This window comes from Corynebacterium sp. KPL1824 (assembly GCF_000478095.1).
Classification (GTDB): Bacteria; Actinomycetota; Actinomycetes; order Mycobacteriales; family Mycobacteriaceae; genus Corynebacterium; species Corynebacterium accolens.
On record NZ_KI515750.1, the window covers coordinates 156,837 to 386,009 of the forward strand.

General features: G+C 59.5%; 211 protein-coding genes, 7 tRNA genes and 4 pseudogenes (2 of these 222 running past the window's edge). 64 read left to right on the forward strand and 158 right to left on the reverse strand.

Annotation, left to right across the window (positions count from 1 at the left end; all coding sequences use genetic code 11):
- Both HMPREF1267_RS07035 and pgl read left to right on the forward strand, forming a co-directional pair.
- On the forward strand, positions 1-158 hold the 3' portion of the coding sequence (locus HMPREF1267_RS07035; RefSeq protein WP_023017462.1) for a glucose-6-phosphate dehydrogenase assembly protein OpcA. Its footprint begins 778 nt before the window's first position; only the last 158 of its 936 coding nucleotides appear in the window; the start codon falls outside the window, past its left edge; it ends in the stop codon at positions 156-158.
- Between the two features lie 47 nt (positions 159-205).
- On the forward strand, positions 206-967 hold the full coding sequence (pgl, locus tag HMPREF1267_RS07040) for a 6-phosphogluconolactonase (RefSeq protein ID WP_023017461.1): 762 nt from the start codon (positions 206-208) through the stop codon (positions 965-967).
- A 123-nt stretch (positions 968-1,090) separates the two neighbouring features.
- Here the strand turns inward: pgl and secG are convergent, their stop codons facing one another.
- From secG to gap, 4 genes are all read right to left on the reverse strand, one after another.
- Positions 1,091-1,327, reverse strand: a complete 237-nt coding sequence (gene secG / locus HMPREF1267_RS07045) for a preprotein translocase subunit SecG (RefSeq protein WP_005279116.1) — start codon at positions 1,325-1,327, stop codon at positions 1,091-1,093.
- 198 nt (positions 1,328-1,525) lie between these two features.
- Positions 1,526-2,308 carry a triose-phosphate isomerase gene (tpiA, locus tag HMPREF1267_RS07050; protein WP_005283078.1) on the reverse strand — a complete coding sequence of 261 codons (783 nt, stop codon included), beginning with the start codon at positions 2,306-2,308 and terminating at the stop codon, positions 1,526-1,528.
- A gap of 46 nt (positions 2,309-2,354) precedes the next feature.
- Positions 2,355-3,572, reverse strand: coding sequence for a phosphoglycerate kinase (gene pgk / locus HMPREF1267_RS07055; RefSeq protein ID WP_023017460.1), 1,218 nt, complete (start codon positions 3,570-3,572; stop codon positions 2,355-2,357).
- A gap of 129 nt (positions 3,573-3,701) precedes the next feature.
- Positions 3,702-4,709 (reverse strand): type I glyceraldehyde-3-phosphate dehydrogenase, encoded by a 1,008-nt coding sequence (gap, locus tag HMPREF1267_RS07060; protein ID WP_023028837.1) that lies wholly within the window; start codon positions 4,707-4,709, stop codon positions 3,702-3,704.
- A 545-nt stretch (positions 4,710-5,254) separates the two neighbouring features.
- Here gap and HMPREF1267_RS07065 point away from each other — a divergent pair.
- Complete coding sequence (locus tag HMPREF1267_RS07065; protein ID WP_023028838.1) at positions 5,255-6,901, forward strand: L-lactate permease; 1,647 nt, start codon at positions 5,255-5,257, stop codon at positions 6,899-6,901.
- Positions 6,902-7,076: 175 nt separating this feature from the next.
- On the opposite strand, the gene whiA is transcribed toward HMPREF1267_RS07065, so the two are convergent.
- The 25 genes from whiA to pyrR form a co-directional block, all read right to left on the reverse strand.
- Positions 7,077-8,054, reverse strand: a complete 978-nt coding sequence (gene whiA, locus HMPREF1267_RS07070; RefSeq protein ID WP_005279109.1) for a DNA-binding protein WhiA — start codon at positions 8,052-8,054, stop codon at positions 7,077-7,079.
- A gap of 155 nt (positions 8,055-8,209) precedes the next feature.
- Entirely contained in the window at positions 8,210-9,187 is a 978-nt protein-coding gene (yvcK, locus tag HMPREF1267_RS07075; RefSeq protein WP_023017457.1) for a uridine diphosphate-N-acetylglucosamine-binding protein YvcK, read from the reverse strand.
- Positions 9,188-9,210: 23 nt separating this feature from the next.
- A complete protein-coding gene (gene rapZ, locus HMPREF1267_RS07080; protein WP_198012010.1) occupies positions 9,211-10,092 on the reverse strand; it encodes an RNase adapter RapZ in 882 nt (293 codons plus the stop codon).
- Positions 10,093-10,136: 44 nt separating this feature from the next.
- A complete protein-coding gene (uvrC, locus tag HMPREF1267_RS07085; protein WP_023028840.1) occupies positions 10,137-12,206 on the reverse strand; it encodes an excinuclease ABC subunit UvrC in 2,070 nt (689 codons plus the stop codon).
- 3 nt (positions 12,207-12,209) lie between these two features.
- On the reverse strand, positions 12,210-12,758 hold the full coding sequence (locus HMPREF1267_RS07090) for a PH domain-containing protein (RefSeq protein WP_023017455.1): 549 nt from the start codon (positions 12,756-12,758) through the stop codon (positions 12,210-12,212).
- 63 nt (positions 12,759-12,821) lie between these two features.
- Positions 12,822-13,298, reverse strand: a complete 477-nt coding sequence (gene ribH, locus HMPREF1267_RS07095) for a 6,7-dimethyl-8-ribityllumazine synthase (RefSeq protein WP_023017454.1) — start codon at positions 13,296-13,298, stop codon at positions 12,822-12,824.
- On the reverse strand, positions 13,295-14,572 hold the full coding sequence (locus tag HMPREF1267_RS07100; RefSeq protein WP_023017453.1) for a bifunctional 3,4-dihydroxy-2-butanone-4-phosphate synthase/GTP cyclohydrolase II: 1,278 nt from the start codon (positions 14,570-14,572) through the stop codon (positions 13,295-13,297). The genes ribH and HMPREF1267_RS07100 overlap by 4 nt, the downstream gene beginning before the upstream one ends.
- A 23-nt stretch (positions 14,573-14,595) precedes the next feature.
- Positions 14,596-15,198 (reverse strand): riboflavin synthase, encoded by a 603-nt coding sequence (locus tag HMPREF1267_RS07105; RefSeq protein ID WP_023017452.1) that lies wholly within the window; start codon positions 15,196-15,198, stop codon positions 14,596-14,598.
- Between the two features lie 38 nt (positions 15,199-15,236).
- On the reverse strand, positions 15,237-16,259 hold the full coding sequence (gene ribD / locus HMPREF1267_RS07110) for a bifunctional diaminohydroxyphosphoribosylaminopyrimidine deaminase/5-amino-6-(5-phosphoribosylamino)uracil reductase RibD (RefSeq protein WP_369707698.1): 1,023 nt from the start codon (positions 16,257-16,259) through the stop codon (positions 15,237-15,239).
- Between the two features lie 11 nt (positions 16,260-16,270).
- Positions 16,271-16,939 carry a ribulose-phosphate 3-epimerase gene (rpe, locus tag HMPREF1267_RS07115; protein ID WP_023017450.1) on the reverse strand — a complete coding sequence of 223 codons (669 nt, stop codon included), beginning with the start codon at positions 16,937-16,939 and terminating at the stop codon, positions 16,271-16,273.
- A 10-nt stretch (positions 16,940-16,949) separates the two neighbouring features.
- Positions 16,950-18,404, reverse strand: coding sequence for a transcription antitermination factor NusB (locus HMPREF1267_RS07120; RefSeq protein WP_084519562.1), 1,455 nt, complete (start codon positions 18,402-18,404; stop codon positions 16,950-16,952).
- Positions 18,405-18,571: 167 nt separating this feature from the next.
- Entirely contained in the window at positions 18,572-19,513 is a 942-nt protein-coding gene (gene fmt / locus HMPREF1267_RS07125) for a methionyl-tRNA formyltransferase (RefSeq protein WP_023017448.1), read from the reverse strand.
- Between the two features lie 75 nt (positions 19,514-19,588).
- On the reverse strand, positions 19,589-20,104 hold the full coding sequence (gene def, locus HMPREF1267_RS07130) for a peptide deformylase (protein ID WP_023017447.1): 516 nt from the start codon (positions 20,102-20,104) through the stop codon (positions 19,589-19,591).
- Between the two features lie 52 nt (positions 20,105-20,156).
- Positions 20,157-22,187 carry a primosomal protein N' gene (locus HMPREF1267_RS07135; protein ID WP_023017446.1) on the reverse strand — a complete coding sequence of 677 codons (2,031 nt, stop codon included), beginning with the start codon at positions 22,185-22,187 and terminating at the stop codon, positions 20,157-20,159.
- 11 nt (positions 22,188-22,198) lie between these two features.
- Positions 22,199-23,431, reverse strand: a complete 1,233-nt coding sequence (gene metK, locus HMPREF1267_RS07140; RefSeq protein WP_023017445.1) for a methionine adenosyltransferase — start codon at positions 23,429-23,431, stop codon at positions 22,199-22,201.
- Positions 23,432-23,529: 98 nt separating this feature from the next.
- Positions 23,530-24,783, reverse strand: coding sequence for a bifunctional phosphopantothenoylcysteine decarboxylase/phosphopantothenate--cysteine ligase CoaBC (gene coaBC, locus HMPREF1267_RS07145; protein ID WP_034654056.1), 1,254 nt, complete (start codon positions 24,781-24,783; stop codon positions 23,530-23,532).
- Between the two features lie 138 nt (positions 24,784-24,921).
- On the reverse strand, positions 24,922-25,224 hold the full coding sequence (gene rpoZ / locus HMPREF1267_RS07150) for a DNA-directed RNA polymerase subunit omega (protein ID WP_005279075.1): 303 nt from the start codon (positions 25,222-25,224) through the stop codon (positions 24,922-24,924).
- Between the two features lie 40 nt (positions 25,225-25,264).
- On the reverse strand, positions 25,265-25,834 hold the full coding sequence (gene gmk / locus HMPREF1267_RS07155) for a guanylate kinase (protein ID WP_005283138.1): 570 nt from the start codon (positions 25,832-25,834) through the stop codon (positions 25,265-25,267).
- Between the two features lie 8 nt (positions 25,835-25,842).
- Positions 25,843-26,166: an integration host factor, actinobacterial type gene (mihF, locus tag HMPREF1267_RS07160; RefSeq protein WP_023017443.1), complete on the reverse strand. Its 324-nt coding sequence runs from the start codon at positions 26,164-26,166 to the stop codon at positions 25,843-25,845.
- Positions 26,167-26,425: 259 nt separating this feature from the next.
- Complete coding sequence (gene pyrF / locus HMPREF1267_RS07165; RefSeq protein WP_023017442.1) at positions 26,426-27,265, reverse strand: orotidine-5'-phosphate decarboxylase; 840 nt, start codon at positions 27,263-27,265, stop codon at positions 26,426-26,428.
- Entirely contained in the window at positions 27,249-30,590 is a 3,342-nt protein-coding gene (gene carB / locus HMPREF1267_RS07170) for a carbamoyl-phosphate synthase large subunit (RefSeq protein WP_023028842.1), read from the reverse strand. Before carB ends, pyrF begins: the two co-directional genes overlap by 17 nt.
- 25 nt (positions 30,591-30,615) lie before the next feature.
- On the reverse strand, positions 30,616-31,776 hold the full coding sequence (gene carA / locus HMPREF1267_RS07175; RefSeq protein ID WP_023028843.1) for a glutamine-hydrolyzing carbamoyl-phosphate synthase small subunit: 1,161 nt from the start codon (positions 31,774-31,776) through the stop codon (positions 30,616-30,618).
- Positions 31,777-31,818: 42 nt separating this feature from the next.
- Entirely contained in the window at positions 31,819-33,159 is a 1,341-nt protein-coding gene (locus HMPREF1267_RS07180; RefSeq protein ID WP_023028844.1) for a dihydroorotase, read from the reverse strand.
- A 36-nt stretch (positions 33,160-33,195) separates the two neighbouring features.
- On the reverse strand, positions 33,196-34,152 hold the full coding sequence (locus HMPREF1267_RS07185; protein ID WP_023017438.1) for an aspartate carbamoyltransferase catalytic subunit: 957 nt from the start codon (positions 34,150-34,152) through the stop codon (positions 33,196-33,198).
- The gene (gene pyrR / locus HMPREF1267_RS07190; protein WP_023017437.1) at positions 34,149-34,757 is read right to left on the reverse strand and encodes a bifunctional pyr operon transcriptional regulator/uracil phosphoribosyltransferase PyrR; all 609 of its coding nucleotides are present in this window, start codon (positions 34,755-34,757) and stop codon (positions 34,149-34,151) included. The genes HMPREF1267_RS07185 and pyrR overlap by 4 nt, the downstream gene beginning before the upstream one ends.
- Positions 34,758-34,901: 144 nt before the next feature.
- Here pyrR and HMPREF1267_RS07195 point away from each other — a divergent pair.
- The 3 genes and pseudogenes from HMPREF1267_RS07195 to HMPREF1267_RS07205 all read left to right on the forward strand — a co-directional run bounded on the left by HMPREF1267_RS07195 (position 34,902) and on the right by HMPREF1267_RS07205 (position 37,333).
- Positions 34,902-36,253, forward strand: a pseudogene (locus HMPREF1267_RS07195) (TIGR01777 family oxidoreductase).
- 74 nt (positions 36,254-36,327) lie between these two features.
- A complete protein-coding gene (locus HMPREF1267_RS07200; protein WP_005283185.1) occupies positions 36,328-36,819 on the forward strand; it encodes a YbjN domain-containing protein in 492 nt (163 codons plus the stop codon).
- A complete protein-coding gene (locus HMPREF1267_RS07205; protein ID WP_005283188.1) occupies positions 36,812-37,333 on the forward strand; it encodes a YbjN domain-containing protein in 522 nt (173 codons plus the stop codon). The genes HMPREF1267_RS07200 and HMPREF1267_RS07205 overlap by 8 nt, the downstream gene beginning before the upstream one ends.
- 100 nt (positions 37,334-37,433) lie before the next feature.
- On the opposite strand, the gene HMPREF1267_RS07210 is transcribed toward HMPREF1267_RS07205, so the two are convergent.
- The 16 genes from HMPREF1267_RS07210 to aspS form a co-directional block, all read right to left on the reverse strand.
- Positions 37,434-38,288 carry a PPK2 family polyphosphate--nucleotide phosphotransferase gene (locus HMPREF1267_RS07210; protein ID WP_023017435.1) on the reverse strand — a complete coding sequence of 285 codons (855 nt, stop codon included), beginning with the start codon at positions 38,286-38,288 and terminating at the stop codon, positions 37,434-37,436.
- Positions 38,289-38,380: 92 nt separating this feature from the next.
- A complete protein-coding gene (nusB, locus tag HMPREF1267_RS07215) occupies positions 38,381-39,019 on the reverse strand; it encodes a transcription antitermination factor NusB (RefSeq protein WP_023017434.1) in 639 nt (212 codons plus the stop codon).
- A gap of 9 nt (positions 39,020-39,028) precedes the next feature.
- Positions 39,029-39,592 carry an elongation factor P gene (gene efp, locus HMPREF1267_RS07220; protein ID WP_023017433.1) on the reverse strand — a complete coding sequence of 188 codons (564 nt, stop codon included), beginning with the start codon at positions 39,590-39,592 and terminating at the stop codon, positions 39,029-39,031.
- Between the two features lie 140 nt (positions 39,593-39,732).
- On the reverse strand, positions 39,733-40,839 hold the full coding sequence (locus HMPREF1267_RS07225; RefSeq protein ID WP_023017432.1) for a Xaa-Pro peptidase family protein: 1,107 nt from the start codon (positions 40,837-40,839) through the stop codon (positions 39,733-39,735).
- Between the two features lie 135 nt (positions 40,840-40,974).
- A complete protein-coding gene (gene aroQ, locus HMPREF1267_RS07230; RefSeq protein WP_023017431.1) occupies positions 40,975-41,403 on the reverse strand; it encodes a type II 3-dehydroquinate dehydratase in 429 nt (142 codons plus the stop codon).
- Between the two features lie 2 nt (positions 41,404-41,405).
- On the reverse strand, positions 41,406-42,476 hold the full coding sequence (aroB, locus tag HMPREF1267_RS07235) for a 3-dehydroquinate synthase (protein ID WP_023017430.1): 1,071 nt from the start codon (positions 42,474-42,476) through the stop codon (positions 41,406-41,408).
- A gap of 63 nt (positions 42,477-42,539) precedes the next feature.
- Positions 42,540-43,079, reverse strand: a complete 540-nt coding sequence (locus HMPREF1267_RS07240; protein ID WP_084519549.1) for a shikimate kinase — start codon at positions 43,077-43,079, stop codon at positions 42,540-42,542.
- Positions 43,080-44,291 (reverse strand): chorismate synthase, encoded by a 1,212-nt coding sequence (gene aroC, locus HMPREF1267_RS07245; RefSeq protein WP_034654237.1) that lies wholly within the window; start codon positions 44,289-44,291, stop codon positions 43,080-43,082.
- Between the two features lie 61 nt (positions 44,292-44,352).
- Positions 44,353-44,754: an A24 family peptidase gene (locus HMPREF1267_RS07250; RefSeq protein WP_023017427.1), complete on the reverse strand. Its 402-nt coding sequence runs from the start codon at positions 44,752-44,754 to the stop codon at positions 44,353-44,355.
- Positions 44,755-44,825: 71 nt separating this feature from the next.
- Positions 44,826-45,644 (reverse strand): shikimate dehydrogenase, encoded by an 819-nt coding sequence (locus HMPREF1267_RS07255; RefSeq protein WP_023017426.1) that lies wholly within the window; start codon positions 45,642-45,644, stop codon positions 44,826-44,828.
- Positions 45,645-45,680: 36 nt separating this feature from the next.
- Positions 45,681-46,874 carry an endolytic transglycosylase MltG gene (gene mltG / locus HMPREF1267_RS07260; protein ID WP_005283219.1) on the reverse strand — a complete coding sequence of 398 codons (1,194 nt, stop codon included), beginning with the start codon at positions 46,872-46,874 and terminating at the stop codon, positions 45,681-45,683.
- Between the two features lie 37 nt (positions 46,875-46,911).
- The gene (ruvX, locus tag HMPREF1267_RS07265) at positions 46,912-47,463 is read right to left on the reverse strand and encodes a Holliday junction resolvase RuvX (RefSeq protein WP_023017424.1); all 552 of its coding nucleotides are present in this window, start codon (positions 47,461-47,463) and stop codon (positions 46,912-46,914) included.
- A 9-nt stretch (positions 47,464-47,472) separates the two neighbouring features.
- Positions 47,473-50,157 (reverse strand): alanine--tRNA ligase, encoded by a 2,685-nt coding sequence (gene alaS, locus HMPREF1267_RS07270; protein WP_023028847.1) that lies wholly within the window; start codon positions 50,155-50,157, stop codon positions 47,473-47,475.
- A 127-nt stretch (positions 50,158-50,284) separates the two neighbouring features.
- Positions 50,285-51,670, reverse strand: coding sequence for a replication-associated recombination protein A (locus HMPREF1267_RS07275; protein WP_023017422.1), 1,386 nt, complete (start codon positions 51,668-51,670; stop codon positions 50,285-50,287).
- A gap of 31 nt (positions 51,671-51,701) precedes the next feature.
- Complete coding sequence (locus HMPREF1267_RS07280; protein WP_023017421.1) at positions 51,702-52,916, reverse strand: phosphotransferase family protein; 1,215 nt, start codon at positions 52,914-52,916, stop codon at positions 51,702-51,704.
- Between the two features lie 125 nt (positions 52,917-53,041).
- A complete protein-coding gene (gene aspS / locus HMPREF1267_RS07285; RefSeq protein WP_023017420.1) occupies positions 53,042-54,868 on the reverse strand; it encodes an aspartate--tRNA ligase in 1,827 nt (608 codons plus the stop codon).
- Positions 54,869-55,109: 241 nt separating this feature from the next.
- On the opposite strand from aspS, the gene HMPREF1267_RS07290 reads away from it, so the two are divergent.
- The 4 genes from HMPREF1267_RS07290 to HMPREF1267_RS07305 all read left to right on the forward strand — a co-directional run bounded on the left by HMPREF1267_RS07290 (position 55,110) and on the right by HMPREF1267_RS07305 (position 59,459).
- Positions 55,110-55,991, forward strand: coding sequence for a neutral zinc metallopeptidase (locus tag HMPREF1267_RS07290; RefSeq protein ID WP_023017419.1), 882 nt, complete (start codon positions 55,110-55,112; stop codon positions 55,989-55,991).
- Between the two features lie 105 nt (positions 55,992-56,096).
- A complete protein-coding gene (locus HMPREF1267_RS07295; protein ID WP_023028848.1) occupies positions 56,097-57,209 on the forward strand; it encodes an LLM class flavin-dependent oxidoreductase in 1,113 nt (370 codons plus the stop codon).
- 3 nt (positions 57,210-57,212) lie between these two features.
- The gene (locus HMPREF1267_RS07300) at positions 57,213-57,881 is read left to right on the forward strand and encodes an FMN reductase (RefSeq protein ID WP_005279023.1); all 669 of its coding nucleotides are present in this window, start codon (positions 57,213-57,215) and stop codon (positions 57,879-57,881) included.
- 168 nt (positions 57,882-58,049) lie between these two features.
- The gene (locus tag HMPREF1267_RS07305; protein ID WP_023017417.1) at positions 58,050-59,459 is read left to right on the forward strand and encodes an L-serine ammonia-lyase; all 1,410 of its coding nucleotides are present in this window, start codon (positions 58,050-58,052) and stop codon (positions 59,457-59,459) included.
- Between the two features lie 64 nt (positions 59,460-59,523).
- Here HMPREF1267_RS07305 and hisS read toward each other — a convergent pair whose 3' ends face one another.
- The 3 genes from hisS to tpx all read right to left on the reverse strand — a co-directional run bounded on the left by hisS (position 59,524) and on the right by tpx (position 62,118).
- Positions 59,524-60,807 (reverse strand): histidine--tRNA ligase, encoded by a 1,284-nt coding sequence (gene hisS / locus HMPREF1267_RS07310; RefSeq protein WP_023028849.1) that lies wholly within the window; start codon positions 60,805-60,807, stop codon positions 59,524-59,526.
- 5 nt (positions 60,808-60,812) lie between these two features.
- Entirely contained in the window at positions 60,813-61,454 is a 642-nt protein-coding gene (locus tag HMPREF1267_RS07315) for an MBL fold metallo-hydrolase (protein ID WP_023017415.1), read from the reverse strand.
- Between the two features lie 166 nt (positions 61,455-61,620).
- The gene (gene tpx, locus HMPREF1267_RS07320; RefSeq protein ID WP_005279015.1) at positions 61,621-62,118 is read right to left on the reverse strand and encodes a thiol peroxidase; all 498 of its coding nucleotides are present in this window, start codon (positions 62,116-62,118) and stop codon (positions 61,621-61,623) included.
- A 156-nt stretch (positions 62,119-62,274) separates the two neighbouring features.
- On the opposite strand from tpx, the gene HMPREF1267_RS07325 reads away from it, so the two are divergent.
- The 3 genes and pseudogenes from HMPREF1267_RS07325 to HMPREF1267_RS07335 form a co-directional block, all read left to right on the forward strand.
- Positions 62,275-63,156, forward strand: coding sequence for a peptidylprolyl isomerase (locus tag HMPREF1267_RS07325; RefSeq protein ID WP_023017413.1), 882 nt, complete (start codon positions 62,275-62,277; stop codon positions 63,154-63,156).
- Positions 63,157-63,569: 413 nt separating this feature from the next.
- Positions 63,570-63,821, forward strand: a pseudogene (locus tag HMPREF1267_RS12745) (integrase core domain-containing protein); the annotation flags it as partial.
- A 20-nt stretch (positions 63,822-63,841) separates the two neighbouring features.
- Positions 63,842-64,225 (forward strand): annotated as a pseudogene (locus tag HMPREF1267_RS07335) (superoxide dismutase); the annotation flags it as partial.
- A gap of 114 nt (positions 64,226-64,339) precedes the next feature.
- Here the strand turns inward: HMPREF1267_RS07335 and HMPREF1267_RS07340 are convergent.
- Both HMPREF1267_RS07340 and HMPREF1267_RS12995 read right to left on the reverse strand, forming a co-directional pair.
- Positions 64,340-64,741 (reverse strand): hypothetical protein, encoded by a 402-nt coding sequence (locus HMPREF1267_RS07340; protein ID WP_023018212.1) that lies wholly within the window; start codon positions 64,739-64,741, stop codon positions 64,340-64,342.
- A 65-nt stretch (positions 64,742-64,806) separates the two neighbouring features.
- Positions 64,807-65,972: pseudogene (locus tag HMPREF1267_RS12995) on the reverse strand (IS3 family transposase).
- Positions 65,973-66,427: 455 nt separating this feature from the next.
- Here HMPREF1267_RS12995 and HMPREF1267_RS07350 point away from each other — a divergent pair.
- Positions 66,428-66,778 carry a hypothetical protein gene (locus HMPREF1267_RS07350; protein WP_023017410.1) on the forward strand — a complete coding sequence of 117 codons (351 nt, stop codon included), beginning with the start codon at positions 66,428-66,430 and terminating at the stop codon, positions 66,776-66,778.
- 135 nt (positions 66,779-66,913) lie between these two features.
- Here HMPREF1267_RS07350 and HMPREF1267_RS07355 read toward each other — a convergent pair whose 3' ends face one another.
- The 13 genes from HMPREF1267_RS07355 to HMPREF1267_RS07415 all read right to left on the reverse strand — a co-directional run bounded on the left by HMPREF1267_RS07355 (position 66,914) and on the right by HMPREF1267_RS07415 (position 82,764).
- Complete coding sequence (locus HMPREF1267_RS07355) at positions 66,914-67,411, reverse strand: DUF421 domain-containing protein (RefSeq protein WP_023017409.1); 498 nt, start codon at positions 67,409-67,411, stop codon at positions 66,914-66,916.
- A gap of 186 nt (positions 67,412-67,597) precedes the next feature.
- A complete protein-coding gene (locus tag HMPREF1267_RS07360) occupies positions 67,598-69,682 on the reverse strand; it encodes a bifunctional UDP-sugar hydrolase/5'-nucleotidase (RefSeq protein ID WP_023017408.1) in 2,085 nt (694 codons plus the stop codon).
- A gap of 193 nt (positions 69,683-69,875) precedes the next feature.
- A complete protein-coding gene (locus HMPREF1267_RS07365; protein WP_034654063.1) occupies positions 69,876-72,170 on the reverse strand; it encodes a bifunctional (p)ppGpp synthetase/guanosine-3',5'-bis(diphosphate) 3'-pyrophosphohydrolase in 2,295 nt (764 codons plus the stop codon).
- An 85-nt stretch (positions 72,171-72,255) separates the two neighbouring features.
- Positions 72,256-72,801, reverse strand: a complete 546-nt coding sequence (locus HMPREF1267_RS07370; RefSeq protein ID WP_023017406.1) for an adenine phosphoribosyltransferase — start codon at positions 72,799-72,801, stop codon at positions 72,256-72,258.
- 50 nt (positions 72,802-72,851) lie between these two features.
- Complete coding sequence (locus HMPREF1267_RS07375) at positions 72,852-74,594, reverse strand: ABC transporter substrate-binding protein (RefSeq protein WP_232215124.1); 1,743 nt, start codon at positions 74,592-74,594, stop codon at positions 72,852-72,854.
- 74 nt (positions 74,595-74,668) lie between these two features.
- Positions 74,669-75,841 carry a protein translocase subunit SecF gene (gene secF / locus HMPREF1267_RS07380; protein WP_023017404.1) on the reverse strand — a complete coding sequence of 391 codons (1,173 nt, stop codon included), beginning with the start codon at positions 75,839-75,841 and terminating at the stop codon, positions 74,669-74,671.
- A 2-nt stretch (positions 75,842-75,843) separates the two neighbouring features.
- Entirely contained in the window at positions 75,844-77,727 is a 1,884-nt protein-coding gene (secD, locus tag HMPREF1267_RS07385) for a protein translocase subunit SecD (protein WP_023017403.1), read from the reverse strand.
- Positions 77,728-78,005: 278 nt separating this feature from the next.
- Positions 78,006-78,380 (reverse strand): preprotein translocase subunit YajC, encoded by a 375-nt coding sequence (gene yajC, locus HMPREF1267_RS07390; RefSeq protein WP_005283298.1) that lies wholly within the window; start codon positions 78,378-78,380, stop codon positions 78,006-78,008.
- Positions 78,381-78,469: 89 nt separating this feature from the next.
- Complete coding sequence (gene ruvB, locus HMPREF1267_RS07395) at positions 78,470-79,549, reverse strand: Holliday junction branch migration DNA helicase RuvB (RefSeq protein ID WP_005278995.1); 1,080 nt, start codon at positions 79,547-79,549, stop codon at positions 78,470-78,472.
- A gap of 36 nt (positions 79,550-79,585) precedes the next feature.
- Positions 79,586-80,194 (reverse strand): Holliday junction branch migration protein RuvA, encoded by a 609-nt coding sequence (gene ruvA / locus HMPREF1267_RS07400; RefSeq protein WP_023017402.1) that lies wholly within the window; start codon positions 80,192-80,194, stop codon positions 79,586-79,588.
- Between the two features lie 81 nt (positions 80,195-80,275).
- Positions 80,276-80,848, reverse strand: a complete 573-nt coding sequence (gene ruvC / locus HMPREF1267_RS07405) for a crossover junction endodeoxyribonuclease RuvC (protein WP_005283305.1) — start codon at positions 80,846-80,848, stop codon at positions 80,276-80,278.
- 189 nt (positions 80,849-81,037) lie between these two features.
- The gene (locus HMPREF1267_RS07410; protein ID WP_023017401.1) at positions 81,038-81,793 is read right to left on the reverse strand and encodes a YebC/PmpR family DNA-binding transcriptional regulator; all 756 of its coding nucleotides are present in this window, start codon (positions 81,791-81,793) and stop codon (positions 81,038-81,040) included.
- Positions 81,794-81,885: 92 nt separating this feature from the next.
- Positions 81,886-82,764 (reverse strand): acyl-CoA thioesterase II, encoded by an 879-nt coding sequence (locus HMPREF1267_RS07415; RefSeq protein ID WP_084539236.1) that lies wholly within the window; start codon positions 82,762-82,764, stop codon positions 81,886-81,888.
- 142 nt (positions 82,765-82,906) lie between these two features.
- Here HMPREF1267_RS07415 and HMPREF1267_RS07420 point away from each other — a divergent pair, with 142 nt between their 5' ends.
- A complete protein-coding gene (locus HMPREF1267_RS07420) occupies positions 82,907-84,304 on the forward strand; it encodes a DUF2029 domain-containing protein (protein ID WP_034667138.1) in 1,398 nt (465 codons plus the stop codon).
- Positions 84,305-84,308: 4 nt separating this feature from the next.
- Here HMPREF1267_RS07420 and HMPREF1267_RS07425 read toward each other — a convergent pair whose 3' ends face one another.
- The 15 genes from HMPREF1267_RS07425 to HMPREF1267_RS07495 form a co-directional block, all read right to left on the reverse strand.
- Positions 84,309-84,770 (reverse strand): hypothetical protein, encoded by a 462-nt coding sequence (locus HMPREF1267_RS07425; protein WP_034658282.1) that lies wholly within the window; start codon positions 84,768-84,770, stop codon positions 84,309-84,311.
- On the reverse strand, positions 84,770-85,873 hold the full coding sequence (locus HMPREF1267_RS07430; protein WP_023028853.1) for a glycosyltransferase family 4 protein: 1,104 nt from the start codon (positions 85,871-85,873) through the stop codon (positions 84,770-84,772). The genes HMPREF1267_RS07425 and HMPREF1267_RS07430 overlap by 1 nt, the downstream gene beginning before the upstream one ends.
- On the reverse strand, positions 85,873-86,775 hold the full coding sequence (locus HMPREF1267_RS07435; protein ID WP_023028854.1) for a phosphatidylinositol mannoside acyltransferase: 903 nt from the start codon (positions 86,773-86,775) through the stop codon (positions 85,873-85,875). Before HMPREF1267_RS07435 ends, HMPREF1267_RS07430 begins: the two co-directional genes overlap by 1 nt.
- A gap of 84 nt (positions 86,776-86,859) precedes the next feature.
- Positions 86,860-87,468: a phosphatidylinositol phosphate synthase gene (pgsA, locus tag HMPREF1267_RS07440; protein ID WP_005278979.1), complete on the reverse strand. Its 609-nt coding sequence runs from the start codon at positions 87,466-87,468 to the stop codon at positions 86,860-86,862.
- The gene (locus HMPREF1267_RS07445; RefSeq protein ID WP_023028855.1) at positions 87,461-88,030 is read right to left on the reverse strand and encodes an HIT domain-containing protein; all 570 of its coding nucleotides are present in this window, start codon (positions 88,028-88,030) and stop codon (positions 87,461-87,463) included. The genes pgsA (HMPREF1267_RS07440) and HMPREF1267_RS07445 overlap by 8 nt, the downstream gene beginning before the upstream one ends.
- The gene (gene thrS, locus HMPREF1267_RS07450) at positions 88,017-90,080 is read right to left on the reverse strand and encodes a threonine--tRNA ligase (RefSeq protein WP_023028856.1); all 2,064 of its coding nucleotides are present in this window, start codon (positions 90,078-90,080) and stop codon (positions 88,017-88,019) included. Before thrS ends, HMPREF1267_RS07445 begins: the two co-directional genes overlap by 14 nt.
- 77 nt (positions 90,081-90,157) lie before the next feature.
- On the reverse strand, positions 90,158-91,384 hold the full coding sequence (locus HMPREF1267_RS07455) for a Dyp-type peroxidase (protein WP_023028857.1): 1,227 nt from the start codon (positions 91,382-91,384) through the stop codon (positions 90,158-90,160).
- A 2-nt stretch (positions 91,385-91,386) separates the two neighbouring features.
- The gene (locus tag HMPREF1267_RS07460; RefSeq protein WP_023017393.1) at positions 91,387-92,073 is read right to left on the reverse strand and encodes a copper chaperone PCu(A)C; all 687 of its coding nucleotides are present in this window, start codon (positions 92,071-92,073) and stop codon (positions 91,387-91,389) included.
- On the reverse strand, positions 92,073-92,681 hold the full coding sequence (locus HMPREF1267_RS07465; protein ID WP_023028858.1) for a copper resistance protein CopC: 609 nt from the start codon (positions 92,679-92,681) through the stop codon (positions 92,073-92,075). The genes HMPREF1267_RS07460 and HMPREF1267_RS07465 overlap by 1 nt, the downstream gene beginning before the upstream one ends.
- Positions 92,682-92,882: 201 nt before the next feature.
- Positions 92,883-92,958 (reverse strand) — tRNA-Gly (locus tag HMPREF1267_RS07470).
- Positions 92,959-93,001: 43 nt separating this feature from the next.
- A tRNA-Val gene (locus HMPREF1267_RS07475) sits at positions 93,002-93,073 on the reverse strand.
- 27 nt (positions 93,074-93,100) lie between these two features.
- Positions 93,101-93,171: transfer RNA gene (locus HMPREF1267_RS07480), tRNA-Cys, on the reverse strand.
- Between the two features lie 30 nt (positions 93,172-93,201).
- A tRNA-Gly gene (locus HMPREF1267_RS07485) sits at positions 93,202-93,277 on the reverse strand.
- A 38-nt stretch (positions 93,278-93,315) separates the two neighbouring features.
- A tRNA-Val gene (locus HMPREF1267_RS07490) sits at positions 93,316-93,387 on the reverse strand.
- A 53-nt stretch (positions 93,388-93,440) separates the two neighbouring features.
- Positions 93,441-93,516 (reverse strand) — tRNA-Gly (locus tag HMPREF1267_RS07495).
- Between the two features lie 255 nt (positions 93,517-93,771).
- On the opposite strand from HMPREF1267_RS07495, the gene HMPREF1267_RS07500 reads away from it, so the two are divergent.
- The 5 genes from HMPREF1267_RS07500 to msrB all read left to right on the forward strand — a co-directional run bounded on the left by HMPREF1267_RS07500 (position 93,772) and on the right by msrB (position 97,166).
- Positions 93,772-93,846: transfer RNA gene (locus tag HMPREF1267_RS07500), tRNA-Val, on the forward strand.
- An 88-nt stretch (positions 93,847-93,934) separates the two neighbouring features.
- A complete protein-coding gene (locus tag HMPREF1267_RS07505) occupies positions 93,935-94,837 on the forward strand; it encodes a DMT family transporter (RefSeq protein WP_023028859.1) in 903 nt (300 codons plus the stop codon).
- 45 nt (positions 94,838-94,882) lie between these two features.
- Positions 94,883-95,581 (forward strand): dihydrofolate reductase family protein, encoded by a 699-nt coding sequence (locus HMPREF1267_RS07510; RefSeq protein WP_023028860.1) that lies wholly within the window; start codon positions 94,883-94,885, stop codon positions 95,579-95,581.
- Between the two features lie 6 nt (positions 95,582-95,587).
- Positions 95,588-96,739, forward strand: a complete 1,152-nt coding sequence (locus tag HMPREF1267_RS07515) for a glycosyltransferase family 87 protein (protein ID WP_023028861.1) — start codon at positions 95,588-95,590, stop codon at positions 96,737-96,739.
- A gap of 10 nt (positions 96,740-96,749) precedes the next feature.
- On the forward strand, positions 96,750-97,166 hold the full coding sequence (msrB, locus tag HMPREF1267_RS07520; protein ID WP_005283348.1) for a peptide-methionine (R)-S-oxide reductase MsrB: 417 nt from the start codon (positions 96,750-96,752) through the stop codon (positions 97,164-97,166).
- A 91-nt stretch (positions 97,167-97,257) separates the two neighbouring features.
- Here msrB and hemQ read toward each other — a convergent pair whose 3' ends face one another.
- On the reverse strand, positions 97,258-97,959 hold the full coding sequence (gene hemQ, locus HMPREF1267_RS07525; RefSeq protein WP_023017388.1) for a hydrogen peroxide-dependent heme synthase: 702 nt from the start codon (positions 97,957-97,959) through the stop codon (positions 97,258-97,260).
- A 150-nt stretch (positions 97,960-98,109) separates the two neighbouring features.
- Here hemQ and HMPREF1267_RS07530 point away from each other — a divergent pair, with 150 nt between their 5' ends.
- Positions 98,110-98,784: a DUF3000 domain-containing protein gene (locus HMPREF1267_RS07530; RefSeq protein WP_023022634.1), complete on the forward strand. Its 675-nt coding sequence runs from the start codon at positions 98,110-98,112 to the stop codon at positions 98,782-98,784.
- Position 98,785: 1 nt separating this feature from the next.
- A complete protein-coding gene (locus HMPREF1267_RS07535) occupies positions 98,786-100,006 on the forward strand; it encodes an HRDC domain-containing protein (protein WP_023028862.1) in 1,221 nt (406 codons plus the stop codon).
- Here HMPREF1267_RS07535 and dxs read toward each other — a convergent pair.
- The 5 genes from dxs to dut form a co-directional block, all read right to left on the reverse strand.
- Complete coding sequence (gene dxs, locus HMPREF1267_RS07540) at positions 100,003-101,901, reverse strand: 1-deoxy-D-xylulose-5-phosphate synthase (RefSeq protein ID WP_023028863.1); 1,899 nt, start codon at positions 101,899-101,901, stop codon at positions 100,003-100,005. The two genes, HMPREF1267_RS07535 and dxs, sit on opposite strands and share 4 nt — an antisense overlap.
- 106 nt (positions 101,902-102,007) lie before the next feature.
- The gene (locus HMPREF1267_RS07545) at positions 102,008-103,264 is read right to left on the reverse strand and encodes a class I SAM-dependent RNA methyltransferase (RefSeq protein ID WP_023028864.1); all 1,257 of its coding nucleotides are present in this window, start codon (positions 103,262-103,264) and stop codon (positions 102,008-102,010) included.
- Complete coding sequence (locus HMPREF1267_RS07550; protein WP_034654245.1) at positions 103,257-103,964, reverse strand: DUF3159 domain-containing protein; 708 nt, start codon at positions 103,962-103,964, stop codon at positions 103,257-103,259. Before HMPREF1267_RS07550 ends, HMPREF1267_RS07545 begins: the two co-directional genes overlap by 8 nt.
- Before the next feature lie 29 nt (positions 103,965-103,993).
- Complete coding sequence (locus tag HMPREF1267_RS07555) at positions 103,994-104,965, reverse strand: DUF3710 domain-containing protein (protein ID WP_005278949.1); 972 nt, start codon at positions 104,963-104,965, stop codon at positions 103,994-103,996.
- 14 nt (positions 104,966-104,979) lie between these two features.
- The gene (gene dut / locus HMPREF1267_RS07560; protein ID WP_023017381.1) at positions 104,980-105,453 is read right to left on the reverse strand and encodes a dUTP diphosphatase; all 474 of its coding nucleotides are present in this window, start codon (positions 105,451-105,453) and stop codon (positions 104,980-104,982) included.
- Positions 105,454-105,556: 103 nt separating this feature from the next.
- Here dut and HMPREF1267_RS07565 point away from each other — a divergent pair, with 103 nt between their 5' ends.
- Positions 105,557-106,018 carry a DUF3093 domain-containing protein gene (locus tag HMPREF1267_RS07565; protein ID WP_005278947.1) on the forward strand — a complete coding sequence of 154 codons (462 nt, stop codon included), beginning with the start codon at positions 105,557-105,559 and terminating at the stop codon, positions 106,016-106,018.
- A 714-nt stretch (positions 106,019-106,732) separates the two neighbouring features.
- On the opposite strand, the gene HMPREF1267_RS07575 is transcribed toward HMPREF1267_RS07565, so the two are convergent.
- Together HMPREF1267_RS07575 and HMPREF1267_RS07580 are read right to left on the reverse strand one after the other, a co-directional pair.
- Positions 106,733-107,023, reverse strand: coding sequence for a DUF4193 domain-containing protein (locus HMPREF1267_RS07575; RefSeq protein ID WP_005278945.1), 291 nt, complete (start codon positions 107,021-107,023; stop codon positions 106,733-106,735).
- Between the two features lie 111 nt (positions 107,024-107,134).
- Positions 107,135-108,022: an inositol monophosphatase family protein gene (locus HMPREF1267_RS07580; protein WP_034667141.1), complete on the reverse strand. Its 888-nt coding sequence runs from the start codon at positions 108,020-108,022 to the stop codon at positions 107,135-107,137.
- On the opposite strand from HMPREF1267_RS07580, the gene ppgK reads away from it, so the two are divergent.
- Positions 108,021-108,779, forward strand: coding sequence for a polyphosphate--glucose phosphotransferase (gene ppgK / locus HMPREF1267_RS07585; protein WP_023017377.1), 759 nt, complete (start codon positions 108,021-108,023; stop codon positions 108,777-108,779). The two genes, HMPREF1267_RS07580 and ppgK, sit on opposite strands and share 2 nt — an antisense overlap.
- A gap of 197 nt (positions 108,780-108,976) precedes the next feature.
- Entirely contained in the window at positions 108,977-110,398 is a 1,422-nt protein-coding gene (locus tag HMPREF1267_RS07590) for an RNA polymerase sigma factor (protein ID WP_023028866.1), read from the forward strand.
- Between the two features lie 145 nt (positions 110,399-110,543).
- Here the strand turns inward: HMPREF1267_RS07590 and HMPREF1267_RS07595 are convergent, their stop codons facing one another.
- Entirely contained in the window at positions 110,544-112,307 is a 1,764-nt protein-coding gene (locus tag HMPREF1267_RS07595; RefSeq protein WP_023028867.1) for a DEAD/DEAH box helicase, read from the reverse strand.
- The gene (locus HMPREF1267_RS07600; protein ID WP_005278940.1) at positions 112,304-112,555 is read right to left on the reverse strand and encodes a DUF3039 domain-containing protein; all 252 of its coding nucleotides are present in this window, start codon (positions 112,553-112,555) and stop codon (positions 112,304-112,306) included. Before HMPREF1267_RS07600 ends, HMPREF1267_RS07595 begins: the two co-directional genes overlap by 4 nt.
- Before the next feature lie 138 nt (positions 112,556-112,693).
- Here HMPREF1267_RS07600 and HMPREF1267_RS07605 point away from each other — a divergent pair, with 138 nt between their 5' ends.
- From HMPREF1267_RS07605 to galE, 9 genes are all read left to right on the forward strand, one after another.
- Positions 112,694-113,077: a DUF3099 domain-containing protein gene (locus HMPREF1267_RS07605; RefSeq protein ID WP_023028868.1), complete on the forward strand. Its 384-nt coding sequence runs from the start codon at positions 112,694-112,696 to the stop codon at positions 113,075-113,077.
- A 48-nt stretch (positions 113,078-113,125) separates the two neighbouring features.
- On the forward strand, positions 113,126-114,703 hold the full coding sequence (locus tag HMPREF1267_RS07610; RefSeq protein WP_023028869.1) for a class I SAM-dependent methyltransferase: 1,578 nt from the start codon (positions 113,126-113,128) through the stop codon (positions 114,701-114,703).
- Positions 114,704-114,734: 31 nt separating this feature from the next.
- On the forward strand, positions 114,735-115,178 hold the full coding sequence (gene dtd, locus HMPREF1267_RS07615) for a D-aminoacyl-tRNA deacylase (protein WP_023028870.1): 444 nt from the start codon (positions 114,735-114,737) through the stop codon (positions 115,176-115,178).
- 360 nt (positions 115,179-115,538) lie between these two features.
- Complete coding sequence (locus HMPREF1267_RS07620; RefSeq protein ID WP_005278931.1) at positions 115,539-116,933, forward strand: HAAAP family serine/threonine permease; 1,395 nt, start codon at positions 115,539-115,541, stop codon at positions 116,931-116,933.
- A 38-nt stretch (positions 116,934-116,971) separates the two neighbouring features.
- The gene (locus HMPREF1267_RS07625) at positions 116,972-118,345 is read left to right on the forward strand and encodes an L-serine ammonia-lyase (protein ID WP_023028871.1); all 1,374 of its coding nucleotides are present in this window, start codon (positions 116,972-116,974) and stop codon (positions 118,343-118,345) included.
- Between the two features lie 140 nt (positions 118,346-118,485).
- The gene (locus HMPREF1267_RS07630) at positions 118,486-119,238 is read left to right on the forward strand and encodes a transcriptional regulator (protein ID WP_232018220.1); all 753 of its coding nucleotides are present in this window, start codon (positions 118,486-118,488) and stop codon (positions 119,236-119,238) included.
- Between the two features lie 193 nt (positions 119,239-119,431).
- Positions 119,432-120,445 (forward strand): sigma-70 family RNA polymerase sigma factor, encoded by a 1,014-nt coding sequence (locus HMPREF1267_RS07635; protein WP_005278926.1) that lies wholly within the window; start codon positions 119,432-119,434, stop codon positions 120,443-120,445.
- A gap of 234 nt (positions 120,446-120,679) precedes the next feature.
- Positions 120,680-121,357, forward strand: a complete 678-nt coding sequence (locus HMPREF1267_RS07640; RefSeq protein WP_023017369.1) for a metal-dependent transcriptional regulator — start codon at positions 120,680-120,682, stop codon at positions 121,355-121,357.
- A 3-nt stretch (positions 121,358-121,360) separates the two neighbouring features.
- A complete protein-coding gene (galE, locus tag HMPREF1267_RS07645) occupies positions 121,361-122,344 on the forward strand; it encodes a UDP-glucose 4-epimerase GalE (RefSeq protein WP_005278922.1) in 984 nt (327 codons plus the stop codon).
- Between the two features lie 9 nt (positions 122,345-122,353).
- On the opposite strand, the gene HMPREF1267_RS07650 is transcribed toward galE, so the two are convergent.
- Entirely contained in the window at positions 122,354-123,439 is a 1,086-nt protein-coding gene (locus HMPREF1267_RS07650; RefSeq protein WP_232215126.1) for a DUF4192 domain-containing protein, read from the reverse strand.
- 260 nt (positions 123,440-123,699) lie between these two features.
- Between HMPREF1267_RS07650 and HMPREF1267_RS07655 the strand changes: the two genes are divergently transcribed.
- Complete coding sequence (locus HMPREF1267_RS07655) at positions 123,700-124,710, forward strand: PAC2 family protein (RefSeq protein WP_023028872.1); 1,011 nt, start codon at positions 123,700-123,702, stop codon at positions 124,708-124,710.
- 34 nt (positions 124,711-124,744) lie between these two features.
- Positions 124,745-127,288 carry an RNA helicase gene (locus HMPREF1267_RS07660; RefSeq protein ID WP_023028873.1) on the forward strand — a complete coding sequence of 848 codons (2,544 nt, stop codon included), beginning with the start codon at positions 124,745-124,747 and terminating at the stop codon, positions 127,286-127,288.
- A gap of 124 nt (positions 127,289-127,412) precedes the next feature.
- On the opposite strand, the gene HMPREF1267_RS07665 is transcribed toward HMPREF1267_RS07660, so the two are convergent.
- Both HMPREF1267_RS07665 and HMPREF1267_RS07670 read right to left on the reverse strand, forming a co-directional pair.
- Positions 127,413-127,937 (reverse strand): carboxymuconolactone decarboxylase family protein, encoded by a 525-nt coding sequence (locus HMPREF1267_RS07665; protein ID WP_023017367.1) that lies wholly within the window; start codon positions 127,935-127,937, stop codon positions 127,413-127,415.
- 105 nt (positions 127,938-128,042) lie between these two features.
- Positions 128,043-128,636, reverse strand: a complete 594-nt coding sequence (locus HMPREF1267_RS07670) for a peroxiredoxin (RefSeq protein ID WP_023017366.1) — start codon at positions 128,634-128,636, stop codon at positions 128,043-128,045.
- A 162-nt stretch (positions 128,637-128,798) separates the two neighbouring features.
- On the opposite strand from HMPREF1267_RS07670, the gene HMPREF1267_RS07675 reads away from it, so the two are divergent.
- Positions 128,799-129,746 carry a LysR substrate-binding domain-containing protein gene (locus HMPREF1267_RS07675; RefSeq protein WP_023017365.1) on the forward strand — a complete coding sequence of 316 codons (948 nt, stop codon included), beginning with the start codon at positions 128,799-128,801 and terminating at the stop codon, positions 129,744-129,746.
- A gap of 109 nt (positions 129,747-129,855) precedes the next feature.
- Here HMPREF1267_RS07675 and HMPREF1267_RS07680 read toward each other — a convergent pair whose 3' ends face one another.
- A complete protein-coding gene (locus HMPREF1267_RS07680) occupies positions 129,856-130,842 on the reverse strand; it encodes a hypothetical protein (protein WP_232215127.1) in 987 nt (328 codons plus the stop codon).
- Positions 130,843-130,893: 51 nt separating this feature from the next.
- Between HMPREF1267_RS07680 and hrpA the strand changes: the two genes are divergently transcribed.
- The gene (gene hrpA / locus HMPREF1267_RS07685) at positions 130,894-134,796 is read left to right on the forward strand and encodes an ATP-dependent RNA helicase HrpA (protein WP_023028874.1); all 3,903 of its coding nucleotides are present in this window, start codon (positions 130,894-130,896) and stop codon (positions 134,794-134,796) included.
- Positions 134,797-134,988: 192 nt separating this feature from the next.
- Here hrpA and nrdR read toward each other — a convergent pair whose 3' ends face one another.
- On the reverse strand, positions 134,989-135,447 hold the full coding sequence (gene nrdR, locus HMPREF1267_RS07690; RefSeq protein WP_023017363.1) for a transcriptional regulator NrdR: 459 nt from the start codon (positions 135,445-135,447) through the stop codon (positions 134,989-134,991).
- A gap of 207 nt (positions 135,448-135,654) precedes the next feature.
- Positions 135,655-136,059: a hypothetical protein gene (locus HMPREF1267_RS13000; protein ID WP_023017362.1), complete on the reverse strand. Its 405-nt coding sequence runs from the start codon at positions 136,057-136,059 to the stop codon at positions 135,655-135,657.
- 253 nt (positions 136,060-136,312) lie between these two features.
- Between HMPREF1267_RS13000 and lexA the strand changes: the two genes are divergently transcribed.
- Both lexA and HMPREF1267_RS07700 read left to right on the forward strand, forming a co-directional pair.
- Positions 136,313-137,023, forward strand: a complete 711-nt coding sequence (lexA, locus tag HMPREF1267_RS07695) for a transcriptional repressor LexA (RefSeq protein WP_005278903.1) — start codon at positions 136,313-136,315, stop codon at positions 137,021-137,023.
- Positions 137,024-137,505: 482 nt separating this feature from the next.
- Positions 137,506-138,288 (forward strand): DeoR/GlpR family DNA-binding transcription regulator, encoded by a 783-nt coding sequence (locus tag HMPREF1267_RS07700; protein ID WP_005278900.1) that lies wholly within the window; start codon positions 137,506-137,508, stop codon positions 138,286-138,288.
- Between the two features lie 79 nt (positions 138,289-138,367).
- Here the strand turns inward: HMPREF1267_RS07700 and ptsP are convergent, their stop codons facing one another.
- Complete coding sequence (ptsP, locus tag HMPREF1267_RS07705) at positions 138,368-140,056, reverse strand: phosphoenolpyruvate--protein phosphotransferase (RefSeq protein ID WP_023017361.1); 1,689 nt, start codon at positions 140,054-140,056, stop codon at positions 138,368-138,370.
- A 209-nt stretch (positions 140,057-140,265) separates the two neighbouring features.
- Between ptsP and HMPREF1267_RS07710 the strand changes: the two genes are divergently transcribed.
- Genes HMPREF1267_RS07710 through HMPREF1267_RS07720 form a run of 3 tightly spaced genes read left to right on the forward strand, consistent with a single transcriptional unit; the run spans position 140,266 to position 143,671 of the window.
- Positions 140,266-141,228, forward strand: a complete 963-nt coding sequence (locus HMPREF1267_RS07710) for a 1-phosphofructokinase family hexose kinase (protein WP_023028875.1) — start codon at positions 140,266-140,268, stop codon at positions 141,226-141,228.
- Between the two features lie 18 nt (positions 141,229-141,246).
- The gene (locus HMPREF1267_RS07715) at positions 141,247-143,343 is read left to right on the forward strand and encodes a fructose-specific PTS transporter subunit EIIC (protein ID WP_023028876.1); all 2,097 of its coding nucleotides are present in this window, start codon (positions 141,247-141,249) and stop codon (positions 143,341-143,343) included.
- Positions 143,344-143,398: 55 nt separating this feature from the next.
- Complete coding sequence (locus HMPREF1267_RS07720; RefSeq protein WP_005278890.1) at positions 143,399-143,671, forward strand: HPr family phosphocarrier protein; 273 nt, start codon at positions 143,399-143,401, stop codon at positions 143,669-143,671.
- A 218-nt stretch (positions 143,672-143,889) separates the two neighbouring features.
- On the opposite strand, the gene HMPREF1267_RS07725 is transcribed toward HMPREF1267_RS07720, so the two are convergent.
- From HMPREF1267_RS07725 to hflX, 3 genes are all read right to left on the reverse strand, one after another.
- Positions 143,890-144,921, reverse strand: coding sequence for an HNH endonuclease signature motif containing protein (locus HMPREF1267_RS07725; RefSeq protein WP_023028877.1), 1,032 nt, complete (start codon positions 144,919-144,921; stop codon positions 143,890-143,892).
- 126 nt (positions 144,922-145,047) lie between these two features.
- On the reverse strand, positions 145,048-146,328 hold the full coding sequence (locus HMPREF1267_RS07730) for a uracil-xanthine permease family protein (RefSeq protein ID WP_023028878.1): 1,281 nt from the start codon (positions 146,326-146,328) through the stop codon (positions 145,048-145,050).
- A 32-nt stretch (positions 146,329-146,360) separates the two neighbouring features.
- Positions 146,361-147,869 (reverse strand): GTPase HflX, encoded by a 1,509-nt coding sequence (gene hflX, locus HMPREF1267_RS07735; RefSeq protein ID WP_023028879.1) that lies wholly within the window; start codon positions 147,867-147,869, stop codon positions 146,361-146,363.
- A 75-nt stretch (positions 147,870-147,944) separates the two neighbouring features.
- Between hflX and HMPREF1267_RS07740 the strand changes: the two genes are divergently transcribed.
- Together HMPREF1267_RS07740 and HMPREF1267_RS07745 are read left to right on the forward strand one after the other, a co-directional pair.
- Entirely contained in the window at positions 147,945-148,754 is an 810-nt protein-coding gene (locus HMPREF1267_RS07740) for a hypothetical protein (RefSeq protein WP_023028880.1), read from the forward strand.
- Positions 148,755-148,766: 12 nt separating this feature from the next.
- Positions 148,767-149,315 (forward strand): hypothetical protein, encoded by a 549-nt coding sequence (locus tag HMPREF1267_RS07745; RefSeq protein WP_023017356.1) that lies wholly within the window; start codon positions 148,767-148,769, stop codon positions 149,313-149,315.
- 5 nt (positions 149,316-149,320) lie between these two features.
- Here the strand turns inward: HMPREF1267_RS07745 and dapF are convergent, their stop codons facing one another.
- The 3 genes from dapF to HMPREF1267_RS07760 are packed head-to-tail and all read right to left on the reverse strand — an operon-like array spanning position 149,321 to position 151,678.
- The gene (gene dapF / locus HMPREF1267_RS07750) at positions 149,321-150,166 is read right to left on the reverse strand and encodes a diaminopimelate epimerase (RefSeq protein WP_023028881.1); all 846 of its coding nucleotides are present in this window, start codon (positions 150,164-150,166) and stop codon (positions 149,321-149,323) included.
- A 10-nt stretch (positions 150,167-150,176) separates the two neighbouring features.
- Complete coding sequence (miaA, locus tag HMPREF1267_RS07755; RefSeq protein ID WP_023028882.1) at positions 150,177-151,076, reverse strand: tRNA (adenosine(37)-N6)-dimethylallyltransferase MiaA; 900 nt, start codon at positions 151,074-151,076, stop codon at positions 150,177-150,179.
- Positions 151,058-151,678 (reverse strand): hypothetical protein, encoded by a 621-nt coding sequence (locus HMPREF1267_RS07760; protein ID WP_023017353.1) that lies wholly within the window; start codon positions 151,676-151,678, stop codon positions 151,058-151,060. The genes miaA and HMPREF1267_RS07760 overlap by 19 nt, the downstream gene beginning before the upstream one ends.
- 136 nt (positions 151,679-151,814) lie before the next feature.
- On the opposite strand from HMPREF1267_RS07760, the gene HMPREF1267_RS07765 reads away from it, so the two are divergent.
- Together HMPREF1267_RS07765 and HMPREF1267_RS07770 are read left to right on the forward strand one after the other, a co-directional pair.
- Entirely contained in the window at positions 151,815-153,119 is a 1,305-nt protein-coding gene (locus HMPREF1267_RS07765) for a DUF349 domain-containing protein (protein WP_023028883.1), read from the forward strand.
- Positions 153,119-154,219, forward strand: a complete 1,101-nt coding sequence (locus HMPREF1267_RS07770; RefSeq protein WP_023028884.1) for a GNAT family N-acetyltransferase — start codon at positions 153,119-153,121, stop codon at positions 154,217-154,219. The genes HMPREF1267_RS07765 and HMPREF1267_RS07770 overlap by 1 nt, the downstream gene beginning before the upstream one ends.
- On the opposite strand, the gene HMPREF1267_RS07775 is transcribed toward HMPREF1267_RS07770, so the two are convergent.
- The 5 genes from HMPREF1267_RS07775 to HMPREF1267_RS12765 all read right to left on the reverse strand — a co-directional run bounded on the left by HMPREF1267_RS07775 (position 154,216) and on the right by HMPREF1267_RS12765 (position 158,747).
- Complete coding sequence (locus tag HMPREF1267_RS07775) at positions 154,216-154,842, reverse strand: hypothetical protein (protein WP_023028885.1); 627 nt, start codon at positions 154,840-154,842, stop codon at positions 154,216-154,218. The two genes, HMPREF1267_RS07770 and HMPREF1267_RS07775, sit on opposite strands and share 4 nt — an antisense overlap.
- Before the next feature lie 22 nt (positions 154,843-154,864).
- The gene (gene miaB / locus HMPREF1267_RS07780; RefSeq protein ID WP_023028886.1) at positions 154,865-156,391 is read right to left on the reverse strand and encodes a tRNA (N6-isopentenyl adenosine(37)-C2)-methylthiotransferase MiaB; all 1,527 of its coding nucleotides are present in this window, start codon (positions 156,389-156,391) and stop codon (positions 154,865-154,867) included.
- A 183-nt stretch (positions 156,392-156,574) separates the two neighbouring features.
- A complete protein-coding gene (gene recX, locus HMPREF1267_RS07785; RefSeq protein WP_023028887.1) occupies positions 156,575-157,174 on the reverse strand; it encodes a recombination regulator RecX in 600 nt (199 codons plus the stop codon).
- A gap of 39 nt (positions 157,175-157,213) precedes the next feature.
- Positions 157,214-158,350: a recombinase RecA gene (recA, locus tag HMPREF1267_RS07790; RefSeq protein WP_005283473.1), complete on the reverse strand. Its 1,137-nt coding sequence runs from the start codon at positions 158,348-158,350 to the stop codon at positions 157,214-157,216.
- Positions 158,351-158,531: 181 nt separating this feature from the next.
- Positions 158,532-158,747: a DUF3046 domain-containing protein gene (locus tag HMPREF1267_RS12765; RefSeq protein ID WP_023028888.1), complete on the reverse strand. Its 216-nt coding sequence runs from the start codon at positions 158,745-158,747 to the stop codon at positions 158,532-158,534.
- 130 nt (positions 158,748-158,877) lie between these two features.
- Between HMPREF1267_RS12765 and HMPREF1267_RS07795 the strand changes: the two genes are divergently transcribed.
- From HMPREF1267_RS07795 to HMPREF1267_RS07805, 3 genes are read left to right on the forward strand one after another with little or no spacing between them, the layout of a single operon-like run.
- The gene (locus tag HMPREF1267_RS07795; protein WP_023017346.1) at positions 158,878-159,441 is read left to right on the forward strand and encodes a biotin transporter BioY; all 564 of its coding nucleotides are present in this window, start codon (positions 158,878-158,880) and stop codon (positions 159,439-159,441) included.
- Positions 159,441-160,133 carry an energy-coupling factor ABC transporter ATP-binding protein gene (locus HMPREF1267_RS07800; protein WP_023028889.1) on the forward strand — a complete coding sequence of 231 codons (693 nt, stop codon included), beginning with the start codon at positions 159,441-159,443 and terminating at the stop codon, positions 160,131-160,133. The genes HMPREF1267_RS07795 and HMPREF1267_RS07800 overlap by 1 nt, the downstream gene beginning before the upstream one ends.
- A gap of 13 nt (positions 160,134-160,146) precedes the next feature.
- Complete coding sequence (locus HMPREF1267_RS07805; RefSeq protein WP_023017344.1) at positions 160,147-160,770, forward strand: energy-coupling factor transporter transmembrane protein EcfT; 624 nt, start codon at positions 160,147-160,149, stop codon at positions 160,768-160,770.
- A 125-nt stretch (positions 160,771-160,895) separates the two neighbouring features.
- Here the strand turns inward: HMPREF1267_RS07805 and HMPREF1267_RS07810 are convergent, their stop codons facing one another.
- The 4 genes from HMPREF1267_RS07810 to pgsA (HMPREF1267_RS07825) form a co-directional block, all read right to left on the reverse strand.
- Complete coding sequence (locus HMPREF1267_RS07810) at positions 160,896-161,753, reverse strand: PspA/IM30 family protein (protein WP_023017343.1); 858 nt, start codon at positions 161,751-161,753, stop codon at positions 160,896-160,898.
- 133 nt (positions 161,754-161,886) lie between these two features.
- Positions 161,887-162,264, reverse strand: coding sequence for a helix-turn-helix domain-containing protein (locus tag HMPREF1267_RS07815; RefSeq protein WP_005278839.1), 378 nt, complete (start codon positions 162,262-162,264; stop codon positions 161,887-161,889).
- Positions 162,265-162,272: 8 nt separating this feature from the next.
- On the reverse strand, positions 162,273-162,788 hold the full coding sequence (locus HMPREF1267_RS07820) for a nicotinamide-nucleotide amidohydrolase family protein (RefSeq protein ID WP_023028890.1): 516 nt from the start codon (positions 162,786-162,788) through the stop codon (positions 162,273-162,275).
- Positions 162,789-162,793: 5 nt separating this feature from the next.
- Positions 162,794-163,378, reverse strand: coding sequence for a CDP-diacylglycerol--glycerol-3-phosphate 3-phosphatidyltransferase (gene pgsA, locus HMPREF1267_RS07825; protein ID WP_023017340.1), 585 nt, complete (start codon positions 163,376-163,378; stop codon positions 162,794-162,796).
- A 59-nt stretch (positions 163,379-163,437) separates the two neighbouring features.
- Here pgsA (HMPREF1267_RS07825) and HMPREF1267_RS07830 point away from each other — a divergent pair, with 59 nt between their 5' ends.
- Entirely contained in the window at positions 163,438-163,728 is a 291-nt protein-coding gene (locus tag HMPREF1267_RS07830) for a YciI family protein (RefSeq protein WP_005283496.1), read from the forward strand.
- A gap of 10 nt (positions 163,729-163,738) precedes the next feature.
- On the opposite strand, the gene HMPREF1267_RS07835 is transcribed toward HMPREF1267_RS07830, so the two are convergent.
- The 7 genes from HMPREF1267_RS07835 to dapB all read right to left on the reverse strand — a co-directional run bounded on the left by HMPREF1267_RS07835 (position 163,739) and on the right by dapB (position 173,875).
- Complete coding sequence (locus HMPREF1267_RS07835) at positions 163,739-164,860, reverse strand: TerC family protein (RefSeq protein ID WP_023028892.1); 1,122 nt, start codon at positions 164,858-164,860, stop codon at positions 163,739-163,741.
- 169 nt (positions 164,861-165,029) lie between these two features.
- Positions 165,030-168,398: a DNA translocase FtsK gene (locus HMPREF1267_RS07840; protein WP_023028893.1), complete on the reverse strand. Its 3,369-nt coding sequence runs from the start codon at positions 168,396-168,398 to the stop codon at positions 165,030-165,032.
- A 131-nt stretch (positions 168,399-168,529) separates the two neighbouring features.
- Positions 168,530-169,168 (reverse strand): TIGR03085 family metal-binding protein, encoded by a 639-nt coding sequence (locus HMPREF1267_RS07845; RefSeq protein WP_005283505.1) that lies wholly within the window; start codon positions 169,166-169,168, stop codon positions 168,530-168,532.
- An 81-nt stretch (positions 169,169-169,249) separates the two neighbouring features.
- Entirely contained in the window at positions 169,250-171,412 is a 2,163-nt protein-coding gene (locus HMPREF1267_RS07850; RefSeq protein WP_023028895.1) for a ribonuclease J, read from the reverse strand.
- 2 nt (positions 171,413-171,414) lie between these two features.
- A complete protein-coding gene (gene dapA / locus HMPREF1267_RS07855; protein WP_034667145.1) occupies positions 171,415-172,323 on the reverse strand; it encodes a 4-hydroxy-tetrahydrodipicolinate synthase in 909 nt (302 codons plus the stop codon).
- A gap of 54 nt (positions 172,324-172,377) precedes the next feature.
- Entirely contained in the window at positions 172,378-173,124 is a 747-nt protein-coding gene (gene thyX / locus HMPREF1267_RS07860) for an FAD-dependent thymidylate synthase (RefSeq protein ID WP_023028896.1), read from the reverse strand.
- A gap of 4 nt (positions 173,125-173,128) precedes the next feature.
- Positions 173,129-173,875, reverse strand: coding sequence for a 4-hydroxy-tetrahydrodipicolinate reductase (gene dapB / locus HMPREF1267_RS07865; RefSeq protein ID WP_023028897.1), 747 nt, complete (start codon positions 173,873-173,875; stop codon positions 173,129-173,131).
- 124 nt (positions 173,876-173,999) lie between these two features.
- Between dapB and HMPREF1267_RS07870 the strand changes: the two genes are divergently transcribed.
- Positions 174,000-174,389: a VOC family protein gene (locus HMPREF1267_RS07870; RefSeq protein WP_023028898.1), complete on the forward strand. Its 390-nt coding sequence runs from the start codon at positions 174,000-174,002 to the stop codon at positions 174,387-174,389.
- 118 nt (positions 174,390-174,507) lie between these two features.
- Complete coding sequence (locus tag HMPREF1267_RS07875; RefSeq protein WP_023028899.1) at positions 174,508-175,239, forward strand: AMIN domain-containing protein; 732 nt, start codon at positions 174,508-174,510, stop codon at positions 175,237-175,239.
- 86 nt (positions 175,240-175,325) lie between these two features.
- On the opposite strand, the gene HMPREF1267_RS07880 is transcribed toward HMPREF1267_RS07875, so the two are convergent.
- The 4 genes from HMPREF1267_RS07880 to HMPREF1267_RS07895 all read right to left on the reverse strand — a co-directional run bounded on the left by HMPREF1267_RS07880 (position 175,326) and on the right by HMPREF1267_RS07895 (position 180,169).
- Positions 175,326-177,572: a polyribonucleotide nucleotidyltransferase gene (locus HMPREF1267_RS07880; protein WP_023028900.1), complete on the reverse strand. Its 2,247-nt coding sequence runs from the start codon at positions 177,570-177,572 to the stop codon at positions 175,326-175,328.
- Positions 177,573-177,785: 213 nt separating this feature from the next.
- Positions 177,786-178,055: a 30S ribosomal protein S15 gene (gene rpsO / locus HMPREF1267_RS07885; RefSeq protein WP_005278802.1), complete on the reverse strand. Its 270-nt coding sequence runs from the start codon at positions 178,053-178,055 to the stop codon at positions 177,786-177,788.
- Between the two features lie 149 nt (positions 178,056-178,204).
- Positions 178,205-179,146 (reverse strand): nucleoside hydrolase, encoded by a 942-nt coding sequence (locus HMPREF1267_RS07890; protein WP_023028901.1) that lies wholly within the window; start codon positions 179,144-179,146, stop codon positions 178,205-178,207.
- Positions 179,147-180,169 (reverse strand): bifunctional riboflavin kinase/FAD synthetase, encoded by a 1,023-nt coding sequence (locus HMPREF1267_RS07895; RefSeq protein ID WP_023028902.1) that lies wholly within the window; start codon positions 180,167-180,169, stop codon positions 179,147-179,149.
- A 23-nt stretch (positions 180,170-180,192) separates the two neighbouring features.
- Here HMPREF1267_RS07895 and truB point away from each other — a divergent pair, with 23 nt between their 5' ends.
- The gene (gene truB, locus HMPREF1267_RS07900; RefSeq protein WP_023017329.1) at positions 180,193-181,086 is read left to right on the forward strand and encodes a tRNA pseudouridine(55) synthase TruB; all 894 of its coding nucleotides are present in this window, start codon (positions 180,193-180,195) and stop codon (positions 181,084-181,086) included.
- Between the two features lie 46 nt (positions 181,087-181,132).
- Here truB and HMPREF1267_RS07905 read toward each other — a convergent pair whose 3' ends face one another.
- From HMPREF1267_RS07905 to rimP, 9 genes are all read right to left on the reverse strand, one after another.
- The gene (locus HMPREF1267_RS07905) at positions 181,133-181,807 is read right to left on the reverse strand and encodes a 4'-phosphopantetheinyl transferase (RefSeq protein ID WP_005278783.1); all 675 of its coding nucleotides are present in this window, start codon (positions 181,805-181,807) and stop codon (positions 181,133-181,135) included.
- Positions 181,807-182,613 carry a metallophosphoesterase gene (locus HMPREF1267_RS07910; protein ID WP_034667148.1) on the reverse strand — a complete coding sequence of 269 codons (807 nt, stop codon included), beginning with the start codon at positions 182,611-182,613 and terminating at the stop codon, positions 181,807-181,809. Before HMPREF1267_RS07910 ends, HMPREF1267_RS07905 begins: the two co-directional genes overlap by 1 nt.
- A gap of 76 nt (positions 182,614-182,689) precedes the next feature.
- On the reverse strand, positions 182,690-184,000 hold the full coding sequence (locus HMPREF1267_RS07915) for an MATE family efflux transporter (RefSeq protein ID WP_023028904.1): 1,311 nt from the start codon (positions 183,998-184,000) through the stop codon (positions 182,690-182,692).
- Complete coding sequence (locus HMPREF1267_RS07920) at positions 183,990-184,958, reverse strand: bifunctional oligoribonuclease/PAP phosphatase NrnA (protein WP_023022831.1); 969 nt, start codon at positions 184,956-184,958, stop codon at positions 183,990-183,992. The genes HMPREF1267_RS07915 and HMPREF1267_RS07920 overlap by 11 nt, the downstream gene beginning before the upstream one ends.
- Positions 184,959-185,402: a 30S ribosome-binding factor RbfA gene (gene rbfA / locus HMPREF1267_RS07925; protein WP_005278773.1), complete on the reverse strand. Its 444-nt coding sequence runs from the start codon at positions 185,400-185,402 to the stop codon at positions 184,959-184,961.
- 221 nt (positions 185,403-185,623) lie between these two features.
- Positions 185,624-188,494: a translation initiation factor IF-2 gene (infB, locus tag HMPREF1267_RS07930; protein ID WP_023028905.1), complete on the reverse strand. Its 2,871-nt coding sequence runs from the start codon at positions 188,492-188,494 to the stop codon at positions 185,624-185,626.
- A gap of 107 nt (positions 188,495-188,601) precedes the next feature.
- Complete coding sequence (locus HMPREF1267_RS07935; protein WP_005278765.1) at positions 188,602-188,964, reverse strand: YlxR family protein; 363 nt, start codon at positions 188,962-188,964, stop codon at positions 188,602-188,604.
- A gap of 84 nt (positions 188,965-189,048) precedes the next feature.
- Positions 189,049-190,065, reverse strand: a complete 1,017-nt coding sequence (nusA, locus tag HMPREF1267_RS07940; protein WP_005278763.1) for a transcription termination factor NusA — start codon at positions 190,063-190,065, stop codon at positions 189,049-189,051.
- Between the two features lie 23 nt (positions 190,066-190,088).
- The gene (gene rimP, locus HMPREF1267_RS07945) at positions 190,089-190,628 is read right to left on the reverse strand and encodes a ribosome maturation factor RimP (protein WP_034658273.1); all 540 of its coding nucleotides are present in this window, start codon (positions 190,626-190,628) and stop codon (positions 190,089-190,091) included.
- A 38-nt stretch (positions 190,629-190,666) separates the two neighbouring features.
- Here rimP and HMPREF1267_RS07950 point away from each other — a divergent pair, with 38 nt between their 5' ends.
- Together HMPREF1267_RS07950 and HMPREF1267_RS07955 are read left to right on the forward strand one after the other, a co-directional pair.
- Positions 190,667-191,515 (forward strand): DUF4439 domain-containing protein, encoded by an 849-nt coding sequence (locus tag HMPREF1267_RS07950; RefSeq protein WP_023028907.1) that lies wholly within the window; start codon positions 190,667-190,669, stop codon positions 191,513-191,515.
- A 178-nt stretch (positions 191,516-191,693) separates the two neighbouring features.
- Entirely contained in the window at positions 191,694-192,023 is a 330-nt protein-coding gene (locus tag HMPREF1267_RS07955; RefSeq protein WP_005278755.1) for a transglycosylase family protein, read from the forward strand.
- A 127-nt stretch (positions 192,024-192,150) separates the two neighbouring features.
- Here the strand turns inward: HMPREF1267_RS07955 and HMPREF1267_RS07960 are convergent, their stop codons facing one another.
- Both HMPREF1267_RS07960 and HMPREF1267_RS07965 read right to left on the reverse strand, forming a co-directional pair.
- Positions 192,151-192,513 carry a hypothetical protein gene (locus tag HMPREF1267_RS07960; protein ID WP_005283569.1) on the reverse strand — a complete coding sequence of 121 codons (363 nt, stop codon included), beginning with the start codon at positions 192,511-192,513 and terminating at the stop codon, positions 192,151-192,153.
- Positions 192,514-192,572: 59 nt separating this feature from the next.
- The gene (locus HMPREF1267_RS07965) at positions 192,573-194,342 is read right to left on the reverse strand and encodes a proline--tRNA ligase (protein ID WP_034654255.1); all 1,770 of its coding nucleotides are present in this window, start codon (positions 194,340-194,342) and stop codon (positions 192,573-192,575) included.
- A gap of 30 nt (positions 194,343-194,372) precedes the next feature.
- Between HMPREF1267_RS07965 and yaaA the strand changes: the two genes are divergently transcribed.
- Positions 194,373-195,095: a peroxide stress protein YaaA gene (gene yaaA, locus HMPREF1267_RS07970; RefSeq protein WP_023028908.1), complete on the forward strand. Its 723-nt coding sequence runs from the start codon at positions 194,373-194,375 to the stop codon at positions 195,093-195,095.
- A 22-nt stretch (positions 195,096-195,117) separates the two neighbouring features.
- On the opposite strand, the gene HMPREF1267_RS07975 is transcribed toward yaaA, so the two are convergent.
- The 4 genes from HMPREF1267_RS07975 to HMPREF1267_RS07990 are packed head-to-tail and all read right to left on the reverse strand — an operon-like array spanning position 195,118 to position 198,787.
- On the reverse strand, positions 195,118-195,855 hold the full coding sequence (locus HMPREF1267_RS07975) for an ABC transporter permease (protein WP_023028909.1): 738 nt from the start codon (positions 195,853-195,855) through the stop codon (positions 195,118-195,120).
- A gap of 37 nt (positions 195,856-195,892) precedes the next feature.
- Positions 195,893-196,792: an ABC transporter ATP-binding protein gene (locus HMPREF1267_RS07980; RefSeq protein ID WP_023028910.1), complete on the reverse strand. Its 900-nt coding sequence runs from the start codon at positions 196,790-196,792 to the stop codon at positions 195,893-195,895.
- A gap of 59 nt (positions 196,793-196,851) precedes the next feature.
- Positions 196,852-197,613 carry a response regulator transcription factor gene (locus tag HMPREF1267_RS07985; RefSeq protein WP_005283584.1) on the reverse strand — a complete coding sequence of 254 codons (762 nt, stop codon included), beginning with the start codon at positions 197,611-197,613 and terminating at the stop codon, positions 196,852-196,854.
- Positions 197,606-198,787, reverse strand: coding sequence for a sensor histidine kinase (locus HMPREF1267_RS07990; protein ID WP_005278739.1), 1,182 nt, complete (start codon positions 198,785-198,787; stop codon positions 197,606-197,608). The genes HMPREF1267_RS07985 and HMPREF1267_RS07990 overlap by 8 nt, the downstream gene beginning before the upstream one ends.
- Before the next feature lie 66 nt (positions 198,788-198,853).
- Here HMPREF1267_RS07990 and HMPREF1267_RS07995 point away from each other — a divergent pair, with 66 nt between their 5' ends.
- A complete protein-coding gene (locus tag HMPREF1267_RS07995; protein WP_023028911.1) occupies positions 198,854-199,678 on the forward strand; it encodes a PhzF family phenazine biosynthesis protein in 825 nt (274 codons plus the stop codon).
- Between the two features lies 1 nt (position 199,679).
- Entirely contained in the window at positions 199,680-201,035 is a 1,356-nt protein-coding gene (locus HMPREF1267_RS08000; RefSeq protein ID WP_005278734.1) for a YdiU family protein, read from the forward strand.
- A 108-nt stretch (positions 201,036-201,143) separates the two neighbouring features.
- Here the strand turns inward: HMPREF1267_RS08000 and mqo are convergent, their stop codons facing one another.
- Positions 201,144-202,640, reverse strand: coding sequence for a malate dehydrogenase (quinone) (gene mqo / locus HMPREF1267_RS08005; protein ID WP_005278731.1), 1,497 nt, complete (start codon positions 202,638-202,640; stop codon positions 201,144-201,146).
- A gap of 285 nt (positions 202,641-202,925) precedes the next feature.
- Here mqo and HMPREF1267_RS08010 point away from each other — a divergent pair, with 285 nt between their 5' ends.
- Together HMPREF1267_RS08010 and mtr are read left to right on the forward strand one after the other, a co-directional pair.
- A complete protein-coding gene (locus HMPREF1267_RS08010) occupies positions 202,926-203,972 on the forward strand; it encodes an alpha/beta hydrolase (protein WP_023028912.1) in 1,047 nt (348 codons plus the stop codon).
- A gap of 35 nt (positions 203,973-204,007) precedes the next feature.
- Positions 204,008-205,408 carry a mycothione reductase gene (gene mtr / locus HMPREF1267_RS08015; RefSeq protein ID WP_023028913.1) on the forward strand — a complete coding sequence of 467 codons (1,401 nt, stop codon included), beginning with the start codon at positions 204,008-204,010 and terminating at the stop codon, positions 205,406-205,408.
- A gap of 120 nt (positions 205,409-205,528) precedes the next feature.
- Here the strand turns inward: mtr and map are convergent, their stop codons facing one another.
- The 5 genes from map to dxr form a co-directional block, all read right to left on the reverse strand.
- A complete protein-coding gene (gene map / locus HMPREF1267_RS08020) occupies positions 205,529-206,398 on the reverse strand; it encodes a type I methionyl aminopeptidase (RefSeq protein WP_005283598.1) in 870 nt (289 codons plus the stop codon).
- A 65-nt stretch (positions 206,399-206,463) separates the two neighbouring features.
- Complete coding sequence (locus HMPREF1267_RS08025) at positions 206,464-208,314, reverse strand: penicillin-binding transpeptidase domain-containing protein (RefSeq protein WP_034667330.1); 1,851 nt, start codon at positions 208,312-208,314, stop codon at positions 206,464-206,466.
- 93 nt (positions 208,315-208,407) lie between these two features.
- Positions 208,408-209,571, reverse strand: coding sequence for a flavodoxin-dependent (E)-4-hydroxy-3-methylbut-2-enyl-diphosphate synthase (gene ispG, locus HMPREF1267_RS08030; RefSeq protein WP_023017313.1), 1,164 nt, complete (start codon positions 209,569-209,571; stop codon positions 208,408-208,410).
- A gap of 177 nt (positions 209,572-209,748) precedes the next feature.
- Entirely contained in the window at positions 209,749-210,957 is a 1,209-nt protein-coding gene (locus tag HMPREF1267_RS08035) for an RIP metalloprotease (RefSeq protein WP_023028915.1), read from the reverse strand.
- Positions 210,958-210,970: 13 nt separating this feature from the next.
- On the reverse strand, positions 210,971-212,131 hold the full coding sequence (dxr, locus tag HMPREF1267_RS08040; protein ID WP_005278709.1) for a 1-deoxy-D-xylulose-5-phosphate reductoisomerase: 1,161 nt from the start codon (positions 212,129-212,131) through the stop codon (positions 210,971-210,973).
- A 140-nt stretch (positions 212,132-212,271) separates the two neighbouring features.
- Between dxr and HMPREF1267_RS08045 the strand changes: the two genes are divergently transcribed.
- A complete protein-coding gene (locus HMPREF1267_RS08045; protein ID WP_005278706.1) occupies positions 212,272-212,760 on the forward strand; it encodes a DUF2631 domain-containing protein in 489 nt (162 codons plus the stop codon).
- 183 nt (positions 212,761-212,943) lie between these two features.
- Here the strand turns inward: HMPREF1267_RS08045 and rlmN are convergent, their stop codons facing one another.
- Positions 212,944-214,056 (reverse strand): 23S rRNA (adenine(2503)-C(2))-methyltransferase RlmN, encoded by a 1,113-nt coding sequence (rlmN, locus tag HMPREF1267_RS08050; protein WP_023028916.1) that lies wholly within the window; start codon positions 214,054-214,056, stop codon positions 212,944-212,946.
- A 104-nt stretch (positions 214,057-214,160) separates the two neighbouring features.
- Here rlmN and HMPREF1267_RS08055 point away from each other — a divergent pair, with 104 nt between their 5' ends.
- Entirely contained in the window at positions 214,161-214,568 is a 408-nt protein-coding gene (locus tag HMPREF1267_RS08055) for a lipopolysaccharide assembly LapA domain-containing protein (protein WP_005278698.1), read from the forward strand.
- Positions 214,569-214,675: 107 nt separating this feature from the next.
- On the opposite strand, the gene HMPREF1267_RS08060 is transcribed toward HMPREF1267_RS08055, so the two are convergent.
- The 5 genes from HMPREF1267_RS08060 to rpsB all read right to left on the reverse strand — a co-directional run bounded on the left by HMPREF1267_RS08060 (position 214,676) and on the right by rpsB (position 219,171).
- Positions 214,676-215,554 (reverse strand): phosphatidate cytidylyltransferase, encoded by an 879-nt coding sequence (locus HMPREF1267_RS08060; protein WP_005283618.1) that lies wholly within the window; start codon positions 215,552-215,554, stop codon positions 214,676-214,678.
- A gap of 124 nt (positions 215,555-215,678) precedes the next feature.
- The gene (gene frr / locus HMPREF1267_RS08065; RefSeq protein ID WP_005278690.1) at positions 215,679-216,236 is read right to left on the reverse strand and encodes a ribosome recycling factor; all 558 of its coding nucleotides are present in this window, start codon (positions 216,234-216,236) and stop codon (positions 215,679-215,681) included.
- A 70-nt stretch (positions 216,237-216,306) separates the two neighbouring features.
- Positions 216,307-216,993 carry a UMP kinase gene (gene pyrH / locus HMPREF1267_RS08070; protein ID WP_005278688.1) on the reverse strand — a complete coding sequence of 229 codons (687 nt, stop codon included), beginning with the start codon at positions 216,991-216,993 and terminating at the stop codon, positions 216,307-216,309.
- A 227-nt stretch (positions 216,994-217,220) separates the two neighbouring features.
- Complete coding sequence (gene tsf / locus HMPREF1267_RS08075) at positions 217,221-218,033, reverse strand: translation elongation factor Ts (protein WP_005283623.1); 813 nt, start codon at positions 218,031-218,033, stop codon at positions 217,221-217,223.
- A gap of 304 nt (positions 218,034-218,337) precedes the next feature.
- A complete protein-coding gene (gene rpsB / locus HMPREF1267_RS08080) occupies positions 218,338-219,171 on the reverse strand; it encodes a 30S ribosomal protein S2 (protein WP_005278684.1) in 834 nt (277 codons plus the stop codon).
- Positions 219,172-219,562: 391 nt separating this feature from the next.
- Here rpsB and HMPREF1267_RS08085 point away from each other — a divergent pair, with 391 nt between their 5' ends.
- Positions 219,563-220,084, forward strand: coding sequence for a M23 family metallopeptidase (locus HMPREF1267_RS08085; protein WP_023028917.1), 522 nt, complete (start codon positions 219,563-219,565; stop codon positions 220,082-220,084).
- A gap of 7 nt (positions 220,085-220,091) precedes the next feature.
- On the opposite strand, the gene HMPREF1267_RS08090 is transcribed toward HMPREF1267_RS08085, so the two are convergent.
- The 10 genes from HMPREF1267_RS08090 to HMPREF1267_RS08135 all read right to left on the reverse strand — a co-directional run.
- Positions 220,092-221,009 carry a tyrosine recombinase XerC gene (locus HMPREF1267_RS08090; RefSeq protein ID WP_023028918.1) on the reverse strand — a complete coding sequence of 306 codons (918 nt, stop codon included), beginning with the start codon at positions 221,007-221,009 and terminating at the stop codon, positions 220,092-220,094.
- 22 nt (positions 221,010-221,031) lie between these two features.
- Positions 221,032-222,213, reverse strand: coding sequence for a DNA-processing protein DprA (dprA, locus tag HMPREF1267_RS08095; protein WP_023028919.1), 1,182 nt, complete (start codon positions 222,211-222,213; stop codon positions 221,032-221,034).
- A complete protein-coding gene (locus HMPREF1267_RS08100) occupies positions 222,210-223,775 on the reverse strand; it encodes a YifB family Mg chelatase-like AAA ATPase (protein ID WP_023028920.1) in 1,566 nt (521 codons plus the stop codon). The genes dprA and HMPREF1267_RS08100 overlap by 4 nt, the downstream gene beginning before the upstream one ends.
- Positions 223,762-224,160 (reverse strand): YraN family protein, encoded by a 399-nt coding sequence (locus tag HMPREF1267_RS08105; RefSeq protein WP_023017306.1) that lies wholly within the window; start codon positions 224,158-224,160, stop codon positions 223,762-223,764. Before HMPREF1267_RS08105 ends, HMPREF1267_RS08100 begins: the two co-directional genes overlap by 14 nt.
- A 182-nt stretch (positions 224,161-224,342) precedes the next feature.
- Complete coding sequence (locus tag HMPREF1267_RS08110; RefSeq protein WP_005278666.1) at positions 224,343-224,648, reverse strand: DUF2469 domain-containing protein; 306 nt, start codon at positions 224,646-224,648, stop codon at positions 224,343-224,345.
- A gap of 62 nt (positions 224,649-224,710) precedes the next feature.
- The gene (locus tag HMPREF1267_RS08115) at positions 224,711-225,361 is read right to left on the reverse strand and encodes a ribonuclease HII (protein WP_232215155.1); all 651 of its coding nucleotides are present in this window, start codon (positions 225,359-225,361) and stop codon (positions 224,711-224,713) included.
- The gene (lepB, locus tag HMPREF1267_RS08120) at positions 225,339-226,076 is read right to left on the reverse strand and encodes a signal peptidase I (protein WP_005283649.1); all 738 of its coding nucleotides are present in this window, start codon (positions 226,074-226,076) and stop codon (positions 225,339-225,341) included. The genes HMPREF1267_RS08115 and lepB (HMPREF1267_RS08120) overlap by 23 nt, the downstream gene beginning before the upstream one ends.
- The gene (gene lepB / locus HMPREF1267_RS08125; RefSeq protein ID WP_239269541.1) at positions 226,054-226,749 is read right to left on the reverse strand and encodes a signal peptidase I; all 696 of its coding nucleotides are present in this window, start codon (positions 226,747-226,749) and stop codon (positions 226,054-226,056) included. The genes lepB (HMPREF1267_RS08120) and lepB (HMPREF1267_RS08125) overlap by 23 nt, the downstream gene beginning before the upstream one ends.
- Positions 226,750-226,994: 245 nt before the next feature.
- Positions 226,995-227,339, reverse strand: coding sequence for a 50S ribosomal protein L19 (gene rplS / locus HMPREF1267_RS08130; protein WP_023028923.1), 345 nt, complete (start codon positions 227,337-227,339; stop codon positions 226,995-226,997).
- A gap of 174 nt (positions 227,340-227,513) precedes the next feature.
- On the reverse strand, positions 227,514-229,173 hold the 3' portion of the coding sequence (locus HMPREF1267_RS08135; protein ID WP_023028924.1) for a YhgE/Pip domain-containing protein. 548 nt of this gene lie beyond the right edge of the window; only the last 1,660 of its 2,208 coding nucleotides appear in the window; its start codon lies beyond the right edge, outside the window; the stop codon is at positions 227,514-227,516.

Below are 229,173 nucleotides of genomic sequence, written 5' to 3' on the forward strand. Positions count from 1 at the left end.
TGCGGGTGCGCGTGCCTGGCACGCCAGACTCACTGGTCAGCTTGAGCCCGCGCACGCAAACCGAAATCCTCTCGGAGGAATTGCGGCACCTCGACGCCGATAAAACTTATGCTCAGGCGCTGCGTGCTCTGGGAGAAGTAGACTACAGTAAGCTTTAATAGCGCACTTGCTCATACCGATTCTTTGCAAAGGATTCTGATACCGAATGGTAACGCTTCACCGCGTCAGCGATGTAGATGACCTTATATCCCAAGCCGCACTCAAATTCATTGAAACCATCGCCGGTATTCAGGCCGGCAATGGTGGCCTCCATGGTGACGGCGTGGCAAGAGTCGTACTAACTGGCGGGGGCGCAGGAATTGGGCTGCTGCACGAGCTCGCGCGCTTGGACTTCGCCGCACAGCAGCAAGGCGAGAACTACCCCGCCTTGCGCATCGATTGGTCCCGCGTGCACATCTTCTTTGGCGATGAGCGCAATGTTCCGGTCAGCGACCCAGATTCCAATGAAGGCCAAGCGCGTTCCGCGCTGCTCGATCACGTGGATATCCCAGATCAGAATATCCACGGTTTCGACCTCGGTGCGGTCTCCATGGAGGCGGCCGCCAATGCCTACGAGCCAGAGTTAAAGGACTTCGCGCCTTTAGGCTTCGACCTCCACCTTTTGGGTATGGGCGCAGAAGGCCACATTAACTCCATGTTCCCCCACTCTCCTGCCGTCCGTGAGCAGAAAGAACTAGCGGTACCGGTACACGATTCGCCGAAGCCACCCAGCGAGCGCATCACCCTGACGTTACCTGCGGTCAATAGGTCTGAGCGCGTCTGGCTCTTGGTCGCCGGGGAGGAAAAGGCCGCTGCCGCAAAAAGCATCGTGGGCGGCGTCGACGCTGAAGAGTGCCCGGCCGCTGGTGCACAAGGGACGAAGGAAACGATCCTCTTCCTTGCAGACGATGCCGCCCAGGAGCTGTAAAGCCAGCAGCGCCGGTACCTCGGTCCTTTCCCTTCTCTACGAAGGGTTATGGGACTGAAGTACCGGCGCTGTTTTGCGCGGTTGGCCGCCGCTAGTGGTTAGCGGGGGCCTGCTGCGTGCTTCCTAGGAAGCGTAGGCCTGGATAAGGTTAAGGCCAACGATGCAGGCCAACCAGATAATCACCATGACGACGGTATAGCGGTCCAGGTTCTTTTCCACCACGGTCGAACCGGACAGGTTCGATTGCACACCGCCGCCGAAAAGGCTAGACAGGCCGCCGCCTTTGCCCTTGTGTAAAAGCACAAAGATGGACATCAAAATAGCTGAAATTAGCAAAATGATTTCCAGTGCTAAGACCATGAGGTTCTTCCTTTTCTCAACGTGCGCCCAGTGGCACCTTCGATGAACTACCGAAAGTCACGCTAGCCACCGGCGCGAAGTACTTACCTGCTTTGCCTACGCAAAGCAATCACAAGGGCCTACTGTACACCATGCCGCGGGCGGGGCTCACCCCAACCCGCGGCACACAAGTCACCTTGTGATGGTTGTTAACGCATGTTAACTAACGGCATTAGCGGCATTGGCAGCCAACTTGGCAAAGTCCTCTCCTACCAAGGAAGCACCACCGATAAGGCCGCCGTCTACGTCGGGCTTGCTGACGATATCAGCAACGGAATCGACCTTCACGGAACCGCCGTACAGGATGCGGATGCCCTCGGCGACCTCGTCGCCCGCGAGTTCCTTGACCAGGCCGCGGATGGCGGCGCACACTTCCTGCGCGTCATCGGCAGAGGCAACCTTGCCGGTGCCGATGGCCCACACGGGCTCGTAGGCGATAACCGTCTTGGATAGCTGCTCGGCGCTAAGTCCCTGCAGGGAATCGCGGGTTTGGTTCACCACGTAGTCAACGTGGGTGCCGGCTTCGCGCACATCGAGTGGCTCGCCCACGCAGACGATGGGGCTGATGCCATTCTCCAGGGCCGCTGCGGCCTTCTCAGCGACCAGCTGGTCAGTTTCGCCGTGGTATTCGCGGCGCTCGGAGTGGCCGACGACTGCCCAGCTGCAGCCCAGTTTGCTCAGCATCTGACCGGATACCTCACCGGTGTAGGCGCCGGATTCGTGCTTGGAGATATCCTGCGCACCGTAGGTGATCTTCAGCTTATCGCCCTCAACGAGGGTCTGAATGGTGCGGATATCGGTAAATGGAACCATGTAGGCTACATCGACCTTGTCGTAGTAATCCTCCGGCAGGGAGAAGGCAAACTTTTGAACGGAACCGATGGCCTCGATGTGATCGAGGTTCATCTTCCAGTTGCCAGCAATAAGTGGTGTACGTGCCATAATTAATCCTTTCTGTGTACGCCTGTATTTAGCTGTTTTAGGCGGTTTATGCCTCGAGCACGGAAACGCCCGGCAGCTCCTTGCCCTCGAGGTATTCAAGGGATGCGCCGCCGCCGGTGGAGATGTGGCTGAAGCCATCCTCGTCGAGGCCCAAGGTGCGCACGGAGGCTGCGGAGTCGCCGCCGCCGACGACGGAGAAGGAACCGTTGGAGGAGGTGGCATCGATAATCGCCTGCGCCACCCCAGCGGTGCCCTTGGAGAAGGCTTCCATTTCGAATACGCCCATGGGGCCGTTCCAGAATACGGTCTTGGAATCTGCCAGTACGTCGGCGAATTCCTCGATGGACTTGGGTCCGATGTCCAGGGACATCCAGCCCTCAGGGATGCCATCGAGCTCAACAACCTTGGTCTCAGCGTCTGCGGCGAACTCGCTGGCGGCGGTGAGGTCTACCGGAAGGACGATCTTGTCGCCGAAGCGCTCCAGCAGGCTCTTGCAGTTTTCGATCTGGTCCTCTTGCAGCAAAGACTCCTGAACGTTGTAGCCCTTAGCGGCCAGAAGGGTGTAGCACATGCCACCGCCGATGATGATCTTGTCGGCCTTTCCGGCAAGGGCTTCGATAACGCCGAGCTTGTCGGAAACCTTTGCGCCGCCCAGAACGACGACGTAAGGGAGCGCTGGATCCTTGGCCACAGTGGACAATACGTCCAATTCCTTTTCCACCAGCTTGCCGGCGTAGGCGGGCAGGCGCTTGGCGACGTCATACACAGACGTCTGTGCGCGGTGAACAACGCCGAAGCCGTCGGAGACGAAGGCGCCGTTATCGGCAGCCAGGGCGACGAGCTCGTCGGCGAATTCGCCGCGCCCTGCCTCATCCTTAGAGGTCTCGCGTGGGTCAAAGCGGACATTTTCTACCAGCATGACATCGCCGCTGTTTAGTCCGTTGGCGCGCTCGTGGGCGTCTTCGCCGGTGACGTCGTTGGCCAAGGCAACGTACTGGCCTAGGGCCTCAGACAGCGCTTCTGCGACCGGAGCCAGGGAGTACTTGGAATTTACCTCACCCTTGGGGCGGCCGAGGTGTGCGGAAAGGATGACCTTCGCGCCGCCATCGACAAGAGCCTTGATGGTGGGAAGAGATGCGGTAATGCGGCCGGGATCGGTGATATTTCCATCATCATCCAGCGGCACGTTGAAGTCAGAACGAACCAGAATGTGGCGGTCCTCTACGCCTTCTTCTAGCAGGTTATCTAGGGTCTTAAAAGCCATGTGTTACTCCTTTTAAAGTGAACTCTGCAGTTGAGGTTCCTACATAAAAGGATACCGGCCACAACGTCGTGCCGTCAGGGGCGTTCGTTGTGGCCGGTATCGCATTAAGGGCTGCTCTGTATTAGAACTTTAGAGCTTTTCTGCAACCAGGTTGGTCATACGGACGAGCTGGGAGGTGTAGCCCCACTCGTTGTCGTACCAACCCAGCACCTTGACCAGGTTGCCGTTGGAGACCTTGGTCATGCCGGCATCGAAGATGCAGCCGTGCGGGGAGGTGACGATGTCGGTGGAAACCAGGGGATCCTCGGTGTATGCGAGGGTGTCCTTCAGCTCGCCTTCAGCTGCTTCCTTGAGTGCGGCGTTGATCTCCTCAACGGTGACGTCGCGGGAAGCGGTGAAGGTCAGGTCCGTTGCGGAACCGGTGATGACCGGAACGCGCATTGCGTAGCCGTCCAGCTTGCCTTCCAGCTCAGGCAGGACCAAGGAGACGGCCTTAGCTGCACCGGTGGAGGTAGGAACCAGGTTGACCGCTGCGGCGCGGGCGCGGCGCAGGTCCTTGTGAGGAGCGTCCTGCAGGCGCTGGTCACCGGTATAAGCGTGAACGGTGGTCATCAGGCCCTTTTCCACACCGAACTTATCATTCAAAACCTTGGCCATAGGAGCCAGGCAGTTGGTGGTGCAGGAAGCTGCGGAAATAACGTCGTGGTTAGCTGGGTCGTAAGTGTCGGAGTTAACACCGTAGACGAAGGTTGCGTCGACTTCCTTACCAGGAGCAGAGATGATGACCTTCTTGGCGCCGGCCTCAATGTGAGCCTTTGCGTCGTTGCCGTTGGTGAACAGGCCGGTGGACTCGATAACGAGGTCCACGTCCAGCTCGCCCCACTTCAGGTTCTTCGGGTCCTTCTCGTTGAAGACCTGGATGCGGTTGCCGTTGACGGTGATAGAGTCATCGTCGTAGGTAATCTCGCCGTCGAAGCGACCCAGTACAGAGTCGTACTTCAACAGGTTAGAGAGAGTCTGGTTATCGGTCAGGTCGTTGACGGCAACGATCTCAAGGTCGTTGTCGGTCCGGTTAACTGCGTGGAAGAAGTTACGACCAATGCGGCCAAAGCCGTTAATGCCTACGCGGGTAGTCACTGTAAATCTCCTCAAAAAGTCGAGTAATAATTTCTATGGGCCTACCGCGGGTCCTTCGAGTACTTTACTGCTCTGGGTGAGTAAGGTGCCCGAGGCTTTGCCCAACAACCGCAATACTACAGAGCCTTTATAGCGCGTGCAGTGGGCTGCAAGGCTGCCAGAAAAGTATCTGAAAGTTTTCCGATCTAGGCGTACAATCTTCCCGAGCATTTTTGTTTCTCCCGAATTATCCGGCAGTTCAAGCCCGTTTAAGTTGGTTCTTGTGGACTTTACACCGTTAATGTGTGATATATCACTGTACGGAGTATTCCGCTGCCTGCTCGCACACTGACTCCCCACAGAGACGGTGACATAAATTAACTTGGGCCAAATCACACGACCGCGTTTATGACGCGATATGCTTACGCTAACTCACTGTGTTCCAGGTAGCACTCGGGCATTCGCTCGGCGCTAGCTCTCGCCTGAAACGCGTGGGCAACTAATTTAAGTCCCCCGCAGACCGAATGCGCCTGCGATAGTACCCCCGTTAGAATCGAGGATACTCAATGTTTGAGATAAATACCTCTGTTGTGGGAGACAGTCTTGGGCTCACCGCGCTCGTGGCAATTCTCCCCCTCGTGGCTTTCTTCATTATGTTGATGGGCTTTAAAGCCCGTGCACATACTTCAGGAGCCGTTGCCCTTGCGACCTCCATCATCCTGGCCATAGTTGCCTTTTCGATGCCCGTGGATATGGCACTGTCCTCCGCGGTCCGCGGTGGGCTCTTCGGCCTCCTGCCCATTGTTTGGGTCATTATTACGGCGATTTGGTTTTACGAAATCACGGTCGCCTCGGGCCGCTTCGAAGATTTGCGTAAGACCTTCGACCTCTTAGGCGATGGCGATATCCGCATCCAGTCGATGCTCATCGCCTTCTGTTTCGGTGGCCTCCTTGAAGCCCTTGCGGGTTTCGGCGCCCCGGTGGCCATCACCGCCACCATGATTATGGCGCTCGGCGTCAAGCCGCTGCGCGCTGCGACGGTCGTTCTTATTGCCAATACCGCTCCGGTGGCATTCGGCGCGGTTGGTATTCCGGTCACCACCGCCGGTGAGGTTGGCGGACGTACCGCCGAGCAAACCCAAGATATCGCCGGCCTTATCGCCCTGCAGGTCTTGGTCATTGCCGCGATTGTTCCGTTCCTCATCGCATTCATCCTGGACGGCATGCGCGGCGTGAAGGAAACGGCGCCCGCCGCCGCGGTCATCGGCATTTCCTTTGCCGCCGCACAGTGGCTGACCGCCACCTTCTTTGCTTACCAGCTCACCAACGTTATTGCCTGCATCGTCTCCCTGGGTGCCGCCTTCATCTTCCTCCGCGTATGGAAGCCACGCGGCGTCGCGCAGCTGCGCGAGCGCATGGAGCTGCCCGCCGCAGAAACGTCGACCGACCTCAATGGCCGCCGCATCTGGATGGCCCTGCTGCCCTACGCCGTCGTTACCGCCGTATTTGCCATCGCGACCGCAGCACCGGCGATCTTCGGCTTCTGGAAGCTGAAGTTCGCGTGGCCGCTGCTGGATGGCACCGTCATCGGCACCAACGGCGAGGCCATGGACACCAGCTTTAGCTTCAATGTCTTTGGCAACCCCGGTACCTTGCTCTTACTCTCCGGCATTATCGTGGCCATTGTTGATCACTTCTGCAACGAAAACGGCCGCTACAAGCTCAGCTTCGCCCAACCCGTGCAAGCTTTTGGTGAAGTTGCCAACCGCATGAAGTTCTCCGGACTGACCATTGTCTTGGTCCTCGCTTTGGCCTACACGATGAACTACTCGGGTCAGACCATCGCCATCGGTGAATTCGTATCTTCCGCCGGTTCCATCTTCGCTCTCTTCGCTCCCGTGCTGGGCTGGATCGGTACCGCGGTGACCGGCTCCGATACCTCCGCGAACGCGCTCTTTGGCAACCTCCAGGTCGCCGCCGCTGACCGCATTGGCGTCAACCCTGACCTCATGCTAGCCGCCAATACCGCCGGTGGTGTTGTGGGTAAGATGATTTCGCCACAGTCCCTGGCCATTGCGGCAACCGCCGTATCCATGGAGGGCAAGGAATCCGTCATCTTGAAGAACGTCGTGGGCTACTCCATCGCGTTCTTGGCCGTTGTCTGTGTCATCGTCTTCTTGATGACCAACGTCTTGGGCTTCTTGGTCCCATAAGGCGGTCCCATAAAGCTTAGGCCGCCACCGGCTTTAAGCCCCTGCCCCGCCTAGCACCAAATCATCCTCGGTGCTGGGCCGCGGCACAACACAAGGCGGGAAGGACAAGCACCTCAGTGCTGTCTCCTTCCCGCCTTTCGTAGTTCAAAGAGCCGGAGCCAATCGTGCCCAGCGCCTAAGAGTCACCAAAAAGATCGTCCGAGATGGACTCGTTAGTATCGGGGATATCCAGTTCTTCGGCCCGCTTATCCGCCATGGACAATAGGCGCCGAATGCGCCCGGCTACCGCATCCTTGGTCATGGGCGGATCCGCCAGCCGGCCGAGCTCCTCCAACGAGGCCTCGCGGTGCTGCACGCGCAGGCGGCCGGCATCGGCCAGGTGCTCAGGAACGTCATCGCCCAAGATTTCCATCGCCCGATCCACGCGCGCCGCAGCGGTCACGGCGGCCCGCGCCGAGCGGCGCAGGTTGGCATCATCAAAGTTATCCAACCGGCGCGATGTATCGTGCGCTTCGCGCTTTACCCGCTTCTTTTCCCAAGACAAGCGGGTCACCTGAGCGCCCATGCGGGTCAGCAGCGCGCCAATGGCATCGCCGTCGCGGACAACCACCCGATCCTCGCCGCGGGTCTCTTTAGTCTTCGCGGATATCCCCAGGCGCCGCGCGCAGCCCACGAGTGCCAACGCGGCCTCTTGGCAGGGGCAGGTTACTTCCAGCGCCGAAGAACGCCCTGGTTCCGTCAGGCTGCCGTGGGCAAGGAAGGCACCCCTCCACGCGGCCTCGCTATCTGCCACCGTGCCGGAAATGACCTGCGGGGGAAGCCCCACCACGGCGTGACCGGAACGGGTGATCAGGCCCAAGCGGCGGGTAAGCTCCTTCGCCCCTGTGGTGATGCGCACGATGACGCGGGATTTCTTCGCCGTCCCCGCAGGGCCAACAACATGGCTTTCCGCTTCGATCCCGTAGAGCTCGTCCAAAGCCACAAGGATGCGTTGCGCAATAGCCTGGTTATCGAGCTCGAGCTCATAGGCCATGCTGTCCCCAGAGACGTCTACCTCTCCGGCAAAGCGCAGAATCGATGCGAGCTCCGCTGCGCGCGCGGACTGACGGGTTACGCCTACCGCCGCTAGTTCTTCTTTGACCTGTTCGGTCAACGGTGTGGTCACCTAGTTCGCCCCATTTCTCTGTCACAGTCACGAATGACGCTTGTGCAATGCACGGCCCCACGCACACCAACTACTGCGTGGGAAACTGAATTTTCTTATTTTACCGTGCCCCGCGCATTGAGGACTGGCTGGCCTGATTTTAATTAGGCCCGCCGGTACTCGTTATAAAGATCCACGATGACAGAAGAAAGTTTGTCTGGATCGTGTTTCATCAATCGCTGTCCATTGTCATCCTGAATGCTGACATCCGCAAATACCGCGCGCGCCCCCAAGGCTTGCGCGGCGCGCTGCACATAAACCCGTTCGCTCTCATTCGGCAGCGCTGCCGCATCCACCACGATGCGATCGATGCGCAAATTCGGTGCGTGACGGGCAAGAACGTGCACGTGGCGCTCCGCAGAAAAGCCTTGGGTTTCTCCCGGTTCGGCCGACAGGTTGAGCATGACGACGCGCAAGGCATTGGATTCAGAAATGGCCTGGACGATCTCTGGCACCAACGTATGTGGCAGCACGGAGCTAAACCAGGATCCCGGACCGATGGTAATAAGATCAGCTTGTCTAATGGCCTCCAGCGCGGCGGGATTGGCTTGTGGGGCTTCAGGCAGGATTCGCACGCGCCGCACATGCCCCGGCGTCGATGCCACCGCGACCTGGCCGCGGACCTGGCGCATGACCCGGGGGTCATCGTCAAGCCCTGAGACATCGGCCTCAATTTCTAGGGGATGCGGGACCACGGGGATGACCCGCCCGTGCGAGTGGGTAAGCTCCGCCACCGCGTCCAAGGCGGCCTGGTAATCGCCCAAAACCCCGGTCAAACCGGCGATCATGAGGTTGCCCACGGCATGGCCTGCCATAGCGCCATTGCCGCCAAAGCGATGCTGGAGGGTCTTGCCCCACAGCTCGCCTATCCGATTGTCATCGGCTAGCGCCGCCAAAGCCATGCGCAGGTCACCGGGTGGAATGATATCCAATTCCCGGCGCAGGCGCCCCGAAGATCCGCCATCATCGGCAACCGTCACGATGGCAGAAATATCCGCTGCATTGCTGCGCCGCGCGGATAAAAGGGTTTGATAAAGACCATGGCCGCCGCCAAGGCAGACCATATGAGAAGGGTGTTCCATACAGTTTTTAATGCTCCTCAGCCCTAATTGCGGGCGATATCCCGGTGCAAAATGCTGACGTCAAGGGTGTCATTGGCGCGCAGGCGCTTGGCGATGTCCTCAGCTACCGCCACCGAGCGGTGATGCCCGCCGGTACAGCCGACGCCCACGGTGATGAAGTTCTTGCCCTCGTGCCGGTATCCCTCGAGCATGGTGGAAAACATGGCGACAAAATTATCCACAAATTTCTGGGCGGCCGGTTGCGACAGGACATAATCGGCCACAGGCGCATCCGTACCGCGGCAGCCGCGCAGCTCCGGAATCCAGTAGGGATTGGGCAAAAAGCGTACGTCGACAACGATGTCGGCATCGCGCGGGGAACCATTCTTAAAACCGAAGGATTCCACCGTGACGTGCTGGTTCGTATTCTGAAACTCGCCAAACGCAGCTTCGATAGCCCGGCGCAAGTCATGAATCGAGAGGTTCGTAGAATCGATGATGATATCGGAGCGATCCCGAATCTCCGCCACCGCTTGGCGTTCGCGTTGGATGCCCGCCTTCAAGGTATCGTCGCCCTGCAAGGGGTGGGTGCGCCGCACAGAGTCGAAGCGACGGATGAGCACATCATCGCGGGCATCGAGGAAGAGCACGGTGGGCTTCATACCCAGCGCCGTTAGCTCATCGATGGTCTCCATGAGGGAACCCGGAAACATGCGGGAACGCACGTCCGTTACCGCCGCAACCTTTTCAACGGGCGTTTCTTCCTGGTTGCACAATTTCCACAGGTCCACGATGGCGCGCGGCGGGATATTATGCGCCACGTAGTAGCCCTTATCCTCAAAGACCTTGGCGGCGGAACTCAACCCGCCGCCGGACATGCCGGTAATCAAGATGGGCGGAGTCTCGAAGTGCGTCATGCACACCAGTCTAGCGTTTTCACGCTCCGGACTTCTGCCGGAAGGCTGCTTATTTACTGTGCGTCGTGCAACTTATCGTAAACGGTCTGGGCCAGCTTCGGCCCGAAGCCGTTGACCTCGCAGATCTCATCCACCGAAGCAGCCTTGAGCTTTTTGACGGAGCCAAAGTGCTTGACCAAATCCGTCCGGCGCTGCGGACCGAGACCAGGAATTGCATCAAGCGCCGAAGAGCGCATGCGCTTAGACCGTTGTTGCCGGTGGTAGGTAATGGCAAAGCGGTGCGCCTCATCGCGAATCTGTTGCAGCAAGAACAGGGCCTGGGAATTGCGCGGCAAAATCACCGGTTCATTATCGCCTGGAACCCAAATTTCTTCCAAGCGCTTGGCCAGCCCCACGAGGGTGACATCGACAATGCCCAGTTCATCAAATACCTCTTGCGCCGCGGCCACCTGGGGCGCGCCGCCATCCACGATGAACAACTGAGGAGGATAGGCAAAGCGGCGGCCTGCCTCGGCGGATTCTTCCGCCACCTTTTCTTCCGCGAACGAAGACTCTTCCTTTTCCTCGTCCGGGTTCGCCAACTTATCTTGGTTGTGGCGCTTAAACCGGCGCCGCGTGATTTCTGCAATGGAGCCGACGTCATTGGAATGCCCGTCGCCGGCGGCTTCCTTGATGCGGTAGCGCCGGTAATCGGATTTCTTCGGGATACCGTCTTCAAAAACCACCAACGAGGCGACGACATCGGTGCCTTGGATATGCGAAATATCGGTGCACTCAATGCGCAGCGGTGCTTGGTCCATGCCCAAGGCATCCTGGATATCCTGCAGCGCCGCAGACCGCGCGGTGAGGTCGCCGACGCGCTTCAACTTGTGCTGGCGCAGCTGCTCCTTGGCGTTCTTCTCCACGGTATCCATAAGGGAGCGTTTATCGCCGCGTTGGGGCACGCGGAGATCGACGCGCGCACCACGCAGGTCTTCCAAGAGGGACACCACTTGTTCGGATTCCTCCGGCATGGCCTGGACCAGAATCTCGCGCGGGATGACGTGGACGTGGCGCTGTTCCATGTGCGATTCCTGGTCCACCCCGCGCCGCGGCACATCCGCAGCTAAAGCCGCGTCCTCACGAGCTTCTTGTTCTTCGCGCTCCACGGCATCCGAGTAAAATTGGATGAGGAAGTTTTGCACCAGGGCGGGCAAGGCGGGATCGGGTTGTCCCTTCTCAATGGGTTCAGAGGTTGCCTGGTCGCCGGCGCGTTCAACGACCCAGCCGCGCTGGCCGCGGATCCTGCCGCCGCGCACGTGAAAGATTTGGACGGCGGCTTCCAATTCATCGGAATTAAACGCAATCAGATCGGCATCGGTGCCATCGGCGAAGACAACCGCTTGTTGCTCCATAATCTTATCGATGGCCCCAAGGTCATCGCGCAGCCGCGCCGCGCGCTCAAATTCCAGGTTTTCGGCGGCAGCCTCCATGTCCTTGACCAGCTTGCGCCTAACTCCCGCCGTGTTGCCGTTCATGAACGATACCAACTCATTGACGGTCTCGCGGTGTTCTTCCTTGCTTACCCGCCCGATACAGGGCGCATCGCACTTGCCGATGTAGCCCAAAAGGCACGGCCGCCCCAGCCGCTCATGCCGGTTATATACACCCTTTGAACAGGTGCGCATGGGAAAGACGCGGGTGAGCAGATCCAGGCTTTCGCGCACCGCCCATGCATGGGAATAGGGCCCGAAGTAGCGCACCCCCTTACGCCGGGGGCCGCGGTAAAAAAAGGCGCGCGGGACAACCTCTCCCACCGAGACGGCAAGCATGGGATACGTCTTGTCATCGCGGTACATGACGTTGAAGTGCGGGTCGAACCGCTTAATCCAGGTATATTCCAGCTGCAGGGCTTCAACTTCGCTGGCAACAACCGTCCACTCCACGGAGCTGGCGGTCAACACCATTTGCCGCGTGCGCGGGTGCAGCTGCGTGATGTCTTGGAAATAATTGGACAGGCGCGCCCGCAGGTTTTTGGCCTTGCCTACGTAGATGACGCGCTTGTTTTCATCGCGGAACTTATAAACGCCCGGCTCCGTCGGAATGGTTCCTGGGGCGGGGCGATAGGTGGTTGGATCTGCCAATGCTTAATCCTGCGGCATGTATTTGGCTTCCAGATCGCGGAAGTCACGGACTTTTGTGATCACGGTATCTTTATCGCCGGACTGCAGCGCCCACACGGGCACGGCCTCAAATTCGGGCAGCTCGAGGCGGGCCATGCGCTGGCCGACGGGGAAGGATAGCCCGTAGACCACCTGCCACGGGTAAAAGCGCGTGCCGATGATATTGCGGACCTCTACCCCATCCTCATTGGCCTGCAGCCGCGGCCGGTTCAGCGCAATCCAGGACAAGATGGAAATGACTACGCCCACACCGGGGAAAGCAAATTTATCGATGGTGGTCACGTGCGCGCCGGTAAAAGAGATATCGAGAGTGACACCCATGAAAATATGGATGGCCATGACTAGGATGACCCAGCCGATGGCAATCTTGCGCAAAAACGGGGACTTGGCGGTATACTCCCACGGCTTCGACGTGGTCCGTGCGAAGGGATCCGCGCTGGTATAGGCCAATACTTCCGCATCGCTAAGGGTGCGGCGCGGTTGGGATTCATTCGAGGCTGCGGACTCATTCATGTGTTTACTCCTCTGGAAGTCCTGCCTGCCGGTCAATGGTCAGGATTTCGATTGGCCTTGTTATTAATATTCTGCGTTTAGTCTACGCAATTGCAACGCGGTGTCTAAAGCCGCAATCATGGATTCTGCGCCCTTATTTTCCGCAGAGTCTGGGAAACCTGCGCGATCGATGGCCTGCTGCTGGTCATTAACCGTCAAGACACCATTGCCAATCGGCGTCGATTCATCCAAGGAGATGCGCGTTAGGGCTTGGGTGACGGAATCGCAGACGTAATCGAAGTGCGGAGTGCCGCCGCGGATGACGCAGCCCAAGGCAACGACGGCATCGAATTTCCGCGCTGCTGCTTGGACAACCACACCCAATTCCAAGGAACCAACGACGCGGAATTCTGCGACCTCTGCCCCATTTGCCCGGGCAGTCTCCACCGCCTGCTGATGCAGCTGATCGCAGACCTCCTCATTCCAGGTCGCGGTCACCACCGCGACGCGGAGGCCGCGCGCATCTACCTGCGCGATAGCGGGTAATCCTTCTTTACTCATTTGCCTAATTCTCCTTCGTGCTGCGCGTCCCACTGTGCCACCTGCGGAAGATCGTGGCCCATGCGGTCGCGTTTGGTCCGCAGATACCGAATATTATCGGCGTTGGCGGCGATGGTAAGCGGGGTATGTTGGCTGACTTCAATGCCGAATCCGGCGAGCCCTTCTCCCTTGTGCGGGTTATTGGTCAACAGTTGTGCCGATTCCACCCCAAGGTCCTTCAGGATCTGGCCGGCCACGGAATACTCCCGGGCATCTTCTGGCAGCCCTTGTTCCAAGTTCGCGTCGACCGTATCCCAGCCCTCGTCCTGGAGCCGGTACGCCTGGAGCTTGTGCACCAATCCGATCCCGCGGCCTTCGTGGCCGCGCAGGTAAATTACTACCCCGCTGCCGGCTTCTTGCACCTTGCGCAGGGATTCCTGCAATTGGGGGCCACAATCGCACCGGCGCGAGCCAAAAACATCCCCAGTAAGGCACTCGGAGTGCACGCGCACCACGACATCGCGGGCACCGCGAAGCTGCGCCGGATCGCCGGCGATTAAAGCAATGTGTTCTTGACCGTCAAGGTCGTGGCGGTAACCAATCGCGGTGAATTCGCCATACTCGGTGGGCAGGCGGGTTTCCACCGCCCGCTGGGTTTGCACCTCGTGGTGGCGGCGCCACTCGATGAGCTGCGCGATAGAAATCAGGGCGAGGCCGTGCTTATCGGCAAAGCGGCGCAGCTCCGGCCCGCGGGCCATATCCGTCGGGTCTTCTTCTGATACGACTTCACACAGCACGCCCGCAGGACGAAGGCCAGCAAGGCGCGCCAAATCGACGGCGGCTTCCGTGTGCCCATCGCGCTCCAGCACCCCACCGGGCCGTGCGCGCAGGGGAACGACGTGTCCTGGCCGAGTAAAGTCGCTGGACCGGGTCGAAGGATCCGCCAAGCGGCGGATGGTTTCCGCGCGGGAGGCCGCAGAAATTCCGGTAGAGCCTGTCGCCGCATCCACGGTGACCGTATAGGCGGTCTGGCGCACATCCTGGTTCTGCGCCATCATCGGCGGCAAATCGAGCCGCTGGCAATCTTCCGGCAATAGCGAGGCGCACACGTATCCGGAGGAATACCGCACCATAAACGCGACCAGTTCCGGGGTTGCCAGCTCCGCGGCAAAGATCAGATCCCCTTCGTTTTCCCGTCCTTCATCATCCATGACGATGACCGGCTTGCCGGCGGCAATCTCCGCAATGGCGTGGTCGATGGCATCAAAATGGATGCTCTCTTCAGTCGCGAACATAACCTAGCAGTCTAGTCCTTTGCTTAAGCAATCCCGGATTCGGGGTGAAGCATCTTTTCTACATACTTCGCCAGCACATCCACCTCGAGGTTTACGATATCGCCAACCTTGGATTCACCGTGCGTCGTCTCCCGCAAGGTGGTTGGGATGAGGGAGACCTCGAACCAATCTTCGCCTACGGCGCTGACGGTCAAGGACGTGCCGTTGACCGCGATGGAGCCCTTTTCCACGACGTACCGAGCAAGATCGCGGGGCAAGCTAAAGCGCAGCACGTCCCAGTGCTCCGAGTGCTCGCGCGAGACCAAGCGCGCCGTGCCATCGACATGGCCCTGCATCATGTGTCCACCCAGCCGCGTGGTCGGCAGCAATGCCGGCTCAACGTTCACCCGCGCGCCCTCTTTCAGCTGACCGAGTCCCGTCCGGTCCAATGACTCTTGCATCACATCAGCGCAGAAAATATCCCCATCCAATTCCGCGATGGTAAGGCACACGCCATTGATGGCGATGGAATCCCCTAGGCGCGCGTCACTCACCGTCTGCGGCGCGCGAATGCTCAGCCGCAGCGCATCCGCCTGTTGCTCGAGCGCGGCTACCGTGCCGAGTTCTTGTACTAGCCCTGTAAACAATTAATCCCCTTGTGTTTATCTCTTAAGTATCTAATCTCTTAACGCTCGTTCCGCGCCTCGTATTCTACGAGGACATCGGGCCCGAGGCTGGTGGTGCGCACGGTGGTAAAACGTGGGGCATCGGCAAGCGTGTGCGCCACCGTATTCGCCAGAACCCCGCGCCCCTGGCCGAGCAGGATGGGGGCAATATACGCCGCCAGCGCATCCACGGCGCCAGCCTCGATAAAGCCCTGGGCCAGGCCAGCCCCGCCTTCCACCAAGACGTCGCGGGCGCCGCTAGCATATAGCTCCTTCAGCGCGCCCTCGATGCTGTCATATTGCTCAAACCCCAGCCGCTGCAGGTGAGAGGCCTTCTCACCCGCGACACGAAGATCGCGCTTGCCGATGACCACGCGGCGCGGCTGGTGCTCCCGCAGACTCCCATCGCTAAAGCGCGCGGTAAGCGAGGGGTTATCGGCAAGCGCGGTGCCGGTGCCGATAATGATGGCATCGCGCCGCGCTCTATCGGCGTGGACCCACTCGCGGGCCTTAGGCCCAGTGATCCACTGGCTCGTGCCATCGGCCGCAGCGGTAAACCCATCCAAGGTCTGTGCGAATTTCAGGGTCACGTGCGGGCGCTGCAGCTTTACCGCGCGCAACCAAGCACGCACCGCGTCTTCGACGCCATCCGGCGCGGTGAGCCGGCCCACTTCTACCCCGGCTGCGGCCAAGGCCTGCGCGCCGCCGCCTGCTTGGGGCGTCGGATCGGGATGGAGGTAGAACACGCGAGCAATTCCGGCATCGATAAGCGCCGTGGCGCAGGGACCCGTCCTGCCCGTATGCGCGCAGGGCTCCAGGGTAACAACGGCCGTACCGCCGCGGGCTTTCTCGCCGGCCGCGCGCAGCGCCATGACTTCCGCGTGAGCACCGCCCACCGGCTGGGTCGCACCAATGCCCACAACGGCGCCGGTAGCAGACAAAATCACCGCGCCTACAGGAGGATTGGGGCTTGTGGTACCGCGCACCGCCGCGCCGGCCTGCATGGCCTGAAGCAATGCTCCGGGAATATTGGTTTCATCCATCGCGCCGGCCATTATGACCGCGCCGCAAGCGCGCGCAGTTCTTCCACCGCCTGCGCTGGATCGTCGCTTTTGAATACGGCCGATCCTGCCACGAAGGAATCGCACCCGGCCTCCGCGGCCAAGGCAATCGTATCCGGGTCGATGCCGCCATCGATTTCGATGACGGTATCGAGGTTCTGCTGGTCAATGCTTTCGCGCAGGGCGCGGACTTTATCCAGCATGGCGGGCATGAATTTCTGCCCGCCAAAACCTGGTTCTACGGACATGACCAGCACCTCATCAAAATGGCGCAGCTTATCCAGCCACGGCTCAATGGGCGTATCCGGCTTGATGGAAAAGGCGGCACGCGCGCCCAAGTCCCGAATCTTTTCTGCCAATTCCACCGCGGCTGCTTCACCCTCAACCGCTTCCACGTGAAAAATGATCGTGGTAGCACCGGCTTTGATATAGGTCTCCACCCATTTCGCCGGTGACTCAATCATCAGGTGCACGTCAAGCGGCTTATCCGTGGACCTTTTCACCGTGGCCGTAATATCCGGACCGAAGGAAAGGTTGGGGACAAAGTGCCCGTCCATGATGTCTACATGGATCCAATCGGCATTCGAGATGGCCTCTAGTTGTTCACCTAGCCGCGCGAAGTCAGCAGCCAAAATTGACGGAGAAATAAGTGGTGCAGGCATACCGTTAATCCTAGCGCCCTTCCTCATCGCCGCGCCGCAATACCGCCATGAACATGGCATCGGTGCCGTGGCGGTGCGGCCACATTTGGACGGATTTTTCTTTTCCTACATTGCCCATATCCGGGATAAAATCCCGCGCATCCAGCTCCTGCGCGCCCAGCTTTTCTACCGCTTGGTCGACGATGTCACGGGTTTCGCGCAGGTCCGGCGAACAGGTGGAATACACCACGACCCCGCCCGGGCGCACGAGCTTTAAAGCAGAGGACAAGAGCTCGAATTGAAGTGTCGAAAGCTCGGCAATATCGTCCTCCGATTTCCGCCACCGCGCCTCTGGTCGGCGCCGCAATGCGCCCAGGCCCGAACACGGCGCGTCCACCAAGATGCGATCGAATCCCGAGCCGACCTGCGGGTTGCGGCCATCGGCCACATGAACGGTCACCGGCAGCCCTTGCACGGTCTTTTCAATCAGTTTCGCGCGGTGCGGTGATACTTCCACGGCATCGACCTGCGCGGACTCGATGCGCGCCAAGGCCCCCATCAAGGCCGCCTTGCCACCTGGGCCCGCACATAGGTCGAGCCAACGTCCCTGGTCGGTACCGCTGACAGGAACCTCGCACACCGCGCGGGCGATAAGCTGCGAGCCTTCATCTTGTACCGCGGCCATGCCCTGCTGGACCGGTTCCAATTGGCCTGGGTCCCCAGAATCCATATACACCGCGTAGGGCGAGTAGGTACCTTCTTCGTTTCCGGTAATCAGCGCCAGTTCCTCGGCGGAAATTTCGCCCGGCCGCGCCACCAGGTGCACGCTCGGTCGCTCGGAATCCGCCGCTAAGGCAGCCGGCAATTCCTCGGGGTCGACAACGCGGGCAAAAGACTCCGCGATCCACGTTGGGTGCGCATGCCTAAAGGCCAGGCCCGCAACCTCACCTTCTGGGGCAAGGCGCTTGAGCCACTCATTCGGCGGGGTCCGGGTAATGGTGCGCAAGATGCCATTGGCAAACCCTTTGGCTTTTTCTTCCCCGCCCGCCACGACGAGCCGGACGGAGGTATCTACCGCAGCGTGGGGTTCCACGCGCGTATAGAGCACCTGGTAGGTGCCCAGACGCAGGGCATCGATGACCACCGGCGAGATTGCCTCCAACTCGCGCGAGGAGCACTGCGCGATTACCGCATCGAGCACGCCCAAGGTGCGCAGGGTGCCATAGGTAATCTCCGTGGCAAACGCGGCATCGCGGCCAGAAAGTTTCTGCTTGCGCAGCGCCTTGGGCAGGACGAGGTTGGCAAACGCATCCTCTTCACTTACCCGGCGCACCACATCGAAGGCAACGGCGCGGGCCGGATCCACGCCCTGGTCGATGGCGGCCTGCACCAGTGTTTTCCCCGCGCCCGTGTTCTTTGTGCCCGCATTCCGATTACCTCGGTTTCCTCGGTTATCCCGGTGGTCGCGGTTGCGCTGATCCTGCATGCCGCGACCACGCTGTGCGGATCCACGCTGAGCTTGGCCGCGATTGTCTTGGCCACGCTGCGCATTGCCTCGCTGCCCACCGCCGCGCTGGGGCGCGCCGTTCTTGCCGTGTTGTGTAGCCTCCGGCGCCTTGTCGCCGGACTTACTGCGGGAGCGGAATCCACCAGTCACTGGAACCTCACCTCTGCGTTCTTTCCTAATCCACGCGCCCAATCGGCCGCATTCATCATCTTTTTGCCCGGCGGCTGAATCCTATCCAGCTGCACCGGTTGCGTCGCGGTCCCGATGTACACCGCGTCCTTGCTAATCAGCGCCTCGCCCGGATGCAGCTGCTTGCCGATGCCCTCGGTGAGACTCACCGGGCCGAGCTTGAGGCGGGCATCGTCAAGCAGCGTCCACGCGCCCGGGCCTGGGGTGTGGGCGCGGATATGCCGGTCGATGGCGAAGGCAGGCTGCGCCCAGTCAATGCGGGCTGCCGCGGTAGAGATCTTCGGCGCATAGGTGGCTTCGCCGCTTTGGGCCTGCGGCTCCAGCGTGCCGGCCTCCAGCCCATCCATGGTGGCGACCAGGAGATCCGCCCCGGAATACGCCAGCCGTGTGAGCAGATCGTCCGCGGTATCGGTTCCGGTGATGTCTTCTGTAACCGTGCCGAATACCGGGCCCGTATCCAGGCCTTCTTCAATCCGGAAGGTGGACGCACCGGTAATATCATCGCCCGCCGCGATAGCCGCCTGCACCGGCGCCGCGCCGCGCCAGGCGGGAAGAAGGGAAAAGTGCAGGTTGACCCAGCCATGGCGCGCGACATCCAAGAGATCCTTGCTAATGAGATTGCCATAGGCCACCACCGGAATGGCCTCGGGCTGCAGCTCCGCCAGGCGCTCACGCAGGTTATCGCCATCCTCCGTGCCAGGCCGCAGCGTGGTCGGGGTCAACACCTCGATGCCGTGTTCTTGCGCCAGCGCCTTTACCGGGCTCGGGTGAAGGCTGCGGCCCCTGCCCTTCTTCGCATCGGGCCGGGTAATGACCGCTACCACTTCGTGGCTGGAGGCAAGCAATTTCTCCAATGCCACCACCGCCGGCTCTGGGGTGCCGGCAAAAATAATCCGCATACTGGATGAGTCTCCTCGAGGTCTCGGGTGAAAATTCTAGGGTACAACGAGCCTGCCTGCGTTGCCGAAGCTCGCCTACCCCGCGCTATTAAACCAATCGGCTTCGCGGATGGTACGCATGGCGGCCTTGCGGTCGGCATCGCCAAGCCGGCGCAGGAATAACACTCCATCAAGGTGATCGGTTTCATGCTGAATGCACCGAGCCAAAAGCCCCGAGGCGACCATCCCCACCGGCCTGCCTTCTACATCGCGCCCAGAGACAAATACCCGGTTGTGCCGCGGTGTATCGGCGCTAATCCCCGGGATGGATAGGCATCCTTCCGGGCCAACCTGCATGTCTTCTCCCAGCGGCGTCCACACGGGGTTGATGAGAACCCCGCGCAATCCGGCCTGGATAGGCGAACAATCATAGACAAAGATGCGCTTGAGAATGCCCACTTGGTTCGCCGCGAGTCCCACCCCGCCGGCGGCATCCATGGTCTCCAACATGTTCTGCGCCAGCGTGCGCAGGCTGGAGTCAAAGGTCGTAATCTCTTCGGCCCGCGTGCTCAGTACGGGATCCCCGTAGAGCCTGATGTCTAATTCCGCCACTGATTTGTCCCTTTCTCATGTACTGCCTATTCGCCTAAGTTTATGCGCACTTCTAACCCACGTGAATGGGATCGACCATGATGCGTAGTGGCAATTCATCCTTGCGCGCGCTGCGCGCCGCATTTGCCTTGCGCAAGGCGCGCCCGAGCTGCGATCGCGGCCCCAGCGGGGCGCGCACCACTAGGCGTTGGGGTGGGCCAAAGCGGTCCGCATCGTATTCCCCGGGGAGGCTGTCCCCTGGCGGGAGCGGAACCGGGCCTAAGACCTCGGCGTGCTCTGGCAGGTCCACCAACTGTTCGAAGGAATCCAGAGCCGCGTCCGCCCCATCGATGGCGGCGAAGTGCACGGCCGGCGGAAAGCGCACCTCGCGCCGGGCCCGCAATTCCTCTACCGCGGCCGCGACCATGTCCCAGCTCATGAAGTGGCGGACGACGGGAAGTTCCGGATCCGCGGCGATGATGACGCGCCCGCCCTTAAAATGCGGCCTGACCATGGTGGCCGCCTGCGCCCATTTGGCCAGGCAGTCCTCGGTGGCGCGCAAGTCTTGCCGGTTTAATAAGGTGCCCGCGTCCAATAGCAGCGCCGCGCCATAGGCGCCGCCATTCACCCGCGGCTCGGCGCCAGGGGTAGCAATCACTAATGCCGGGGCATTTTCAATTGAGCCCACGACCTTATTGCCGCCAGAAACCACGACGGACGTATTGGGAAAGGCGCGCCCCAATTCCTCCGCGGTGCGTTCAGAGCCTAAAACGATGGCGCGCAGGCGCGGCGAACCGCACTCGGTACAGCGATGATTGGTGGCAATGCGCCCGCACCAACGGCAGGTAGGCATGACGGCTTCCTCGCTTGAGCGCTCCGAGCTCGGAGGCAACCCCAATGGCCCGTTACAGTGGCGGCACCGCGCGGGAGAATGGCACTTTCCACAGGCCAAAATAGGCGCATACCCCTTGCGCGGGGCCTGCACTAGCACTGGTTCGCCGCGGTCGAGGGCCTGCTGCGCCGCCTGAAAGGCCGGCGCCTGCACAGAGGTCGTACCGCCCTCCAAGTCCCTAGAAATGGATAGCCCGTAGGCACCAATGGCCAAAATATCGGGCCGGCGCGCCTCTATGGTTGAGGCGCTCGGGATGAGGTTGTGTGCCCACCCAGAGTCCACCAATAATTGGGTTTCCGCCGTGCGCGAGTGGTTCGCCGCAATGAAGCTGCAATTTTCAAAGGCAGAGCGGGTGGTAAGCACCTCCCGGGCGTGGACGTAGGGCTTAATATTATCCACCAAGTTATCGTTACCATCATCAAAAATGACGGCCAGCTGCAGGTTGTCCACGGGGGTAAAAGCCGCCGAGCGCGTTCCAATGACGATTCGCGCCTGCCCCACCAAGGCCGAAAGATAGCGGCGATAGCGCGCTTGCGGGCCCATGCTATTGGTGAGCACCGTGATTTGTTTCGGCCCCACAACACCGCGCAGGGCGTTTTCAAGGGCGTCCACTACCTTTTGGTCTGGGACCACGATAAGGACGCCTCCCCCACCCAGGGCAACCTTGACCGCTAAGGCCGCGAGTGCATCTTCCCATTCATCGCCGGGAGCGATTTGCCACGCGGCACGTGCTAATTTCCCGCCCAGGATGGAATCAACAAAGGTTTCCCCATGTTGATAGGCAGACCACCCGGATAAATCGGGCTCGCTGGCGGCGCCGAGTTCTTCCCACGGCGTATCCAAATCCGCTTCTTCTGCCTTTGCGTGCCGCGGCGGAATGGCGGAGCGAATGATATCGGAGCAAATTCCGCCATAGCGATCCGCAAGGGCTTCCACCAGCCGGGACAGCTGCGGTGGATAAACGTGGAATGGGGAGATGACCCGCTCGATAAAGCGCAGCTGCCCGCCAAAATCGGACTCATGCTTGCGCTCGACGATGATCGCATCCACCAAGCGCCCATTGAACCGAATGCGCACCTTCACCCCGGCTTGGGCGCTATCAGATTCGGCCTCATCTACCAGGTAATCAAAGCCCCGATCGAGGTGGGCAACCCCTAGAAGAGGCAACACCCGCGCGACCGGTTTCCGGGCGGCGGGTGTTTTCTTAGGCATAAGCCCACATTCTACAGACCAGCGGCAGCGCGCAATTCCTCCACTCGGTCCAACTGCTCCCACGGCAGGTCAACGTCGGTACGTCCAAAGTGGCCGTAGGCGGCGGTCTGGCCGTAGATAGGACGCAGCAGATCCAATTCGCGGATGATGGCGGCCGGGCGAAGGTCAAAGACCTTATTGACGGCAGCCTGGATCTGCTCATCGGTCAAGTTCTGCTTCGCGGTTCCGAAGGTCTCGACGTAGAGGCCAACCGGCTTGGCGCGACCGATGGCGTAGGCCACCTGCACCTCTGCGCGATCCGCCAGGCCCGCGGCGACGATATTCTTGGCCACCCAGCGCATGGCGTAGGCCGCAGAGCGGTCCACCTTGCTGGGGTCCTTGCCGGAGAAGGCACCGCCGCCGTGGCGGGCCATGCCACCGTAGGTATCCACGATGATCTTGCGGCCGGTAAGGCCTGCATCGCCCATTGGGCCGCCCAAGATGAAGGAGCCGGAAGGATTGACCAAGAGGTTGGTCTCATCGGTGTAGTACTTATCAAGGCCGGCATCCTTAATGACCCAGTCCAGCACCTCGCTGCGCAGGTGGGTTTCTAGCCACTGGCTATCAACCTCAGGATCGTGCTGGGTAGAAATAACGACCGTATCCAGGTGAGAAGGCTCATTATTCTCGTTATATGCAAAGGTCACCTGGGTCTTGCCGTCCGGGCGCAGGTGGTCCACAATGCCCTCTTTGCGCACCTGGGTCAGGCGGCGGGACAGGCGGTGCGCCAAGGCGATTGGCAACGGCATGTACTCCGCGGTTTCATTCGACGCGTAGCCAAACATCAGGCCCTGGTCGCCGGCGCCGGCGGTGTCATTTTCCTCGTCATAATCCGCGCCCTGGTCGCGCGCCTCGGTGGAGGTATCCACGCCGGCACCGATTTCCTGCGACTGCTCGCCGATGGCGATGTTGACGCCACAGGTATTGCCATCAAAGCCCACATCGGAAGAGGTAAAGCCGATGGACTTTAGGGTCTCGCGCACAAGGGCCGGGATTTCCACGTAGGCGTTGGTGCGGACCTCGCCCACGACGTGTACCTGGCCGGTGGTAACCAGCGTTTCCACGGCGACGCGAGACTCCGGATCCTTTTCTAAAAGTGCATCCAAGATGGCATCCGAGATGGCGTCACAGATTTTATCCGGGTGCCCCTCAGTAACGGACTCGCTTGTAAAAAGACGAGCTTCCACTGCAGCGTTATCAGTCACAAAAACTTCCTTAGATTATTTACGTATTCGATACCGAGGCATTCTGCCCCTACCCATCATATGGCAACCCTAGACCAAGCGGTCTATAAACGCAATATTTAATTTCCCGGTTCAATCATTTCATTCACGGCGTCCAGAATCTGCGCCGCGACGACCTGCTTAGATCCATGCTCTACGCGCTGTGGTTCCTCGTTTCGCCGCAGGATCCACCCCTCGCTGCTTTCCCGGCCAAAGGTCACGCCGCGGCCGACCTCATTGGCCATCAGTACGTCGCACCCCTTACGCGCAAACTTTTCTTTCGCGTAATCCAGCGCCGAAGAATCGGCATCTCCCGTCTCGGCCGCGAAACCGACGATGACGCACTTCTGCGGCACCTCGCCTTCCTCGCGGGCTGCCACGAGAGACTTCAAAATATCTGGGTTTTCCACCATCTCTAGCGTCGCGAGCGCATCATCGGCCTTGCCCTTTTTCATCTTGGACTCGGCCACGTTCGCGGGCCGGTAATCCGCGACCGCCGCGGCCATGATGACGATATCGGCATCGCGGGATTCCTCGCGCATCGCGGCCTCCAAGTCTTGGGCAGAAACGATATTCCGGATCGTAGCCCCGCTCGGCACCGGCAACTCCGCGGTATTGCCGGCCACAATCGTGACATCCGCGCCCTTGTGTGCGGCCACCTCTGCCAGCGCATACCCCTGCCTGCCGGAGGAACGGTTTCCTAAATAGCGAACCGGATCCAATTCCTCTTGGGTGCCGCCAGCAGAAATGACCACCTTCAGCCCCGCCCAGCTGTGATCGATATGAAAGCCAGCGAGCTCGGTGCGCGCGATGGCCGCAATCTGTTCTGGATCCGGCAGCCTGCCCGCGCCCGTATCCTTACCCGTAAGGCGCCCGTGCGCTGGTTCCATGACGGTAATTCCGCGCCGGCGCAGGGTCTTTACGTTGTCTTGTGTCGCTGGGTTATTCCACATCTCGGTGTGCATGGCGGGCGCCACGATGATGGGACACGTTGCCACCAGCACGGTCGCGGTCAAGAGATCATCGGCGCGTCCCGCAGCCAAACGGGCAATAAGGTCAGCCGTGGCAGGGGCGATGACCACCGCATCGGCCTCCTGGCCTACCGCTACATGTTGCACGTCCTCTACGGCCTCAAAAACACTGGTGGAAACGGGATTTCCGGATAATGCCTCAAAAGTGGCGGCACCTACGAAGTTCAATGCGCTTTCTGTAGGAACGACGCGGACATTATCGCCATGTTCTTTGAAATTGCGCACCAAGTGGCAGGCCTTATACGCGGCGATGCCACCGGCAACGCCAAGCACGATATTGCGAGGAGATTTTGAAACAGTCACATCGCACAATCGTACCGTGCAGGCATGACAAGAGCCCCGCCCGGCCACCACGTTAGTTCCACAGAAGTGAAACCAAGTGGGCTTGGCCGGACGGGGCTGAAATGAGGCACAAGGTGCGCACGCGAAAGCGAGCGCTACTTACTTGCCTTCCTCGTGGTCCAACAGACCTGCGTCGATTTCGCGCAGCGCGATGGACAGTGGCTTCTCGCCGGGCTCTGGGTTAACCAGTGGGCCGACGAACTCAAAGACGCCTTCATCTTGCTCTTGGTAGTAGCTATTGATCTGGCGCGCACGCTTGGCAGCGAAAATTACCAAGGCGTACTTGGAAGAAACCTTGTCCAACAGCTCATCGATTGGCGGGTCCGTAATGCCAATCGGGTCATCAAATACCGGTTCCGACTTCGCGGATTCAGTGTTAGAAGGGGTGGTCACGTTAGTCACATGCACCTTTACATTGGTTGAAGATGGTCAAAAGAAGAGTCTATCCACGCAGGATATCACTAATGGCGGCCACTGCCTCATCTAGGTTTTCATTGACCACAACGTGATCAAACTCATCCTGTGCAGCTAGTTCCTCGTACGCAGTGTGCAACCTACGATCAATGACGTCTTGCGGTTCGGTACCGCGACCGGTCAGGCGCTCTACCAACACCTCCCACGAAGGCGGTGCCAAGAAGACCAAATCCGCTTCCGGCAAGGCCTTGCGAACGCTGCGCGCACCGGCCAAATCGACCTCGACGAGAACCGGGCGACCGGCGTCCAAGGCCTCTTCTACGGGCCGGGCGGGTGTTCCGGAACGCTGCAATCCGCCGTGAATATCTGCCCATTCGAGCATCTCACCGGCATCAATGCGTTCCTGAAAGGCCTCAGGGGTGACGAAGAAATAATCCACGCCATCTTGCTCCCCGGGGCGGGGCTGGCGCGTTGTCATAGACACGCTGAAATACAGCCCCTCGACGTCATGCCGTAGACGCGAGACTACGGTGGATTTCCCCACTGCGGAAGGACCCGCCAACACGACGAGGCGACCGCGAGCAGTTGCGTCAGCCATAGACGTGATTATTCGTCGTCGTAACCGAAGCGCTCAAGCAGAGCACGACGCTGGCGCTCACCCAGACCGCGCAGGCGACGGGTCTGCGCAATCTCCAGATCTTCCATGATTTCCTTGGCCTTGACCTTGCCAACCTTAGGCAGAGCCTCGAGGAGTGCGGAAACCTTGGTCTTGCCGATGATCTCATCGGTCTCAGCCTTTTCCAGCACGTCCTTCAGGTCGGTCTCGCCGCGCTTAAGCGCAGCCTTGAGCTCAGCGCGAGCCTTGCGGGCCTCAGCGGCCTTTGCGAGAGCTTCCTTACGCTGCTCATCAGTCAACTTTGGAAGGGCCACGAGTTTCCTCCGATTCATTAGATTGCTTCTATTACTTCTGATACTTGGTACCAGATTCCGGTTGCCAAACGCGATGGAAATACCGCGGAAAGTTACCCTGAACCTTCGAGCACACCGACTTCTGATTATCCTAGCACCGCTAGTGACACGATGACGATAGGCGACCCAGATGGGTCACTCATTTTAGCACGTCAACGCACATGCCTAGACCAAAATACCAGGTAAACGGCGCGGCCGTTAATTGGCCCCGCCGCGTGTCCTAATCCCGGAATTGGTCTGCGGTATCGATCACCGCTTTGCGCAGGTCATCGACCTGGGGGCCGCGTTGCAAGACGGCACGGGAGACGTTGGCGAACCCAAGCTGCGGGCACGCAGACACAATGGAGTGCACCTGCGCGGGACCTGCCCCTTGGGCGCCGACGCCGGGAAGCAGCACCGGCCCATTAAGCGCGTCCAAGCGGGGTGGGTCCTCGACGGTCGCACCCACCACAACGCCGACGCTTCCAGCAACACCAGCCTCACGCGCTGAGGCATTAAAGGCGGCGCACTCATCGATGACCGCCTGGGCAATCGAGTCCGCAGTCCCCGCGGGCACCGCCTGAATGGCGCGCGCTTCTGGATTAGAGGTTGCCGCCAAGACGAAGACGCCCCGGTTGTTTTCTTGCGCCGTGGCAATGGCCGCGCCCAGCGCCCCTACGCCGAGATACGGCGATAAGGTCACCGAGTCGGCCCGCAGGGGCGAGGTCTCCCCTAGCCAGGCATCGCCATAGCCTTCCATGGTGGAGCCGATATCGCCGCGCTTGGCATCGGCTACCGTGAGGCACCCTGCCTCGCGCAGGCCGGCCAGCGTTTCTTCCAAGACCGCAAAGCCTGCGGCACCGAAGCGTTCGAAGAAGGCCACCTGCGGCTTTACCAAAGCGGCGGAATCCGCAAAGGCCTCGACGCAGCGCAAGCTGAAAGTACGCAGGCCCTCCGGGGAATTATCCAGCCCCCACTTCTCTAAAAGGTACGGGTGCGGATCGATGCCTACGCAGAGCCGCCCGCGCTCGCGGCCGGCGTCTTCCAAGCGCTGGCCAAAGGGTTTAGTTACATGGTCCATGCTCAAGCTCCTGAAGTGCGCGGACCTGCAAATCACCCTGGCGCAGCGCCTCGATGCCCTGCACCGCCGCCGTAATGCCCTGGACCACCGTGACGAGCGGCAGGCCCATGTGCACCGCTGCGGCGCGGATATCGTAGCCATCGTGGCGCGCACCGGCAGAGCCGGCTGGCGTATTAAGAATCCAGTCAATCTCGCCGTTGAAAATCTTGTCCACGATGGACTCTTCGCCCTCCTTGGCCTCAGAGACCTTGACGGCAACCTCGCACTCGATGCCGTTGCGGCGCAGCATCTGCGCGGTACCGGCGGTGGCGACGATGTTGTATCCCATGCGCGCCAAGCGCTGGATGGGGAAAATCAGGGTGCGCTTATCCCGGTTGGCCACGGAGACGAAGATGGTTCCTTCCGTGGGCGGCACGGCGAAGGCGGCGATTTCGCCCTTGGCATAGGCCGCACCAAAGTTGGTGGCCAGCCCCATAACCTCGCCGGTGGACTTCATCTCTGGCGACAACAGGGTATCCAGCAAGCTACCGTCTGGCCGGCGGAAGCGCTCGAATGGCAAGACCGCTTCCTTGACCGCAATCGGGTGATCGAGCGGCAAGGAACCACCATCGTAGACCGATGGGATAAGTCCTTCTTCCCGCAGTTCCGCGATGGTGGATCCCATCATGATGCGGGCGGCAGCCTTAGCCAGCGGCACACCGGTCGCCTTGGACACGAACGGAACGGTGCGCGAGGCGCGCGGATTGGCCTCGATGACATAAAGGATATCGTCCTTCAAGGCGAACTGGACGTTCATCAGGCCCTTCACGCCAATGCCCTCGGCCAAGCGGCGCGTGGACTCGCGCACCTTGTCGATGTCCTCTGGCCCCAGCGTCATCGGCGGCAGGGCGCACGAGGAGTCGCCGGAGTGAACGCCGGCTTCCTCGATGTGCTCCATCACGCCGCCCAAGTAGACCTCGTTGCCGTCGCACAGGGCGTCGACATCGATCTCGATGGCCGAGTCCAAGAAGCGGTCCACCAAGACCGGGTGGTCTGGGGAGAGCTCGGTGGCGCGCTCGATATAGTTCTCCAGCGACTGCTCATCGTAGACGATTTCCATGCCGCTGCCGCCCAATACGTAGGAAGGGCGAACCAGAACCGGGTAGCCGATGGAGGCCGCGACCTTCCGAGCCTCCTCGAAGGAGGTTGCGGTGCCATACGATGGCGCTGCCAGCTCTGCCTCATCGAGGACCTTGCCGAATTCGCCGCGGTCCTCGGCGGAGTCAATGGCCGCAGGGCTGGTGCCCACCACCGGTACGCCGGCGGCGTCGAGGCGCTCTGCCAGGCCCAGCGGGGTTTGGCCGCCCAGCTGCACCAGCACGCCGGCAACCTCGCCGGAGGCTGCCTCTGCGTGGTAGACCTCCATGACGTCTTCGAAGGTCAGCGGCTCGAAGTACAGGCGGTCAGCGGTGTCATAGTCGGTCGATACCGTCTCTGGGTTGCAGTTGACCATCACGGTCTCATATCCCTTGCGGGAAAGCTCAAGGGCGGCGTGCACGCAGGAGTAGTCGAATTCGATGCCCTGGCCAATGCGGTTCGGGCCAGAGCCCAAGATGATGACCTTGCCCTTCGAGCCTTCCGGTGCTGGGTGCACCTCGGTTTCGGCATCGGGGTCCAACTCATAAGAGCTGTAGTGGTACGGCGTTTGCGCCTCGAACTCGCCGGCGCACGTATCGACGGTCTTGAAGACGGGGCGAATGCCCATGCGCCAGCGCAGGCTGCGCACGCCATCCTCGCCGTTGAACTCGGGGCGCAGGGCGGCAATTTGGGCATCGGAAAGCCCAAAGACCTTGGCCTCGCGCAGGAGCTGCTCGGTGAGCACGGGGGCATCGACAAGCTCCTGGCGGAATTCCACCAGGCCCTCGAGCTCCGCAATGAACCATGGGTCCACGCCGGAGGCCTCGTGGACCTCGTCGACCGTAGCACCGAGGCGCAGGGCCAGCTCGATATCGTACATGCGGCCCTCGGTGGGGCGCTCGAGATCCTTGAGCACCGCCTGCACGTCGGTGGCGCGCTCGCCCGCAAAGTACTCATCCGGCTTGGTCCAGAACCCGTTGGGCTTGTTTTCCAGCGAGCGCATGACTTTATTCAGGCCGGAGATGTAGTTGCGGCCGATGCCCATGGCCTCGCCCACCGATTTCATCGTGGTGGTCAAGGTGTCATCGGCGCCGGGGAATTTCTCGAAGGCAAAGCGGGGCGCCTTGACAATGACATAGTCCAAGGTCGGCTCGAACGCCGCCTGGGTTTCGCCGGTGATGTCATTTTGCACCTCATCCAAGGTGTAGCCGATGGCCAATTTCGCGGCCAGCTTGGCAATGGGGAAACCCGTGGCCTTGGAGGCCAGCGCCGAGGAGCGGGATACGCGCGGGTTCATCTCGATGACGATGATGCGGCCATCATCCGGGTTCAAGGCGAACTGGATATTGCAGCCGCCGGTATCAACACCCACCTCGCGGATGATGTCGATGCCCAGATCGCGCATCTTCTGGAACTCGCGGTCCGTCAGCGTCAGCGCCGGTGCCACCGTCACGGAGTCACCGGTGTGCACGCCCAGGGCATCGACGTTTTCGATGGAGGCGACGACGACCACGTTGTCATCGCCATCGCGCATGAGCTCGAGCTCGAATTCTTTCCAGCCGAGGATGGATTCCTCGATGAGCACATTAGCCTCAGGCGAGGCCGCAAGCCCGCCGCCGGCGATGCGATCTAGGTCCTCGTTATTAAAGGCCAGGCCGGAACCCAGGCCACCCATGGTAAAGGACGGGCGCACCACGACGGGCAGGCCGAGCTTGTCGACGGTCTCGTGGACCTCATCCATGTTGTGGCACACCGCCGAGCGGGCGGATTCCCCGCCTACCGAGGCCACGATGTCTTTAAACTTCTGGCGGTCCTCGCCGCGCTCGATGGCATCGATATCGGCACCGATGAGCTCGATATCGTACTTATCCAAAATGCCCTGGCGGTCCAGCTGCACCGCGGCGTTCAGCGCGGTCTGTCCACCCAAGGTAGCCAGCACGGCGTCGATGGGGTGGCCTTCCTCGCTCTCCTTGACCAGGATCTTTTCAATGTATTCCGGCTCGATGGGCTCGACGTAGGTGTGGTCGGCGAACTCTGGGTCGGTCATGATCGTGGCCGGGTTCGAGTTCACCAGGGTCACGCGCAGGCCCTCATCCTTGAGGACGCGGCAGGCCTGGGTTCCGGAGTAGTCGAACTCGCAGGCCTGGCCGATGACGATGGGCCCGGAGCCGATGACCAGGACGTGATTAATGTCAGTGCGCTTTGGCATAATATTTCTTCCTTTTCCTGGGTGACTACTTATTCGGGGTGTGGTTGGCCATGAGCTCTAAGAATTGATCAAAGAGCGGGTTGGCATCGTGCGGGCCGGCGGCGGATTCCGGGTGGTACTGCACCGAAAAGGCCATGCCATTGCGCAGGGCGACGCCCTCGACCGTGTCATCGTTCAAGCAGATATGCGTGATGTGGGCCGGGCCGAAGTCCGAGGCGAATTCGGCGTCCTCATTGGCCAGGTCGTAGTTATCTGGCGCCTGCAGCGCGAAGCCGTGGTTTTGGGAGGTGATATCGATCTTGCCGGTCAGCAGGTTGCGCACCGGGACGTTGATGCCGCGGTGTCCGAACTTCATCTTGTAGGTATCTAGGCCCAGCGCGCGCCCGAGCAGCTGGTTGCCAAAGCAGATGCCAAAGAACGGGATGTCCGCCGCGAGCACCTTTTTGATGGTGGCAACTGTGTCATCGGCAGTAGCCGGGTCGCCCGGGCCGTTGGAGACGAAGACGCCGTCCGGGTTATAGGACTGGACTTCTGCAAAGGTGGTGGTAGACGGCACCACGATGGTCTCGATGCCGCGCTGGGAAAGGTAGCGCGGCGTTGCGGATTTCACGCCCATGTCAAAGGCGACGATGGTGTGCTTCTTTTCTCCTTGGGCCTCAACAACATAGGGCTTATCGGTGGATACCTCGGCGGCAAGATCCGCGCCCTCCATGGAGGATTGGCTCTTTACCTCCTCGAGGAGTTCCTCGACGGGCCGGGTGGCGGCCTCTCCGGAGAAGAGGCCCGCGGAGATGGAACCGTAGTTGCGCAGGTGGCGCACCAAGGTGCGGGTATCGATCCCGCGGATGCCGATGACGCCTTGGGCCTGCATTTCTTCGCTCAAGCTGCGTTCTGCACGCCAGCTGGATACGCGGCGGGACAGATCGCGGATAACCAGGCCTGCGACCCAGATATTATTGCCGTGGGACTCGTTGTCCTCATCGTTCCAGCCGGTATTGCCAATGTGCGGGGCGGCGGAAACGACGATTTGGCGGTGGTAGGATGGATCCGTCATCGTTTCCTGGTAACCGGTCATCGCGGTGGTAAATACGGCCTCACCGAGGGTGGTGCCGGTAGCGCCGAAGCCGTAGCCACGGAAGGTACGCCCATTCGCAAGGACGAGGATTGCTGGGGTTTTATCAGTCACGTCGTGGCCTTTCTGTGCCTTGATTGGGTGCTGTGTGCAAGGTTAATCATGGGTAGCGGTGTTCAGATCGAACGTTACCGAGCCGCGCAAGATGGTGTGGGTAACTCGCGCGCCGAATTCCTCGCCCGCATAGGGGTTGTTTTGGGACTTGGATGCGAGCTGCGCAGAATCGGATACCCAGTGGTGTTGTGGGTCAACGATGGTCAGGTTGGCAGGCTCCCCCACTTCCAAGGGGCGACCGTGGCCTGGCAGGCGCGTGATCTCAGCGGGGCGCTCGGACATGACGCGCGCGATAAAGCGCCAGTCCGCCAGGCCGGTTTCCACAAAGAGCTTGGCGATGACCGCCAGCGAGGACTCCAGCCCCAGCATGCCGGGGCGCGCGTTTTCGAATTCCACGCACTTGTCCTCGGAGCCATGCGGCGCGTGGTCGGTGGCGACGCAGTCAATGGTGCCATCAAGAAGCGCCTGGCGCAGCGCCTCCGTATCGCGCTGTTCGCGCAGCGGCGGGTTCACGCGGAAGAGGCCGTCATAGGTGCGCAGTTTGTCATCGGTCATCAGCAGGTGGTGCGGGGTGACCTCTGCGGTCAGCGGAATATCGTGTTCCTTCGCCCACTGCAGGAGCTCCACCGTGCCCTGCGTGGAGGCGTGGCAGATGTGAACGCGGTTGCCGTAATCACGGGCTAACAGGGCGTCGCGGGCAACGATGGATTCTTCCGCCACGCGCGGCCAACCGCGCAGGCCCAACCGAGCAGCGTTTTCACCCTCGTGGGCAGAAGACCCACCGGTCATGCGGTCATCCTCGGCGTGCTGGGCCAGTAGCACGTCCATGCCCTTGGCGTATTCCAGCGCGCGGCGCATCAGCTGTGGGTTCTGCACGCACTTGCCATCATCAGAGAACATGCGCACCTTGGCATCGCTGCGCGCCATCATGCCGAACTCCGTTAAGGACTTGCCTTCTAGGCCCTTGGTGATGGAGCCGACCGGGTGGACATCGCACAGCCCCAGCGCCTGGGACTTTGCCCACACGGATTCGGCGATGATGGGCTGGTCCGTGACCGGCGTGGTATTGGCCATGGTAAACACCGCGGTAAACCCGCCCTTGGCCGCGGCCTTGGAACCGGACTCGATGGTCTCGGTATCCTCGCGGCCTGGCTCGCGCAGGTGCACGTGCATGTCAACCAGGCCAGGCAGCAACACGTTGCCGCCACCGTCGATGGTCTCGGCAGCACCGTCTGCCTGCACCTCGGGCCCGATGGAGTCAATAACCCCACCGCGAATGAGAACGTTGGTGGGTTCGCCTTCCCCGTACAGGCGAATATTTTTAATCAGTAGTGGGTTCTCGGCCGGTGCGGACAGCCGGCCGGTAGCTGGGTACGTAGTCATTTTCTCTCCCTTTACGTGGCTTATGCTCTGCCCGGTTTAAATCCCGGCGTTATCGCCATTAGTCAGCAGCGTAAAAAGCACTGCCATGCGCATGTGGACACCGTTGTTGACCTGCTGCAATACCGTGGTTTTATCCATATCGGCCACGGCGTAGTTAATCTCCATGCCGCGCAACATGGGACCTGGGTGCATGACGATGGCGTCCTTGTGCAGCGCCGCGGCGCGCTGCTGCGATAGCCCGAATAGCTGCGCGTACTCGCGGTGGGACGGGAAGAAGCCGCCGTCCATGCGCTCTTGCTGCACGCGCAGCATCATCACGACATCGGCATCTGAAAGCTCTGCATCAAAGTCATAGGACACGCGCACCGGCCACTTGTCCACGCCCCACGGCATCAAGGTCGCAGGTCCCACGAGGGTGACCTCCGCGCCCAAGGTGTGCAGGAGATCCACGTTGGAGCGCACGACGCGCGAGTGCAGGCAATCGCCCACAATCTTTACCTTCAGGCCCTCGAAGCCATTATCGCCGCGCAGACCTAGGCGCTGGCGCATCGTGACGGCATCGAGCAAGGCCTGCGTCGGGTGCTGGTGCGCACCGTCACCGGCGTTGATAACGGCGGGGCCATGCCCATCTGGGTCCACCCACTGGGCCAGCTGTTGCGGCGCGCCGGAAGACGGGTGGCGCATGATGATGGCATCGGCGCCGATGGCCGCCAGCGTCAGGCCCGTATCCTTCAAGGATTCGCCCTTTTTCACGGACGAGGTCGACGCCGAGAGGTTGATCACGTCAGCGGACATCCACTTGCCGGCCGTTTCAAAGGACGAGCGCGTGCGCGTGGAGTTTTCATAGAAAAGTGTATAAATCGTGCGCCCGCGCAGCGTCGGCAGTTTCTTGACCTCGCGGCCATCGAGCGCCTCGCGGAAGCGATCGGCCTCATCCAGCAGGCCGATGATCTCTGCGCGGGATAGTTCCGCGCTATCGATGAGGTGTTTCATGAGTGCGTTCCCCTTATCTGCGCGGTATCGCCCGCGGACGTAGAGCGGGTGAGAACAACGGCATCGCGGCCATCAATGTCTTGGATATATACGGAGACATCTTCTTCCCGCGCCGTGGGCAGGTTCTTGCCCACATAATCGGCGCGGATGGGGACTTCGCGGTGCCCGCGGTCAACTAATACGGCCAACTGGATAATCGAAGGCCGGCCGACATCACCCAATGCATCGAGGGCGGCGCGGATGGTGCGGCCGGAATAAAGGACATCATCGACCAAGATGACCGTGGCATTATCGATGCCGCCGTCTGGGATGGAGGTCGGTTGCAGGGCACGGTGCGGGAAATTGCGCAAATCGTCCCTGTACAACGTGATGTCGAGCGAGCCCCACGGAACGGGAACCCCGGAAAACTCGTGTATTTTCTGCGCGAGGCGCTGCGCTAGGGGCACTCCGCCTGAGGGGATGCCCAGCAAAATGACCCGCGGGGCCTCCGCGGAATCGAGCGCCGTCTTTTCAATAATCTGGTGCGCGATGCGTGCAACGGTACGCGAGACATCATCGGCGCTTAAAAGCTCCAATTCGTTCGCGTTCACGTCAGTTCCACTCATCGTGACCTCCTTCCCCGCCTCACGGTGCGGTCATTAAAGGATGCCTGTCAATGAACTTGTAGACGTCTATGCTGATAGACACGTATTACTCTAGCACCTTACCCACCCGTGGGTGAGGCTTAGCCGAAAGAGGTGCATCACGCAGTGAGTTTCTCCGCGCAGCACGTAGTCCCAGCCTCCCGCGAACACGTCTGGCAGTGGCATTCCCGGCCAGGGTCGCTCGCACGCCTAAACCCACCTTTCGCATTCATGAAGCCCGTGCAACAGGCCACCGATCTGGGCGATGGCACCTCCCTACTTTCCCTGCCGGGCGGTTTGCAGTGGACGGCCCAGCACGATCTATCGCGCTACCAGGCCGGCTATAGCTTCAGCGATGTCTGCATCAACGCGCCGATCCGCAAATTTGCCAAGTGGCGTCATACGCACCGGTTTGCCGATCACCCAGGCGGCACGCTGATTACAGACGAGGTCGATACCCGCATTCCCGCTGCGGCCCTCAACTCGCTATTCGCCTACCGGCAGCACCAGCTCATCCAGGATATTGCCTTTGAAAACCGCCTGCGCGAAGGCCAGCTCGGCCACAAGCCGTTGACCATCGCCATCACCGGCTCGCGCGGCAGCGTGGGCAGCGCGCTGACCGCACAGCTACAAACTTTGGGCCACACCGTGATCCAGCTCGTACGCGGCAGCGCCGAACCCGGCCAGCGCGAGTGGCGCCCGCACCACCCGCGGCCCGATCTCCTCGAGGGCATCGACGTGCTGGTGCACCTAGCCGGCGAGCCCATCTTTGGGCGCTTTAATGACAGCCACAAGTCCGATATCCGCGACTCCCGCGTGGGCCCACCGAAAACCTCGCCCGCCTAGTGGCCGCCACCGATTCCGTGCAGGCCATGGTGTGTGCCTCTGCCATCGGCTTCTACGGGTCTGAGCGCGGCGATGAGCTGCTAACCGAGGAAGCCGAGCGCGGCGAGGGCTTTCTTGCCGATGTCGCAGCGGACTGGGAGAAAGCCTGCGACCCCGCCCGCGAGGCCGGGAAGCGCGTGGTCAATATCCGCACCGGCATCGTGATGTCCGGCAATTCCGGCCTGCTACCGCTGTTGCGCGCGCTGTTTTCCACAGGGCTTGGCGGCGCCTTTGGTGACGGCAACTTTTGGTACAGCTGGGTCGCCTTAGACGATCTCACCGACTCCTATATACGCGCCATCGTGGATGAGAACCTTAAGGGTCCGGTCAATGGGGTATCACCAAACCCGGTGCTCAATAAGGACTTCGTATCCGCCTTGGGATCCGAATTGCACCGACCCACCATCCTGCCGATCCCCCAATTCGGACCCGCTTTGCTCCTGGGCAAGCAAGGCGCGCAAGAACTCGCCTTGGCCGACCAGCGGGTGAAGCCACAGGTGCTCGAGGACATAAGCCATACCTTCCGCTACCCCACCATCGACGCCGCCTTGGCGCACGAACTCGGCGGCGAAAGCCTGTGGGAGTCGCCGTAGGAGCGCTATGAGTTAGGTAAACTAGGCAGGGTTGACCATTATCCCCGATTAGTACATGGATTGAGACTACTTACGTGTCTGAAGAACCAACCCTGTATCCCGATACGCCCATTGAGGATGTCACCCTAGAGCGCATCGGTGAAATTTTTGACTCCGAAAAGCTCGAGTACCGCGTAGAAGAACAGACCGTCGGCGAAGGCGAGACGGTAAAGATCCTGCGCACCGGCTTTTCCAATATCGCCATTGCCTTGCAGGTGCGTGACGATGTCCTCGTCGCAGACTCCGTCTGGCGCGGCAACGCCCCAGCCTCGGAAGGCCCGCAACTGCTCATGGTCCTCAATAAGTGGAACCAGCAGCACTTCGCGCCCACCCTGCGCTTTTTTGAATCGTCCGAAAACAATCTGGCCGTCTCCGGCGTGCGCGAAATCAACATTTCCCATGGCCTGTCCCGCAACCAGATCGGTGCCTTCGTGATGTCCACCTTGGACTCCATGCTGCAGTCCATGGCTTTTGTTGAAGAGCACTACCCACAGCTTGTCACCTGGGAGGAGCATAACCATGACTAATGCATCCACCGCATCTACCGAAAACAATTTGCCCGAGGTCGATCTAGACCGCGTCGTAGCTGCCATGGGCACCTTCGACATTGAGCTGACCAAGGTGGAAGGCGAAATTGACGCCGCCACCGCCAACCTCAATGGCCTGCCCACCATGTTTGCGGTCCTGGATTCCGTTGTCATCGTGCGCTGCGATGTGCCAACCGATGCCTCGTTCTCCAAGGCCGATGCCGGACTCTTCCTCGCCGCCAACCAGATCAACTCTGTAGCATTCGGCGCGCGAGCAGTTATTTCTGAGCACGACGATATGCTCGTCGTCCGCACCGAGCGCGATATTCCCGCCGCCGCCGGAATGACCGATGAGCAACTCACCACCGCTTTGAAGAAGGCCGTCGATGCCGTCATCAACGGCCAGGACGCCATGGTTTCTGCCGCCGAAGAAATGGCCAAGCTCGGTTCTGAAACCGCGGCGAAGGCTGGCAATAACGGCGAGGACAACTCCACGCCGTCCGGAAACGCCTAGCCTGCCTTTTCTCTAAGCGCCTCCCCGCACTTGTTTCGCCCGCCTCGCGCACTCGCGTGCTATGGCGCGGCGACGGTGCGGGTTTTTGGGCGGCTAGTGCCTAGTCCGCATCTAGAATGCGCTGCTTTTCTGCCTCCGGATCGAATTCGGGCGCGGGCCACGACAGGTTCAGGTGCCGCAGTGCATCGACGATGAGATATTTCAAGGCCATGCGCGCGTACTTCTTATTATCCGTGGGGATAACAAACCACGGTGCCCAGAGCTCATCCGTCCGGCGGATGGCATCTTCATAAGCCGCCATGTATTTATCCCAATAGCCGCGCTCTTCAAGATCTGAAGGATCGTACTTCCAGAACTTATCCTCGCGCTCGGTGCGCTCGATGAGGTTTTCCTTTTGGAACTCCGGCGAGATATGCAAAAAGACCTTCAAGATCTTTACCCGCTTTCCGGCGAGCTCTTGCTCATACTCACGAATCGCCTCGAAGCGGCGGTCGATCTCTTCCTCATCCACCCACTCGTGTACGCGCTGAATCAAGACGTCCTCATAGTGGGAACGGTCAAAGGCCACGACTTGGCCAGGAACCGGATCGTGTTTGCGGATGCGCCACAGGAAATCGTGGTGCATTTCCTCTTCCGTGGGCTTGCCAAAACCGACGGTCTTCGTGCCCTGCGGATCGAAGACGGAAAAGACATGGCGAATCGCCCCGCCTTTGCCGGAGGTATCCATTCCTTGCAGGACCACTAAAAGCGAGGGTGCGTCATCGGCATGGGCCCTACCATTGGCAAAAAGGCGCTCCTGCAAGTCATAGAGCTCATCGTCATAGCGTTTGAAGCGGTCTTCTAAATCAGACTTTGAGCCATCGAAACCTGGAGTTCCCGTGGGATCGACATCGACAAGCCGAAAGGTTTTTCCGGCGCGCAGGTCGAGCGCATCTTTGATCTTAAATTTACCCATGGCAATTATTGTACAAACGCCACGGTATGGGCCCCGTGCGAACCGGCTGTCTCCCGCGGCACAGTGCAGCGGGAGACGGGGAACGGCTTGATTTAAGAGTTTTCCTCTTCCGCGTCTGCTTCCGGTTCAGTAGCCGGGGCTGACTCCTCGGGCTCCTCTGACTCTCTTGGCGCCTCTGCGGGCGTCGAGACTGCAGAGTCCTCTTGGGAGTCTTCGGATTCCGCGGCGTCGCTTTCTTCCTCATCGCCGTCGTTATTCATCGGGCTTAGCTCAGAACGAGATTGCGCGACGTCATCCAAGACCGCGTGGATATACGGTGCGGCTTGATCGTGGGAATACTGCGAGGCCAGCTCCACGCCTTCGACGACGGCCGTCGCGGTGGGAACGTCCGGATTAAACAACAGCTCCCAGACCGAAAGGCGCAAGATTGCGCGATCGACGGCGGGGATCCGGTGCAGCTCCCAGTTCTGGGAAAGGTACCGCGAGATCGTGTCATCGATAGCGTCTAGCTCTTCTGCGACACCTTGGACGATGACCTTGGTGTAATCCGCGATCGGCGCTACCGCGTGGCGATCCTCGCGCGCCAAGGCAACGCGGTCCTCAACGATGGCAACGGGATCAACGTCTCTGTTCTCCGCTTCATAGAGGATATCCGCTGCGCGCCGGCGCGCCCGGTAGCGCGCGGTATGCCGTTTATGATTGATATCCCGCTTAGCAGTATTATCAGACAAGATAAGGCCCTAGTTGTTGACGCGGGACAGGTACTCGCCGGTGCGGGTATCGATCTTTAGTACATTGCCGATTTCAATGAACAGCGGCACCTGGATCTCGGCGCCGGTCTCCAGCGTGGCGGGCTTGGTGCCGCCGGAGGAACGGTCACCCTGCAGGCCTGGCTCGGTGTGCTCTACCTTGAGGTCGACGGAGATAGGAAGTTCCGCGAACAATGCCTCATCCTCGTAGAAGGAGACCTGCACGCGCATGTTTTCCAGCAGGAAACGTGCGGCATCGCCAAACTTATCTGGCGAAAGCTCAAACTGCTCGAAGGTCTTTTCATCCATGACGACGTAGCTGGTGCCGTCGTTGTACAGGTAGGTCATATCGCGACGGTCCACCGTAGCGGTTTCTACCTTGACGCCCGAGTTCCAGGTCTTGTCCACGGTCTTTCCGGAGACAACGTCCTTGAGCTTGGTGCGCACGAATGCTGGGCCCTTGCCCGGCTTCACATGCTGAAACTCGGTAATCTGCATCAGCTTGTTGTCAATCTTGAGAACGAGTCCGTTCTTGAAATCAGTAGTATCAGCCATTGCGGTTAAACTCCCGAATATTGTGGTTGAAAGGTTGAAAGCAAAGTATAAGCCTACCGGATAGCCCGCACCCGCTGGGCCACCGGTACCCCCTAAAATCTCCTCCCCGGAAAGAGAGGAGTCGCAGGGGCCAAGCCTACCTATGCGGGCAGCTCAGTAAAGTCCTTGGAGGCGGCGGTAATGATCTTCGGGGCTCCATCGGTGATAATCAGCGTATCTTCGATGCGCACGCCGCCCTTGCCCGGCACATACACGCCCGGTTCGATGGTCAGCGTCATCCCTGGCGCCAGCTCGCCCTTACCGGTCGTGGCGGCAAAGGGTGCTTCGTGCACGTCCAAGCCCACGCCGTGCCCGGTGGAGTGGACGAAGTAGTCGCCGTATCCGGCGTCGGCGATAACGTTGCGGCAGGCGGCGTCGACATCGGAAAGCGACGTGCCCGCTACCGCAGCCTCCACGCCAGCCTGCTGGGCGCGCAGCACCAGATCGTAGATCTCCTTGGCAAAGTCATTTGCCGTGCCCACGACATAGGTGCGGGTGCAGTCGGAGTTAAATCCGCGCAGGTGAGCGCCGAAGTCGATGGTGACCAAGTCCCCGTCCTCGATCACGCGGTCATCCGCGCCGTGGTGCGGCATGGCGGAGTTCGGGCCAGAGGCCACGATGGTATCGAAGCTCACTCGCTCCGAGCCTAGGATGCGCATGCGGAATTCCAGGTCGGCGGCAACTTCGCGCTCCGTGCGGCCCGCACGCAACTCACCGGCGGCAAGAAGATCTTCCAATGCCTGGTTAGCAAGCGCCGCGATTTCCTCGAGCTTTTCCAGTTCTACAGCATCCTTCGTGATGCGGATGTCCTCGATGATTCCAGAAATCGGCACCAAGGTGACCCCATCCGGTGCGGAATCCTTCAGATCTTCCAGTTCCGATACGGACATGTAGTCGGCTTCGAAGCCGACGCGAACCGGGGTCTCATCCTTGTCGAATTGCTGCAGGAGCACCTTGCCCACAGAACGGCCTTCGACCGCCTCAAGATCCGGAACTTCCTGCGCAATCTGGGTGGTATAGCGGCCATCGGTAGCCATCAGCGCGGAGAGATCCTTGCGCAGCAAAAGCCCACCATTGGAGCCTGAGAATCCGGACAGGTACCGGACGTGGATCAAGTGGGTTACCAATACCGCATCAATGCGCTGACCGGCTAATTCCGCGGCTAGCTTCCGGCGGCGATCGCTGAAACGGGTATCTGCAAGTGCCATAAAATCATCCTTTGCGGGAACGTAGTGAAGCTTAAAAAAATTTATTCTTCCACTATAACTATTTCCGCGGCGCAGGTGGCTAGGTTCGAAGCCTTCTTTCCATCCGCGCCCGAGGGGCATGGATCTGGCCGGTGCTTATTGGCACAGATAGTCCACCGCGGCGCAGTATCCAAAGACCCCCAAGCCGGCGATGACACCGCGGGCAATGGGGCTTAGATAAGAATGATGGCGGAATTCTTCCCGGGCGTGCACGTTGGAGATATGCACCTCCACGAAACCGGCGCCATCGGCAATCTCTGCCAGGGCGTCGCTCAAGGCAACGGAGGTATGCGTCAGCCCACCTGGGTTTATGATGACCGCGCTGCCGGCATCGGCGGCCGCATGGACCTTCTCAATGAGCTCGCCTTCAAAATTAGACTGGAAAAACTCGACCTCTGCCCCGTGCTTCGCCGCACGCTCGGACACGAGCTTTTCAACATCGCTTAACGTCGTAGAACCGTATACGTCTGGTTGGCGCTTGCCCAACCTATTGAGGTTCGGGCCATTGAGAACAACGATTTTCATATCTACTCCGTGATAGCGGCATATGCCGCTTCTAGTTCTTCGCGCGTCGGACCCTCTATCCGCGTCGTCGCGCCGATTCCGGTTAGCGCCACGAAGCGGATCTTGCCGTCGCGGTTTTTCTTATCGTGGGTCATCGCCTCATATAGTTCCGCGAATTTCCCGAATTGATACGTCGTAGGCAGGCCGATATTGGTCAGGATGCTGCGGTGCAATTCCACGAGTTCCGCATCTATCAGGCCCCGCTGGTGGGAAAGGTTCGCAATGAACATCATGCCTACGGCTACCGCATTGCCGTGGCGCCACGCATAGTTTTCCTGCCTTTCTATGGCGTGGCCAAAGGTATGCCCATAATTGAGGGTCTCGCGCAGCCCGGCTTCCTTGAGGTCTTCTCCCACCACCGCTGCTTTCACCGCGATGGACCGCTCAATCAGTTCGGGCAGGACACCGCGTGGGTCAAGGCAAGCACCTGGATTTTCCACATAGCGTTCCACGATGACCGGATCATGAATGAACCCGGTCTTAATGATCTCAGCGGAACCAGCCACGATCTCCGCCTGTGGCAGGGTCTCTAGGCGCTCCAGATCGACGAATACAGAGTCCGGCTCGTGGAAGGCGCCGACGAGGTTCTTCCCGGCCTTCGTATTGATTCCGGTTTTCCCGCCCACCGCGGCATCAACCATGGCGAGAAGGGTCGTAGGAACCTGAATGACCTTAATGCCGCGCATCCATCCGGCGGCGACAAAGCCTGCCATGTCCGTGGTTGCCCCGCCGCCTACACCAATGACGACATCGCTGCGGCTAAAGCCGGCCTCACCAAGGCGGTCCCATACGCCTCCCACCACGCTCAGTTGCTTGGCCGCTTCTGCATCCGGCACCTCGCACAAGACGGGGGTAACGCCCTGTGCTTCAACGGATGCTGCGAGTTCTTCTGCGGCGGTGCGCAGGGCAGGCTGGAAGATCACCGCCGCCTTATCGGCACCTGTGTCCGCGCAGCGCCGCGCGATATCTTCGCTGAGACCCGCTCCAATGCGGACCTCATACGGGCTCGGTCCGTTAACGGCGATGGTAGGCATGATGGTGTCCTTTCTACGGAGCTTCAGCCTGCAGGATTGCGCGGATAGGTGTAACTGCCCCGCCTAGAGGGTTTCTAAAAAGCCCAGGATATCGCCCACGACCTGCTGCGGGGAGCGAGTATCCGTGCGCACGCGGAAATCGGCTACCTCCAGGTAAAAGGGCCTACGCGTTTCCACGATGGAACGATAATGTTCAACCGGATTATCCGCCGCTAATACCGGACGGTTGCGATCGTCGGCCGTGCGGCGCGCGCCTTCTTCTGCGGAAATATCGAGGAAGACGACGGTGTGGCGCTCCAGAAGCTCGCGCGTAGAGGCCGTCATCACCGCGCCCCCACCAAGGCTTACTACCCCACCCTTCTGCAGGGCTTCAGCGACATGTTCGGCCTCGAGCTCGCGAAACGCCGGTTCGCCTTTCTCACTAAAGACCTCGCCGCAGGGTTTTCCCTCGGCCATTTCGATCAGGTGATCCGAATCCACCAGATCGCAATTCAGCGCATGCGAAAGCCGGCGGCCAATCGTGGACTTTCCCGCCCCGGGCGGGCCAATCAATACGACGCAAGGATGCGGTTGTCCCGTTACATCGGTTGGCGTTGTCATCATTTACTCCTGGTTAAAGGCGAGTCGCTGCGAAACGTATTCTTCATATGCAGCAATGGCGCGGGAGGTTTCGCTCAAACTATCCCCGCCAAATTTATCTAAAACTGCGCGCGCTAGCACGAGGGAGACCATGGCCTCAGCCACAACTCCTGCTGCCGGCACGGCGCAAACATCTGAGCGCTGGTGAATTGCGGTGGCATCGGCACCCGATTCCATATCGATCGTCTGCAAAGCACGCGGCACCGTGGAAATCGGTTTCATGGCGGCGCGGACCCGCAATTGCTGCCCGTTAGTCATGCCGCCTTCCAAGCCGCCGGCACGGTTGCTCAGGCGAGTCACGCCGTCCTCGGTGCGGACTATTTCATCGTGGGCTTCGGAGCCGCGCCGACGCGCCTCTTCAAAGCCATCGCCGATTTCTACGCCCTTGATCGCCTGAATGCCCATCAATGCTCCGGCCAGCTGTGCGTCCAAGCGGTCATCGCCCGAGATATGTGAGCCGAGGCCAATGGGGAGGCCATCGACGATTACCTCGACGATGCCGCCTAAGGTATCGCCCTGCTTCTTGGCGGCTTCAATCTCTGAAATCATCGCGGATTCGGCGTCCTTGTCAAAGGCGCGCACCGGCGAGTTGTCGATGTCCTCGATATCCGCAAAGCTCGGGGAAGCACCCGCATAGGGCTGCGATGCGCCGATGGAAATCACGTGGGAGAAGACTTCAACGCCTAGCGTTTCCCGCAGGAAGTTCCGCGCTACCGTCGCGGCGGCGACACGTGCGGCGGTTTCCCGGGCAGAAGAGCGCTCTAAGATGGGGCGGGCCTCGCTGTGGTTATATTTCACCATGCCGGCGAAATCGGCGTGGCCTGGCCGCGGGCGCTGCAAGGGCGCACCCCGGCCCGAATTCATCGCCTTGGCTACGTCCTCATCGTCCATATCGATGGGATCTGCGGACATGACGGTAGTCCACTTCGGCCACTCGGTATTGCCAATCATGATGGCAATGGGGCTACCAATGGTCAGTCCGTGGCGTACGCCGCCCAGCAGCGTGACCTCATCGGCTTCAAACTTCATGCGCGCACCGCGGCCATATCCAAGGCGGCGCCGCGCAAGCTGATGGGAAATATCAGCACGGGTAATGGGTACTCCGGCCGGCATGTGCTCCAGCATGGAGATCAGTGCCTGGCCGTGGGATTCACCAGCGGTAGTCCAACGAAGCATGCGGGTATTATCGCACGGCACCTATACACACGGAGCAACTAGGCACCCTAATATATTCGCCTCACCCCTCAAAGAGGGGATACGCAACCATAACCAGCCCAGCGGATACCACCATCGAGGGCCCGTGGGGCACACCGCCCTTGGTCCGCGCGATGCCGCTTGCGATCAAGGTGAGTACAGCGGCACCGCCACAGGCGATGATAACCGCCAGCGGGCCTGCCGTGGCACCAACGAGCATGCCCAGCGGCAGGGCCAACTTTATATCTCCCCCGCCGATGCCAGCACCCCGCAGCGCCACTAGGAGGTACAGCACCGGCCAGAATAACCCGCCCCAATTAACAACAGTGACCGATAGAACCCCTGCTGGGATGGTCAGCGCATCGGGCAAGCGCCGCTCGCGAATATCCCACCAGCTCAAGGCGGCTGCCCACAGACCATAAACTATTCCCCCGAAAATACCCATGGCATAAGGCTAAGCGCCGCCTTGCCGCTCTTCATGGCAAGACGGCGCACATGGGCGTATTCCCAGCGTGGTTATAGGTTGCGCAGGCGAAGCTCTTCCTGCAGGGCCGCAACCATCTCTTCGCGCGGAGCGGTAAGGCCAGTGAATTGCTCGAATTGGCTAAATGCTTGATGCGCCAGCATGACGTGCCCGCCCACGGTGAAGTAGCCATTCGCGGCGGCGCAGGCGGCGAGCGTCGTAGGCCACGGATGATAAATCACATCGAGTACTGGGGCGTGGGCAAGCTGGAAGCGATAATCCTCTAACGCCGCCGAAGGCACGGTGGAAATAATCAAATCCGCGGAGCGGGAAAGGTCCTCGAGGTCATCGTCAAAGGTTGCATACTGCAAATTGAGCCCGAGCCGCTCGGCCAAGGGCTGGAGTTCTGCTTTGCGGTTCGAGCGGTTCAAGATGGTGACTTGGTCGATTCCGCGTTCTGCCAGAGCCCACAGCGCTGGACGGGAAGTTCCGCCCGCGCCGATGATAAGGGCCTGAGACACGGGGCGGAGCCCAATGAGTTCTTGCAGGGCGCCGCGCACGCCCTCGGTATCGGTATTATCCGCGCGCCACCCATGTTCGGTGCGCACCAAGGTATTGGCGGACCCGATAAGCTGCGCCCTATCGCTTCGTTCTTCCGCAACCTCGAGCGCGGCGAACTTACCGGGCATGGTGACGGAAAAGCCGCGGTACTCGGGGCCGCATTCTTCCAAGAATGGGACAAGGGTATCGGCCGTGACCTCAAAGCGGGTATAGGACCACTCCTTGAGCCCCACTGCGGCATACCCCGCGTTGTGCAGGATAGGCGATAACGAGTGTGCGATGGGGCTACCGAGTACTGCGGCGCGCGGCATGGGAGAGCAACTACCTTTCTGGCTGCGGCCTAGTGCCTACTCAGCCGGTTGATCTGAGGCGGCATCGCCGTTGCCGGCACCTGCCCCTTCGCCCTCGCGCTGCGAGTCGAGGACGCCGGAGCGGATGGCATCGTCCACGCGGTCCAGGTGCTCATCGTAGGTATCAGAGAACACGGTGGTGCCGTCCTTATCCACGGTGACGAAGAACTTCCAATTACCTTCGGCCGGTTCTTCCATGGCGCGGATTGCCTCATCAGAAGGCGAGGAAATCGGCGTATCCGGCAATCCTTCCTTGGCGTAGGTATTCCACGGCGTCTTCTCCGCACGCGCCTCATCGGTGGTGGCAAGTTCAACGTCTTCTAGGCCATAGTTCACGGTGGAGTCGAACTCCAGGCGCATCGGCTCATCCAAGCGGTTCAGGATGACGCGGGCAACCTTGTCGAATTCGCCGGCGGGTGCCTCACGCTCCACCAAGGAGGCAGAGGTCAAAAGCTCGTACGGCGAAAGACCAATGGCCTTGGCACGGTTTTCAATGTCGGTTTCTTCATAGCGCTTGGCAGAGCGGGTAATGAGGTCCTTCAAGATATCCTTGGCGCTCATATTCGGGTCGAGCACGTACTGACCAGGGGCAATCAGGCCCTCAATACGCTTCGGGTCATTGCCGCGCTTCTTAATGGCATCCAGTGCCCAATCGGGCGCGCCGAGCTCCTTAGGATCGGTTTCCGCTGCTGCCTTCTCCAGCTCTTCCTTCTCCAGGCAGTTGCCGTCATCGCAGCTGACCTGTGAGATCAAAGAGTAGATGCCAAAGCGCACGTCACCACCGACGACCTTGACATCCTCCAGGGTCGCACCACCTTGGACCTCGAGCATGTCCACGCGGTTGTTTTCATCCAGCAATGCCTCTACCGCATTCGCCGCACTCATTTCTTCTTGCAGGCGGTAGAAACCAGGTTGAATCTGGCTGGCGCTGTGGTTCATCGATGCCGCAGAGTCGAATGCCTCTTGGGTCTTGACCACATTCTTTTCCACGAGCGTGGGACCCAGCTCGGACATGGAGGACCCTTCTGGGACCTCCACCAATTGCGTGGTGCCGTTACCGGCCCCTTCGTAGTCGGCCGAAGAAGTGCCGATGCGTACTCCGATGTAGATCAGAGCTCCTAGAATAACGATGACGGATGCGACCACCACGGCGATGCCGCGCTGGCGCCGCTTGACGTACTTATCATCCATCGATCGCCCGAGGCGTTGTTGGTTACGGCTCACGTGTTTAGTCTCCTGAGTTTGAAGGCTGGGCTACTGCATCATCCGAGCGGAGCGCGTTAGCACGCCCATCCAGCCAGGACTGTAGTATTTCCACCGCTGCAGCTTGGTCAATGATTTTTCTGCCCTTCTTTTCGGACACGCCGGACGCGCGCAGCGCGGTGGTTGCCGCTACCGTCGTCAAACGTTCATCAGCCAAGCGTACTGGTGGTGGAACTTTATCTATATTTTCATCTTGATTCAAGCGGCGTCGAATCCGAAACGCAATTTCTTTCGCGTGTTTTACACTTTTTGACCCATTTCCGTGTAAATCACGCGGCAAACCAACAATGACTTCTACCGCGGTATATGCCGCAATAAGCTCGAGAATTCGATCAATGTCTTCTTGATCGCGGTCTTTGAAGCCGGTCTTCCTAGGAACGGTTTCCACAGGGGTAGCGAGGGTGGCCTCGCGGTTGGATGCCGCGACGCCAATTCGCACTGTGCCCACGTCGAGTGCTAAACGGCGACCCTCGCCTGGGTCATCCACTCCGGGGGAATCTGGTTCAACCTTTGCCACAATGAATCCTTATCGCGACTGCAACAGATCCTTGACGGCCTCAAAGCCGCGCTGCGCACCTTCCGGCGCGGTACCAGAGCCCTGCGCCATGTCTGGCTTGCCGCCGCCGCGGCCGTTGACGTATTCGCCGAGGCGCTTGACGATGTCCCCTGCTTTCACGCCCTCGTCCACCGCCTTGCCCGTAGCGGCAGCAATGAACGGGAACTTACCCTTATCCACTGCACCGAGCACGATGACCGCGGCCGTATCCTTCATCCGGTTACGGATATCGGTGGCCACGGTGCGCAGGTCGCCGCCAGAAGTGCCATCGGGAAGCTGGAGCGTAATGGTCTTGATGCCATTGACATCGGTAGCCGAGTCGATGAATTCAGAGGCCCGCGCGGTCAGTTGCGCCTTGCGCAGGACCTCGATTTCCTTCTCGGCGGCCTTGAGGCGCTCCGAAAGCTGAGAAATGCGCTCTGGCAGTTCCTCAGACTGCACCTTCAGCTCGCGGGAAACGCCCTCTACCAGCGCGGTTTCCTTGGAGTAGTACCGGAAGGCATCCATGCCGGAGTAGGCCTCGATGCGGCGGGCGCCGGAGCCCACTGAGGATTCGCCAAGCACGGACACGGGTCCAATCTCTGCCGAGGAACCCACGTGGGTGCCGCCGCAGAGCTCGATGGAAAATGGTCCGCCGATTTCCACCACGCGCACCTGGTTGCCGTAGTTTTCACCGAACAGGGCCATGGCACCCATCGCCTTGGCCTCTTCCAGCGAGGTCTCGATGGTGTTGACGGCCATATTGGAGTCGATCGCCTGATTAGTAATCAGGGCGATTTCTTCCATTTGCTCTTGGCTCAACTGCTCGGTGTAGTTGAAGTCGAAGCGCAGGTAGCCCGGGCGGTTAAGGGAGCCTGCCTGCACTGCGGTGGGTCCCAGCACCTGCCGCAGGGCTGCGTGAATGAGGTGGGTGGCCGAGTGGGCCTGGGTTGCACCGTGGCGCCACTTCTCATCTACGGAAGCCTCAACGGACATGCCAAGGTCAAGCCCGCCGGCGGTAACGGAAGCCTTGTGTACCCACAGCTTCTTGCCAATCTTCTGGACGTCATTGACCTCCAGGAGGGATTCGCCCGCAGAAATGCGGCCGCGGTCAGCCATCTGTCCGCCGGACTCAGCGTAGAGCGGCGAGTGGTCCAAAATGACCTCAACCTCATCGCCCTCGTGCACCTCGTTGACCTTCTGGCCGTCTTTGACCAGGCCGATGACGTTCGCGCCCGAGACCAGTTCCTCATAGCCGGTGAATACGGTGGGGTTATTATCCACCCAGTCGCGGTACAAGGAGAGGTCGGTGTGACCGTGCTTCTTGGCCTGGTTATCGGCCTTGGCGCGGCGGCGTTGCTCGCCCATGGCGGCATTAAAGCCGTCCATGTCCACGTCGAGGCCGGCCTCTTGCGCCATTTCCAGGGTGAGGTCGATGGGGAAACCGTAGGTATCGTGCAGTTCGAAGGCCTTATCACCGGAAAGCACCTTTTGGGTCTTGGCGCGGTGGGTGGAGCGCAGGTCCTCCACTGCTTTATCGAAAAGCTTGGTGCCAGACTCCAGCGTCTTCAAAAACGCCTTTTCCTCGTTGATGGCCACGCGCAGGATGCGCTCGCGGTTATCCGCAATCTCGGGATAGGACGGGGTCATGGTGTCCATGACGGTATTCATGAAGCGCTCCATGGTGGGGCCCTCGGCGCCGAGCAGCTTTGCTGAGCGAATGATACGGCGCAGCAAGCGGCGCAGGATATAGCCCCTGCCCTCATTTCCCGGGGTAACACCATCCAAGATGAGCATCATGCCGGTGCGGGAGTGGTCAGCCACCACGCGGAAGCGGATATTATCTTGCTCCGTTGCCTTCTCACCGTAGGTGGCACCGGTAAGCTCCTCGGCGACGTCAATGACCGGGCGCAGCAGGTCGGTCTCGTAAACGTTGTCTACCCCCTGCAAGAGGCAGGCGACGCGCTCGATGCCTAAGCCGGTGTCGATGTTTTTCTTCGGCAGCTCTCCGACGATCTCAAAATCGCCCTTTCCGGTCCCCTCACCGCGCTCATTTTGCATGAACACGAGGTTCCAGATCTCCATGTAGCGGTTATCATCCGCAATCGGGCCGCCGTCCTTGCCGTATTCGGACCCGCGATCGTAATAGATTTCCGAGCAGGGCCCACATGGTCCCGGCACGCCCATGGACCAGTAGTTATCTTCCATGCCCAGGCGCTGGATGCGCTGTTCTGGCACGCCGATCTTATCGCGCCAGATTTCCGCTGCCTCATCGTCATCGAGGTACACGGTGACCCATAGGCGCTCTGGGTCCAAGCCAAACCCGCCGTCTTCTACGTCTTTGGTCAGCAGGTTCCATGCATTGGAAATGGCGCCTTCCTTGAAGTACTGGCCAAAGGAGAAGTTACCCGCCATTTGGAAGAAGGTGTTGTGGCGGGTGGTAATGCCCACCTCCTCAATATCCAAGGTGCGCACGCACTTCTGGATAGAGGTGGCAAGGCCTTGCGAAAATGGTGGGGTCTGCTGGCCCAAGAAATAGGGCTTGAAGGGCACCATGCCCGCGTTAACGAAAAGCAGGTTAGGGTCATCCAGGATCAAAGAGGCGCTGGGGACAACCTCGTGACCAGAATTGACGAAGTGCTGGGTAAACCGTTCCCGGATCTCATGAGTCTTCACGAGCAATAATCCTAACTGTCTAAGCTTTTATCTTCCATCAAGAAGCTTTCTAACCCACCCAACTTTACCTACTGGTGGGCAGGCTGTGCCCATCGGTGGGGCCAAAACCGGCCATGCCGGTTCGCACTTAGCGGCGCTTGCCGCGAAGTATCCTGCGCAAACGGCCAATATAGTCAAAGATTCGCTTCTCAGCGCCGTGTTCGGTGGGCTCATAATATACGGTGCCCTCGAGCTCATCGGGCAGGTATTGTTGCTCCACTACCCCGCGCGGGTCATCGTGGGGGTAGGAATAGCCCGTCGCATTCCCCAACCGCTTAGCGCCCTCATAGTGCCCATCGCGCAGGTGCGGCGGCACGTGGCCCACCTTGCCGGCCGCGACATCGGCCTGCGCCTTAGTAATGGCAGCGATAACGGACGGCGATTTCGGCGCCGTCGCCAAGTGAATCGTTGCCTGCGCCAATGGGATGCGCGCTTCCGGCAAGCCGATCAGTTGCGCCGCCTCTGCGGCAGCGACGGCGACTTGCAAGGCCGTGGGATCTGCCATGCCAATATCTTCTGAGGCGTGAACCATCAGGCGGCGGGCGATAAACCGGGGATCCTCGCCGGCTTCCACCATGCGCGCTAGGTAGTGCAGCGCGGCATCGACATCGGAGCCGCGGATGGACTTGATGAAGGCGGAGGTCACATCGTAGTGCTGGTCGCCGTCGCGGTCATAGCGCACCACCGCCCGATTCACGTTATCCGTAATCGTGGTCGCGGTGATCTCGCCGCCATCGTCGACTGCTTCCGCGGCCGCTTCAAGGTAGGTCAGGCTGCGCCGGGCATCACCACCAGAAAGCACGACGAGCTGGTTTAATGCCTCATCAGTAATGGTTAAGTCGCGCTCGCCTAGCCCCCGATCGCTGTCTAACGCGCGGCGCGCTACGCCTTTGAGGTCCGCCTCGCTCAGCGAGTGCAGTTGCAGTAGGAGCGAGCGGGAAAGCAACGGCGAAACGACCGAGAATGACGGGTTTTCGGTCGTCGCTGCAACGAGCAGAACCGTCCGGTTTTCCACCGCCGCCAGCAAGGCGTCCTGCTGGGTTTTGGAGAAGCGGTGCACCTCATCGATGAAAAGGACCGTTCGGCGGCCATGGATAAGCTCTTGGCGGGCGTGGGTAATGACTTCGCGCACCTGCTTCACCCCTGAATCAAGGGCGGAGAGACCAACGAAGTTTTGGCCCATCTGGCTGGCTATCAGCGAGGCAATCGTCGTCTTGCCAGTACCGGGCGGCCCATACAAAATGACCGAAGCCTCGCCGGATCCTTCGACCAAGCGGCGCAGCGGCTTGCCGGGGCCAAGGAGGTGGTCCTGGCCCACGACCTCTTCCAAAGTCTGCGGGCGCATGCGCGCGGCCAAGGGCGAACCGGAGTGCGTGGCAAAGAGATTGGCCGTGGGAAAAGACGATGCCGAGCCATCGCCTCCCATGCTGCCGCCGGCATTGGGAGAGGCGCCGAAGAGAGAATCCTGGCTCATGTGGTTTTAGCTCCCCAAAAAGGTGTAGTGATTAGTCGTCGTGGACGCGGCGGGCAACCAAGTTGCCAAACTCCGCGATGGCCGTACACGGTGCGGTCCCGCATTGGGCGGCGTAGCGCGCGAGCGCGTCAAAGGTTTCATAGAGGTCTTGGCGCACCAATAGTTCGTCCTCATTAAAAGGTCCGCTCTCTGGTGGGCGCAGGATCGAACGCTTTGGGTCATGGACAACCTCCGCTTCCCCGCTAGCAAGTGCAACCAATCCCTCAATTCCCCCGGCGTGCATCGTGGTCACGCTCGACAAGGCCCAGCCGATGAGGGAAGCGACGATAAGCCCGTGCAATTCGTCTTCATCGGCAAAGCGCGGCCACACCTCAGATACCTCGCGCGACCATGCGGCAAGAAATATATCTGCTTCCTTATCCGTAATTGGCTTAGAAAACAAGAACTGCGGGAAGCCAGCGATAACGCACGCGACGTCAAAGCCCACGTTCCTAAAGCCCGCCCATTCATAGTCCAAGAAGTGCAGGCGCTTGGAAACGATGATGTTATCCGGCGAAAGATCGAAGGGAGTAAAGGCCCTATCCTTGCCAGAGGCGAGGGATTCCGCGGCTTGATCGGCCAAACTGCGGAAGCTTTCGGGGGCTTCAAGCCCCGCCTCATCCAGCAGATTGAGACCAATGCCGATGGAACGATACAGGGACTGATCGCGCACGGATTGGTGATCGGCGTATTCCGGGTTATGGCGCAAGGTGCGGTTGAGCAGGGTTTCGAAATCCTGCTCATGATCCGCGGTGCCCACGTGGATATGCCCCAATGCCGTACCCAAGGAACGCAGGATCCGAATGCGATCCTCATCGCCGGATTCTAAGAGCACATCCGCAAGGGTCTCGGCTTCACCCAAATCCGTCAGGACAATGATGCGCCGGTCTAAATCGTGGGCGAGCAGCACGGGTCCAGGGCGCACGTCTTCTGCTAAGGCGGTGGTGAATTGGTAGGCCACGACCTCGCGCAGCATCGCTGCGTCATCCACGCCGTAGCCGGTGACCGGATTGTATTTGATGACCACAGAGCGATGCGGCAAAAATGCGCTAGGGGCAACCTTCGCGCGCAGGACTAAGGCATTGCCAGATCCGCCTAAATCCTCAATGTCTGACATTTCCGGCGTGCCACCAAAGCGGCGCGACAACATTTCCGATGCGGCGCCAATGACCTCATCGGCCGAAAGCACTGTCTGTGTATCAACCATAGTTCTATCCAGTATGCCCGCCAACACAAAGCGGGGGCTACACCCTCGCCGCACAAGTGTCCGCTGCGGCGAGGGCGCGCGCCCCGCTTACCCTAAAAATGGTGTCGTGATAGCGAGCCTAAGAGCTAGTTCTCCTGCTCTGATTTCGCGGCCTTAGCCTCTTCGCCGTTCTTTTTCTTCTTCGGCTTGAAGTCCACGCCGGTCTCCTTGCGCTGTGCGGCGGGGATGGGCGCGGGGGCATCGGTAAGCGGATCCACGCCGCCACCGGACTTCGGGAAGGCAATCACGTCGCGGATGGAATCAAAGCCGCCCAAGAGGGACACGATGCGGTCCCAGCCAAAGGCGATGCCGCCGTGTGGCGGTGCGCCGTAGGAGAAGGCGTCGAGCAAGAAGCCGAACTTCTCTTGTGCTTCCTCATCGCCGATGCCCATGACCTCAAAGACGCGCTTTTGCACATCTTCTTGGTGGATACGGATGGAACCGCCGCCGATCTCGTTGCCGTTGCAGACGATGTCGTAGGCATAGGCCGTGGCCTCGCCCGGGTTCTCGTCGAAGGAATCGATCCACTCCGGCTTCGGCGAGGTAAAGGCGTGGTGCACCGCGGTCCACTTGGAGTGGCCCAAGGCAACGTCGCCGGACGCGGTGGCATCGGCAGAAGGCTCAAAGAGCGGGGCGTCAACGACCCAGGTAAAGGCCCAGTCGCCTTCCTTGATGAGGTCAAGCTTCTTGGCGATTTCGCCGCGGGCTGCACCCAGCAGCGCGCGGGAAGACTTGGTATCGCCGGCGGCGAAGAAGATGGCGTCACCGGGTTTTGCGCCAACGTGCTCGGCGATGCCCTCGCGCTCCGCGTCGGTGATGTTCTTGGCCACTGGCCCGCCCAGGGTGCCATCTTCTGCGACGGTTATGTAGGCAAGGCCCTTGGCGCCGCGCTGCTTGGCCCAGTCCTGCCATGCATCGAACTGGCGGCGCGGCTGCGAAGCACCGCCGTCCATGACCACGGCACCGACGTATTCGTTCTGGAAGACGCGGAAGGTGGTGTCCTTGAAGAACTCCGTGCACTCGACAATCTTGATGTCAAAGCGCAGGTCCGGCTTATCGGAGCCGTAGTACTTCATGGCATCGGCATAGGTCATGCGCGGGATTGGGGTCTGAATGTCGTAGCCGATGAGCTTCCACAGCTCTTTGACAATCTCTTCACCAAGCGCAATGACATCGTCTTGATCCACGAAGGACATCTCCACGTCCAATTGGGTAAATTCCGGCTGGCGGTCGGCGCGGAAGTCCTCATCGCGGTAGCACCGCGCGATCTGGTAGTAGCGTTCCATGCCGGCCACCATCAGCAGCTGCTTGAACAGCTGCGGCGACTGCGGCAGCGCGTACCAAGAGCCTGGCTTCAGGCGGGCAGGCACCAGAAAGTCGCGCGCGCCCTCTGGGGTGGAACGGGTCAAGGTAGGGGTTTCGATTTCGGCGAAATCGTGCTTATCCAGCACGTTACGGGCCGCGCGGTTGGCAGCGGAGCGCAGACGCAGTGCCTTTGCCTGGCGCTCGCGGCGCAGATCCAAGTAGCGGTACTTCAGGCGGGTCTCCTCGCCTACCTCGCCAGAGGAGGAAGGATCATCTACCTGGAAGGGCAGCGCTGCGGATTTGTTGAGCACCTCCAGGTCGGTGACGTTGACCTCGATGTCGCCGGAAGGCAGGTTCGGGTTTTCGGATCCTTCTGGGCGCGGTTCCACTACGCCGGTTACCTTGACGCAGTATTCCGAACGCAGGTCATGGGCGCGCTCTGCCACATCGGATTCGCGGAAGACTACCTGGGCAATGCCGGAACGATCGCGCAGGTCGATGAAGATCACGCCGCCGTGGTCACGGCGACGAGAAACCCAACCGGTTAGGGTTACTGTCTCTTCTGCCAGTTCTTTGCGGAGCTCACCGGCTAAATGGGTACGCAGCACTATAATTCAATCCCTTCTGAAATGGAGTAACTTGCGGGTCCAGCCACGCGTAAACAGCGCGCGCCCAACCAAGCACAAGACTAGGAACTTGGCCAATTCTACATCCCACCGCCGTTTCTTCTCCCATTAAGTCCAATTAAGGCACCAGGCATGGGTGCGAACCGGACGCCGCTGCCAGTACCGCGCATAAATGTGGCCGGTACGCACTGAAGACGCCGAAAAGGTGTGACACTATTTAGGCATGACGTTTAAATCTGGTGCCGATTTTGATGGCCAGCGCGCAACCTCCGGCGGTGGTGGCGGCCTCGCTATCGGCGGCGGCATCGGCTCCGTCGTGCTCGTCGGGCTCTACCTCTTATTAGGAGGAAACCCCTCCGATATTGGTGCCCTGTTGGGCAATGAACAGTCCCAATCCGGCACCCACACCGGTGCCGATGATTCCGCCTTCGATCACTGCCAAACGGCAGAAGACGGCAATAAATACGATGACTGCCGGGTCATGTTTACCGCCATGAGCGTGGATAATGTCTGGACCGCCGAGCTACCCGAGCAAGCCGGCATCGAATACACCAACCCTGGCCGGGTGATTTTTAATAGCTCCACCAATTCCGGCTGCGGCACTGCGTCTTCAGCCACGGGGCCGTTTTATTGCCCCGCCGACCAATCGGCGTATTTTGACACCACGTTTTTCAATTCGCTGAGCAACTACGGCGCGCACAATGCCCCGTTCGCGCAGATGTACATCGTTGCCCACGAGTTTGGTCACCACATTCAGCAGCTCGAGGGCACGCTGCAGCTATCTGACTATAACGACCCCGGCGCGGATTCCAATGCGGTAAAGATCGAGCTCCAGGCAGATTGCTACGCCGGTATTTGGGCTTCCCACGCGGATAAGGGCGAGGATGCTCTGCTGGAGCCGATTTCCCAACAGCAGGTGGCTGACGCAGTCACCGCGGCGCAGGCTGTGGGTGACGATAATATTCAGCGCCGTTCCACTGGGCAGGTCCAACCCGATGCGTGGACGCACGGTACTTCCGAGCAACGCCAGCGAGCTTTCCTTGCTGGTTATAATTCCGGCCGGATGGCTGAGTGCGACACCTTGGGGCGCGGGGTCTACAGCTAACTCCCGGCCCCCTCTTTACCCCGCTGGGAATAATCTCTCTGCCCGCATTGTTGACATGTCACGTACAATGATTGCAGGTACGCAGCAAGGGTAGAAAGGGACACCATGCAATTTGGCATTTTCACGGTCGGAGATGTGACCACCGATCCAACGACGGGCGAAACCCCATCAGAGGCGGAGCGAATCCGCAATATTACGGAAATCGCGCTCAAGGCAGAAGAAGTGGGCCTCGATGTCTTCGCCACAGGCGAGCACCACAACCCGCCCTTCGTTCCGTCCTCCCCGACGACCCACCTAGCCTATATCGCAGCGCAGACCGAGCGCTTGCAGCTTTCTACCTCCACGACGCTGATTACCACCAATGACCCGGTAAAGATCGCCGAAGATTACGCCTTTTTGCAACACCTTTCCGGCGGCCGGGTGGAACTGATGATGGGGCGCGGCAATACCGGCCCCGTCTACCCGTGGTTTGGCAAAGATATCCGCCAAGGCATCCCGTTGGCCGTGGAAAATTACCACTTGCTGCGCCGCCTGTGGCGGGAAAACAGCGTCAACTGGGAGGGCAAATTCCGCACCCCGTTGCAGGCGTTTACCTCTACCCCGGCGCCCCTCGATGGCGTCCCGCCGTTTGTATGGCACGGCTCCATTCGTTCTACCCAGATTGCAGAACAAGCGGCCTATTACGGCGACGGGTTCTTTCACAATAATATCTTCTGGAATCAAGAACACACGGCCAAGATGGTCAACATGTACCGGCGTCGCTTTGCTTCCTATGGCCACGGCCAAGCAGACCAAGCCATCGTGGGGCTCGGCGGCCAGGTATTCATCGGCGATACTGAAGAGGAGGCCAAGAGGTTCTTCCGCCCGTACTTCGATAACGCCCCCGTGTACGGGCACGGGCCTAGCCTGGAGGAATTTACTGACTACACCCCGCTGACCGTGGGTACCGCAGAGCAGGTTATTGAGCGCACCCTGAAATTTGCGGACTACGTGGGCGATTACCAACGCCAGCTCTTCCTCATCGATCACGCCGGGCTGCCACAAGAAGTGGTGCTCAAGCAGATAGAAATTCTTGGCACACAAGTAGTACCGGAGCTTCGTCGGCGCTTTGAGCAGCGACGACCAGAGCATGTACCCTCGGACCCACCAACGCATGCCACGCTCAAGCAGCACCCAGATTCCCCGCACTTTCGCGTAAGCCCTGGAAAGGAGGACTAAGCAATGCGCTCTTTAGTTGTCCTCACGGCCGGGCTCTCGGAGCCATCATCTACCCGGCAATTGGCTGAGACCATTGCAGAAGCCACCGAGGCGAAGATTTCCGCGCGCGGTGAAGGCGTAAACACCCACATTATTGAGGTGCGCACCCTTGCTTCTGAATTGGCCACGGCCATGACCAATTGGGCGGCTCCAACGCCCCAATTGGATGAAGCAAAAGAGCTGCTTTCCACGGCCGATGGCTTTATTGCCGTCACCCCTGCCTTCCAAGGCAGCTACTCCGGGCTGTTCAAGATGTTTTTTGATGTTCTGGATGCCCACGCCTTGGAGGAGCTGCCCACCATCGTGGCAGCTACGGGCGGTTCCCCGCGCCACGCGCTCATCTTGGACTATGCGCTGCGCCCCCTGTTGAATTATCTGCACGCCCACGTCGTTCCGACCGGCATTTTCCAGGCAACCGAGGATCTGGGCACCGCCGAGGGCGCGCGCATTCGCAGCCGTATCGAGCGCGCCGCAACGCAGCTTGCGGATCAGATGATTCGCCCCACGGATCGGGTCGCCGGGCTTGCCGATGCCCCCAAACCCAGTCCCCATTCCCGCCCTACCGGAATCGGAGTGGACGAAGAGTTTCTGCCTTTCGAGGAAATTTTGTCCCAATACGACGGAAAGCGCTAGCGCCGCAATACCTATCGCATATTCTAAAATTGATACATGTCACATATTTCTCTACGCTTGAATTTTAGAATCTTCGACCCGAATCCCCGCGCCAGAGAAAATCTCTTTTTCATGCTCTTGGACCGATAACTCTCTTGCTACCAAGAAAGGTTTCTTAAGGCTTTCACCATGACTATTAGCGTTACTGACATTTTCGCCATCGGCATTGGTCCATCCTCCTCTCACACGGTTGGGCCGATGCGCGCCGCGAAGCAATTCCTCGATTCCCTTGATACCCATCCGGCCCGCGTGTCCGCTGAGCTGCGCGGTTCGCTGTCCGCCACCGGGCGCGGCCACGCCTCCGACCGCGCCGTCATCCTAGGACTCGCCGGCTGGGAGCCGCTGACCGTTCCCATCGATGCCGAGCCGCAAGCCGGCGGCACAATCCCCAGCGAAGGCACCATCTCTGGCCCGTCTGGCACCGTCGACTACGAAATCACCTTTGATAACGAGCCACTACCCCAGCACCCCAATGGCATGATCTTTAAGGCCTGGGACGCAGAGGGCAATATCCTGGCTGAAGACGAACAGTACTTCTCTGTCGGCGGTGGCTTCATCCTCTCCCGCAAAGAGCTCGACGCAGAGATGGCCGATAGCCACGAAGTACCCGCCGGCGTTGCCGCAGCAACCGTAGAAGATACCGTGCCCTATGAATTCACCACCGGCGAAGAACTGCTCAACCTGTGCGAGGCCAACGACAAGGACATTTGGGAAATCGTCCTTGCCAATGAGGAAGTGCTCCACAAGGACGACGGCGGCGCGGATTATGTCCTGCGCCATCTGGACCTCGTATGGGACATCATGCGCGAATGCGTGACCGATGGCATTTCCACCAAGGGCTTGCTGCCGGGTGGCCTCCGCGTGCCGCGGCGCGCCCCCAAGATGTATGCGCAGCTGCTCGAGCAGAAAAATGACCCACACTCTGGCTTTTCCGCCATGGAATGGGTCAATCTCTTCGCCTTAGCGGTCAACGAGCAAAACGCTGCGGGCGGCCGCGTTATTACCGCGCCCACCAACGGCGCCTGCGGCATCATTCCCGCAGTGCTGCACTATGCGCGCGACTTCCACGGTGGCTTCTGCCGCGAATCCGCACGCCGTTACCTGCTCACCGCCGGCGCCATCGGCATGATCATCAAACAGAACGCCTCCATTTCCGGCGCCGAGGTGGGCTGCCAGGGCGAGGTCGGCTCCGCCTCGTCCATGTCCGCTGCGGGAATGGCGGCACTCCTCGGTGCTACCCCAGCCCAGGTGGAAAATGCGGCCGAAATCGCCCTTGAGCACAACCTCGGCCTCACCTGCGATCCGGTCGGCGGCCTCGTGCAAATCCCGTGTATTGAGCGCAATGCCATTGGCGCGGTGAAATCCATTAACGCCGCCCGCATGGCGATGATGGGTGAAGGCACCCACCACGTCACCCTGGATAACGCCGTGCAAACCATGGCGGATACCGGCCGCGATATGCATTCCAAGTACAAGGAGACCTCCCTCGGCGGCTTGGCCAAGACGATGGGCTTTAGCGTTTCCCAGGTGGAGTGCTAATCAGCTGAACACATACAAAAAGGAGGCACCGAATTTACTCGGTGCCCCCTTTTTAATCCTGTGCCTAGCCTTCTAGATCGCGCCCCAGAAGGGCAACTAGCTGCGATAGCTCAATATCGCGCTGCTCGTGGGCGGCCAAGTCCTTCACGGCAACGGTGCCCGTTTCTAGTTCTTGATCTCCCAAGACCAAAGCAAAGCGCGCGCCCGCGCGGTCGGCACCCTTCATCGCGCCCTTAAGGCCGCGATCACCAAAGGACATGTCCGCTGCGATTCCCGCCTTCCGCAGGTCATTGATGATCCCGGTCATGCGGCGCTTGGCCGCAGTACCTAAGGCAATGCCGTAGACATCCACGCGAGAATCACTGCCTTCTAGGGTGATTCCCTCCGCCTCTAGGGCGAGGATGGCGCGGTCAACGCCTAAGCCATAGCCGATGCCCGAAAGATCCTGTCCGCCCAGCTGCGCCATCAGGCCGTCGTAGCGGCCACCGCCGCCAATGCCGGATTGCGCACCCAGGCCATCGTGGACGAATTCGAAGCAGGTCTTGGTGTAGTAGTCCAAGCCGCGCACCATGCGCGGGTTAATTTCGTAGGCAACGCCCATATCATCCAGCATGCCCGTCACGGTCTCAAAGTGCTCGCGGCACTCGGCGTTGAGGTAGTCGAGCATCAAGGGGGCATCGGCAAGCTGCTCCTGCATTTCCGGGCGCTTATCATCCAAGACGCGCAAAGGATTGATCTCCGCGCGGCGGCGGGTCTCCTCATCAAGGTCCAGCTTAAACAAGAATTCCTGCAGCTTTTCGCGGTAGGCGGGCCGGCAATTGCGGTCGCCCAAGCTGGTCAATTCCAGGCGGAACCCGGAAAGCCCCAGGGTCCTATAGGAGCGATCCGCCAAGGCGATGACCTCCGCATCCAGTGCTGGATCGTCGACGCCAATGGCCTCCACGCCAACCTGCTGAAGCTGGCGGTAGCGGCCTGCCTGCGGGCGCTCATAGCGGAAGAACGGGCCGCTGTAGTTCAGCTTTACCGGGAGCTGACCGCGGTCCAAATTGTGTTGAATGACCGAGCGCATCACACCCGCAGTTCCCTCCGGGCGCAAGGTCACAGAGCGATCGCCGCGATCTGCAAAGGTGTACATCTCCTTAGAGACCACGTCGGTAGATTCACCCACGCCGCGGGCAAAGAGCGCGGTATCTTCAAAAATGGGCAATTCAATGTGCTGAAAACCGGAAAGATGCGCCTGTTCCACCATGGTCTGGCGGACCTTATAAAAAGTCGCAGACTCTGGTGGGTAATAATCTGGCACACCCTTCGGTGCGGACAGTGCCTGGAACCGCTTCTCTTCACTCATGGTCACTAGAGTACCCCATGGGATTGGGATTTTCGCAGGAATGGGTTGGTCGCCCTCTCCTGACGCATGGTTGAGCTTGGGCCGTGGCCGGGAAGAATGTCCAGCTCATCGTCCAAATCCCACACCGGGCCCGCCAATGAATCCAGCATGGCCTGCGGATTAGAATCCGGCAGATCGACCCGCCCCATTCCCCCGGCAAAAAGGACATCACCGGTAAGGGCAAAAGTATCCGAAATGATCAGAACGCACCCCGGCGAATGCCCAGGGGCGTGCTGGAGGGTAAATGTATGCCCGATTAGCTCCAGTTCCTCCCCACCGTGGAGTTCGCGGAGATCGGCAATGGGCAGCATGCTCGAGGCATTGAATAGCTCCTGCGCCTGGGCGGAGACACCCTCCCCGGAATCCAACATGAACCTATCTGCCGGATGAATATAAACGGGGATATCGAGCTCCTGCGCCAAGTCCCCGGCCTCGCGGGTGTGGTCGATGTGGCCGTGCGTAAGCACGATGGCTTCATAGTCATAGTCGTGCGCTAGGACCTGCGACATGGAATCCATGCCTGGATCCACGATGAAGGCGCGCTTTCCCTCCGCCGCGATATAGGTATTGGTGCGAAATGGGCCCGCGGTAAATCCTTGAATATCCATAATTTAAGTCTAACGAGGCTCGTCCCCATCGCGCCCCTGAACGCAGTGGCCTCTGGATTCAAGCCACATAACCATGCAAAAAGCACCCAGCCTTGGCGCCCACAGCCACGGCGGGTTATGGGGAAAGGCTGGGTGCTGGTTTTATTTAACCTGCTAGCTTCAAGCTTTATTGCAGGGCGGCAAGAGCCTTCTCGTAGTCCGGCTCGGTGGTTACCTCTGGCACCAATTCGTTGTAGATGACCTTGTGGTCAGCGTCGGTGACCACAACGGAGCGCGCCAACAGGCCCTTGAGCGGGGAGCCTTGCAGGGTCACGCCGAACTTCTCACCAAAATCGGAGCGGAAATCGGAGGCGGTCTCCACGTTTTCAATGCCCTCTGCGGCGCAGAAACGATCCAGCGCGAAGGGCAGGTCGCGGGAAACGGACAAGACAACGGTGTTGTCCAGGCCCGCGGCCTTTTCATTAAAGGTGCGCAGCTGCTGCTGGCACACGCCCGTATCGATGGAAGGGAAAATCGAGATAACGAGGCGCTTGCCCTCGAAATCCTTATTGGTGACCTCAGAAAGGTCGGTGCCAACGAGGGTGAACTCTGGGATGGACTCCCCTACAGCAGGAAGCTCACCAGCGGTTTGGGTAGGTTCGTCAGAAAATTTAACTTCAGCCATGGCCCCGAGCATACTGATACTTTTGCTTCCCCGCTATAGCTCGCCGTTTATTGCTCAACCCAATCCCCGAGCCAAGTCAGCCCCGTGTCCGCAAAGCCGCTAAAATCGTCCAAGTTGAGACACGTCACCGATAATCGCTAGAAAGGTTGTCCCACGGTGCCAGATAATAAAAAGCGCGGAGAAGACGCGCTGCACAAGCTCGATCGTGAGCTAAAGTCCCGTGACCGCAAGCAAAAGACTCGTCCTTTTGGTGTCGCCGCAGCCTCGCTCGTCGTCATCCTTGGCATCGCCGGAGGAATCTACTTCCTGTCCACCCGCGATGGCTCTGAGGGCGACATCCAGGCAGAAGATACCTCTGAGGCACAGACCACGCAGGAAGCCCCCAAGGCTGAACCCTTGAGCGGCAAGCGCGCGGAAGCCCTGCCAGCCACCGTCCAGTGCAACTACGAGGACAATGGCCAGGATGGCCACGGCGCGAAGAAGCCCGACGGCAAGGATATTTCCACCGAGGGCACCGTCACCGTCTCCTTCGATACCACCCAGGGCCCGATTGAGATGGACCTGGACCGCGCCGCTGCGCCGTGCACCACCCACGCCATCTCGGAACTGGCTGAATCCGGCTTCTACGATGACACCGTGTGCCACCGCATGACCTCTGGCGTGTTGAACGTGCTCCAGTGCGGCGATCCCACCGGTTCCGGTTCCGGCGGCCCAGGCTTCAAGTTTGACGATGAATACCCCGCCGATGAAACCGATGCCAAGGACGCACAGAACCCCGTTGTCTACCCCCGCGGCTCCGTCGCCATGGCCAATAGCGGCCCAGATACCAACGGCTCCCAGTTCTTCCTTAACTACGATGACTCGGAGCTTGCCCCTAACTACACCTACTTCGGCACCATCTCCGAAGAAGGCCTGAAGACCCTGGACAAGATTGCCGAGGCCGGCGTAGACACCGGCGATCAGGGCGGTCACCCAGGCCAAGAAGACGGCAAGCCTGCTGAAGAGGTAAAGATTAAAAAGGCTACGGTAAAGGCTTAGTCTGTGGCATCGGCGCTTGCCGATGCCCCATTACGTTGTTAGCAGTTCCACTTAAGGGAGCCCAGAATTCGTAACTCTGCCCCTGTGCAGGGGCAGGTTATGTTTGTCTGCGTTCCTTTTGCTTTTCTTTTGAGGAGCAATGGAACTAGTCGCTGGCTTCGGTATGGCTTATTTTCGTCCCTGTCTGACAATGATCCGGGGGGGTGATGCCGCCGAAGGCAGTGACATACTCCAAACTGCTAATAGGAACCTGACCCACATCAAGTGTGTGAGGTCTCAAAGTAATGTGGATGCCAGCGTGAAGTATGCCCGACCACCAGCGATGAAAGAAGTCTCATACTAATTCAACTCGCTAGGAGGTCTGACATGGCCTACGACTATGTCATCGGCATGGACATTGGAAAATACTTCCAGGGACTGTCAGTGACTCCTACGACAATGCTCTAGCTGAAAACGTTAACGGCTCTTACAAGAACGAACTCATCCATACTCGCAGGTGGAATGATGTTGTCGAGGTAGAAATTGCGACATTCGCGTGGGTGTCATGGTGGAACGAGGTAAGGCTCCACCAAAGCCTGGGATGCCGAACCCCGGCCGAGGTGGAGACCGAATTTTGGAAGAAGAACTCGCAACAGGGAATAATAGAAATCAAGGCAAATACCTAGGAACAAAACTCAGGGCACTTCACACCAACCACTCCATCTTCTGGAAGAACCTGAGCCCTAACGGTGGCGGCGAGCCAACCGTTGAGCTCGCGGAGGCTATCGACCGCGACTTCGGTTCCTTTGAGAAGTTCAAGGCGCACTTCTCCGCAGCAGCACTCGGCCTGCAGGGTTCCAGCTGGGCCGTGCTGGGTTACGACCACATTGCTGGCCGCCTGCTCGTTGAGCAGCTGACCGACCAGCAGGGCAACACCTCCGTGAACTTCACCCCACTGCTGATGCTGGATATGTGGGAGCACGCTTTCTACCTGCAATACAAGAACGTCAAGCCTGATTACGTCAAGGCCGTCTGGAACGTCCTCAACTGGGACGACGTTGCAGAGCGTTTCGCAGCAGCGAAGAAGTAAACCTTCCGCCGCACCATCATCGCTGCGGCTTACATGAACGCCGTGCCCACGCACTTTACGTGCCGGACACGGCCCTTTTCATGGCGTTTTTATCTCGCGGGGCACCGTTTTGGCTTAGCGAGTTCTCCCGGAAACCATAAGAAGAATAAATCCCAGCCAAAGTAATCCGGTGGCTGCAGTTATTACCCATAAAAGCTCACTAAACAACGGTTCCCAAAAACCACCGGCACGAAACAGCTGAGTGATAACGGCAGCAACTGCAATAACAATTCCGGCGGTAACTATCCACGCGCCGATTTTTCCTATCGTGGATGTAGAATACCGCGCTCGCCTATGGCTCCAGAGCGAAATATTTATCCCGATAAGCACAACCGCGATAGCGGTGGCCAGAAGAAATAATGCGCCAACAAGAAACGGAAAGCCGTCATTCGAAGCAGCAATAATGCTAATAAATACATAGAGCGTGAGGGCCATGAGGACCGAAAAAATTGTGATGCTTTCCAGGGGTTTCAGCATGTACATTCCACTCCCTAATTGTTGAGCCGGGCCTACCCCCGGAAAGTGGACACGTCGGGGGTTAGCTATGCTGCTTTAGTCAGTGTAGCTGAAGTCTCGGCTTCAAAGACATCCGGCGCTACAAGATTGCACCAGGAGTGCCGCCGGCGCGTGTTATAACGCATGCACCACCGGAAGACTTCCCGGCGGCAGGCGATCGGATTGTCAAAAACTTTCCGCTCTCGCAGCACTTCCCGCTTTAAAGTGGCGTTAAACGATTCTGCTAGGGCTTCTATCAGCACTCGTTCCTACCGCTCCCATAGACTGGCGCACACCCAACGACGAGCAATAGCTCCTAAAGGCCTGTGAGGTGTACACACTGCCGTGATCGGAATGGAAAATAGCCCCGTCCAGACTGCCACGCACACCATGCGCGTGGGATAGAGCGTCAATGACCAACGAGACACGCATGTGGTCTGCGAGTGCATAACCTGCAAGTTTCCGTGAATGAAGTGTCAATGACTGTGGCCAAATACATGTTTTTCCCTCCCTTACACGGAAGGTAGATAATATCGCCGACGTAAACGCGATTCGGCTCGTTGGCTGTGAATAAGCGGGCCTAGCAAATCTGGCATGACACGGTGGCCAGGCTTACACCTGGTAGTGATGCATCGGCGACGCTTGGTAAAGCCTTTAAGTCCCATGGCTTTCATAATTCGTGCAACTTTCTTGTGATTGACCGGGGCATACGCCGAGTCCTCCTTAAGGCTCGCAGCGATGCGTTTAGCACCATAAAGCCCGTGCTCATCATCAAAGATGGTTGTGATTCTCGCACCAATAACGGCATCAGAATACATCTCTTATCCTGCGCTTTTTACGAGTTTGGACCCATTTATAAAACGAGGAACGATTCAGCTTTAAAACGTGGCACATCCGCATAAGCCGAGTACTCGGTTCGGTGGTCATAGACACACTGGAAACAGAACTCCCGTGAGTCTGCTTTAAGCAAAATATTTAGCGGCCTTGCGCAGGATGTCACGTTCTTCGCGCAGCTTCGCGTTTTCTTTTTCTAACTGGCGGATCCGTCTCACGAATCATTCGCCGCTTGGGCTTTATCCTGCATGGCTTTTATGCCGGCACGTTTGCCGGTGCCGTACTTTTTGACCCAAGAATGAAGCGAGGCACGGTTAATACCGCGCTCTGCTGATGCTGAGTTCAGCGAGAGGTCCTCATTGTTCTCATAGAGAGCCACGGCATCGCGCTTGAACTGTTCTCAGTACCTGGACATGGTGGTAGATTACCTTTCTCCCCAACCCGACTGGGCCGGATATCAGGTGTCCACCAAACAGGGGTCAGGTCCAAACTATATAGGAAGACCCCCTACCGCCTCCCACCCCCTCACTTACTAACCCCATTTAGGGGTTAGTGGGAACTCCCCAGCGTGGAGCACGGATCATTTCGGTGCTCAACGTTGGGGATTTTTTCAGCTCCATTTCTCCGCTCAATATAACCCTCTACCTGCGCTTAAGGATCTAATATCTCCCCGAGCCATTCACACCATTAACATTAAGCGTCAACTACCACACTGCCCGATACGTTTTGACAATCTTTTTTAATAAAAGTTTGCACGATCTGTTGCAGACCGTAATACGGCTGTCTAATATCTAAGGAGTCTTTGAACACCACAAGCTCGTTAGGAAGCAAGATATGAAGCTTATCTCCCGCAAGGCTCTCGTTGCCGGCGCAACCGCCCTGTCCGTCACCTTCGCTGGCACCGCAGTGGCCACCGCTGCTGAGGTACCCACCACCCTGTCCTCCTCCATCGAGAAGGGCGCAGCAACGCAGCCGTACGCTAACGGCAAGGGCACCGGTGACGCCAACGAGGATCCTAAGAAGAAGCCTCAGCCCGAAAAGACTTCTCAGGAGAAGGCTAATGAAGTCCAGGCCTGGATCGGCGTCTTCACCGCTGCTATCGGCGCATTGGGTACTCTCTTCGCTTTCGCTAACAAGTACCTCAACATCGACGACTTCATGAAGAACTTCAAGCTTCCTTTCTAATCTTTCACGCTTCTTAAGCGCTTTTAACCGCTGTGCCCTAAATCTGGGCACAGCGGTTTCGCATATTCTGGGGCAGCCAGAGCACTACCCAGATGGACCTTCGCACCGGTTCTGCGCCCCCCTGCTCAGAACCCTTTAAGATTCCTTTGCCCGCCTGATGTATCCAGAGCCGACGAGGTCATTGAATATCTCTGGGTCGATTTCTTGGCCATTCTTAATTACGGAGATGTGGCCGGTGGGCTCTAAGACCATGACCTGGACGTCTTCCATGCGGCCGAGGCCAGACTTGCGCACTGCGGAATATACGTCCGAGCGAGTGATGTGGGAAACGGTGAGATTATCGTCGATCATCTCGCCCTGAAAGACGATGAGAACGGGCCGGCGATCTAAAAACCGCGTCCACTTCACCACCTTGCGGATGGTACCGAATGCAGCCTCTAGGGCCATAAGGGTTGTCAGGCCAATAACGCCCGCGGCCAAGGTGGGTGGAACGCCGATAATCACACGCCCGGCAACGGCACCGAACATAATGATGATGATCGCGTCAGAGGCCGTCATGGAGGTCAATACGCGGGAGCCAAACAGCTTTACCAAGACCATAAAGGCAAGATAGATGCCTAAGGTAGACAACATGACCACAGGAACTCGATGTAGCTCGATTCCTAGTTGAAAAGTAGCCTCGCGTAAAAACCGTTCAAAGATATCCACGGCATTTGAGATTACTAGGCTATAAGAGAATGCACAGAAAAATAAGCGCTTTTCCTCGAGGTAAGGGGAGGAAAAGCGCTTAGTGTCAACGCGCAGGAATTAGATTCCTATTTAGATGTGAAAGGTCTTGCGCAGATCGTCAAAGATGGCCCGCAGCGGTGCCGGAAGCACCTGAGGATTCAGGCCAATAAAGGCTATCCCTGCCGCGAGCGCCGCGATGATGGCCAGGGCTGCGCCGCCAAAGGACGAGCCTTGCGGGAGCTTCGGGGAGTCTTCATCTTCTGAACCATCCTCTTGGGAGCCGGCCTCGTCACCGCCGGCTTCACCCACTTCCACGGGCAGGATCGCTTGCGTGCCGGCATCGGTGGTGATTTTCAGGTTCTGGGAGCCGGTCAGGCCCTCTGGAACGGTCAGCTTTACCTGCGCGCGGCCGCGCTCGCCATATTGGTCATCGCCTTCCTGCTTGGAATTATCGATATCGGCGGTTGCTTCCTCATCTCCTAGCTTCACCGTGACGGTCTTGGCCATGGGCTCGCCCTCGCTGGTGTAGTTCAAGCTGGACAGATCGACGGTGATTTCTTTGCCAGGGACAATTTCACCATCGATGTGGGCGCCAATTTGGCCCTGTCCCTTGCGGACTTCGGACTCGCCGGACGCGATGTAATCGATCATGGCTTGGGCGTCCATGTATCCCACATCGTTCTTGTCCTTGATGGAGCCTGCCTCAAAATAGCCATCGCCGCCTTTTTCGCTGTCGCTGGACGCGAGGAAGGAAGAAAGCGCGATGGAATAGTCTTTGTTCGGGTCAAGGGGCTCGCCGTTGATGGTGACGGACTTGACGCGCTCACCCTGGGCTGCCTTGTAGTCATAGACCACCTGCACGTTATTGGACAGGCCCATGGCTAGACGCGGCCGGCTGCTGCCCTCTTGCCACTGGTTTTCTAAAGCGGTGATGAAGTCCTTGCCGGAGACCTTCGCGGTAATAACGGAGTTACCAAATGGCTGGACCTCAAAGATGTCCTTGTAGGTGACGTCGCCGCCCTGCAAATCGGCGCGCACGCCGCCGGCATTCATGACGCCGAGGTCGATGTCCTCGCCCACCTGCTTGCTCATGGCATAACGCTGCCCTTCCGCGATGAAGTTATTCAGGGTGGACTCGACACCACGGTTGGAACCTGACTTTTGCCCCTCATCGGAGCCGCGGAACAAGTCGGTTTCGACTGTGCCAGCGGTCTTCGAGCCTTCTACCTCGGCCTCATCCTGTGCCTTCTTAACGATGCCCGCAATCTCAGCATCCGGCTCTACCTGCGCGGCAGCAGTCGCATCGTACTGCTTGAGCTCAATGCTTTTTACCTTGCGGGCGGCCTTGTCGTAGGTAATATCGGCATCATTAAGCAGCTTGCCGTATTCGTAGCCTTGTGCCCACTGCAGTGGCAGCGCGCCCTCACGCTCTACCGTGCCCTGGGTGGTCTGGTGGGTATCGCCACCGAAGAGGATATCGACATCCTTATTGAAGCCTTCCGCATATTCCTCCGCATCCTCGTGGAAGAGGGAAACCACGACATCCGCCTCGCCGCTTTCCTTCAAACGGGTGGCTTCCTTGTTCGTTGCCTCAACGGGATCGGTAAAGGTAACGCCCGGAATCTTTGCCGCAGATACCTTGAATTTGGTGTTTTGGGTGACGGTGCCGACGTAGCCGACCTTCACGCCGTCGATTTCTTCCACATGAGAGGCATCCAAGAGCGGCTTGCCGTCTTTTAATACATTGGCGCCGAGGATGGGATAGTCAGAAGCTGGCTCAATACGGTCCGTTAGGTCCTCGGTGCCCTTGTCGAATTCGTGGTTGCCCACTGCGGTGACCTTCATCCCCATGGCATTGAGCGCCTCCAGAGTGTACTTGTCATCCGAGATGGCCGAGACGAATGCAGAACCGCCCACGTTATCGCCCGAAGAGGTGAGGTTGAACTTTTGGCCTTCGTTGACCTGCTTGATAAGCGATTGCAGGCGGGCCACGCCAATCTCATCGCCCGCCTTAGCAGGGTCGCTCAGGCCATCTTCCAAGTGGCCGTGCAGGTCAGTGATATTGGTGACCGAGATGGTAATCGTATCCTCCTGCGCTAGGGCGTGTGTGCCAGAAAGCGCGACGGCGGTAACGGTGGTAGCGGCCACCAACTGGCCAATGCGACGGAACCGCATAATTACTCCTGTGTCGTAGAAAGCATTCAGACAATATATACCGCTTTCTTAACCAACCCGCAGGAAGCACAACCACCGTGAACTGGGCTTTTACCTTTCCTCCGCCAAGAGTTCACACAATCGTCACGTGCGCGTAGCCCGCGCGTTGCTCTATCAAGCAACCGCACAGGGAGGTAGCCGCGCGGGAAGGCGGTTAGGCAGTCACACGGTAGACGTCAAAGACGCCCTCGGTATTGCGCAACGTCGTCATCAAGGACCCCAGCTGTTTGGTATCCGATACGGAGAAGGTAAAACGCATCGTGGCAATTTGGTCCTCGCCGCGGTTCGAATTCATCGTCAACACATTGATGTTCTGATCGCTTAATACCCGCGTTAGCTCAGACAGCAGGCCCTGACGGTCCAATGCCTCAAGCTGCAGCGTGGCAGAAAACGCACCGGTAGAAGAGGTGCCAGAGGACCACTCCACCTTCAGCATGCGCTCCGGCTCAGATTTGAGCTTTTCCGCGTTGGCGCAGTCCGCACGGTGCACGGACACTCCCCCGCCGCGGGTGACGAAGCCAAAAATGGCGTCCCCAGGCACTGGCTGGCAACACTTCGCGAGCTTGGCCATGACATCGGGGCTTCCCTCCACCAAGATGCCCGTGCCGGAGGCGGAGTCCTTGGTATGCTGCGCGCGGGACTGCTCGAGCTCCGAGAGTGGGGTTCGGGAAGCCAGGGCATCCACGGCATCATCGCGGTCGCCGAACATGGCCACCAATTGGTTGGCCACGTGCTGTGCGGAGACGTGGCCTGCGCCGATAGCTGTGTACAGGGCATCGACATCGGAATAGTGCAGCTGTTCTGCGACCTGTTTCATGGAGCTGGCGGTAAACAGGCGGTGCATCGGCAAGCCGCCGCGCTGCACCTCAGAGGCCAAGGCATCGCGCCCGGCTTCGAGGTGCTCCTCGCGCCTTTCCTTGGCAAACCACTGGCGCACCTTCGCCTTGGCCCGCGGCGAGACCAAGAATTCCTGCCAATCGCGCGATGGGCCGGCGTTGGGATCCTTGGAAGTAAAGATTTCTACCTTGTCGCCGGATTTCAGCGGCGATTCTAGCGCCACCAATTTGCCGTTAACCTTGGCGCCAATGCAGCGGTGGCCAACCTCCGTGTGCACGGCGTAGGCAAAATCTACCGGGGTGGAACCCGCCGGCAAATCCACCACATCGCCCTTTGGGGTAAAGGCGAAGATCTGGCGCGCCGTCAGGTCATAGCGCAATGAATCGAGGAACTCATTGGGGTCTGCCGCTTCCTTCTGCCAATCCAGCAGCTGACGCATCCAAGCCATCTGGTCCACCTCTTCTTGGTGCCCAGAATTCTTGCCCTTCGTTTCCTTATAGCGCCAGTGCGCGGCGACGCCGAATTCGGCGTTGTAGTGCATCTCGTGCGTGCGGACCTGTACCTCCAGTGTTGCTCCGCCGTCCGCGAGCACCGTGGTGTGCAGAGACTGGTAGACGCCGAAGCGCGGGGAGGAAATATAATCCTTAAAACGCCCAGGCAAGGCCTGGTAAATGGAGTGCACGACGCCAATGGCGGCGTAACAGCTATTGATGTCATCCACCAGTACGCGGATGCCCACTAGGTCAAAGATCTCCGCGAACTCGCGGCCGCGCACGACCATCTTTTGATAGATGGACCAGTAGTGCTTCGGCCGGCCCATTACCTCGGCCTCGATGCCGTTTTCCTTTAAGGCGGCACTGACTTGGTTGATGATTTCCTTCAAGGCGCGATCGCGCGAGGGCGCGCGCTCTGCCACCATGCGCACGATTTCGTCGTACTTTTTGGGATAGAGGATGGCAAAAGACAGATCCTCTAACTCCCATTTCACGCTCGCCATGCCCAACCGGTGGGCCAAGGGGGCGATGACCTCTAGCGTCTGGCGCGCCTTCTTGGCCTGCTTTTCCGGCGGCAAAAAGCGCATAGTGCGCATATTGTGCAGACGGTCGCTGACCTTGATGACCAGCACGCGCGGATCGTTGGCCATGGCGACGATCATCTTCCGGATGGTCTCGGCTTCCGCCGCAGCACCCAGGGCCACCTTGTCCAGCTTGGTCACGCCATCAACAAGCCGGGCCACTTCGGGCCCGAAGTCGCGAGTCAGATCCTCCAGCGTGTACTCGGTATCCTCCACCGTATCGTGCAAGAGTGCTGCAACGATGGTGGTGGTATCCATGCCGATTTCCGCGGCGATCGTAGCCACGGCTAGCGGGTGGGTAATATACGGCTCGCCCGACTTACGGAATACTCCCTCATGCAGCCTTTCTGCGGTGTTATAGGCAGCGTTGAGCAATTCCGCATCCGCTTTGGGGTGGAATTTCCGGTGAATGGACATGAGGGGATCGAGCACCGGGTTAATCTTGACCCGCCCGCCGGTCAGTGACCGGGCAAGGCGGGCAGACATGCTCCGCATCCCGTTATTAGCCTGGCGTTTTGCTGACTTATCAGTGGCCATCTCTACCGCCCTTCACAATGCCACAGCCTATAGTGCTGGCTGCGGCGCCTTTCCAGATCGTGTGATCTAGCTTAGACACACCATCTTAGTCAGCGTCATCTAGCACAATAAGCGGCGGGCCCGATAAGCGCTCCCGGCCGTTCAGGCCCTTAACCTCTAGCACCACGACGTTACCCGCAACCTCGGCGCCGGCAGATTCAAGCAGCAGCTTGGCGCCGTGGAGGGTGCCACCGGTGGCCAGGACGTCATCGACAAGCACCACGCGCTTGCCCTTCACATCAACGCCGCTGGCGGGGATCTCCAACGCGGCCGAGCCGTACTCCAGCTCGTATTCTTCGGTATAAACCGGCGGCGGAAGCTTGCCCTTTTTACGAATGGCCAAAATGCCCAAGCCCAACTTGTATGCCACGGCTGAGCCCAGCAGGAATCCGCGGGCATCCAGGCCGCCGATAAGATCCGCGCCCAACTCCTCGCAGGCGGCCGCTAGGCCATCAACGACGGCCTGAAATGCCTCAGGATCGGCCAATACCGGGGTGAGATCTTCAAAGAGGATTCCTTCCTCTGGAAAATCCTGAACGAGGCGCACCTTGTCGTGCAAAGCTTGTGCTGCTGATTCGTACTGGGAACTCATCATCTTCCTTGAGAAATAAATAGCGAGAAATAATTTGAGAGGAAAAAGGGCTAAGCCTTTTCCACAGGTTCTTGTGCCGACACGTGCCAACGGTCCATGTTCCAGCCGATGCCCGAGATGCCAGTGTACGGCAGGACACCCTCCACGTCGCGGTGAACGATGAACACGCGCGGCTGCGCAGCAACAGGAATGGAGGGAACGCTGTCCCACAGCTGCTCTTCCTGTTCCTTGAGCTGCACGGAGTTTTTGATGCTGGAATCTGCCGCAGAGTACTCGGTCAGCGGGTCGACCGGGCCCAAGAAGGCATCAATGGTGGGCTCACCTGTTTCCGGATTGGGGTTGAGATAAAACTGCGATAGCTGTTCGTCCGCAGCGTCCTCAATGGTAATGCCCGCCGGTTCGCACGAGGCGCGCAGCGCCTCGACCATCGCCTGGTAGCGCTTATCCGGGCCAACGTAGCCCACCTTGATGGTGGTGCCGTTCAACTGGCCGGCCGCAGCCATGTCCGTTCCTTCGTGGTCCTTCGCCACCGATCCAAGCGTTTGGGCCACCGGATCCTGTACGGACACGGTGCGGACATACGCCGGCGGGACGTCGACGCCAGATATTTCGGAGCTCTTGTGTGCCAGCGCCGCTTGATCAACGCAGGCGGCAAATGCCTTCCTTGCAGAAGGCTCTGCGAAGATCCCGGCCTGTGACAGCGTCAGCGTATCGGTTTGCAGGCCCACCTTGGTGGTCGTCTCAAACTGGTCATTGCCTGCGCCCGCGGAGTCCTCCCCAGCGGAGTCGTGGTCTGGTTCTTTGCCTTCCGCGGATTCTGCGTCCTCACCCGCGTTCCCGGAAAGCCAGCCGGGCGCCGCGGTGGCGGAGTCTGCCACCTTGAGTACGCCCTTATCCTCAAGCTCCTGCGCGTCGGCGCTACTCGGCCACACGACGAGCCGGTCCAAGGCAGGCTTATCGCCGCGATACTGCTCATTGGCCTTTAAGAAAACCTCGCCAGAATCGCCGACCTTTTCTGCTGTGAAGGGGCCATAAGACACTTGCAACTCGGGATCAAAATCATCCTTGGCAGTGGAAAACCCATAGCGCCACAACTCAGCCACTGGCTGCAGCGCCGCCATGTCTTCTGCGTGCAGGGCCGCGTTGAGATCCTCCATGCTCATGTCCGTCTTCTGTGCAAGCGCGTGCGCAGGCATGACCGTGCCAGGGCCAAACATCTGGCGCCAGCGGTGGCCCTGGTCTTTATAGAAGGTCAGCGTAAAGGCCTTGCTGTGCGGTGCGCACTCGATGTCCGCGATGTCATTCATCAGCGGCATATGCGAGGCAAACTCCACCGGGTGCGTACCGGCCGTATAGGCAAGCAGGTAATCATCGCAGGTGACGGGGGCGCCGTCGGAGAATGTGGCGTCATCGGCAAGCGTCAAACGCACGCTTTCCTGGTCGCTATCTGCTGCGGGCGGAAGCTTTTCGGTCTCGACCAAATCCGCGTTGGGAATGAGCTGTCCGGAGGGACCTGGCACGAAAAGGCCGGGATAAAGGCGCGTCGAAAGCTGCGCCGCGGAGGTGGTGCTGCCGAAGGCGGTACCGGCATTCGTCGTTGCCAACTGGGAGTTGACCATATAACCGGTGTAGTTATAGGACTCCGGATCGCTGGGCGCTGCCTGGTCACCGCTATCGGATTCCTCGCTGCTGCACGAGGCCGCTACCAGCGCAAGGGCGGAAAGCCCCGCCGCAATAGCCGTGATTTTGGGACGGCTACCCCACCACCGTGTGGTGCCTAGTCTGCGTTCCACGGTACGCACAACCCCCTTTTTCTCCTTCAAAGACCGAGCTTTACTCTGCCTGATTATGCCGTGCTTCAGGGCGATTAGCGGCCTGGGCGCCAGGTAGCACCGGTATGACCGGAGACGCTACTGCCGTGATCGGATTGCTCTTCTGCCACTTCCTTGCGGGTCTTGGCCCCGGCATCGGAAGGCGTGACCACCTTGCGCTTCGCAGAACGCTCTTGCGCCGGTTCACCATCCTCAGACTTACCCGCGCGGTAATCCAGCACACGCTGCGTGTGCTGTTTGACGCGCTTGGTCCAATTAGCAAACGTCACCACCAACGGGGTGGCCAAGAAGATCGAAGAGAAAATGCCCTCGATAACGCCGATGAGCTGGATCAGCGCCAGATCGCGCAGCGTGCCGATGCCCATCAGCCACACGGCGATGACGAACAACGCGATAATCGGCAGCGCGGAAATGATGGACGTAGAAATAGAGCGCATGACCGTCTGGTTGATCGCCAAGTTGGCCAGCTCACCGTAGGTCTTAGAACGTTGGCCCTCCAGCCCCGCCGTATTTTCATTGACCTTGTCAAAGACGATGACGGAGTCATAGATGGAGAAGGTCAGCACGGTGAGCAAACCGATGATGACGGCGGGAGAAACTTCAAACCCAAAGAGGGCGTAGATACCGGCGATGACGATGCCATCGATAATAAGCGCCGAGATGGCAGCAAACGCCATGATCTTTTGCAAGCGCACCGCCACATAGATGGTCGCAGCGACGAGGAATACGACCATGGCCAGAATCATGCGCTGGGTAATGGAAGAACCCCAGGACTCGGACACGGTGGAGGAACCAATGGCGTCCGGGGTGGCCTCCCCGTTTTCATCCTTTGGCTGGAATTCCTCATAGATTGCGGACCGGGCGCTATCTACCTCTTCTTGGCTCAGGCGCTCAGAGGTGATTTCGAGCGTCTCAGAATCGCCGGCGCCGACGATGCGCACCTGCTCGGGTTCAACGCCGGTGGAGTCCTCAAAGACGGTAGCTACCTCGTCCTCTTTCAAGTCCCCAGCGGGCATGGACAAGGTGGTACCTCCCTCAAAATCGAGGGAGAGGGTGAACCCGCGAATCAAGATGGCGGCGATGGCGCCGACGAGGAGCGCGGCGGTAATCGCGTACCACCGTTTGGTGTGGCCAATGAAGTCATAGCCACGCTCGTCTTCATAGAGACGATCCAAACGCGAAATCTTGTGTTTAGTAGATACGGCCATGATTATTTCTCCTCATCTTCCGCAGCTGCTGAGGGCGCTGAGCTCTCAGACGAATCGGCGCTAGCGGATGCCGAATTGTCAGTGGCGCGCGCCTGCGATGCGGTAGCAACGCCGCGGGACTCCGCGTAGTAGCCGCGTTCGCGTCGCTCTTCAATCAGCGCGTAAATTCCGCCCAAACCGTTCATCGATGGCTTGGCTGCCGCTGGGCGGCGGCCGATGATCTGCATCAACGGCGCCATGACCAGGAAGGACACGACGAGGTCGAAGATCGTGGTCAAGCCCAAGGTGAACGCGAAGCCCTTTACCTCACCGATGGCGAGGAAGTAGACGATGACAGAACCAATCAGCGTCACCGCGTTACCGGTCACGATGGTGCTACGCGAACGCTCCCACGCCTTCTGCGTTGCTGACCTGAAGGTTCTACCCTCTAGGAGCTCATCCTTGATGCGTTCGTAGTAGACCACGAACGAGTCCGCGGTCGCACCGACACCGATGACTAGACCGGCGATACCGGACAGGTCGAGCGAGTACCCGATCCAACGCCCCAGCAGGACGATGGCGCCGTAGGTCAGCAGGCCGGAGCCAAGCAAGAAGATGACGGACACACCGCTGAGCGCGCGGAAGTAGTACAGCGAGTACAGGATGACCAAAATCAAACCTGCCAAGCCTGCCCACAGGCCGGCCTCGAGCGCTGCCTTACCCAGTGTCGGCGGAATGGACTCTACCGTGCCGCCGGGCTCGCCGTTTTCGCCGGCAAAGGACAGCGGCAGTGCACCATAACGCAGGTTATTGGCCAAGTTATTGGCTTCTTCCTGGCTAAAGTCACCGTTAATGGAGGTAGCAGAGCCGTACGGGGTAGCGCCCTGGATAACCGGCGCCGAAATGACGGCCGAGTCAAGGGTGATGGCAATCTGGTCGTTCAGATGCTCCCGCGTGAGGTCAGCCCAGGTCTGGGAACCGTTCGGGCCATTGCCGGTCTTGAAGGAGAAGCTAATCTCCATCTGGCCGGACTGCGGGTTCAGGCCGCCATTAATCGGGGAATTGGTATCAATCTCATTACCCGTCAGGCGGGTGCCGTCTTCATCCTCAACGCCGTTGAGCAACGGCGCTGGCTCCAAGACATAGGGGGTGCCGCTGTCGTAATCACAGGTCACAAAAGGCTTGGACGGATCGTCCGCACCAGCCAGTGGGTCGGCGGAGCCTTGGCAGGTTAAAAGCGACGAGGCCGCTGCCTGCGTTGTCGGATCGTCCGATTGGCGGTCCTTCAACAACATCTCAGTGACTTCGTCGCGGCGCTCGGTCTGCTCAATGGAGTTTGAAGGCTCGTCCAAGGGCTTGGCGGAGACCTTCGGCGCCTTGACGTCCTTCGGCTCCTTGCCTTCCGCCTGCGCTTCTTGCTGGGCCACGGCATTGGTGACGTCTTCCAGCTTCTTATTCGCCTCGTCCTTGTCTAGGACGCCGTATTTGACCCACCGGTTAGCCATATCCTCCAGCTCTTTGTCGAGCTTGTCCAGATCCGGCGCGGAGGGTTGTGCCACTGGGCGGAAGTACAGCTGGGAGGTCTGCCCCACCGCCTGGGCTTGGGACGCATCCTCGCCCGGCACGGTGATGACGAGGGTATTGCCGTTAATGACGACCTCGGAACCAGAAACGCCCATGCCGTTAACGCGCTGTTCCAAAATATTGCGCGCTTGCCGTAGCTGATCCTGGGTGGGGTCTTCACCTTGTGGCGCCAAGGTAACGCGGGTGCCGCCCTGCAGGTCGATGCCTAGCTTCGGGGCGGCTTGGCGGTTTCCGGTAAAAAAGACCAGCGCATAGATAACAACCACGATAAGCCCAAAGAGCGCGAGGGCGCGCTTGGGCCATTGGCGGTTGCTATTTTTCATAGCGCCTCTAGATGATGCGGACAACGATATTCTCCTGTGCACTGCAAACCAGGGTGATTAAACAATAAATACGGCCCGCCCGATTCGGCGCGGGCACGTTAACAACGCACAATCGTACGTCATGGAACAACATTTTCCTTAACGGGGTCCGCGATTCAGCGAAAATGTGTCAGGTTCTACGTTTCTCATAAGCCGAGTGCAGGTTCAGAGAACCCCCAGCTTATGCACAGAATACGCCCGCGGCCTACTCGGAAAAGGGCGCGGGCGGTAACGAGGACTTAACGGCTAGAGGGCTGCTCACCTTCCCCGCCGTTGAATCCATCATCATTATTGTTCTCACCGTTATCGCGCTGCGCCTCTACGGCATTGTTTGCACCACCGCGGTCAAGCTTCTGGGCCTCGCTTTCGGTGCGCACCACCGCCATCTTGTCAAAGGTGAGGGTAACGCCCGGGGAAACCTCGAGGTCCACGCTGGTATCGGTGGTTCCCCGCACCACGCCGTGGACACCGCCGGCGGTGACGATGCGATCCCCATTCTGCAGGGAGTTTTGCAGCGATTGCATATCGTTCTGGCGCTGGCGTTGCTTACGCATCGCCATAAAGGAAGGAATGATGAACAAAATGACAATGATGATGAGAAAGATGATTTCCATAACTTTCCAGTATGCCAGACCGTTTCGTTCACAAAAACCATGAGTCGGTTCCACCTCTGCGGCCGCGCTAGCGCGGTGCCCACGCTTGCCTAAAACAGCCCAATCGCGCCATCGGGAGGCGTCAGGCCGAGGTGTTGCCAGGCGGCGGCGGTGGCGACCCTGCCCCGCCCAGTGCGCGAAATCATGCCGGCGCGAACCAAGTACGGCTCACATACCTCCTCCACGGTGGAGGGTTCCTCGCCCACGGCGATGGCCAAGGTATTCACACCCACCGGCCCGCCGCCGTGGCCGTTAATCAGGGCATTGAGGACGGCGCGGTCTAGTCGGTCTAGGCCCATTTCATCGACGTCGAATACCTCCAGCGCCCCTTGTGCTGCGGACAGATCGATGCGTCCGGTGCCATTGACCTCTGCATAATCGCGCACGCGGCGCAGCAGGCGGTTGGCAATGCGCGGGGTGCCGCGCGAGCGGGAGCCGATTTCCACGGCGGCATCGTCATCGATGGCAACGTCCAAGATATGCGCCGCACGCTTGATCACGCGGGTGAGATCCTCGGTGCTGTAGTACTCCATTTGGGCGGTAAAACCGAAGCGATCCCGCAGCGGACCGGTAAGCATTCCCGCTCGCGTTGTCGCCCCGACCAACGTAAACGGCGGGATCTCCAAGGGAATCGAGGTAGCACCCGGCCCCTTGCCCACAATCACATCGATGCGGAAATCCTCCATGGCCATATAAAGCATTTCTTCGGCAGGCCGGGCGATGCGGTGGATCTCATCGATGAACAGCACGTCGCCTTCCATGAGGTTGGAGAGCATCGCCGCCAGGTCGCCCGCCCTCTCCAGCGCCGGCCCGGAGGTCATGCGCAGCGATGTGCCGAGTTCCTGCGAAATGATCATCGCCATGGTGGTCTTGCCCAGACCGGGCGGCCCCGATAACAGGACGTGATCCGGGGTGACCCCGCGGTTCTTCGCGCCGGTAAGCACGAGGGAGAGCTGCTCCCTTACCTTGGGTTGCCCAATGAATTCCGTCAGGGACTTGGGGCGCAGGGAGCGCTCGATATCGTGTTCTTCGGCGTGAGCGGTGGCTTCCACATCACTATTGTGCTGGGATTCGTGCGCCTTACTCATCCCCTCTGGGAGGTTGAACTCGGTGCGCTCAATATCGGACATGCTGTAGCCTTTGTGTCTTCTTGACGTCGTATTCTTTTAGCCCTGCTTACCCAACTGGGCCAGGGCCGCACGCAGCAAGGTTGAGGTATCCGCCGCAGGGGCTTCGGCGTATGCCGCCTCCACCACGGGGCGAGCCGCCTTCTCAGTAAACCCTAGGCCCAAGAGGGCTTCAGTGACACTATCGACAACTGGGCCACCGGCACCTGTTGCCTCCGACGCAGCATCGGGCACGGGAGTTCCAGCAAAGCGCTTTACCTTATCCTTGAGCTCCAGGGTAAGGCGTTGGGCCATGCGCTTGCCGACGCCCGGGATAGACTGCAGCGCCTTCACATCCTCCCCGCCAATCGCTGCGGCCAGTTCTTCTGCCCCCATGACGGATAACGCGGCCAAGGCGAGTTTGGGCCCCAAGCCAGACACAGATTGCAGCACTTGGAACATTTCGCGGTCATCGTCGCTGGTAAAACCGTATAAGGTCAATGCGTCTTCCTTGACCACCAAGGTAGTGAGCACAAAAGCGGTTTCTCCGCGGCGCAAGGTTCCCAACGTCTTTGCGGTGGCTAAGAACTTATAGCCCACCCCGCCGCATTCAATAACGCCGTGGTCTAAACCAATGTGGAGGACTTCTCCCCGCAATGCCGCAATCATTTTCTACCGTGCCTTCCTACCTGTGTGCGCTTTCAACATGACCTAATAATGAACAAACTTAACCTGTGGGGGTGTGGCGAGCTAAGGCTGAACACCCTTCCCCCGCCCGCGGACGCCGCTGGTCTTTGCGCCGAGCCCTAAACCGGTACTATCCATTCTCACGATCGCTGGCGCCCGCCAGCAGTGGCAGACGGCCAGCGCCAATGCATCCGCCGCATCCGCCGGCTTGGGCGGCTCCGTAAGCCCCAGGATACGGGTGATCATGGTCGTCATTTGCTTCTTATCCGCGCGCCCATTGCCAGAAATAGCCTTTTTCACTTCGGATGGGGTGTACATGTACACCGGAATATCCCGCTCGGCGGCCGCGAGTACCAGAACCCCTACGACGTGCGCGGTCTGCATGACGGTTGAGACCTGGCCGCGTTCGAAGACGCGCTCTATGGCCACCACATCCGGCGAATAATCGTCCATCCATTCCTTGGCTGCCACGGATAGCCGCAAAAGCCGTTCGGTCAGATCCTTATCGCTGGGAGTCCGCACCACTCCCACGGAGACGGGAAGGATCGCGCGCCCGCGCCCGGCTTGAACTACGGACAGGCCACAGCGGGTGAGCCCGGGATCGATACCCATCACGCGCATGCCTTCGATATTCACACCCGCCCACTCCCCGTTCCGCGGCCTCGTCGTTACCAATCTTGCTCCCCTATTATGTCTTACACACACATGTTCTACAACACGGCGAGAACCTAGGGCCCCAATAAAGCACAATAAAAAGCCCGGCGCCGACATCTCCGCATCCGCGAAGAGCCGCCACCGAGCTAGTGCCTAATAAGAGCAGTATCCCTACTCTGCGTTTAGCTCCGCTAGGACCTCATCGGATAGGTCCATATTGGTATATACGTTCTGGACGTCGTCGGAGTCTTCCAAAACATCGATGAGGCGGAAGATCTTCTTCGCGTCATTGGCGTCAAGAGGTACCTCGACGGAGGCGCGGAAATCGTTATCGGAGTCATCGACCTCGATATCGGCTTCCTTGAGTGCTTCCTTTACGGCCTGCACATCCGTGGGAGCGCAGATGATCTCGAATTTCTCGCCCTGGTCCTTGACCTCTTCGGCGCCGGCATCGAGGACCGCCATCAAGACGTCGTCCTCGCTCAGCTCGCCCTTTTCCACCAAGACGTAACCGGTGCGGGAGAACATATAAGCAACCGAGCCGGATTCACCCAGGTTGCCGCCATTCTTGGTCATTGCGGTGCGGACATCGGTAGCAGCGCGGTTGCGGTTATCGGTCAAGCATTCAATCAGCATTGCGACACCGTTGGGGCCATAACCCTCGTACATGATGGTCTCCCAGTCGGCACCACCGGCTTCTTCACCAGAACCGCGCTTGCGGGCGCGTTCGATGTTGTCATTGGGGACGGAGGCCTTTTTGGCCTTCTTAATCATGTCATCGAGCGTTGGGTTGGCCGCAGGATCACCACCGCCGGTTCGCGCCGCCACTTCAATGTTCTTAATGAGCTTGGCAAATTCCTTGCCGCGCTTGGCGTCATTGGCAGCCTTCTTGTGCTTGGTAGTTGCCCATTTTGAGTGGCCTGACATTAAGTCCCTTTCTAATTGGGTTCTAAATCTGTTGACAATTATACGTGCCCTGCACGAACTGGGAAAAGCGCCCCCAGGATACGGAGGCGTTTCTAGACGTTATGCCAATTGCCATGGGCGGAACCGCTACCCAAGTTCTCATCGAGGAACCGCGTCAAGCCCTCCTGATTGACCAGCGCAACGAGTTCGCCCTGTTCAGTGAATAATTTGCCGCGCGCGATGGCCGTGCCTTGCGCCGCTGTGGGCGATACCTGCTCATAAAGCAACCACTCATCCACGCGGAAGGGGCGGAGAAACCACACCGCATGGTCAAGACTGGCCAATTGGATCTTCTCCCCCTGGTGCGGAATAAGCGCCGACCGGATAAGGGTCATATCGGACATATACGTTAGGGCGGCGCGGTGAAAGTCGGGGTCGCTTCCAAGCTCTCCGGTATTGCGGAACCAAATATGGCGGTATCCGGCACCGGTTACCTCCGCGGCGGCATCATCGCGGCCTTCATCGGGGACCAAACGGATATCCCAATCGGTCCACTCCTTCAAGATGATTCGGGTGGAATAGGGCGCCCCGCCACCGCGGCGCGCGGCTTCATCAGGGCTTAGTACCTGCGGTGCCATATCCTGATGCTCGGGCCCTGTATCACCATCGCGGTGGAAACTAGCCAGCATGATAAAGACGAGGCGGCCATCTTGGATGACTCGAACCTGCCGGCTGGCAAAGGAACGGCCATCGCGCAGCCTTTCCACCCGCAGCTCCAGCGGCTTTTTCGTATCACCGGGTCCAACGAAATAGCCGTGGAGGGAATGCACCTGCTTATTATCTACAGTCCTTTGCGCCGCGGCTAGCGCTTGCGCTGCCACCTGCCCGCCAAAGGTGCGCTCAATCTGCGAGGGAATCGCCGGGCCAGAAAAGACATCCGCTTCTTGGGTGCCTTCTAATGCCAAAACCTCAGAAATGGTGCCCACAGTCATCCTTCCTTATGCGCCTACTATGCGCTATATCACGTAACTTCTTATCTGCCTTGCCACCCTACTCCCTAGCCGGTCCAACCCCAGTGGCTAGCAACCTGATTCGAACTACCCACTGCCCAAATTTTTTCCTAGAATCTTTTGGGTGAAAAGAATCGCGTCAGTTCCTGCAGTATGGGTGGGCTGGGTTCTCGCCCGCTTGGTATTGGTCTATTTCTTAAAACTCGACCACAGTGCACGCGGCGATGTTGCCTATTATTTCGCTGGGCTTTATGGCGACGATCCCACGCTGATGACCGAATACCCCCATGCGGGAACGTGGCCCACCATCATCTTAAGTTGGTTTACCGGTGGGGACCGCGGCGTGTTCTACATCGGCTTTACCATCATGACGCTGCTTATCGATGCCACCTTCCTCGCCCTCCTGCTGCGCCACCACCAGCGCAATAAGCGTGTTTTCCTCGCAAGCTGGTTCTGGGTCTTCTTCGGCACGGCCGCAGGACACGTCTTTGTATGGCGCCTCGATATCTTCCCCGCGGTCGCCGTCGCCGGTGCCGCCGCGCTCCTTATTTCTCATCCCAAGACCGGTGCCGCCCTTTTGGGCTTCGCCACCACCATGAAGCTCTGGCCAGGCGTCCTCGCCGCCGGGCTGGTGGGGCGGTTTAATAGCGCTAATTCCTGGCTCCGCCTGGTGTCCTTTTTCGGCTCCGTCGCAGCCCTATCAGCGCTAACGGTTGTCACCTCCGGCATGGACCGGCTCCTTTCCCCGCTGGATTATCAGGGGGTGCGCGGGCTCCAACTCGAATCCATTCCGGCGACATACTTGCTCTTGCAGGCGCACCTCAACCCAGGTAAATGGCATTTAGGTTATGCACCGTCCAAGAGCTTCGAGATTTCCGGCCCGGGCGTGGATACCGCCATCATGTGGAGCACCGTCGCTACAGCCGGGATGCTGGTATTCGCCTTGGGCTGGGCTCTATACCGTTTCTTCGCCGGAGGGTGGACCTCGCGCACCACCGTCGCCTTCTTCACCCTCATGGTGCTGCTGCTCATTGCCACCAATAAGGTATTTTCGCCCCAGTACATCATCTGGCTCGGCCCGCTATTCGCGGTGGTCGTACGCCAACAGCTCCCCGCCGGGTTCGTCCCCATCAAGATCTGCCAGGGCCTTCTCGCTGTATGCGCGGTCGTCGCCGCTGCGCTGGGCACCTACGTCTACCCGTTCCACTATGACTACCTGTGGAAGTACGTGGGCGCAGACCTTACTCCGGTCTACGTACTCGTGGCCCGCAACGTGCTCATCCTCGTCATGGTCCTCATCGCGCTCATTTGGTTCATCCTTGAGATAAGCCTGTCGCGCCGCATAGAAAAGGCCATCGTGGCAGCAAGCGGCCTGGAGCAAGCCCAGGAAGCCGCCGCAGAGCCCGCGCCCTCACCAGATACCGGGCGAATCAACGTTCCGGGCTCCGACACCGCCGATGCCGATGCCGACGCCGATCCTGACGCGAGCACCGATGTCACCACGCAGGTGCCGCGCGGCTAGATTTTCAATCTGCCAGCATGTAGTCGAAGTACTCGGGTAATTTAGCGGTTCCGCCGAGGTGGAAAAAGCGCACCGCTGGGCGCAGGCGCAGCGCGCGCGTATCGCTGACTGCCTCGTTATAAAAGCGATGCGCCAATTGGATGCGGCCTTCTGCATCCGCCAAGGCGGCCGGGCGCTGGCCTACCGGAAAATCGCGCACAATGGCGGCCGAGAGCTCGCGTTCTACCATGGTGCGGGCTTGAAAATGCCCATGCGAAAGCTCCGTGGATTCGGCCTTTTGCGCCAAGGCGGCAAGATCCGGGGAGACCGCCGCCGTTACCGCCGCGCGCCGGTCTAGTGCCGCCTGCAGCTGCGCCAGTGCGGCATCGGTGCGAATGTGCAGGAAGTTTAGCCGCTGCGCGGTAAAAATGGCCCACGATCCTAAAAGTATGAGGATGACGAGCGCAATGGTTATCTCAATCCCCATCATCGCTTCACCCTTACCTTCGTGCCATCTTGCACCGTTTCATAAACCTGCATGACCGCCGCGGCAACATGGTCCCAGTCATACATCTGGGCGCGTTGGACGCCATTGCGCACCAAGCGCCGCCGGTAATCGCCATCATCCAAGACCTGGTTCAGCACGCGCGCCAAATCGGAGGCATCGCCGGTGCGGAAAAGCGCTCCCGCGGGTTCATCAGATTCCGCGTTGCACACCGCGCGAAAGGCCTCCAAATCGGAAGCCACGACGGCGGCACCGGCGGCCATGGCCTCTACCAACACGATGCCAAAGCTCTCCCCGCCCGTATTCGGCGCCACGTAAACATCGGCCCGGCCTAAAACCTGTGCCTTTTCTGCATCGCTGACGCGCCCGACAAAGTCCACGCCTTCGACCTCGCGGGCGCGGCCGCCGCCCATAATGGTGACGCGAATATTCTTGTTGACCTGGCGCAATGCGGCTAACAGGATATCCAGCCCCTTCCGTGGCTCGTCGAGGCGGCCGAGGAAGACGACCTCGAGTGGGGCATCGGCAAGCGCGGGCTGGCTTTTCTTGCGCGCAAGCGCATAGACGGAGGTATCGACGCCGTTGGGGATCAGGACGGGATCGCCGCCCAATTGCTCCACCTGCCAACGCCGGGCCATGTCCGATACCGCAATGCCGCCGCGAATCTTTTCCAAAAAGGGCATAAGCAGCGGCTTTGCCAAGGTGAGGATGAGGGAATTGGCCGCCGAGGCGTGGTACGTCGCCACCATCGGGCCGTGTGCCACGGCCAAGGCGGTCATGGAAAAACTCGGGGAATTGGGCTCGTGGATATGCAGGACATCGAAATCCCCGTCCTGGATGAAGCGCTTGACCTTGCGGGTTACCTTTGGCCCCACCGACAAGCGCGCGACCGAGCCGTTATACGCAATCGGGAAGGCTGGGCCGCCCTTGACCACGAAATCCGGCAGCGGCGTGGACTCCGCGGCGGGCCCAAGGACCTGGACAAAGTGGCCCTGTTCTATGAAAACGGTGGCTAGGTCAAGGATATGGGCCTGCACGCCACCGGGTTCGTCAAAAGAATACGGGCAAATGATACCGATGCGCATTAACGGGAACGTTCCTTTCGCGCTTGCCGGCGCCGTTCCACATCCTCATTCCATTGCGGCTGCAACATGTGCCAGTCTGCGGGGTGGCGCCGGATATTGGCCGCAAACCCATCCGCCATGCGCTGGGTGGTCTCCTGCACATCGGTGACCTCTACTTCTGGCGACACCGATAACCCCCAGCCATCGCCTTCAAACCAGGAGTGCACCACGTGGAGTGCCGCGCCGGTTTCAATAGCTAGCTGCGCGGGACCGGCAGCCATATTGGCTTCCTCGCCCATGAAATCTACCGTGACGCCACGGCGGGTAATATCGCGCTCTGCCAATAAGCAGACCACCCCACCCTCCTCAAGGGCTTCCTTTAAGCGCGCAAAGGGCGTGGCCGCCCCACCGGTAAGCGGCAGGACCTCAAACCCTAATTCCTCGCGGTAATCCACGAAGGCATCAAAAAGCACCTCCGGCTTTAACCGCTCTGCCACGGTGGTAAATTGCCCGTAATGGCCCACCAGGAAGACCCCGGCCATATCCCAGTTTCCGGAGTGTGGCAGCGCCAGGATCACGCCACGGCCAGATTGCGCGGAGGCGTCGAAATGCTCGAGGCCCTCCAAACCGCTCATGAGCCGCTGGTGCAGCTGGGGATCGGCATGAATCGCGGGAAGGCGAAACGCCTCCATCCAATAGCGCATATACGAGCGCATGGAATCGCGCACCAATTCGCGCGTGACGTTTTCTGCACCCACCACGCGGGTGAGGTTTCGTCGCAGTCCATCCATGCCGCGCCCGTTATCGCTCGCGAAATCCGCGACCCACCGAAAGATGGTGCGCGCTACCGGCTCGGGCAAGCGGCGGACTACCTTCCAGCCCGCCAAATACCCAGCCGCTGCTACATCTTCTTTATCCCACATGGTGCCGGATCCTCCAGAAAAGTGTGTCCGCAAACCTCGAACGAGCCGGAACGATAGCCCCCGCTGCGCCCGCGATCGCTTAATTTATACTCCGGCGTCTTGGCGCGCTGCAATGGCAATGCGCTGGTACACGGTAAAGATTGAGCCTACTGCCAAGATCCACAGCGATACCGCCGCGGCGTACTCTACGCCCAAGCCTTCAAGGCCGATTCCGCCCAGCGCCAAAATGAGGCGCTCGGGGCGTTCAATCAGGCCGCCCACCATGGTGAAACCGGAGGCCTCTCCCCTAGCCTTGATATAGGAAATGACCTGGGAGCATACCAAGGTAATGAGGCAGGCCGCCACGGTCCATTTGGACGCGTCTGCGGTATACACCAGCCACCAGGCGATGGCGCAGAATAACGCGCCATCGGTAATGCGGTCGCAACTGGCATCCAGCGTGGCACCGAAAGCGCTCGATTTACCGGTCAGTCGCGCCATGGTGCCATCGAGCATGTCAAAGGCCGCAAAGAGGCCGGATAATACGGCGGCGATAAAGAGGTGGCCGGTAGGAATGAGGATCACCGAAATGGCGATGGTCACAATAGTGCCTACAACCGTGACCACGTTGGGAGTCAATCCCAACTTTAAAAAGGTCTTGGCTATAGGTTCCACCACCACGGCGGCGGGCTTTCGCCCATGCACGCTAAGCACGCGAGTCCTCCTCTTCCATGTCACGCCAACCCTCTGCCAGCACACGACGAGTGTCTTGCAGTAGTTGCGGTAATACCTTAGTCCCATCGAGGACAGTCATAAAGTTACTATCCCCGGGCCACCTTGGCACCACATGCAAATGCAGGTGGTCTCCCACCGAGCCGCCGGACGCGCGCCCCAGATTAAATCCCACGTTAATGGCCTCGGGGCGTGACACACGCTTGAGTACCCGCACCGCATTTTGGGCAAAGGCCATAAGCTCGTGGGATTCTTCCTCGGTGAGGTTTTCCAGCTCGGATTCCTTGCGGTACGGCACCACCATGAGGTGGCCGGCGTTATAGGGAAACAAGTTGAGCAGCGCATATACCGTTTCACCCCGCGCGATGATGAGCCCGTCCTCATCGCTGCCCTTCGGGGCTTCCACGAAGGGATCCTCGGACCGCTGCGCGATATAGGCCATCCGGTACGGCGCCCACAGTCGCTCCAACCGGTCCGGCTCACCGGCACCGGTATCGACGAATGTTTCCTCGCTTTGCCCCTTCTGCGGATTAGCGCCGGGCACGAATGAGCTCTTCTGTCGGCTGCTCGTTGGTGCGCTCTGCTACCCACGTGGAGATGAGCTCAACGGCTTCATCGACCGGCACGCCGTTGACCTGCGTGCCATCCAGGAAACGGAAGGAGACCGCACCGGCTTCCACGTCGCGGGCGCCGGCGACCAGCATGAAGGGCACTTTGCCCGTCGTGTGATTGCGGATCTTCTTCTGCATGCGGTCATCGGAGGTATCTACATCCGCGCGAATGCCCTTGCGGCGCAGCTTTGCGGCGACGCCCTCCAGATGCGGCACGAAGTCATCCGCGACTGGGATGCCCATGACCTGGTGCGGTGCCAACCACGCTGGGAATGCGCCCGCGTAGTGCTCAAGAAGCACACCGAAGAAGCGCTCGATGGAGCCGAAGAGGGCACGGTGGATCATGATCGGGCGCTTCTTGGTGCCATCGGATGCGGTGTATTCCAGCTCGAAGCGCTCAGGCAGGTTGAAGTCCAGCTGCACCGTGGACATCTGCCAGGTACGTCCAATGGCATCGCGGGCCTGGACGGAAATCTTTGGCCCGTAGAACGCGGCGCCCTCAGGGTCAGGAACGAGCTCGAGCCCGGATTTTTCTGCCACGGACTGCAAGATGGCGGTCGAGCGCTCCCAAATCTCATCGGAGCCGACGAACTTATTGGGATCCTTGGTGGAAAGCTCCAGATAGAAATCGGAGAGGCCGTAATCCTCAAGCAGCGAGATAATGAAGTCTAGAACCTGGGTGAGTTCTTCTTCCAGCTGCTCTTCGGTGCAGTAAATGTGGGCATCGTCCTGGGTAAAACCGCGCGCACGCGTCAAGCCATGCACCACGCCGGACTTTTCGTAGCGATAGACCGTACCGAATTCGAAAAGGCGCAGCGGCAGTTCGCGGTAGGAACGGCCGCGGGATGCAAAGATCAGGTTGTGCATCGGGCAGTTCATCGGCTTGGCGTAGTAGTCCTGCGGTTCCTTGACCGTATTTCCCTCGGCGTCATACTCGCCATCGAGCTGCATCGGCGGGAACATGCCATCGGAGTAGAAATCAAGGTGGCCGGATTTACGGAAGAGGTCGCCCTTGGTGATGTGCGGGGTATTGACAAAGGAGTATCCCGCCTGCACGTGGCGGTTGCGGGAGTGGTTTTCCATCTCCATGCGCACGGTCGCGCCATTGGGGTGGAATACGGGGAAACCGGAACCAATCTCATCCGGGAAGGAGAAGAGATCTAGTTCCTGGCCCAAGCGGCGGTGGTCGCGCTTTTCTGCCTCTTCCACCATGGTCTGGTAGGCGGCCAATGCGTCCTTGGACTCAAAGGCGGTGCCGTAGATGCGCTGCAGGCCGGCGTTGGCCTGGTCACCGCGCCAGTAGGCGGCGGACGACCGAGTCAGGGCAAAGGCTGGAATATATTTCGTGGTGGGAACGTGCGGGCCGCGGCACAGGTCGAACCATTCCACCTCGTTGGTGCGCGGGTTCACGTTGTCATAGTGCGTCAGATCGCCGGCACCCACCTCGGCGGCCTCATCGGAATCCGGGGCCACGTTGCCCTTGTCCTGGATAAGCTCCAGCTTGAAGGGCTCATCCTGCAAGGCCAGTTCCGCCTCTGCCGTAGACGCATAGGTGTGACGCTCGAAGCGCTGGCCTCCCTTGATGATCTTCTTCATCCGCTTTTCCAGGTTCTTGAGATCCTCCGGGGTGAAGGGCTCAGCGGTCTGGAAATCGAAATAGAAGCCGTTTTCAATGGACGGGCCAATGCCCAGCTTGGTGCCGGGGAACTCGGCCTGTACGGCCTGGGCCATGACGTGGGCGCAGGAGTGGCGAATGACGGCGCGGCCATCTTCCTCACAGGCGGCTACCGGGACAAATGTCGATTCCTCATCCGGGGTGTGCGAAAGGTCATACAGGGTACCGTCCACGCCGCGGACTACCACGACCGCCTCTGGGCCCTTATTGGGAAGGTTCAGCTCGCGGAGGGCCGCACCAACCGCTTGCCCGGCTGGCACGGTGAAGGATTCGTAATTTACCGGTGCTGCGGGAATAAGTTCCGCCATATTCGCGCTCCTTTTTGCGCTCGCGCAGATACGGCATACCTGGCCGCATCCACTAGTTAAATTTACGGATCGTCATTCTACAGGCCAGCATGCGTGCAAAGCGATTCCGCCCACCACGTTTCTTTGCCATCGCTGCCTTTAGTTCCCGGCGGGCAGAAATACATCGCCGAACCGATGTGGGTGAGCCACTCATTCAGCAGATCCGCCTCATCAAGCCGCGCCTGAATGGGCTCGAATTGCTTGGTGGGATCCTGCTGGTAACAGATGAAGATTTGGCCAATATTGGATAGTTGGCCATCCTTGCCATCCGGCGGCAGCTCGTAGTTATAGGGACGGCGCAAAATCTTTTGCTCCGGGTGGTCCTTCGGCGCAGTCGCGCGCGCCATGTGGGAGTTCTTATCAATGACGGGCAGGCCATACTCATCCGTGGCCTTAAAGTCCGCCTCATCGAATTCCTTATCACCCGTAAGCGGTGCCCCGTTTTCCAGCTTGCGGCCCACCGCATTTTCACGGGAGGAGCGGTCCAGCTTTTCCCAGGTATCGAGGTTCATGCGGATGCGGCGCACCACCATGGCCGCACCACCCTGCTGCCACTTCGGGCCATCCTCGATCCAGACTTGGTCAGCGAATTGTTCATCGCCGCGCGGGTTCACGGTGCCATCTTTTTGGCCAAACATATTGCGCGCGGTCGCGCCCTTTTCGTGGCTGCCGTAGGCGTTGATAAAGCCCTGCTGCAGCCAGCTGACTTCGGCATAGTGCTCGCCAGAGCGCACCATGTGCCGCAGCGCATAGGTATTCATCAGCGGGTCATCGCTGCAAATCTGCAGGACGATGTCAGTTTGGCCCCACTTGTCATCTAATTGGTCGCGGGAATAGGCGCGGACATCGCCAAGCCACTTCGGCTTATCCACGCCCAGCAGGGAGAAAATGCGCTCGCCCAGCCCACACGTAATGGTGAGGTTCGCAGGCTGGCGCACCATTTCCGGTTCCAAGGTCCCCAACGGCGGCTGGCCCGTGCACAGCGCTCGCGCGTCCTCAGTCCACAGCTTCATGAGCCGGGCAAAGCCCTGCTTGCCGATGCCCCCTTTAAGATCAAAGCCCACCAAGTTCAGGTGCGCTTGCTCCGGCGTGTCAATCCCGGCCTGGTGTGGGCCGTCGAAAGCCACGGTGGCATCGGCAAGCGGAGTGCTCTCCTCCGCTTCAGCGTGTGGTGTTGATTTATCCGAGTTGCATCCCACCAGCGCAATGGCGCTGGTAGACACTGCAGCGCCGGTGAGAAATCCCCTTCTGCTGAATCCCGTCATGATTAGTGCTTGTGGTTTTCTTTCTCGTCGTCCTTGCTGGAGTGGTCGTGACCGGAGTGGTCGTGGCCAGAGTGATCGTGACCGGAGTGGTCATGGCCGGCGTGATCGGAGTGATCGTGGCCTGCGTGACCGTGGTCCATGCCCTCCATGTCGCCGTAGTCCTCATCGCCAGCACCCATGGTGCGGGCCTGGATGGTGCCCAGGTCAAGCTCCTCGCCGTCAGACAGGGTGACCGTCATCTCGAGGGAATCACCAGGCATGATGCCTTCCTTCATGCCCATCAGCATGAAGTGGTCACCGCCAGGAGCAAGCTCGTGGCTCTCGCCGGCCTTGACAACCAAGGGGCTGGATTTTTCGCGCATCTGGCCATCGACGGTCTCGTGAATCTGGTTCATCTCTGCGTCCAGGCTCGTGGAGAAACCGGTAATCTCGATGTCTTTATCCGAGTGGTTGACCAACGTACCGAAGATGGCGGTCATATCCTTGTCTTCGTTGGCGCGGACGACGGCGTCCTCGAAGGTCAGGTCCTTATCCGCTGCAGCGGTAGATTTACTGGTTTCTGCGGTGGAAGAAGCGGCCGAAGTCGACTCCGAGTTGCTGGAATCGCTCTCATTATCCGGGGAGCAACCAGCAAGAACCAGGGCGCTGAGGGATACGCCGGCAATCAGGTGGGAAATTTTCTTAGTCATTATTTGTGACCTTTCGAGTCGTTTCGACGGGTTTTAGCAATCAGCAAAGCCAGAACGGCCACTATGGCCAGCACACCGCCCACTGCCAGGATGATTTTCACCGACGTGGGCATATCGCTTGAAGAATCTGCAGCTCCATCTGCATCTGCAGCGTCGGTGGAGGAAGCATCATCGCTATCCCCACCTGTGACCGTAAATGAGACCCCACCGCGCGTTGCGTGTCCATCCGAGGAGGTGATGTTGTAGCCCACCTGGTAGTTACCTGGGCCGGGATCGACATCATCTGGAGTTGTGATCGTCAGATCGCGTTCATCGAGCTCCGGCTCCTGGCTAAAGATCTGTTCCCCAGTGTCCTTATTGGTTACCGCAAAGGTGTTGAACTGGTCTTTAGGGATGCCGGAGAACTCCAGGGTAATTTCCTCAGGAAACTCCTCGAGCTGGTCGCCCTCCTTTACGGTTCCGCCCACGACGGAATCGTGCGCCAGTGCTACGGGTGCGGATCCGCCCGCGATAAGCGCGGTAGCTCCCACTGCCACTGCCGTGCGGCGCAACCAAGGTACGCGATGGCTCATTTTCAGCTCCTTCAGTTCTGAATTTTGCGTGTACATGCAAAGACATCCTAATCCCACCGAATGCCTTGGTGACAATCGTGGTCATCAGGGTGTCTCTATCAATAGTCGGGAACCATATCCCCATAGTTCCGCACCGAAGCGAAAAAGTCTGCGATCTCTATCACTACAGAAGCTTCGGTTTGTGGGCCGGAATTTGCCGCATGCAAAAAAGCCGCCTTGCTGACAAGGCGGCTTGAATGGAGCGGATGACGAGACTCGAACTCGCGACCCTCACCTTGGCAAGGTGATGCGCTACCAACTGCGCTACATCCGCAGGTAAATCAAAAGATTCACCAAGGGCCACAAGATGACCCTTGTGCGCGATACTGGGATTGAACCAGTGACCTCTTCCGTGTCAGGGAAGCGCTCTCCCACTGAGCTAATCGCGCCTAATGCCCGAAGGCATTAAGACGTTGAGGTGGAAACGGGAATCGAACCCGTGTGCACGGTTTTGCAGACCGTTGCCTCACCACTCGGCCATTCCACCGTGGCGATACCGCCTCACACAATACAGTGCTGGAGCGGATGACGAGACTCGAACTCGCGACCCTCACCTTGGCAAGGTGATGCGCTACCAACTGCGCTACATCCGCATGCGAAACCAGGCCCGGTTTCTAGGACAAAGTCCTTGTGCGCGATACTGGGATTGAACCAGTGACCTCTTCCGTGTCAGGGAAGCGCTCTCCCACTGAGCTAATCGCGCGCTATTCATTTAGTTCCACTTTCCTTGGTGGCATAATACCCTCTAGAAAAGCGTGGAGCGGATGACGAGACTCGAACTCGCGACCCTCACCTTGGCAAGGTGATGCGCTACCAACTGCGCTACATCCGCATCGCGCCGCAGTGCTTAATGCTTTGCGGTGCGTGAACAAACATTATCGTGCTCCCTGCTAGTTTCCAAATCCCCAGCCCAGCACACCTATTGCGCGGCGTAAATCACTCACTTATCGACGGTGTGAATTGCAGGGTTGTCATTTAACCCGCGCGCTCACTTCCCAGACATATCCGCTTTAACCCCACCTTCCGCGCCCTCCATCCAGCCAATTAGGAAAATGGAATGCACCGGGTGTAGATTTATCCCCCGCAAGGTCCTATAGCTCAGTGGGAGAGCGTTCCGTTCACACCGGAAAGGTCACTGGTTCAATCCCAGTTAGGACCACCACCGCCCACCTAAGCTTAATTTCGTTTGCTTAGATGGGCTTTTCCCATTCAAGTAGGCTTTTTGGCTTATCTGAGTAAAGTGTCCACCCGTGTTGTGGATACTTTTGGGAATTCTTGCTGGTCTGGTTTTACCGATACAAACGCTGGTTAATACTCGCCTTCGCGCCTCCACCGGTACCCCGTTTTCCTCCTCGATGATTTCCTTCGCCGTAGGAACGGTAACCCTGCTCATCGTGGCCACCGCCGTTACCGGCGGTAACTACGGCATTGCGCGGGCCTTTGATGAACCACTCTGGATTTGGTTCGGCGGTTTGCTAGGTGTTGTCGCTTTGACCGGAAATATTCTTCTCTTTCCACACCTGGGCGCGGTCCAGACCGTAGTCTTACCCATCGCGGGGCAAGTCATCATGGGTCTTATAGTTGACCACTTCGGGCTCTTCGAGTCCCCTCAATCTTCTCTCACAGCAGTGCGCGCCATCGGTGCCATTATCGTGCTTATCGGCGTGATTGCGGTGGTAGCTACCCCGAGCGCTGCAACAAGTAGTGAGGATTCCGCGACCGCCCTGTGGCTCTGGCGGCTCGCCGGATTTATCTTTGGCTGTTTTACCGCTAGCCAATCCGCTATCAACGGACATCTGGGCCAAGTCACGGGCTCTCCGGTCAGCGCTGCGCTGGTATCTTTCGCCGTCGGCGTTACCGCCCTGGTCATCGTCAATATCGTGTTGCGCTGGCGCCCCCGCATCGAGCGCCCGGAAGGAAAACCTAACCCGTGGTGGATGTGGGTAGGCGGTGTATTGGGCGCGCTTTTCATCTTCGGCAACGCCGCCCTCGTTCCGCAGATTGGTACTGGCCTTACCGTCGTCGCCGGCCTGCTTGGCTCGATGCTGGGCTCGCTCATCATTGACCGCGTAAGCGGCGCCCCCATTAAATCCCGCCAGGTGCTTGGCATTGCCCTCCTTTTAACCGGTGTGGTGCTCATTCGGCTGGTGTAGCTGACAGGGCGATTCACCCCGGCAGAACCATTACACTGGCAGAGCATGGACATCGCTTCGCTTTTAGGGCCCGAGCCCTCTTACCTACCCGCCCTCCGGGCCAATATGGTTTCTACCCTCACCGGGTCTGCCACCATCAACGACCTTTCTGAGGCCATGGGCAATGACACCGACGGAAAGCTTTTCCAGGCCCTGCGTGGCTGGGCGGAAGTTGTTTTTGTGGGTGGGCAAACGGTCAGGTCAGAAGATTATTCGGGAGTAGAGCAACACTCTCCCGATTCGCCTCCCGCTCCCATTGCCGTACCCACGCAAAGCTTGAAGTTTGAGCCGGACTCGAAATTCTTAACCCACTTCACCACCGCCCCGCTCTTCCTTGTCCCCCACGCGGCGCTGCAGAACCCGGAGGTGTCCGCGAGGAAAGGTCCTCTTGAGGCGGCAGGCGCAGAGGTAATCGATGCAGGTGAAGGCACCATGCAGGACTACCTCCGCGTATTGCGGGAGCGGGGATTTCAGCGCATCCTTTGCGAGGGTGGGCCAGGAATGCTCGGCCAGCTGGTGCATATCGATGCCATCGACCAGATGTATCTCACCTTGGATCCCCACCTGTCCACCGGCGTGGAAAAGCCCGTGGCTACCTTTCATGGCACGCACTCCCACCGCCGAATGCACCTAGAAAATATTGCCGCAGATACTGATAGCACGGTGTTTCTGCGATACTCGCGCGCGTCTGAACCCGTAGACTAAAAGGTCGTGTCTGCTCGAATAAACGCCGCCGCATGGCCTATTGCCGTACTCCTTGTCATTCAGCGCGTTTTCATCGTCGCGCGCAATGGGACGCTGACTGATGATTTCACCACGGTCTATAGCGCGCTAAGGCGCATGGTCGACGGTATTCCGGTGTATGAGCAGGCCTATAACCATGTGGATCCGTTGTATCTCTACACCCCGGGTGCAACGCTATTCCTATCGCCTTTAGCGTGGCTCGATTTTGGCCCAGCGCGCGGGCTTTTCATCGTGGTCAATGCCCTTGCCATCATTGCCGCATTAGCACTGCTGACCCACGTGGTGGGAAGAAAGCTCACCTCGCCGGTGTTTCCGGTCTCTATCGCTTTAGCCTTCGCCACCGAATCTGTCACCAATACTTTGGCGTTTACCAATATCAACGGTGTGCTCTTATTCTGCATGGTGCTTTTCCTGTGGGCTTTCTTAGAGGCTGAGCGCACCCCGCAGCTCGCGTGGGTTTCCGGCATAGCCATTGGGCTAGCCATTTTGATTAAGCCCCAATTCGCGCCCCTCCTCTTCTTGCCCCTAGTCAAGCTGCAGTGGCGCAACCTCCTCGCGGGGCTGGGGATTCCAGTGGTGCTTAACCTCCTCGCGTGGCCCCTGGTGCCCGGTGCAAGCGGTTACCTGGACAAGCTTGTGCCCTATCTGTCCACGACCCGCGATTATGCCAATTCCTCCTGGGCGGGATTACGCGCCTATGTGGAATTTAGCCCCGTCCTCTACTGGGTGGTGTGGATAATCTTCGCTGCCTTGATCGGCTGCGCGGTGCTTGGGCTATTGCGGTGGCGACAATCCGAACCGGTGTTCTGGGCGCTGACGACGAGTGGCGCGATTATGGTGGGGATCTTCTTCTTGTCCTCGCTAGGACAGCAATATTATTCAATGTGGCTATTCCCGCTGATATTCACCGTGGTCCTGCCGCGCTCCGTCTTTCACTCAGTGGGCGCATGGGTGGCCGCGTTCCTGTTCTTGGCGCCTGTGTCGTGGACATCGCACGCGCACCCGGATGCTGGGCGGTGGATGAACTTCTTCTCCGGCACCGTGGGATGGAGCCTGCTCATCGTCATCATCTTCGCCTGCGTTGCCGGATGGTGGCGTGCAACGCAAATAAAGGATTAAACTTAAAGTCATGACTGATTTTAAGCTCATTGCTGATGCCGACTGGCAAAAGCGCCTTAGCCCCGAAGAATATTACGTATTGCGCGAAGCTGGTACGGAGCCTCCGCACGTGGGCAAATACACCGATACCACCACAGAAGGTGTCTACTCCTGCAAGGCCTGCGGCGAGGAGCTATTCCGTTCCACCGAGAAGTTCGATTCCCACTGTGGTTGGCCTTCCTTCTTCTCCCCGCTAGCCGGTGACAAGATCATCGAGCGGGAAGATAACTCCTTGGGCATGCGCCGCATCGAGGTACTATGCGCCAACTGCGAGTCCCACTTGGGCCACGTTTTTGAAGGCGAAGGCTACGATACCCCGACTGACCTGCGCTACTGCATCAACTCTATTTCCTTGAACCTGGAAGAAAAGCCCATCGAGGAAAACTAGGATTTCACTACCACGCGCAGTGAGATCAAATGACAGCGCTGGGAGCTCGCTCCAGTAAAGGGTGCTCCCAGCGCTGTTTTTGTTTCACATCTTAAGGCAAAACCTTAATGAGTTCTGCGATGTCCTTCACGCGGCGTCCGGTGTGGAAAGGAATTTCCTCGCGGACGTGGTGGCGGGCTTCGGTATAGCGCATCTTATACATCAGGTCCACGATGCGGTGCAGCTCGTCGGCCTCAAAGGCTAGCACCCACTCATAATCCCCAAGCGCGAATGCCGGCACAGTATTGGCGCGCACGTCGGGGTAGTCGCGTGCCTGCATGCCGTGTTCCATCAAAATGCGGCGGCGCTTTTGTTCGTCCATCGTGTACCAGTCATACGAACGCACGAATGGATAGACGGCAATCCACTCCTTGGGCTCTTCCCCCATGATGAAGGAAGGCAAGTGGGATTTATTGAACTCGGCCGGCCGGTGCAAGGCGTTTCCAATCCAGGTCACCTCGCTTACCTGGCCCAAGGTGGTCTCCCGGCGGAAATCGCCGAAGGCTTTTTGGATATCGGAAAATTCCTCAGCGTGCCACCAGATCATGAAGTCTGCAGAATCGCGCATCGCGGTCAGATCGTAGACGCCGCGAACGGTGACCTTATTGTCCTTTTCTAGCTCCGCAAAGAATTCTTGGGCTTGGGAGATAATCTCCTCGCGCTCGGTGCCCAGGCCGCCTGGGATCACCTTAAAAACGGCGTGTTGGGAGTACTGCTGTACTTCGTTGAGTTCCTTGAAATCGAGCTTCGCCATTGCCTTCTCCTTTGCAGAAGCTTATTCGAATATTCGGACATATCCATCATAAGTTGGAGTTACACCGATTGTCATCCCTCTCCCCTGTGTGCCTCCCACTATCGGCGCGCCTCCGCCAGCTCAAGGTAGCGAAACTATAGCTTTATCAAGGTGAGTAATTCCGAATCGACCACGCCCAGCGCCGGTAAGAATGCCGGAGGCAACTCCGGAGATGGTGCAGCCTTTACCTCCCTACGCCGCAACGACGAGGCACAAGAGCCGACGACGCCACCGGCTTTTACTCAGGCGGTAGAGTCCATGCACGCGGCCGCTCTTCGCCCTGAGATTAGCCTCGGGTCCATTCGCCCACCGCAGCGGCTAGCCCCCTTTAGCCACGCCATTGGCCTTGAGGTGGGCACGGAAGAGGAGCCCGATATTATCGCCACCGATTCAGATGGCGATGCCTTCGGGCGCCTCATCCTCCTCCATGACCCAGGCGCGGAAGAGGCCTGGGAGGGCGCGATGCGCCTAGTGGCGTATATCCAGGCCGATATGGATGATTCGGTAGCAGGAGATCCGTTGCTGCCGGACGTCGCCTGGCAGTGGCTCAATGAAGGCTTAGAAAAAGAGGGCGCGGAGCTTACCAACCTCGGCGGCACCGTCACCTCCACCGCTTCGGTCCGCTTCGGAGAGATCGGCGGTCCCCCGCGCGCTTATCAGATTGAAATGCGCGCATCGTGGACCGCGGAGGGACTAGATTTAGCACCGCACGTGCAGGCCTTTGCACAAGTCTTAGCCAACGTCGCGGGCCTGCCGCCTGAAGGCGTTACTGAGCTCGGCCGCTAAGATGGTGGAATTTCGGAAGCGTCCGAAGGAGGGTATTCCGAAGGTCTTATCCACCCCGGCGGAATTTGCCGAGGCGGCCGCGCGGTTGCAAGCGGGTACTGGGCCCTTTGCCATCGATACCGAACGCGCCTCAGGTTACCGGTACGATGACCGCGCCTTTCTCATCCAGATTCGCCGTAACGGCGCCGGGACGATGCTTTTTGCTCCAGAAGGCCACCGCGCGGAGTTAACCCAGGTGCTGGCCCCGGTGCTCAATGGTCAGCACTGGATCATTCACGCCGCCCCCTCGGATCTCCCCTCTCTTGGGTGGCTCGGGCTTTTCCCCGGCGCCCTTTTCGATACGGAATTGGCCGCCCGGTTTGCTGGCTTTCACCGCACCAATTTGGGCGCCATTATCGTGGAGCTTTTCGATGTCCAGTTAGAAAAAGGCCACGGCGACGATGACTGGTCCATCCCGCGGTTGAGTGAAGAAATGCGCGCTTATGCCGCACTCGATGTCGAGCTCCTGCTGGAACTAGCTACGACGCTGCGCGATATCTTGGCCGAACAAGAAAAGCTGGAGTGGATGCTGGAGGAGTGCGCGGCAATCGTCGCCAAGCATGCACATGACACCTCCCCACAGCCGGGCTCCTGGCGCGATATCAAGGGAGTATCGAGCTTAAAGAATGGGAAGCAGCGCGCCGCGGCGCAATCACTGTGGAACCTGCGCGATGATATTAGCCGGCGAACCGATACCGCGCCTGGGCGGGTACTGCCCAATAAGGTCCTGGTAGAGATAGCCCGGGTTTTGCCCAGCACGCAGCCGCAGCTCACCCGCATCAAGGGGTTTCCGCGCCGGCGCAAAGGCGCCGCGCAGCGCTGGTTGCGGGCGGTGCAGCAGTCCCAGAAAATTCCACCGCGGGGGCGCCCGGGTGCGCTCCGTGAGGAAAGAAACGTTCCCTCCAAATCGGTGTGGTCCAGGGAGTATCCAGAACTGTGGGAGGAGTATCAGCAAATCCGCGCCGCCGTTGGGGACATCGCCGAAGAGCTCGGGCTACCATCGGAGCTGCTCCTGCGACCCGCTACCCTCCGCGCTGCCGTGTGGGCGGCGATTGGTGGGAGCGGCACCATCAGCCAGCCTGAAGACGTGCCCGCCTTCCTAGAAAGCGAAGGCGCGCGGTCATGGCAGGTCAACCTCGTTGCCCCGGCATTGATCGCGAGCCTATTTTCCCAGCCGCACTAATCGGTGAGGTTGTCTACCCACTCGGTAATCGATGCAGCAATGAGCCCTGGGCTTAGGCCAAACTCTTCCAAAACCTCGCCGCGGGAACCGTGCTTGGGGAAGTAGCCAGGAACGCCAAGGCGCCGCACCGGGGTATCCACCTCTGCGGCTCCGAGAGCCTCAGCAATCATGGACCCGATGCCGCCGCGAATGAGGCCGTCTTCTACCGTCACCACCAGATCGTGATCTGCCGCCATAGCGATGACGGAGCTTGCCACTGGCGCGACCCATCGCGGGTCAATGACCGTGACGTTGAGCCCCTGCTTCTCCAGCTCTTGCGCGGCCTTAATGCTCCGTGCGGACATCGCACCGATAGAAACGATGAGGACCTCGGGGGTATCCTCACCGGCGTCGGCCTCGCCGTAGTAGAGGATATCGACGCCATCGGCAAGCGTATCCACGGCTTCCATATCGGGCAGCAAGTTTCCCTTGGGGAACCGGACGACTGAAGGCCCAGAATCAATGTCCAGAGATTCGTGAAAGAGCTCGCGCAGGCGCGCACCATCGCGCGGGGCGGCGATGTGCATACCTGGGACAATGCTCATTAAGGACATATCCCAAATTCCGTTGTGGGAGGCGCCATCAGATCCCGTCACGCCCGCGCGGTCCAGCACGATGGTCACCGGCAGCTTGAGCAAGGCGATATCCATGATGACTTGATCCACGGCCCGGTTGAGGAACGTGGAATACACAGCCACCACGGGGTGCATGCCGCCCAAAGCCAAACCAGAGGCAGAGGCCATCGCGTGCTGCTCGGCGATGCCCACATCAAAGAACCGCTCTGGGAAACGCTCCTGGAAGGGAGCCAGCCCCGTAGGACCCGCCATGGCTGCGGTGATTGCAACGATGTCATCGCGCTTTTCCGCCGCCGCGATCAATTCTTCAGAAAATGCGGCCGTCCACCCCGGCTGCTTGGTGCCCTTCGCTACGCCGGTTACCGGATCGATAGCGCCCGTCGAGTGCATCTGATCCTTCGGCTCATTGACCGCAGGCGCAAACCCGTGGCCCTTTTCCGTGACCACATGCACGATAATGGGGCCCTCATAATCGCGGGCATAGGAAAGCGCATGCACCAAACCATCGATGTCATGGCCGTAAATGGGGCCAATATATTTAATCCCCAACTCAGGGAAAATCTCCGTGGGCAAGACCGTGGACTTGACGCCTTCTTTCATGGCATGGAGCGCATCAAAGGCGCGCTCGCCTACCCACCCCATGGATTTCAAGCGGCGCTTGCCCTGCTCCATGAGCTCGTCGTAGCCATGCTGGGAACGAATGCGCCCCAGGTTTTCAGAAATGCCGCCAATCGTGGGCGAATAGCTGCGACCGTTGTCATTGACCACGATGACCGCATTGCGCTTTTTATCTTCAGAGATATTATTGAGCGCTTCCCAGCACATGCCGCCGGTAAGCGCGCCATCGCCGACGATGCCGATGACATTGCGGTGGCCTTCCCCGCGAATCTTGAAGGCCTTAGAGAGTCCATCCACAGTCGATAGCGAGGCGGAAGCATGCGAGGATTCCGTCCAGTCATGCTCGGACTCACCGCGGTCCGTATAACCGGACAGGCCACCCTTTTGGCGCAGGGTATCGAATTGGGCCGTGCGGCCAGTCAACATTTTGTGCACATAAGACTGGTGGGAGGTATCGAAGATGATCGGCTCGCGCGGGGAATCAAAGACCCGGTGCAGCGCAATGGTCAATTCCACCACGCCCAAATTGGGCCCCAAGTGCCCACCAGTCACCGATACCTTATCGATGAGGCGCTGGCGAATATCCGCCGCAAGTTCCTCCAACTTATCTGCAGGCAGTGCCTTCAGGTCTTGCGGCGAGTTTATGGTATCCAAGATAGTCATGGAGCGGCCTTCAACTCCTTCTGTGCTTAGTTCTTCCTATCCACCGTACCCGTGGTCCGTATTTTCTTTTATATCGGCTCATTACTTCAGGCGAGGTATTTTCGCGTTAAACGGAACTCTGCGCCGGCTTATCTGCTTCCTTATCTGGGGTAATAAGAGCGATAACCTCAAAGTGATGGGTGCCAGGAAAGGCATTGATTAGCGCCATTTTCTCAGGCTTGTACCCAGCGCTGTGCCACAGGGATAGATCGCGGGCAAAGGTTGCGGGATCGCAGCCCACATGAACCACGGCCTGCGGCTTTGCCTCCGCCACGGCGCGGATAACCTGCTCGCCCGCCCCGGTTCGCGGCGGATCGAGCACCACGGCACCAGGTTGGGGCAATTGCGCAGCAACCTGTTCTACCTTCGCGGATTTGACTGCAATATCGATATCGCGCAGCCCCGGCTGCGTAGACGCCGTTGCCGCGGGCGAATAGTCCACGGAAATGACTTTTCCACCGGTGGCTTCTGATAGCGCGGGCGCGAATAGTCCGACGCCGCCGTACAAATCCCAGGCAATCTTCTGCTGGTAATTCCGGCCGGCCAGCCACTGCCCCGCCACAGCGCTATAAAGTTCCGGCGCCGCCACATGCGCTTGCCAAAAGGCCGTGGCAGGGAAGGAAAACTCGCGGCCATTGACGTTTTCGACCACCGTGCCAGAGCCCTCGATGACCTCGCGAATGGTCTCCACGCGCCTGCCCCGCGGTGCCTTGCGCGTTTCCACCACATGCCGGTTACCCGCGCCATCGAGAACCGCGACGATTTCGGCCCCCGGGGTAAAACGCCGCGCGCCGTCGCCTACCAAACCATCAATCAAGCCATCTGCTAGTTGGGTACAACCGACAGAAGTCACCAGCTCATTCGAGCGGTACTTCCGCAATCCGGCGCGGCCTTGCTTGTCGACGCCCAACCTGACCCTCGTCCGCCAGCCCCGTACCGGCGGCAGGTCGTGTTGTTCAATAGTGAGGGACTCGAGCCCTTCTATGCCGCTACGGCGCAGCTGTTCGCGGAGAACGTCCATCTTGATGTCTAGTTCCGCTGCGGGATCCAACTCTGCAAAATCGCAGCACCCAGCACCAAGCTCCGCGGCGGGGCAACTAGTGGGTACGCGCAGAGCCCCTGCGGTGACGATGCTATCGAGTTCGCCCTTGATAAAGGACTTTTTCACCTTACCGGCGGTTGCGCGAACCGTGTCCCCCGGAAAAGCCCGGGGAACGAAGACGACGCGCCCGTCTGAGGCGTGGCCGATGCCAAGTCCACCATGGGCCATGCGGTCAATGGTGACCTCCAGGGTGTCTCCGCGAGATAGAGCGGACTCATTCATTTTCTGCCTCGAACTCTTGTGTACTGCGATCTGAACTTGTGGCAAGCCCGGCATTTTCTGCCGCTTCTACCGCGGCATCTGCGCGGCGCACCATCCACACGGTCAATGCGGTCACCAACAGCGTCAAGGGCCAGCCCATGACGATCCTGGTAATGCCCAAGGCGGTCGTCTCCCCGGCATCATAAATCGCGCGCTGGATAATAAACCGCGCTAAGAAGATAACGGCCCACCCGGCGGTGGCAATGGAATAGGCCCTGCGCGCAAGCTTTACCTTCTGCCAGGCCATATCATCGCCGTTCAAGCCCTTCCAGATAACGCCAACGGCCGGCCACCGGAAGAGAATTGATAGCGACGCGGCGATAAACAGGGCCAGTGACATCCAAATGCCGTATAGGAAGTAGCCTTTGGCATCGCCGGTAAACCAGGCGATGGCGGCGCAAATGGCCACCCCGATAAGGCCAGAGATGGCCGGCTGAATGGTCTGTTTGCGAACGATGCGCCATATGGCGATCACTACCGCCACACCCAGCGCGGAGATGAGCGCCGGGGTTAGGCCGTAAAGGCTATTAACTGGAATAAGGACGACGATGGGCAAGGTGGCCGCAACCAGTCCGGGAAGGCCTCCCATTTGTTCCAACAGAGTTGGCTCATTATCGCGGTCCTGATCGTCGCCTAGCTGTGGAGCCTGCGGCTCCGGCAAAGAGTTACTCACGTAGCGTTCTGCTTTACTTACTTATCGGTATCGGGGTTAGACCCCTTGTCTTTGTCATGTGCGGGAGATTCATTGTCCCCCTTGGGTGGCTGCGCGCCCAAATCGCGCAGTTGCTGTTCGGCTTCCGCCTCAGCTGCGGGATCGGGGCCGCCTACTCCGTTTTCTGGGTGACCTTGGGCCGCCTGCCCCTGGGAATTTGCGCCTGATTGGTCCTGCTGGCGCTTTTCCATGGCTTGTTTGACCTGCTCCACCAGCTGCTTGGGCATGATGACCGGCAGTGCATTGCCCGCCAAAATGGGATCTTCACCGCGGTAGACAAAGGTGCGCGATGCTACGTCGCGCGCGATCTGCGCTAAATCTTCTTCAAGGCCGGTAGGTGCTGCAAGAGTTAAGCGCAGCATCCACCGCGGGCCTTCGGCGCCAATGACGCGCAGTTGGCCGTTGTCATTTTTGCCAACGATTTCCAGCCCCCAAGGGCCTTGCTCCGTGGTGACGGATAGCCCATCGCGGCTCATGCCTTCCTTGATTTCTTCCACGGATTCAGCCCACTGGCCAGGCTTGCGTGGAGCTGCGAAGGCAACGGGAGTAATACGGCCCGCCTTGGTGACAATGTGCAGCATCTTCGGGCCTTGTTCGCCCATTTCTACCTGGACCTGGGAATCCTTGGGCAGCGGAATGCGCATCGAGCCAAGGTCAAGGATGCCGATGGAAGAATCAGAAAAGTCAAAGTCTTCGATATTGACGGAATCGCCATCGAAGGGGCCGGTTTCGCCATTTACGGCGTCGTGGGCAAACTCCGTTGGCACCTGTCCCGAAGCTGCGGCGGCATCGGCAGCCGTATCTTTTACGGATGCAAAGGAATTCGATTCAGCCGAAGCCGATCCTGCGGAATCAGCGGCAGGCTCTTGCGGCTGCGATTGCCGTGAGGCCTCCGGCTCTTCCTTCCGGTTGTCATCGTTTTTCTTTTTGCCAAATGGCCAAATACCCATGTGTTTAAACCTTTCTATACCCCGGTTGATCCGTAGCCGCCGGTACCGCGGTCGGTCTCATCCAAGTCTTCTACTTCGCTAAAATCCATTAGTTCTACACGCTGTACCACGAGTTGAGCGATGCGCATGCCGCGCTCGATCTCGATCGGGGTGTGGGAATCGTGGTTGATCAGGCACACCTTGATCTCCCCGCGGTAGTCAGCATCCACGGTACCCGGCGTATTGACAATGGACAGCCCGTGTTTAGCTGCTAGGCCAGACCTCGGATGAATTAATCCCACGGTGCCCAGCGGCAAGGCCATGGCTATACCGGTGCCAACGAGGGCGCGTTCGCCAGGTTGGAGGGTAAGCGCCTCGGCAGCATAAAGATCGGCGCCGGCGTCACCCCGATGGGCCCGAAATGGCATCGGCAGCCCTTTATCGAGGCGCTTAATTTTGACGTCTCCTACTGGCGTTAGTTCCTGCGGTAGCGAATTCGAATCAGTCACTTAGCCAATCCTACCTGCCCCAGCCGGTTCATTCTGCGCCTGGAGTGGACTAGACTGCCTAGACGTGTCTGATATTCCTGCTCCTCAACCCGCTGACCCGAAAGTGTTGTATCGCGAACGCCAATGGGTGCCGTGGTACTTCTGGATTTTTGCAGCAATCGTTGTGGCTTTAACCTCAGCTACGGCCGGACTCAACCGCTCTGTGTGGTGGACCATCATTCCCGCGGTCCTGCTCGGAGCCATCGCTATCTGGGTGCTCATCACGTGGTCTGGGACCGTTGTGCAAGTAGAACAAGATGAAGATGGCACGCGGTGGCTGCTCGTCAAAGACGCACAGCTACCCAATGAGGTTGTCTCTCGTTCGATTACCGTTCCAAAGTCTGCGCGCCATAACGCACTGGGCCCGCAATTCGATCCGGCCGCATTCTTGGTCTCTCATGCCTGGATTGACGAGCACGCCATGATGGTCCTCAATGATCCGGAAGATGACACCCCATATTGGCTCATTGCCTCGAAAGATCCAGACCAACTGCTCCGCGCCTTCCTGCCAGAGCAGCACGCGTAAAATTCGTAGATTCTAGGGGTCGCTGCTTTTTAGAAGGCATCACCTGTGAGAGTGCCGTTGGTGTTTTCCGTGCTACTGCATCCCCCCCCCCCGAGCAAGCCCGCATGACAGCATTAAAGCAGACTTTCGGTCGCACCTTACGCGGGTTCTTGTACCGTCAGTGAAAAGTTGGACTAGGAAGAGATCACAATGGGTTTCGGAGGAGCTTTAGGCAGAACTCAAAAAGATGGGAAACCCTGGATACCTCCTTGGTGGTTTTCCTTTGTGCTACTGCCGCTAATGGTCATCGCTGAATTTTATGTCAGCCAAGTAACCGGTTGGCGGGGAGTGTCCTCATCCAACGTGGAAGGAGTCTCTTGGAGCGAAGTGAGCTCTGACGGCATCGTCCTTCACGTAGTGAGGTACATGGCTTTTTACTTCGTTCTAGTCCTGCCCATCTTCTTGGTTCGTCGATACCTATGGGAGAAACGGCAAAAGCAAGGAAGCGAACCGGATGAAAAGGGCAAAGACGAACAGCCTTAGATATAGCTGGATAACTGAGGGGGCCTGCCCCCCGAAAGTAGAGGCCCCGGGGAGTTAGCTCCCGCGCACATTAGGTGTCTGCTAAACAAGGAAAACTTCACACCCCGCCACGTTTGCCTGTGCAAACTGCGGCGGGGTGAATCTTTATTTGGGTTGTGCGCAGTAACGGCTAGCTAGGCCAATACTGGCTGTTTAGGCACAATCCTTACAGATGGGCATGCCATCTTCTTCGTGCGAGTAACGCTTATTGGACTGGACCAAAAAGCAGGATCCGCAGGTAAATTCGTCTTCTTGGCGGGGAACGACCTGTACGTTGAGTTCCTCGCCGGTGAGGTCAACTGATGGCGGCTGGAATGCTTCGACGATTTCGCCATCGTCATCCATGCCATTGCTTTCGGGTTCAGCTGCTTTCAGTCCCTCTAAAGAGTCAGTTTCAAGTTCGTCTTCTGCACCGCGGCGCGGTGCGTCATAATCGGTGGCCATACTGCACGCCCCTATAAGTCGAGTTGCTTTAGGAATAGTTGTTTATCGATCGCGCATAGTAAAGGACAAACACCGATATGTCATCCTGCTGCTAAGAAATTCTTAGATCCTTCACCCCCGCATCGCTTCCTTAGCGCCATGTGCTGCCAAAAGTTCCTCAAATGCGGGTGCCAAATTCACCCCCGCAGCCCAGGTTAATTCACCATCGGCGGCCCCCTTGTCCAGCCCTGGATGGTGGACTTTAGCTCCTGCCTCGCGGGCGATGAGAGCACCGGCGGCAAAATCCCAAGCGTTAATGCCGTGCTCGAAATAGGCATCTACGCTCCCCTCGGCCACGCGGCACAAATCAAGGGCGGCTGCGCCGATGCGGCGGATATCGCGGACCTGCGGCAGCAACTTGGTCAGCAGCTCCGCCTGGTGTTTGCGCCGCTGTGCGCCGTAACCAAATCCCGTCGCAACCAAGGAAAGCGCGGGATCATCTTGTTCACCGCATCGCAGCGAGGACCGCGTGCCATCCGCAGTGGTAACCGTGGCACCCTCGCCTGCCGCTGCGGAATACACCTGCCCCCGCGCCACGTTGACCACAGCGCCTGCTACCAGGCGGCCATCGTATTCCGCACCGATGGAGACCGCGTAGTCCGGAATGCCGTAAAGGAAATTGACGGTTCCGTCGATGGGGTCCACGATCCACCGCACGCCGGTCGTCCCGTCGAAGCTCGCGCCTTCCTCACCTAATAAGCCATCGCCAGGGCGGCTTTCCCTAATCGTGCGCGTAATAAACTCCTCAGTGGCGGTGTCGACCTCCGTTACCGGGTCGACGGCGCTCGATTTCGTCTGAGTATGTGCCGCAATACCGTCTCCAGCGACCAAGTCGGCGCGGCGCGTCCGGATAAGTTCCGCCGCGTGCATCGCGGTAGATTCCGCAAAATCTCGCAACTGCAGAAAATCTATGTCATGATCCATGCCAACCATTGTGCCTTCTTCTACACTTGCGAGCATGACTACTCATACTGGCCACTCATTTGGCATCGATATCGGCGGCTCCGGCATTAAGGGCGCAGAAGTCGACCTCAAAAACGGTGAATTCGTGGGTTCGCGGCTAAAGATCCCTACCCCACAGCCGTCCACACCAGATGAGGTAGCCACGGTAGTAGCCCAAATTGTGCGCGAAAAAGAGTGGGACAAGCCCGTCGGCATCACCTTGCCCTCGGTAGTGTCGAACCACACGGTGCACTCCGCTGCCAATATCTCACCTGAGTGGATAGGCGTGGATACCACCGAGTTGTTTTCGCGTTATTTAGACGTTGATTTTGTGGTCTTAAATGATGCCGATGCCGCAGGACTTGCGGAAGTCGCGTATGGAAACGAGTTGGCCAAAACCGGGCCAGTCATCTTTTTGACGCTGGGAACCGGCATCGGATCGGCCTTCTTCCTCAACGGGCAGCTCTTCCCCAATACCGAGCTTGGCCACCTCACGGTGGAAACTAACGAAGCCGAGGCGATCGCGTCCTCCGCCGCCAAGGAACGCGAAGGGCTGAAGTACAAGGAGTGGACGCCTCGGCTCAATCGAGTGCTGCAAGAATACGAGAAATTATTTAACCCGCAAGCATTCCTGATCGGGGGTGGCATATCTCGCAAATTCCACAAATGGGGACACCACTTAACCATTGATACCCCCGTTATGCCTGCACAGTTGCAAAATCGTGCGGGTATTGTAGGTGCAGCGATGGCGGTATTGGAAGGCCTAGAGCCATAAAATCGCCGTTGCATTAACCCTATCTACCGGCATTGTGCAAAAATCGCCTATACTGGGCGGTCGATCCAAAATTGCATGGCTCTCGGGCGTGTCTGACCTGCATAAGGCCTACACCCGCTAGCATTTCTTAATGCTATTGCCACCCTGTGCGGGTGCGGTGAGCTATTCCCATCAAGTAGTAAGTCGAAAGGGCGTACGTGGCAGCCACTGATTCTTCAGACCAGGCACTCGGCGAGGACGATAAGTCTGTCGAGGCATCTACTCCTGCAAAGAAGACCGCCAAAAAGACGGCAAAGAAAACGGCGAAGAAAACCGCCAAGAAGTCGGCGAAGAAATCAGCCAAGAAAGCTGTCAAGAAGACCGTGCGAGCCTCTGCGGCGGAACCGCAAGACTCCCCTGCAAACTCCGCGGAGAAAGCGCCGTCGGAGGAGGCAGAGGACGCAGAGGATCAGCTCGATTCCGTTGAGCAAGATGCCCCTGCGGATGACGTCGACTTCGACCCAACTCATGAGGACATCGAAGAGGACGAATTCGATGCCCCCACTGACCTCGATGAAGACGATATTCAGGAAGAGTTGGGCGAAGAAGAAGACGAGGACGAAGTAGAAGATACGTCCTCTGTCTGGGATGAGGAAGAATCCGTCGCCCTGCGCCAGGCGCGCAAGGATGCACAGCTGACCGCCTCCGCCGACTCCGTGCGCGCGTACCTCAAGCAGATCGGTAAGGTTGCCCTGCTGAATGCTGAGCAGGAGGTCTCTTTGGCCAAGCGCATTGAGGCCGGCCTGTACGCGCAGCACCGCATGGACGAGATGGAAAAGGCTCGCGCGGAGGGCGATAAGGCTGCCAAGCTCTCCCCCATGGAAAAGCGCGATCTGCGCAGCATCGCTAGGGACGGACGAAAGGCTAAGAACCACCTGTTGGAGGCCAACCTTCGCCTTGTGGTCTCCTTGGCCAAGCGCTACACCGGCCGCGGCATGGCTTTCTTGGACCTTATCCAGGAAGGCAACTTGGGCCTTATCCGTGCGGTAGAAAAGTTCGACTACACCAAGGGCTACAAGTTCTCTACCTATGCCACGTGGTGGATCCGCCAGGCCATTACCCGCGCCATGGCAGACCAGGCCCGCACCATCCGCATCCCGGTACACATGGTGGAGGTCATCAACAAGCTGGGCCGCATCCAGCGCGAGCTGCTCCAGGACTTGGGCCGCGAGCCCACCCCACAGGAGCTCGCGAAGGAAATGGACATCACCGAAGAAAAGGTGATGGAGATTCAGCAGTATGCGCGTGAGCCCATCTCGCTGGACCAGACCATCGGTGATGAGGGCGATTCTCAGTTGGGTGACTTCATCGAGGACTCTGAGGCCGTCATCGCCGTCGATGCCGTGTCCTTCACCTTGTTGCAGGACCAGCTCCAGGACGTGCTGACCACGTTGTCCGAGCGCGAAGCTGGCGTCGTGCGCCTGCGCTTCGGGCTTACCGATGGCATGCCGCGCACTTTAGACGAGATCGGCCAGGTCTACGGAGTTACCCGCGAGCGCATCCGTCAGATCGAGTCCAAGACGATGTCAAAGCTGCGTCACCCCTCTCGTTCGCAGGTATTGCGCGATTACCTCGACTAGATAACTCGCCCGCCTCGCACAGCATTAAGGCCGCACCACGGTGGTGCGGCCTTTTATGTGCCTTTCCCTCCTGCGGGGCTGGCGTCGCGAAAGAAGCGCAGCGCCAGCAAGCCGGCCGACAGCCAACCGGCGATAAGGAGGCTTGCTACCACTTGCGCAAGTAGTTGATGCGCTCGCGCAATTGGTCCGCGCTACACAACGCGGTGGGCGGTCCGCCGCAGGCCTTGCGGACCTCGGTGTGGATGGCACCGTGCGGCCGGCCGGAGCTCTGCGCGGCAATGGAGACCACCGTGTTGAGCTCCTTGCGCAGCGCGCCGAGCTCATCCACCACGCCGGTATCCTCTGCGCCATCGGACTCTTGCTGCTTCGCGGCAGGCGCATGACCCATGCCGTAGATCTTGCGGCGGTGAGCCTCTTCTGCCTCAGCGGCCCGGCGCGCCTTTTCCTCGGCCTCACGGCGGTCCATTTCCTCGGATTGCTTCTTGCGCAGTAGGTCTTTGACCTGGTCGGCATCGAGGAGCCCGGGGATGCCGAGGAAATCGGCTTCCTCATCAGAGGTCATATCGCCGGTATTAAACTGCGAGCCGTTATAGAGCAGGCCAGAAAATTCGGCTTCGGCGCCTAAAGACTCGTAGGACTTTTCCAGCATGTCCGGTTCAGTCTTTTTCTGGTTTGCCTGCTCGAGTAGCTCGTCGTCCCAGCCTTCTTTCTCCGTCTTCTCTTTGCCCAAGACGTGGTCGCGGGATTTTTCCATGTGCTCGGCAAGGCCGAGCAGCACGGGGATAGAGGGAAGGAAGACCGAGGCGGTTTCGCCAGGCATGCGGGAGCGCACAAAGCGGCCGATTGCCTGGGCGAAGAACAAGGGGGTCGACGCGGACGTGGCGTAGACTCCGACCGCGAGGCGGGGCACGTCGACGCCCTCAGACACCATGCGTACGGCAACCATCCATTCATCGGTGGAGTCCGCAAATTCTTGAATGCGGTCCGAGGAACCTGGGTCATCGGACAAAATAACCGAGACTGGGGTATTGGAGAGTTGCTTGAGGATTTTCGCGTAGGCGCGGGCGGTGGTCGTATCGGAAGCGAGCACGAGCCCGCCGGCATCCGGCATATTGCGCCGCATCTGCATCAAGCGGGTATGCGCCGCCTGCAGCACGGCGGGGATCCATTCGCCCTTGGGGTCGAGCGCGGTGCGCCAGGCGCGCGCGGTTTGTTCCACGTTCATGATGTCACCCAGTCGCGCGGAGTGCTCTTCCCCGGCGGAGTCCCGCCAGCGCGCCTCGCCGGAGTAGGACAGGAAGACGACGGGGCGCACGACGCCATCGGCAAGCGCATCGCCGTAATCGTAGGTGTGGTCGGCGCGTGAGACCTTATGGCCTTCCCCATCGTCCTCATAGCGCACAAAGGGGATGGGCGATTCATCGGAGCGAAACGGCGTACCGGTCAGCGCGAGGCGGTGGTTGACGTCGTCGTAGGCTTCCTTGACGCCATCGCCCCAGCTTTTGGCATCGCCGGCGTGGTGGATCTCGTCCAAGATCACCAAGGTGCGCCGCGCGGAGGCAACGGCGCGGTGCTTGAAGGGGTGCATGCCCACTTGGGCATAGGTCACCACGATGCCGTCCATGCTGGGGTTGACCGCAGAGGAGTTCGTGAAGGCAGGATCCAAGGCCAAGCCCACCCGCGCGGCGGCGGCAGACCACTGCGTCTTCAGGTGCTCGGTAGGCACCACGACGATGACGCGTTCTACCGTGCGGTCTTCCATAAGCTCCGTCGCGATGCGCAGAGCAAAGGTGGTTTTACCCGCACCTGGGGTCGCCACGGCCATAAAATCTTGTGGCTTGGTGGCGAGGAATTTATCGAGGGCTGATTGCTGCCACGCGCGGAGGTTCGTCTTCTTAAACGTCCTCACTTGCGGCGAAGACCCTTAAAAACGCGTTCGCAATCGGGGCATACCGGCGAGCCCGGCTTTGCCTGTTTGGTTACCGGGAAGGTCTCACCGCACAGAGCAACGACGTATTTTCCGTTGACCGCGGAATCGAGAATCTGATCCTTTTTGACGTAGTGGAAGAACTTCGGCGTGTCATTATCCGTCGTCGAAGTGTCTTCACGAATATCTGGCCGTTCAATTGTCTTCGTAGTCGTAGTCACGCACCCCATTTTGCCGCATCAGCATCGAACTTTGCGAGTCATGCGTCTACCCTTGGAGAACATGCACACTCTACGCACTCCAACGCCGGCTTTCCCGTCCCATGTTGTAGGGTTACGCGCCGCGCTCCAGGGAGGTGCGTAATTTAAGTGTTTGGCAAAAAGGAACGTTTTCTCATCACGGATGCCAAGCTCTCGCCCGCACAAGATCGCAGGCGCCGGGAGCTGTGGTACGGCTTTTTCCAATTCCTGCGCGTGCCGTCCCTGCTCATTGCCGGGGTCTTTTTGTACCTGCATTGGTGGTTGCTCGCGGCGATCATCGTGGGCGTGACTTTTCCTTTGCCGTGGATTGCCGTGGTCATTGGCAATAGCCGCGGTGAGAAGAAGGACAAGCGGGATAAAAATGTCTATAAACCCGCGATGAATCGTCAGCTATATTCGCAGTATCAGAACCAACAGATTTCCCGCGGTGGCTCCAAGGCAATCGAATCTCAGCATTCCGTTATTGACCATGACGATACTGCCTCCGATTAGGCGCATAACCCGCATGAATAGCACGACTGGAAAGGATCTTCTCCCAGCATGACGTCCTTTGGCCCTCATTTCGATGCCGCCGCGCTGCGCGATCTTGCCCCGGAGCTAGCGGAGGCTTTTTCGCAGGCCAGTTTTACTACCGATGGTTTAGCTGGGCATTTGGGTCCGGAGCTTACGGAGGCCCTCTACCGCGGTGAGCCTGCCGCGGTGGCGCGCGGCACCGCCGGTAATTCCCAGCTGGATACGCTCATCCGCTTCTTCCTGCTGCATGAGCATCTGCCGGCCACGCTGCTTGCCGATGCCCTCGGGGCCCGCCTTGCCGCCAAGCTCCTGGATGCCGGCGTGGCACTTTCCGATGATCGCGGCAGCATCTACATTGCCCTCGATATCCGGCCCCATATCATCGTCGGCTCCAACCGCCTCGTCTTTTCCGATGTCGATGCCTCGCTGGTGGACCACGTCCCCGGCGCGGATCACGTCTTGGGCGTCGGGGCGGCAAGCCTCTCACTCTTGCAATCGACGCCGGTAAGCCCGGTATCAACGGTGCTCGATCTGGGCACCGGTTCGGGAGTGCAATTGTTGGGTCAGCTCGAGTGCGCGCGCAGCATTACGGCGACGGATGTCCACCGGCGCGCGCTTGATTTGGCCGGTGCCACCGTCGCTGCCTCAGGGACTAGTACAGAGGTAGAGCTAGTTGAGGGCTCGTGGTTCGAGCCCGTTGCGGGGCGCACCTTTGACCGCATCGTTGCCAATCCCCCATTCGTCGTTGGCCTTCCCCAGGTGGGCCATGTCTACCGCGATTCTGGCCTGAACTTGGATGGGGCAAGCGAATTGGTGGTTTCTCAAGCCGTTGACCACCTCGCCCCGGGCGGAACCGCGCATTTGCTCGCCGCCTGGGTGCATACCAGTGGGCAGACCTGGCAACAGCGCGTGGCCTCGTGGCTACCGGATAAGGGAATAGCCGCCTGGATCATTCAGCGCGATATCGCCGATCCCTCCCTCTACGTATCCACGTGGCTTAAGGACGAATCGTTGGATGTGCGCAGCGACGAGGGCAAGGCGCGCTCTAAGGCCTGGCTGGATCATTTCCACCATCACGATGTCACGGGCATCGGGTTTGGGTTCGTCGCCATCCAAAAAATCGCAGATGATGAGCCCTCCGATATCTTGGCCGAGGAAATGCCGCAGCACTTTAGTGACCCATTGGGACCCGAGGTGGAGGAATACTTCGCCCGCGTGGCATGGCTGCGCGACTTGGTTCCTGGCGAGCTGGAGGGAAAGCACTTCCAGGTGCGCCCACAGGTGGCGAAGGAAGAAGTCAGCGTGGCCGATACCGATAATAAACAAGGATTTAGCCGGGCGGTTATCCGCTTGACGCGTACCGATGGGCCCCGGTGGAGCCACGAAGTTGATGAGCACTTGGCAGCAATCGTAGCTGGCTTATCTCCCCATGGGCTCAACCTTGGAGAGACCGTTGGCCTGTATGCGGTGGCGCACGGCTTCGATGAGGCAGAACTGACCGCGGCCGCGCTTCCCGCCATCATCGATATGGTTCGCCACGGCCTGCTCATCCCCGCCGATCTGCTGCTCGAGGATGATGCTTCCCCGACTGCCCACACCGAATAGCTCCGAACGCCCAGGAAAGGAAGGTACAGGCATGCGCGCAGTACTAACCCGCGTATCCGAAGCAGCTGTCACCGTTGCGGGCGAGACCGTCGGCGCCATCGACTGCCCAGAGACGGGCGGGCTTTTAGCCCTCGTCGGTGTCTCCCGGGAGGATTTAGCCGATTGGAAACCGCGTGCAGAAAAGATGGCCCGCAAGATAGCGGAGCTGCGCATCCTAGACGGTGAAGTATCGGTTGCAGATGCCGGAGCCCCAGTCTTGGTGGTCAGCCAGTTCACGCTGTATGGCCGCACCGCCAAGGGGCGGCGCCCATCGTGGGCCGATGCTGCCCCGGGAGAAGAGGCCGAGCCGGTCATCGAGTACATCATCGAGCGCCTCCGCGAGCGCGCTATCGCGGTCGAATCAGGCCAATTCGGGGCTATGATGCGCGTGTCTTCCGTCAACGAAGGCCCATTTACGGTTTTGGTCGAGACCTAATTTCCTCTCCTGCATTTTCTCTTCATCCGGCGTCTACCTGCGCGAGCGCCCACTCACACCCAGAATTATCTATGAGCTAGATCGCACAATGGGCAACTTTGTTCAACAATGCATATCTCTGGGTGCCGCGCAAGCTTTTTCAGAGTGATAATTAACCTACCCGGAATACAATAAATTATTATCACGTGGCATCATCGCGGGCTTATACTTAACGTGCAACGAAGCGAATGGGCTGGATACAAGCTGAAAAAATAATTTCAGTCCCTTTCCCGCGCACGCTGGTGAGAGAAAATCTTTTCTCACTCCAGGGTGACAGGAGCCCTCAAGCTTCGGTCAACCCCATGCAGAGGAGGAAAGAAAATGTCCCACAAACTCTTGCGCCACGGACAAGTCGAACACCCGGAACACGACGCGCAAATTCCGGAACAACTTCCCGCAGAAGAAAAGCCACCCGCTGACGGCATAGAAACGCCATTTGCGGGCCAAGAAGGTGCTCCAGCGTGGAATAAGGAAGACACCGTATGGATGCTCTCCCTGTTCGGCACCGCCATTGGCGCCGGCGTACTCTTCCTTCCCATTAACGCAGGCATCGGCGGCATCATCCCGCTTCTTATCATGACCGTCGTCGCCTTGCCGATGACCTACTGGGCCCACCGCGGCATGACCCGCCTGGTCCTTTCAAGCTCAAAGCCAGACGGCGATCTCACCGACGTCGTGGAAGAACACTTCGGCGTTAAAGCCGGCGTGTTGATGAATATCCTCTACTTCCTCTCCGTCTACCCCATCCTCTTGGTGTACTCGGTAACCATCACCAACACGGTGAACTCCTTCCTGGATCACCAGCTAGGTATCACCCCTCCAGATCGCTGGCTTACCTCGCTGGTTCTCGTCGGCGGCCTCATCCTCGTCGTGCGCATGGGTAAAAACGTGGTCGTCCACGTCATGTCCTACTTGGTCTACCCATTCATCGGCATCCTGGTACTACTCTCGCTGTACCTCATCCCCAAGTGGAATACTGCACTCTTTGACAGCTTCGACCTCAGCGTCGCGCGCGAAGCCTCCGGCCACAGCATGGGCATTACCTTGATGCTCTTGGTCCCGGTCATGGTCTTCTCCTTTAACCATTCGCCCATGATTTCTTCCTTCGCCGTCGACCGCCGCCAAACCTACGGCAAGTACGCGGAATACAAGTCCCGCAAGATCTTGCTCCGCGCGGAAATCCTCATGGTCGTCGTCGTGATGTTCTTCGTCTTCTCCTGCGCGCTCAGCCTTTCTCCTGCAGATATGGCCGAGGCTAAGGAACAAAACATCACCATCCTGTCTTACCTGGCCAACCACTTTGACAACCCCCTCATCCAGTGGATTGCCCCCATCATCGCCATGATTGCCGTAGCCAAGTCCTTCTTGGGCCACTACCTCGGCGCTGCAGAAGGCTTTGAAGGCCTCCTGGTCAAAGGCAGCAAAAATGCCAATAAAGATGATGCAGAATCCAGCCACAAGCTCGACACCATCACGCTTGTCTTCATGCTGGTAACCGCGTGGCTCGTTGCCTGGGCGGATCCTTCCATCCTCGGCATGATCGAGACCCTCTGCGGCCCGACCATCGCCATCATGCTGTTCCTTATCCCGATGATTGCCATCCACAAGGTTCCAGCACTCGCCCGCTTCAAGGGCAAAGCCTCCAACTACTTCGTCTTCATCATGGGCCTCGTTGCCCTGGCCACCATCATCTACTCCATCGTGCAGGCTTTCTAAGCAGCACCCACTTCTCAGGATTTTCCAGGAGAAAAACCATGTTCATCAGTATCTTCGATATGTTCAAGATCGGCATCGGCCCCTCAAGCTCACACACGCTTGGGCCAATGAAAGCCGGCAAGGCCTTCGTCGACGAACTCAAAGAAAAAGGCCTCATGGATAAGGTCACCCGCGTCCAGGCCAACGTCTACGGCTCCCTCTCCTTGACCGGTGTGGGCCACTCCACCGATAAGGCCATCCTGTTGGGCCTGGCCGGCGAAGAACCAGAAACCGTCGATATCGACGGCATCTCCGCCTTCATGAAAGAGGTCAACCAGAGCGAAACGCTCCTGCTCGGTGGCACGCACACGGTGGGCTTCCCCAAAGACGGCGGATTCTACTTCCACGATGAATACCTGCCCATGCACGAAAACGGCATGTGCCTTATCGCCTTTGCCGGCGAGGAAGACATCCTGCACAAGACCTACTACTCGGTAGGCGGCGGGTTCATCGTCAAGCAAGAAGACTTCGCCATGCGCACCCAAGATACCGTCGATGTACCATTCGCTTATTCCAGCGCGGAAGAACTACTGGCGCTGTGCGAAACAAATAATATGACGCTGCCGGAGCTCGGTCGGGCCAATGAAAGGGCGCTGCACAGCGATGAGGACATCGACGAGCACCTGCGCAAGGTCCGCGATGTCATGTACACCGGCATCAAGCGCGGCTCCACCACCGATGGCCCGCTCCCCGGCGCCCTGCTCGTACCGCGCCGCGCCGCCGCCCTGAAGCGCAGGCTGGAGCAATCCGACCCCCACGATGGCCTCAACATTTTGAGCTGGGTAAACATGTTTGCCCTAGCCATTTCGGAGGAAAATGCCGCCTGTGGCCGCGTCGTCACCGCACCCACCAACGGCGCATGCGGCGTCGTGCCTTCGGTGCTGGCCTATTTCGATGAATTCGTCGAGCCGGTTACCCCGAGCATGTTTGCGGACTATATCTTCGCCTGCAACCACATCGCCGCGCTCTACAAGATGAACGCCTCCATTTCCGGTGCGGAAGTTGGCTGCCAAGGAGAAATTGGCGTCGCCTGCTCCATGGCAGCAGCCGGGCTGGCCCAACTGATGGGGGCGACACCGGAACAGGTGTGCGTGGCTGCCGAAATCGGTATGGAACACAAATTGGGCCTGACGTGTGACCCAGTCCTAGGCCAGGTGCAAGTCCCCTGCATCGAGCGCAACGCCGTAGCTGCGGTAGACGCCATTACTAGCGCACGCATGGCTCTGGACCGCGAAAGCAAGCCGTGTGTCAGCCTCGATGAGGTCATCTGGACCATGTACAACACCGGTAAGGACATCAACGCCAAATACCGGGAGACCTCACAGGGCGGCCTAGCCCTAGCGGTGCACCCGCCCATTCCGGTATGTGGTTAATGCCGGCAACCTAGGCTCCGGAAAGAGCGCCTTTAAAGGAGGCGAGTACTTGGGCACGGCCGGGTACTCGCCTTCTTTGTCGTTACTTTGTGGTACCTTATCAATAATCTGACAGGAATTATAAGGACATGCTTCAGCTGATGAATCTTTCTAGCAGCCATGCCCCCGAAGAAAACTTCCTCGAGCAGTACATACCACTCGTCGATTTCCTCGGTCAGGCCATGGGCCCCAACACCGAAATCGTGCTCCATGATCTCGATGTACCCGATAAATCCATCATCGCCATTGCCAATGGACACATCTCCGGCCGCGAACTAGGCGGCCCGGTCACAGACTTTGCGCTCTGGTTCATGAAACAGGGCGACGCCGCGGCCGTTCCTATGATGACCGGGTACCGCGCGGTCAATAGCGAGGGAAAAGTCTGCCGCTCCTCGAGCTATTTCCTGCGCGATACCACCGGCCATATGCGCGGCATGCTTTGTATCAATGTGGAATTATCCGAGCTTATCCAGATCCGCGATGCCGCTAACGCGTTGATAGGCGGTACCGAGCCGGCCATCGATAAGGCAAAGGCCTTCGGCGGCTACCCCGGCACCACCGCACCGCAGCGCACTCCCGCCCCAGAAGCGCCCGCGCAGAAAGAGCCGGAGGCGCCCTACAGCGAATCGCTGCGCTCCAACGTCGAGCACCTCTTGGATTCCATGCTGGATTCCGCGATTTCTACGCACTCCACCCCGGTCGAGTCGATGCAGCGCCACGAACGGCTAGAGGTCATCGCTTCCCTCGAGGATGCTGGCTTCTTCCTCCTCAAAGGCGGCATCGCCGCGGCGGCCACCCGGCTCGGCGTATCTGAGCCCACGGTCTATCGCTACCTCGTACAGGTCCGCGGCTAAGACCACCCCGCCACGTGGATGTAGCGGTTTTACTGCATCCACGTGGCGCCTGTGCTTGCCGACGCCCCCAAAAAGGTGGACCAAAGCGGCCGGCACGTCGCTGTTTTAAACATTTCAGGATGGGCGGGAACTAAATGCGTCCTCACACCGTTGTACTTTTTGAAACAGGCGACAATTTCAGGAGGCTGAAAAGATGACGAATCCATCTGCCAACACCGCCAATGGCACTTCGACTGCCACTACTGATGAGGAACAGGAAGTAGACCGCGGGTCTCGCCGCAATCAAACCAATGACAATCCCTCCGCGGACTTGGTACGCGTCTACCTCAATGGCATCGGTAAGACCGACCTGCTCAGCGCCGAGGACGAGGTTGAACTCGCGCAAACCATCGAGGTAGGCCTGTATGCAGAATACAAGCTCAATAATGCAGAAAAGCTAACGCGCGCAGAAAAGCGCGACCTGAAGATCTTGGCTCGCGAAGGCAAGAAGGCCCGCTCCCACCTGCTGGAGGCGAACCTTCGTCTCGTAGTCTCCCTGGCCAAGCGCTACACCGGCCGCGGAATGCCGCTTTTGGACCTCATCCAAGAGGGAAACCTGGGCCTTATCCGCGCCATGGAAAAGTTCGATTACGCCAAGGGCTTTAAGTTCTCCACCTACGCGACGTGGTGGATCCGCCAGGCCATTACCCGCGGCATGGCCGACCAATCGCGCACCATCCGCCTGCCGGTCCACCTGGTGGAACAGGTCAATAAGCTTTCCCGCATCAAGCGTGAGATGTATCAGTCCTTGGGCCGCGAGGCGACCAATGAGGAACTGTCTGAGGAATCCGGCATTGATGAGAACAAGATCGAGATGCTGCTGCGCCAGTCCCGCGATCCCGTCTCGCTCGATATGCCCGTCGGCACCGATGAGGAAGCCCCATTGGGTGACTTCATCGAGGATGCTGAGGCCACCGACGCTGAGACCGCCGTCGTGGCGTCCATGCGCCACTCCGATATCCGCGGCGTCATTGACACGCTAGAAAAGCGCGAGCAGGACGTTATTCGCCTGCGCTACGGCTTGGACGACGGCGTGCCACGCACCCTTGACCAGATTGGTCGCCGGTTCGGGCTCTCCCGCGAACGCGTACGCCAAATCGAGCGTGAGGTCATGGCCAAGTTGCGCGATGGCAACCGCGCCGACCGCCTGCGCGAGTACGCGCTATAGAACTTTTCGCCTCCTGAACCTTATTTAATCGCGACCTCGACTGTGCCGCCGAGAATTTTTCCAGTGTACTTTCGAGGTCGCATTCTCTATGCAAGCGGCGAGTACGAACTCGTCTCCTTAAAATCTCTCCAGCAAACTTAGGGCAACTTAAGCTAGTCTGGATACAGAATGTAAAAAGCGCTGTCTGCTTTGTGCACGGCACGCATTACTGTTTTCAAAGAAAGGTATGCCCACGTGAGGGACCTCGTTGATACTACTGAGATGTACCTTCGGACCATTTATGAATTGGAAGAAGAAGGCATCACTCCCCTGCGCGCCCGGATTGCGGAACGCCTAGAGCAGTCCGGACCTACCGTATCCCAAACCGTTGCTCGCATGGAACGCGATGGCCTCCTCCACGTTCGTTCGGACAGGAGCTTGGATCTAACCGAAAAGGGACGCGAATTGGCTACGGCAGTGATGCGCAAGCACCGACTCGCGGAGCGTTTGCTTACTGATGTCCTCGGACTCGATATCAGCAAGGTCCACGATGAGGCCTGCCGCTGGGAGCACGTGATGAGCGAAGAGGTGGAAAAGCGCATGGTATCGGTCCTCGATGACCCTAGCCGCTCTCCTTTTGGCAACCCCATTCCGGCGCTGGCAGAACTGGGCTTCCAGGTCCCCGAGCCATCGATTGGGACGAGGGCTATCGATCTCCCCGATGGCGAAGAGAAGTCCGCAAAGATTATCCAGATTAACGAGATCCTGCAGGTGGATGAGGCCACATTCAGGGAACTCGCAGAGGCTGGCATCCGCATCGGTACCGAGGTCACCGTGGTCAATAATGGCGGCACGATTTCGCTTACCACTCCCTCGGGTAAGGTCATCACCTTGGCAGATGATCTCGCACACGCCGTGCGCGTGGAGGTCTAGGCCATGAAGCTTTTGGTTACTGGCGGTGCCGGCTATGTCGGCAGCGTGTGTTCCGCAGTCCTCGTAGAGCAGGGCCACGATGTCACCATCATCGATAACTTTTCCACGGGTAATAGGGATGCCGTGCCGCCCGCAGCCCGCGTGGTAGAAGGCGATGTGGCCGACAAGGCCGCAGAGGTACTGGGCGAAGGCGGCTTTGAGGGAGTCCTCCACTTCGCCGCCCGCTCGCTGGTCGGTGAATCCGTGGAAAAGCCGGACGAATACTGGCAGCACAACGTCGTGACCACGCTGCGCTTGCTCAACGCCATGCGCAATAACGATGTGAAAAGCCTCGTCTTTTCTTCCACCGCAGCCACCTATGGCGAGCCGGAGCAGGTCCCTATTACTGAGGACATGCCGACCCAGCCCACGAACCCCTATGGCGCTAGCAAATTAGCTATCGACTACATGATTACCTCTTTTGCACAGGCCTTTGGGCTCGCGGCAACGTCCCTGCGCTATTTCAACGTCGCCGGTGCCTACGGCTCCATCGGCGAAAACCGCGAGATTGAAACCCACCTCATCCCCATTGTCCTGCAGGTTGCTCTGGGGCACCGAGATAAGATTTTCATGTTTGGCACGGATTGGGATACCCCGGATGGAACGCCGGTGCGCGACTACATCCATATCCGCGATCTTGCCGATGCCCACGTGCTTGCCCTCCACAGCAATGCCCCCGGCACCCACCGGATCTATAACTTGGGTTCCGGCGAGGGATACTCCGTCAAGCAGGTCATCGAGATGTGCCGGAAGGTCACCGGCCACGAGATTCCGGCGGAGATCGCCCCGCGTCGTGCCGGAGACCCAGCCACGCTGATTGCATCCTCAGACAAGATCAAGCGGGAGCTGGACTGGAATCCCCAGCGCACTGACTTGGAAACCATCGTGACCGACGCGTGGAATTTCACGCGCCAGCTGGGCGACCGGGCGCATTCGGCGCGGCGCTAAAGCGCGGGGCTACACAAAGCCATCGGCATCAATCCCCGCTGCTTCCCGCGCCGCGTCGCAACCACGGCTTAGGCTGGTAATGAGGCGTTCCCCCATTCCGCTGCGATAGGCCTGAGCGATGAGCTGGCTTAAATTGTGGCCCGGTGCCTCATCGATGGCGACGGTCAGCGCCGGACCGGCGTAAAGCCCGAATTTCTGCGCCACCTGGGTCGCTGCAAACAGCGCCAAGGCGTTATAGCGGATGGTGCCGCCAAAGGTGCGCGCCGTGGCTAGGAGCAAGGTACCGGCCGCGTGCGGGGATTCGACGAGGTCTCGGATGACCAAGTCGCGCATCCACGTCGTCGACATCCACATCGCCCCCACGCAGAGTAATTCTTCGTTGTCTAGGGTCTCTTCCAGCGTCTCTACCTCGCTTAATACATACTGCACATCTGCAATGAGGTGCTGGACCACCCGGGTTGGATCCGTCGTGCCATACCCGTGGCCGGCACGCATTTGCCGGGACAATTCCTCGGCGCAGCGCTGCATGGACACGATTTCTTCTTGCCCAAAGTACGGGTTGTGCGGGGCAAATTGCTGGACCAGCTCATCGCGGGAAAGCTCCGGCAAGGTACCGTTTTCTACGCAGGCGCGCATGGAAGAGCTGGTGGAAATAGCGGGAATGGTTCCTTCGCTCCAAGCGTGCATAGGGCCCTTGCCATTGCCGGTGCTAAAGCCGAATACGAGGTCGTAGGCAGTGGACGTAGCGATTTCTTCCACAAGCCAGCAGGCATCGATTCCGGTGCCCTTGTCATCTTCGAAGTGGTAGAGCGCCTCGATCATCTCCCAGAGCTCTACTTCCTCGCGTTGGGAGATGATAAAGCCGAGAACGACTTCCGGATTACCGCAATGAAAGGCGCTCATGATCTCTGGGAGGGCGTCGGGGACATCGGACAGGTCTATGCGTGCAACTGGCCCCATGGTGCGGCCTGCTGGGGTTGGTTCGATGGAGATGAGGACGATTGATTCTGCTGGGAAGAATCCGAGGATTCCTGGAATATTGGCAAGGATATCGCCGGGTGTACGGATGGGCTGTTGTGGCGTTGTGATCTTCATGGCTCCTAGCTTCGGGGCCTGCGGCAAGTACCGAAAGCCCATCGCGGGCAGAGGGCCGAAATCTGTGGATAAGGTGGGTGGAAGGGGGCATCGGCAAGCAGTTATGCACAGGCCCACCGCACCGGCCCTAGCGCCGGTTGCCTCGTTAGGGCATAATGGGTTATTTAACTACTCCGCGAACACTGACCTGAGTGCGTGTGGGAATAGTGCGGTCCTGGCGGTCGTTGATCTAGATTAAAAGACCAAGGAGGTAACACATCATGCACGAAGAAGATCGCAGCATGTACGAATTGGAGTACCCCGCTCCGGTGGTCAAGGACAATTCCGGTGAAGGAAAAGGCCCCACCATGATTGTTGCCATGCACGGCTATGCCGATGCGGGCCAGGCCGTTGAGTCGAGCGCCGATCACCTCAAGGCCGCGCTGGAAAACCGCCAGCTAGCCTCCTTTAACTCTGATGAGCTCATCGATTATCGCTCCCGCCGCCCCGCCGTCACCATCGATAATGACCGGGCCCTCGAGGTTGAACCCATGGATTTGGGCTTGAAGGTGCTCCGGGATAATTCCGGCAAGTCCTTCCTCCTTCTCTCCGGTCCTGAGCCGGATATGCGCTGGGAAGCATTTACCACGGCGGTGGTCAAGCTAGTGGAGAAATTCGATATTGAAGACACCATCATGCTCTACGCCGCGCCGATGCCCGTGCCGCACACCCGCCCCACCGTGGTCACCGCGCACGGTACCGCCTCCCGCCTGACGGACAGCATGGTCAAGATGGATTCGACCATGATGGTTCCTGGCGCCGCGGCGCTCTATATAGAAAAGGCCCTAGCGGATAAGGGCCGGACGGTGGCGGGCTATACCGCGCACGTGCCGCACTACTTGGCTGCGTCCCCGTACCCGCAGGCAACGCTGGAGCTCCTCGATTCCGTGGCTAAGGCTGCTCAACTGAATATTCCGCTGGGCAGCATCGAGGCGGATATTTCCCGCGTCGAGGGCCAGCTGGATGAGCAGGTCAATGGCTCGGAAGAGATTGAGGGCGTGGTCCAGCAATTGGAGCAGCAATACGATGCTTTCATGGAACGCTACCGCGAAGAGCACCCGCAAGCCATCATGCCGGGCGAGGAAGCCGTGCCCAGCGCTGAGGAAATCAGCGAAGAATTCGAGGCCTTCCTCGCCTCGCTCGATGAGTCCGATAGCGAGGAGATTATCCATACTGATATTGATGACCGCGAAGACTCTGACGATGACAGAGACTTAGGCGACGATATCTAACGAACCCGCCCCCATCGCCGCTAAGGTGGTGGGGGTGAACTTATCTCAACAGCTGCCAGATTTAACGGAAGTCCCCGAGTCCCTCATTGATGAGGCCATTTGGGATACTTTTAACTCGTGGACCACCAGCAAGGGAATCAATCTATATCCCGCGCAGGAGGAGGCCTCGCTCGGCATCTTGGCCGGAGATAATGTCATCCTCGCGACCCCAACGGGGTCCGGAAAGTCCATGGTGGCCAACGCCGCGCATTTCATCGCCCTCGCCCGCGGGCAGCGGAGTTTTTATACCGCGCCCATTAAGGCGCTGGTTAGCGAGAAGTTCTTTGCGCTGTGTGAAATCTTCGGCGCAGAAAACGTGGGCATGATGACTGGCGATGCCACCGTAAACGGCAACGCCCCCATCATCGCCGCCACCGCTGAGATCGTTGCCAATATCGCGCTTCGCGATGGCGCCGAGGCCAATATCGACCAAGTGGTTATGGACGAATTTCACTACTACTCCGATCCAGATCGCGGCTGGGCCTGGCAGGTGCCGCTCTTGGAGCTACCCAAGGCGCAATTCCTCTTAATGTCCGCCACGCTCGGTGATACCGACTGGCTGCAGGAAGATCTCACCCGCCGCACGGGCCGCGAGACTAATTTAGTGGCCGGCTCCACCCGCCCGGTGCCGCTGGATTTTTCCTATGTTTTCAGCGCGGTGCACGAAACCATCGAAGAGCTGCTCGCCGATAATAAGGCACCCATTTATGTCGTGCACTTTTCCCAGCGCGAGGCCGCCGAGCGGGCCCAAGCCCTGACCTCGCTGTCTGGCATCATTAACAAAGAGGAAAAAGAGGACATCGCTGAAGAAATCGGCGGCTTCCGCTTTACCACTGCCTTTGGTAAGGACCTCTCAAAGTTGCTTCGCAAGGGCATTGGCATTCACCATGCGGGAATGCTGCCCAAGTACCGACGGCTCGTGGAGCGCCTCGCGCAGCGCGGCCTCCTCAAGGTTATTTGCGGCACCGATACCTTGGGCGTGGGCATCAACGTGCCCATCCGCACCGTATTGATGACCGGCCTGGCCAAGTTTGATGGGCAACGCCAGCGCATCTTGAAATCCCGCGAATTCCACCAGATTGCGGGGCGCGCTGGGCGCGCGGGCTATGACACGGAAGGCACCGTCGTCGTCGAGGCCCCAGAGCACGAGATTGAAAATGCCAAGGCCCGCAGGCGCATTGGCGATGACCCGAAGCGGCTCAAAAAGCTCAAGAAGAAATCCGCACGCGAGGGCGAAGTCTCTTGGTCCGAGAAGACCTTTGCGCGGCTCACAGAAGCAGAACCGGAGCAGTTGACCTCGCAATTCCGGGTGTCGAATTCGATGCTGCTGAATGTCTTAGCCCGCCGCGGCGACGGCTATGCGCATATGCGCCACCTCTTGCGCGATAATCACGATCCCCGCAGCAAGCAAAACAAGGATATCCTCACCGCCCTCGACCTCTTCCGCGGATTGCTAGATTCCGGCGTGGTCCAAAAATCCACCAAGGGGCTGGATATCTACGGCCGCCCCTACCACCTCGTGCGGGAATTGCCGCGCGACTTTGCCCTGAACCAGCCACTCGGGCCCTTTGCCTTGGCCGCGCTCTCCCTGTTGGACCCAGAGGCAGACAGCTATCACCTTGACGTAATCTCTATCTTTGAGGCGATCCTCGATGATCCCCGGCAGGTGCTACAGGCCCAGCAGAAGAAGCGGCGCGGGGAAGAAATTGCCGCGCTCAAGGCGGACGGGGTGGACTACACCGACCGCATGAATATCGTGGAGGATATTACCTGGCCCAAGCCTCTAGAGGAGCTACTCGAGCAGGCCTACGATACCTTCGCGGAGACCAATGCGTGGGTAAAGGAATTCGAGCTGCGGCCCAAATCCGTGGTGCGCGACATGGTGGAAAACGCCATGACCTTCTCGGACTTGGTGGCCACTTACGGCTTAGCCCGCTCTGAGGGCGTTATCCTCCGCTATCTCACCGATGCCTGGCGCACCCTTAAACAGTCCATCCCCGATGAATACACGACGCCCCAAATTGAAGACATCATCGTCTGGTTAGGCGAGCTCATCCGCCAGGTGGATTCTTCGCTTGTCGATGAATGGGCGCAGATGGCCGGCGAAGACTCCCCCATCGATCAAGATACGCTCGACCGCGAGCTGGCCTTCGGCGTCGAAGATCCTACTGCGCTTACCGCTAACCGACGCGCCTTTGGCATCATGGTACGCAATTACATGTTCCGCCTCGCGCAGCTCTTCGCGCTGGAGGAAGAAGACCGCCTGGCCGAGGTATTGGATTATCTGGACGAGGTCCCCGATTTTGGCGCCGTCTTGGATGACTACTTTGACGAATACGACGACATTGATACCGGCCCTGAGGCGCGCGGACCCGAGTACTTCCGGTTGGAAGAATCCAGCTCCCGCAGCTGGCCCGTGCGGCAAATTATCAAGGACCCAGCAGGAGATCGCGCCTATCAATTTGTCGCCACGGTTGATCTGGACGCCTCCGATGAAGCCGGCGAAGTCCGCCTGTCAGAGTTGCGCGTCGAGTATTAATCACACGCGGGTTAGCTAAAACGATAAAAGCCACCCCCTGCGCTGTACCCGGCGTCCTATGGGGGACACCGAGGGAAGCAGCGCGCGGGGGTGGCTTATTCCAAAGGCTAATTAAGCAGCGCTTTTAGCGTGCAGCCTCAATCTGGACGGCCTGTGCGACTGCCTGAATGACAGAAGCAACCTTGATGGCCTCCCAGACCTGTTCCTTGGTCGCGCCAGTATCGTTGAGCTTCTGGGTGTGTGCGCCCAAGCAGTGCTCGCAGCCGTTGATGGCGGACACGGCGATATTCCACAGCTCGAAGTTAGCGTCTTCCACGCCAGGCTTGGAGATGAAGTTCATCCGCAGGCCGAACTTGACCTGTGCGTAGTCATCGCCCAACCAGCTCTTGGCGCGGTAGGCAACGTTGTTCATTGCCATCACGGTGGCAGCGCCGTAAGCGGCGTTGGTAGCTTCCTCAGAGAGGTGCTCTTGCGCCTCTTCCGCGATTTCAGAAATCACGGTGTCATTGCGGGTAGCTGCCGCCGAAGCCAACAGGGTGCCCCACAGCTGCTCTTCATCCAGCTCGGTGGTGCGGGTCAACGCGCCGAGGTTGAGTTTCTGATCCTTGGCGTACTCAGGCAGTGCTGACTTCAAGTTCTCGATAGACACGGTCTTTCTCCTTCTAAATCTTTTCTCAGTAACTTAAATTGCAAGTTGGGTGCCGGCCCTCCCCCGCCTCATGGGGCGGGGACAGCGCTCACACGTAACTAATGCTTAAAGCTGGGACTGAACGACGTCCATCTTGTCGATGTTCTTCGTTGGGTCGTTCTTCTCCCAGTTGCAGGCGCAGACCTCTTCGGACTGCAGGGCGTCGAGGACACGCAGGACCTCGTCAACGTTGCGGCCCACAGCGTCCGGGGTAACGGAGACGAACTGAATGACACCATCTGGGTCGATGATGAAGGTTGCGCGGTCAGCAACGCCGTCAGCGTTTTCTACGCCCAGTGCGCGGATCAGGTCGTGGCGCACGTCGGAAAACATCGGGAACGGAACATCCTTCAGGTCCGGGTGGGTTGCGCGCCAGTTGAAGTGAGCGAACTCGTTATCGGTGGAGCCGCCCAATACCTGGGTATCGCGGTCTTGGAACTCTTCGTCCAGCTTGCCAAAGGCAGCGATCTCGGTCGGGCACACGAAGGTGAAGTCCTTGGGGTAGAAGAAGACGACCTTCCACTTGCCCTCGTATTTGTCCAAGGAAACCTGCTCGAAGTAGTCCTCTGGCTGGCTAGCGTTAACGTTGTGCAGGTCGCCGCCGGTCAGGGCGGTGAGGTCGAATTCTGGGAACTTTTCGCCAACGGTCATGATAGGCATGTTCTTCAACTCCTTCTTAAAAGGGTAATCTTTTTCAAGTTTCCGACAGTCCTGTGCCGAGGACCACGGGCCGGACCCTCTCCGGCCCAACACCAAAGACAATACCATTAATTCCGGTCACGTCAATAGCTAATCCTATAGATAAATGTTAGAGTGATAGGCATGCATAATAAAGAATATCGACCAACACTTGCCCAGCTGCGCACGTTTGTCACCGTGGCAGAAAACAAGCACTTCGGCACCGCTGCCGCCAAGCTGGAGATCTCTCAGCCTTCCCTCTCCCAGGGGCTCGTGGCGCTCGAGCAGGGGCTCGGCGTGCAGCTCATCGAGCGCTCCACCCGCAAGGTCATTGTGACCTCGGCCGGCGAAACCCTTCTGCCCTATGCCAAATCCACGCTTGAGGCCGCCGATACCTTCCTCGCGCACGCCCGCGGCGCCCACGGCACGCTGTCCGGCCCGCTTACCATTGGCGTTATCCCGACCATCGCCCCGTATATCCTCCCGGACTTGCTGGCGAAGATTACGGAGACCTACCCGGAGCTTGAGCCGCGCTTTGTGGAGGAGCAAACCCAGCACCTCATCACGCGCCTGCGCAACGGCAACCTCGATTTAGCCATCCTCGCCCTGCCTTCGGAGGCCACGGGCATGGTCGACAGCTCGCTGTACACCGAGGACTTCGCCATCGTCAGCCCGCCCGATCACCCCATTGCCGGGCGTACAGACGTGCAAGTTGCAGAGCTGCGGGACTTGGACCTGCTGCTGCTTGACGATGGCCACTGTCTCCGCGACCAAGTCGTCGATCTCTGCCGGCACGCCCACGTCAACCCGGCAGAGGCAACCAATTCCGTCACGCGCGCCTCATCACTGACCACCATTATGCAGCTGGTGATGGGCGGGCTCGGCTGCACCCTTATCCCCAAGTCCGCATTGGCTACCGAATGCCACGGCAAGAACCTCGGCATCGCCTACTTCGATCCCGATGTCACCGCTGAGCGCGAAATCGGCCTCGTCTTCCGCTCCTCTGCCGCACGCAGTGAAGAGTTCCGCGAATTCGGCACCCTGATTACCGCCGCTTATGAAAATGCCCTCGCCCGCTCGCTGGAGGGCTAAAACTTAAGCGTCTTCGATTCCCCACGGCCCCTCGGCTCAATTACTCCCGCCACATAAGTTTAAGGCCACCGAAGCACCGCCTCGGTGGCCTTAAACAATGACAAAGCCATTACGCAGGTTGGCCGGCTGCGCGCCCTGCACACTGGCGGAACAAATAAGCCGTAGACAGTAAGGTAACCGGTACAGCAACAATCAACCCAACAAGGAATACGATGAAGCCGCCAATTATAATCAGCATGTTAAGCACCGTTAGCAGCAAAAGCTGGCCGTAGTTTCCTTTACCGGCCTTAAAACCGTTCTTGATGGCTTGGCCAACTCCGTCGCCATCGGCCGCAAACCACTGCATCAACATATAAAGCGGCTGAATAAACAGGCCGATGAGAGTCAATAAAGCCACAACTCCGAAAAGGCCTGCCATGGATTCCAACGCCTCTTCCTCTGTGGCACCGGTCCCCATATCAGGGCTAAGGAAGAATGAACCACCAACGAAGATGAACATTACTAACCAGGTAATAATGCCGATGATGATCATGATCGCTAGCGGCTGCCACCACCGCACATTCTTGCCCACATAGTTCCACCCAGTGCGCGGATCATCGATTTGGAATAGCGCCAGTCGCAGCGCCATCAGGCTAATGACGGCCACGAACACATAGGACACGATCTGCACAATGGCTCCTCCACCGAAGGCCTCCGCACCCTCTGAGGGAGCAACGGCCGCGCCCAAGATAGAGAAAGCGATGGCAATCACGCCAACGAGCAAGCTACCGAGGATCCACAATTTCCAATTCTTAAATACCGTACGAAAGGCCCACGAAATAGAATCGATGGCCGAGGGTTTTCCGGTAAACCCGCCGTTGTTTACGGTGTTGTCCTGTGCTTGGTAGCCCGCATATCCTTGATTGCCAGAGCTCTCGTGGCTACCGCCATAGGAGGGCAGGTTGCCGTAGCTTGGCTGGTCCTCTGGGTGGTTAGTCGGTTCATAGCGTGGAAAATCGTCGTTTCCACCGGATTTATTGTCATTCATCAGCGGTGCCTTCCTTCTGTATCCGGGTTGGGCGCAACGAGAAAAGTATCGTTTGACAAGTATTTTCATACTAGCAACTTTTTCCACTCCACGTAACCGGGGTAAGCTCATAAATTAGCCATGACACAGCATGAAACCACGACGTCGCAGGCCCCTAGCCGCGATGAACTTTTTGCAGCATTAGACAACGTCACCATCGCCGAGGCCCGCAGCTTCCGGCGCCGCCTATCGAAGGCACGCGCCCCCAAGGCCCTGCGCGAAATCGGCCAGGATATCCAGGCTGCCGCAGATCGCCTCGCGCTTGTCGATGCCGCCGTTCCCCCACTCACCTACCCCGATTCCCTGCCGGTCAGCGCCCGCAAGGACGATATCGCCGCCGCGATTGAAAAAAACCAGGTCGTCATCATCGCCGGCGAAACCGGTTCTGGTAAGACCACGCAGATCCCCAAGATCTGCCTCGACATCGGCCGGGGCCGCCGCGGCCTTATCGGCCATACGCAGCCGCGCCGCATCGCCGCGCGGACCGTCGCCGAGCGCATCGCCTCCGAGCTGGACCAAGATATCGGGGAATCGGTAGGCTACGCCATCCGCTTCGATGACCAGGTTTCTGATACCACCGCCGTAAAACTCATGACGGACGGCATCCTGCTAGCTGAAATGCAGCGCGATCGCTTCCTTAATAAATACGACACCATCATTATCGATGAAGCACACGAGCGCTCTTTGAATATCGACTTCCTCTTGGGATATCTCAAGCGGCTGCTGCCCAAGCGGCCCGATCTCAAGGTGATCATTACCTCCGCAACCATCGATCCGGAAAGCTTTGCCGAGCACTTCGCCCAACCCGATGGCACTCCCGCGCCCATCATTGAGGTCTCTGGACGCACGTACCCGGTAGAAATTCGCTACCGCCCCCTCGAATTCGAGGCCGGTGGAAAGCTGGTGGATCAGGACCCGCTCGATGGCTTAACCGAGGCCATCGAGGAGCTCATGGCAGAAGGCGACGGCGATATCCTTTGTTTTTTCCCAGGCGAGCGCGATATCCGCGATGCCATGGAAACAATCGAGGCCAAAAAATGGAAAAACGTCGAGGTCGCGCCCCTCTTCGGGCGCCTATCCAACCAGGAACAGCACCGCGTATTTAGCAATCACCGCGGAAGGCGCATCGTTTTGTCCACCAATATCGCCGAAACCTCGCTGACCGTACCCGGAATCCGCTACGTCGTGGATACCGGCACCGCGCGTATCTCGCGCTATTCCACGCGTACCAAGGTGCAGCGCCTGCCCATCGAGCCCATTTCGCAGGCCTCTGCCAACCAGCGCTCCGGTAGGTGCGGCCGCGTCGCCGATGGCATCGCCATCCGCCTCTATAGCGAGCAAGATTTTCAGAGCCGCCCAGAATTTACTGACCCAGAAATCCTGCGCACCAACCTGGCCAGCGTGATTTTGCAGATGGTCTCGCTCAAGCTCGGCGATATTGAAAAATTCCCCTTCCTCCAGCCACCCGAGTTCAAGGCCATTCGCGATGGCCTCAACCTCCTCCACGAGCTCGGTGCGCTCCAGGACAAGCACGAGAAACCGACACTGACCGAAACCGGCCGCCATTTAGCCCGCATCCCACTCGATCCTCGCATGGCGCGCATGCTTATCGAGGCCCATACCAATGGCTGCCTCCACGATGTCATCGTCATCGTCGCCGCCATGACCATCCAAGACGTGCGCGAACGCCCGCTGGAATACCAAGCGCAAGCCGATCAGGCGCACGCGCGCTTTAAGGACAAGACCTCTGACTTTTTGTCCATGCTGAAATTATGGGATTACATCAAACAAACCCGCAATGAGCAATCGGGCAATAAGTTCCGCAAGCGCATGAAGCAGGAGTTCCTCCACTACATGCGCATCCGCGAGTGGTTCGACCTGGTCCGCCAGCTCAAAGACGTCTCCAAGCAGCTGGGGTGGGATTACCAAGAAGGCACCGAACGCCGCTCCGACGATATTCACATCGCGCTGCTATCTGGCCTGCTGTCCAATATCGGCGCCCGCGACGGCAATTCCAAGGAGTTCCACGGCGCGCGCAATACCCGCTTCCTTGTCTTTCCAGGCTCCGCCTTGGCCAAAAAGCCACCCGAGTTCGTCATGGCGGCAGAGCTCGTCGAAACCTCTCGGCTTTGGGCACGCGACGTTGCCGCCATCGATCCGGCGTGGGTGGAAGAGCTCGGCGCGGACCTGCTCAAACACAACTATTCCGATCCCACGTGGTCCCGCAAGCGCGCGGCCGCCATCGCGCACCAGAAGTCCACGCTCTACGGCGTGCCCATCGTCGCGGACCGTACCGTGCCATATCACCGCGTGGACCCCGTCGCGGCGCGCGATATGTTCATCCGCAATGCGCTTATCGCCGGCGAGTGGAATGCGCATCATCACTTCCTCAAGGCAAACGCGCAGGCCCTTGATGAGGCGGCCGAATACGAGGAAAAGGCCCGCCGCCGCGGCCTCATCGTGGATGAGGATACCCTCTTTGATTTCTATGACCAGCGCATTCCCGCCAAGGTCACCACGGGCCGTCATTTCGATTCCTGGTGGAAGAAAAAGCGCCGCCAGGAACCCGATCTGCTGAATTTCGATCCAGCCACGCTTGTCGATGACTCCCACGACGTCACCGAAGTCTCCTTCCCCGATCACTGGCGCAAAGGCTCCATCGATTACGAGCTGACTTATAAATTCGAACCCGGCGATCCCCTTGATGGCGTCACCGTCATGGTGCCCGTTCCCATGCTTGCCGGCCTCGATATCGAAGGCTTCGATTGGCTCGTTCCCGGCCTGCGATTCGAGCTCGTCAACGAGCTTATTCGTTCCCTTCCCAAGGCCCTGCGGCGCACCGTCGTGCCCGCCCCGGAATTTGCCGAGCGCGCCATGGAACGCCTCATCCCCTTCGAAGGCCCCCTTACCCAGCAGCTTGCCGATGTCCTGCGCGAGCTCGGCGGCCACGGCATCAACGCCTCCGACTTCCAACCGGACAAGCTGCCGGAACATTTGCGGATGAACTACGCGGCCATCGACAAGCGTGGCACCATCATCGATTCCGATAGGGACCTTGCCGCCCTGCGCGAGCGCCAGGCCGGCCACATTAAATCGTCCGTCTCGCGGGTAAGCCGCACCGCCGAATCCACCGCGGTCAGCGAGTGGACCGACGATACCCTCGGCACCGTTGACGAGACCGTCACCACCACCGTCGATGGCCACGAGGTCACCGCTTACCCAGCGTTGGTGGCCACCAAGGAAGGCGTTGAGCTTAAGGTTCATCCCACCAAGGCGGCTGCCGATGCCGCCATGGTCACCACCACCCTCACGCTCCTGATGCGCGAGATTTCCGTCTCGACTGCGCAAATGATCAAGGGGCTTCCCCTGCAGCAGCGCGTCGCCGTGGATTCTTATCCGCATGGCGGCGCCGACGGGCTGGTCAATGACGCCCGCGTCGCGGCGATCCGCGACCTCATGCTCGAGGCCGGCGGCCCCGTGCGCTCGCCAGAGGCATTTTCCGAGCTCCAGGATACCGTGAAACCACAGGTTCCCGGCCGCGTGCGGCAATCAATAGTCTCGATCGCGCCTGGCTTGGCTGAGTATTCCAATCTCCGCGCCGAGCTTTCCCAGTGGGATGGTCCCGCCATCGACGATATGGAAAAGCAACTTAATTTCCTTCTTCCACCGAATGCCATCACCGTGCACGGAGCCACGCACCTGCGCCACCTTCCCCGCTATATTCAGGCAATGCGCATCCGTCTGGAGGACATGTCGCTCGATCCGGATCGCGATGCCGACCGCCAGGCCGAGGTCGATAACGCCAAGGCCTACCTGGCAAACCGGATGCGCAACCTTCCCGCGGGTCGCGAAAAGACACGCGAGGTCAAGGACATCCACTGGATGATCGAGGAATTGCGGGTCTCGCTCTTTGCCCAACGCCTCGGCACAGCCCACGCAGTATCCCTGCGGAGGATTCAAAAAGCGGTGGACAAGCTGCGCTAGTCTCCCCAACCTCACGTTCCCGCCGCCCGGCCGGCCATACTTAAGCTAAAAATCTGCTTACTCGGCCGCCGGCGGCGTGAACATTGGGCTGGCCCTAGCGAAATCATGCGCACAAAATGCCAGTTAAGGCTGCTTCGATCCTGCGCAAGAACGGTTGTATAACTGCTGAGAAATCGTCCTACACTGCGCAGTTTAAAGGTCCCCGCGATCGCGGCGCCGCATCAAACGAATCTCCGATTCAAAGTCATCCGCGCTCTCGAATGATTTATACACCGAGGCGAAGCGCAGATATGCGACCTCGTCTAGGTCACGCAGTGGCTCGAGAATCGCTAGCCCGATTTCGTTGGCGTTTACCTGCGAGGACCCGTGCCCCCGCACCGTTTCCTCAACCTCTTGGGCCAACTTTTTTAAGGCATCATCGCTAACGTCGCGACCCTGGCATGCGCGCCTAACGCCCCGAATGAGTTTATCCCGGCTAAATGGCTCAGCGAGGCCATTTCTCTTAACAACCAGCAGTACGGCCTTTTCCACAGTGGTGAAGCGCCCCTTACAGGAAGCACACTCCCGCCGGCGTCGTATCGATGCGCCGGCATCAACCACGCGCGAGTCAATAACGCGGGATTGTTCGTTATGGCAAAACGGGCAGTACACACTAGTCCTTTCGCTAATTTAGCTTCTCGGTTTAGTTTACCTCCCACGCCCAAGCCAAAAACCTGACACCATTGCGCCAGACTCCTCCTACTCGAGTGCCTGTCTCCGTGAAGCAAGCGGGCCTTATCTGCGGCCGGGAAGACAAGCTGCTGCCTAAAAGGCTCTAAGCCTTAAACCCCCGAAGTGCCTGCTTTAGTACACGCAGCACTACTGTCCGATCGCTGCTTCTACTTGCTGTACCGAAGCGCCAGGATCAGTCGGCGTTTCAGCGCTCGTACCCATCAGCCCGCCGGCAACCGTGCCGAAAAATACGGCAGCACCAAATACTGCACCGAGGAGGTAATTCTTGCGCGAACTATGCGCATCGTCTTCTTCCATCGGCCTGTTCGCGAAATCAGGTAAGGAACGTTCATCAGTCCACGTATTCGAATAACCTTCACGGTTCGTTCGATATACGGAATTTAAAGTCCTGATTTCCCCCTTTTCGGAAGGAGAATGCTGCACACCCCAGCTTTGATCATCAATATCCCAAATAGCGGCTGAAGGGACGATCTGTGGACGTGCCGCACGCTGTTTGACCATGTTATTGCGAGAGTGAAGTAGTTGAGACATTGCTTTCCTTTCGACGACCGCCGTAAGTCTAAAGCGGCCCCTTGACACAACAAGAGCTCAATGTCGCTCCTGTGTTCGAGATTGTTTCTATGTTCGATTTATAGCACCATTTCGAAAACCTGTCCAGTTTTTCGCGTAAATCTCGAACGCTTGTACTTTTCGTGCTACAAATGAGTTATGGCACGCAGGTGTCACCCAGTCCCTTTTCAAGTTATGAACGCAGAACCTCAGACCCCTTAGCTAGGAGCCGCACATGGGCCGCAAGAAAGCAAGCACCGCAAAGAACGATTACGCCTCCCTTTCCGAAAGGCAACGCCGCATCCTTAACGTCATCAGCGATGCAGTGATGCTCCGCGGTTACCCGCCCAGCATCCGCGAAATTGGTGACGCCGCCGGCCTGCAATCCACCTCGTCCGTGGCCTATCAGCTCAAGCAGCTTGAAGAAAAGGGCTTCTTGCGCCGCGACCCCAATAAGCCGCGCGCGGTCGACGTACGCCACCTCAACACTGACGACGCCGAAAAGAAGCCGGGCCGCAAGGCTAAGGACGTCCCCGATACCTCTGCCCGCGGCCCTGAAGAGTCTGCCGCCGTAGCTTATATTCCCGTCGTTGGCCGCATCGCCGCCGGTGCACCAATCACTGCAGAGGAAAATATCGACACGTATTTCCCCATGCCAGACGAGGTCGTCGGCGGAGGAGAGCTTTATATGCTGCAGGTCGTGGGCGATTCCATGCAGGATGCCGGCATCCTCAACGGCGACTGGGTCATCATCCGGTCGCAATCGGTGGCTGAGGAAGGCGAGTTTGTCGCCGCGCTTCTCGATGGCTCCGAGGCCACCGTCAAGGAATTCCACCGCGATTCCTCTGGCGTATGGCTCCTTCCGCACAACGATGCCTATCCGCCCATCAACGGCGATGATGCGGAAATTATGGGCAAGGTAGTATCCGTCTTCCGCAAACTCTAGGCCCCGGCCAGCTACTTTAACCAAGCCGCACGCGGGTGTTCGCCTGCGGTTGTTGTCGCCGCCGACACTCTGCGCCCGCTTTCTTGAAACCCGCTCTTTGCACTTCGTACGCTGCCCTGTTCCCCGCATAGGGAGCAGGGCCATACGAGTTTTAACGCATTCCACGCCTTTCTGCCTCGCAATCGCGCCCCAAAAAGCCAACTTAAGCGCGCGGGGTTTATTGAGAAAGCACCCCCGAAATAACGGATCCGTAAGTTAAGCGCTACTAGGGTTGGCTTTCAACTAGGGCAAATAAAGCTGACTGACCTGCGCTTTTATCCCAAACCAGACAACAGCGCACACCTTAATTTTTGTTTTCGTCCGATTACCGCCGAATTTTGACACAATGGAGGGAGAAATCCCACATCAGTTAGCTTTCACCGAGCGCCTGCATTCGCAGATGGAGTAACCGCCCGGCCGAAGGCGAGGAGCAAGGAGGGTCCGTGTACGCAGAGGAGCGACGCCGCCAGATCGCGTCCCAAACTGCAGTTGAGGGTCGCGTTAACGTAACCGATTTATCAGAGCGTTTCGAGGTGACTGCTGAAACCATTCGGCGCGACCTAGCCGTACTGGATCGTGAGGGCGTTGTCCACCGCGTGCACGGCGGCGCCGTGGCTTCCCAAGCCTTCCAGACCGCGGAGCTCACCCTCGATACCCGCCAGCGTTCCGCATCTGGGGCCAAGGCCGCCATCGCGCACGCCGCGCTCGACTTCCTTCCCCCTGGCGGCGGCAGCATATTCCTGGACGCCGGCACCACGATTAATACCTTTGCCGAGCTCATTAGCCAGCAATACCCGCAGGCGCAGTTCAATATCGTCTCCAATAGCCTGCCCATCGCACTGTCGCTAGCCAATAGCGGCGTTCCCGATGTCCAGCTCCTCGGCGGGACCGTACGCGCTATCACCCAGGCCGTCGTCGGCGATACCGCCCTGCGCACCATGGCGCTCATGCGCGCCGATGTCGCCTTCATCGGTACCAATGCGTTGACCCTCGATCACGGCTTGTCGACAGCCGATTCCCAAGAAGCAGCCATCAAATCCGCCTTCGTCACGAATGCCCACAAGGTCGTGGTCATGTGTGATTCCAGCAAATTGGGCAACGACTACCTGGTGAGCTTCGCCTCCATTGCAGATATCGATGTCGTCATCACCGATTCCGGCGCGCCGGAATCCTTCGTCGATGCCCTGCGCGAGCGAGAGATCGATGTCGTGCTCGCCAGCGAATAGCTCCAGCATGCGCACGACTTCGCCCTCCCTACCCCGGTGCCATTTCTCACCGAGGTAGGGAGGGCGAGACCTTTTGCCGTTAGTTGAACTTTTCTATCTGCTCCATCGCTGCGGCGCGGGCGGCGGAGGGGCCTTCGGAGTTGAGGGCGGCATCGGCAAGCTGCTGGCACTGGTCAAAGGTCAGCTCGGCCAATTGGGCACCAACGCCGGCGACTGCGGTCGATGCAGCAGACAAGGAGTTGACGCCTAGGCCGGTCAATACGCAGGCCAATAGCGGATCGGCCGCGGCCTCGCCGCACACGCCAACCGGTACGTTGTATTCGTGCCCCGCAATGCAGGTGTGCTGGATAAGCCGCAGCACGGCCGGCTGCCAGGGGTCGGTGAGGTACGCAAGCTGCGGTGACAGGCGGTCAGCGGCCATCGTGTACTGGGTGAGGTCATTGGTGCCGATGGATACGAAGTCCAGATGCGGCATGATCTTATCTGCCATCAGCGCTGCTGCGGGCACCTCAATCATCGCGCCCGCGGTCAGGCCGCGCTCCCGGCACAGCTCCGCAAACCACTGGGCTTCCTTCGACGTCGCCACCATCGGTGCCATGACCCAGGTTTCGGCATCGTCGCCGCGGGACTCCGCGGCCTGGGCGATGGCGTCCAACTGGCGCGTCAACAGGGACTCGTTATCGCGGGCAATGCGCAGACCGCGCACACCCAACGCCGGGTTCTCTTCAGATGACAACGTGGCATAAGAAATCGGCTTATCGGAGCCAGCATCCAAGGTGCGCACCACGACCTTGGAATTGGGGTAGGCGTTAAAGACCTTCTTGTAGATTTTTGCCTGCTCGTCAACGGAAGGCTCCTCGCTCGCGGACAGGAACGACAACTCCGTGCGGTAGAGGCCAATGCCCTCTGCCTGCGAGTCGGAGGCAATGCGGGCGGCGTTGCCGTCGGCCACGTTGGCCAAAAGCTGCACGCGGTGGCCGTCCTTGGTTTGCGCTGGTCCAGTCCATTCGGCAACGCGGGCGGCGCGCTCGCGGTATTCCGCGACCGCCTTGGTGGATTCTTCCTCGTCCGCACCCAGCGTCACGGTTCCAAGCGCACCGTCGACGAAGACCAGCGTGCCGCTTTCAATCTCCCGCAGCTTATTTCCCACGGCGACGATGCACGGAATATCGAGCTGGCGGGCGATGATCGCGGTGTGGCTGGTGGGCCCGCCCAGCTCGGTAACGAGCGCGCGAATATGCGCGGTATCCAGGGTGGCGGTATCGGCGGGCGCGAGGTCATCGGCAAAAAGCACCGCTTGGCCCTCCACCATGGGCAAACCAGGCTCCTGCTCGCCGCGCAGCTGGGCGATGACGCGGTCGCGCACGTCCTTCAGATCGGTGGTGCGCTCGGCCATGACGCCGCCGGCCGCCTCAAACATGGTGACGAACTTATCCGTGGCTCCCACCGTGGCGAACTCGGCATTCTTGCCCGAGCGAATATTCTTGCGCACGGCCTTGTGCCACCCGCGGTCCTTGACCATGCCGGCGGTTGCGGTCAGCACTTCCGAGGCTTGGCCCTCGGCGGCTGCGGCGCGGTTTTCCAAGCGGCTGGCGACGACATCGACTGCCTCGAGGAAGCGATCGTATTCGGCTTCGCTGCTGGCCTCTTGGTCAATACTTCCTTCAGTGGGCAGGTCCGGGCGGGGGCGCACCCATACGGCTTCTGCATAGGCAACTCCAGCGACAACGCCGGTTCCTTTAACAGTGGACTGAAGCGTATTTTCCATGGCGATACTTCCTTCGAAGATAGCGGCTTATTTATTTCCAGATCATCACAAATCCAACAGAAATGCAATGTATGCCACACGGTTTCTATTGACTTTCCAACACAATCGGGCAAGAATAAACATTTACGGCGGGCTTAAGCGCGAGTTTCAACCGGACCGACTGCGTGTGGCCCCCAATATACGCACTCTGCGAAAGGGATAAGTTCTCGATGATCCTCACGCTCACCCCAAACCCAAGCATTGACGCCACCCTGGCGCTCAATCAGCAACTGACCTCAGGCGATGTCCACCGCGCCGCCAGTGTTACCCAGGTCGCCGGCGGCAAAGGCGTCAACGTCGCCCACGCCGTGCACCTCGCCGGGAAAGAAACCCTGGCCCTCTTCCCCTCCCGCGCGGCCGATCCGTTCATGAACCTCATCCAGGAGGTCCACCTCCCCTACGCCCACGTGGACATGGACGGTGGCGTCCGCGTCAATACCACCATCACCGAGCCAGATGGCACAACCACCAAGGTCAACGGCCCTGGCCCGCTGCTTTCCGATGCCACCCAAAACCACCTCATTTCCACCCTTACTCACCACGCCCAATCCGCCGATTGGGTAGCCCTTGCCGGATCGCTGCCCAAGGGTGTTGACGCCGGCTGGTATACCGACCTCATCAAGGAGATCCGCACTGCCGCCCCGCAGGCGCGCATCGCCGTGGATACCTCTGATGCTCCGATGAAGGCCATCGCCAAGCAGCTCGCTACCGCCGCCCCGGATCTCATCAAACCCAACGGTTTCGAACTGGGGCAGCTGACCGGCCAGGACGGCCTCGCCCTCGAGCGCGCCGCTGCGGCCGGGGATTATAGCCCGGTCGTGGAGGCTGCAAGGGATGTCGTGGGTCGCGGCATCAAGGAAGTCCTTGTCACCCTCGGCGGCGCCGGTGCCGTGCTAGTAAACGCAGACGGCGCATGGGCCGCCACCCCGCCTCCCGCCACGGTGAAATCCACGGTTGGCGCGGGTGATGCCGCATTGGCCGGATACCTCCTGGGGCGCACGCAGGGGCACGGACCAGCAGACTCCCTCGCGCTCTCGGTGGCTTATGGCACCGCTGCGGCCGCAAAGCCCGGCACCCAATTCCCCCGTCCCGAAGAACCCGATACCGCCCATACCTCCATCTCCGCTCTATAGCTAAAGGAGCCTTCCATCATGGCATCCGATCTCATCACCACAGAACTTGTCGCGCTTGACGCCGACTTTGGCGATAGCGTCGACTCCGTTATCACCAACCTCGCCACCTTGGTGCACGATACCGGGCGCGCGACCGAGGTCGCAGGCCTCGCCCAGCCCGCCATCGACCGCGAAGCCAAGGCCGGCACCGGCGTGCCAGGCGGCGTGGCCATCCCCCACTGCCGTTCCGAGGCCGTCACCGAACCGACCCTAGCTTTCGCCCGCCTTTCCCGCGGCGTGGATTTTTCCGGCCCAGACGGCGACGCCCAGTTGGTCTTCCTCATCGCCGCACCGGCCGGCGGTGGCAAGGCCCACCTGCAGATTCTTTCCAAGCTTGCCCGCGCCCTCGTGCGCAAGGACTTTTTAGAGGCCCTGCGCACCGCGTCGACGAAGGAAGAAATTGTCAAGGAAATCCTCGCTGTCGTCAACGCGGAAAAGCCGAAGAACAAAAAGCAGGACACCGCGGAGGCTGCAGCTGGGGCTGCGGAAGGGGCATCGGCAAGCGCAGGTGCTTCGGCACAAGCTACCCGCATCGTTGCCATCACCGCCTGCCCAACCGGCATCGCACACACCTACATGGCTGCCGATGCCCTCACCCAAACCGCCGGCGAGCGCGACGACGTCGATCTCACCGTCGAGACCCAGGGCTCGTCCAATAATGAATCGGTCTCGCAGTCCACCATCGACGCTGCCGATGCGGTCATCTTCGCCACGGACGTCGGAGTGCGCGACCGCGAGCGCTTCGCGGGCAAACCCGTCATCGAATCCGGCGTCAAGCGCGCCATCAACGAACCCGGCAAGATGCTCGATGAAGCCATCGCGGCGGCGAAGAACCCGAATGCCCGAAAGGTCTCTGGCACCGCCTCTTCCTCCTCCGCCGAAGAGGAAGGAAAATCGCTGGGTTGGGGCAAGCGCATCCAGCAGGCGATTATGACCGGCGTGTCCTACATGGTGCCGTTCGTTGCCGCCGGTGGCCTTCTCTTGGCCCTCGGATTCCTCTTCGGCGGCGCCGATATGGCCAATGGCTGGCAGGCGCTTTCCACGGATTACTCCCTGTCCAACCTGCCGGGCAATGAGATTACCGTCGACGGCGAGACCATGTCGTTCGAGAACTCCGGATTCGGGCTCTATATAGGCGCAGTGCTCTTTGCCATTGGCCAGGCCGCGATGGGCTTTATTGTTGCCGCGTTATCTGGCTACATCGCCTACGCCCTGGCCGGGCGCCCTGGTATTGCGCCGGGCTTTGTCGGCGGTGCTATCGCCGTGACCCTCGACGCGGGCTTTATCGGTGGCCTGGTGACCGGTTTGTTGGCCGGCTTTATCGCCCTGTGGATTGGCAATTGGAAGGTCCCGCGCTGGCTCGGCTCCCTCATGCCGGTGGTCATCATTCCGCTGCTGACCTCCCTCGTCGTTGGCCTGTCGATGTACCTGCTACTGGGCGCCCCACTGGCCGCGCTGATGGAGGGCCTGCAAGATTGGCTGTCTTCCATGTCTGGCTCTTCTGCCGTAGTGCTCGGCATCATCTTGGGCCTGATGATGTGCGTCGACTTGGGTGGCCCGGTCAACAAGGCCGCATACCTCTTTGCCACCGCCGGGTTGTCCACCGGCGACGCAGCCTCCATGCAAATCATGGCCGCTGTTATGGCCGCCGGCATGGTGCCGCCCATCGCGCTGTCCTTGGCAACCTTCATCCGCAAGTCGCTATTTACCCCTGCCGAGCAGGAAAACGGTAAGTCCGCTTGGTTGCTTGGCTTGTCCTTCGTCTCCGAAGGCGCCATCCCCTTCGCCGCGGCCGATCCGTTCCGCGTCATCCCTTCCATGATGGCCGGTGGCGCCGTGACGGGTGCTATTTCCATGGCGCTGTCGGTCGAGTCGCGCGCCCCGCACGGTGGTATCTTCGTTGCCTTTGCTATCGACCCGTTCTGGGCCTACCTGGTAGCCATCCTTGCCGGCGTGGCGGTATCTACCGTCGCGGTCTTGGCCATGAAGCAATTCTGGCCTAATAAGACCGTCCAGGAAGCTGCCCAAAAGGCCGCTCCAGGGTCCAAAACCGCTTCCCAGAACGTGGCGGCATAAACCAAACGCTCGTACACTGGATCACGATAAATTAACTACAGAAAGGATAATTTCCATGGCTTCCAAGACTGTAAAGGTTGGCTCCTCTGTAGGACTGCACGCACGTCCTGCCTCCATCATCGCTGACGCCGCTGGCGAATACGACGAGGACATCTTCCTGAGCCTCGTTGGTGAAGAAGATGACGATAACGAAACCGACGCCGCTTCTTCCCTGATGATCATGGCCCTCGGTGCCGAGCAGGGCGACGAGGTCACAGTTACCTCTGATAACGAAGAAGCCGTTGAGAAGATCGCCGGCCTCATCGAGCAGGATCTCGACGCTTCCTAAGCGCTGCCGCTCGCTAGTAGTGCCTAAGCACGCCTAGTATGCTCCTCGCCTTGTTGGCGGGGAGCTTTTGCGATCCATAGGCCGTTTCCCAGTGCCCATTGCGCAGGCTATTCAGGTCGCGCGGCGCATTTGCGCGGTCGCTTAGATTTTTGGCCCTGAGCCTGTGGATCCGTACGGGCGCGCGGATCCTTTTGCGCTAATCCTCGTGTCCCGGATTTTTAGGATGGCGGCCGGTCGTTTTCGTTCGGGCTGCCGGGGTTCGTGGCCCACGGCGGAAGCCAGCGGACCTTTCCTTGTATTCGGGCCAATCGCCCGCGCCGCGGCGGGGCCTGCGGGTCATCATCGTTGACGCCGTTATGGTACGGGCAGCAGGTCGCGAGATTAGCGGCATTGGTATTGCCACCGTGCTGCCAGCTGTCTAGGTGGTGGATCTGGCACTCATCGGCAGGATAATTGCACTTTTCCCAGGGGCATACGGGATTGACGGCGGCCGCCATCAAGCGCTGCTTCGCATTGGCAAACCGGGACGTGCGGTACAAGTTGACCGGCCCCTCAACGGGATGCACAAGCGTGATGTATCCGTGATCGCTTAAGACGCGACTCGCGAGGTCAGCGCCGCTGATGCGCGAGCCATTGGTGAGCTGGAGGGTTATTTCCTCGCCATCGCCATCGACGATGCGGTCGAGCTCGTCCAAGGTGATAACCACCTGCGTGGTCGCAGTGGTGCGCGCCCCAGACTTCCCGCCGAAGAAGATGGATTTAACGGACTCCAGTGGGCGCTCGTTATCAAGAGCAGAGTGCATATCGGCGACGTCGGCGGATTCCCCGGTGATGGTCAACGACCACGGTCCGCGCGGCCGGCGGGTGAGCCGCACGCCTTTCTTGGGAGTGCGGGGCGGTTGCAGCTCCCGCAAGAGGGCGCGCGCCCGCTTGCGCAAGGCAGTGGCGCTTCCGCGGAACTCGCATAACTCGGAGCGTACGGCCCAGGCATCGCGCTGGGTGCGAGCGCGCAGCGCGAACTTTTCGATGAGGCTGAGCACGTCGAGCGGGTGCGTCGTCGAGCGGGCCGTGCGTTGCTTGGCGCTAAAGGCACAGCGGCCAAAGTAGACATCGCAAAGATGCACCACCTCGCGCGCGGCGACGTCGCTGGCGCCGCGCTGCACCAAGTCGCGCTCGCTTAAGCCCTGGGCAGCGGCAATGATGTCGATCCCTTGGCCCAGCGCGGTCAAATAACGGTCGAGTGCGTTCATGCCGCCTAGTACAACGCACAACCGCGCGCGGCCGCGACCGCACGCACGAAGGCCTGTGGATTACGCGGCGAACCTTGCCGCCACGCCGCTATTTCGCGGCAGGGTCAACAAAGTTATCCACAGAATTTAGTATTTAGCATCGTGGCCTTCGCCCACGGTTTCGTACAGGCGCCGCATGATGGGATAGGCAACGATGATGCCGACAGAGCCCCAGGCGATGCCCTCCAGGCTCACCCCGCCCACGTTCAGGGTCAGGTTGCCGATGCCCGCGATCAAAGCCACCGCAGCCGCCGTCAGGTTCACCGGGCTATTGAAGTTGACCTCATTATCCATCCAGATGCGCACGCCCAGCATGCCGATAAGACCATAGAGCACGAGGGTGGCCCCGCCGAGCACGCCGGTGGGGATGGTGAAAATCAGCGCGCCGAACTTCGGGACGAAGGCCAATAGGATGGCGGTTAGGGCCGCAACCCAATACGCGGCGGTGGAATAGACGCGCGTGGCGGCCATAACGCCGATATTCTCAGCGTAGGTCGTGGTACCGGAGCCGCCGAAGCCACCGGCGAGGGAGGAGGCGAGGCCATCGGCAATCAGGGCATCGCCGGCGAGGTCGTCCAAGTCGCGGTTGGTCATCTCGGAGACGGCTTTGACGTGGCCGACGTTTTCCGCAATCAGCACCACGAGCACCGGCAAGGCCACGGCGATCGCGGAAAGATGGAACTCTGGGGCGTGGAATTCGGGCAGGCCTACCCACGGTGCGGCATCGATGGCGGCCTTGGCATCCTCGCCCAAATTGCCGGTCAGGGCGGCGAAAACCCAGCCGACGATCACGCCGATGAGGATGGACAGGCGCGAAACCATGCCGCGCCCGGCGACGGTGGCTAGGAGAATAACCAGCAGCGTGATGCCTGCGACCAAGGGCTGGCTGGCGAAGTTCTCGGCCGCATTCGGCGCCAAATTAAGCCCGATGAGCGCGACGATGGCGCCGGTAACCGCCGGCGGCATCACCGCATCGAGCACCCGCCTGCCGGCAGCCTTGACCACGAATCCGACCGCCACCAGCACCAAACCGGTCACCAGAATGGATCCGGCCTGCGCCGCAATCCCGTATTGCTGCGAGGCGGTCAGCGGGGCGATGAAGGCGAACGACGACCCCAGGTAGGACGGCAGGCGATTGCGCGTAATCAGCAGGAAGAGGATGGTGCCGATGCCGGAAAATAGCAGCGTGGTATTGACCGGAAAGCCGGTCAGGGTGGGCACCAGCAGCGTAGCACCGAACATCGCCACCACGTGCTGCATGCCGATGCCAATGGTTCGGCCCCAACTTAGTCGTTCCTCGGGCGCGACCACGGCGCCTGGTGCAATCTTCTTACCGTCGCCGTGGACGGTCCAACCTAGTATGCTCACGAACCACCATTATGGCCCATGGAGCACGAATTTTAGGAATCTTCCTCCACGATGAATTCGGCGAGCTCGCGGGCGGTGGTGGCGGGCAGGCGGACATCGACAAGCGTGCCGTCCTCGGTGTATTCCTCGCTGCGCACCGTGCCCTCGGCGTGCACGCGCGAGACGACATCGCCGCGGGTGAAGGGAACCTGCAGATTAACGTGGCTATCGCGGGAGTTGAGGAAGAGCTCCACGCGCGCGCTCAGCTCGTCGATGCCCTCCCCCGTGCGCGCCGAAACATAGACGACGTCCTCATGATCCAGGACGTGGCGCAGCTCCGCGAGCACAAGCGGATCGGCCTGGTCGATCTTATTGATCACGATGATTTCCGGCGGGGCCTGCTCACCAGTCTCGCTGACGATATCGTAGATGACCTTATTGACCGCCTCGATTTGCTTGAGCGGGAACGGGTCCGATCCGTCCACGACATGCAGCATGATATCGGCGGCGAGCACCTCTTCCAGGGTGGACTTGAAGGCCTCCACCAGCTGGGTAGGCAGGTGGCGAACGAAGCCGACGGTATCGGTGAAGACGACCTGGCGGCCATCGGCAAGCGAGGCGCGGCGCGTGGTGGGATCCAAGGTGGCAAAAAGTGCGTCTTCCACAAGCACGCCCGCGTTCGTCATGGCATTAATGAGCGAAGATTTGCCGGCGTTGGTGTAGCCGGCGATGGCGATCTGGGCGATCGTGGAGGACTGGCGCCTGGAGCGCTTGACCTCGCGGGCGGTTTTCATCCCGCGCAGTTCCTTGCGCAGGCGCGCCATTTCGGTGCGGATGCGCCGGCGGTCGGTCTCGATCTTGGTTTCACCGGGACCGCGCAGGCCGACGCCGCCATTGGAACCGGCGCGGCCGCCGGCCTGGCGCGAAAGGTTGCCGCCCCAACCGCGGGTGTGGGTATAGAGGTATTCCAGCTGCGCCAGCGAGACCTGCGCCTTGCCCTCCTTGGACTTTGCGTGTTGGGCAAAGATGTCCAAGATGAGCATGGTGCGGTCGATGACCTTGGTATTGAGCGCGCGCTCTAATGCCGTGAGCTGGCCGGGGTTCAGCTCACCATCGCACACGACGGTATCGGCCCCGGTGGCCTCGACGATATCGTGGAGCTCTTTTACCTTGCCCGAGCCGATGAAAGTACCAGGATCCGGTTTATCGCGCTTTTGGTAAATCATTTCGACTACGTCGGCACCGGCGGTCTCGGTCAGGGCGGCCAGCTCATCCATCGTGGCCTCAACCTCCGCTACGGTGCCTTCGGTCCACACGCCCACGAGGATGACGCGCTCGAGGCGCAGTTTTCGGTATTCCACCTCGTAGCCATCGGTGGTGTCCTCGGCGCGGATGGAGGTCTCGCGGGTAACGCGGCGGAAGGCGTTGCGCTCGGCCAAATCTAGATCGCCGCTGGTGGGCGTGGTTTCCTGCGGGGTGTCCGCGTGGTCGCGGAAGGCCTGGGCGAGAAGTTCGTCCTTGCTCGCCGAGCTATCAGAATTCTGCGGGGAAAATTTGTTCATATTGCTATCTATTTTGGCACGTTAGGTCGCAAAACGGGAATTGCGGTTTCCGGGCTTACTGGACAAAGCGATACAATGGTGGCTATGGAAACGACGCAGCCTAGGCCAACGACTACTACCCAGAAGAAGAATACCGAAATGCAGGCGATCGGCCTGGATTTCGAACGCTGGCAGGACGCGGTCGAGGCAGCCATCGCCACGGACCGCCTTGCCGTTACCGGCGAGGTCCGCGGTGGCCAGCTCATTCAATACGGCGACCCCTCGGGCGCCCAGCTTAATATCTTGGCGGTAGAGCCCTACGCCACCTTTATCGGCTTCGATGCGGTCACGCAGGGTTTTGCCCACGTGGAGATGTTCAATGACGTTCTAGCGATCATGGACATCATCGATCCGTTCGGCACGCCGCTGGCCCAGGTCACGGCGAACCTCGCGCAGGGGCCACTGTTGGCAGAAGAACCGCGGCAGGAATGGCAGCAGGTATCGCTGACCGCCATGGGCCTTGATATCACTACCTACGAGTCCCCGGCTGCCTACGAGGCCGAACACGGCGAATACCCCGCCCTCTTTGAATCCGAGGGCGCCCGCGTCATCGCCTCTGGCTCCGGCGCACAGGCCCCCACGCCGGCGGCTACCTTTGCCGCCCGGGTGATGGAAGCCGAGTGGCGCACCAATGAACTCACCGGCGAGAAATTCGCGCACCTCGTCATGGACGGGCTTTTCCCCTTCGATCTCTGCCTGCCGGCGGACAGTGGCGAATTGCCGGCCAAGGATTCCGTGATCTCCGGTACGGCCCTGCTCACCGCCGCTATTGACATGCCGTCCGGCGGCTGCGGCGATGGCGGATGCGGTTGTGGATCCGGCGGTTGCGGCTGCGGCGGGCACTAGATTTTTTAGGCCATGCCTTTCCTTAGCGATCCACAAAACCGGAGGACACTTGTCTTTATCCTCCTGGTCCTTTGCGCGATCGCGATCGTTGTAACGCTAAAACTGCCCGGACTCATCATCGCCGCCATGCTGGTGGGCGCGGGCTGGTTCATGCTGCGCACGCGCCCCGATACCGCGGAAAGAAAGGCCCTGCGCAGCTCCATTTCGCTTTCGGCGGACGATATCCAGGACGTCATCGCCGAATTCGAAGAATTCGAAACCTCCACGGAGGCCGAGTCGCTGGCGGATCGAACGCTGTACCGGCCAGCACTGCTGGACCTCGACTGCTCCCACCCCGCCATCGATGCGTTCCACTACGAATTGGCTGGGGCGCGCCGCTTCCTCCGCCGCCTCAATATCCGCATCCACGCCCACGGCATGCGCACACAGGACTTGGAAGCCCTCCTCCGCGTCACCGATGAGCGCGCCCGCGAGCTGAAAGAATCGTGGCTGGCGGCCCGCCGCGCGGCCTTCCGGCTCGGCCCGGATTACCGCACGCGGCAAATCGACGACGAAAACTAAGGCCCTTACAGGCTCGTTTCGCCCGTCGCGACGATGGCGGACGGGCCCGTCAAGCGCGTGCCGCCATCATAGACCTCGACGGTGACCTCGCCGCCGGGAACGTGGACGTGGACGGTGCCGAGGGCTTGGGCGGCATCGGCAAGCGCGGCGGTAGCTGCCGCGACCGTGCCTGTACCGCACGACTGTGTCTCCCCAACCCCGCGCTCGAAGACGCGCATGTGCACGTGCCCCTCCCGCAGCGGGGTCACCAGCTCAAAATTCACCCCGCCGGGAAAGAAGGACTCGTCGTAGACAGGCGCCGTGAGGTCCTTGGCGGCCAATGCTTCCGGTTCCAGGCCTGGGATGACGGCCGCGAGGTGCGGGTTACCCATATCCACCCCGAGGCCGGCGTAGGACTCACCGCCCACGGACGCGGTAGATACTCCGGTCACGCGCGCGGGGCCCATCTCCACGGTGACGCTAGCGGCAGTGGCATCGCAGGAATGCACCGTTACTTGCTTGGCGCCCGCCCGGGTGCCGATGGTGAATGCGTCCTCGCCCACCAAGTCGTGCGAGCGCAGCCAGTGGGCAAAGACGCGGGTGCCATTGCCGCACATTTCCGCCACGGACCCATCGGCGTTGCGGTAATCCATAAACCAGTCGGCGGAATCCACCCCGTCCGGAAGTGCCGCCAACTCGCCCGCGTCCACGAGGGCGCCGGCGCGCACAACGCGCAATAGGCCATCGCCGCCGATGCCCGCCTGGCGGTCACACAGCGCCGCCACGCGCTCTGGTGAGAGCGGCGCCTCGGCGTCGAAGTCTTCTACGATGACGAAGTCATTTTCGGTTCCATGGCCTTTGGCAAATTTCATAGCCTCTACCCTAGCGCCCAAGCACGTACAAAGCTTGGGCGGTGGTATCGCCCGCGGCATCGAGCCAGGTAATGCGCTTATCGCGGTTAAACCAGGAGCGCTGGCGGCGCACGTACCGGCGGGTGCCAGTAATCGTGCGTTCTACCGCATCTTCCCACGTCAGCTCGCCGCGCTGGGCTTGTAGAACCTGCGCATAGCCAATCGCGCGGCCCGCGGTGGAATCGGCCACAAGCCCCTTATCCTGCAGGTGCTCGACTTCCTCGACGAGGCCTTGCTCAAACATGAGGCGCGTGCGCTTTTCGATGCGCGGGTTCAACCACTCGCTATCCGTGCGCAGCCCCAGCAACTTGGTCCCCCACCGGGGCGGGCCGTTCTTCGGCGGCTGGCTGGCCTTAAAGGGCTTGCCGGTCAGCTCGATGACCTCGAGCGCCCGGACGGTGCGGCGGGGGTCTTTATCCTCGATGATAGCGGCGGCTGCCGGATCGACGCGCGCGAGCTCCGCGTGGAGCGCGTCGGTTCCGATATCGGCGCGGCGGGCCTCGTATTTGGCCCGTACCTGCGGATCGGTCGGCGGGAATTGCCAATCATCCACCAACGCCTGGGCATAGAGCATGGATCCGCCGACGAGGATCGGAGTCTTGCCGCGGGACATGATGTCCTCGATATCGCGCAAGGCCGCCTGCTGATAGCGCGCCACGGAAGCAGTCTCCGTCACGTCCCAGACATCGAGCTGGTGATGCGGGATGCCCTCGCGCTCTGCGGGGGAAAGCTTCGCGGTCCCGATATCCATGCCGCGGTATAGCTGCATGGAATCGACATTGACCACTTCCCCACCCAGTTCATGGGCAAGGGCCAGCCCGAGCGCGGATTTGCCGGATGCGGTGGGGCCAACTACTGCGATGGGTCGCATGCTGCCTCCCAACCTGCCACGTAGCGGCCTACCCCGAGGGTGGCGTCCGTCGCCCGGACCTGCGCGCGCTTGGGCGTGCAGCCGGCAAGCTCGAGCCAGAGCGCCGGCTCTTCCACGCCGCGTTGCTTCAGCCACTCAGCCTCGCTGCTTGCCGCTGCCCCTATCAACACCTCCTCGCACCACCGGTGCGCCTCCTGCGCGCCGGGGATAAGGGCCAGCGGTGCCCTCTCAGTAAGCCCCGCGCTGCCGTCCGCAACCACGATGCTAAGTACCTTTGGGTCTGGCGTGCCTAGGCGGTCGCGGCTATCGCGCACCGTTATCTGTGGGACCGTAGACAGGACGTAGTGGGCCATGATTTCTGGCAGGTAGTCTCCCGCGCCCACGTGTACCTGGTGGGCTCCCCAGGCGCGCAGGCTTCCCGTGTGGCGGGTATGCCACCGCGAGGAGCGGGATCCGATAATTTCTGCCTCGTTAATGCCGGCGGCAGCGGCTTCGACCGCCAGCATGCGCGCCGCTGCCAGCAGCGCCCGCGAGGCGGCATCGTTGGGAGCTAGCTCGACTGCCAGCGCCGGCGAGGCGGGCATAACCATGAGATTGAACATTATTCCTCCATACTATCTACCCAAGAGGAGGTAATTAAATAGATTCTAGGCACACAGCGATTTTTCGCGGTAATGTAACCAGTGATTTCATCCGGCAGCCGTGACGCGCGGCGATATATGTCTAGGAGGGCTTTCCATGTCTCCCACCCCTACCCCAGGTTCCATGCCCAAGAAGGGCCCCCGCCCCACAGCCAAGCCCGTGCCCGTGCAATCACCGAGCAAAAACGACCCGGCCAAGTGGGGGCGCGTCGATGCCGATGGGTCCATCTTCGTGTCCGCCCCCGAGGGCGAGCGCAAGATTGGGGAATGGCAGGCAGGCTCTGCGCAGGAAGGCCTCGAGCACTTCGGCGCCCGCTATGACGATCTAGCCACCGAGATTGAGCTTTTGGAAGCTCGCCTGCGCGCCAACCCCAGCGAAGCCGCAGGAATCAAGCAGACCGCCGCCGAACTCCGCGAGACCCTGCCTACCGCTGCGGTCATTGGCGATATCGCGGCGCTGGATCGCCGCCTCGCGGCGGTTATTGATCACTCCGTTGTGGCCGGGGAACAGGCGCAGGCGGAGCGGGAAAAGCGCCGGCAGGACGCGATTGCGGCGAAGGAAAAGCTTGCCGCCGAGGCCGAAGAGATTGCCGAGAATTCCACCGAGTGGAAGGCCGCCGGCGACCGCATCCGCGCCATTTTGGAAGAGTGGAAGCAGATTAAGGGCATCGATAAGAAGACCGATGACGGCCTGTGGAAGCGCTATTCGCGCGCCCGCGATTCCTTTAATCGGCGCCGCGGTTCGCACTTTGCGGATCTCGATCGCGCCCGCGCGGCCGCGCGAAAGAAGAAAGAAGAACTCGTCGAGCGCGCCGAGGCCATCCAGGACTCCACCGATTGGGGCCCTACCGCCCGCGCCTACCGCGATCTGATGGCGGAGTGGAAGGCGGCCGGCCGCGCCCCGCGCGAGGTCGATGACCAGCTGTGGGCGAAGTTCCGCGCGGCACAGGACCGCTTCTTTGATGCCCGCAATGCGGTCAACGACGAGCGGGACCGCGAGTTCGCCGAAAACGCCAAGGCAAAGGACGCGCTGCTTGCGGAATACGATAGCCTGATTGACCCATCGCAAAGCATGGACAAGGCCAAGGCTAAGCTGCGCGAACTGCAGGAAAAGTGGGAGGAAATCGGCTTTGTGCCCCGCAATCAGGTGCGCGAGTATGAATCCAAAATTGAGCAGCTAGAAAAGCGCGTCACCCAAGCGGAAGAATCCGAATGGCGGCGCACCGACCCTGAAGCGCAGGCTCGCGTGGCCCAATTCCAGGCCAAGGTGGAAGACTTCAAGGCCCAGTCCGCGGCTGCGGAGGCTAAGGGCAAGGAGAAGAAGGCCGCGGAGCTGCGCGCGCAGGCGGAGCAATGGCAGGAATTTGCCGATGCCGCTGCCAATGCCGTCAACGATAAATAGTGCACCTCGTTCAGATTGCGCGCCCGACCCAGGTAGCCGAGGCTGAACCGGCGGATTGCATCCGATCCTTTGTTTTCTGGGCAAACCTGGCGGCGCAGGAAGCAAGCGGGGATGCGGCGGCCTCGACCTCGCCTAGCCGCGTGGTGCACCGCCTGCAGGGTTCGGGCGAATCGCAGACTTACCTTTTCGCGGTGGTCGATGGCCCGGCGACGCTCGGGCCCGTCTCCGAGCTCGGTCTGCCGCAGATTCCCGCCACCGCACCGAGCCCCGAGCTGGACTACGTGGGATTTATCCACATCAGCCTGCCACTTTTAGAAGAGCGCAATGCCGCGGAAATCGAGTGCGTCCTGTGCGATCTCCCGCTGCCCGGTGACCCCCTTGATGCCGAGGGGTACAAGGTGGCTACCTGGATGGGAGATACCGCCTTAAAAATCACCCAACAGCTCGGACGCAGCGTCGCGCACGTAGGCCTGCTGCACCCGCCGGAGACTTCGCCGGAGTACGACGCGATGGCGGAGGTCTACCAATCCCTGGGTTTTACGCGGCGCCATAGCGAGCGGCAACTAGCCATCGATATTCCAGAACAGCCGGCTGCTGCCCTCTTTCCGCCCGGGCTTTCGGCCGCGGTTTGGCAGGACTATGCCATTCCGGAGGCACATATCGACGATGTCATGCGCCTTTTAACGGTCGCCTCGGCGGATGCCGATACCGGCACCTTATCCACCGAGCCCATCGTGTGGTCCCGGCAGCGGTTGGAAGAAGCGCACCAACGCCTGCGCTCGCGGCGCGGGCATACGCTACTCGTGGCGCTCATCAATGATGCTGGGGACATCGTGGCGCTAACCGAGCTGGCGCGCCACGAGGCGGCGGATCCGGAGGTCTGCGAATGGACCCTCACCGTCACCGACCGCGACCACCGCCGGCAAGGCTTGGCGCAATTGGCAAAACTCACCGCCCTACGCGAGGTCAACCAAGCGTGGCCGCAGGTGCGCCGCTGCTATTGTTCCGTCGCAGCCGGCGACGCCGCCATGAACGCGCTGTATGCGCGGCTCGGGGCGCGGGAAATCTCCCAATCTTCTGCCTGGGAGCTGCACCTTTAGCCCTCCTGCTGGTGGCGGTGGCGCTCGGCGGCCTTTTTCCGGCGGTCATCGACAAGCATCTCCTGCGGCAGCGGGGACGCAATATCGGACTGGAATTTGCCTACCTCATCCAGCTGGCCCGCCGAGGCGCGAACCTTTTCTTCTGCCGCGCGTTGCTCCGGGCTGCGGCGCAGGGCGACGAGGCTAAAGCCCAAGAAGGCCAGGAAGGTCGCCAGCATGCCCACCCACATGCCAATGGCCGGGCCGTCCGCAGTGGAGCCGCGGTACCAAAAGCCCCACAGGTTAACGAAGAAAGAAACCGTCACCATCATCCACGCAATCAGCCCGAGCGTGGCACGGCGGGTCAGCAGGGTTGCCGTCGTCAGCACGCCCACGCCGAGTAGCGCGAGCCACGCGGAGACGGTTTCCATCAGCGAGATCTTCACCCCGTCCTCGGTGGTGCCAAAGCTTAAGGCCTGCCACCCGTGGGCGGAGCCGGCATAAGGAACGATGAGGTAGACGATATAGGCCGCCACAGCGATCCACAGCGTCACTTTCTGCCCACGCAGATCCATGGTTTGTGCTGCTCGGCGCTCCGCCTGTGCCGCCTCCTGGGCGGCGGTGGTGGTATTTCGCTCTCTCATGGCACCCTAGCCTACTCCCCGGTTAGCAGCCGCAAGAATCCGCTGCGGCAGCGCCAGCAGGCTTGCCGATGCCCGGCAGCCCCAAGCCCACCCCGATGGGAGCGGTAGTGGGGGTTTGGCCCGAAGCCGACATGTCGCCGGCCTTGGTGCGGGTATGGGTGCTTACGGCGGCATCGGCAAGCAGGAAGAACGAGCCTGCACCGGTGACCTTAGTGCGCACGACGTCGCCTGGGCGAATCTCAGCGGAGATATCCGCTCCGTTGTCATCAATGGGGCTAAAGTGCACGAGGCGCCCATCCCGAGCTCGACCTGACATGCGGTGGGTCTCATCGTTCTTGCGCCCGCCTTCAGCCTGGACCAAGAGCTCCACCTCAGTGCCCACGAGCTTCTGGTTCTCTTCTGCCTGGATGCTATCTTGCAGCGCAACGAGCCGCTCGAAGCGATCCTGGACGACTTCCTTGGGGACCTGGTTGTCCATCTCCGCTGCAGGGGTGCCAGGGCGCGGGGAATACTGGAAGGTAAACGCCGAGGCGAAGCGGGCGCGCCGGACCAAGTCCATGGTGGCCTGGAAGTCCTCTTCGGTCTCGCCTGGGAAACCAACGATGATATCGGTGGTAATCGCCGCGTTCGGAATCTTCTCCCGGACCTCATCGAGGATGCGCAGGAACTTCTTCGTGCGGTAGGAACGGCGCATGTCCTTCAAGACCTTATCCGAGCCGGACTGCAGCGGCATGTGCAACTGCGGGCACACCGCCGGGGTTTCCGCCATGGCGTCGATGACATCCGAGGTAAATTCCGCCGGGTGCGGGGAGGTAAACCGCAGGCGCTCGAGGCCGTCGATCTTGCCCACTTCGCGCAGCAGCTTCGAGAAAGCAAAGCGATCGCGCGGCATTTCTGGATCGGCGAAATTCACGCCATAGGCGTTGACGTTTTGGCCCAAGAGGGTGACCTCAGAAACTCCCTGATCCACCAGCGCCTGTACCTCGGCCAGAATATCGCCCGGCCGGCGGTCCTCTTCCTTACCGCGCAGGGAGGGAACGATGCAGAAGGTGCAGGTGTTATTGCAGCCCACGGACACCGATACCCAGCCCGCGTAGGCGGATTCGCGCTTAGCGGGCAATACCGAGGGGAATGCCTCTAGCGAATCGACGATTTCGACCTGAGCTTCCTCGTTATGGCGGGCGCGCTCGAGGAGGGTGGGCAACGCTGCCATATTGTGGGTTCCGAAGACGGCATCAACCCACGGCGCATTGTCGAGGACGGTGTCCTTATCCTTTTGTGCAAGGCAACCGCCCACGGCGATTTGCATGCCGGGATGGTTCTCCTTCGTCTTCTTCAATGCGCCCAGCGTGCCGTAGAGGCGCTTGTCGGCATTTTCGCGGACTGCGCACGTGTTAAAGACGATGAGATCCGGCTCCGTGGCTTCGTCTGCGGCCGCGTAGCCAGCTTCCTCCAGCAGGCCGGAAATGCGCTCGGAATCGTGCACATTCATCTGGCAGCCGAAGGTTCGGACTTCATAGGTACGGGTTTCAGGAATTGTCTGCTCCACGTCGGCATAGTCTAGCCATCACCCAGAACAACTCATAACCGTCGCTGCTCGGCGCCCGTTACGGCAAGTGGGCCAGAATGGGCACGTCGTGAGGCGCGTCGGGGCGCGGGCCCGCGGTGGGTGGGGCGCGTGTGCGAGTCACTAGGTTGGAGCAAACAAGGCACTAAGCCCCATCCGCCGGATTTAAGGAGAAGACAGCTCCTCGCACCGTTCCTCGAGGGCGCTAATGGCAATGTTCAAAGACATCCCCTCGTTGAATCCACGGCGCGCCAATACTCCCACGATCCTGCGCAAGGCCTTTTCCCGTTCCTTCCTATCCGCAGGAACGGATTTCACGCTGCGCGCCTTCTTTTCCGCCAAGGCGCGGGCCATCGCCTCTTCATCGGCGGCATCAATTTGGGAGAGGGCTTCGTCTCTGTCTTCTTGGCTTACTCCCTTTTCCCGAAGCTCGCGGTCGAGGACGCTGCGCGATTTTCCTCGCCGCTTATGCCGCTGCCGCACCCATTCGGCGGCGAAGGCGGCGTCGTCAATGAGGCCCGCATGGGCCAAGTCATCGAGGACCTCATCAACCACCTCAGGGGCGAATTCGGCCTGAACCAAACGGTCATACAATTCCTGGCGGGACCGCGAACGCTGGTCAAGCAAGCCCAATGCGCGGGACCGAACCTTTGACTTTGCCTCTTCGGCCTCCCGATCAAAAAGCCCGCCCCCGGCTTCTCCTTTTTCATAGGCTTCAAGGGCCTGGCGGAGTTGCTCTAGCTTTTCAGGGGCGGGTTGATTCATAGCGCGGGTGTTAAGCGGTGGGAGTGTTGGTGGACAGGCTTAATCGTCATCGAAGTCGACGTTCGGGACCAAATCTACGGATTCATCCGTCAATGGATCATCGGAACCGGGGACATCCATGGCGGTAGCTTCTTCACCATTTGCCGCCTCTTCCCCAATGCCGAGTTTTTGGAAGATCTTCTTTTCGATCTCATTGGCAAGGTCAGGGTTATCCTTCAAGAAGGAACGAGCCTTCTCCTTACCTTGACCCAGCTGGTCGCCCTCATAGGTAAACCAGGAGCCGGACTTGCGGATGAAACCGTTTTCTACGCCGAGATCGATGATGGAGGACTCGCGAGAAATGCCCTCGCCGTACATGATGTCGAACTCGGCAATCTTGAACGGCGGGGAAACCTTATTCTTTACCACCTTGAGCTTCGTGCGGTTACCAATAGCATCCTGGCCATCCTTCAGCGTCTGGATACGGCGGATATCGCAGCGCACGGAGGAGTAGAACTTCAGCGCTTTACCACCGGTGGTGGTCTCCGGGGAACCGAACATCACGCCGATCTTTTCGCGCAGCTGGTTGATGAAGATTGCGGTGGTGCCGGAGTTATATAGCGCACCGGTCATCTTGCGCAAGGCCTGGGACATCAGGCGGGCTTGCAGGCCGACGTGGCTATCGCCCATCTCGCCTTCGATTTCCGCCTTAGGGGTCAGCGCCGCCACGGAGTCCACGACGATAATGTCGATGGCGCCGGAGCGCACCAGCATGTCCGCGATTTCTAGGGCCTGCTCACCGGTATCTGGCTGGGACACGAGGAGGTTATCGGTGTCGACGCCTAGCAGGCGTGCATATTGGGGGTCGAGGGCGTGCTCGGCATCGATAAACGCTGCAATGCCGCCATCTTTTTGTGCCGAGGCGATGGCATGCAACGCCACCGTCGTCTTACCGGAAGACTCTGGGCCATAGATTTCCACAATTCGCCCGCGCGGGAAGCCACCGATGCCCAGCGCCACGTCGATTGCCGTGTTGCCGGAAGAAATGGCCTTGATGGGAGGGCGGTCATCATCACCCAAGCGCATAACGGCGCCCTTGCCATAATCCTTTTCGATCATGGCCATCGCTGCATCTAGCGCCTTCTGGCGGTCATCTCCCTTGGTTGCGGCGGAGGATGATTTCTTTTTCGTTGCCATTGTTATAAATCCTTATCTCGTACGACGCTGCGTGAACACTTAATTAGACTGCTGCAGAACCCTAAATGGTTCCGCCCTCAACGCAATCCCACTGTAGTCGCCCACACCGACACCCCAACTAGAGTACATACATCTGTTCGAATATAGAAAATAGACACACCTTTTCGGCTTTTCTGAGACCCTATAAGGTTGGGTAATCTACGCCGAGACGGCGCTCTTGGGGAACATCGAAGTCATTGCACAGTCCTATCCAGACACGGCGGGGATCGACGCCACGTTCGATAAGCTCATCCGGCGTTCCATTAAGCTCTGATAAAACATGCGAATGGCTAATCCACGCCCCTTTTGATTCGCCAAATTCATCCACAACCAATTGGTGGTACTCCGTCAATCGCATGCGCGCAATCCTACCCACCACCACGGAAATATTTCCAAAACTTTTACCAGGACCCCAGAATTAGCTTTCTTGAACGACGTTCAAATTGGTGTGTCTACAGCGTTTTTCTCCAAGGTGCTAATCTTTTCCCATGCAGAAGAACTCCGTAGCAACCACCATTGCCTATGTAGCGGTATTTACCGCCCTCGTTATCGTTTTAGCCTTCGTTTCTATCCCCGTAGGCACCGCCGGCGTGCCCATCGTCTTGCAAAACGCCGCGCTCATTTTGTCCGGCCTCATCTTGGGCGGAAAACGCGGCGGCTACGTTGGCTTGCTATTCCTCTTTATCGGTTTGGCATTGCCCGTATTGGCAGGCGGCGGCACCACGCTCCGCGCGCTTGCCGGCCCCACCGTGGGATACATCATCGGTTACGTACTCTCCCCCATCGCCGCCGGCGCCATCGCTTATCGCGCCCCGCGCGGAAAGGGCGGCATGACCGTGGTTTTCGCTATCGCCGCCATCGTAGGCCTTCTCGTGCAATACACCTGTGGCGCGATCGGCTTGATGCTTCGCTCCGGGTTGGAGGTAGGCCCGGCCATCGCGGCGCAAGGCCCATTCGTCCTCGTTGACACCGCAAAGCTCATCGTGGCCGTTATCATCGCCGTTGGTGTTCACTCCGCATTCCCCGACCTGATGGGTAGGAAGGCCTCCTAGTGCCCACCATCGACTTTTCCTCGGTCACGGTAGCCTTCGATGAGACGGTGGTCCTCGATGACATCAACCTCACTTTAAGCGAGCAACGGATCGGCGTCATCGGTCAAAATGGCGGCGGAAAGTCCACGCTGACTCGGCTTATCAATGGCCTGGGTGAGCCCACCGCGGGTACCGTCACCGTCGACGGCATAAATCCCAGCGAGCAGGGCAAGAAGGTGCGCGAAAAGGTGGGGTTCGTCTTTTCCGATGCCGAAAATCAGATCGTTATGCCCAATGTGCGCGATGACATCGCTTTTTCCCTGCGCCGCTTCAAGCTGCCTAAGGCCGAGCGTACTGCGCGAGTCGATGCCGCCCTGGAACGGTTCGGGCTCTTAGAATTTGCCGAGCGCTCCCCGCACACGCTTTCTGGTGGACAAAAGCAATTGCTCGCCTTAGCCGCAGTGTTGGTCATCGACCCGGTTCTCATCATCGCCGATGAACCAACGACGCTGCTTGATCTCCGCAATCGCGACCGCATCAAGCGCGAGTTCGCGCAGCTTGACCAGCAGCTCATCGTCGTTACTCACGATCTGGAATTCCTCACGGATTTCGACCGTGTCATCTGCATCGATGACCACAAGGTTGCTGCCGATGGCGCTCCCCAGGAGGTCATCGATTTTTACAGAGATCTCATGGCGCAGCGGCCACTCTAGAAAGCCACCTCCAATGACCCGACGCAGAACCAATATTCCGCTATCCGTATATGTTCCGGGCACGACGGTAATCCACCGGATGAAGCCCAGCTGGAAGATACTCATTTTGCTGGTATTTATCCTGGTTACCAGCATCTTTTTCAACTCTTTGCCGTGGGCCGGCGGCGCGGTGATCGCTGCAGCATTGACGTATTTCATCGCCCGCATTCCCCCACGGATTGCCTGGAGCCAGCTCTGGCCGCCCCTAATAATCCTCATTCCCCTAGCTGGATTCCAGTGGTGGGCGAAGGATTTTGACTACGCCGCCGTGATGTTCCTTAACATCTTGGCCGCCATGATTTTGGCCTTCTTATTAACGCTTACCTCGACGGTCGACGCGATCATGGAATCCCTGGAAGAATCCCTCCAGCCGCTGAATCGTTTCGGCGTCCCAGTAGAAAACATCAGCTTGGCGATGTCCCTGACAATCCGCCTCATCCCCCTCATGTTCGAAACGGTCTACGAGGTTCTCGATGCCCGCAAGGCGCGCGGCGCTGGCTTTTCCCCCTCGGCGTTTGTCACGCCCGTCATCATCCGCTCCATTCGGCGCGCTCGCGCCATTGGCGAAGCCCTTCAGGCCCGCGGCGTCGGTGACTAAGGAAACTTAGGCACATGCCCAACTAGCACCAAAATGCCTCCGCCTTCCCCCACCGCTCGAAACGGGAAAGGAAAGATCGGAGGCTAGTGTGCAGTTTGCGCTATGGCAAGCCCGGGATGACGAAGTTACTCTCCGCGCAGCTCGCGCAGGCGAGCCTGGACGGCGTCATCATTCGCGGTCGGCTGCGCTGCCTGATCCGCAGCGGAACCAGAGGCCTTATTGCCCTCGATGGCCTGAGTGCGGTTAGCTTCTACGGACTTCGTGGAGTTCATCTCGCTACGGATCTGCTCCAAGCGGGAGTGGCCGGCCATCTGGATACCCGCCTGCTGCACCTCGGCCATACGGTTTTCGACGGAATTTTCCGCCAGCTCCGCCTGCCCCAGAGCCTTAGAGTAACGGCGCTCAATCTTATCGCGCACGGCATCGAGCGAAGGCGTGTTGCCGCCGGCCGAGAGCTCGTTCATGGAGTTCAAAGACTCGGAAACCTTCTCCTGCATCTTTGCCTGCTCCAGCTGCGATAGCAGCTTCGAACGCTCATCAACCTTCTGGCGCAGGGCGGCATTATTGCGTTCTACAGCGCGCTTCGCTTGCTCAGCTTGTTGCAACGCCTGGTCGTGAAGCTTCTTCGTGTCCTCCACGGACTCCTCTGCGGTCACCAGCTGAGCGGCAAAGGCCTCGGCGGCGTTCTCATACTCCACGGCCTTGCTCTCATCGCCGTTGGCGCGTGCCTTATCGGCAAGCTCGAGCGCTTGGCGGGTATTGCCCTGCAGCTTTTCGACCTCGGCGAGGCGTCGGTTAAGTTGCATCTCCAGCTGGCGTTGATTGCCAATAACCGCCGCGGCTTGCTGCGATAGCTCTTGATGCTGACGTTGGGCATCTTCGATGGCCTGCTCAATCTGGATTTTCGGATCGGCATTCTCTTCGATTTTATTATCGAACAGTGCCATGAGGTACTTCCAACCCTTAACAAATGGATTCGCCATTATGCTCTAGACCTTTCTAGGGAATGTGGTAATACGTCGCGTTGTCGTGTTCATAGTAACCCAACGCCTAGGGCTCTGCCGCTACTAATCGCAGGTATCCACCGCGGCTATTCTTTTCAGAATCCCGCACGCGTTAAAGCTCAGAAGCAGCCGGCGCGGTATGCGCGAGCTCTTCATCCATCGACGGCAGAGCCATATAACCGGCAGCCTCGATCAAGACGTCAGACACAGACGCGTCGAGCGCATGGCACACGGAGGCCAATAGCTCAGAAGAAACTTCCTTGCGGCCTCGCTCGAGCTCCGACAAGTAGCCCGGTGACACGCGGGCGACGCTAGCCAATTCGCGCAGGGTAACTGACTTATCCGCACGGAATGCGCGCAGAGTCAAGCCCAATGCTTCACGCAATAGTGGCTCGGGGGCACGGGCAGGTTGTGGCGCCGATGGTGCCGCTGCCGCAGGTTCCGCGGCAGTCTGCGCCGAGTGGTCGAGGACTGCTGTAGAAATGTTCATCGTAAGTTTTAACGCTCCTTCGATGAAATTTGTTCCCCACTGGTAGGAAAATTTTTGAGGATCGCACCAAGTTGGGCGATCGCAGCTCCTACCGTGGCCTTTCTAATTTGGTTTCGTTCAGTGCCCAAGTCACGCAAGCAAAAAGACTGCGCTATGCGCCCGGCGGAATAGATTCCTAAAAATACCGTGCCGGGTTCTTTTCCTTCTTGTTTATCGGGCCCAGCGACGCCGGTAAGCCCTAAACCCCAATCCGCCCCGGTTTCCGCAGCAGCGGCGCGAGCCATATCAACTGCAGTTTCGCCAGAGACGACGCCTACGCGCTCGATCTCTGAGACTGGTTTGTCCAGAAAGTGAGATTTCACCTCGGTGGCATAGGTGATAAGGCCACCGTGCAAGACGGCAGACGCGCCTGGCACCGAAGCGATAGTAGCGCTGGCTAAGCCGGCAGTCAGCGATTCGCACAAGGCCACGGTCTCGTGGCGCTCTGTTAATAAGGCAACGAGGTCAGATTCTGTAAAGGTCATTGCGTTTAGCTATTTTGCTTCTGTCCATCGATGAGATACTGCACGCCGGTAATGACCGTTACCACGACGGCCATCCACATGATGAAGGAGGTAGGAATATCCATCCACGAGGGAAGCGGCCACAAATATAGACCCACGGCGAAGGACTGCAGGACGGTCTTTAGCTTGCCGCCTTTAGAGGCTGGGACGACCTTTCCGCGGCGCAACAGGGCCATGCGCCAGATGGTGATGCCGAATTCGCGAATCAAAATAATGACGGTGACCCAGACCGAAAGCTGATCGACGATATTGAGGCAGACAAGCGCTGTAGTCATGAGCGCTTTATCAGCAATGGGGTCGGCAATCTTGCCAAAATCGGTAATCAACCCGCGGGCGCGGGCAATATCGCCATCGAGCTTATCCGTGAGCATTAAGGCGGCGAAGACGCCAAAAGACCACCACTGATGGCCGCCGATGACCAGCCATGCAAAGACCGGAATGAAAACGATACGCAGGCAGGTGAGGAAATTTGGCAGATTCCAATTAGAGACCTGCGGATTCACTTCCGAGGACTGCGCTGACTGTGCTCCGGGTTGATTCACCCTATACATACTACCCGCTTGGGTAATGGTCTCGCGGCACACTCCCCCGAGAATTTATACTGTCCGGTATGAAATTTTTTGCAGTCAATTATGAATACAACCCAGCCAACCCAGAGATAGCGAAGGTCCGCCCGGCCCACCGCGAGTTCACCGGGAAACTATTTGATGAGGGCACCATCGTGGCCTCGGGACCGTTCACGGATTCCCAAGGCGGCGCGCTCATCATTGTGCGCTTTGACGATGATGACACCGAGGTAGCCGATGTCATCCAGCTGATGAACGATGATCCCTTCTATCAAGAAGGCTGCCTCCAGGGCCGCAGCTTCCGCGAGTGGAATCCGGTTAAAGCCCGCTTCTAGGCTCTCTCCCCTAGTTGGGTAGGTCTTCCTTGGACAGATCCTCGGCCCTGCCCAGGTAATCGCCGCGCGTATTGCGCACGATCTTATTTCCTTCCTCGTCCCAGTCGTAGTGGTTGTGGGATACAGCCACTACGCCTTGGGGTTTATCGCGCATGTTCTTGATAACCGATGCAAGAACCGTGATGACCAAGACTCCAACGATAACCACCAGCGAGCCGATCGTGGAGATTTCTGGCACGGATTCAATGTTGTCGCCGCCATTGATAAACGGCAGGTTATTCTCGTGCAACGCGTGGAAGAGCAGCTTGACGCCGATGAAGCCCAAGATGATGCCCAGGCCATAAGGCAGGTAGACGAGGCGGTCCAAGAGGCCATCGATAAGAAAGTACATTTGACGCAGGCCCATCAGCGCGAATGCGTTGGTGGTAAAGACCAAAAACGCCTCTGAGGTAATGCCGTAGATTGCCGGGATGGAGTCGAAGGCAAACATGACATCGATAAGCCCAATGGATACCAGCGCGACGAATAGCGGCGTGAAGGCGAACTTGCCCTTCTTAGAGCCATCGTCCACGCGGTGGGTGAGCTTATCCCCGTGGTACTGCGGGGTAACATCTACCGCCTTGCGCACGAGCTTGATGATGGCCATATCGTTCGGGTTGGTCTCCGGCGCGTCCCGAATCTCATCGATGACCAACTTGATGGCGGTGTAGAGCAGGAAGATGGCAAAGAGGTAGAAGATATCGGACCACGCCGCGATAACCGCCGCGCCCAACAGGATGAATACGAGGCGGAAGACGAGGGCGATGATGATGCCGATGAGCAGCACCTTTTGCTGGTACTTGCGCGGGATTTTAAAGGATCCCATGATAAGCGCAAATACGAAGAGGTTATCCACGGAAAGCGCCTGCTCTGTGACATAACCGGTAAAGAACTGGATGCCGTGCTCGTGGCCCCACACGGCCCACACGACGCCGCCAAAAACTACGGCGACGCAAATATAGAAAAGGGTCCACAGGCCCGACTCTTTCAGGGTGGGCTCATGTGGACTGCGCACGTGAGAATAAAAGTCGAATATAAAAAAGGCTAAAATCACCGCACCGGTGACCAGCCACACCCACAATGGGACGTTCATCGCGAGATCCCTCCGGTCGAATTTACTTTAAGAAAGTGACCGGAGGTCTCCCCCGCCCAGCGGATATTCCTCGCTGGGCCGACACGACCGGGAGCGCACAGCTACCGTGTTGACGATCTATGCCGAATGTGGGGTACTCCCCTCCAAGACCGTGACCATCTTACACTACTTAGAAGGCCCCGGAGGATGGGTTATAGGTTGCTTGCACCGTCCGCGTATCGGAATCGGGCGAGTCGGGGGCATCGGAAAGAGCGGAATCTGCGGAATCACCGGCATCATCGTCTTCTTCCTGGTTCATCTCGTCCTGGATTTCCTTGGGGGCATCGGCAGGGTCGGCGCCCTTAATCATCCACAGGATGGTGTCGAGCTCTTCCGGCTTCACCAGCACCTCGCGCGCCTTGGAGCCTTCCGATGGCCCGACGACGCCGCGCGATTCCATCAAGTCCATCAGGCGGCCGGCCTTGGCAAAGCCAATGCGCAGCTTGCGCTGCAGCATCGAGGTGGAACCCAGCTGGGCGGTGACCACCAGCTCGACGGCCTCGAGGAGGTCATCCATGTCCTTGCCAATGTCATCGTCGATCTCCTTCTTCGCCTCAGACTGCTTTTCCTCGGTCACGCCCTCGGTGTAGTTCGGGGCGGCCTGGGATTTAGCGGCCTCGACGACATCCATGACCTCGTCATCGGAAACGAATGCACCCTGCATGCGCACTGGGCGCTTGCCCTGCGGGATAAATAGACCATCGCCCATGCCGATGAGCTTTTCCGCACCGCCTTGGTCCAAGATGACACGGGAGTCGGTCAAGGACGAGGTGGCAAAGGCCAAGCGGGAAGGCACGTTGGTCTTGATAAGGCCGGTGACCACATCGACGGACGGGCGCTGAGTAGCAAGCACCAAGTGAATGCCGGCGGCGCGGGCCTTCTGGGTGATGCGGACGATGGAGTCCTCGATTTCCTTCGGGGCGGTCATCATCAAGTCCGCCAGCTCGTCGACGACGCAGACGATATAAGGGTACGGCCGAACCTCGCGCTCGGAACCTGCCGGGGCCTGGTATTCGCCGGAGACTACCTTGCGGTTATAGTCCTCGATCTTGCGCACGCGCGCGGCCTTCATATCCATGTAGCGCTGCTCCATCTCCTCCACCAGCCACTGGAGGGCCGCGGCGGCCTTCTTCGGCTGGGTAATAATGGGCGTAATCAGGTGCGGGATGCCCTCATACGGCGTGAGCTCGACCATCTTTGGATCGACGAGGATCAGGCGTACCTGCTCCGGGGTGGCGCGGGTCAGCAGCGAGACCAGCATGGAGTTCACGAACGCGGACTTACCGGAACCGGTAGCGCCGGCAACCAGCAGGTGCGGCATCTTCTGCACGGAAAAGGATGTATATTCGCCCTCAATATCCTTGCCCAGGCCAATCAACATTGGGTCCGGGGAAGACGTCATGCTGGGCGCGTCCAAGACCTCGCGCAGGTGGACCATTTCGCGGTCTGGGTTAGGAACCTCAATACCCACTGCGGACTTGCCCGGAATCGGGGTGAGCAAGCGCAGGTTATCGGTAGCCACGGCATAGGCCAGGTTGGATTGCAGGTTCGTAATCTTCGAAACCTTAACGCCTGGTCCAAGCTCAATCTCATAGCGGGTCACCGTGGGGCCACGGCTAAAGCCAGTCACCTGAGCATTGACGTTGAACTCTTCGAAGACATCGGTAATGGCCTCGATGATGCGGTCATTGATCTCGGTGCGTTCCTTCGCAGGCGTGCCTGGGGTCAGCAGATCGGTAGAGGGCACCGCATAGTTGTCGTTGCCAAATTGCGCAGGCACGGGCGCTTGGGGCTGTGTGGCAGGCTGTTCCGCCGCCGCGGTGGATTCCACCTGTGCGCCGGTGGCCGCATCGCGCCCAGAGCGCTCGCGGAATAGGCGCCGGGCTTCCTCGTGCGCCGAAGACACAGCATCGGAACCGGCCTTGGCGGCACCAGCGGCCGCGGCACCAGCGGCAGCTCCAGCAGCAGCGCCCTTGGCCTTGGCGGCTGCACCTGCGGCACCAGCCACACCAGAAGCAGCGGCAGCACCGGCGCCAGCAGGCCCAGCGACTCCAGCGGCCCCAGCACCAGCCGCTCGGCCAGCCCGCGACTTGCGGCCGGTAGAAGACCCGCCAGTGGCAGAACCCAAGACGCGGGTGGGCTCGCTTTCTGGCAGCGCAGGTTGGGCGGATTCCGCGTCGTCAGCGTAGTCAGCATCGTCTACTGCCGGGAAGGCATCGGTATCCCCCATGCGGGAATCTGCACCATAGCCCAGTTCTTCGTCGCTGCGGTCTACGGGCTCATAACCCGCACGGACTGGGGTGTTGAAGGCGACGGTGTGGTCGTCTGCGGGGGCATCGTCAAGCGACTGCACCGGATAGGAGCTGCCGGTCTTGCGCAGGGCGGACGTGCCGCGACGCTTCGGCGCAGGACGCTCGGAGCGCTCGCGGCCATGTGCAATATCGTCGATATCGCCAGACACGTGGCCGTAGAGATCGTCATCGTCGGCCTCGTCGTAGTCCGCCTCGCTGCCGCCAAAGCGGGACAAGGCCGAGCGCAGCGAATCCGCCACGAGCTCGTAGGCCTCGCGGATGGTGATTCCCGTAACCAGTAGCGCGCCGTAAATGATGACGAGGAAGAGCAGCGGCACCGCAACATAGGAGGTAAACGCAGCATCGAGGATCCCGCCAATGGCAAAGCCAACAACACCGCCGGCCCCGCCTGCGGTATCGGTTGTATATCCGAGCGGCGGATTACCGGCAAAGATGTGGATGAGGCTCAGCATCGCCAGCACGATGATCGTCGTGCCGCCCGCAATGCGCGGATTAATGCGCCCGGATGGACCATCCATTTCCATCATGAGCGAAATGGCCAGCGCGACGAGCGCAATGGGAAGCACCCACGCGCCGGCGCCGATGACGTAGCGCACCAGGTTGCCCACCCAGGCGCCCACCTGGCCGGCGACGCCAAACCATACGGTGGCGGCGAGGACGATGGCTACGCCGATGAGCACCAGGGCAACCGCATCCGGATTATTGACTCGCAACCCGCCCTGAGAAGGAGTCGCCGCCTCCTCGGCAGCCTGTGCTTCCTCCTCTGCTGCGATATCGCGCGCGCGAGTTACCTTGCTCTTCTTCTTTTTCCCGGCGCTATCAGAAATTTCCTGTGGCTCCCTTGTTCTCTCGAAATCCTCCGTGCCATCTGCAAGTGCATCTTGGCTCGGTTTTAAGCCCGCAAGGCCATTGCCTAGGCCGCGGGCAACATTGCCCATTCCGCGCGCGGTGGCACCAAATGCAGAGCCAAGCCCCTTGCCGACGGCCCTAAATGCACTCCCCGTACGCTCTTGCGTCGTTCCTGCCGCGCGCCCAGACGAGGTCATCTCCAGCGTCTCTGGCACACCGGCGCTGGACTGGCTGCGGCCAGACGGCCGCGACCGGTTCGCTTTCCGGCCAGGCGCGCTTTTCGATGCTCGCGTCTGGTTCCGGCGCGATCCGCGAGAGGAGGCATTTTTGACAGACATGTCATTTACCTTAACCGGAAAACCCCACAAATCACATACGCCACACGCGTGGCAGAGCTAGTTAACCGAGAAATGTCCCGAGTTCGGGCTAAAAAGGTGCAGCACGGGCCACAAAAGCGGCTTTTTCTAGCCTACAGGGTTGACATCTTGATGGCTGACTCGTCGCCATTGATGGTGACTTGTACGACATCGCGCCCGTATGCCCACAGGAGGAGTTCGCCAACCTCCCCGCTTACGCGGACCACGCGATCGCCGCGATCGGCTACCCCGTGCTTATCTGCCACGACGATGCGCTGCATCCCGTCCGGCTGCAGGATCACCGGCTGGGTGGATTTACGCAGGCTCAATTTGGCCCAGATCTTCAAAAAACGGTGCAGCTTCTTCTGCACGGCCACAGAAAAATCGCGGGGTTCGGTCTGGCCATTGGCGCGGCGAATATCCTCGTGGTGGATGAAATGTTCGCCCAAATTTTGCTGGGCATCGAGAAAACGTGCGGGGTTGAACTTTGCCGGTCCCCTCCCCCAGGCATCGACAAGCTCATCGAAATCGCGGCGGGCGACCTTAGCGGATTCCTTTTCTAGGTGGGGCTGCAGGACCGAAAGGAACATGCCCGCTGCGGCATCGGGACGGTTTTCGCGCACCCACAGGTGGGCAACTAAGTCGCGCGTGGTCCAGCCCTCACACAGCGTGGGGGCGTCTGGACCTAGCTGATGCAGAAGCGCGACCATCTTGGCGCGTTCGGAAGATGAAAACGACATGTGCCCCAGCATACCGAGGTCATCGAAATGCTGGGGCACAGAAACTATGCCGGAATTAAATCCTTTTGTAATTAAATCCTTTTGTAGCAGAACCTACAGGGACTCGCGGCTGGCGTCGACATCGGCGTCATCAGCAAGCAGCGTGCCTGAATTCGTCGGCACGATGGTGGGCAAAATGACCGGCTCGCGCTTGTACTTGGAATCCATGAGCTTGGAGACCTTGCGGCGCAGCTTTTGCACCATCCGGTAGGTGTCATTCTCGCCCTCTGCGGCGAGATCATTCATGGTGTTTTCCACCATCTCCGCAACCTCGGGCACAACACCCCGGTCATCATCGGAGAAACCGGTGGTTGCCACGGTTGGGTGCTCGAGCAGGCGGGAGGTGCGGTTATCAATCACGCAGGTAATGGATACCACGCCACCGGCGCCCAAGTTGGTGCGGTCTGCCAAGGTATCGGCATCGACATCGCCCATGGACACGCCATCGACGTAGAGGTGGCCAACCTGCAGCTGGCCGACGACCTCCGCGCGGCCCTTGCGCAGATCCACCACGACGCCGTTTTGCGCCAAGACCGTCCGGTCGCGGGCCACGCCGGTGGAAATCGCCAATTCCTTATTGGCGCGCAGGTGGCGCCACTCGCCGTGGACCGGCATGGCATTGCGCGGGCGTGCCGCGTTGTACAGGAAGAGCAGCTCGCCGGAGTAGCCGTGGCCAGATGCGTGGACCTTGACGTCCTGATTGGTGATGACGTTGGCACCAATCTGGGACAGCATATTGATAACGCCGAAGACGGCCTCTTCGTTGCCCGGGATGAGCGAGGAAGAGAAGATGATGGTATCGCCATCGCGCACCGTAATCTGGCGGTGCTCGCGGCGGGCCATGCGGGACAGCGCAGCCATCGGCTCACCTTGCGTACCGGTGGTAATGAGCATGGTCTTGTGCGGGGCCATCTTCGCGGCCTCATCGATGGGGATGATGGTGCCGCGCGGGACCTTCAAAAAGCCCATCTTTTCCGCGATCTCCATATTGCGCATCATCGAGCGGCCATTGAAGGCCACCTTGCGGCCATTGGTCACGGCAGCATCGATGGCAGCCTGCACGCGGTAGACGTTCGAGGCGAAGGAGGCCAAGATGACGCGCTGCTTCGCATTAGCCACCAAGCGCTTGAAGTTGGCTGGGATATCGCCCTCGGAGGCGGATACGCCCGGCACGGTGGCGTTGGTGGAATCGCACAGCATGAGGTCAACGCCCTCGTCGCCGTAACGAGACAGCGCCGGAAGGTCGGTCGGACGGTTATCCAACGGGGTTTGGTCCAGCTTGATATCGCCGGTGTGGATGATATTCCCGGCCGGGGTGCCTAGCATGATGCCGAGCGCATCCGGCACGGAGTGGTTAACCGCCCAGAAGCGAACGCGGAAGCAGCCGTAGGTCACGTCAGACTTTTCGTTGACCTCAACGAACTTCGGCTTCTGGCGGTGTTCCTTACACTTGGCCGCAATGAGCGCGATGGTGAAACGGGAGGCCACGATGGGGATATCCGGGCGCAGCTTCAGCAGCCACGGGATGGCACCGATGTGGTCTTCGTGGGCGTGGGTGACCACGAGGGCCTTGACCTTGTCGATCTTTTTTTCAATCGGCCCGAAGTCCGGCAGGATGAGGTCCACGCCAGGCTCGCCAGACGATGGGAAGAGCACGCCGCAGTCAATGATGAGCAGCTCATCGCCGTACTCAAAGACGGTCATGTTGCGGCCGATTTCGGAGATACCGCCCAAGGCGTAGATGCGCAGGGTATCCTTCGCCTGCTTTGGCGGTTCCGGCAGGCGCTTGGTCAAATCAGCGCCCTGCATCGACTTCGGCACGTTGCGGCGGCCGCGGTTATTATTATTGCGGCCACGGCCTTTGCCGTTGCCGTTGCCGTTCTTTCCGTTGCCACCGTTGTTGTTCTTGTTATTGCCGCCGTGGCCATTGCCGCCGTGGTTATTTCCCTGGCCATTGCCATTATTGCCGTTTCCGCCACGGCCACGGCCGCGGCCGCCACGGGAACGCGAGCGGCGGCCGTTGTTATCGCCGTCGTTCTTATTATCGGCAGAGTTATTCTTGCCAGAGTTGCCCTGCTCTTCATTTCCAGCAGTGCCGGCGTTATTGGCAGGGGCCTGAAATACGGGCGAAGCCGCCTCATTGGAGGCGGTCTCAGTTTCCGAAGGTGGACCCGCCTTGCGGGTGACCTTGCGGGAACGGTTACGGGGTTCAGTCATTCTTAAAGGACTCCAGATTGTTCCAAATCACGGCGAAGTACCTCGCGTTCCTCCTCGCTCGCGGCGGTGACAGGAAGGCGGGGCTCGCCAACTTCAAAGCCCTGCAGGCGCAGAGCTTCCTTTGCAAATGTCGCTCCGCCCAACCGCGCCTGAGCGCGGGTCAGTGGAAGAAGCGTTGAGTAATTTATTTCTTGCGCGCGGGCCAAATCGCCCGCATCGAAAGCTTCATAGAGTTCTACCAAGGCACGCGGTGCAGCGTGGCCGATGACGGAGATGAAACCCGAAGCGCCGAGGGATAGCCACGGCAGGTTAATCGGATCGTCACCGGAGTACCACGCCAAGTCGGTTTCTTGGATGAGTTCTGCGGCCGCGGAAAGATCGCCCTTGGCGTCTTTCACGGCTTGGATAGTCGGCAATTCCGCAAGGCGGCGGAGCGTATCCGACGCCACTGGGATGCCCGAGCGGCCAGGAATGTCATAGACGCAAATCGGCAGATCCGTAGAATCAGCAACTGCGGCAAAATGCTCATAGACGCCCTTCTGGGAGGGCTTGGAGTAATACGGAGTCACCACGAGCAAGCTATCGGCTCCTGCGGCGGCGGACGCTTGGGCAACCTCGATCGAGGTTGCGGTGTTATTCGTTCCGGCGCCCGCACAGATCCGAACGCGGTCTCCTACTTCCTCTTTTACGGCCTTGAGCAGCTCCAATTTTTCGTCCAAGGACGTGGTAGGAGACTCGCCCGTCGTTCCACCCAAGATGAGTGAATCCACGCCGTTGTCTACGAGATGAGCTGCCAGGCGGCGACCCGCTTCTACGTCCAGCGCACCGTCACGATCAAACGGAGTGACCATGGCAACGCCAATGCGACCGAAGGTGTCAACGCCAGTCTTTGCTGTCATACCTGTGCTCATAGCCGTCAAGGTTACCCGCTAGGGCACCTTTTGGCCGCATCGGGGTGGCGCGTGTTAAGCGTAAGGGCTTGCGGCCATCTGCGTTCCATCGGCCAACGTGGTGATATGGAAGTCATCGAAAAGCGCTGGTGCTTGCTCCTGCAAATGCTTCAAGCACTCCACCGCCACTTCGCGCAATTCCGTATCAGCGTGCTCAGCCGCCCGCGCCCCAATGAAGTGACGCCACGCGCGGTAATTGCCGGTAACGACGAGCCTCGTTTCCGTGGCATTGGGCAATACCGCGCGCGCCGCCTGCCGCGCCTGCTTCTTTCGCAGCAGCGCATTCGGCTCATCCAGCTTTTCTTCCAAGGCCTCGAGCAGCTCATCGTAGACAAAACGGGTGTCATCCACGGCCTGCATGACCAACCGGCGCAATTGTTCATCTTCTTCCACCAGCTTGGGCAGCGCTACGTGCATCTCATTGGGATGCACAAAGCGCTGGGATAGCTGCGAAAAGGAAAAGTGCCGGTGGCGCACCAATTCATGGCTGGCTGAGCGCGAGAGCCCCGTAATGTACATCGTGGCCGTAGCGTGTTCCAGAAGCGCCGTATGGCCTACCTCCATGATGTGGTGCAGGTAGGCGGAGTTCGTCGCGGTCCGCGGGTTGGGTTTGTCAAAAGACTCATAACACGCCCGTCCCGCGAATTCGACGAGGGCCTCGCCATCGGTCGCCGTCTCATCGGCACGCCACTGCGTTCCCTGTGGCGGGTGAAACTCGGTGGCGGCAATGAGCTGGATATTTAGCTCACTCGCAGTGGCCATACCGTTACAGCCCCAGGTACTTGTCTAGCCCGACGACCAATCCCGGGTGCTGCGCAATCTCGCGCACACCGACCAAAACGCCAGGAGTAAAGGAGGAACGGTCATAAGAATCCTGGCGGATGGTCAGGGATTGCCCCTGCGCACCGAAAATAACCTCTTCGTGGGCCACCATGCCGCGGGTACGCACGGCATGTACTGGGATTCCGTCTACATTCGCACCACGCGCGCCCTCGAGGGACTTTTCCGTCGCATCCGGCATCTCGCCCAATTCGGCATCGCGGCGCGCCTGAGCAATGGCCTCTGCGGTGTGGATGGCGGTACCGGAAGGCGCATCCAGCTTGGTGGGGTGGTGAAATTCCACGACCTCTGCGGTCTCGAAGAACTTCGCCGCCTGCTTGGCAAGCACCATGGTCATCACGGCAGAGATGGCGAAATTCGGTGCGATCAGCACGTTTCCAGCGCCCTCTTGGCGGGTCCACTGCTCCACCTGGTCCAAGCGCTCTTTATCAAAGCCAGTGGTGCCCACCACGCAGTGAATGCCGTTCGCGATGCAAAATTCCAGGTTCCCCATCACTGAATCAGGCTGGGTGAAATCTACGATGACCTCTGCGTGATTATCAACCAATTGCTGCAGTTCATCCCCGCGGCTAATTTCCGCTACGAGCTCTAAGTCATCTTCGGCATTAACGCCTTCAACAATCGCCTTGCCGACGCGCCCTTGCGCTCCCAAGACTCCTACTTTGATCGCCATTGCGGGCCTCACTTTCTTAACGACTTTGAGTAAATCCTTTGTTTCTTTCCCATCCTATCGCGCTCGCCCATCCGGGGCGGGCGGGCGTCCGAACGGCAAAAATACCACTGCTAGACTGGGCGTCATGCAGATTTATATTGCGTCCGTTCCAGTAGATGACGTTGCTCGCGCCCACGATTTTTATGTCGATGTCCTAGGTTTCCGGATAAAAGATGACGTCACACACGGCGATTTCCGGTGGCTTACGGTCACCAACGCGGACGGCGATGGCAGCGTTGAACTGCTCCTTGAGCCCAAGGGCCACCCTGCCGCTAAGACGTACACCGAGGCACTGAAGGCGGATAATATCCCGGTCACCCAATTCTTATCGCAGGATGTGGAAAAAGAATACGCTGAGCTAAAGGACAAGGGCGTGGACTTTACCATGGAGCCCACCGACGTTGGCCCCTCCATTATCGCAGTCTTTGACGATACCGTGGGTAACCTCATCCAGCTCGTCCAATTGAAGCGTTAGGCCCACGCCTTCGCTAGTTTCCCTTGTACAACAATTGCATCACTTCCCCAGTTGGGCCACTTGTGTACCGGTAGAATTGAAAGAGACAACAAGGTAGACAACCTAGGAAGTGGTCACAATGTCTCGATCTACTCTCACCCGCGTTATCGCTGCTGGCGCCGGCATGAGCTGCATGCTCTCGCTGGCTGCTTGCGCTAACCCCAGCGATGACGAGGCCGCCGATGCCTCATTCGCTACGCAGCAGGAATCCACCAGCTCCACGGCGGAATCGACCACGTCTTCGGCAAAGAAATCAGAGCCTTCCACAACGAACACCGCCGATGACCCAACCAAGACGGTAGAAGACACTGCCCCGTTAAGCCATCATCAGCAACACGCGCAGGGCAATGATCCAAAACCTGCTTTCGGCGGCATGGGCACGCCCTCCCTCGAGGATCAGCGCCACCTGCCTCCTGGCCTGGGTGGCCTCGTTCCCACTGGGATACGGGTAGCCGCGCATGACTCTTTTACCCGCGTCGTGGTTGATCTTGAAGGTGACGGCGAAGCCGGGTGGTTTACTACCTATACGGATCAGCCCGCCCACCAGGCATCGGGACTTCCGGTCGAGGTCAAAGGCGCTACATTCCTCAATCTTGGTATCGAGGGCACCCCGTGGCCATCAACACCAGAGTTAGAGCAAAGGTTCATGGATTCTGGCATCACCCCAGGTGCCGGTGTTGTGCAAGAGATCAACTACACCACCACCTTCGAGGCGCAAACGCAGTTGGTCATCGGGCTAAAGAAGCAAACGCCTTATTCCGTGACCTTCTTGCAGAACCCCAAACGCCTCGTGCTTGATTTCCAAAACTAAGTGATCACGGCGCAGGCATAGAAAATGGCCCTGTTTCCCACCATATCCGGGAAACAGGGCCACTGCTCTAAAGAGCGTCTGAGGGATTAGTCCTCTACTGGCACCAAGGAGATCTTGCCGCGGTTATCAATATCCGCGATTTCTACCTGTACCTTATCGCCAACATTGACTACATCTTCGACCTTCTCGATGCGCTCGTCCCCACCCAGGTTGGAGATGTGGATCAATCCATCGCGGCCTGGGGTCAAGGAAACGAAGGCGCCGAATGGAACGGTCTTGACTACCGTGCCGAGAAAGCGCTCGCCCACCTTGGGCAACTGCGGGTTGGCAATGGAGTTAACCTTTTCAATCGCAGCGTCTGCGGCCTCGCCGGTAACTGCAGAGATGTAGACCGTGCCATCGTCCTCAATCGAGACATCAGCACCGGTATCTTCGGTGATCTGGTTGATGGTCTTGCCCTTAGGGCCGATGAGCTCACCGATCTTGTTGACCGGAATCTTCACCGAGGTGATCTTCGGGGCTAGGCCAGACATCTCATCTGGGGAATCGATGACCTCAGCCATGGTTTCCAGAATGGTTGCGCGGGCATCGCGGGCCTGCTCGAGCGCCTGAGCCAAGACCTTAGACGGAATGCCGTCCAGCTTCGTGTCCAGCTGCAGCGCGGTAATGAATTCGGAGGTACCCGCAACCTTGAAGTCCATGTCACCGAAGGCGTCCTCGGCACCGAGGATATCGGTCAGTGCGACAAACTTTTCCTTGCCCTTGACCTCACCGGAAACCAGGCCCATGGCGATGCCGGCTACCGGCGCCTTGAGCGGAACACCCGCGTTGTAGAGGGACAGGGTGGATGCGCAGACTGAGCCCATGGAGGTAGACCCGTTGGAACCGAGTGCCTCAGAGACCTGGCGGATGGCATACGGGAAATCCTCGCGGGACGGGATGACCGGAAGCAGGGCGCGCTCGGCGAGCGCACCGTGGCCGATTTCGCGGCGCTTGGGCGAGCCCACGCGGCCGGTCTCACCGGTAGAAAATGGCGGGAAGTTGTAGTGGTGCATGTAACGCTTGGACTCGATAGGAGTAAGCGAGTCGATCTGCTGCTCCATCTTCAACATATCCAGGGTGGTGACACCGAGGATCTGCGTCTCACCGCGCTCGAACAAGGAAGAACCGTGCGCGCGTGGTACCAAGTCAACTTCAACGGACAGGTCGCGGATATCGGTCAGCCCGCGGCCATCGATGCGGAAGCCATCGGTCAAGATCTTGCGGCGCACGATCTTCTTCATGACCTCGTTATAAGCAGCGCGAATCTGCTTGGAGGCCACTGCCTCTTCCAGGTCAGCAAACTGCGGCAGCAGGTCTTGTTCGACCTGCTCCATGTGTGCATTCGTAGCCTCGTCGCGCTCCTGCTTGCCCGGGATCGTCAGCAAACTCTCCAGCTTCTTGGAAGCAGCCTTTTCCACGGCGGCGAAGACATCGTCTTCATAAGCCGGGAAGAGCGGGAACTCCTGGGTCTCCTTGGCGGTGCGCTCTGCAAGGCCGTTCTGGGCCTCACACAGGGTCTTGATGAACGGCTTAGCTGCCTCGAGGCCCTCGGCGACGGCGGCTTCTTGCGGTGCCGGGGCGCCATCGGCAATGCGCTCAGCAACGTTCGTGCCGGCGCCAGCTTCCACCATCATGATGGCGACGTCTTCTTTACGGCCCTTAGTAACGATGCGGCCTGCAACCACCATTTCAAAGAGCGCGCGCTCGTGCTGCTCGTGGTTCGGGAACGCCACCCACTGGCCTTCTGGGTGCTTGTCATCAGCGATAAGCGCCATGCGCACGCCGCCGACGGCGCCGGAGACCGGCAGGCCGGAAAGCTGGGTTGCTGCGGACGCGCCGTTGATGGCTACGACGTCGTAGTACTCTTCTGGGTCCTGCGACAGGACGGTGATGACCACCTGCACTTCGTTGCGCAGGCCCTTGACAAAGGTGGGGCGCAGCGGGCGGTCAATGAGGCGGCAGGCCAAGATGGCCTCGGTGGAGGGACGCCCCTCGCGGCGGAAGAAGGAGCCGGGGATCTTGCCAGCTGCGTACATGCGCTCTTCCACGTCCACGGTAAGTGGGAAGAAGTCAAAGTTCTCGCGCGGCTGGTTCGAGGCAGTCGTGGTGGCCAGCAGCATCGTGTCATCATCGAGGTACGTAGTTACGGAACCATCTGCCTGGCGGGCCAACTGGCCGGTTTCGAAACGTACCGTGCGGGTGCCAAAGTCCCCGTTGTCGAGGACAGCGATAGCTTCGGTAATACCGAATTCTTCATCGATATTGAACTCTACGGAGTTCTGAACGCTCATCTAGTAATTCTCCTTGAATGTTTTAGGCGATCGTCGGTGCCGCCTTTTCCACATTGTTTTTGACAACGGTGAAAATTCTAACAGAGATTCCGCACTTTTGAGCTACGGCAATTACAAACGCCCCTGCTCCCTACAAGGATTAAGAGGGTATAAAACCACTAATTCCCCTTGCCGCAGGGCAAGGGGAAAAATTCGGCCGCAGCCGCGTCGCAATTAGCGGCGCAGGCCCAGGCGGGAAATCAGATCACGGTAACGATCCACGTTGTTTTCTGCCAAGTACTTCAGCAGGCCACGACGACGACCAACCATCAGCAGCAGACCACGACGGGAGTGGTGATCGTGCTTGTGGAACTTCAGGTGCTCCGTCAAAGTGTTGATGCGGGAGGTCAGCAGGGCAACCTGTGCCTCGGGGGAACCGGTGTCGGTCTCGTGCAGGCCGTACTCCTTGAGGATTTCGGCCTTCTTCTCAGTGGTCAATGCCATGAGTATTTCTCCTTTATTTCAGTCCACACTATTCTTCAACGCGCAGCGCCGCCGTGGCGAGCTCCGCGTGCCGCAACTGTCGTGAACCACAGTCGCTAAGCCAACTGGTCATCTTACAGCCAATTAGCGTGGCAAATCAAAACGCTGCACTACTTGGCGCCCACCGTGCGGAAAAGTTCCTCGAGGCGGTCCACGAATTCACGGACAAAGCGCTCGTTGTCCACGCCCACGGCCACCTTCGCGGTAGGTTCCTGGCTCAGCCGGGTTTCATCGGCAATGGTGCGCCCGCGGGTGGGGCCTTGCGTATCCGTTTTCATATTGGTTTCGATGACCTCTACCAACGACGGATCTGCGGCTACCGCCACGGCCAGCGGATCGTGCAGACCGCAACCTCCCAAGTGGGGAGCCGTGGTGGCATAAGCGCGAATGTAGTAATCCACCATATCGGCGAAAACCTCGCCCGCGGTCGTTCCGGTCTCCCGCCAGCGCGCGGTTTCTTTTTCCGTCAAGAGGGTGCGCAAGGTGACATCAAGGCCGACCATGGTGACATCTTGGCTGTGGCGGAAGAGGTAATCGGTGGCATCCGGGTCTTGGGAAATATTGGCCTCTGCCCACGCGGAGACGTTGCCAGGAACGGTCAGCGCCCCGCCCATCATGACGATGTGGGCGTTGGTGGCAAAGGTGGCATCGGCAAGCATAGCCTGGGCGATAGTCGTCGACGGACCTGTGGGAATAATGACCAGGTCATCACCGTAATCGCGCACGGCCTGCAAGAGGAAATCCGTGGCCGGCTGCGTGTCTTCGGTCTTTTCGGGCGGGGTAAGCGCGACCTCGCCCACGCCATTCTGGCCGTGGATGAAGGAGGAAATCTCGCTGGGCTGGAAACCGTCCGGGCTGGGGCCGGCAAAGACCGGGATATCGGGCCTATCCAGCAGCTCCAGCAGCGCCAGGGTATTGCGCACCGCCAGCGGCACCGTGACGTTGCCATAAGTACACGTCACACCGATGAGCTCAAGATCGGGGTGGGCCAAGGCATAAGCCAAGGCCAGGGCATCATCAATGCCGGTATCAAGATCGAGGATGGCCTTCATTTACTTCTCCTTTAAGAAATAGTCTTCGCTATCGCAGCCTTGCGCGCAGGCATCGGCAGCCAGCACCGTGCGGGCGGCAGCGACGTCTTGGGCCATTGCTTCCAAAAGCTCATCGACGGAATGGAATTTCACCATATCGCGCAGGTGGCCCACGAATTTCACGGTTGCCTCATAGCCATATAGGTCGGCATCGCGGTCCAATACAAAGGACTCCACGGAACGCTCTTCATCACCAAAGGTGGGATTCGTGCCCACGGAAATCGCAGCGGCATAGGCCACTTCGGGCTGCATGTCCCCGTCGAGGGGCGATTCGGAATGGACAATGAACCATCCCGCATACACCCCATCCGCGGGAATGGCTACGGTATCTGGGAAATACTGGTTGGCCGTGGGAAAGCCCAGCTCCTTGCCGCCGCGCCCCGCGCCGCGCACCACGGGACCGGTCACCGTAAAGTGCCGGCCAAGCGCCCAATTCGCCGATTCTATTGCGCCCCGGGACAGGCTCTGGCGAATATAGGTGGAACAAATCTGAACGCCGTCTTCATCCAGCAGCGGGATGATATCGACGCTGAATCCAAACTCCTCGCCCAGCTGCCGCATGGCTTCCGCGGTGCCGCTGGCACCAGCGCCGAAGGTAAAGTTCTCCCCCACCACCACGTGCTGCGCATGGAGTTTTCCCACCAAAAGGTCGCGCACATAGGGGCGCGGCTCCACCCCCTCAAGCTCCTTGGTGAAGTCAATGACAAGCACCATCTCGATGCCCATTTCTTCCGCGAGCTCCAGCCTGCGCTCGAAGCTCACCACGGATAACGGGGCGCGCTCCGGCAAGAAAACCGAGACCGGGTGCGGGTCAAAGGTCACCATGACGGGGACCTGATTATTCGCCCGCGCATGCTCCACGCAGGCAGAAACGAGCTGTTGGTGGCCGCGGTGCAAGCCATCAAAGACGCCAATGGTTACCGAGGTCGGCCCCACATCCGCGGGGATGTCATCGATTCCGTAACAAATATCCACGAAATCCATCGTAGAGCATAGACTTGTACCCTATGACTGATGCGCTCGCACATTCCGGACTTGTCATTGTTGATAAGCCTGCCGGCATGACCTCTCACGATGTTGTTAACCGCCTACGCAGGTATTTTCACACTAAAAAGGTCGGCCATGCCGGCACCCTGGATCCCATGGCGACAGGGGTGCTGGTCCTCGGCATCGAACGCGGCACCAAATTCCTCGCGCACATGGTCGCCTCCACCAAGTCTTATTCAGCTACCATCCGCCTCGGCGCTTCTACCACCACCGATGATGCCGAGGGCGAATTTCGCTGGGGCAAGCCTGCGGCCGCACTGCACCGTTCCGCCATCGAGGCCGAAGTTGCCGCATTGACCGGCGAGATTATGCAAAAGCCCGCCGCGGTGTCCGCCATCAAGATCAAAGGCAAAAGGGCGCATGAATTGGTGCGGGAGGGCAAAGAGGTAGATATCCCGGCCCGCCCGGTCACCGTCCACAGCTTTGATATTCATGACCTGCGCGCCGAGGGCGATTTTATTGACCTCGATGTATCCGTGGAGTGTTCCTCCGGCACCTATATCCGCTCCTTGGCGCGCGATATGGGCGAGGCCCTGGGCGTCGGCGGGCATTTAACCGCCCTGCGCCGCACTACGGTGGGGCCCTTTGCGCTTGCCGATGCCCACCTCCTCAACGATCTTGCCGAAAACCCCAGCCTATCCTTGAGCCTCGATGAGGCGCTCAAGCGCAGTTTCCCCGTCCTGCCCGTCACCGAGGACGAGGCCGCCGCTTTAGCGATGGGCAAATGGTTAGAGCCGCGCGGGCTGTCCGGGGTTCATGCGGCGGTAGCCCCCAATGGCCAGGCCATCGCGCTCATTAAGGAGAAGGGCAAAAGGCTGGCCACGGTCTTTGTGGCGCGGCCGTCCACCCTCTAAGTCGGTGGCTGAGGGATTGCTCGAGGAGATCTGAGCGGGTTTCTGTTCAGGCTGAAAAATCAAGGGCCGGAACCAGCGTAGAAACCACGACATAACCGCCCTCTAGAATCCACTTCCCGGTGATAAACGGCACTGGCGTGGGGCGGGCTAGGATATAGGAAATGAAGGTGCCATCCTCGCGGATATCGATCTCTGCTTGATCGAAATCCAGCCACCGATGCGTCATGGGAAACCACGCCTTATAGGTGGCCTCCTTGGCGCAAAACAGCAGGCGGTCTGGGCAGTGCACCCCAGCCTTTTCTAGGCGGGGCAGCTGCGGCATTTCCCCGGCCCGAGCGATCATGGTCAAGACGTGATCGGGCAGGCGCTGCGCCGGCTCCGCATCAAGGCCAATGGAGCGAAAATCCGTGGTGGAGGCCACCACCGCTGCGCGCAGGCCCTCCGTATGCGTCATGGATCCAATGAATCCTTCGGGCCACAGCGGCATGCCCCGCTCCCCGCGCAGGATCGGGTTCGAGCCTGTAAAGCCCAGCTCGCGCAGGGCCTGGTGCGCACACCAGCGGGCATCGCCAAATTCGGATTTCCGGATATCAACCGCGTGCGAGACTATGGACTGTTCTTTAGGGTCAAGATGCTCATAGTTGAGCAGATCGGACTCGCGGGCATCCGTACGCACATAGCAATAACGGGTAGTTTCTGGGAATAGGTCGGGATAAAGCATTAATTCACCTCCCCAAAGGTTGAGGTAACTGGGTATGGCCAGGCAATACGGTGCGGCTGGTTACGCCATTCGCGCGGGTAACCTAGGGAGACTTCGATATGGTCTACCCCATCCACATTCATCTTTGAGGGCGTGTGCAGGTGGCCGTAGATGACCGCTTCTGCCTTGTACCGCCGCGGCCACGAGCGCGTATGCCGCGAGCCGCTCCACAGGGCGATTTCCGGGAAGCGCAGCACCATCGTGGGCTCCTGCACCAATGGCCAGTGGTTGACCAAGATGGTTGGGCCCTGCACTCGGGATAAACGCTTAATGGAATACGCCAAGCGGTCCCAACACCACGCGCGCACGTCTACAAAAGGGGCGATAGCTACCTCATCGGTCATGACAAGCTTTTTGGAGCGCGCCTGCTGCACCGCTTCTTCCACCGAGGTCCCCGGTGGGCGGAAGCTGTAGTCATACAGGGTAAAAAGTGGCACGATCGTTATTCCGTTAAAGACCGGGTAAGGGTCCTCCGGGGTGATAACGCCGATCTCCCGGCAGGCGGCAACCAGGTGATCGTATTTTTCGCGCCCCTTGTACTGGTCTTGGGAACGGGAAAATAACTCGTGATTGCCCGGCGCCCAAATGACGGTGTCATAGCGTGCGGCCAAGTCCCGCAAGATGCGCACGATAAGCTCGCTGCGCTCTGCAACATCGCCTGCCACAATGAGCCAATCGGCGGGATCTGGTGGGGCTAGCTCTGCAATGCGCGCAAAGTTGTCACTGATCGCGCCGTGCAGGTCTGCTACTGCCCATAACGTTGGCATTGCCGTTCCCACCCGCCTTCCTTATTCATCTTCTAAAGTGCTGTTATTACTCGCTACAGCCACTGTAGCGCAGGTACTACTCTGCTATTACAGCCCATTTCATGGAATAGAAGCGGTAGACCACGCCAATCAGGCGGAAGGAAATGAACGCGGCCAAGCCGCACCACACACCGGTAAGGCCCGTGCCCATGGCATGCGCGAGGAGCACCCCAGGCAAAAATCCCAGAAGAACCGAGGCGATAGTCAGGCTGCGCAGGAATGCCGCGTCCCCTGCTCCCAGCAAAACACCGTCGAGGGCAAAGACCACGCCGCCGGCGATGACCATGCCAACGAGGATCCACCACGGTTGGCTCATGGCATCAATGACCTCCTGCGAGGAGGTAAACACGCGCGGGATGACCCCGGCCCCGGCGGCGAAAACCAAGGCGAGGAAGGCGGAAAAGATGGTGGAATACATCACTACCTTGCTTCCCACGCTGCGCGCGTGGCGCGCCGAACCAGCGCCCAAAGCTGCGCCGGTCAAGGCCTGGGCGGCAATAGCCAGGGAGTCCAAAATCAGCGACATGAAATTCCACAGCTGCATCATGATTTGGTGGCCACCCAAGGCCGCAGTGCCCACGCGGGACACCACGGCCGTGGCGGTAAGAAAGGCCACCTGGAAGCTGGCGGAGCGCAAGATCAGATCGCGGCCCAAGATGAGCTGTTCGCGCACGATGTGCCAACGAAATGCCCACGAGCCTTCGTGCTGTTTATACAGCTCGCGCACGAAGAGGCTCGCGATAATGCTCATTCCCATTACGGTGGCGATGGCAGAACCGGCAAGGCCCCACCAGTACACGAATGCAGGCACGGCAATGGCACCGGGAATCATTCCGGCGAGGGTGAAATAGAGCGGCTTCTTGGTATTTTGTACGCCGCGCATCCAGCCATTTCCGGCCATTTCCACCAGTGTTACGGGAATGGCCAGCGCGGCGATCCGCAGCCACAGCGCGGTGCCGGCCGCCGTAGTGGGATCTCCGGTAAGCCACTGGGCAAATACGCCGCCGAAGATCCACATAATAATGGCCAAAAGCCCGCCGACGCCTAAAGCCACATAGGTAGCTTGCACGCCTTCCGCTACAGCCTCGGCGCGCTTTCCAGCGCCAAACAGGCGGGACGAGCGGGCCGTGGTGCCGTAGGACAAGAAGGTCAGCTGCGTGGTCACCACGGTATGGATCGTGGTTGCCGCGGCGAGCGAAGCCAGTTCCTGGGAACCCAAGCGCCCCACCACTGCGGTATCGAGCAGGAGGTAGAGCGGCATCGCGGCCAGGACGCCAAGCGCAGGAAACGCGAGGCCAAAGACCTCGCGTGCGCTTACTGTCGTGGGGGTTGACTGCCTAGTGCTCATCGATGGCACTCACCAGCTCCGCAACGATGGCTTCTTCGCTTCCCTGTGTCATGTACCCGGCAGCCGGAACATGCCCGCCGCCGCCAAAAGTAGCCGCTAGGGCTGCGCAGTTGATCGCCGTCGAACGCAGCGATACCGCCCAAATCCCGGGCGACTGCTCCTTAAAGACCACGCCCAACTGCGTGCCCTCAAGGGCGCGCACGAAATCCACCAGGGATTCCACTGCGGAGTCCGAATGACCTTCGATATCGGCTAGGCCCGCGATCAGGATACCTATGCCCAGCTCACCGGCATGTTCAATGCGCAGTCCCGCGAGCACGCGGCCGACCATCTGCAGATCATCAGGGGTCGTGGCATCGAGTAAATCCGTGGCGATCTGCTTGGTGTCCAGGCCATAGTGCATCAAACGGGTGGCCACATCGTGTATGGCGGGCCTGCCCCACCGGAAACTACCCGTATCGGTCAAAAGGCCGGCGTACAGGCAATGCGCGATGGTGTTTTCTATCTGCACCGACAGCATGTCCAGGATGGTCAAGATGGCCACCGTGGTGGACTCGCACTCTGAATCAACCAAGTTCACGGAGCCAAACCCAGGATTGGATGAGTGGTGATCGATGCACAACACGCGCCCTGCCGCCGCCAGCTCGGCGATGTCTGCGGAAAATAGGCCGGTGCGGTCGATCGACCCGCAATCCACGGTGACATAAACGTCATAGCCCTGCGGTAGCTCTCGGGTAACCTTGACCTGATCCGCTCCTGGAATGGAGTAAAGGTTAGGCGCAAAGTCCTTATCCTGGCCGATGACCGCGCAGGCATCCTTCCCGCTTTGTTGCATGGCTAAGAGCAGTGCCGTGGCCGAACCAATGGCATCGGCATCCGGGCGCAAGTGGGTGATAATACAGATGCTTTGCGCGCCGGAGATGGCATCGACTGCGTCCTGATATTCCTTGCGGGTCACTTAAGCCTCGTCTTCATCGGAGGTCTTATATGGGTTGGCCTCACCCGCGGGCTGGGCATTTTCCTTCAGCTTCGCTAGCTCTTCATCGCGGGCCCGAGCGCGCGCCAAAAGCTCTTCCATGTGCGCGGAGGCCTCTGGGACGGTATCGAGCTCAAACGTCAGGGTTGGGGTAAAGCGCACGGAGAGCTGATCGCCAACGATCTTGCGCAACTGCCCCTTCGCGCGCTTGAGTGCTTCCTCAGCCTGGTCATAATCGGGTTCTGCCTCGATATCGTGGCCGCGCACCGTGTAAAAGACGGTAGCGTCGTGCAAATCACCGGTGACGCGGGCATCGGTCACGGTGACCATCTCCAGGCGGCGATCCTTAATCTGCAGCTCAATCGCGCTAGCCACGATTTCCTGAATTCGTTTTGCTAGCCGCGCCGCACGTGCGTGATCGACCATGAGAACCTCCAAGCTAAAGGGGAAAAATTTATTCCTAAATTACCGTGTCGCGGTATCAGAAACTACCAGTTTAGTAACTCACCGCACCCAATGGAAACCGCTTGAAAATCCCGCACGCGAAAACACGAAACGGCCCGCGATACCTGCCGCACCTAATGGCCAAACTCCGTGGAGAAAGGCCCTCAAGGTGGGCACGCACAGCGGGCCGAAACTAGCAGCGACTAGTCGCGCGGTACCTCGACTTCTTCATAAGCCTGGATGATATCGCCTATCTGGATATCCGGGTAGGACAGCACCATACCGCACTCATAGCCGGCCTTGATCTCGGTCGCGTCGTCCTTCTCGTGACGCAGGGACTCAATCTTGGCATCGGTAGTAATGACGTTGTTATCGCGAAGCAAGCGAACCTTGCCGTTGCGGACAACCTTGCCATCGGTGACCATACAGCCTGCGATGGTACCCACCGAGGAGGACTTGAACAGGGCGCGGATTTCGGCCGCACCGGTGTCGCGTTCCTCGTAAATCGGCTTGAGCATACCCTTGAGAGCGGCCTCGACTTCCTCGATGGCCTTGTAGATAACCGTGTAGTAACGGATATCCACGCCCTCTTGGGTGGCGATCTCCGTAGCCTTGCCTTCCGCGCGAACGTTGAAGGCAATGATGACGGCATCGGAAGCGGCGGCCAAGGAAATATTGGTCTCCGTTACGGCACCAACACCGCGGTCGATGATGTTGAGCTCGACTTCGTCCTCGGTCTTGATATCCAGCAGGGCATCTTCCAGCGCCTCGACGGAGCCGGCGTTGTCGCCCTTGAGGATGAGGTTGAGGGTCGAAGTCTCCTGCAATACCTTGTCCAGATCCTCCAGGGATACGCGCTTGCGCTGCTTTGCCTGCAAAGCAGAACGCTTACGAGCATCGCGCTGGTTGGCAATCTGGCGGGCCACGCGGTCATCATCGACCACGAGCAGGTTATCGCCAGCACCTGGGACGCCGGACAGGCCTTGTACCTGTACCGGGCGGGAAGGACCGGCTTCCTTAACGTCCTCGCCAAACTCATCGAGCATGCGGCGCACGCGACCATGCGCATCGCCTACCACGATGGAATCGCCGACGTGCAGCGTACCGCGCTGGACGATGACCGTAGCCACCGGGCCGCGACCGCGGTCCAAGTGGGCCTCGATGGCCACGCCCTGGGCATCCATCTCTGGGTTAGCCGTGAGCTCGAGGGCGGCATCGGCAGTCAGGATGACAGACTCCAGCAGCTGGTCGATGTTCTGGCCCTGCTTAGCAGAGATATCCACGAACATCGTGTCGCCGCCGTACTCTTCAGGCACCAAGCCATACTCCGTGAGCTGGCCACGGATCTTTTCCGGCTGGGCCTCCGGCTTATCCACCTTGTTCACGGCCACGACAACCGGGATATCGGCAGCCTTGGCGTGGTTGATGGCCTCAACCGTCTGTGGCATGACGCCGTCATCGGCGGCGACAACCAAGATGGCCAAGTCGGTGGACTTCGCACCGCGGGCACGCATGGCGGTAAAGGCCTCGTGACCAGGGGTATCCAGGAAGGTAATGGTGCGCTCGCCATCCACGTCAACCGTGGTCTGGTAAGCACCGATTCCCTGGGTAATACCGCCGGCCTCGCCGGCTGCCTCATTGGTCTTACGGATGGTATCCAACAGGCGGGTCTTACCGTGGTCAACGTGGCCCATGACGGAGACGACTGGAGGGCGATGTTCGAGGGCCTCTTCGCCGCCTTCGTCCTCGCCGAATTGCAGGTCGAAGGACTCGAGCAGCTCGCGGTCCTCGTCTTCTGGGGAGACGACCTCTACCTTGTAGTTGATCTCGTCACCGAGCAGCTGCAGCGTATCTTCCGATACGGATGCGGTTGCGGTGACCATCTCACCCAGGTTGAACAGTGCCTGCACCAATGCTGCTGGATCGGCACCGATCTTCTCCGCGAAGTCAGACAGCGAAGCGCCGCGGCGCAGGCGGACGGTCTGCCCCTTGCCATCTGGCAAGCGGACGCCGCCTACGACGTGCTTCTGCTGCTCTTCAAACTCATGGCGCTTTTGCCGCTTCGACTTCTTGCCCTTGCGTGGTGCGCCACCTGGACGGCCGAATGCACCGGCGGTACCGCCGCGACGCCCACCGCGTCCACCGCGGAAGCCGCCGGGACGACCGCCACCTGGGCCACCTGGACCACCAGGTCCGCCGTGGCCACCGCGACCGCGGCCACCGCGTCCGCCACCGCTCGGTGCCTTGGACGGCATCGAGGCTGGGTTCGGATGCGAAGGCATCATGGCAGGCGATGGACGACGTCCACCGCCGCCACCCTGGCCTTGGTTCTGATCCTGGCCCTGACGGTTATTACCGCCTTCGTTGCGGCCGCCGCGCTTTCCACCACGGTTATCGCCGGGGCGGTTGCCGCGCTGGCCCTTAGAGCCACCGGGGCGTGGGCCTGGGCGGTTGTCCCCGCCACCCGTGGAAAATGGGTTATTGGCCACGCGGCGGGATCCGCCGGGCTTAGGCATCGGTCGCGGCATGGCGTTGCCTGGGGTCGGGCGCTCGCCCGACTTCTTGGCATCGCCTTGACCCGCGTTCTGGCCTGGCTTCGGTGCACCTTGGCCAGGCTTTGGCGCTGTCTTTCCAGCGGCAGCGCCTGGCTTTGGTGCTGCCTGACCTGGCTTGGGGGCAGCCTTAGCGGACCCTGCGCCGGGCTTCGGCGCAGCGTCGGATGGCTTCGGTGCCTGTGCACCTGGCTTAGGGGCGCCGGGCTTCGGCGCAGCGGATTTCGCGCCGCCCTGTGCACCTTGACCTGGCTTCGGCGCAGACGATGCCGGCTTCTTGGCGTTGCCCTGGCCGGGCTTAGCGGGCTTGGCAGCCTTCTCAGCTTTGTCTGCCTTGCCTTCGGTGGCATCGCCACCGGACTGTGCTTCATAGTGAGCACGCATCTTCTTGACCACCGGTGGTTCGATGGTCGAGGATGCGGTTTTAACGAACTCGCCTTGTTCCTTCAGGGTGGCGAGCAGTTCCTTGCTGGTTACTCCGAGCTGTTTTGCCAACTCGTGAACACGTAGCTTTCCGGGCACTTGTCTCCTCTTGGTATCGCCTAGGAGCCAAGGCCGCGAAAAACTGGCCTGACTCCTAGTTAAACGTTCTGGACTTTCATCGCTGATGCTTCATCGTTGTGCGCTCATCAGTGTTCGGTCTTCCTTTTTAACTCTGGTGTGTACGAATCTTGTGCAGGTTGTTCCGCACACGGTACTTTTTCGCCCTGTACATTTTCGCACTGTGCTTCCAAGTACCTACGTACCTGACCTGTGTCCACGGATGCGGACGTGCGGAGCGCGCGCTTGAAAGCATGTTTGCGCTCAGCTAGCTCGAGTGCAGAAAGCGTGGGGCTAATCCATGCGCCGCGGCCGGGAAGCCGCCGGAATGGATCCGCCACCGCACGGCTGCCGTGGGGATCATTGGCATCAATGACCACCCGCAGCAACTCCGTATCGGGCATGCGTTGACGCGTAGCGATGCAAGTACGAAGCCGTTGAGTCTGCGACATCGAACTCCTTAACTTTCGCTGCGTCTTCATGTCCCTTTCTGCATCTGGGCCGTTTACTAGCCTACGCTATATATCCGCAATTCCTTAATTCGCGTCCGCGTCTGAATGAATATCGATCTTCCATCCGGTCAATCGGGCGGCTAGGCGCGCGTTCTGGCCTTCCTTACCAATGGCAAGGGATAGCTGATAGTCAGGGACGATGACGCGCGCCACCTGCTCTTCACTATCGAGCACGGTCACCTTGATCACCTTCGAGGGGGCCAAAGCATTGCCCACATACACGGTGGGATCCTCGCTGTAATCGATGATGTCGATTTTTTCCCCACCCAGCTGGCGCATGATGTTATTCACGCGCTGGCCGCGCGGGCCGATGCACGCACCCTTGGCGTTCAGGCCCTTCGCGTGACCGATGACGGCGACCTTCGAGCGGTGCCCAGCTTCGCGGGCAATGGCGATCATTTCCACGCTGCCATCCGCAACTTCCGGAACTTCCAGTTCAAAAAGACCGCGCACCAGCTCCGGGTGGGTCCTGGACAAGTTGATCTGCACATTGGCGCCATTGCGGTTTACCCCCACCACATAAGCCTTGATGCGGTCACCGTGCTGCAGCTTTTCCCCGGGGATTTGTTCTGCGGGAAGCAGGATGCCGTCCTGCGATTCCAGTTCAGAGCCGAGCTGGACCACGACGATGCCGCGGGCATTGGCATGCGCATCGCGCTGGACGATGCCACTGACAACGCGCCCGCTAAGCTCCGAATAGGAATCAAAGGTGCGCTCGGCTTCGGCCTCGCGCAGCTTGCGCAAAATCGCTTCGCGTACGGCGCGTGCACCCACGCGGCCAAAGTTATCCGGGGTGTCATCGTATTCACTGGTTACTTCCCCGGTTTCGGGGTCGCGCTCAGTAACGATGACGCTGACGGCACCGGTGGTGGTATCGATGTCTACCCGGGACTTGGTGCCTTCGGCCTTACCCTCCGCGGTGGATTCGCGGTAATCCAGGTAGGAATACAACAAGGCACTCGCAATCGCCTCCAACAGATCATTGACGGGGACCTGTCGTTCGGATTCGATAGTGCGAAGTGCCTCAAGATCAATATTCACTTGTCTGTCCTCTCGATTGCCGGTTAGCTCTCGGCTTCTGCAAATGGTTGGTGCACGGCGTCTAGCTCACGTTGTGATGGCTGTGCAAATTCAATTTCTACCACTGCGTGGGCAATGTTTTCCAATCGCTCCACTTCTGTATGCACCTCGTTTTTCTCAGAGGTGATAAGGACAACGGCATCTTCGGCCGCGTTGAGCGCACCGATGCGCGCGGTATGGCTCTTGTCATCGCCGCGATTAAAGGTCACCTTCCGCCCCTGATTGCGGCGCCAGTGGCGCGGTGCGGTCAGCGGCAGATCCACGCCTGGGGTGGATACCTCCAAGGTATATCCGGCGCCAAAATTCAGCTCACCCGTTTCCTCTTTCTCATCGAAGAAGGCCGAAATATCGTCGGAGACCTCTTCCAAGACATCGGAGCTAGGCCGCTTATCACCATCGATGCGGATGATGACCTGTGATTTCTTTCCCGCCTTGGTGGTTTTAATATCCTCCACGTCGAGCCCGCGGGCTGCAAGGCGAGGTTGGAGCAAATCAGTTAATTGTTGTGCATCTGGGAAAGCCATGCCCACTAGCCTACGTCCTTCGAGGTACAGTCTTTTGGGTGAACCGCCGACGTATTGCTTTAACCTGTGTAGCCTCGACTGCCGCCCTGCCCGCTCTTGCGGGTTGTTCCGCAGTCGATTCCGTCGTCGACTATTTTGGCCCGCGCCCAGAAGACGCACTCGAGCGCCTCGCCGTGGCCGCCGCGAGCGATGGACTCGCCCTCCAAGGTATCGACGATGAAGCCGCGAATATGCGCAGCTCCCAGGCCGATGCGCTGTTTGCGGAAATTGCGCGCCTCTGCGGCACCGATGACCAAGGCAATGTCCCGCACAGCTGTGAGGTGGAACGGCCCACGCAGGCACCTCCTGCCACAGATTCCTCCCAGGTGCTAGAGGAGGCCGCCTCGGCCACCACGGAAGCCGCCGATGAGGTCAGTTCTGAGTCGCGGCCGATAGTTACCCAACAGGCCATTACGCTCAATGCCTGGCTGCCTGGCGATGCCCCCGACATCCCCACGCTCTCCCAACCCCAGCGCGAAAGCGCCACCGATTTGCTGCAGTGGGAATACGAGCAGGTCTTTGGGCTGGATTTCGCGCGGGCCTATAGCGATCCTGCTGCCGAGGGGCGCATCGATAAGCTCTTAAGCCTCCATCACCACCGCATCGACCAGCTGCAGGAGGCGATTAGCCAAAACGGCGAGGTTCCACAGCCTGAGCCTGCTTATTCTTCCGGTGGAACAACGCTTCCCAGCGATGCGGATTCCGCTGCCGCATTCCTGGATACCTTGATGGAGCAGGACGCGGATAAGTGGCACGCTGCCGCAGTGGCCGCAGCGCAACAGGAAAGCCCAAACCAGGAGTGGCTGAACTGGCTTATCGGCATCGCCGCCGAATCCCAGGCCGCATAGCGCCCAGCGTTGCCTGATACCCCCCAGCCTGAAGATTCACTGGCCGGCGGGCAGTGAAAAATCAGCGAGTTATAGGCCGATATTCATTGCTAATGCCTCCGGACCCTACGTAATTTGGTGGATTACGTGCTTGTTGGAGATTCCACGAGCCAAAACAATGAGAAGGAGTGCTTTCTCAATGCGTACTAAGAAGACCTTGCTCACTATGGCAGCAGCTACGTTGGGCATCGCGGGCATTGCCGCCCCTGCCGCCAACGCCGCCCCGGAAAGCGCGTGGGACCAGGTCGCCGCGTGCGAGTCCGGCGGTGACTGGCATATCAACACCGGCAACGGCTACCACGGCGGACTGCAGTTCTCGCAGCAAACCTGGGCTGGTAGCGGCGGCACCCAGTACGCGCCCACCGCTGATCAAGCTACCAAGGAACAGCAGATTGAAATCGCTGAAAACGTCCTTGCCACCCAGGGAGCTGGCGCATGGCCTAATTGCGGCGGCCCCGTGGCCGGCTAATCGGCTTCCTTATACAGCGGTAGCGTGATGCCGCCTTGAGCGCGGCATCACGCAAGCAGCCGACTCCCCCATTTTCCACTTGGGATCTATTTCCCGGGAAAATTGGGGAGTCGGTTCTTTTTAGGTTTTATGCCCTACCCTGCGCGATCTTCCATGCGTAGCGAATCAACGGAATCTGCAGCGGCAGGCGAATGATGTGATACAGCTTCTTCGGCCATCGCGCATCGCGCTCGATCCAGGCGTGGTACATATTCGCCGGCCACACGGCAAGAAATAGCGCCGCGGCAGAGGCGCCGCCGGATTCGCGGGTGGCGCGATCGGTGAGCAAATAACCGGTAGCTATCTCCCAGGCGCCGGAGGCGAAGTTATACAACCGCGGCGAGCCCGGCAGCTGTGGCGGCACAATGGATTCGAAGGTTTTGGCGCGCAGGAAATGCAGCGTGCCCATCGTGATAAGGGCTGTGGGGAGCACGTTTTTATTAAGTCTCATGCTTCCTACGCTACCCTGCCGGTACTTATAGGCGCCGGGCTTTAGCGCGGTGCTTTAAGTTAAGCTCGCACCAACTCGAGGAGTTTGTCCACGATCTCATCCGCAGGTACCTCCAGCGTTTCTTGGCCGCGGATGCGCAGCTCGATGATGCCGTCTTTGAAAGCGCGGCCCACGATGGCCACAAACGGCATGCCGAGTAGCTCTGCGTCCTTGAACTTCACGCCCGGGGAGACCTTGGGGCGGTCATCGAAAAGCACCTCAAGGCCCGCCTGGGATAGCTCTTCTACCAGCTTATCGCCGGCCTCCATGGCCGCGGCATCCTTATTCGCCACCGCCACGTGCACCTGGTACGGCGCTACCGCCACCGGCCAATTCAGGCCCTTATCATCGTGGCGTTGTTCTGCCAGCACGGCCAGCATGCGGGAGATGCCGATGCCATAAGAGCCCATCGTGGGGATGGCGCGCTTGCCGTTTTCATCGAGGATTTGCACGTCAAAGGCCTCGGTGTACTTGCGGCCCAACTGGAAGATATGACCCAGCTCGATGCCGCGCTGCAAGGCCAATGTGCCCTGGTTATCCGGTGCGGGATCGCCCTCTTTCACCTCTGCTGCTTCCACAAACTCATCGACGTGGAAATCGCGGCCGGCCACGCAGCCCACGACGTAGCAGTTTTGCGCATCCGCGCCGGTGATCCAGGAAGAGCCCTTGACCACGCGGGGATCGGCAAAGACCTTCACGCCATTGGAGTTCAGCGCGCGCGGGCCCACAAAGCCCTGCTCCAAGAAATCGTATTGCGCAAAAATCTTATCGCTGGCCAGGGTGAACTCTGCCGGTTCCAAGGCCGCCTCGAGGCGCTTGGGATCCAATTCGCGGTCGCCCGGAATCAACACGGCCGCCAATTCCTTCTTCTCTGCAGATTCCTCTAGCGCTGGGTGGGTTACCTCCACCATGACGCATTTAAGGATATCGGCGGCTCGGACCTCATGGCCGTCGACGGCGATGTCCTCGGTCTTCGCCCAGTGCACAAGCGCTTCAATGGTGGCGGCATCCGGGGTACGGTATTCCTTCGCCGCGGGCTGGCCCGCAATATCTTTTTCTGGGGACGCTTGGGTCACGACCGCCTCTACATTGGCCGCATAATCGCCCTCGGTGGAGCGCACGAAGAGGTCTTCGCCCACCTCAGAAAGCGCCAAGAACTCCTCGGAGGCGGACCCGCCCATCGCGCCAGAGGTGGCCTTACAAATGGCGTAATCGATTTCCAAGCGGTCAAAAACATTCTGATATGCCTTGCGGTGGCGGGCATAGGAGGAATCAAGCCCCTCATCGTTCATATCGAAGGAGTAGGAATCCTTCATCACGAACTCGCGCCCGCGCAGCACCCCGGCGCGGGGTCGTTCCTCATCGCGGTACTTCGTCTGAATCTGATACAAGGTGACTGGGAAATCCTTGTACGAGGAGTACATGTCCTTTACGGCGTTGGCGAACATTTCCTCGTGTGTTGGCCCGAGCAGCAAGTCGGCATTCTTGCGGTCCTGCAGGCGGAATAGGTTGGGGCCGTATTCCACCCACCGGTTGGTCTTTTCATAGGGCTCGCGCGGCAGCAGGGCCGGGAAAAGCATTTCTTGCCCGCCAATGGCATCCATTTCTTGGCGTACTACGTCTTCGATCTTGCGCAGGGTGCGCAGACCCAACGGCAGCCAGGTGTAGATGCCCGGCGCGACGCGGCGCACATAACCGGCACGCACCAGCAGCTTGTGGCTGGGGACCTCGGCATCGGCTGGGTCCTCACGAAGGGTGCGGAGAAATAGTTCAGAAAGGCGGGTAATCATGGTCAAAATATACATCGCTACCCTAGCTATATGCTCATTGTCCTCCCTCCTTCAGAAACCAAGGCCCATGGCGGCACCGGAAAGCCGCTTGATTTTGCCAACCTATCTTTTCCAGAACTTACCGATACGCGGCGCGAAATAGCCGCTGAGCTGCAGTCTCTTCCCGTTGATGAGGCGATGGTCGCGCTGAAGCTCTCGGAGAAGCTGCGCGGTGAGGCCGAATCCAATAGTCAGCTTTTTACCACCCCCACCATGCCAGCGGTGGAGCGCTATACTGGCGTGCTTTTTGATGCACTTTCGGCGTCCACCCTTCCCTCGTGGAGCCGCCTTGCTATTGGCGATGCCCTCTTCGGCCTCCTGCGCGCGGACGACCCCATCCCCCATTACCGCTTATCGGGCGGTTCCAAACTGGACGGTCACACCATGAAGTCTTTTTGGGGCAAGCAGATAACGCAGGCGCTAGAAAACATCGACGAGCTGGTTGTGGATCTCCGCTCGGGCACCTACCAGCAATTGGGCCGGCTGCCTTCGGCGGTGACGGTGCGGGTAGAAAGCGTGCAACCAGATGGCTCGCGCAAGGTGGTCAGCCACTTTAACAAGCAATACAAGGGCCTGCTGGCCCGGGAGCTGGCGCTTTCGCCTGCCGATGCCTTCAGCGCCGCCGATGTCGCCGCTATCGCCCGCGCGGCCGGCATGACGGTGGAGGAACCACCGCACGGCTCACGGGAACTTACCCTCGTCGTATCCCCGTAACGCGCGAGCGCCTGCGGGGAGCCTAGACCACGGCGCGGCGGCGCTGGACGGCTGCGGCCCCGCCGAGGACCGCTACCACCATGGCCAAGACAATGACGCCGGATGCCCATTGCGGGGCCATAAGGCCGAAGGTGTCTTGGCCTTGGAAGAAGGTGCGCAGGTTGGCATCGGGCAAAATCTGCAGGATGTATTTGGCCCAGCCCATATCCATTGAAGTCAGCACGCTTTCGATGACGAAGTACTCAATAATGAGCAGCATGGCTGCAAAGGTGCCGCTGCGCAGGATATATGCCAGGCCTGTAGCCAGCAGGGTATAGACGATGTATTCCACGAAGGTGAAAAGGAACACCGCATTATCCGGGTAGTGCACGAAGCTGGAGAAGTCATACGAGCTGCCGAGCGCAGCGTTAAATAACATTCCGAGTATGCCCGCCAGGGCCGCCGCGGCGACGTTGGCCACGGTGATAACGAGTATTTGGCTCGAGAGCACCCGCATGCGCCGGTTGGTAGATAGGTAGCTCCAGGCGACGGTGCCTTTTTGGAGGTCGCCGCCGACGAGCGTGGCCGAGGAAAAGATCATGATGACCACGGCGAAGATGGCGCCGATGGCTAGGTCGGAGGATTGGAGGGCGCTGTCGTCAGTGCGGATAGCCCCCATCAGCACGTTGGCGGCTGTTAGCCCAACGGTGATGATAGCGAGGTAGACCCACGTTGAGCGCAGGGAAAATATCTTGCGGGATTCGGAAACGATGGTGTTCATGGCTCGTACTCTGCCTTTCGATAACGGATAACGAGGGTTATGCGGAGCGGTAATCCAGGTGGTCTGCGGTAGCACCGAGGAAGGCGTCTTCCAAGGAGGGGTGCTTCACCTCAAGGCTGCTGATACGGATGCGGTGGTCAAAGCACAATTGGCCGACCTCGTCGCGGTCTAGGCCGGTAATGCGCAGAACCTCCCCATCAAAGGAGGTCTCTGCCTGCGAATCGTGCAGCAGGCGGGCCAGTTCTTCTGGTTGATCCACCACGACCTCCACGGTGGAGGCACCAGAGGCATTGACAAATTCTTCTACCGTTCCTTCACCAACGAGCTTGCCCTTGCCGATGACCACTAGGCGGTCCGCCGTGAGCTGCATTTCTGAGAGCAGGTGGGACGACACCAGCACGGTGCATCCCCCGGCGGCGAATTCCCGGATGCGGTCGCGCATCCAGTGCACGCCTTCAGGGTCCAGGCCGTTGACGGGTTCATCGAGAAGCAAGTGCTTGGGCTGTCCCATCATGGCGCAGGCGAGGCCCAGGCGCTGCTTCATGCCAAGCGAATAGCCCCCGATGCGCTTTTTCGCCACCTTTCCGAGCCCGACTCGCTCCAGGGTGTCATCGACGTGGTTCATCGATACTCCCTGGAGTGCTGCCATATAGCCCAGGTGCGCGCGAGCACTGCGGCCGGGGTGGAACCAGTTGGCATCGAGCAGGGTGCCCACCGTGGAGGCGGGATCGGGTAGTTCGCGAAATGGGGTGCCATCGAATGTGGCGGTGCCGGAGGTGGGATTTTCTAGCCCCACGCACATGCGCATCGTGGTGGATTTGCCGGAACCATTGGGCCCTAAGAACCCGGTGACTTGGCCATCGGGAACCTCGAAGGAAAGGTTGTCTACTGCTGTAAAGGAACCGTATTTCTTGGAAAGCTGTGTGACTGTGAGCATGGTTTTATCCTGGCGCTTTCCCGGCGCGAAGTAACCATCCTCGAGGCGGATTTAGCCGTTCATCCCTGGGGATGAGAAAGCAGTTCTTCTACGGTGACCACGCCATGGGTATAGGCATACAGCACGGCTTGGACGCGGTCGCGGGACCCAGTCTTGGTCAGCACGTGGCGCACGTGGGTCTTGACCGTTGCCATGGAGACAAACTCCTCTTCGGATATTTCGGTATTCGAATACCCCAGCGCCATGAGCCTTAAAATATCCATCTCGCGCGGGGTAAGTTCCGCGGACGGCGGGGCCGTAGCGGTGGTGGCGCCTGGCTGTGCAGCCGCGGCGGTGTGCGAAGCCGAGTGCGCCTTCCTACTGTCCCCACCCTCCTCGCTGCGGACTTGTTGGAGCACCTGGGCGGTAATGCGCGGCGAAAGCACGGCCTCGCCCGAGTGCACGGTGCGAATGGCTGAGAGCAGCTCTTCGGGCTCGACGTCTTTGAGCAAAAATCCCGATGCCCCTGCAGAGATTGCACCGTGGACAAAGTTGTGATCATCAAAGGTAGTCAGCATGATGACCTTGGTCTCCGGGAATTCAGGGAGCACTTCCTCCGTGGCCGCAATGCCGTTAACCCGCGCCATTTGCACGTCCATGAGGATGATATCGACGGGCTCTTGCCGGGCTAGGTCCAGTACCTCATCGCCATCGGAGGCCTGCCAGACCACGCTCATATCCTCCTGCGAGCCGATCAGCATGGCGAACCCGGCGCGCAGGAGCGGTTGGTCATCGACAAGCGCAATGCGAATGGGCTCAGATTCCTGTTCCGGATTAGACATGCGGTACCTCCACGATGATTGCAAACGTTCCATCCTCGGCCTTGGTGGACACACTGCCACCATAGGCCTTCACGCGCTCTTTCATCCCGATGAGCCCATAGCCTGGGCTGTGGTCCTCGTCCGGCTGCGCCATGGGGTTGTGCCCCTCGATAACAAGCGCCGACCTATCGCTGCGAAAGCGCAGGGTTCCCCTATTTTGGCTGGAGTATTTGAGCATATTGGTCAGCATCTCCTGCACGATGCGGTAGATGGTGAATTGATAGAGCTCATCGCTATCGGCGGGTAGCTTTTCCATGCCGTAGACGGTGATATCGAAGCCGGCGCGCCGGGCTTCCGAAAACAGACCTGCGATGTCTGAGGTGCCTGGGGCCTTGGTTTCCCCGCGCGCGTCTTCTTCGCGCAAGACGGAAAGCAGGCTGCGCATCTGTTTTAAGGATTCGCGGGAAGTAGAGGCGATGGTATCGAGTGCCTCCGTTGCTACCTTGGGGTCTTTGGCGGCGGCGAACCGGGCGCCATCGGCAAGCGCGATGACGCCGGCGAGATTGTGGGCGACGATGTCATGCATCTCGCGGGCGATGCGATTGCGCTCCACGGCGCCGGCCATCTCCGCGCGCTCGATGAGCAGCTGTTGGCCCTCCCGGCGCTTCCGGTTATTGGTGCCGAGCAGGTAGAAAAAGCCGAGGACCGGCCAGCCGAGCAGGACCGTGCCAGCATAGACAAGCAGCGGGCTCATGGTCGCATCGCCCAAGCCGATATCGCTGCCCGCGAAGACCTTTTCCCCAAATAGGCTTGCGGTGGTTCCCGCCAGCGAGCCCAGGGCAATCCAGGCAAGCCAGATATAGCGCAAGCGCTTGCGCGAGTGCGTGCCGATGAGAAAAGCCGTGTAGGCGAAAATCGGGGCGTGGAAGTTCTCCAGGGAGGCCAAGGGCGTGAAAATGCACAGCGTCATGGTGCCGGCGATGAAGAAAATGGACTTTTCTTGCAGCTTGGGATGCAGCCACAGCGCCAGCGGAATGCCGACGGTGTACAAGACCGCGACGATGGCCTGGAAGGGTGAATCGGTGTGCAAAAAGTTCGCGGCATTGGGCAAGAGCACGCCGAAGAACACGGGGATGATGATTCGCCACGGCGGGCCAATCCAATCGCGCAGACGATCCGGCCAAAGCTTAGACATAAGGGCAAGGCTAGCGCAGAAGCCAGCCTGCCGTCCTCATCCTCAGGGCTGACTAGACTGGCTGGCATGCAATTCCAGTTCTTTGAAGTCGATGTCTTTGCCACCTCGGCGTTTTCCGGTAACCCGCTCGCGGTCGTGGCCCATGCCGATGGGCTCTCGAGACAGCAGATGCAGGCCATCGCGCACTGGACCAACTTTTCTGAAACCACGTTCTTGCTCCAGCCCACCGATCCCGCGGCGGACTATCGCGTGCGCATTTTTACCCCGCACGAGGAATTCGACTTCGCCGGCCACCCCACTTTGGGCAGCGCCGCCGTCTGGCGGGCGCTCGGCAATGAACCGCAGAAGGAGGGCACCATAGTGCAGGAATGCGGGGTGGGGTTGGTCTCCGTGCGCGAGAACGCAGGTATTTATTCTTTTGCCACCCCTCCGCTGCGCGCGGGCGGGCCATTAAGCAGTGCCGAACTGGCAGAGGCCTGCGCGGGATTGAATATCACAGAAGAAGATGTCATCGATTCCGCTTGGGTGGACAATGGGCCTGGTTGGCGGCTTATACAGCTGCGCGATGCCGCGGCCGTGCGCGCGGTTCAGCCCGCCGCCACTCGCCCCAAGGTGGGCGTGGTGGGCATGCTGGATACCACCGCGGGTAGGGATTCCGCTGCCTATGAAGTGCGCGCATTTACCGCAGAATTCGAGGATCCTGTCACCGGTTCCTTCAACGGCGGTGCCGCGCAATTCATGCGCTCGCGAGGCCTCGTCTCCGCCCGCTACACCGCCTGCCAGGGCAGCCAACTGGGAAGAGACGGCGAGGTCTTTATTCACGATGACGGCACCGATATTTGGGTCGGCGGCCGCGTCCACATCCGCGTGCAAGGACAATTGGAGGTCTAAAATGCACCTACACCACGACTATGCAAAGCACCTGCCGGACTTAGTGTCGGCAACGCACGGCGAAGAGCAGCCGGATCCACAGCTCGTGGTCCTCAATGAGGAGCTAGCAGTGCAGCTGGGCCTGGATACTGACTGGCTGCGCTCCGCAGAGGGCCTGGATTTCCTCTTGGGCCGCGACGGCGGGCATGCCATGGCCTATTCCGGCTTCCAATTCGGTTCCTTCAACCCACAGATGGGCGATGGCCGGGCCATGCTCTTGGGCGAGGTGGAAAAAGACGGAAAACTGTGGGATCTCCACGCCAAGGGCACGGGGCTTACCCCCTATTCCCGCCTGGGTGCTGATGGCCGCGGCACCCTTTCATCCATGCTGCGCGAATACTTGGTTTCTGAGGCCATGCATGCCCTCGGCGTGCCCACCACGCGCTCCCTCGCCGTGATTTCCACCGGCCGGCCCATCCAGCGCGGCCACGTGCAGCCGGCGGGTGTCCTGGTCCGCGTGGCGGCCAGCCACATCCGGGTCGGTACTTTTCACTATGCCGCGCAGTCCGGGCACCTCCAGGCTCTCGCGGACTACGCCATCGCGCGCCACTATCCTGGGGCAGACTACCGGGAGTTCTTCCAGGGCGTTATGGACCGCCAGATAGCCACCGTGTCTTCATGGATGCGCTTGGGCTTTATCCACGGGGTGATGAATACGGATAACACCACCATCTCCGGCGAAACCATTGATTATGGCCCGTGCGCCTTTATGGAGTCATACTCTCCCGATACGGTATTTTCCAGCATTGACCAGCAGGGACGCTATGCCTTTGGCAATCAACCAGCCATCCTGGGCTGGAACCTCGCCCGGCTCACGGAATCGCTCGTGCCGCTTTTCGATGCCGATATCAATGCCGGGGTCGACTTCGCGCAAGAGACCATCAATGGGTTCCAGGAGAAATTCGCCACCCAGCGCCGCAGCGATATAGCCGCGGCCCTCGATACCACCACCGAGGTCGCCTCGGCCTACCTTACTGCGATGCAGCTATCCCGGCCGGATATCACGTTGGCGCACCGCGCGCTTGCCGATGCCGCCCGCGGCCACACCCTTCCTGCCCAAGAGCTCTTCCCAGATTCAGACTTCCTAGATAGCTACCTAGCCACTCACCCCGCCCCGGCTGCCGTGGATGCTGCCATGCCCCGGGTCATTCCCCGCAACATGGCCGTCGAAGCCGCGCTGCGCGCCGCCGAGGCCGGCGATATTAAGCCCTTTACTGAGCTGCTCCACGCCGTGACCCACCCGTGGCAGCCGCATCCGTCCTACGAACAGCCCGATCCGAATGGGCTTGCAGGTTTTCTCACCTACTGCGGTACCTAAATTGCTTGCGACCCCGAATTCAGGGATTGCGCAGCACAAAGCCCTCCACACAGTAGGTTCTGCACGGAGGGCTTGCAGCCGAGGACTTAGCCCCAAGCCGAAGGCGTTTTAGCGCTCCAGCTTCAGCGTCTTCTGGGTGTATTCCCACATCTCGTTGTAGAAGTCCTCATCATTGGCCAGCTTCATGCCGTAGGACGGGACCATCTCGCGAATCTTATCGCTCCAGTCAATCATGCGCTCGCCAAAGCAACGCTCCAGTAGCTCCAGCATGACGGCTGGGGCAATGGAAGCACCCGGGGAGGCACCGAGCAGGCCGGCAATATTGCCTTCCTGGTTATTGACCAGTGCGGTACCAAACTCGAGGGAGCCAAAGCGCGGTGCACCAGCAGGCTTGATGACCTGTACGCGCTGGCCGGCAATCACGGTCTCCCAGTCGCTTTCCTTCGCATTTGGTACGTATTCGCGGAGGGAATCAACGCGGTCGGAGAAGTCCTTGCGCACCTCATCGATGAGGTACTTGGTCAGGCCGAATTCCTGTACCGCAACGCCCAGGTAGGAGGTGATATTATCCGGGCGGATGGACTTGAAAAGATCCAGGTAGGAACCCTTCTTCAAGAACTTCGGGCTCCAGCCGCCGTACGGGCCAAACAGCAGGCCTTTCTCGCCGTCGATAACGCGGGTATCCAGGTGCGGCACGGACATCGGAGGAGCACCGACTGCTGCCTTACCGTAAACCTTGGCCTGGTGCTGCTCAATGAGCTCCGGGTTCTTGGCGCGCAGCCACAGACCGGAAATGGGGAATCCGGCGTAGCCAGCTACTTCCTTCACCTTTGCCTTGCGGAGCAGATCCAGGGCGTAGCCGCCGGCACCGACGAAGACGAACTTCGCCTTCACCACGGTGATATCGCCGGTGTGCTTATTTTTGGAATAGACCTTCCAGTCATTTCCGTCGCGGTCGATATCGAAGACCTCGTGGCCGTAGCGGATCTCCGTTCCAGATGCGCGCGCCGCGGTCAGGAACTGCTTGGCCAGGGCGCCGAAGTTCACGTCGGTGCCGACTTCGGTCCAAGAGATAGCGACCTTATTGGAAAAGTCGCGGCCGTCCGCCATGAGCGGCAGCTTCTCCGCAAAGGTGGATTCATCATCAGAGAACTGCATGCCGGGGAACATGTGCTTTTCGCTCAGTACCTCGTAGCGGCGCTTCAGGTAGTCCGCCTGGATTTCGCCTTGGGCGAAGGAGACGTGCGGGACTGGGTTGATGAACTCACTAGGTTCAGTCAGGATGCCGTTGTTGAGCTGGTGGGACCAGAACTGGCGCGACTTCTGGAACTTCTCGTTAGTTGCAATCGCCTTAGAGATATCGATGCGGCCGTTCTTTTCTGGCGTGTAGTTGAGCTCGCACAGGGCGGAGTGACCGGTACCGGCGTTATTCCACGGAGAGGAGGATTCCAGGGCGGGGCCATCAAGGCGCTCAAAGATCATCTGGGTCCAGCTCGGCTCCAACTCGCGGAGCATAGCGCCCAGGGTGGCGCTCATGATGCCGGCACCGACCAGTGCGACATCGACCTCATCTACAACTTGTGCTGTCTTCTTTGCTGAGGACACTGTGTTATAACCTCTTCGAATTGAAAATTTATATACATCGGCGCATTCTGCACCATATATTTTAAGCGCTTTGCGCCCCACACCGCGACTGTTGTGCACAGCCAACCTGCCGATGTGTCACGCATTAACGCCTTACCTTACGCTTTTCTTTTCTCGATTGGTTTTTCTCCCCCACCCTGGTCACCACAATATGTGGCGACCTGTTATACACTTCACATTTCACCGAAATAATCGCAGGTCACGCAGCTACCATAGTAAAGCCCCGCAGTTGACTAGACTCGTGTCATGGCTACAGCAACTCCGTCATGGGGGCCCGATATCCTCGGCCCCGATTTTCAATCAGCCACCCTCAACCTCGGCCCCGATCCTGATGGCGAGGGCGACGTTGTCACCACCCTCGTCCGCTATGCACCAGGCTCGGCTGCAGGCTCCACGGATTCGGGCCCCGCCGATTCTTCTTCGCCTTACCCCACTTCCCGCCCGGCCTTGGTATGGCTGCACGGGATGACTGACTACTTCTTCCACACGCACGTCGCACAGCACTTCGCGGCACAAGGCTATGACTTTTACGCGGTCGATCTCCGCAAATGCGGCCGCTCGCACCGCCCGGGCCAAGCCTGGCACTACGTTTCGGACTTGTCCTTATATAACGCGGATCTTTCCGCAGCCCTCGATGCCATTACAAACGACGAAGTAATCGTTATCGCCCACTCCACCGGTGGCCTGATTGCGCCGCTGTGGATGGACTTTCTACGCCGCCATGACGCGGAGCGCTTCTCCCGCCTGAAAGGCCTCATCCTCAATAGCCCCTGGCTGGACATGATGGGCGTTCCCGGCTGGGCCGTATCAGCGCTGAAGCCGGCGATATATTCCACCGCCAAGATCGCACCCAAGATCGCCTTGCCTGGCGGCAACCTCACCGCCTATGGCGAATCGGTGCACAGTGACTTCTACGGCGAGTGGGACTACGACCTCAGCCTGAAACCATTAGCCGGGCATAAGAAATATATAGGCTGGCTGGCCGCCGTCTTCCACGGTTTCGACGCCATTCACAGCGGCCGCATTAATGCCGGGGTCCCCGTATTGACGCTGCAATCTACCCGCTCGCTATTGGGAACGCCCTACTGCGATGCGGTCAATCATGCCGATTGCATCATCGATGTCGCACAGACCCGACGGTGGGCAAAAGAGCTCAATGCGCACTACTCGCTGCGTTCCATCGAAGGTGCGCGCCACGATGTCTTTTTATCCCTCTCCGGCCCCCTAGCGGAGGCGTTCGCAGCGTGCGATGCCTGGCTTCCCACCATCGTGGAAGCGCCCACACCAGCATAAATACCCGAATTGGACACATGGATTAAGGTATTGATATGACCACAATTGATACAGCAAATACTCCGGCCGCTGAGGAACACTACGACCTCATCATCATCGGCACCGGTTCCGGCAACTCCATTGCCAACCGCGATTTTCACGATAAGAAAATTGCCATTATTGAAAAGGGCCGCTTCGGTGGCACCTGCCTGAATGTCGGCTGCATCCCCACCAAGATGTACGTCTACGCAGCCGATGTCGCCCTCGCCGCCCGCGAAGGCGAGCGCCTTGGCATTGATGCCCAGGTCAACGACGTGGAGTGGAACTCCATTGTGGAGCGCGTCTTCCACAACCGCATTGACCAGATCGCCCAAAGCGGCGAGGACTACCGTCGCGGCGACAAGACCCCGAATATCACCGTCTACGACGAGCACGCTCGCTTCGTCGGCCCTAAGACCATCCAGACCGGCGACCACGTCATCAGCGCCGATCAGATCGTTGTTGCTACTGGCTCCCGCCCGGTAATCCCTGAGGTCTACGCCAATTCCGGTGTGAAGTACTACACCAACGAAGACATCATGCGGATGGATCGCCAACCAGAAAGCCTGATCATCGTCGGCGGCGGCTATATCGCTATGGAATTTGCCCACGTCTTCGATGGCCTCGGCACCAAGGTCACCGTGGTCAACCGCAGCGAGACCCTGCTGCGCCACCTCGATTCCGATATCTCCTCGCGCTTTAACGAAATTGCCCGCGAGCGTTTCGATGTGCGAATTGCTAACGGCACCAAGCTGGAAGAAACCGACAAGGGCGTAAAGCTGGAGCTCGATAATGGCGAGAGCCTCGAAGCAGACGCCATCCTGGTAGCCACCGGCCGCAAGCCAAATGGCGATCTCATGGATGTGGACAAGGCCGGCATCAAGCTGCTGGACAATGGCCGCATTTCCACCGATGCGCATGGCCTCACGGATGCAGAAGGCGTCTGGGCGCTTGGCGATGTCTCTTCGCCCTACATGCTCAAGCACGTCGCCAACGCCGAAGCCCGCACCATCCAGCACAACCTGCTCCACCCGGAGGATCTGCAGGAGCTTCCGCACGACAACGTTCCTGCCGCCATCTTCACCCACCCGCAGATCGCCTCTGTGGGCTTGAAGGAAGAAGAAGCGCGGGAGCAGGGCTTCGATATCACCGTGAAGATTCAAAACTTCGGCGACGTGGCCTACGGCTGGGCCATGGAAGATACCACCGGTATTTGCAAGCTGATTGCGGACCGCAAGACGGGCCAGCTCTTGGGCGCCCACCTAATGGGCCCGCAGGCCTCCACCCTGATCCAGCAGCTGATTACGGTGATGGCCTACGAGATCGACCTGCGCGACTTTGCCCGCAAGCAGTACTGGATCCACCCAGCCCTGCCAGAGGTCGTAGAAAACGCCCTCTTGGGCCTCGAATGGGACTAAGGCACATATCTAAGGCTCCATAACAAAAGCCGCCTCCCCGGGCCACGCGCTAAGATTCGTGCGCAGTGGTTAAGGAGGCGGCTTTCGCCGTTCCTAGGCCTTGAAGAAGGGCCCTAGCGATTAATCCTCATCTGGGATGGTCAGGATTTCATTGCCATCATCGGTGATGACCAAGGTGTGCTCGAACTGGGCGGTGAACTTGCCATCACGGTTCTGCACGGTCCAGTCATCGTCCCAAATATCGTAATCCAGCGAACCCAGGTTAATCATCGGCTCTACCGTCAAGGTCATGCCCGGTTCCAAGATATCGCGGTACGTGGTGGAATCGTGGTGCAAGACCACCAACCCATTGTGGAAGGTGGGTCCTACGCCGTGGCCGGTGAAATCGCGCACGACGTTATAACCAAAGCGCTTGGCATATGACTCGATAACGCGGCCGATAACGTTGATCTCGCGGCCAGGCTTTGCGGCCTTAATGCCGCGCATCGTGGCTTCTTTGGTGCGCTCTACTAAAAGGCGGTGCTCCTCTGATACGTCACCTGCCAAGAAGGTGGCGTTATTATCGCCGTGCACGCCGTTTTTATAAGCGGTGACATCGATATTGACGATGTCACCTTCTTCAATCACGGTGGTATCCGGAATGCCGTGGCAGACAATTTCATTCAGCGAAACGCAGCTGCCTTTGGGAAATCCCCGGTATCCCAAGGTAGATGGGTACGCACCGTGGTCACACATATACTCGTGCGCCACGCGGTCGACCTCATCCGTCGTCACGCCAGGCTTTACGGCCTTGCCGGCTTCCTTCAGCGCGTTGGCCGCGATCTTGCAGGCCTCCCGCATCTTCTCAATCACTTCGGGGGACTGCACAAAAGGCTCACCGATGGCCTCTTGTACCTCGTCTTTCCACACATATTCCGGGCGCTCGATATCTTCTGGCACCGGCCGGATGGGGGTTGGTTTACCTGGCTTCAATTTTCCACGAGTACTCATAATTGCCCATGGTAGTCCTCATTCCGGCTCACGCAGTATCGGGGTGGCCAGTCAGTGTCCGCGGCTTACTCGACCTTGGGGGCCGGGCCATCATTGGGGCGCGAGCGGTAATCATCCAGCTTCCGCAGGAAGTTATCGGTAATAGCTACCGAGGATTCGGAGCCGCCGCCCAATACGATGAGCGTGGCAAAGGCGATATCGTCTTCTTCCCGGTAGCCGGTAAACCACGCGTGCGAGCCTTCATTGATCTCGGCCTCACCAGTCTTGCCGTAAATCGTTCCGCCCGCCTGCATCCCACGGGCGGTACCGCTGGTGACCACCTGGCGCATCATGCCGCGCACGTTATTCAGCACGTGGTCTGGAATCGGCGCCGACTTATCCGAGGCCTTGGTCTCGCGGCCCTCAATAAGGGTGGGCGTTGGGGTCTTTCCCGCTGCCACAGAGGCCGAAACCATAGCCATGCCGAACGGGCTGGCAAGGTCGTAGCCCTGGCCGTAGCCGGCCTCGGTGCGCTCCAAAACTTCCTTGCCCTCCGGAATCGAGCCGGTCGTGGTGGTCAGCCCGGGGATTTCATAATCCACCCCGAAGCCAAACTTTTTGCCAGTTTCCTTCAATTCACCGGGTGCCAGCTTGGTGGAAATATCGGCGAAGGTGGTGTTGCACGATTGCGCGAAGGCCTGGCTTAACGGCACATTGCCGAGCGAAAACGCGTTGTAGTTGGTCACCACGCGGCCATAAATATCCATCGTGCCAGGGCACGGAACGATGGTATCCGTGGTCAGGTTTTGTTTTTCTACACCCGCAGCGGCGGTAAGGATCTTGAAAACCGAGCCGGGTGGGTATTGGCCTTGCAAGGCGACGTCGCCGTCCTCGTCCGCCTTTTCGGTCTGCGCTACGGCCAGGATATCGCCGTTAGAAGGCCGGATGGCAACCAGCATGGCCTGGGCGTCCGAGCGCTGATTCACCGCTTCTTGGGCCGCGCGTTGGACGTCATAATCCAAGCCAACCTTGATGGAGGGGGCGGCCTCGGGCGCATGCTTTTCGACATCGGAAAGCGCCGCACCATTCTCATTGACGACGGCGATGGACCAGCCGGTCTCGCCGTCGAGCTCGTCATTGACGGCCGAGCGCACGCGCGATAAGAGATCGGGCGCAAGACCACGGTCCCGGGTCACCAGCGCGGGCTCTTCATTAATACGGACGCCGTCCATCCCCTCCAGCTTGGCGCGGATGACGGACTCCTGCTCTTCTGTATAAAGCCCCACCGAATAGGCGGAATCTGCCTTTTCAAGCTTTTCGGCGAGCTCCTTGGCGTCTACCTCCGCGATTGAGTCGTCCTCGCGGTGCGCTGCAGCCAGGGCGCTGCTGACCTTGGAGGCCGTGGGGCGGACATCGGAAAGCGAGCTCGTATCCACGATGACGCGGTAATTCAGCCCGGGGCTCATCAGCTCCACCCCGTTGGAGGAAACGACGCTGGCGCGCGTGGCTTCCAAGGCGCGCAGCTCCAAATGCTGGTGCGCGCCCAGGTCCGGGTGAATAATGCTGGGCTTCCACCGCACCGTCCACTCGTCTTCGGCCTTGGTCAAGGTCATCTGCGTGGTATAGCTCAAGCTGCGATCCTTGGGCAGATCCCAGGTGACCTTATAATCCGCCGTGGCCACGGTTTCGTCCTGTTTTACCCCCTCGAGCTCAATATCGAGGCCCTCTGCCTGCAAGCCCGAGTACGTAGCATCGAGGGCCTGCGTGGCGTCATCGGGGGAATCCGTAAGCTCAGCCAAGCCCTCGTTATTTCGGCTCTCCATGCCTTCAATGAACTCTTCTGCCACCGGCTCGGCGGATACGGGCTTAGGGGTGCAAGCAACCACACCAGTTGCGCTAAGCGAGACCGTAGCAACCAGTGCGAATAACTTCTTCATGCTTTGGCACATTAGCAGCGCACGCAGCAAAAAAGACTGCCCCACACCGAGGTGCAGGGCAGTCTATTAATAATTAGCGTAGAGGCGCGCGGCTTACTGCGTCACGCGGACATCGGCCTTAGCGCCGTCCACGGCTTCGAGGCCTTCCTCATCCGCAATGCGCATTGCCTCTTCAATGAGGGTTTCCACGATCTTGTCCTCCGGCACGGTGCGCACCACTTCGCCCTTGACGAAGATCTGGCCCTTGCCGTTACCGGATGCCACGCCCAAGTCTGCGTCGCGGGCCTCGCCCGGCCCGTTGACGACGCAGCCCATGACGGCAACGCGGATGGGAAATTCCATGCCCTCGAGGCCTGCGGTAACTTCTTCCGCCAGCTTGTACACGTCCACCTGCGCGCGGCCACACGACGGGCAGGAGACGATTTCCAGCTTGCGCGGGCGCAAGTTGAAGGACTGCAGAATCTGGTCTCCCACCTTGACCTCTTCTTCCGGCGGGGCGGAGAGCGAAACGCGAATCGTATCGCCGATGCCTTCTGCCAAAAGGGCGCCAAAGGCGACGGAGGACTTAATGGTGCCCATGAACTTCGGGCCGGCTTCCGTCACGCCCAAGTGCAGCGGGTAATCAGTCTGCGCGGCCAGCTGGCGGTAGGCCTCCACCATCAGCACGGGGTCAGAGTGCTTGACGGAAATGGCGATGTCACCAAAGCCGTGCTCCTCAAACAGGCTAGCTTCCCACATAGCGGACTCAACGAGTGCCTCTGGGGTGGCCTTGCCGTACTTTTCTAGCAGGCGCTTATCCAGCGAACCGCCATTGACGCCGATGCGGATGGGAATCCCCGCATCGCCCGCGGCCTTGGCTACTTCCTTAACGCGCCCATCGAACTCACGGATATTGCCTGGGTTAACGCGAATCGCCGCACAACCGGCATCGATGGCTTGGAAGATGTACTTGGGCTGGAAGTGGATATCCGCGATGACCGGGATCGGGGACTTCTTGGCGATGGTCGGCAGAGCCTCCGCATCCACCGGCTTAGGGCAGGCCACGCGCACGATATCGCAGCCAGAGGCAGTAAGCTGTGCGATTTGCTGCAGGGTGCCGTTGATGTCATGGGTCTTGGTATTGGTCATCGACTGCACCGAAATTGGGTAGTCAGAACCAACGCCCACCGGGCCTACGTGCAATTGCCGCGTCTTCCGGCGCGGGTGCAATACTGGCGGAGGCCCGTCAGGAATTCCTAGACCGATAGGACTAGACATGAATGCTCCTTATTTCTAGCTCGTGGCTCGTTGCTAAACGTTATTGCACAATAAGTGTTGAACGTCCCCACTCTAGCACTAGATGGTTAAGCGCTAAAGTTCCCGCTCGCGCTGCAAATGTGCACTATACGTTGAGCTCTCCACCCACTTCCCGCGGCGGGCGCGGGAAGGGCAAACCTAGCCAAATAGCCTGATCGGGTTAACCACATCCGCGATGATGATAACGACGCCAAGCCCCATGAGCAGGGCCGCCATCACATAGGTGATGGGCATTAGCCTGGTGTAATCGGCAGGACCCAGCGGCTGCTTGCCCATCAGCTTGCGGATGCCATCGCGGATCTTCTCGTACAAGATGACCGCGATATGGCCGCCGTCAAAGGGCGGCAGCGGAATGAGGTTAAACAGGGCGAGGAAGAAGTTCAGCGTCGCCAGCATCATGAAGAACGATGCCCACAGGGAGCGCTCTACGAGTTCGCCGCCAACCCGCGATGCACCGACGACAGACATCGGCCCATTGACATCCCGCTCGTGGCCAAAGATGGAGGCCACCACTCCCGGTACCTTAGCGGGGAATTGCTTGATTCCCTCCACCGTGGCCTCGAGCGAATAGGTGGTGAAATGCCAGGTTGCAGGAAGAGCTTGCGTTGCTGAGTACTTCTCGACGATGTCGAGGACCTCATTGCTCAGCCCGATCGAACCGGCATCGACCAATTCGCCCTGTTGATTCAGGCGCTTGACCGTTTCTAGCTCAATGGAGAAATCTTTTTCCTCACCGCCGCGCTCTACGGTAAGCGTCACGGTCTCGCCGGGGCGCTGCATGACCTCATCGCGCAATTGCGTAAAGGAATCCAAGTGCTCGCCATCGAGTGCGAGAATGATATCGCCTTCCTGGACACCGGCCTTACCAGCGGGCCCGTTCCCGGTGCACGATTCCAGCTCCTGGTTTTCTTTTTGGTCAGCGGTGCAGGTTACCTCCCCCACCCGCGGGCGCACATCGGCATCTGGGTTGGGAAGTCCCGCAGTCATCGCCACAAAATACAAGATGACAAAGCCAAGGATCAGGTTGACGCCGATACCGCCTGCGAGGACGATGATGCGCTGCCACCATGGCTTTTTATACATCGCATAGGGCTTTTCTTCCTCCGTGAGGAATTCATCCTGCGCGGTCATCCCGGCGATATCGCAAAATCCACCCACCGGGAACGCGGCAAGGCCGTATTCGGTATGCCCCTTGCGGAAGGAGAAAACGCGCGGGCCAAAGCCAATGAAATACCGGCGCACCCGCATGCCAAAGGCGCGGGCAGTAAACATATGCCCCGCCTCATGGAGTGCCACGGTCAGCCCGATGCCAAGGGCGAAAAACACTATGCCCAGCAAATTTGCCATTAAAGAAAGCTTTCTAGTCAGCTAAACGGTCAATGCGCGCATTCGCGCGCCTGCGAGCCTCGCCTTCTACGGCGAGGATTTCATCGAGGGTAGAGACTACACCAGCAAACTGGGAAGACTCCCCGAGGATCTCGCCTACAACATCAACAATCTCTGGGAAGTGGATGCGACCAGACAAGAAGGCCGCCGCGGCCTCTTCATTGGCAGCGTTATAAATCACGCCAGTGCCCTGCGCCGCGGCCTCGCGGGCGAGGGATACGGCGGGAAAAGAGACATCATCAAGCGGCTCAAAATTCCACGTATGCGCTTGGGAAAAATCAAGTGCCGGCTGCGCGCCTGGCACACGCTGGGGCCAATTCAGCGCCAGGGAGATGGGCAGCTTCATCGACGGCGGCGAGGCCTGGGCGATGGTGCAGCCATCTTTAAAGGTGGCCATCGAGTGAATGACCGACTGCGGGTGAACCGTGACATCGATGCGCTCTGGCTCAATATCAAAAAGCAGCGTCGCCTCAATGAGCTCGAGCCCCTTATTGATCAAGGTGGCGGAATTCAGCGTATTCATCTGCCCCATGGACCACGTGGGGTGCTGCGCGGCTTGCTGCGGGGTAACGTCCCACATCTGCTCACGCGTTTGGCCGCGGAAGGGACCGCCCGAGGCCGTGAGAACGAGCTTGGCCAGCTCGCCCTCTTCGCCCGCGCGCAGGCATTGCGCCATCGCAGAGTGCTCCGAATCCACGGGGATGATCTGGCCTGTCCGCGCGGATTTCGTGACCAGCGTGCCGCCAGCAACCAAGGACTCCTTATTCGCTAGCGCAAGGTACTCGCCCATGTCCAGCGTGGCTAAAGTAGCCTTAAGCCCGAGGGATCCCACTAGGGCATTGAGCACGGTATCGGCGGGAACCGAGCGCACCAGCTCTTCTGCAGCACCATCACCAGAAAGTACCGTGCCGCCTAAAGCCGCAGAAACCTCCGCAGCCGCGGCAGGCTGGGCAACGGCAATGTGGTCAAACGAAAGGTGGAAGCTTCGGGCCTGCTCAATGATCTGCTGCGGGTTAGAGCCGCCCGCGGCAATGCCCACGACCTCGAATTTATCGGGGTTATCCGCAATTACTTCTAATGCTTGCGTGCCAATAGAGCCGGTGGAGCCAAGGATAAGGATTCGCTGAGTAGTCACCCCTCTACCCTAGCGGTCATTTACCGCGCCCTGCTATGGGGTGGAACCGGTCAAGCAGGCGGGGGTGTTTAATCGCCTTTACAGCCACGATGTTTTAAAATAGGTGTCAGTCAAATGGCATTGGTGTGCCCCCTCGATTAATGGACACACGCGATAGCGAAGGAGAGCAAGTGTCTTCCCACAAGCCGGTACCGCAGGTTTATGACGGTGTTTCTACCGAAGATGTTCCATCCGCAGGCTTCGGTTGGTCCCGCATCAGCCGCTCTGGTGTGCAAATCGCGGGTTGGATCTCCGTGATCTTCATGATTGGTTTCAACTTTGGTAACCACAAGGGCCACGTGGAGACCGTCTGGCTCGTCGCCCTGACCGTCCTGTTGGTTGTGGGCCTGCTCATCTTCACCTTCGAGCCGAAGCTCAACCAGGTCCGCACCATCACCTCTAATAACAAGCCGGCCGACCACCTGGAGCGCGACTGGATTTATGACCAGAAGACCGTTTCTGGCGCCTACACCGAGTTGACCGACTCCCAGCTGCGCGCGTTGAATATCGAGCCTTCCCGCGTAGCCCACCTGCGCGTTGACTCCGCGTCCGACGCTGCCGAGGTAAGCTCCGGCAAGCACGCGCTGTAATCCTAGCTACGGAAAACCGCCGAGCCTCCTTATTGCGAGGGGCTCGGCGGTTTCGTGGTTTTACTGGGTGCATAACTGTACTGCGTTTGGCTGGGCCGCGTGTGTAAACGCGGCATGCACCAACGAGAAAACCACCTAAGCACTTATTCAAAAATGCTTAGGTGGCTGTGCGGCAGCGGACTCTTAGGCCGACATGTCTTCTCGTTCATCGGCGGCAAGCTGGCCACAGGCTGCCGCGATTTCATCGCCCTTGGTATCGCGCACGGTGCACGGCACTCCCTGTGCCTGGACGCGGCGCACGAATTCATTAAGCCGCGCCTTGGGGGCTGCATCCCATTCCGAGCCCGGCGTCGGGTTGAGCGGGATCACGTTGACGTGCACCTTGGAGCCGAGCTTCTGGTGCAGCTTGCGGCCCAGGATATCGGCGCGGAAATCTTGGTCATTCTTATCCCGAATAAGGGCGTACTCGATAGACACGCGGCGGGCGGATTTATCGGCGTAGTATCGTGCTGCGTCGAGGACCTCATCGACGGACCAGCGGTTATTTACCGGAACCAGGCTATCGCGCAGCTCATCATCCGGGGTGTGCAGCGAAACCGCAAGTGTGCAGGCAAGGTCTTCGTCCGCGAGCTTGCGGATGGCAGGTGCCAAGCCCACGGTGGATACGGTCACATTGCGCTGTGAGAGCCCAAAGCCCGTTCCATCTTGGCCGGTAATCTGGCGCACCGCCTGGACCACGCGCTTGTAGTTTGCCAGCGGCTCGCCCATGCCCATGAAGACCACATTGGACAAGCGTCCGCCTTCGGCCGCCATCGCCGCGGCTGCATGGCGGAACTGCTCGACGATTTCGCCGGTAGAAAGGTTGCGGTCTAGTCCGCCCTGGCCGGTAGCACAGAACGGGCAGGCCATTCCGCAGCCGGCCTGGGAAGAAATGCACAAGGTAGCGCGGCCGGGATAGCGCATCAGTACGGACTCCAATAAGGTGCCGTCGTGCAAGCGCCACAAGGACTTGGTGGTTTCCCCATCGTCGGTAGAAGTCGTACGAATAGGCTTCATGAGCTCAGGGAAGAAGGCCTCCTTGACCTCCTCGCGCTTGCCGGCGGGGATATCTGTCATCTCTTCGACGTCGTCGGTGAGATGCTCGTAGTAGTGCTTGGCAATTTGCTTAGCACGGAATTTAGGTAGGCCAATTTCTGCGAGCTTATCGATGCGCTCGCTTTCAGAGAGATCCGCAAAGTGCTTGGGCGGCAGACCGCGCCGCGGCGCGGAGAAGTTAAGTTTTACTGGTTGAGCCATAATAACGCCCATCTTTCCACGGTTTACCGGTACTTTTCCAATTGGGAAGGCCTCAATTTATAGCCAAGTGGAATTTTGGAAGGGTTTACAGAAATAATGGACATATGACCACTCCGAAATACCCCGAAGATGACTTTTCCGCTTCCGATGATGAGGCCACCGCGGCAAGCGATAATGCCGCTTTGGCCGAAACCGGAAGCAAGGAAGTCTCCACCGATGCCGGCGCCGGCACCACCGAGCCCGCTGCCGCACCACAAAAAGCCCAAGGTTCGTTCGCCGCTAGCACCTGGGCAGCGCTCATTGTCGGTTTCCTCTTGCTAATCGTGTTGATCATCTTCATCATGCAAAACCAGCAAGAAGTGCCGATGAACTTCCTGGGCTGGTCGGGGCAGTTCCCAGCGGGCATTGCCTACCTGATGTTTACCATCGGCGGCGCGCTCATCATGGCGCTAGTAGGTGTGTGGCGCATGCTTGAATTGCGCCGCCAATTGCGCAAGCAGGCCGAAGGCTAAAAGAGCTCTACTGCCGCCCTCCTCCCTGCTCCGAGATTTTTCGGTGACGAAGCGGGAAGCGGGCGGTTTATGCGCAGCACCCTTATACGCGGTGGCTGCAACCCGGTTTAGACCGCGAAGTTTGCCATGAGGCTCATGGCCACCCAGGTAACCATGGCAGAGGGAAGCATGCCATCAAGGCGGTCCATCAAACCACCATGCCCGGGGAGGATGTGGGACATATCTTTAATGCCCAGCTCTCGCTTAAATTGCGATTCCACCAAGTCACCCAATGAGGCGCAAATAACAAGGCCGAGCCCCATCAAGGCGCCGATCCACGCCGAATGGTGCAAGAGGAAATGGACGGACACCGCACCAACGATGACACCGAAGCCAATGGAGCCGCAAAAGCCCTCCCACGATTTCTTCGGGCTCACGGCCGGTGCCATGGGGTGGGAGCCAAACATCACGCCGACGATATAGCCGCCCGTATCGGAGGCGACCACGCACAGCATGAAGACCACGATGGAAGCGGCGCCGCTGGCCACCGGGGTAGAAATCAACGACAGCATCGCTGCAAAAGTCGCGAAAAGCGGAATCCACGTGAGCACGAAAATGCCGACGGACATGTCCCGCAGGTAATTGATGGGAGGGCGATGCCGCCCGTTATGGAAAAGCCTGCCGAACATCAAAATGAGTACGGCGGTGACGTAGACGGCCACGAGGCCGGGCGCGCCAAGCGGCCAGGAAATCCACACCATGGCCTGGCCCAAGATGATTAACAGCGTGCGCGGGATATAGTATGAATTCTCCCGCAAGCGGGTAAGAACTTCCCACATGGCCCCGCCGACTGCGACGGCAACCACCGCATACCAGGCCAAGGGGCCAGCCCACACGGCGAGGACAACGAGGGCGCCGAGCCCCACGCCTACTCCAATAGCCGCCGGCAAGTCACGGCCTGGGCCATTTTTCGGCTGCGGCAATCGGCGGTTCAAGGCGTCACTCACCGTGACCGGCTCCTTTCACTTGACGTTGTATGCGCGTCGCGGGGCTTATCTATTTCCTATACAAAAATACTACGTACAGAAAAGCGCCGCCGGCCGAGGTGGGCGCGGCGGCAGTGGAAAAGACCTAGACCTCCATCAATTCGGATTCCTTGTTTTCCACCAGCTTGTCAACCTGCTCGACATAGCCAGCGGTAATCTTTTCCATTTCCTTTTCTGCGGCAAGGACCTCATCCTCGCCTTCTTCGCCATCCTTTTGAAGCTTCTTCAGCTGTTCCATGGCCTTGCGGCGGATATTGCGGATGGCAATCTTGCCGTCTTCGCCCTTACTCTTGGCCAGCTTGACCATTTCCTTACGGCGTTCCTCGGTCAACTGCGGAACGGTCACGCGCAAAACGTGGCCATCGTTGGTGGGGTTAACACCCAAATCCGAGTTGCGGATGGAGTTTTCAATCTCTTGGATCATGGACTGCTCGTAGGGCTTGATGAGCAACATGCGCGGCTCTGGCACGGAGATGGTAGCCATCTGAGTAATCGGGGTCGGCGCACCGTAGTATTCCGCGATGAGTCCGTTGAACATCGCCGGGTTCGCGCGGCCGGTGCGAATGGTCACCAGCTGCTCGCGGGTGTGCTCGACGGAAGCGGTCATGTGTTCTTCGGCTTCGAGCTGAATGTCATCGATCATGAGGCTGAATCATCCTTCAACGTTGAGGGGTAGCTGTATAAAAGGTAGCAGGTTCTGTGCCGTTTTAGAATTAGGACTGCACCAGCGTGCCGATAACCTGGCCGCTTGCGGCGCGGGCAATATTCCCCTCTTCCAAGAGGTTGAAGACCAAGATCGGCATGTCATTGTCCATGCACAGGCTAAAGGCGGTTGCATCGGCTACCTTGAGTCCCTTTTCAATAACCTCGCGCGGAGTGATTCGGGTGTAGAGCTCCGCATCGGGGTTCGTGCGTGGGTCGTCGGAGTACACGCCATCAACACCCTTGGCCAGGAAGAGGACATCGGCGCCGATTTCCAGGGCGCGCTGCGCGGCGGTGGTATCCGTGGAAAAGTACGGCATGCCCATGCCGGCACCGAAGATAACGACGCGGCCCTTCTCAAGGTGGCGGTCAGCGCGCAGTGGCAGGTACGGCTCGGCGATTTGCGCCATGTTGATAGAGGTTTGCACGCGGCAATCAACGCCCTTTTGCTTCAAGAAGTCCTGCAGGGCCAACGAGTTCATGACCGTACCCAGCATTCCCATGTAGTCAGAGCGGGCGCGGTCCATGCCGCGCTGTGAAAGCTCTGCACCGCGGAAGAAGTTGCCGCCGCCGATCACCACGGCGATTTCGATGCCCTGCTCGGCCACTTCAGCGATTTGGCGAGCAACGTTATCGACAACGTCTGGGTCGATGCCAACCTTGCCGCCGCCAAACATTTCGCCGCCGAGTTTCAGCATTACTCGTTTGTATCCGGTTCGCTTCTCGTCTGCAGAAGTCACGCCTTCATCGTCTCCTTTTGCGCGGGCTGATTTATTTCTTTTCCATCTTACCTACACTGTCCCCGCTTCCCCACACCGCACCGCAGCCCGGCAGGCGCCCCTTCCCCATCGCCTCTAGACAGCAGAAAAGCCCACCGAGAGGGTGTACCTCCCGTGGGCTTTAAAGGCTAAAAAGCGGCTGAGGCTTAAGCGCCAACCTCGTAGCGGACGAAGCCGGTGATGGTGGTGCCGGCCTCTTCTGCAACCTGCTTAACGGTCTTCTTGTTATCGGACAAGGAAGCCTGCTCCAGCAGAACAACGGACTTGTAGAAGCCGTTCAGGCGGCCTTCCACGATCTTTGGAAGAGCAGCCTCAGGCTTGCCCTCCTCGCGAGTGGTGGCCTCAGCGATGGAGCGCTCCTTCTCGACGATCTCTGCAGGAACGTCTTCGCGCTTCAGGTACTCAGCGTTCATAGCTGCAATCTGCAGAGCGGCAGCGTGTGCGCCTTCCTTGTTACCTTCGTAGGAAACCAAGACACCGACTGCAGGAGGCAGGTCAGCGGAGCGCTGGTGCAGGTAGACAGCAACATTGTCGCCATCAACGGTGACTGCACGACGTGCCTGCAGCTTCTCACCGGTCTTTGCGGACTCCTGGTCAACGAACTCGGAGACCTTCTGGCCCTCGATCTCTACGTTGTTGAGTTCTTCCGGGGAGTTAGCCTTGGCTGCGGCTGCAGCTTCAACAATCTTCTTGGCGAAGGACTGGAAGCCCTCGTTCTTTGCCACGAAGTCGGTCTCGCAATTGATCTCAACCATGGTGTTGCCGGATACGGCAACGAGGCCCTCGGTAGCCTCGCGGTCAGCGCGCTTGGACACGTTCTTCGCACCCTTGATGCGCAGGAATTCAACGGCCTTGTCGTAGTCGCCGCCGTTTTCTTCCAGGGCCTTCTTGCAATCGAGCATGCCGGAGCCAGTTGCTTCGCGCAGTGCCTTCACGTCTGCAGCAGTGTAGTTCGCCATAGTTAGGGCGATCCTCCTTGAAAATCAGTCAGTGTTCGTTGAAACAGCGTAGCCGAAGAAACGGTCTCGCGCCGTCTTTGGGTGGGGGTATCTACCCCAGTTTCCTTCATCAATGCGATTGTACGGAGGCTAGTTTTAGCCGCCTCCAGCATAGATAAAAGTAACCCCCACCGCCGTAGCACACGGTGGTAGGGGTTAGGTAAACAGCCTTGTACAGGAATTATTCCCTAGCTGCCCCACACCAAGATGTGCGTGGGGTATTCAATTAAGTGCAGTTAAGAAAGAATCCTCACAAGAGGCAGGCCTACTGTGCAGGCTTGTCTGCGGGGGCTTCCTCAGCCTTTTCTGCAGAAGCAGGATCGGATGCGGCTGCAGCAGCCTCAGCATCGCGCTGTTCCTTCTCTGCGGAATCGCCGGCAGCTTCCTTAGCGGCTGCAAGCTGGCGCTCCTCGCGAGCCTTCTTGCCCTCTTCGACGGCGGAAGCCACGATGCCGGACAGCAGCTTGGTGGAACGGATTGCGTCATCGTTGCCTGGGATCGGGAAGTCAACGTCATCCGGGTCGCAGTTGGTGTCCAGGATGGCAACAACCGGGATGTTCAGCTTGTGGGCTTCCTTAACCGCGATGTGCTCCTTGTTGGTGTCAACAATCCACAGTGCGGACGGGGTCTTGGCCATCTCAGAGATGCCGCCCAGAACGCGCTCAAGCTTGGCGCGCTCGCGGTTGAGCATCAGAACTTCCTTCTTGGTGCGGCCCTTGTAGCCGTCCTCGCGCTCATCCATAGCCTGAAGTTCCTTCATGCGCTTCAGACGCTTGGACACGGTCTGGAAGTTGGTGAGCATGCCGCCCAACCAGCGGTGGTTGACATAAGGCATGCCGACGCGGGTTGCTTCTTCAGCAACTGCTTCCTGCGCCTGCTTCTTGGTGCCAACGAAAAGGATGGTGCCACCGTGAGCGACGGTTTCCTTAACGAACTCGTATGCCTCATCGATGTAGGTCAGCGTCTGCTGCAGGTCGATGATGTAGATGCCGTTACGGTCGGTGAAGATGAAACGACGCATCTTCGGGTTCCAGCGACGGGTCTGGTGGCCAAAGTGCACACCAGCGTCGAGGAGCTCGCGCATGGTTACAACTGCCATGATTCGCTCGCTTTCTTTTACTTGTCTTTCGGTTTTCCAAATGTGCGGTGTTTTATTCCGCACCCTAGCAACGAAGGCCCTGCCAACACCTTGTTTCCAAGGACCACGTCAGCTGCCGGGCCGCCACACCCTTAACGCAGGATGCAACAACTTCGTCGCGCGTAGTCAATGCCTCCGTGAGGGTTAACTCCCAGCGGACACACTGCTATGAAAGACAATAATCCCAGCCAGCTAGATTTTCCAAACCGAACAAGCACTTTTCCACAAGTTTCTTTGGACGTTTCGCCTCGATTGTCACTCGGGTTTCTTCCACCCCACCGCTGCCAGTTTATCCACAGCCAGCCCACGCTTCGCAGGACATTATTTGCCCTGGCGCTACACACTGTGCCCCATGAACCTTTTTCCACGACCACGCAATAATGCCGCTTGCAGATGCCCCCTTATCCCCACCCTCGCCACCACCCTCACTGGTGCGCTCGTGCTACTGTGCGCGGCACCCGCTGCCGCATACGTCGATCCCGCCTCGGGTAAACCGCGCCCGGTTCGGGTGCTGCGCGGCTTTGATAAGCCCGAGCATAAGTGGAGCGCTGGCCACCGCGGCGTCGATATGGACCTAAGAATTGGCGGCCGCGTCGTCGCCGCCGAATCCGGCACCGTCGCTTTTGTCGGCACCGTCGCTGGAACCCCGGTCATTTCGATAGACCATGCAGATGGCATTCGTACCACGTATCAACCCGTGCACGCGAGCGTCACCCAAGGCCAAGAAGTGCGCGAGGGCCAAACCATAGGAAAACTCGGCCACCCAGTAGACGGCACACCAGGACTGCATTGGGGCGCGCGGATTGCCAAGGACAGCTACATTGACCCATTAAGCCTGCTGGATATGCCGGTTATCCGCCTCAAGCCTTTATAAGAATCACTCAGGCCCGCGGGTGGGCCTGGGAATAGACCTGCTTTAGCCGTTTTGCGGAAACATGCGTATAGATTTGCGTGGTACTCAAAGACGAGTGTCCCAATAACTCTTGGACCACGCGCAGGTCCGCGCCGCCTTCTAAAAGATGTGTAGCCGCAAGGTGTCGCACCCCGTGCGGCGTTAGGCCGCTTGTGCCGGTAACCGTGGCGGCTTTGTCTACGATGCGCCGCACCTGGCGCTGGTCAATGCGCGCTCCCCTGCTGCCTACAAAGATGGCCTGGGTTTCTCCCCGCGCCATTTCTTTGCGCCCGCCGTCTATCCACTGCTGCAGGGCATCGGTTGCGGCGGCACCAAAGGGCACGACCCGTTGCTTATTTCCCTTACCGGTTACACGTGCGGTGGACCGCTTAAAGTCCACGTCTTCTAGATCGAGGCGGACCAATTCCGCCACGCGCATTCCGGTGGCATAAAGGAGCTCCAAAATGGCACTATCGCGCTGAAAATGTGCTTCATCGACAGAAACGGCGTTGCCCACAAGTTCGCCCGCCTGCTGCGGTGCCATGACTGTTGGGAGATGCTGGCCCACCTTCGGTGTTACCAATCGTGCCGCAACATCGCGGGTGAGGTAGCCTTCCCTTTCCGCCCAGGTAGAAAAGGCTTTCACTGAGGCAGTCCTGCGCGCCAGCGTTGCGCGCGCCTTTCCTTCTGCGACCGCGTTGCCCAGCCACTGCCGCAGGTTATTGAGGTTAAAGTCCTCAAAGGTATCGATGTCTTGAGCCAGGTTTTTTAAGTCCGCGCGGTAGCCACGCACCGTGGCCTCCGCACGGCCCTTGACGCAGAGTTGGAAGTCCGCAAAGTCCTCGATGGCCTCGTCCATTTGCCCGACCGGGCCACGACTTTCTGCGGCCTTCCGTTTATCACTCATACCCCACGAGTTTACTTGCTTTTCAGCCCATCTCTAAGCGAACCCAGTTATTCCCCTCCCGCACGATCACACACATTTTCTCTAGGGCAAGCAATAAGTGGATAGTAAGGGGCAGGCGGAATCCCGCGTCCCGCGCAATATCTTCAGCAGTAGCCGGAGGGCTGCCCGGCGGCGGGGTCGCATCAAAGACCCGCAGCTCATTCCGCGATAGTCGCTGCGTTAAAGACGCCGCAAAATTCATTTCATACTGCGCCTCCGGATCAACCGTCCCGGCGCGGCCCACCAGGGCGCGGACTTCGTCAGCACTGGCGACCATCTGGGCTCGTCCATCCTGGATGCGCTGGTGGCACCCGAGCGAACCGCTCGTCGTAATTGGTCCCGGCACGGCCATGGCAACGCGCCCCAAGGCTTCTGCCCAGTTGAGGGTATTAAGCGCGCCCGAGCGATATGCCGCTTCCATGACCACGATTCCTTGGCTTAGCGCAGCAACAAGGCGGTTGCGAATGAGGAAGCGATGCCGCTTGGGTGCTGTCTCGGGAGCGAATTCGGAGACGATGCAGCCATTATCGGCTATCTGGTCAAAGAGTCCACCATTGCGGGCCGGGTAATTCTTGTCGATTCCGCACGCGGCGACCGCGATGGTGCGCCCCGCATTGTGCAAGGCGGTCTCATGCGCCACGGTATCTACTCCCAAAGCCCCGCCGGAGACGATAGTCCACTGATGGTTCACTAGGCCTGAGACCACACTTTGGGTTGCCTGCCACCCGTAGCGCGAAATGGCGCGCGTGCCCACGATTCCCACGGCCTGCCCTACCTCGGGTTTAAGCGCTGAGCCGCGTACCCACAAGCTATGCGGCGGTACTGCTTGCTCATCGAATGTGGCCGGCGCGTCCGCGCCATTCTGGTAAAAACCAAAGGCAGAAGAAAACGCCTCGGCTGGCCACTCGGGGCTATCGGCAGTGATCAATCGCGCCCCCACGCGCTCTGCGGCGGCGAGGTCTTCTTTTTGCCGCACCCAATCAAACCGTGAGGCGGTGCGCGCTAAGAGAGACCCGATCCAATCGGCTCGGTGATAAATCCCGTGGGCAATCTCTTCGGCCGAATGATGTTCCAGCAAGGCCTGCAAGGAGGCGGACGGGCCTTCCACCACGCGATTGAGATATACCCATGTGGCAAGTGGAGTCGATAAATCAAGATCGCTCATGCCGAAATCCTCCCTACCGTTTGGCTCGAACGAAGGTCGAGGGCTTGACCCACTTCCGCAAGATCGGGTGTGGAACTGCCGTGCAAGTCGGCCAAGGTCCACGACACGCGCAGGACGCGGTCGATGCCGCGCTGCGAAATCTCGCCCTCGGCAAGGTAGGCAGACAACATGATCATCGCGGACTCAGATGCGGGGCGGTGCCGGCGCAAATAGGACGAGGGCACGGCGCCGTTGACGCGGGCGGGAATGCCGTCGGCCGCCCAGCGCGCCCGGGCACGGTCGCGGGCTGCGGCGACCCGCTCGGCAATGGCGGCAGAGGATTCTTCGCCCTCAGCATTGATGGTGGCTGACTGTCCGGAGAGGGTGACCACCATGTCCAAGCGGTCGCGCAACGGCCCGGAGAGATTCGATAGATAATGAAGCCGGTCATGCGGATTGCACGTGCATTGAGAGGGATCCTCGGCGGCGCACCGACAGGGGTTAGCGGCCATAATCAGTTGGAATCGCGCCGGGTAGTCAATCTCCTGCTGCGCGCGTGCCAGGCGTACATGACCTTCTTCTAAAGGCGCGCGCATGCCGTCGAGGACTGGGGCGCTTACCTCGCTGACCTCATCGAGGAAGAGCACCCCATTATGGGCCAGGCTCACCGCCCCTGGGCGAGGATGGCCGCTTCCACCACCAAGGAGCGCCGCACGGGTAACCGAAGAGTGCGGGGCGATGAAGGGCGCGTGGGAGACCACTTCACCGGGGGTCCCCGTGAGCGAGTGGACCGCGGTGGTTTCTACCATCTGGTCTGGGCTTAGCGCCGGAAGAATGCTGGGCAGGCGCGAGGCGATCATGGATTTTCCCGAGCCTGGTGGGCCAATCATCAACAGGTGGTGCCCACCGGCGGCAGCGACTTCCGCCGCCCACTTGGCATGGTGTTGTCCGGCTATATCGCAGAAATCTAGCCGCTCCTGTGCGGGCGCCGGTGCGGGTTGATCAGAGCAGCACTCGGCCGCGCGGGGCAGGTCGCGCTCTCCAAGCGCCCACGCAAAGGCATCAAAGAGCGTGGCTGCAACCAGCACATTCAAATCGGGAACGAGGGTGGCCTCGGCCGCATTTCCTGGCGGAATAACCAGCGTAGAAATGCCCTCCTCGCGGGCGGCGAGAAGCGCAGGGATAATGCCGGGTACTGCTCTAACCGTGCCGTCCAGGCCCAGTTCCCCGAGCACCAGAGTTTCTTCAAGGACCCGGTTGGGTGACTGCACGGAGCGCGCGTAGTCAGCGCCGTGCTGTTCTACGTGGGCGGCGAGAATCGCAAGGGCCATGGGCAAATCAAAGTGGGAACCTGATTTTGGGAGCGAGGCCGGCGACATGGAGACGATGACCTTGGTTTTCGGCCATGGCAGGCGGGAATTCGCGGCGGCGGTCTTGATGCGGTCGCGGGATTCAGATATCGCGGTATCCGCATGCCCCACCACATGGATTCCGGGCAGGCCATGCCCTACGTTGGCTTCGACGTTGATGACGCGGGCGAGCACGCCGTGTAGGGAGACTGCTAGGCATTTACCGAGAGCCATCGTCGACCCCCGTAAAGTGCTCTAATTCAAAACCCTCGCCATTGACCACGAGAGCAATGACATCGAAGCGTACGGTAGCCAGCGGCTTGCCGTCTAGCCACTGGACGGCGGCCCTGCGCATGCGGGCAAGCTTGTGTGGGGTCACCGCCTCGGCTGTGCCAAAGCTCGCGGTAGAGCGGGTTTTTACCTCTACGAAGACGATCGTGCCATCGGGCTCGCGGGCAATAAGGTCGATTTCTCCCACTCGGTAGGAGACGTTGGCGGCGATGATATCGGATCCGCGCTCGCGGAGGTAGCGCGCGGCGAATGATTCTCCCCGCTTTCCCAGTTCTTGCCTGTGCCGGGGGTGCTTCGTAGCGAGGTGTTTATCGGATGCAAATTGCATGTGCGGCGTCCTTTTCTTTCGTGCTGTTTGTGCTGCACGCACAGAACACCGCAGGATGCGGGCCGGATACAAGCCCGAAAACCAGAAAACCGCCGCGGATGTGAATAACTTCGGCATCACGAAGAGTTATCCACAGCTGCGGCGGTATGAAGCGGGCGCCGGGTTGACAGGCGCCCAGTGCCCTAGTCCGGCATGATGAAATCCGGCTTGTCCAGTTCCTCGATATTGACGTCCTTGTAGGTAATGACGCGGACGTAGCGCACGAATCGGGCGGAACGGTACATATCCCACACCCAGGCATCGGACATGCGCACCTCGTAGTACACATCGGGCCCGGCGGTATGGGGAATCAGTTCTACGGCATTGGCCAGGTAGAAACGTCGTTCGGTTTCTACGACATAAGAAAACTGGCTGACGACATCGCGATATTCGCGGTAAAGGGACAGCTCTACCTCTGCCTCGTAGTTTTCGAGTTCCTCTGCACTCACTGTGGACCTCCAAAATATGGGATAGCTCGCCCTAGCTTAGCGCGCAGAAACCACAATTTTCGCTAGGCACGCGCAGTGAATTGGGCATGCGCGCGCTGCACATTGCTGTAGCTCATGCGGTGTTCTGGACTCGCCCCCAAAGCGGCAATCGCGGCCTCGTGCGCCTTGGTTCCATAGCCCTTATGCCCAGCCAATCCATAACCCGGAAAGCGCTCGTCTAGATCCCGCATGAGGCGATCTCGGCTTACCTTGGCCAGCACGCTCGCCGCCGCAATGCACCGCGCCGCCGCGTCCCCACCAACGATGGGCAGGTGGGGTTGGGTGAGGCCGGGGATAAAGAGGGCATCGGAAAGCACATAGCCTGGGCGCTGTTCCAGGCGCGCTACTGCCCGGCGCATGCCTGAGGTATTGGCGTGTTGGATGCCACGCTTGTCGATGTCCCCCGCACCAATATGCACCACTGACCAGTCCACAGCCTTGTCTTTGATGATGGGAAAGAGTTTTTCGCGCTGGCGGGGCGTGAGCTTTTTGGAATCGGTTAAGGTATCCAATTCGCCCACGATGCGCTCGGGCAGGATGCAGGCGGCGATGGTGATGGGGCCACAGCACGCACCGCGGCCGGCTTCATCCACCCCAGCGACGGGGCCGAGCCCCGCCCGGGCCAGCGCCACCTCAAAGGTGCGCTGCTGCTTAAGCCGCCGCATCCTGGATATCCGGATCGTCGATGCCACCAAAGCGCGATACGGGCAGGACCACGGCTTCTACCTTGCCGCGCACGTTGTCCACCGGCACGGTGCCTTGCAGGTGATCGCCGATATGCGCGCGGGAATCCAGGGAATTGGTGCGGTTATCCCCCATGACCCACATATTGCCTTCTGGGACGGTCACGGGACCGAAGTATTGGCCGCCGCAGGCCTGCGAGCCGGAGCCGGGATCAACCGGGATCTCGGGCGGATCCAACGTGAAGCTCTGGTCTATCGGTGCACCATCCACCATCACCGCGGAATCGCCCTCCTCACACTTGACCGTCTGACCCTCGGTGGCGATAACGCGCTTGACCAGGATATTTTCCCCATTGGGCAAAAGCCCCACCGACGCCAAGGCGTTTTGGGCACCGCGCACCAGCACATTATCGGAGCGCTGCACCTCAAATTCCGTATTCCAAGACTCAGGGCCTTCAAATACCACGACATCGCCTGGGTCCGGGTCGTGGAAGTAATAGCTCATCTTCTGCACCGCAATGCGGTCATTATCGCAGCCAGTACAGCCATGCAGCGTGGGCTCCATCGACGCGGAGGGAATGACATACATCCGGCCAACGAATGCCTGCAATAAGACTAGGAGCACGAAGCCGCCTATGACCGGCGCAAGGAAATCGCGGGTGCGCAGGCGCTGTTGCTGTGGTTTAGCTTTGGATGTCTGGGTCATCGACCCCACCAATGCGGTTGAATGGCCAGAATACGAACTGCACCTTTCCGCGCACGTTATCTACTGGGATCGTGCCGTGGAAGTTATCGCCCATGTGGTAGCGCGAATCGGCAGATGCGGTGCGGTTATCTCCCATGACCCAGATATTATCCTCAGGCACCTTCACCGGGCCGAAATACGGGCCACCGCAGGCTTCCGATCCAGTCGATTCATCCACCGGGTAGGTCGGCGGATCCTGCACGTAATCCTGCTTGATGGGCTTGCCATCCACCATGACGGCGGGATCGCCTTCTTGGCAGGACACCGTCTGCCCGCCGGTGGCGATAACGCGTTTGACCAGGGTATTTTCATCTGGCGGTGCTAAGGAGATAAAGCTCAGCGCATCCTGAATGCCGTGAATGACAGCATTTGATGAGCGCGGGGAGACGTAACTCCCGTTCCAGTCGTCGGTGCCCTTAAAGACCACGACATCGCCTGGCTCTGGCCCCTTATCGCCGTAGTAAGAGACCTTTTCTGTAAAGATGCGGTCATTCGTGCATCCCTCACAGCCATGCAGCGTCGGCTCCATGGATCCTGAGGGAATCACGTATTGGCGGCCGATGAAGTTTTGGAATAGCCCCACGACCACCAGCACGGAGACGACGACTACGAGAGTCTCCAGCCACCACGGCATTTGTTTTTTCTCCGTGGTCGCTTCCTCCGCGGCCGCTTCTTTGCCCTGCGAGATGCTTTCGTTATTCACCCGTCAGATCCTAGCAACTGCGTGCCCGCGATCTGGATTGGCTCCCGTGACTGCGGGGCGATTCACAGGAAATCGAAATGATTCGAGGAGTGCACAATAAAAATCTCCCTCCCTTTCTAGCACTGTGCATGCAGGAAAGGAAGGGAGATAGGCGCTGCCCAGGGCGGGCGCTAGAACTAGCGACGCTCCTTGATGCGAGCCTTCTTGCCGCGCAGATCGCGCAGGTAGTACAGCTTCGCACGGCGAACGCGGCCGCGGCGGGAGACCTTGATGGACTCGAGGTTCGGGGAGTGAACCGGGAAGGTACGCTCTACGCCGATACCGAAGGAAACCTTACGCACGGTGAAGGTCTCGCGGATACCGGAGCCCTGGCGGCGGATGCAGATGCCCTTGAAGAGCTGTGCACGCTCGTTGTTACCCTCAATAACCTTGACGTTGACGTCAAGGTTATCGCCGGGGCGGAAGGACGGGATGTCGTCGCGCAGCTGCGCTGCATCGACCTTGTCGATAATGTTGGTCATGCCAATATTCCTTTTCAGTTTGGGACAGAGGACCCTGGCGGCCGGAGGCCTGACCGGTTCGTGCCCGTTACATAGAACGATGGATTATCTTTCCATAGGAACCGGCCAATTCCAAATTCCTCTACTTCGCGGATTTACTACCCTACCTGGGGCGAGCCGGGCGCGCAGCACGCCTTAGGCAGGCATGGGCGAGCGGAGGATGGAGTGGTGCTCATCGAGGATCTTTGCCGTGCCCAGGTATCGCGCCCGGAAGACCAAGTACGACGCCACCACGGCACCCACCGTGATACTAAAGAGGATAATGATGCTGCTCCAGAAGGTGCCATCATGAATGCCGTCGGTAGCGCGGGTAAACGCGTCCTTGGCGTAGGACATCGGGTGGAAAGGGTGCAACAGGCTGAGCGCGCGCGGAATCGCCAGGACCGGCCAGACCCCGCCAAAGACCATCACGCCCAGGGCGAACGCGCCGGCTGCAAAGATCGAACCGATCTTGCGCCCGAAGGTAATCAGGAAGAACTGGTAGGTCGCCGCACCCACGGCGGAAATCGCGGCGAGCACGAGCGCGATCATGGACCAGCTTGCCGGCTGCCACCCCAGGGTGGAAGACATCAGGGCCATAAACACCAGTATAAGGAAGTTCAGGCCGGTCAACGCGGCAAAGGCACCGAATACGCTGCGGGCCGGGCTGGTGGCGCGGGCTCCCCGGCGCGCCATGTAGTACGGCAGCGTCATCGCCAAGAGCAGCATGACGAGGAAGCCGAATACGAGCACGAAGAGCATGGAGGCGCCGCCGGTAATATTCTTTTCGGTCGGGTCCGCTGGGTTGACCACCGTCTGCACGGGATGGACATTGGATGCGGTGAAGTTAATGGGAACCGCTATATTTTGTGCGGAATCCTCTGGGCGGGAAATGGTAGGGGCCTTGGCGGCGCCTTCGGCAAGCTTCGTAGATAGCTCGCCAGAGCCTTCCTTGAGGCGGTCCAAGCCGCCCTTGAGCTCGGCTCCGCCTTCAGCCAGGCGGCCGGTGCCCTCCTTGAGCGCGCCCGTGCCATCGTGGAGGCGGGAGGCACCGTCCTGCAGGCGGGTCGCACCATCCTGCAACTGCGAGGTACCGTCGCTAAGCCTGCCAACTCCGCCGCGCAGCTCCTTGATGCCATCGGACAGGCGGTGTGCACCGCCGTTCAGTGTGGTCAGCCCGCCGAGGTATTCCGATTGCGGGTCGGACAGGTTGTAGTGCAGCTGCCCGGTGCCTGCGGAAAGCTTCTCCAGCTGTCCCACCATATTTCCACTAGAGGCGGGATCGAGCCTGGATACCAACGAGTAGAGCTGATCCGCTTGCTGGGTCATACCGAGCCCGCGCAAGATATCTACCAGCTGGGTAAGGCCAGGTACCACGGCTTGGGCTTGCTTCAGCACGGGGATGAGCATGCCGGTGAGTTGATTGACCCCGGCATCGATCTGGCCCACACCATCGGCAAGGCGGCCGGTACCGGCAAGGAGCTTATCGGAGCCATCGGCAAGCCGGGAGGCACCGTCATCGAGGCGCGCCGCGCCATCACTCAGTTTGCCTGCACCATCATTCAACCGCCCGACGCCGTCATTGAGCCGCGTCGTTCCGTTGAGGAGCTCGGCTGTGCCGTTATTGAGCGTGCCCGCACCGTTGTCGAGCTTGTTGATGCCCTCAACCGCGCGCCCGCCGCCCTCTTGCAGCTTTCCAGCGCCCTCATCGAGGCGCCCCGCGCCGTCCGCGGCATTGCCCAGGCCGTCGCTCAGCTTAGTAAGCCCCTCAATAACCTGGTCGGCGTACTTTTTGGAAATGGCGTTTTCCACGCTC

Excerpts from the sequence above, each read along its gene's own strand:
- HMPREF1267_RS07535 (WP_023028862.1), top strand. The coding sequence starts at position 98,786 with ATGGTGGAATTTCGGAAGCGTCCGAAGGAGGGTATTCCGAAGGTCTTA.
- pyrF (WP_023017442.1), bottom strand. The coding sequence starts at position 27,265 with ATGGACCATGTAACTAAACCCTTTGGCCAGCGCTTGGAAGACGCCGGC.
- lexA (WP_005278903.1), top strand. The coding sequence starts at position 136,313 with ATGGGCCGCAAGAAAGCAAGCACCGCAAAGAACGATTACGCCTCCCTT.
- HMPREF1267_RS07805 (WP_023017344.1), top strand. The coding sequence starts at position 160,147 with ATGACCCGACGCAGAACCAATATTCCGCTATCCGTATATGTTCCGGGC.
- HMPREF1267_RS07430 (WP_023028853.1), bottom strand. The coding sequence starts at position 85,873 with ATGCGCATCGGTATCATTTGCCCGTATTCTTTTGACGAACCCGGTGGC.
- dprA (WP_023028919.1), bottom strand. The coding sequence starts at position 222,213 with ATGAGCGATCTTGATTTATCGACTCCACTTGCCACATGGGTATATCTC.
- pyrH (WP_005278688.1), bottom strand. The coding sequence starts at position 216,993 with ATGCTGAAACTCGGCGGCGAAATGTTTGGCGGCGGCAAGGTTGGCATC.
- recX (WP_023028887.1), bottom strand. The coding sequence starts at position 157,174 with ATGAATCAACCCGCCCCTGAAAAGCTAGAGCAACTCCGCCAGGCCCTT.
- HMPREF1267_RS07180 (WP_023028844.1), bottom strand. The coding sequence starts at position 33,159 with ATGACTACGTACCCAGCTACCGGCCGGCTGTCCGCACCGGCCGAGAAC.
- HMPREF1267_RS07715 (WP_023028876.1), top strand. The coding sequence starts at position 141,247 with ATGGCATCCGATCTCATCACCACAGAACTTGTCGCGCTTGACGCCGAC.
- galE (WP_005278922.1), top strand. The coding sequence starts at position 121,361 with ATGAAGCTTTTGGTTACTGGCGGTGCCGGCTATGTCGGCAGCGTGTGT.
- HMPREF1267_RS07555 (WP_005278949.1), bottom strand. The coding sequence starts at position 104,965 with ATGGGTATTTGGCCATTTGGCAAAAAGAAAAACGATGACAACCGGAAG.
- dxs (WP_023028863.1), bottom strand. The coding sequence starts at position 101,901 with ATGACTATCTTGGATACCATAAACTCGCCGCAAGACCTGAAGGCACTG.
- HMPREF1267_RS08085 (WP_023028917.1), top strand. The coding sequence starts at position 219,563 with ATGAACCTTTTTCCACGACCACGCAATAATGCCGCTTGCAGATGCCCC.
- hemQ (WP_023017388.1), bottom strand. The coding sequence starts at position 97,959 with ATGGCGAAGCTCGATTTCAAGGAACTCAACGAAGTACAGCAGTACTCC.
- HMPREF1267_RS07850 (WP_023028895.1), bottom strand. The coding sequence starts at position 171,412 with ATGACTGAACCCCGTAACCGTTCCCGCAAGGTCACCCGCAAGGCGGGT.
- HMPREF1267_RS07455 (WP_023028857.1), bottom strand. The coding sequence starts at position 91,384 with ATGACGGGATTCAGCAGAAGGGGATTTCTCACCGGCGCTGCAGTGTCT.
- tsf (WP_005283623.1), bottom strand. The coding sequence starts at position 218,033 with ATGGCGAACTACACTGCTGCAGACGTGAAGGCACTGCGCGAAGCAACT.
- HMPREF1267_RS07845 (WP_005283505.1), bottom strand. The coding sequence starts at position 169,168 with ATGCTGGGGCACATGTCGTTTTCATCTTCCGAACGCGCCAAGATGGTC.
- ppgK (WP_023017377.1), top strand. The coding sequence starts at position 108,021 with ATGACTACTCATACTGGCCACTCATTTGGCATCGATATCGGCGGCTCC.
- HMPREF1267_RS07305 (WP_023017417.1), top strand. The coding sequence starts at position 58,050 with ATGACTATTAGCGTTACTGACATTTTCGCCATCGGCATTGGTCCATCC.
- rlmN (WP_023028916.1), bottom strand. The coding sequence starts at position 214,056 with ATGGCTCAACCAGTAAAACTTAACTTCTCCGCGCCGCGGCGCGGTCTG.
- HMPREF1267_RS07250 (WP_023017427.1), bottom strand. The coding sequence starts at position 44,754 with ATGGGTATTTTCGGGGGAATAGTTTATGGTCTGTGGGCAGCCGCCTTG.
- secF (WP_023017404.1), bottom strand. The coding sequence starts at position 75,841 with ATGGCCGTATCTACTAAACACAAGATTTCGCGTTTGGATCGTCTCTAT.
- HMPREF1267_RS07835 (WP_023028892.1), bottom strand. The coding sequence starts at position 164,860 with ATGAACGTCCCATTGTGGGTGTGGCTGGTCACCGGTGCGGTGATTTTA.
- recA (WP_005283473.1), bottom strand. The coding sequence starts at position 158,350 with ATGGCAACGAAAAAGAAATCATCCTCCGCCGCAACCAAGGGAGATGAC.
- efp (WP_023017433.1), bottom strand. The coding sequence starts at position 39,592 with ATGGCTGATACTACTGATTTCAAGAACGGACTCGTTCTCAAGATTGAC.
- HMPREF1267_RS07960 (WP_005283569.1), bottom strand. The coding sequence starts at position 192,513 with ATGAGACTTAATAAAAACGTGCTCCCCACAGCCCTTATCACGATGGGC.
- HMPREF1267_RS07275 (WP_023017422.1), bottom strand. The coding sequence starts at position 51,670 with ATGAGCCAGGATTCTCTCTTCGGCGCCTCTCCCAATGCCGGCGGCAGC.
- HMPREF1267_RS07625 (WP_023028871.1), top strand. The coding sequence starts at position 116,972 with ATGTTCATCAGTATCTTCGATATGTTCAAGATCGGCATCGGCCCCTCA.
- HMPREF1267_RS07205 (WP_005283188.1), top strand. The coding sequence starts at position 36,812 with ATGACTAATGCATCCACCGCATCTACCGAAAACAATTTGCCCGAGGTC.
- HMPREF1267_RS07635 (WP_005278926.1), top strand. The coding sequence starts at position 119,432 with ATGACGAATCCATCTGCCAACACCGCCAATGGCACTTCGACTGCCACT.
- HMPREF1267_RS07905 (WP_005278783.1), bottom strand. The coding sequence starts at position 181,807 with ATGCTTTATCCCGACCTATTCCCAGAAACTACCCGTTATTGCTATGTG.
- pgk (WP_023017460.1), bottom strand. The coding sequence starts at position 3,572 with ATGGCTTTTAAGACCCTAGATAACCTGCTAGAAGAAGGCGTAGAGGAC.
- rpsO (WP_005278802.1), bottom strand. The coding sequence starts at position 178,055 with ATGGCATTGACCACTGAGAAGAAGGCCGAAATCCTCAAGGAGTACGGC.
- HMPREF1267_RS07315 (WP_023017415.1), bottom strand. The coding sequence starts at position 61,454 with ATGGATATTCAAGGATTTACCGCGGGCCCATTTCGCACCAATACCTAT.
- HMPREF1267_RS07370 (WP_023017406.1), bottom strand. The coding sequence starts at position 72,801 with ATGAGTTCCCAGTACGAATCAGCAGCACAAGCTTTGCACGACAAGGTG.
- HMPREF1267_RS07600 (WP_005278940.1), bottom strand. The coding sequence starts at position 112,555 with ATGGGGTGCGTGACTACGACTACGAAGACAATTGAACGGCCAGATATT.
- frr (WP_005278690.1), bottom strand. The coding sequence starts at position 216,236 with ATGATCGATGACATTCAGCTCGAAGCCGAAGAACACATGACCGCTTCC.
- HMPREF1267_RS08105 (WP_023017306.1), bottom strand. The coding sequence starts at position 224,160 with ATGCAATTTGCATCCGATAAACACCTCGCTACGAAGCACCCCCGGCAC.
- HMPREF1267_RS07435 (WP_023028854.1), bottom strand. The coding sequence starts at position 86,775 with ATGTGGGATAAAGAAGATGTAGCAGCGGCTGGGTATTTGGCGGGCTGG.
- HMPREF1267_RS07210 (WP_023017435.1), bottom strand. The coding sequence starts at position 38,288 with ATGGGTAAATTTAAGATCAAAGATGCGCTCGACCTGCGCGCCGGAAAA.
- HMPREF1267_RS08090 (WP_023028918.1), bottom strand. The coding sequence starts at position 221,009 with ATGAGTGATAAACGGAAGGCCGCAGAAAGTCGTGGCCCGGTCGGGCAA.
- aroC (WP_034654237.1), bottom strand. The coding sequence starts at position 44,291 with ATGCTTCGTTGGACTACCGCTGGTGAATCCCACGGCCAGGCACTGATC.
- ruvB (WP_005278995.1), bottom strand. The coding sequence starts at position 79,549 with ATGTCCGATATTGAGCGCACCGAGTTCAACCTCCCAGAGGGGATGAGT.
- HMPREF1267_RS07290 (WP_023017419.1), top strand. The coding sequence starts at position 55,110 with ATGACGTTTAAATCTGGTGCCGATTTTGATGGCCAGCGCGCAACCTCC.
- HMPREF1267_RS07630 (WP_232018220.1), top strand. The coding sequence starts at position 118,486 with ATGAATCTTTCTAGCAGCCATGCCCCCGAAGAAAACTTCCTCGAGCAG.
- HMPREF1267_RS07295 (WP_023028848.1), top strand. The coding sequence starts at position 56,097 with ATGCAATTTGGCATTTTCACGGTCGGAGATGTGACCACCGATCCAACG.
- ispG (WP_023017313.1), bottom strand. The coding sequence starts at position 209,571 with ATGTCTAGTCCTATCGGTCTAGGAATTCCTGACGGGCCTCCGCCAGTA.
- HMPREF1267_RS07975 (WP_023028909.1), bottom strand. The coding sequence starts at position 195,855 with ATGAACACCATCGTTTCCGAATCCCGCAAGATATTTTCCCTGCGCTCA.
- HMPREF1267_RS07620 (WP_005278931.1), top strand. The coding sequence starts at position 115,539 with ATGTCCCACAAACTCTTGCGCCACGGACAAGTCGAACACCCGGAACAC.
- ribD (WP_369707698.1), bottom strand. The coding sequence starts at position 16,259 with ATGGATGAAACCAATATTCCCGGAGCATTGCTTCAGGCCATGCAGGCC.
- tpx (WP_005279015.1), bottom strand. The coding sequence starts at position 62,118 with ATGGCTGAAGTTAAATTTTCTGACGAACCTACCCAAACCGCTGGTGAG.
- rpe (WP_023017450.1), bottom strand. The coding sequence starts at position 16,939 with ATGCCTGCACCACTTATTTCTCCGTCAATTTTGGCTGCTGACTTCGCG.
- HMPREF1267_RS07350 (WP_023017410.1), top strand. The coding sequence starts at position 66,428 with ATGAAGCTTATCTCCCGCAAGGCTCTCGTTGCCGGCGCAACCGCCCTG.
- HMPREF1267_RS08045 (WP_005278706.1), top strand. The coding sequence starts at position 212,272 with ATGGACACACGCGATAGCGAAGGAGAGCAAGTGTCTTCCCACAAGCCG.
- HMPREF1267_RS07510 (WP_023028860.1), top strand. The coding sequence starts at position 94,883 with ATGGACATCGCTTCGCTTTTAGGGCCCGAGCCCTCTTACCTACCCGCC.
- dapA (WP_034667145.1), bottom strand. The coding sequence starts at position 172,323 with ATGAGCACAGGTATGACAGCAAAGACTGGCGTTGACACCTTCGGTCGC.
- HMPREF1267_RS07410 (WP_023017401.1), bottom strand. The coding sequence starts at position 81,793 with ATGTCAGGCCACTCAAAATGGGCAACTACCAAGCACAAGAAGGCTGCC.
- ribH (WP_023017454.1), bottom strand. The coding sequence starts at position 13,298 with ATGAGTAAAGAAGGATTACCCGCTATCGCGCAGGTAGATGCGCGCGGC.
- HMPREF1267_RS13000 (WP_023017362.1), bottom strand. The coding sequence starts at position 136,059 with ATGTCTCAACTACTTCACTCTCGCAATAACATGGTCAAACAGCGTGCG.
- HMPREF1267_RS07240 (WP_084519549.1), bottom strand. The coding sequence starts at position 43,079 with ATGATGACAACGCCAACCGATGTAACGGGACAACCGCATCCTTGCGTC.
- msrB (WP_005283348.1), top strand. The coding sequence starts at position 96,750 with ATGACTGATTTTAAGCTCATTGCTGATGCCGACTGGCAAAAGCGCCTT.
- HMPREF1267_RS07580 (WP_034667141.1), bottom strand. The coding sequence starts at position 108,022 with ATGCTCGCAAGTGTAGAAGAAGGCACAATGGTTGGCATGGATCATGAC.
- yajC (WP_005283298.1), bottom strand. The coding sequence starts at position 78,380 with ATGGAAATCATCTTTCTCATCATCATTGTCATTTTGTTCATCATTCCT.
- HMPREF1267_RS07340 (WP_023018212.1), bottom strand. The coding sequence starts at position 64,741 with ATGCTGAAACCCCTGGAAAGCATCACAATTTTTTCGGTCCTCATGGCC.
- HMPREF1267_RS08000 (WP_005278734.1), top strand. The coding sequence starts at position 199,680 with ATGCACCTACACCACGACTATGCAAAGCACCTGCCGGACTTAGTGTCG.
- HMPREF1267_RS07720 (WP_005278890.1), top strand. The coding sequence starts at position 143,399 with ATGGCTTCCAAGACTGTAAAGGTTGGCTCCTCTGTAGGACTGCACGCA.
- HMPREF1267_RS07710 (WP_023028875.1), top strand. The coding sequence starts at position 140,266 with ATGATCCTCACGCTCACCCCAAACCCAAGCATTGACGCCACCCTGGCG.
- HMPREF1267_RS07415 (WP_084539236.1), bottom strand. The coding sequence starts at position 82,764 with ATGACTGTGGGCACCATTTCTGAGGTTTTGGCATTAGAAGGCACCCAA.
- HMPREF1267_RS08025 (WP_034667330.1), bottom strand. The coding sequence starts at position 208,314 with ATGAAGAAGTTATTCGCACTGGTTGCTACGGTCTCGCTTAGCGCAACT.
- HMPREF1267_RS07740 (WP_023028880.1), top strand. The coding sequence starts at position 147,945 with ATGGTGGCTATGGAAACGACGCAGCCTAGGCCAACGACTACTACCCAG.
- HMPREF1267_RS07225 (WP_023017432.1), bottom strand. The coding sequence starts at position 40,839 with ATGGCACTTGCAGATACCCGTTTCAGCGATCGCCGCCGGAAGCTAGCC.
- HMPREF1267_RS07915 (WP_023028904.1), bottom strand. The coding sequence starts at position 184,000 with ATGAGCACTAGGCAGTCAACCCCCACGACAGTAAGCGCACGCGAGGTC.
- dapF (WP_023028881.1), bottom strand. The coding sequence starts at position 150,166 with ATGAAATTTGCCAAAGGCCATGGAACCGAAAATGACTTCGTCATCGTA.
- mtr (WP_023028913.1), top strand. The coding sequence starts at position 204,008 with ATGACCACAATTGATACAGCAAATACTCCGGCCGCTGAGGAACACTAC.
- HMPREF1267_RS07300 (WP_005279023.1), top strand. The coding sequence starts at position 57,213 with ATGCGCTCTTTAGTTGTCCTCACGGCCGGGCTCTCGGAGCCATCATCT.
- HMPREF1267_RS07675 (WP_023017365.1), top strand. The coding sequence starts at position 128,799 with ATGCATAATAAAGAATATCGACCAACACTTGCCCAGCTGCGCACGTTT.
- HMPREF1267_RS07890 (WP_023028901.1), bottom strand. The coding sequence starts at position 179,146 with ATGAAGGCCATCCTCGATCTTGATACCGGCATTGATGATGCCCTGGCC.
- ruvA (WP_023017402.1), bottom strand. The coding sequence starts at position 80,194 with ATGATTGCGGCATTGCGGGGAGAAGTCCTCCACATTGGTTTAGACCAC.
- miaA (WP_023028882.1), bottom strand. The coding sequence starts at position 151,076 with ATGCGACCCATCGCAGTAGTTGGCCCCACCGCATCCGGCAAATCCGCG.
- thyX (WP_023028896.1), bottom strand. The coding sequence starts at position 173,124 with ATGGCCACTGCGAGTGAGCTAAATATCCAGCTCATTGCCGCCACCGAG.
- HMPREF1267_RS12765 (WP_023028888.1), bottom strand. The coding sequence starts at position 158,747 with ATGCGATTGACGGAGTACCACCAATTGGTTGTGGATGAATTTGGCGAA.
- HMPREF1267_RS07965 (WP_034654255.1), bottom strand. The coding sequence starts at position 194,342 with ATGATTACCCGCCTTTCTGAACTATTTCTCCGCACCCTTCGTGAGGAC.
- HMPREF1267_RS07650 (WP_232215126.1), bottom strand. The coding sequence starts at position 123,439 with ATGAAGATCACAACGCCACAACAGCCCATCCGTACACCCGGCGATATC.
- HMPREF1267_RS07995 (WP_023028911.1), top strand. The coding sequence starts at position 198,854 with ATGCAATTCCAGTTCTTTGAAGTCGATGTCTTTGCCACCTCGGCGTTT.
- truB (WP_023017329.1), top strand. The coding sequence starts at position 180,193 with ATGACTGATGCGCTCGCACATTCCGGACTTGTCATTGTTGATAAGCCT.
- aroB (WP_023017430.1), bottom strand. The coding sequence starts at position 42,476 with ATGCCTACCATCGCCGTTAACGGACCGAGCCCGTATGAGGTCCGCATT.
- HMPREF1267_RS07670 (WP_023017366.1), bottom strand. The coding sequence starts at position 128,636 with ATGCCTATCATGACCGTTGGCGAAAAGTTCCCAGAATTCGACCTCACC.
- secD (WP_023017403.1), bottom strand. The coding sequence starts at position 77,727 with ATGAAAAATAGCAACCGCCAATGGCCCAAGCGCGCCCTCGCGCTCTTT.
- HMPREF1267_RS07135 (WP_023017446.1), bottom strand. The coding sequence starts at position 22,187 with ATGCCTAAGAAAACACCCGCCGCCCGGAAACCGGTCGCGCGGGTGTTG.
- yaaA (WP_023028908.1), top strand. The coding sequence starts at position 194,373 with ATGCTCATTGTCCTCCCTCCTTCAGAAACCAAGGCCCATGGCGGCACC.
- tpiA (WP_005283078.1), bottom strand. The coding sequence starts at position 2,308 with ATGGCACGTACACCACTTATTGCTGGCAACTGGAAGATGAACCTCGAT.
- HMPREF1267_RS07280 (WP_023017421.1), bottom strand. The coding sequence starts at position 52,916 with ATGGTTGATACACAGACAGTGCTTTCGGCCGATGAGGTCATTGGCGCC.
- HMPREF1267_RS07575 (WP_005278945.1), bottom strand. The coding sequence starts at position 107,023 with ATGGCCACCGATTATGACGCACCGCGCCGCGGTGCAGAAGACGAACTT.
- ptsP (WP_023017361.1), bottom strand. The coding sequence starts at position 140,056 with ATGGAAAATACGCTTCAGTCCACTGTTAAAGGAACCGGCGTTGTCGCT.
- HMPREF1267_RS07460 (WP_023017393.1), bottom strand. The coding sequence starts at position 92,073 with ATGACTAAGAAAATTTCCCACCTGATTGCCGGCGTATCCCTCAGCGCC.
- hisS (WP_023028849.1), bottom strand. The coding sequence starts at position 60,807 with ATGAGTGAAGAGAAGCGGTTCCAGGCACTGTCCGCACCGAAGGGTGTG.
- HMPREF1267_RS07760 (WP_023017353.1), bottom strand. The coding sequence starts at position 151,678 with ATGTTCAATCTCATGGTTATGCCCGCCTCGCCGGCGCTGGCAGTCGAG.
- gmk (WP_005283138.1), bottom strand. The coding sequence starts at position 25,834 with ATGGCTGACGCAACTGCTCGCGGTCGCCTCGTCGTGTTGGCGGGTCCT.
- yvcK (WP_023017457.1), bottom strand. The coding sequence starts at position 9,187 with ATGGAACACCCTTCTCATATGGTCTGCCTTGGCGGCGGCCATGGTCTT.
- pgsA (WP_023017340.1), bottom strand. The coding sequence starts at position 163,378 with ATGTATAGGGTGAATCAACCCGGAGCACAGTCAGCGCAGTCCTCGGAA.
- HMPREF1267_RS07820 (WP_023028890.1), bottom strand. The coding sequence starts at position 162,788 with ATGACCTTTACAGAATCTGACCTCGTTGCCTTATTAACAGAGCGCCAC.
- HMPREF1267_RS07810 (WP_023017343.1), bottom strand. The coding sequence starts at position 161,753 with ATGGCGAATCCATTTGTTAAGGGTTGGAAGTACCTCATGGCACTGTTC.
- lepB (WP_239269541.1), bottom strand. The coding sequence starts at position 226,749 with ATGCCGTGGTGGCTGGAGACTCTCGTAGTCGTCGTCTCCGTGCTGGTG.
- map (WP_005283598.1), bottom strand. The coding sequence starts at position 206,398 with ATGAGTACTCGTGGAAAATTGAAGCCAGGTAAACCAACCCCCATCCGG.
- HMPREF1267_RS08055 (WP_005278698.1), top strand. The coding sequence starts at position 214,161 with ATGACCACTCCGAAATACCCCGAAGATGACTTTTCCGCTTCCGATGAT.
- HMPREF1267_RS07725 (WP_023028877.1), bottom strand. The coding sequence starts at position 144,921 with ATGAACGCACTCGACCGTTATTTGACCGCGCTGGGCCAAGGGATCGAC.
- HMPREF1267_RS07870 (WP_023028898.1), top strand. The coding sequence starts at position 174,000 with ATGCAGATTTATATTGCGTCCGTTCCAGTAGATGACGTTGCTCGCGCC.
- HMPREF1267_RS07840 (WP_023028893.1), bottom strand. The coding sequence starts at position 168,398 with ATGTCTGTCAAAAATGCCTCCTCTCGCGGATCGCGCCGGAACCAGACG.
- mltG (WP_005283219.1), bottom strand. The coding sequence starts at position 46,874 with ATGGATGATAAGTACGTCAAGCGGCGCCAGCGCGGCATCGCCGTGGTG.
- rplS (WP_023028923.1), bottom strand. The coding sequence starts at position 227,339 with ATGACCAACATTATCGACAAGGTCGATGCAGCGCAGCTGCGCGACGAC.
- HMPREF1267_RS07815 (WP_005278839.1), bottom strand. The coding sequence starts at position 162,264 with ATGAACATTTCTACAGCAGTCCTCGACCACTCGGCGCAGACTGCCGCG.
- HMPREF1267_RS07775 (WP_023028885.1), bottom strand. The coding sequence starts at position 154,842 with ATGAGAGAGCGAAATACCACCACCGCCGCCCAGGAGGCGGCACAGGCG.
- dapB (WP_023028897.1), bottom strand. The coding sequence starts at position 173,875 with ATGGCGATCAAAGTAGGAGTCTTGGGAGCGCAAGGGCGCGTCGGCAAG.
- HMPREF1267_RS07990 (WP_005278739.1), bottom strand. The coding sequence starts at position 198,787 with ATGTCTAAGCTTTGGCCGGATCGTCTGCGCGATTGGATTGGCCCGCCG.
- HMPREF1267_RS07955 (WP_005278755.1), top strand. The coding sequence starts at position 191,694 with ATGCGTACTAAGAAGACCTTGCTCACTATGGCAGCAGCTACGTTGGGC.
- HMPREF1267_RS07795 (WP_023017346.1), top strand. The coding sequence starts at position 158,878 with ATGCAGAAGAACTCCGTAGCAACCACCATTGCCTATGTAGCGGTATTT.
- HMPREF1267_RS07910 (WP_034667148.1), bottom strand. The coding sequence starts at position 182,613 with ATGCCAACGTTATGGGCAGTAGCAGACCTGCACGGCGCGATCAGTGAC.
- pgl (WP_023017461.1), top strand. The coding sequence starts at position 206 with ATGGTAACGCTTCACCGCGTCAGCGATGTAGATGACCTTATATCCCAA.
- HMPREF1267_RS07655 (WP_023028872.1), top strand. The coding sequence starts at position 123,700 with ATGCACGAAGAAGATCGCAGCATGTACGAATTGGAGTACCCCGCTCCG.
- HMPREF1267_RS07610 (WP_023028869.1), top strand. The coding sequence starts at position 113,126 with ATGACGTCCTTTGGCCCTCATTTCGATGCCGCCGCGCTGCGCGATCTT.
- HMPREF1267_RS07745 (WP_023017356.1), top strand. The coding sequence starts at position 148,767 with ATGCCTTTCCTTAGCGATCCACAAAACCGGAGGACACTTGTCTTTATC.
- HMPREF1267_RS08100 (WP_023028920.1), bottom strand. The coding sequence starts at position 223,775 with ATGGCTCTCGGTAAATGCCTAGCAGTCTCCCTACACGGCGTGCTCGCC.
- HMPREF1267_RS07365 (WP_034654063.1), bottom strand. The coding sequence starts at position 72,170 with ATGGCCACTGATAAGTCAGCAAAACGCCAGGCTAATAACGGGATGCGG.
- HMPREF1267_RS07065 (WP_023028838.1), top strand. The coding sequence starts at position 5,255 with ATGTTTGAGATAAATACCTCTGTTGTGGGAGACAGTCTTGGGCTCACC.
- HMPREF1267_RS07255 (WP_023017426.1), bottom strand. The coding sequence starts at position 45,644 with ATGCCGCGCGCCGCAGTACTCGGTAGCCCCATCGCACACTCGTTATCG.
- rpsB (WP_005278684.1), bottom strand. The coding sequence starts at position 219,171 with ATGGCAGTTGTAACCATGCGCGAGCTCCTCGACGCTGGTGTGCACTTT.
- HMPREF1267_RS07880 (WP_023028900.1), bottom strand. The coding sequence starts at position 177,572 with ATGAGCGTTCAGAACTCCGTAGAGTTCAATATCGATGAAGAATTCGGT.
- dtd (WP_023028870.1), top strand. The coding sequence starts at position 114,735 with ATGCGCGCAGTACTAACCCGCGTATCCGAAGCAGCTGTCACCGTTGCG.
- HMPREF1267_RS07895 (WP_023028902.1), bottom strand. The coding sequence starts at position 180,169 with ATGGATTTCGTGGATATTTGTTACGGAATCGATGACATCCCCGCGGAT.
- secG (WP_005279116.1), bottom strand. The coding sequence starts at position 1,327 with ATGGTCTTAGCACTGGAAATCATTTTGCTAATTTCAGCTATTTTGATG.
- HMPREF1267_RS07875 (WP_023028899.1), top strand. The coding sequence starts at position 174,508 with ATGTCTCGATCTACTCTCACCCGCGTTATCGCTGCTGGCGCCGGCATG.
- rimP (WP_034658273.1), bottom strand. The coding sequence starts at position 190,628 with ATGGCTTTCCCAGATGCACAACAATTAACTGATTTGCTCCAACCTCGC.
- HMPREF1267_RS07090 (WP_023017455.1), bottom strand. The coding sequence starts at position 12,758 with ATGAATGAGTCCGCAGCCTCGAATGAATCCCAACCGCGCCGCACCCTT.
- HMPREF1267_RS07465 (WP_023028858.1), bottom strand. The coding sequence starts at position 92,681 with ATGTACACGCAAAATTCAGAACTGAAGGAGCTGAAAATGAGCCATCGC.
- HMPREF1267_RS07185 (WP_023017438.1), bottom strand. The coding sequence starts at position 34,152 with ATGAAACACCTCATCGATAGCGCGGAACTATCCCGCGCAGAGATCATC.
- HMPREF1267_RS07355 (WP_023017409.1), bottom strand. The coding sequence starts at position 67,411 with ATGTTGTCTACCTTAGGCATCTATCTTGCCTTTATGGTCTTGGTAAAG.
- HMPREF1267_RS08035 (WP_023028915.1), bottom strand. The coding sequence starts at position 210,957 with ATGGCAAATTTGCTGGGCATAGTGTTTTTCGCCCTTGGCATCGGGCTG.
- HMPREF1267_RS07425 (WP_034658282.1), bottom strand. The coding sequence starts at position 84,770 with ATGGGGATTGAGATAACCATTGCGCTCGTCATCCTCATACTTTTAGGA.
- HMPREF1267_RS07360 (WP_023017408.1), bottom strand. The coding sequence starts at position 69,682 with ATGCGGTTCCGTCGCATTGGCCAGTTGGTGGCCGCTACCACCGTTACC.
- lepB (WP_005283649.1), bottom strand. The coding sequence starts at position 226,076 with ATGACCCAGACATCCAAAGCTAAACCACAGCAACAGCGCCTGCGCACC.
- HMPREF1267_RS07765 (WP_023028883.1), top strand. The coding sequence starts at position 151,815 with ATGTCTCCCACCCCTACCCCAGGTTCCATGCCCAAGAAGGGCCCCCGC.
- HMPREF1267_RS08010 (WP_023028912.1), top strand. The coding sequence starts at position 202,926 with ATGGCTACAGCAACTCCGTCATGGGGGCCCGATATCCTCGGCCCCGAT.
- HMPREF1267_RS07680 (WP_232215127.1), bottom strand. The coding sequence starts at position 130,842 with ATGAAAATACTTGTCAAACGATACTTTTCTCGTTGCGCCCAACCCGGA.
- HMPREF1267_RS07830 (WP_005283496.1), top strand. The coding sequence starts at position 163,438 with ATGAAATTTTTTGCAGTCAATTATGAATACAACCCAGCCAACCCAGAG.
- HMPREF1267_RS07100 (WP_023017453.1), bottom strand. The coding sequence starts at position 14,572 with ATGTTCGCGACTGAAGAGAGCATCCATTTTGATGCCATCGACCACGCC.
- aroQ (WP_023017431.1), bottom strand. The coding sequence starts at position 41,403 with ATGAAAATCGTTGTTCTCAATGGCCCGAACCTCAATAGGTTGGGCAAG.
- HMPREF1267_RS07935 (WP_005278765.1), bottom strand. The coding sequence starts at position 188,964 with ATGTCGCAGACTCAACGGCTTCGTACTTGCATCGCTACGCGTCAACGC.
- thrS (WP_023028856.1), bottom strand. The coding sequence starts at position 90,080 with ATGGCGGAACTTATTCCCGCAGCACCGGTAAATTACGAATCCTTCACC.
- hrpA (WP_023028874.1), top strand. The coding sequence starts at position 130,894 with ATGACACAGCATGAAACCACGACGTCGCAGGCCCCTAGCCGCGATGAA.
- HMPREF1267_RS07980 (WP_023028910.1), bottom strand. The coding sequence starts at position 196,792 with ATGCTCACAGTCACACAGCTTTCCAAGAAATACGGTTCCTTTACAGCA.
- carB (WP_023028842.1), bottom strand. The coding sequence starts at position 30,590 with ATGCCAAAGCGCACTGACATTAATCACGTCCTGGTCATCGGCTCCGGG.
- rbfA (WP_005278773.1), bottom strand. The coding sequence starts at position 185,402 with ATGGTCGATCACGCACGTGCGGCGCGGCTAGCAAAACGAATTCAGGAA.
- hflX (WP_023028879.1), bottom strand. The coding sequence starts at position 147,869 with ATGAACAAATTTTCCCCGCAGAATTCTGATAGCTCGGCGAGCAAGGAC.
- HMPREF1267_RS07985 (WP_005283584.1), bottom strand. The coding sequence starts at position 197,613 with ATGTCTAATCCGGAACAGGAATCTGAGCCCATTCGCATTGCGCTTGTC.
- pyrR (WP_023017437.1), bottom strand. The coding sequence starts at position 34,757 with ATGAGTGGAACTGACGTGAACGCGAACGAATTGGAGCTTTTAAGCGCC.
- HMPREF1267_RS07545 (WP_023028864.1), bottom strand. The coding sequence starts at position 103,264 with ATGAATGAGTCCGCTCTATCTCGCGGAGACACCCTGGAGGTCACCATT.
- fmt (WP_023017448.1), bottom strand. The coding sequence starts at position 19,513 with ATGCGGATTATTTTTGCCGGCACCCCAGAGCCGGCGGTGGTGGCATTG.
- HMPREF1267_RS07120 (WP_084519562.1), bottom strand. The coding sequence starts at position 18,404 with ATGCAGGATCAGCGCAACCGCGACCACCGGGATAACCGAGGAAACCGA.